Here is a 228,293-nt window from a genome sequence, read left to right on the forward strand (position 1 = left end):
GGGGGCGCGGCGGGGGGGGGGCCGGGGGGGCGGCCCCGGGGGGGGGGGGCCCCCGGGGGGGGGGGGGGCCGTCGGGCCGGGGGGTGGGGGGGGGGGGGGGGGGGGGCGCCCCCCCCGCCCCCCCTTCTCTCTCGGCTCTCTCTCAGTGCGTCACTTGTTGACGATGACGGCCTGTACGGCGTTGCTGTTGGCGTCGTAGACGCCGATGACCTGCTGCCCGTAGGCGAAGGCCTGCTGGACCTCGTCGTGGGTGACCTGGTTGGGGTTCACCAGGGGGCGCCAGGCGTTGTCGATGAACAGGTAGAGGATCGACGGCTGGCCCGGGAGCGGGGTGACCACGTCCCAGAAGTGCTGGGCGATCCCGCTCGTCAGGACCTGCGCCTGCTGTTGCTGCTGCCCGCCGAGCTGCTGGAGCAGCTGCTGGAACGGCTGCTGCTGCCCCATCTGCTGGAGCTGCTGCTGGAGGTGCTGCGGAATCTGCTGCTGCGGGATCGGCGGTTGCGGGTTCTGGTGCTGCGGGTTCTGGTGCTGCGGGATCTGGAGTTGCGGGTTCTGCAGCGGGCCGAACGGCTGCTGCATCTGCTGTCCGAACGCCATGGGCTGCTGCTGTCCGAACTGCTGGGGCGGCGCCGTGCTCGGTCCCTGCTGCCCCAGCTGGATGCCTTGCTGGATGCCCTGCTGGTGCCCTTGCTGCTGACTCATCTGCGGGGTGGTGCTCATACGGGTGCCACCTTCCGTGAATCATCGAATCGTTGACTTGCGGCTACGCCCTCGGACACGTCAGCCCGTGACCACCAGGCCGACGATCTCGTCGTCCGAGAACCAGACACGTACGTCGGGCCGTCCGCCCGCGAAGGCGGAGTGCACCGCCTGACGGATCTCGGGGGAGGGGTTGGCGAGGTTGCGCCAGTCACCGGCCACGAACAGCCGGAGCCTGGGCGGGAGTTCGCGCGGGTACGGCAGCAGCTCGTCCCAGTACCGTTCGGCCTGGCCCGAGCCGACCGCCTCCGGCAGCAGACGGGTGACCGCCGCTTTGATGTCCGGCCGGTTGCCGATCCGCTGGGAGGCGGGCCGGCCCGGAGCGTCCTGCTGCGGGGAGCCGGTGGCCCGCAGCACCGCGCGGGCACGCTCCGGGGACATCGGTTCCTGGACCGCCGCCCTGAGCATGCCCTGCAGCGCGGCCAGGGCGCCGACCACCACCGGGGAGGCGGAGGAGGTCCCGGAGAACGTGTCCGTGTACCAGCCGATCTCCTCGGCACCGCCCTGCAGGTCGCCGGGCCGGTCCCAGAAGCCGCCGGTGGTCGTGACCTCGCGCCCCCAGCCCTGCGCGTCCACCCGCGCCCCGTAGTTGGAGAAGGCGAGGCGGGAGCGGTCCGGGCCGTGGTCGCGGCCGTGCGTGCCGGGCGGCGGTGCGCCCGCGCCGACCACCACCGCGCCCGAGGACGGGTTGGCGGGGTTGAAGGGGTTGCGCCACCACGCGGGGAACCCGGCGGGGCGCCGCTCGTACACCGCGTCGTCGAGCGACTCGGCTCCGTTGCCCGCGGCCGCCACGACGAGCACCCCCTTGGCGGTCGCGTACCGGATGGCCGCGAAGTTGTCCGGCCACCACTCGATCGCGATGTAACCCTGCTGGTCGTCGCGCTCCTCGAAGTCGAACCGCGGCCCTGGGGCGTGCAGTTCGACCAGGATGATGTCACCGGGGCCCAGCCGGTCGGCCGCCGCGTGGATCGCGGCCGCCGTGCCCATGCCCTGGAAGGACGCGGCGGCGGTCACCGCGTCCGGCGCGATGCCGGTGATCCCGCGCTCGTCGCGGTCGCCGCCGATCACCCCGATGACGGCGGTGCCGTGGTTGCGCCAGGCGAGGTCCGTCAGCGGGGTGCCGACGACCACGCCGGCGAGCTTCGCGGTCAGGTCCTCGTGGCCCAGCTGCCACGCCCCCTCCACGTCGATCACCGTCACGCCCTGGCCCGTACCGCCCGGCCGCTGCCAGGCCCAGTGGGCGTCGATGCCCTCGGGCGCCGGCCGCAGATAGCCCTGGCGGCCGGTGAAGTCCGGGGTGACCGGTGCCCCTTCCTTCGGCCGTCGGCCGTCGTCCGCGCTCGCCGAGCCGTTCGTGCTCCGCCCGACCGACCCCACCGAGGCGGGGACGGCGCCAGGCTTCACGTACGCCGTGTCGATCTCCGGCAGCGCGGCGATCCGTGCACGCAGCTCCTGGGCGCGGCTCTCGACGCCGCGCACCCGGTAGAAGAGCGCGAGGTCGCTTCCGCCCCCGCCGTCCGCCACCTCGGACTGCCGCAGTCGTTCCTCGCCGCCGAACAGCGGCTCCAGGGCGAGCTGTTCGTCACTGAGGAACATGTTGAGGGCCGACACGTCCGAGCCCGCCGCCGAGCGGACGCCCTCGGCCCCGGCGCGCAGCCGGGCCTCGGGGCGTGCGACGACGATCAGCTCCTGCTCGGCTCCCCGGTAGGTGAACCCCGCTCCGTCGGGTCCCGGCCCGGCCGTTCCCGGGCCCTGCGTCGGCTGTACATGGTCGGTCATCGCGTACCGCTCCTCTCGGTTCGGTTCTGCGGGTGTTGCCATGTCCCGTCCCCGGGCCGCGTCTTCGGGGCACAACCTGGCACGCCGACGGCGACTCGTCCACCCCGGCGTCGCCAACTCGGTTTGAAAACAAGTTGAATGGGGAAACCTGTGCAATCCGTCCTGAAACAGATGTCACGTAGCAATCCGGCCAAAGGCTGCGGTGTCGTGGGTCATGTGGTGGGGTGGCAGGGACAGTTGATCGCTGGACCGGTCAACTCCCGGTCCCGCCCGGAAGGACGCACCGTGACATCCACGCACCGTTCGCTCCCAGACCGTCTCAGCCGCCGAAGACTGCTCACCGCCGGTGCCGCGGCCGCCGGCGCCGCGCTCGCCGGGTCCTCGGCCGGCCCGGCCTGGGCAGCGGAGAACTCGTTACCCACCGTCATCCCTCTGCCGAACGGCATCCGCCCGGAGGGCATCACCATCGGGGGCGGCCCGTACGCCTACCTCGGATCCATCGCCGACGGTTCGGTCTACCGCGCCGATCTGCGCACCGGACAGGGCCGGACCATCGCCCCGGGGCCGGGTACGGCGGCTGCCGGGCTCAAACTCGACGGCAGGGGGCGGCTGTTCATCGCCACGGTCGGTACGGGCGCCCGCGTGGTGGACGTCCGTACCGGCGCCGAACTCGCGTCGTACGTCCTCGCCACGGAGCCCGAGACCTTCGCCAACGACGTGGTCCTGACCCCCCGCGCGGTCTGGTTCACGGACTCCTACCAGCCCACGCTGTACGCGCTGCCGCTCGGCCCCGGCGGCGCCCTGCCGGACGCGGCCGACGTCGTACGGCTCCCCCTGAGCGGCGACTGGAGCCAGGTGCCCGGCGCCACGATCAACGCCAACGGGATCACACGGACGCCGGACGGTGCCGCCCTGCTCGTCGTGCAGACCGGGGCCGGCGGCCTGCACCGGGTCGATCCGAGGACCGGAGTCACCCGGCTCGTCGACCTCGGCGACGCGGCGCCCCTCGTCAACGGCGACGGGCTGCTGCTCACCGGCCGGACGCTGTACGTGGTGCAGAACATGCAGAACGCGATCGACGTCTTCCGGCTCTCGCCCGACGGGCGCCGCGGCGTCTTCCAGTGCCGCCTCACCGACCCGGACCTCGACGTGCCGACCACCGTGGCCGCGTACGGGGACCGCCTGTACCTGCCCAACGCCCGGTTCACGACCACGCCGACGCCGGACACCCCGTACGACGTGATCGCCGTCGCGCGCTGACGCGAGGAGACCGCGAGGCGCTGAACGCGGAGGGGCGGTGCGCCAGGTGCGCACCGCCCCTTCCGTCGGCCCGGCTTCCGCCCGGCCCGGTCCGTCCGCTCAGTCCTCCGGGGAGTCCTCGTCCTCGGTGCCGGTCTCCGGCCGCGGGGACTTCGGAGGCTTCGGACGACCGCCGGGGTTGTCCCGCAGATACGAGGAGCTGTCGCTGCCGTCGGCCGTGGCGTGTCCGCCGGGGGCCGGACCCGCCGGACCGCCGCCGTCCCGCCGCCGCAGATAGCGCTCGAACTCGCGTGCGATCGCCTCGCCCGACGCCTCCGGCAGCTCCGCGGTGTCCCGGGCCTCCTCCAGCGTCTGCACGTACTCGGCGACCTCGCTGTCCTCGGCGGCCAGCTGGTCCACGCCCAGTTGCCAGGCACGCGCGTCCTCGGGCAGCTCGCCCAGCGGGATCCGCAGGTCGATCAGGTCCTCCAGGCGGTTGAGGAGGGCCAGCGTCGCCTTCGGGTTCGGCGGCTGCGACACATAGTGCGGTACGGCCGCCCACAGTGACACCGCCGGTACGCCCGCGTGCGTGCACGCCTCCTGGAGGATGCCGACGATGCCCGTGGGGCCCTCGTACTTGGTCTCCTCCAGGTCCATCGTGCGGGCCAGGTCCGGGTCGGAGGTGACCCCGCTCACCGGCACCGGACGTGTGTGCGGGGTGTCACCGAGCAGTGCGCCCAGGATCACCACCAGCTCCACACCCAGCTCGTGCGCGAAGCCGAGCAGCTCGTTGCAGAACGAGCGCCACCGCATCGACGGCTCGATCCCCCGGACCAGCACCAGGTCGCGCGGCTTCTCACCGCCGACCCGGACCACCGACAGGCGCGTGGTCGGCCAGGTGATCTTGCGGACCCCGCCGTCCAGCCACACCGTGGGGCGGTTCACCTGGAAGTCGTAGTAGTCCTCGGCGTCCAGCGCCGCGAACACCTCGCCCTTCCACTCCTTGTCGAGATGCGCGACCGCGGTGGAGGCGGCGTCGCCGGCGTCGTTCCAGCCCTCGAACGCGGCCACCATGACCGGGTCGATCAGCTCGGGAACCCCCTCGAGCTCGATCACCCAGCGCCTCCTTCCGACGTGCCCCTTACGTACGACCCAACCTTACGGCGTGCCGAGGGGGCCTCCGCAGCCCCCTTGCACGGGGGTGTGAACGGATCACTGCCCCACCGAGGGGCCGGAAACACGCGTGATCGCCACCATGAACCACCGCCCGAGTCATCCGAGCTGTTTCTACAGGGTGCTGCGCAGCCACTGCTCCACGCTCGCGATGTGCACCGTCGCCCACGAGCGGGCCGCCTCCGCGTCGCGGTCCCGCAGGGCGGACAGGATCGCCCGGTGCTCGTGCAGGGTGCGGCTGACCGCGTCCTCCTGGGTGAGACCGCGCCAGATCCGGGCCCGGGTGGTGGGCCCGGAGAGGCCGTCCAGCAGCGAGCACAGGACCGAGTTCCCGGAGCTCTGCACGATGCCCCGGTGGAACTCCAGGTCGCAGGCGACGAGTTCCTCCACCGAGGGGGCGCCGCCCAGCGCGTCCAGCTGGGAGGTCAGGACGTGCAGTTGCTGCTCGCTGATCCTCGAGGCGGCCATCGCCGTCGCGGCGGGCTCCAGGATCCGGCGCACGGCGAGGAACTCGAGCACCGTGTCGTCCCGATGGAAGTCGACGACGAAGCTCAGCGCCTCCAGGAGGAGCTGGGGGTCCAGGCTGGTCACGTACGTGCCGTCGCCCTGCCGTACGTCCAGGATGCGGATCAGCGAGAGCGCGCGCACCGCCTCCCGCAGGGAGTTGCGGGACAGGCCGAGGTCGGCGGCGAGCTCGCTCTCCTTGGGAAGCCGGTCGCCGGGGCGCAGCGTGCCGGAGACGATCATGCCCTTGATCTTCTCGATCGCCTCATCGGTGACTGCCATGGCCGACCTCCCTGTCACTCCGGACCGTCACTCCGGATGGCGCTGAGTCATCCGATGTCTTGGGCCATTATGTGGGGTCACCAGGCCGAACGGACAGAAACACCGGCGTTTCTCGCGCTCATGTACGGTGTCGCGGACGTTCGGAACATCAGGAGTGCCCGCCATGTCCCAGGAACTGCGCGCCGTCGACTGGACCGGAAGCAGCCTCGCGCTCATCGACCAGACGGTCCTGCCGCATCGCACCGAGATTCTCGAGATCCGTGACGTGGACGCGCTGGTGGACGCCATCCAGCGGCTCGTCGTGCGCGGCGCGCCGGCGATCGGGGCGGCGGGGGCGTACGGGGTGGCGCTCGCGCTGTTGCAGGGCGGGCGCGAGGGCTGGTCGGCCGAGGAGACGCGGGCGGCCGTGGCCCGCGTCCGTGCGGCGCGCCCGACCGCGGTGAACCTCATGGTGTGCGTCGACCGGGTGATGGCCCGCTTCGACGAGGGGCTGGTCGCGGTGCTCGCGGAGGCCGCGGCCGTCCAGCGCGAGGACGTCGAGGCGAACCGGGCGATGGGGGCGTACGGCGCGGACTGGCTGCTCAAGAAGGTCGGGGTGGACCGGCCGCTGCGGGTGCTCACGCACTGCAACACCGGTGCGCTCGCCACCGCCGGCTGGGGCACGGCGCTCGGCGTCATCCGTGAACTGCACGCGCGCGACCTGGTCGAGGTCGTGTACGCCGACGAGACGCGTCCCCTCCTCCAGGGCTCCCGCCTCACCGCCTGGGAACTCGTCCAGGAGGGCATACCGCACTACGTCCAGGCGGACGGTGCCGCCGCGGGAACGATTCTGAGGGGCGAGGTCGACGCGGCGATCGTCGGCGCGGACCGCATCGCCGCCAACGGCGACACGGCCAACAAGGTGGGCACGGTCGGGGTCGCCCTGGCCTGCGCGGACGCCGGAATCCCGTTCCTGGTGGCCGCCCCCACCACGACGGTCGACCTGACCACGGCCAGGGGCGCCGACATCCACATCGAACTCCGTGGCGAGGACGAGGTACTGGAGTGGTCGGGCGTACGAACGGCGCCGGCGGAGTCCCGAGGCCACAACCCGGCCTTCGACGTCACCCCGGGCCGCCTGGTGACGGGCCTGGTGACCGAACGCGGGGTGCTGGAGATATCGGCGGGCGAACTCCCGGCCCACCATCTGCCCTAGCCGCCTGGGGTGGACTCACACGGTGCTTTCCTCCCGGGTGAGTCCACCCGCCGCGGTGACTCAGCGGCCCGTCAGTTCCAACTCCAGCAGCCACTCCACCACTTCGGTGTGATGGCGGGCCCGGCGTGGGTCCGTGCCCCAGACGTACAGCCCGTGGCCTGCCACGACGACCGCCGGCATGCGGGGGTCGCGGGCCGCTTCCAGGCGGTCGCCCAGGACCTTCATGTCCTGGCTGTTGGCGATGACGGGGAGGGTGACCTCGACGTCGTGGGCGGGCAGGCCGACGCCCTTGAGCATCTCCAGGTCCCGGAACACGATGCCCCCGGGCTCCCGGCGCCCCATGGCCACGGACGCGACCGTGTGGACGTGGACGACGGCCCCCGCACCCGTGAGCGCGGCCACGCGCGCGTGCAGCTCGGCCTCCGCCGACGGCTTCCCGCCCGCGACCGCCGCACCCGAACCGTCCACCAGCACCACGTCGTCGGGCGTGAGTTCGCCCTTGTCGTGCCCGCTCGCGGTGACGGCGAGCCGCAGCGGGTCCCGGCTCAGGACGACGGACAGGTTGCCGGACGTGCCGCGCATCCAGCCGAAGGAGGCGAAGCGGGCCGACTCGGCGGCCAGGACCGCGCCCGCCTCCTTGAGGTCGAGGGCCGGCGTCTCGGCGGTCATGTGGTGCTCCTCGCGATGGTGATCTCGTCGAACGTCCCCGCCTGCGGGTGATCGCCGACGCCCTGCTCGTAGTACGGCTCCCCGGGGCGGCGCACCCCCACGGTCCGCCATCCGGCAGCCCGCGCCGCGTCCAGCTCGCCCGGCCGGTCGGAGAGGAAGAGCAGCCTCTCTGGCGCGGTGCCCAGCCCCGCCGCGATCGTCTCGTACGACGCCGGTTCCTGCTTGGGCCCCGCGTTCTCCGTGTCGTACAACCCCTCGACGAGCGGCAGCAGATCGCCCTCGGGGCTGGACCGGAACCACGCTCGCTGCGCCGCCACGGACCCCGACGAGTACACGTGCAGCCGTACGCCCGCCGCGTGCCAGGCGCGCAGCGCCGGGACGACGTCCTCGTAGAAGTGCGAGACGAGGTCGCCGCGCGCGAAGCCCTCGGACCAGATCATGCCCTGGAGGGTCTTGAGCGGGGTGGCCTTGCGGTCCTCGTCGAGCCAGCCGTTCAGGGCCTTCTCGACGCGGGCGGCGTCCGCATCGGGCTCCGCGATCAGCTCCCGCACCTGCGCGGTCGCCCGCGCCACCGCCGGATCACCGCTCCGCTCCGAGAGCAGTGCTCCGAATCGAGAGCGGGAGTACGGGTACAGCACGTCCACGACGAATCCCGTGGCGCTCGTGGTGCCCTCGATGTCGAGCACCACGGCGTCCACGTCGAACCGGAGCGTCACGCCGTGGCCCGGTCGTGCTGGTACCTCGCGTCGATCGTGTCGAAGTCCGGGAAGCGGTCCGCGATCCGGTCACCGGTGAAGTTCCCGACCCAGCCGTCCTCCTCGTGGAAGAACCGGATCGCGGTGAACGACGGCGACGTACCCATGTCGAACCAGTGCGTCGTACCGCGCGGCACGCCCAGCAGGTCGCCCTTCTCGCACAGCACGGCGTGCACCTCGCCGCCGACGTGGAGGTAGAAGATCCCGGAGCCCGAGACGAAGAAGCGCACCTCGTCATCGTCGTCGTGTGTGTGCTCCTGGAGGAACTTCGCACGCGCGGCCTTCGCCCTGGCGGGGTACTCGGGGTCGTCGCTCGGGTGCAGCCCGAGGACGTCGACCGTCGTGAAGCCCTCCTCCGCGTTCAGCTTCTCGATCTCGGCACCGTACGCGGCGAACACCGTGTCGCTGTCCGCGTCCGCCGGCACGTCCTCGCGGACCGGCCACTGCTCGTAGCGCACACCGATCGGCGCGAGCGCGGCGGCGATCTCGGCCGGGTCGGAGGTACGGCGCACCAGCGTCTCGGGTCCGGACTCGGGCCACGTCGTCAGCAGGGTCATGGGAGAAACTCCAAGGGGTGGATGGGGTGTCCGGATACCGAGACTGGCATCGATGTCCGGCCCGGAGATGAGGAGGGCGGCGTGCGGGAGGCGGGAGGGCCGGTGGTCAGCCGCGACATACCGCGCCGGTGCAGCGGTGCGTCGCTGTCGCGCAGGGTGTCGTCATCGGAAGCCTCACTGTCCAACGTCGTCCGGCGATCGTAACTCCCGCCCGTTGATCGGCCGAGTGTGAGGAAGCGGTTGTTCCACATACTGAGAAACGACGTCCAATACTTTGACGGCTGGCTGGGATCGTTCACATGATCTGCCTATGAAGACGCTGCTGCTCGTGCGGCGGCTGTACGTGGACTTGCTCCGGTCGACCACAGCCCGCTGTCGCTGACCTTCCCCCCCCGGAGCGCTCAACCACGCCCCGCCCTCGGTGCGTTCCCCGTGAACCCGAGGCACCCGCCCGTGTACGAGACGTATGCCGCCCTGGCATGTCTCCTCCCCGGCGCTCCGGACCGGCACTCCCTCTTCGCCCGCTCATTTCCGCCTTCCCCGCCCTGGAGCCCGCATGTCCCGTACCGCCCGCACCCGCGTCCCCCTCGCCGCGCTGTCGCTCGCTTCCGTCGCCGCGCTCTTCCTCGCGGGCTGCTCCCAGTCCTCCAACGCCTCGCGCAGCACCGGCGACCGGGCCGCCTCGGCCGCCGCCGCGACCGGCAAGAAGCCCGCGCCGTTCAGCAAGGGCAACGTGAAGGTGGCCCTGGTCCGGCAGAGCGGCGCCGGCGACTACTTCGAGCAGTGGGGCAACGGCGCCAAGGCGCAGGCCAGGGCCCTCGGCATCGACCTGACCGTGTACGACGCCCAGGCGGACAACGCCAAGCAGGCCACCGACCTGTCCTCGGCCATCAACTCCGGCGCGCAGGCCATCGTCGTCGACCACGGTTTCCCTGCCACGATCCAGCCCGAGATCGACCAGGCGGTGAAGAAGGGCATCAAGGTCGTCGTCTACGACGTCGAGACCACCAACAAGAGCGTCGTCAGCACCAAGCAGGACGACGCGAGCATGGCGCAGGCCGTGCTCGACGTCATGGCGAAGGACCTCGGCAAGAACGCCAAGGTCGGTTACGTCAACGTCACCGGGTACGCCGCCCTCGACAAGCGCGACAGTGTCTGGAAGAAGACCGCCGACGCCCATGGCTGGAAGCAGGCGTTCAAGGTCGGCAAGGTCACCGACTCCACCGCCACCGACAACGTTCCCCTGGTGTCCGCCGCGCTCACCCAGAACTCCGACGTGACCGGCGTCTTCGCCCCCTACGACGAACTCGCCAAGGGCACCGTCCTCGCCGTCCAGAACAAGAAGCTCCAGGGCAAGGTGAAGGTCTTCGGCGCGGACGTCTCCAACGCCGACATCCAGAACATGACCGCCGAGGACAGCCCGTGGGTCGCCACGGCGGGCACCGACCCGTCCGCGGTCGGCGCCGCGGTGGTCCGTACGGCCGCCCTGGAACTGGCCGGTCAGCTGAACACCACCTCGGTCGAGTTCCCGGCCGTCGCCATCACCCAGGACTTCCTGAAGCAGAACAAGATCGAGAACATGGACCAGCTGCGCACGGCGCTGCCCGCGCTGAACCTCTCCAAGGTCAGCACCGCGGACTGGATTGCCAATGTCGCCCACTGACGCTCCGGCGGAGAGCGCGGCGGTCGCCCTCCGCGACGTCAGCATGGCCTTCGGGGGCAAGACGGTGCTCGCCTCCGTCTCCCTCGACATCGCGCCGGGCAGCGTCGTCGCGCTGCTCGGCGCGAACGGCGCGGGCAAGTCCACCCTCATCAAGATCCTCTCCGGCGTGCACACGGAGCACGGCGGCCGGGTGAGCGTGAACGGGGTGCCCGCCGCGCTCCACTCCCCGCTCGCAGCCCGCCAGTTGGGCATCCAGACGGTGCATCAGCGCATCGGCGAGGGCATTGTTCCCGGCCTCTCGGTCGCCGAGAACCTGGTCTTCGAGGAACTGGCCCAGACGCGTGGCAACCCGTTCCTGAGCGGACGCCGGACGCTGGCCCGGGCCCGTGAGATCCAGTCGGCCCTCGACCTCGGCTGGAGCGACGCCGTGCTGAGGCGCGACGTCACCGAACTCGGCATCTCCGACCGCCAGTTGCTGATCCTGGCCCGCGCATTGGCGACCCGGCCTCGCCTCCTCGTCCTCGACGAGCCGACCTCCGCACTCTCCGCCGCCGAGGCGGAGCGCCTGTTCGCGCTCGTCGAGCGGATGCGGTCGGAGGGCATCGCGGTGCTCTACGTCTCCCACCGCCTCGGCGAGATCGACGCGCTCGCCGACCGGCTGGTCGTCCTGCGGGACGGCCGTCTCACCGAGGACCAGGTCAAGCCCTTCGACTGGGACAGGGCCCTGCGCGCCATGCTCGCCCAGGCCCAGGAGACGACCACCGCCCGGCCGCGGCACACGGGCGAACACGGCGAGGTCGTCCTCTCCCTGCGCGGCGTTCCGTTCCTGGCCGGCCACCCGCCCCAGGACCTCGACGTGCGCACCGGCGAAGTCACCGGCGTCGTCGGGCTGCTGGGCGCGGGCAAGACCGAACTGGCCCGCGGCCTCTTCGGCGCCGAACCCTTCACCGGGGGAGCCGTCGAGCTGGACGGGAAACCCTACGAGCCGCGCCGCCCGGCCGACGCCATCCGCGGCGGCATCCACCTGGTCCCGGAGGACCGGCACACGGACGCGCTGGTCCCCGGCTGGTCGGTGGCCCAGAACATCTCCCTGCCGTTCCTCAGGTCGCTCTCCACGGTGGGACTCGTGAGCCGCTCCAAGGAGGACGCGCTCGGCCGCGCCACCATCGAGCAGCTCGGTGTCGTCGCCCGGAACGAACACAGCACCGTCGAGGAGCTGTCGGGCGGCAACCAGCAGAAGGTCGTCGTCGGCCGCTGGCTCGCCGAGAACCCCCGCGTCCTCATCCTGGACGAACCGTTCCGAGGAGTGGACATCGGCGCCCGCCGCGACATCGGCCGCCGCGCCCGCGCGCTGGCCGCCGAAGGGGCGGCCGTCCTCGTGCTGTCCGCCGACATCGACGAGATCCTCGAGATCGCCGACCGGGTCGTCGTGCTGGCCGCGGGCGAGATCCGCCTCGACGCGTACGGGGAAGACGCGGAGCGCGACCGCGTGATCCAGACCATCTCGGCGTCCGTCTGATGCCCGGCACACCAGGAAGCACGCCATGACCACCACCCAGAGCACCTCCGTGCCGACGGCGGCCCCGTCCGCACCCGCCGTCGCCCACCGGATCCAGAACGCCGTCATCAAGTACGGCTTCATCTTCGTCACCGTCACGCTCTTCGCGTATTTCGCGATCAGCGAGCCGTCCTTCCGCGACTCGGCGACGCTCCTCGACACCCTCCGGTACGTCTCCGTCGCCGCCATCCTCGGCCTCGGCGTCACGCTCACCATGGCCGTCGGCGGAATGGACATGTCGGTCGGCGCCGTGGCCGGCCTCGGCGTCACGGTCGCCGCGAAGACGATGGTCACCTACAACCAGGTCGGCACGGTCGCGATCCTCGCGGTCGTCGCGGCGGGCGCCCTGGCCGGGTTGCTGAACGCCCTGCTGATCGTCGTCCTCAAGATCCCCGACATGCTCGCCACGCTCGGCACCATGTTCGTGATCCAGGGCACCAAACTCATCCTCGTCGACGGCCAGTCCATCACCCCCGGCATGACCCAGTCCGACGGGACCACCGCGCCCGGCAGGTTCACCGAGGGCTTCCTGCGCATCGACCGCGGCACCTTCCTCGGCGTACCCGTCTCGGTGCTGATCTTCGGCGCCCTGACCGTCGTCGCCTGGGTGTTCCTGGCCCGCACCCGCTGGGGGCGCGTGCTGTACGCGATCGGCGCCAACCCCGAGGCCTCGCGGCTGGCCGGCATCCGCGTCGGCGCGTACCGGGCGCTCGCCTACGTCCTCTCCGGCGTCCTCGCCTCCATCGGCGGTCTGATCCTGGCCTCCCGCATCGGCCAGGGCGATGTCTCCGCCGGTACCTCCCAGCTGCTCGAAGCCGTCGCCGTCGCCCTCGTCGGCACCTCCGTCCTCGGCCGGGGCCGCCCCAACGTCTGGGGCACGGCCCTCGGCGCCGTCCTGATCGGGATCATCACCACGGGTCTGACCATCGAGGGACTGCCGTACTACACACAGGACGTCGTCGAGGGCGCGGTCCTCATCCTCGCCCTGGTCTTCAGCTTCACCCTGTCCAAGCGCCGCACCGCATAAGGGAGTTACGAGTCGATGGGCTACCGCATCCTGGAGACCGAGGACGTCGCCGGCTATCTGCGCGAGCGCGGCCACTGGGGCACCGACGAGCCGGAGGTCCGCGAGGTCTCCGACGGCAACATGAACCGCGTCTTCCTCGTCACCGCCACCGACGGCACCCGGGGCCTCGCCGTCAAGCAGGCCCTGCCCTGGGTGCGGGTCGCGGGCCCCTCCTGGCCGATGAGCCCCGAGCGCGCCGACGCCGAGGCCCGTGCCTACGAGCAGGTCGCCAAGGTCGCCCCGGACAAGATCCCGGCGATCCACGGCTACGACTCCGACAACTACGCCCTCGTCATGGAGGACATGTCCGACCTGGAGGTGCTGCGCACGATCCTCAATGAGGGCGGCGCCTACGGCCCGGACACCTCCCGCCGTATCGGCGAGTTCGTCGCCCAGCTCTCCTTCGCCACCAGCGACTTCGGTATGCCCTCCGCCGAGCGCAAGGCGCTGATCGCGGCCTCCGTCAGCCCCGAGCTGTGCAAGATCACCGAGGACGTCGTGCTCAGCGAGCCGTACCTCGAGCACGAGCACAACCACTGGCACCCCGGCCTCGACGACCTCGCCGCCGCCTTCCGCTCCGACCCTCGGCTGCGCACCGAGGTCGCCGAACTGCGCCACCTCTTCATGACCGGCGCGCAGGCCCTGCTCCACGGCGATCTGCACACCGGCAGCATCATGACCGGCGCGCGCCAGGGCGCCCCGGTGGTACGGGTCTTCGACCCCGAGTTCTCCTTCGTCGGCCCGATCGGCTTCGACCTCGGCCTGTACTGGGCGAACACGCTCGTCTCCGCGGCCCGCGCGGACGCGCTGGGCGTCGAGGGCGACCACGGCGGCCAACTCCGGCTCTCCTGGGACGCGTTCAGGGCGGAGTTCCGCCGTCTGTGGCCGACCCGTGTCGACACCTTCTTCGACGACGCCTTCCTCGACCGCTTCCTGGACCGCGTCTGGACGGAGTCCCTGGGCTTCGCCGGTGCGGAGATCGTCCGCCGCATCATCGGCTTCGCCCACCTCACCGACCTCACCACCCTGCCGGACCCGGTACCCGCCTCCCGGCGTGCGCTCCTCCTCGGGCGCGAACTGATCGTGCGCCGCGCGGAGTTGACGTCACCCGAGGACGTCGAGGCACTCCTGCGCTGACGGGCCGTCGGCCGGCCGTCCGACACCGGCGAGCCGTCGTTGCGGCCGCCGGTGGCGGAACTCGAGGGTGAGCAGCATCGCGAACAGGAAACCGCCGAACAGATCGGGCAGCGGCCCGTCGGTGACGGCGCCGAAGCGGAACCCGCACCGCAGGTCGTCCAGGGCCGTGACGCCCAGCCACAGCACGGTGGCGGCGGCCGTGGTGAGGGCCGGCGGTCTTCGAGGAAGGCGGCCACCGACACGACGGCGGCGATCACGCAGACGAGCACACCCGCGGTGCTCTCGCGCGTCACGCACCACGGCCGCCTGTGCCACGAGGGCCGCCGCGTACTCCCCGAAGGCCGCGCGCCGCCGCATCCGCGCACTTCGCCACCAGCCGCCCGGCACGCCCGATCCCCCTGGTCCGATGGTCCCGTCCTGTGCCGTTCGCCGTTGTACCCGGCATTCGTGGTGCGAACGGTCGAACGCGGTACGGAGGCAGGGGGCGCGCGAGGCCCGGGGGGCTGACGGGTGCTCGGCCATGTCGGCGCACGCAGAAGGGCGGCTCCCCCCGTGGGAGCCGCCCCTCAAGCCGATCGGATCATCCGCTCAGGATCCGATCACTTCCTGGTCACTTCTTGTCGAGCAGGTCCTGCACCTTGCCGCGGACCTCGTCCGTGGCGAGCCCGCGGATCGTCAGCGTCGTACGGCGGCGCAGCACGTCGTCCGTCGTCTCCGCCCACTCGTGGTCGCGGGCCCACACGACCTGCGCCCAGATCTCCGGGGCGTCCGGGTGGACGCGCTCGCCGAGCTCCGGGTTCTCGTTCGCCAGGCGTGCGATGTCGAAGGCCAGCGAACCGTAGTGCGTCGCCAGGTGCTTGGCGGTGTCGGCACCCATACGGGGGCCGGGCGCCGGGCCGTCGACGAGCAGCCGGTGGGCGACCGCGCGCGGGTTGGCGACACCCGGGAGCGGCAGCTTCTTCGGCAGCTCGGAGATCGGCTCGAAGTCCTCGCCCAGCGGGCGGCCCGGCAGCGACTCCAGCTTCTTCATGACCGTACGGCCGATGTGCCGGAAGGTGGTCCACTTGCCGCCCGCGACGGACAGCATCCCGCCACGGCCCTCCGTGACGACCGTCTCGCGCTTGGCCTTCGAGGTGTCGCCGGGGCCGCCGGGCAGCACCCGCAGACCGGCGAAGGAGTACGTGATCAAATCACGGGAGAGCTGCTGGTCGCGTATGGAGAACGCGGCCTCGTCCAGGATCTGGGCTATGTCCTTCTCGTTGACCGCGACGTCCGCCGGGTCGCCCTCGTACTCCTCGTCGGTCGTACCGAGCAGCAGCATGTCCTCCCAGGGGAGGGCGAAGGTGATGCGGTACTTGTCGATCGGGGTGGCGAGCGCGGCCTTCCAGGGGGAGGTGCGCTTGAGAACCAGGTGCGCGCCCTTGGACAGGCGGATGGACGGCGCCGCGTTCGGGTCCTCCATCCTGCGCAGGTGGTCGACCCAGGGACCGGTGGCGTTGAGGACGAGGTGCGCGTTGACGCCGAACTCCGCGCCGTTCGTACCGTCCTTGAGGTCCGCGCCCGTGACCCGGCCCTTGGTGAAGCGCAGGCCGGTCACCTCCGCGTGGTTGAGCACGACCGCGCCCGCCTCGACGGCCGCGCGGACCGTCATCAGCGCCATGCGCGCGTCGTTCATCTGGTCGTCGCCGTACACGGCCACGGCCTTGAGGTTCTCGGTGCGCAGCTCCGGCACGTCCTGCTGCGCCTTGGCCGGCGAGAGCAGGTGGCCGACGCCGTCCCCGAACGCCGACAGCGCGGAGTAGGCGAAGACGCCCGCCCCGAGCTTCGCCGCGCCGTGCGGCCCGCCCTTGTACACGGGGAGGTAGAACGTGAGCGGGTTCGCCAGGTGGGGGGCCACCTGACGGGAGACCGCACGGCGCTCGAAGTGGTTCTCCGCCACCAGCTTCACCGCGCCGGTCTGCAGGTAGCGCAGACCGCCGTGGAGCAGCTTGGAGGAGGCGGAGGAGGTGGCGCCGGCGAAGTCGCCGGCGTCGACCAGAGCCACCCGCAGACCGGACTGCGCGGCGTGCCAGGCGGTGGAGATGCCCAGGATGCCGCCGCCGATCACGAGAAGGTCGTACGTCGCCTTGGAGAGCTGCTCCCGGGTCTCGGCGCGGCTCGGGTTGGAGCCGGAGGCCGGGTGCGTACCGAGGGCAGGCACGGTCTGCAGGGTGGACTGACTGGTCATTGCGGGTTCTTACTCCTCGTCAGTTCTCGTCTTCGATCCAGCCCATGGTCCGCTCCACGGCCTTGAGCCAGCTCTTGTACTCACGGTCGCGGATCTCCGCGTCCATGTTGGGGGTCCATTCCGCGGCCCGGCGCCAGTTGGCGCGCAGGTCCTCGGTGTTGGTCCAGAAGCCGACGGCGAGGCCGGCGGCGTAGGCGGCGCCGAGGCAGGTGGTCTCGGCGACCATCGGGCGCACCACGGGGGCGTCCAGGACGTCGGCCAGGGTCTGCATCAGCAGGTTGTTGGAGGTCATGCCGCCGTCGACCTTGAGGGCCGTGAGCTCGACGCCGGAGTCCTTCGTCATGGCGTCGGTGATCTCACGGGTCTGCCAGGCGGTGGCCTCCAGGACGGCGCGCGCGATGTGCGCCTTGGTGACGTACCGGGTCAGACCGGCGATCACACCGCGGGCGTCGGAGCGCCAGTACGGGGCGAACAGACCGGAGAAGGCCGGTACGAAGTAGGCGCCGCCGTTGTCCTCGACCGAGGACGCGAGCGTCTCGATCTCGGCGGCGGACTTGATCAGGCCCATCTGGTCGCGCATCCACTGCACCAGCGAACCGGTGACGGCGATGGAGCCCTCGAGGGCGTAGACCGGGGCCTGGTCCCCGATGCGGTAGCCGACCGTGGTCAGCAGGCCCGAGTACGAGTTGATGATCTTGTCACCGGTGTTCATCAGCATGAACGTGCCGGTGCCGTACGTGGACTTGGCCTCGCCCTCGGAGAAGCAGGTCTGGCCGAACAGGGCCGCCTGCTGGTCGCCGAGCGCGGAGGCGACCGGGATGCCGCCGAGCAGCTCGCCGAGCCGGCCGCCGGTCACCTCGCCGTACACCTCGGCGGAGGAGCGGATCTCCGGCAGCATGGCCAGCGGGACGCCGATGGACTCGGCGATCTTGTCGTCCCACGCCAGGGTGTGCAGGTTCATCAGCATGGTGCGGGAGGCGTTGGTGACGTCGGTGACGTGATGACCGCCGTTCGCACCGCCCGTCAGGTTCCAGATGACCCAGGTGTCCATGGTGCCGAAGAGGATGTCCCCGGCCTCGGCGCGCTCGCGCAGGCCCTCGACGTTGTCGAGCAGCCAGCGGGCCTTGGGACCGGCGAAGTAGGACGCGAGCGGCAGGCCGGTCTCGCGGCGGAAGCGGTCCTGGCCCACGTTGCGGCCGAGCTCCTTGCAGAGCGCGTCGGTGCGGGTGTCCTGCCAGACGATGGCGTTGTGGACGGGCTCACCGGTGTTCTTGTCCCACAGCACGGTGGTCTCGCGCTGGTTGGTGATGCCGATGGCCTTGATGTCGTCGCGGGTGATGCCCGCCTTCTCGATGGCCCCGGCCACCACTTCCTGGACGTTGGTCCAGATCTCGGCGGCGTTGTGCTCGACCCAGCCCGGCTTCGGGAAGATCTGCTCGTGCTCCTTCTGGTCGACGGAGACGATGCGTCCGTCGCGGTCGAAGACGATGCAGCGGCTGGACGTGGTGCCCTGGTCGATCGCGGCGATGAAGGGGCCGGCGGTGTGTGCGTCGGTCACGGTGTGCTCCTGAAGGTTCCGTATGAAAGGGGCTGGCTCACGGCTTACTGCTCACGGCCTGACGGCGTATTGCTTACGGCTCGGAAAACCTTGCGGTTCAAGGAGAGCCCGAGGCCCGAAGGCCTCGGATCTTTAAGCAAAGGCGACGTTGTACAGACCTGCAGCGATCGCACCGCCGATCAGCGGACCGACGACCGGAACCCAGGCGTAGCTCCAGTCGGAGCCGCCCTTGTTGGGCAGGGGGAGCAGTGCGTGCACGATGCGCGGGCCGAGGTCACGGGCCGGGTTGATCGCGTAGCCGGTGGGTCCACCGAGGGAGAGGCCGATGGAGACAACCACCAGCGCGGTGATCAGGGCGCCCAGGGGGCCGAGGCCGTTGCCCTTGTCGTTGAGACCCTGCGTGAGGATCGCGAGCACCAGCACCACGGTGGCGATGATCTCCGTGGCGAGGTTCTGCACCGCGTTGCGGATCTCGGGGCCGGTGGAGAAGATACCGAGGACGGGGCCCGCGCCCTTCTCCTCCGCCTCGACCGCCTTGCTCTCGGGAGCGCCGACGATCTCGGAGTCGGTCAGGTGCGCCTGGAACTGTCCGTAGTACACGACCCAGACCAGCGTGGCGCCGATCATCGCGCCGAGCAGCTGGCCGCCCCAGTACACCGGCAGGTTGTCCCAGCCGCCGTCCTTGATGGTCAGCGCCAGCGTCACGGCCGGGTTCAGGTGTGCGCCGGACAGCGGCGCGGAGGTGTAGACCGCCGTGAGGACCGCGAAGCCCCACCCGAAGGCGATGGCGAGCCAGCCGGCGTTTCTGGCCTTGGAGGCCTTCAGCGTGACGGCGGCACAGACGCCACCGCCGAGCAGGATGAGTATGGCGGTACCTATGGTCTCGCCGATGAAGATGTCGGAGCTGGACACCCGCGACTCCTTTGTCCTTCGTCCAGGGGAAGGCGAACCCCGGGTCCCTCCGGTGGTTCGCGCCCTCGGGGGTGAGGGCGATGCCGGCCCATGGCGTTGTCACACTCTAACTCGTATTGCCGGTAGGTGTTCGACAATGCCGACCGATGGACGGGAGTCTTGCTCCGGGGTTACCAGCTCGTCAAGAGTTCCGTTATCGAAAACACGATCGTTATTGATCGCTGCGAGTTATCGATCTTGAGGGGCTCGGGCAGCCGACGCGCGCATGCCAAAGGGGCCGGTACGTCGAACACGTACCGGCCCGTTGTCGTACGGGGGTCAGATCGTCCTTCGGGAGGTCAGAACCGCCCGGCCCCCAGGTCCCGGGAGACCGCGCGGGCGCAGTCCCGCACCGCCGCGATCAGCTCGGGGCGCAGCTCGCCGTCCCGGCAGATCCGCTCCACGGCTCCCGTGATGCCCACCGCGCCCACCGGCATGCGCCGCCGGTTGTGGATGGGTGCCGCGACCGAGGCGACGCCCGTCCATGTCTCCTCGACGTCGTCGGCGTACCCGCGCGCGCGGGTCAGGTCGAGGACTCCCTCGAACTGCTCCGGTTCGACCGTCGTACGGGCCGTGAACGTCTTCCGCTCGGCCTCCAGGACCTCGCTGTGCGCCACCGGGTCGTAGGCCGACAGGACCTTGCCCAGGGCCGTGGAGTGCAGCGGCTGCATGGCCCCGACCTCCAGCACCTGACGGCTGTCGTCGGGCCGGAACACGTGGTGCACGATCAGTACGCCATGTTGGTGCAGCACACCGAGGTAGACGCTCTCGCCGCTGGAGCGGGCCAGGTCGTCGGTCCACACCAGTGCCCGCGCGCGCAGCTCGTGCACGTCGAGATAGGTGGTGCCGAGCCGCAGCAGCTCGGCGCCCAGCTGGTAGCGCCCCGAGACGCTGTCCTGTTCGACGAAGCCCTCCTGCTGGAGGGTGCGCAGTATGCCGTGGGCCGTGCCCTTGGCCAGGCCCAGCGAGGAGGCGATGTCGGACAGGCCGAGCTGCCGCTCGCCGCCCGCGAGGAGCCGCAGCATCGCCGCCGCCCGTTCGAGCGACTGGATGTTCCGTGCCATCGCCGTGCTGCCTCCGTCCCCTTCGACCGACAGCGTGCTCCTCCGCTACCGCCGTTCGGCAATGTCGAACACTACCGTTCGTTGCCGAGCTCCCGCTAATGGGTCGTCGCAACATGTTCGGTCTGTCTTAACACCCCGGACGCTCCCGCCACGCCCGTCCGCCCCGTGGACGGCCCTGACCCTGCGACGGTGCTCGGGCTACCCTGGCGGCGTGCGCCTTCCATGGGAAGCGCAAAGCCGACAGCCGTCGCACTTCAGGGAGCACCCTTCATGGCTTCGTTGCCGAACCCGTCCCTTTCGTCCGAGCTTGCCGAGAACCGGACCCGCATCGCCGCCCTCCGGGAGGCGCTCGCCGAGCGTGTCGTGGTGGCCGACGGCGCGATGGGCACGATGTTGCAGGCGCAGGATCCGACGCTGGAGGACTTCGAGAACCTCGAGGGCTGCAACGAGATTCTGAACATCACCCGCCCCGACATCGTCCGTTCCGTCCACGAGGCCTACTTCGGGGTGGGCGTGGACTGCGTGGAGACGAACACCTTCGGCGCCAACCACTCGGCCATGGCCGAGTACGAGATCTCCGACCGCGTGCACGAGCTGTCCGAGGCGGGCGCCCGCATCGCCCGCGAGGTGGCCGACGAGTTCGCCGGCCGCGACGGCCGCCGGCGGTGGGTGCTGGGCTCCATCGGCCCCGGTACGAAGCTGCCGACCCTCGGCCACATCGGCTTCCACACGCTGCGCGACGGCTTCCAGGCGAACGCCGAGGGCCTGATCGCCGGCGGCGCGGACGCCCTGATCGTCGAGACCACCCAGGACCTCCTCCAGACCAAGTCGTCCATCCTCGGCGCCCGCCGGGCCCTGGACGCGCTCGGGGCCGACGTGCCGCTGCTGGTCTCCCTCGCCTTCGAGACGACCGGCACGATGCTGCTGGGCTCGGAGATCGGCGCCGCGCTGACCGCGCTGGAGCCGCTGGGCATCGACATGATCGGCCTGAACTGCTCCACCGGCCCCGCCGAGATGAGCGAGCACCTGCGCTACCTCGCCCGCCACTCCCGCATCCCGCTGCTGTGCATGCCGAACGCCGGGCTGCCCATCCTCACCAAGGACGGGGCGTACTTCCCGCTGACCCCGCCCGAGATGGCGGACGCGCAGGAGACCTTCGTCCAGCAGTACGGCCTGTCCCTGGTCGGAGGCTGCTGCGGCAGCACCCCCGAGCATCTGCGCCAGGTCGTCGAGCGCGTGCGCGGGATGGCACCGACGCAGCGGCGCCCCCAGCCGGAGCCGGGTGCCGCCTCCCTCTACCAGACCGTCCCGTTCCGCCAGGACACCGCGTACATGGCGATCGGCGAGCGCACCAACGCCAACGGCTCGAAGAAGTTCCGCGAGGCCATGCTGGAGGCCCGCTGGGACGACTGTGTGGAGATGGCCCGCGACCAGATCCGCGAGGGCGCCCACATGCTCGACCTGTGCGTCGACTACGTCGGCCGGGACGGCGTCGCGGACATGGAGGAGCTGGCCGGACGCTTCGCCACCGCCTCCACGCTGCCCATCGTGCTGGACTCCACCGAGGTCGAGGTCCTGCGCGCCGGCCTGGAGAAGCTCGGCGGTCGCGCCGTCATCAACTCCGTCAACTACGAGGACGGCGACGGCCCCGAGTCCCGCTTCGCCAAGGTCACCCGGCTGGCGCAGGAGCACGGCGCGGCGCTGATCGCGCTGACCATCGACGAGGAGGGCCAGGCCCGTACCGTCGAGACCAAGGTCGCCATCGCCGAACGGCTCATCGAGGACCTGACGACGAACTGGGGCATCCACGAGTCGGACATCCTCATCGACGCCCTGACCTTCACCATCTGCACCGGCCAGGAGGAGTCCCGCAAGGACGGCATCGCCACCATCGAGGCGATCCGCGAGCTCAAGCGCCGCCGCCCCGACGTGCAGACCACGCTGGGCCTGTCGAACATCTCCTTCGGTCTCAACCCGGCGGCCCGCATCCTGCTCAACTCGGTCTTCCTCGACGAGTGCGTCAAGGCGGGCCTGGACTCGGCGATCGTGCACGCGTCGAAGATCCTCCCCATCGCGCGCTTCGACGAGGAGCAGGTCACCACCGCCCTCGACCTGATCTACGACCGGCGCATCGCCCAGCAGGGCGACGAGCCTGCCTACGACCCCCTCCAGAAGCTGATGGCACTGTTCGAGGGCGCCACCACCAAGTCGCTCAAGGCGGGCAAGGCCGAGGAACTGGCCGCGCTGCCCCTGGACGAGCGACTCAAGCGGCGCATCATCGACGGCGAGAAGAACGGCCTCGAGGCCGACCTCGCCGAGGCCCTCCAGACCCGCCCCGCCCTCGACATCGTCAACGAGACGCTGCTCGACGGCATGAAGGTGGTCGGCGAGCTGTTCGGCTCCGGGCAGATGCAGCTGCCGTTCGTGCTCCAGTCCGCCGAGGTCATGAAGACCGCGGTCGCCTATCTCGAACCGCACATGGAGAAGTCGGACGCCGAGGGCAAGGGCACCATCGTGCTCGCCACCGTGCGCGGCGACGTCCACGACATCGGCAAGAACCTCGTCGACATCATCCTGTCCAACAACGGCTACAACGTCGTCAACCTCGGCATCAAGCAGCCGGTCTCCGCGATCCTGGACGCGGCCGAGGAACACCGGGCCGACGTCATCGGCATGTCGGGCCTGCTGGTCAAGTCCACGGTGATCATGAAGGAGAACCTGGAGGAGCTCAACCAGCGCGGTCTGTCCGCCGATTACCCGGTCATCCTCGGCGGCGCCGCCCTGACGAGGGCGTACGTGGAGCAGGATCTGTACGAGATCTACGAGGGCGAAGTCCGCTATGCCCGGGACGCGTTCGAGGGCCTGCGTCTGATGGACGCGCTCATCGGGGTCAAGCGGGGCGTGCCGGGGGCCGTACTGCCGGAGCTCAAGCAGCGCCGGGTGCGGGCCACCGCCCCGACGGTCGTCGAGGAGCGCCCGGAGGAGGGACACGTCCGCTCGGACGTCGCCGTCGACAACCCGGTGCCCACGCCGCCCTTCTGGGGCACCCGTGTCATCAAGGGCATCCAGCTCAAGGAGTACGCCTCCTGGCTGGACGAGGGCGCGCTGTTCAAGGGCCAGTGGGGCCTGAAGCAGGCCCGTGCGGGCGACGGACCGACGTACGAGGAACTCGTCGAGACCGAGGGCCGGCCCCGGCTGCGCGGACTGCTGGACAAGCTCCAGACCGACAACCTGCTCGAAGCGGCCGTCGTCTACGGCTACTTCCCCTGTGTGTCCAAGGACGACGACCTGATCATCCTGGACGAAGAGGGCAACGAGCGCACCCGCTTCACCTTCCCGCGCCAGCGCCGCGGACGGCGGCTGTGCCTGGCCGACTTCTTCCGGCCCGAGGAGTCCGGCGAGCGGGACGTCGTCGGCCTCCAGGTCGTCACGGTCGGCTCCCGCATCGGTGAGGAGACGGCCAAGCTCTTCGAGGCGAACTCCTACCGCGACTACCTCGAACTGCACGGCCTGTCCGTGCAGCTGGCCGAGGCCCTCGCCGAGTACTGGCACGCCCGCGTCCGCTCCGAGCTCGGCTTCGCCGGTGAGGACCCCTCGGCCATCGAGGACATGTTCGACCTCAAGTACCGCGGTGCCCGTTTCTCCCTCGGCTACGGCGCCTGCCCCGACCTGGAGGACCGCGCCAAGATCGCCCGGCTCCTGGAGCCCGAGCGCATCGGCGTCCACCTCTCGGAGGAGTTCCAGCTGCACCCCGAGCAGTCCACGGACGCGATCGTGATCCACCACCCGGAGGCGAAGTACTTCAACGCGAGGTGACCCGGCGCGAGGCGCGTCAGAGGGCCCCCTCATAACCAACAGGCACTTCACCTGACGCCGTCGTACACTGGACGGTCCACAGCAGGCCGGTTCCCCCTGAGGGAACCGGCCTTCTCGTCCCTCAAGGAGGTGCGCCAGGATGACCACTACGGTTCCCGCGCTCGGTACCCGTACGGCCGAAGGCTCAGCGCTGCAGGCCGTGCTCCTGGACATGGACGGCACCCTGGTGGACACCGAGGGGTTCTGGTGGGATGTCGAGGTCGAGATCTTCCGGACGCTCGGGCACACCCTCGACGACTCCTGGCGTCACGTGGTGGTCGGCGGACCCATGACCCGCAGCGCGGGTTTCCTGATCGAGGCCACCGGGGCCGACATCACGCTCGGCGAGCTCACGGTGCTGCTCAACGACGGTTTCGAGGACCGTATCGACCGGGCGCTGCCGCTGATGCCGGGGGCGGCCAGACTCCTCGCGGAGCTCGCCGCGCACGAGATCCCCACCGCCCTGGTCTCCGCCTCGCACCGGCGCATCATCGACCGTGTCCTGGCCTCCCTGGGACCCCAGTACTTCGCGTTGACCGTCGCGGGCGACGAGGTGGAGCGGACCAAGCCCTACCCCGACCCGTATCTGCTGGCGGCGTCCGGACTCGGCGCCGAACCGGCGCGGTGCGCCGTCATCGAGGACACCGCCACGGGCGTCGCCGCCGCGGAGGCCGCGGGCTGCCACGTGGTCGCCGTCCCCTCCGTCGCGCCGATCGCCCCCGCCGTCCGGCGCACGGTCGTGACCTCCCTGGAAGAGGTCGACCTGCCTTTTCTCCGCGGGCTGATGACGGAAATGCGCTAGGCGTTCACCCAGCGTGCGTAACCGAATGTGCCGATAACCCCTGCGTATCCGCAGGTAAGGGCCCCGGACCTGCCGCGGGAAATTGATTCCGGGGCCGGATGGCCGAATTCCGGTACTCTCCCATCGAGTTGGCAGTGTGAGGTTCGTCACTTGACGGGGGGTCGACATTCGGCCTGTCCTGTGCCGTAACCCCCCTTTCGGGGGTGGTCGGCGTGCCCTTGTGTCCCGATTGGTGGAACGCTGCACGAATCCTTCCGCTGTCGGGTTATCGGTGCGTCCACGCCCGGTTTCGCAGCGTGATGGGAACTCAACTCCGGTCTCTGCGGGCCGTCCTGGTGGTGCGGACTAATGTCGTCGCGAGAACCTCGCCATAACCCCGGTGACTCGCCCGCACCACCCCTGCATGGCGGGTACACGGACACGACAGCTCTGGAGAAACTCGAGCATGAACCGCAAGACTTTGGTGCTGCCGGCCGTTGTCGGCTTGCTCGCCCCGGTGCTCGCCGCGTGTGGCGGTTCCGACAGCGGGGGAAGCGGCGGCGACGCGATCGTCGTGGGCACCACGGACCGGTTCACCGCATCGAAGGATGCCCCGGCTCCTCTCGACCCGGCGTACGCGTACGACGTCGGCACCTGGAACATCCTGCGCCAGACCGTACAGACGCTGATGGTCCAGCCCCGCGGTGACGGCGACCCCCAGCCCGAGGCCGCCGAGAGCTGCGGTTTCACCGACTCCGGCAACGAGCGCTACGCCTGCACGCTGCGCGACGGACTGAAGTTCGCGAGCGGTGACCCGATCACCGCCAAGGACGTGAAGTTCTCGATCGACCGCGCGATGTCGCTCAAGGCCGACAGCGGCGTGTTCGCGCTGCTGTCCACCGTCGACACCGTGGAGACGCAGGGCGACCGCCAGGTGATCTTCCACCTGAAGACCGCGGACGCCACCTTCCCGTTCAAGCTGTCGACCCCGGTCGCCGGCATCGTGAACCCGAAGGACTACGAGAAGGGCAAGCTGCGCGACGGCTTCTCCGTCGACGGTTCCGGCCCGTACACCCTCCAGGCCGACGTCAAGAACGACGAGGCCGTCAAGATCACCTTCACCAAGAACCCGAACTACAAGGGTCTGTTGAAGCCGAAGAACGACAAGGTCGAGATGCGCTCCTTCGAGAGCGCCGACGCCATGGGCACCGCGCTCGACAAGGGCGACATCGACCTCATGACCCGCGCGATGACGCCGGAGCAGATCAACAAGCTCGGCGCCGCCGGTGCGACCGGCAAGGTCAACCTGGTCGAGATGCCCGGCCTCGAGATCCGCTACCTCGGCTTCAACACCGACGACCCGTCGGTGAAGAACAAGGCCGTCCGCCAGGCCATGGCCGAGGTGATCAACCGCGGGGAGCTCGTCTCCAAGGTGTACGGCTCCCAGGCCGAGCCGCTGTTCTCGATGGTCCCGGCCACCATCACGGGTCACTCCAACTCGTTCTTCAACAAGTACGGCGACCCGAGCGTCTCCAAGGCCACCACGACGCTGAGCAAGGCCGGCATCACCACTCCGGTGAAGCTCACCCTGCACTACACGACCGACCACTACGGCTCGGCCACCGCGAAGGAGTTCGAGGTGCTGAAGCAGCAGCTCAACTCCAGCGGCCTGTTCAGTGTCGAGATCAAGGGCGAGCCCTGGACGACGTTCCGCCCGGCCGAGAAGAAGAACGAGTACCAGGTCTACGGCATGGGATGGTTCCCCGACTTCCCGGACGCCGACAACTACCTGGCGCCGTTCCTCGACAAGGACAACACCCTCGGCTCCCCGTACGTGAACTCCGCGATCCGCGGCACGCTGATCCCGGAGTCCCGCCGCGAGGCCGACCGTCTCACCGCGTCGAAGAGCCTCACCGACATCCAGGACAAGGTGGCCGACGACGTACCGCTCCTGCCGCTGTGGCAGGGCAAGCAGTACATCGCCGCGCGGGACGACATCACGGGTACCGAGTGGGCGCTCAACTCGTCCTCCACGCTTCAGCTGTGGGAGCTCGGCCGCGGTGTGAGCGGCTGACCGGTCCTTCTCAGGGCGCCGGGTCCTGTGGGCCCGGCGCCCGACCGCACGACCCGGCGCCCGCTCCATGTGGCGTCCCAGAGAAACAACGACAAGGCACCTCCTCGTGAACATGCGCAACCAGTGGCCAGTCCTGTCCGTCGCGACGGGGCTGGCCGCCGGTCTGCTCGCCGGCTGTGGCTCGCAGACGAGCGACACCGGCAGCACCGGCTCCGCCCTGGTGATGGGGATGTCCGACGACGTCCTGGCCACCGACCCCGCTTCCGGCTACGACCCGGGATCCTGGCTGTTGTTCAACAACGTCTTCCAGTCGTTGCTGAGCTTCCCCAACGGTGGTACGGAGCCGGCTCCCGAGGCGGCCAAGGAGTGCGCGTTCTCGGACGCCACGACCAAGGTCTACACGTGCACGCTCCAGGACGGCCTGAAGTTCAGCAACGGTGACGCCCTCACCTCCGAGGACGTCAAGTTCTCCTTCGACCGCATTCTGAAGATCGACGACGCCTCCGGCCCGGCCGTCATGTTCCCCATGCTCGACACGGTCCAGACCCCGGACGCGAAGACCGTCGTCTTCAGGCTGAAGTACGCCGACGCCACCTTCCCCAGCAAGATCGCCTCCGGCGCCGGCTCGATCGTGGACCACCGGCAGTACGCGGACAACGGGCTGCGCAGGGACAACCAGGCGGTCGGCTCGGGCCCGTACAAGCTGGACTCCTTCGGCAAGGACCAGGCCGTCTTCTCGGTCAACGACAGCTACAAGGGCACCGCCAAGGTGAAGAACTCCGGCATCACGCTGAAGTTCTTCCACGGCGACCAGACCGCTCTGAAGAAGGCGCTGCTGAACCACCAGGTCGACATCGCCTACCGAGGTCTCGCTGCCGACGACATCGCGGACATCAGCAACGACACCTCCACCGGCAGGGGCGTCAACGTCGTCGAGGGCACCAGCGCCGAGGTCCAGCACATGGTCTTCAACATGGACGACCCGGTCGCGGGCAAGCTCGGCGTGCGCAAGGCCATCGCCTATCTGCTCGACCGCGAGGCCCTGGTCAACAAGGTCTACGAGGACACCGCGACGCCGCTGTACTCGATCGTCCCGGCCGGTGTCACCGGCCACACCACGGCCTTCTTCGACCGCTACGGCGCCCGCCCCTCGAGGACGAAGGCCGCCGCCGCGCTCCGGGCCGAAGGCATCACCGGCAAGGTCAGGCTCACGCTCTGGTCGACCCCCTCGCGCTACGGCCCCGCCACCGACCAGGAGTTCAAGGCGATCGCCCAGCAGCTCAACGCCAGCGGGCTGTTCGACGCGACCGTGAAGTCCGTCGCGTACGACCAGTACGAGAAGGACATCGCCAAGGGCAAGTACGGCGTGTATGTGAAGGGCTGGGTGCCCGACTACCCGGACCCCGACAATTTCACGGCACCCTTCTTCGGCAAGGGCAACGTGCTGGGCAACCACTACACGAACAGCACGATCACCGGGCGGCTCATCCCGAAGACGGCCGCCCAGAGCGACCGCTCCTCGACCGACACCGAGTACGGCAAGATCCAGAGCATCGTGGCCGAGGACCTCCCGCTCCTCCCGATCTGGCAGGCCAAGCAGTACGCGATCGTGCGGGACAACGTCTACGGCCTCGAGAACTGCCTCGACGCCTCGACGGTGTTCCGCTTCTGGGAGATCAGCAAGGACTGACTCCACCACCGCCGGTACCGACGCCGAGGGCGCCCTCTTCGTGGAAGGGGCGCCCTCGGTCGTGCTCCTGGGACCCTTGGTCGTGCTCCTGGGACCCTTGGTCGTGCTCCTGGGACCCTCGGCCGAGCTCCTGGGGAAGTGGACGGCGTCCGGGGGTTACTGCTGTGCGCCCGGGCGCACCAAACCGCTCTCGTACGCGTACACCGCGGCCTGCACCCGGTCGCGCAGCCCCAACTTGGTGAGCACGTGGCCCACATGCGTCTTGACGGTGGTCTCGCTGACGAACAGGTCGGCGGCGATCTCCGCGTTCGACAGGCCGCGCGCCACCAGCTTCAGCACCTCGACCTCCCGATCGGTCAGGGTGTGCAGCGTGTCGGGCACCGGCTCGTCGCCCGACGGCAGATGACCCGCGTACTTGTCGAGAAGCCGGCGGGTGATGCTCGGCGCGAGCAGCGCCTCGCCCGCGGCGACCACGCGGATCGCCTGCACCAGCTCATTGGCCGGCGCGTCCTTGAGGAGGAAGCCGCTGGCCCCGGCGCGCAGTGCCTCCACCACGTACTCGTCGAGGTCGAAGGTCGTCAGGACGAGCACCTTGGCCGGCCCGTCCCGCCCCGGCCCGGTGATCTGCCGGGTCGCCTCCACCCCGTCCATCCTCGGCATACGGATGTCCATCAGAACCACATCGGGCTGCAGCGCACGAACCTGATCCAGTGCCTGCAGACCGTCACCGGCCTCGCCGACGACCGCGATGTCCTGCTCCGCCTCCAGAATCATCCGGAAGCCGGTACGCAGCAGCGGCTGGTCGTCGACCAGTAGGACGCGGATGGCCACGCAAGTCTCCTTGGGTCTGTCCGGCGGACCAGGCCGGAGGTGAGCAACAACGCCGGACAGGCCCTAGTCCCGCCCCATTCTGCCCTGCTCGGTGACGCCGGAATCCGGCGCCCTGACCGGCAGCGGGTAAGGCGGGGGAGTACCGCCGAATTCCGGACAAACCGCTTGGTGGTCGCACCAGCCGCAGAGCTTGGTGGGCCTCGGTCGCCAGTCGCCCGTCTCGGTGGCCTGCTGGATCGCCTCCCACAAAGCGAGCAGTTTGCGCTCGACCCGCTCCAGGTCCTCGACCATCGGGTCGTACGTCACCACGTCGCCGCTGCCGAGGTAGACGAGCTGGAGCCGGCGCGGGACCACCTGCTTCAGCCGCCACACCACCAGGGCGTAGAACTTCATCTGGAACAGCGCACCCTCGGCGTACTCCGGCCGCGGCGCCTTGCCCGTCTTGTAGTCGACGATCCGGACCTCGCCCGTCGGGGCCACGTCGACGCGGTCGATGATGCCGCGCAGCTTCAGCCCGGAGTCGAGTTGGGCCTCGACGGACAGCTCACGCTCGGCGGGCTCCAGCCGCGTCGGGTCCTCGAGACTGAACCAGCGCTCCACCAGCTGCTCGGCCTCGCCGAGCCAGCGCGTCAACCGCTCGCCCTCGGGATCGTCGGCGAACAGCTCCACGACCTCCGGCCGCGTCTCGCGCAGCCGGTCCCACTGCCCCGGAATGAGTGACTTGGCGCGCGGAGCCGTGCGCTCCGCCGCCGGGGCGTCGAAAAGGCGCTCCAGCACCGCGTGGACCAGCGTGCCGCGGGTGGCCGCCTCGCTCGGCTTCTCGGGGAGTCTGTCGATCACCCGGAACCGGTAGAGCAACGGGCACTGCATGAAGTCGCCCGCCCGTGAGGGCGACAGCGAGCTCGGAGGCAGGGCCGGGCGGGGCGCGGGAACCGCCGACGCGTCCGTCGCTTCAGCCACGGCGGCTTCGGCCACGGGGGCTTCGGCCATGACGGCTTCGGTCGGCTCGGGCGGCACGGCGCCCCCGGTGCTGGTTTCCATGTCCACAGACCTTACGGCCCGCCACTGACAGTGAGTGCACAGTCGGGGCTTGTGCGCGCTTGTGCGACGGAGCGGAAAACAGAGGGGGTGCCGGGGCGGAACGCGTCGCGACGGACGCATACCATCGACCCAGACCCTCCTGCTTCGCATGATCGGGAGCGGGAGACGCTTCGAACGAGGGGACATCGTGGACGAGAGCGGCGGGAGCGGGCAGCCGCGGTCCGGCACCGACGAAGCGACCGAGCGCCACGGGGAGCAGCGGGCCTCCTCGGCCCCGGCCGCGGATGCCACGCGCCCCGGACCGGAGCGCCCCGAGCACCCCACCGGGCCGACACCACCCACGGCCCCGGGCACCTCCGAGGCCGCCCCGTCCCCCGACCGACCCCACGACCCCACCGACTCCGGCCGCGCGGCCGCGACGCACAGCGACCCTTCGAGCGGGGCCGAGGACGGGGCCGAGCCCGGCGCTTCCTCGGACCAGGTCGAGGCACCCGCCGGTTCCGGTTCCTCGGACGAGGCCGGGTCGTCCGCCCAGGACGCGCCCCACGGCTCCTCCGCCGGACGCCACCCGCACCCCGAGCCCGAACACCCCCGAACCCTCGCCCACTCCGGAACCGGCACCGGTACCGGCAAGCCGCAGCCCCCGCGACGTGGCCGGGAGCCCGGTGGCGGGCTGCTGATGGGGCGGCCGTTCGGCGTGCCCGTGTACGTGGCGCCCAGCTGGTTCCTCGTGGCCGCGCTGATCACCTGGGTGTTCGGCGGCCAGCTCGACCGCGTGCTGCCCGAACTCGGCGCCCTGCGCTACCTCGTGTCCCTCTTCTTCGCGGTCGCCTTCTACGCCTCCGTCCTCGTCCACGAGCTGGCCCACACGGTCGCCGCCCTGCGCTTCAAACTGCCGGTGCGCCGGATCCAGCTGCAGTTCTTCGGCGGCGTCTCGGAGATCGAGAAGGAGGCCGAGACCCCGGGCCGTGAGTTCGTGCTGTCCTTCGTCGGACCACTGCTCTCCCTCGTCCTCTCGGGCCTCTTCTACCTCGCCATGCTGGCCGTCGAGCCCGGCACGGTCCCCGGCGTGCTGCTGGCCGGCCTGATGATCTCCAACCTCATCGTGGCCGCCTTCAACCTGCTCCCCGGCCTGCCCCTGGACGGCGGCCGCATGCTCCGCGCCGTCGTCTGGAAGATCACCGGCAGGCCGATGAGCGGCACGATCGCCGCCGCCTGGGTCGGCCGCGCCCTCGCCGTCTCCGTACTGATCGGGCTGCCCCTGCTCACCCAGTCCGGAGCGCTCGGCGCCACCCAGGACAACATCGGCGGCATGGACACGGTCACCGACGCCCTGCTCGCCGCGATCCTCGCCGCGATCATCTGGACCGGCGCCGGCAACAGCCTCCGCATGGCCCGTCTGCGCGAACACCTGCCCGAGCTGCGCGCCCGCTCACTCACCCGGCGTGCGGTCCCGGTCGAGACCAGCACCCCGCTCTCGGAGGCGCTGCGCCGTGCCAACGAAGCAGGCGCCCGCGCCCTGGTCGTCGTCGACGCCGACGGCGAACCGCTCTCCCTCGTCCGCGAGGCCGCCATCGTCGGCGTACCGGAGCACCGCCGCCCCTGGGTCGCCGTCAGCGGCCTCGCCCAGGACCTCACCGACGGCATGCGCGTCTCCGCGGAGCTCGCCGGCGAGGCACTCCTGGACACCCTCCGTGCCACCCCGGCGACCGAGTACCTGGTGGTGGAGGATTCGGGCGAGATCTACGGAGTCCTCTCGGCGGCAGACGTCGAGCGAGCCTTCGTCAAGGCCATGGCCCGCCCGTCCTGAGCGCGGCCCGAACGTGGTCGGCGCCCCGCGCAGGGACCGGTAGGCTGGTCACATGTCCGAACCGACCGGTGCCGCCCGCAGGCGCGGGCCCTTCAAGGTCGGGGACCAGGTTCAGCTGACCGACCCCAAGGGCCGCCACTACACGTTCACGCTCGAGGCCGGGAAGAACTTCCACACCCACAAGGGTTCCTTCCCCCACGACGAGCTGATCGGCGCTCCCGAGGGCAGCGTTGTCCGCACCACGGGGAACGTCGCCTATCTCGCGCTGCGCCCCCTGCTCCCCGACTACGTCCTGTCCATGCCCCGCGGCGCCGCCGTGGTCTACCCCAAGGACGCGGGGCAGATCCTGGCCTTCGCCGACATCTTCCCCGGCGCGCGCGTCGTGGAAGCGGGCGTGGGCTCCGGCTCGCTCAGCAGCTTCCTGCTGCGCGCCATCGGCGACCAGGGCATGCTCCACTCCTACGAGCGCCGCGAGGACTTCGCCGAGATCGCCCGGCAGAACGTGGAGCGCTACTTCGGCGGCCCGCACCCCGCCTGGGAGCTCACCGTCGGCGACCTCCAGGACAACCTGAGCGACACCGACGTCGACCGCGTCATCCTCGACATGCTCGCCCCCTGGGAGTGCCTGGAGGCCGTCTCCAAGGCGCTGGTCCCCGGCGGCATCCTGTGCTGCTACGTTGCCACCACCACCCAGCTCGCGCGGACCGTCGAGTCCATCCGCGAGATCGGTTCCTTCAACGAGCCGACCGCGTGGGAGTCGATGATCCGCAACTGGCACGTGGAGGGCCTGGCGGTCCGTCCGGACCACCGGATGATCGGCCACACCGGCTTCCTGCTCACCGCCCGCCGCCTCGCGGACGGCGTCGAGCCGCCCATGCGCCGCCGCCGCCCCGCCAAGGGTGCCTACGGCGAGGACTACTCCGGCCCGAACGCCGACGGCGGCTCAGGCCGCTGACCCGACCGGCGCCCACGCCGTCGACGTACTCAACGCACCACACCTGTGGCCGAGTTCCCGGAAGCACTCGGGAGCTCGGCCGCGGTGCGTTCCCGCGCCGGGGTGGCGGAACCGGTGGGCAACTCCGCCGCAAGCCCTTTCCGTTGACGTGCCGCGTTGACGCGCCGCCGGAAGTCCGGACCCTGCCGTTCCACCCCACTGTGACGTGTGGCACCATGCTGGCCACCCCACCCCCACCGTCACGGCCCTCCCAGGAGACGCTCCTAGTGCAGCAATCCGTCGTCCCGGAACTGGCACACACCCACACCCGGCCCATCCACTGGCTCGCCACGGCCACCGCCCTGGCGGGAGTCGTCGCCCTCTCCTCGGTCCTGCAGCCCGGCTCCGCGACGGCGGCCCAGCCCCGCCCCGGGGCCAAGTCCGCCCCGGCCGCGACGGCGCCCCCGGACCCCGCGGGCGTCACGTTCCCGATCGAGTGCGGGCCCGTCAAGGTCCTCGTGCAGAAGAAGGCGTCCGGAGACCTCGACGGCGACGGCAGTCCGGAGACGGTGGCCGTGGTCCGCTGCGACGCGGGCATCGGCACCCCGCCCAACGGCGTCTACGTCATCACCCAGGGCGGGTCGGGAGCCAAGAAGCCCCGCGTCGTGGCCACCCTGGTCGACCCGAAGGACCGCCTCAACGTCACCGACTTCGCGGTGCGTGACGGCTCCGTCACGGCGACCCTGCTCGGCTACTCCTCTGCCGACGTGCCGAGTTGCTGCCCGGACGTGAAGGAGCAGGCCAAGTGGCAGTGGAAGAACGGCACGTTCATCCGCTCGACACCCTCCGGGGCACAGAGCGCATGAGAAGCATGTGAGAAAAGAGACATATCGCGACGCGGAGTATCCTTCGGGTCACTCCGCGTCGGGACCGTAGACCTCGACCCTGTCCGAAACTCGACGTACGTGGATGCAGTCGCCCGGGCACTCCTTCGCGGAGTCGGCGACATCCCGCAGAAGCGTCAGCGGTACGGGCGTTGTGGCGCCCGGGGCCTGCAGGAGCTCGTCCTCGGCGCTCTTCACATAGGCCAGGCCGTCGATGTCCAGCTCGAAGACCTCCGGCGCGTACTGGGCGCAGATACCGTCTCCGGTACAGAGATCCTGGTCGATCCAGACCTCGAGAGCCTCGCTGTCGCCTGGGGCCTCCTGCTGCACGGTCATTTCTCCTGCCGTTTCCTGCGTCGAGCGATCCGGAGACTGGGGAATCGGGCCAGCTCTGACGGGTGTTGAACACGTCGACCCTACCTCCGCCCGCTTCCCGACCGTGTTCGGTGGGTATTCCCCTGGCGTGAGGGAGAGCGCAAGGGTGAAGATCGGACACACCTCGACAGTCTTTGTGATCTAGGGGTTTCAATCGACACCCACCCAGGTAGGGTCTGGAAGCGTCCAGCTCCCCTTGGAGGAGGTGAGGACCGTGGCAGCCCACGACGACGACATGAACCGCGGCATCCGCCCGGGACGAGGGTCCGATGACCCTGCCGGGCAGGTTGCCTACCTTGAGCAGGAGATCGCCGTCCTGCGACGCAAGCTCGCCGACTCTCCGCGGCACACGAGGATTCTCGAAGAGCGGATCGTCGAACTGCAGACCAACCTGGCCGGCGTGTCCGCACAGAACGAGCGGCTCGCCAATACGCTCCGTGAGGCCCGCGACCAGATCGTGGCCCTCAAGGAAGAGGTCGACCGGCTGGCGCAGCCGCCGGCAGGCTTCGGTGTCTTCCTCGTGGCGAACGAGGACGGCACGGCGGACATCTTCACCGGGGGCCGCAAGCTCCGGGTGAACGTCAGCCCCAGCGTGGAGCTCGAAGAGCTCAGGCGCGGCCAGGAAGTGATGCTCAACGAAGCTCTCAACGTGGTCGAGGCCATGGAGTACGAGAGTGTCGGCGACATCGTCACCCTCAAGGAGATCCTCGAGGACGGCGAACGCGCCCTCGTGGTGGGGCACACCGACGAGGAACGGGTGGTACGGCTCGCCGAGCCGCTGCTGGACGTCACCATCCGTCCCGGAGACGCCCTGCTTCTCGAACCGCGTTCCGGCTATGTCTACGAAGTTGTCCCCAAGAGCGAGGTCGAGGAGCTCGTCCTCGAAGAGGTTCCGGACATCGGCTACGAGCAGATCGGCGGCCTGGGAAACCAGATCGAACTGATCCGCGACGCGGTCGAGCTCCCCTACCTCTACCCCGACCTCTTCAAGGAGCACGAACTGCGGCCGCCCAAGGGTGTGCTGCTGTACGGGCCTCCCGGATGCGGTAAGACGCTCATCGCCAAGGCGGTCGCCAACTCGCTGGCCAAAAAGGTCGCCGAGGTCACCGGCCAGGCCACCGGGAAGAGCTTCTTCCTCAACATCAAGGGCCCCGAGCTCCTGAACAAGTACGTCGGCGAGACCGAGCGGCAGATCCGCCTCGTCTTCCAGCGTGCTCGTGAGAAGGCCAGCGAGGGCACCCCCGTCATCGTCTTCTTCGACGAGATGGAATCACTCTTCCGCACCCGTGGATCGGGCGTCAGCTCGGACGTGGAGAACACCATCGTCCCCCAGCTGCTCGCCGAGATCGACGGCGTGGAAGGCCTGGAGAACGTGGTCGTGATCGGCGCCTCGAACCGCGAGGACATGATCGACCCCGCGATCCTGCGCCCCGGACGACTCGATGTGAAGATCAAGATCGAGCGCCCGGACGCCGAGGCCGCCAAGGACATCTTCGCCAAGTACCTCACACAACGCCTCCCGCTGCACTCCGACGACCTCGGAGAGCACGGCGGGGACCGGGCGGCCACCGTCCACGGCATGATCCAGACCGCTGTGGAACAGATGTACGCCGAGTCCGAGGAAAACCGCTTCCTCGAGGTCACCTACGCCAACGGCGACAAGGAAGTCCTGTACTTCAAGGACTTCAACTCGGGCGCCATGATCGAGAACATCGTCGGCCGCGCCAAGAAGGCAGCGATCAAGGCCTTCCTCGAGCAGAACCAAAAGGGCCTTCGGGTCTCCCACCTCCTCCAGGCGTGCGTGGACGAGTTCAAGGAGAACGAGGACCTGCCGAACACCACCAACCCGGACGACTGGGCCCGAATCTCCGGAAAGAAGGGCGAACGGATCGTTTACATCCGTACGCTCGTCACCGGAAAGCAGGGTGCGGACACCGGACGCTCCATCGACACGGTGGCGAACACCGGGCAGTACCTGTAAAAGACAGGGCGGCTGCGGGTGCCCTCCACGGGTACCCGCAGCCGACTGCTTTCCGGGGCACGGCTGGAGCAGAGCAATGACGCAAATGATCTCCCCACCAGCGCAGAGGCGTTCTAGGCTCTTTCGTACCGCCGAGTCGCGCGTTGCGGGGACGGGCACCGCACACGCACCGGAGCACCAGCGGTACTTGAGCAGCGCCCCCGACCGAGGGCGCTGCCGGGCAAGGAGGGCCGCATGACCGTACGGCGAGTAATGGGCATCGAGACGGAGTACGGGATCTCCGTCCCCGGCCACCCCAACGCCAATGCCATGCTCACCTCGTCCCAGATCGTCAACGCGTACGCGGCGGCGATGCACCGGGCGCGCCGCGCCCGCTGGGATTTCGAGGAGGAGAACCCGCTGCGGGACGCGCGAGGCTTCGACCTCGCCCGCGAGGCCGCCGACTCCAGCCAGCTCACCGACGAGGACATCGGCCTGGCCAATGTCATCCTCACCAATGGCGCACGGCTGTACGTGGACCACGCGCACCCGGAGTACAGCGCTCCCGAGGTCACCAACCCGTGGGACGCCGTCCTGTGGGACAAGGCCGGCGAGCGCATCATGGCGGAGGCCGCGGAGCGCGCGGCCCAGCTCCCCGGCGCCCAGCCGATCCACCTCTACAAGAACAACACCGACAACAAGGGCGCCTCGTACGGCACGCACGAGAACTATCTGATGAAGCGGGAGACCCCCTTCTCGGACATCGTGCGCCACCTCACGCCGTTCTTCGTCTCACGCCAGGTCGTCACCGGAGCGGGCCGCGTCGGTATCGGCCAGGACGGGCACGAGCACGGCTTCCAGCTCAGTCAGCGCGCGGACTACTTCGAGGTCGAGGTGGGCCTCGAGACCACGCTCAAGCGCCCCATCATCAACACCCGCGACGAGCCGCACGCGGACGCCGAGAAGTACCGCAGGCTGCACGTGATCATCGGTGACGCGAACCTGTCGGAGATCTCGACCTACCTCAAGCTGGGCACGACCGCCCTGGTCCTGTCCATGATCGAGGACGGCTTCATCGCCGTCGACCTGGCCGTCGACCAGCCCGTGCGCACGCTGCACCAGGTCTCGCACGACCCCACGCTGAAGCGGCTCGTCACGCTGCGCAGCGGACGCACGCTGACCGCGGTGCAGCTCCAGATGGAGTACTTCGAGCTGTCGCGCAAATACGTGGAGGAACGCTTCGGGGCGGACGCCGACGACCAGACCAAGGACGTCCTGGCCCGCTGGGAGGACACTCTCAACCGCCTGGAGAACGACCCGATGAGTCTCTCAGGGGAGCTCGACTGGGTCGCCAAGCGTGAGCTCATGGAGGGCTACCGGCGCCGTGACGGCCTCGACTGGGACGCGGCACGGCTGCACCTGGTCGACCTCCAGTACGCCGACGTACGGGCCGAGAAGGGCCTGTACAACCGTCTGGCGGCGCGCGGCAAGATGAAGCGGCTCCTGGACGAGCGGGACGTCGAGCGGGCCCGTACGAAGCCGCCCGAGGACACCCGTGCGTACTTCCGCGGGCGCTGTCTGGAGCAGTACGCGGACGATGTGGCGGCGGCCTCCTGGGACTCGGTGATCTTCGATCTGCCGGGCCGGGACTCGCTCCAGCGCGTCCCAACCCTGGAGCCGCTTCGCGGAACGCGTAATCACGTCAAGGAGCTCCTCGACCGCTGCCGTACGGCGGAAGACCTGGTCAGGGTCCTGTCGGGCGGCTGACCTGGCCGCCAGGGGCGTCGGAGCCCGGGCGGCACAACGGGGTGGAAAGACACGACGTCCGGGAATCATCGAGGTGGCTCCCGGACGTTGTGGCAACTGCGGGGCCGATGTCGGACCCTGCTTGTAGGGTCTGATCAAGAACGTCGAACCGAGCGGGGTGAGGGTTATGGCGACCAAGGACACCGGCGGCGGACAGCAGAAGGCGACGCGTTCCACCGAGGAGGTCGAGGAGACGGCGCAAGACGCGCAGGTCTCCGAGGACCTCAAGGAGCGCCAGGAGAAGCTGAGCGACGACGTCGACTCCGTCCTGGACGAAATCGACGACGTACTCGAGGAGAACGCCGAGGACTTCGTTCGCTCATTTGTGCAAAAAGGCGGACAGTAACGGGCGTGTCGGACTCGCTCGAAGCTAAGCGGTGTACCGGATGCGGGCAGGAGTTACCGCTTGCTTCGTTCGCTGCCGACAGGAACCGGCGTGACGGGCTGCAGGTGCGGTGTCGGGAGTGCGTGGCGGAATATTCGGCCGCGCACTACCGGCGGCGCAGGGAAGTGCTCGGCAAGACGGTGCGCGAGAAGGTGGACCTCCCTGCAGGGCACAAGCTGTGCCGAACCTGCGGGGAGGTGAAGCCGCACAGCGAATGGCATCGAAACTCGTCGGCGTCGGACGGCCTGTCCACCCAGTGCAAGGCGTGCAGGGCCATCAGGGGGCGTGAGGATCACCTGAAGCGTCAGTACGGCCTCACCGAAGCCGAGCGTGACGAGATGGTCGCCTCTCAAATGGGGCTCTGCGTGATCTGTTTGAAAGCTCCTGCAGTTCATGTGGATCACTGCCACGAGACGGGTAGGGTCCGTGGCGTACTGTGCTTCAACTGCAATTCGGCCATCGGCAAGTTGGGAGATGATCCCGACGCTGTTCGTCGGGCTGCCGCCTACTTGGAAGGATCCCCGTGGAAGCCAACACTCGTAGCACCGGGCGTCTACCGGCTGCCTTCCTGACGCCCGGTTCGTCGTCCTTCATGGACTTCCTGTCCGAGCACCAGCCGGAGATGCTGCCGGGCAAGCGGCAGCTGCCGCCCGTCCAGGGCGTGATCGAGGCCCCGCACGGCACGACCATCGTCGCCGTCACGTTCCCCGGCGGAGTGGTCCTCGCCGGCGACCGCCGGGCCACCATGGGCAACATGATCGCTCAGCGCGACATCGAGAAGGTCTTCCCGGCCGACGAGTACTCGGCGGTGGGCATCGCCGGTACGGCCGGTCTGGCCGTCGAGATGGTCAAGCTGTTCCAGCTGGAGCTGGAGCACTTCGAAAAGGTGGAGGGCACCACGCTCTCCCTGGAGGGCAAGGCGAACCGGCTCTCCACCATGATCCGTTCCAACCTCGGCATGGCCATGCAGGGCCTCGCCGTGGTCCCCCTCTTCGCGGGTTACGACGTGGACCGCGACAAGGGCCGCATCTTCTCCTACGACGTCACGGGCGGCCGCTCCGAGGAGCACGGCTACGCCTCCACCGGCTCCGGCTCGATCTTCGCGCGCGGTGCCATGAAGAAGCTCTACCGCGACGACCTGACCGAAGAGCAGGCCACGACCCTCGTCATCCAGGCGCTGTACGACGCGGCCGACGACGACTCGGCGACCGGTGGTCCCGACGTCGCCCGCCGGATCTACCCGATCGTCACCGTGATCACCGAGGACGGCTTCCGCAGGCTCACCGACGACGAGTCCTCCGACATCGCCCGCGCGATTCTGGAGCGGCGTCTGGAGCAGCCGGACGGTCCGCGGGCCGCGCTGCTCTGAGCCCGGCTCCTTTTGCCAAGGTGACCCAGTGACTTCGACAGAAAGGGACGGATAACCGGTGTCGACGCCGTTCTATGTCTCACCCCAGCAGGCCATGGCCGACCGGGCGGAGTACGCCCGTAAGGGCATCGCCCGCGGTCGCAGCCTCGTTGTGCTGCAGTACGCCGACGGCATTGTGTTCGTCGGCGAGAACCCGTCCCGTGCGCTGCACAAGTTCAGCGAGATCTACGACCGGATCGGCTTCGCGGCCGCCGGCAAGTACAACGAATACGAGAATCTGCGGATCGGCGGCGTGCGCTATGCCGATCTGCGGGGTTACACCTATGACCGTGATGATGTGACCGCCCGTGGTCTGGCGAATGTGTACGCACAGACGCTGGGCACGATCTTCTCCTCGGCCGCCGAGAAGCCGTACGAGGTGGAGCTCGTCGTCGCCGAGGTGGGGGAGACCCCCGAGGGCGACCAGATCTATCGGCTGCCGCACGACGGATCCATCGTGGACGAGCACGGGTCCGTCGCGGTGGGCGGCAATGCCGAGCAGATCAGCAGTTATCTGGACCAGCGCCACCAGGACGGGATGTCGCTGGCGGAGGCGCTGAAGCTGGCCGTGCAGTCGCTGTCCAGGGAGCCGAACGGGGGCGAGCGGGAGATCCCCGCGGAGCGCCTGGAGGTCGCGGTCCTGGACCGTACGCGTCCGCAGCAGCGCAAGTTCAGGCGGATCGTCGGGCGTCAGCTGGACCGGCTGCTGGAGGAGGGCGGCGCGGAGACCGCCACGGAGGCCGAGGACGCCGAAGACGAGGAGTGACCGTTCGTCCCGCCCCGCCCGCCGGTGCCGGTGGGCGGGGCGGGGCCGTGCCGGTACATCCAGCCCGTCGCCGCCGGATCGGAGGTTGCCCTGTGGGGAGCCGTTTCCAGATCCGGACGTGAGCGACGGGCTTCGGATGTACCGGCACGGACCGTTTCGTGCGTCGGCGGGTGCGGGTGCGTGGGGCGAGCGGTCTACGGGGAGCTTGGTGGGGCCGTGGAGCCTCGTACGACCAGCTGTACCGGGATGTCGCCCACGGGGGGTGTCCGGCCGTCCAGGACGGCCAGGAGGGCTTCCATGCCGCGTTCGCCGAAGCGTTCCGCGTCCAGGCGGACGGTGGTGAGCTCCGGGTCGATGGCCTGGGCCAGGGCCAGGTCGTCCAGGCCCGTGACCGAGAGGTCCTCGGGGATGCGCAGGCCCAGGCGGCGAGCCGCCTTGTAGGCGCCTGCCGCCAGTTTGTCGTCGTCGCAGACCAGGGCGGTGGGGCGGGGGCCGGGGGCGGCCAGGGCCGATCCCGCGGCGGCCACCGCGTCCTCGATGGAGATCGGGGCCCGGGTGGTGCGCAGGTCCGTGCCGGGGACCTCGGACAGGCGCGTGGCCAGTTCCCGGGCGCGTACCGCGAAGGTCCAGGACGGGATGTCCGCCGCCAGATGGAGGAAACGGCGGTGGCCCAGGGACAGGAGGTGCTCGGCCACCTGTCGTACGCCGTCCGTGATGTCGAGATTGACGGTGGCCGCGCCCAGGCTGCCCTCGGGGTCGCTGTCGAGCATCACCAGGGGGAGCTGGTCGCCCCGGATGGCGGTCAGGGCATCCGCGGCCATGGAGGACGCGATGACGCCGTCCAGGGCGGCCGCCGCGGAGCCGAACGGGTCACGGGCGGGGCCGATGCCCTCGGGGGAGGGGTACAGGACCACGCCGAAGCCGTGTTCCGCCGCGACGCGGGCCGCGCCGGTGTAGACCCCGGCGAAGAACTCGGTGGTCAGCGCCGGGACCACCAGGAGGACCGTACGGGTGCGGCCCAGGCGGAGGTTGCGGGCGGCCAGGTTCGGGCGGTAGCCGAGTTCCTGGGCGGCCTCGCGGACGCGTTCCGCGGTCGTCTCCGAGACCCGGCCGCGCCACTTGTCGCCCAGCACCAGGGAGACCGCGGCCTGGGACACCCCGGCGGCCTGGGCGACGTCACGGCTCGTCGGGCGGGTGCTACCTCGTGCCACCGGCGACCTGCTCCTTCGTCTGGACTCGCGGACTGGGCACATGGTACGTATGACACAGGGAGTTATACGTAAAACCTCGTGTGCATGACCATCGGGCGTCACGCGTGACCGGAAGGGCATGACATGGCCGCGGGATACCTGGAGATCCTCAGGGCGAGGCACGCCGCACGGCTGCTCGCCGGCACGCTCACCGGGCGGCTGCCGAACGCCACCGCCGCCATCGCCGTCGTGCTCTTCGTCCGGGCGGAGGGCGGGACGTACAGCCTGGCCGGTGCGCTCGCGGCCGTGTACGGGGTGGGCAATGCCGTGGGGCAGCCGCTCCTCGGGCGGCTCGTGGATCTGTACGGGCAGCCGCGTGTCCAGTTGCCGGCCGCGCTCGTCTCGGCCCTCGGGATGGGCGTCTTCGCCTTCTCGGGCACCGACCCGCTGTCGGTGGCGTATCCGGCGATGGTCGTCGCCGGGCTCTTCACGCCGCCCCTGGAGGGCGGTCTGCGGGCGTTGTGGCCCTCCGTGCTGCGCCGGGAGGAGCAGGTGCACACCGCGTACGCGATGGACGCCGTGGCGCAGGAAGTCATGTTCACCGTCGGACCGTTGCTGCTGACCCTGTGTGCCTCGCTCTGGTCCGCCCGGGCGGCGCTGCTGATCCTGAACGTCGTCGGGGTGCTGGGCGCCCTCTCCGTGGTCCTCTCGCCACCCTCGCGCGCGTGGCGTTCGGCACCGCGCGAGGCGCACTGGCTCGGCGCGTTGCGCTCACCCGGGCTGCTGGCGCTGCTCGGCGCGTTCCTGTTCGTGGGGATCGCGCTCGGCTCGATCACGGTCGCCGCGGTGTCGTACGCCGACGACCACGGCGGCGACGCCGTGTACGGCTGGCTGATGGCGGCCGTGGGGCTCGGGGCCCTCGTCGGTGGGACGGCGTACGGGGCGCGGCGGTGGAGCGGCGCGCCCGAGCGGCGACTGCGGGTGCTGGTCGCCCTTCTGGCGGTGTGTTATCTGCCACTCGTGCTGATGCCGGGCGTGGTCGCCATGACGGCCCTCGCGGCACTCGCCGGGGTCTTCCTGGCGCCCTGCATCGCCTGCGCCTTCATCATCGTCGACCGGCACGCGCCCAGGGGCACCGTCACCGAGGCGTTCTCCTGGCTTGTGACGACGTTCACCGTGGGCGCGTCGGTCGGAACGGGCCTCGCGGGCCCGGTCGTCGAGTGGGGCGGGGCGGTGTGGGGCTTCGCCCTGCCGGGTGCCGCGGGTGCCGCCGCGTTGGTGGTTCTGCTGGCCACGGGGCGGGTCCTCGCAGCTACCGGGGACGGTGCGGTCGTTGCGGTCTCATCGGAAAATGATCCAAACCGTGCCGTCGAACCCCGTTTCAGCTCGGGGGATCGGGCGTAATGTTCAGTCATGGACCGCCGCATTTTCGGGCTGGAGAACGAGTACGGCGTCACGTGTACGTTCAGGGGACAGCGCCGCCTGTCTCCCGACGAGGTGGCGCGGTACCTCTTCCGCCGTGTCGTGTCATGGGGCCGCAGCAGCAATGTCTTTCTGCGGAACGGTGCCCGCCTCTATCTCGACGTGGGATCACATCCGGAATACGCGACACCCGAATGTGACAACGTGACGGAACTCGTCACCCACGACAAGGCCGGCGAGCGCATTCTCGAAGGACTCCTGGTCGACGCCGAACGACGCCTGCACGAGGAAGGAATCGCGGGCGACGTCTATCTGTTCAAGAACAACACCGACTCGGCGGGCAACTCCTACGGGTGCCACGAGAACTATCTGGTGGCCCGGCACGGGGAGTTCTCCCGGCTCGCGGACATTCTCATTCCCTTCCTGGTCACCCGGCAGCTGCTGTGCGGTGCCGGCAAGGTGCTGCAGACTCCGCGCGGCGCCGTGTACTGCGTGAGCCAGCGCGCCGAGCACATCTGGGAGGGCGTCAGCTCGGCGACGACCCGCTCCCGGCCGATCATCAACACCCGCGACGAACCGCACGCCGACGCCGAGCGCTACCGGCGGCTGCACGTCATCGTCGGTGACTCGAACATGTCCGAGACGACGATGCTCCTCAAGGTCGGCGCCACCGACCTGGTACTGCGCATGATCGAGGCCGGTACGGTCATGCGCGACCTCACCCTGGAGAACCCCATTCGGGCGATCCGCGAGGTCAGTCACGACATCACGGGCCGGCGCAAGGTGCGTCTGGCCAGCGGCCGGGAGGCCTCCGCGCTGGAAGTGCAGCGGGAGTACTTCGAGAAGGCCGTGGACTTCTGCGAGCGCCGCGGCATCCGCACCGGCACGGTCGAGCAGGTGCTCGAACTGTGGGGCCGCACGCTCGACGCGATCGAGGCCGAGGACCTCGACCGTATCGGTACCGAAATCGACTGGGTGATGAAGTACAAGCTCATCGAGCGGTACCGGGCCAAGCACAACATGACGATGTCGCATCCCCGGGTCGCGCAGATAGACCTCGCATATCACGACATCCACCGGCGTCGTGGTCTGTACTACCTGCTGGAGAGGAAGGGACAAGCCACCCGGATCTGCAACGATTTGAAGATCTTCGAAGGCAAGTCCGTACCGCCGCAGACCACTCGGGCCCGGCTGCGCGGCGACTTCATCCGGCGCGCTCAGGAGCAGCGCCGCGATTTCACCGTCGACTGGGTCCACCTCAAGCTCAACGACCAGGCACAACGCACGGTGTTGTGCAAGGACCCGTTCCGTTCGGTCGACGACCGGGTGGAGAAGCTGATCGCGGGAATGTGAGCGCTGAGTTCCGGGTGTGATGGCGGAACGCAACGCGGGGCGCCGTACGTTTTCCGTACGGCGCCCTTCTCACGTCGTAGAGTTGCGCGCACGCCATCAACCAAGATCGATCGATACGAGGCCCTCACCGTGCGCCGACGCTCCCTCATGATTGCCGTACCCGCCGGACTGGTCACGCTCGCCGGATGCGGTGACGACAAGTCGGACAAGGCCAAGTCCAGCACCAGTAGCCCGTCCCCGTCGGCCGCCGCGTCCGCCTCGGCGGCGCCGCCGCCGAAGATCGTCGACGGTCCGCTGCCGGCGATCACGGCCGGGGCGAAGTTCGGTGAGAAGCCGACCGTGGCCAAGGGCAGCGGCTCCCCGTCGAAGGATCTGGCGGTCAAGACGGTCATCGCGGGCGGCGGCAAGACGGTCGCGGAGAACGACTACATCCAGGCCAACTACCTCGGCCAGATCTGGGACACCGCCAAGGTCTTCGACAACTCCTACGACCGTAAGACGCCGCTGATCATCCAGCTCGCGCAGGGCGGCATCATCGACGGCTGGCGCTATGCCCTGGTGGGCAAGAAGGTCGGCAGCCGCGTCCAGATGTCCGTGCCGCCCACCTGGGGCTACGGCTCGCAGGGCAACACGCAGGCGGGCATCAAGGGCACCGACACGCTGGTGTTCGTCGTCGACATCGAGAACACCTTCAACGCGAAGAGCTCCGCCCAGGGCAAGGAGGTCGCGCAGAGCGACGCCGCCCTCCCGAAGGTCGGCACCAACACCGACGGCAAGGCCCCCTCCATCGACGTGCCGAAGGCGGCGGCCCCGACGAAGCTCGTGGCGAACTACGTCCTCGAGGGCGACGGCGACGAGGTCAAGGCGGACAGCAGCGTCCTGGTGCAGTACAAGGGCGTGCTCTGGGACACCGGCAAGGAGTTCGACTCGACGTACAGCAGCGGCCGGCTGGCGTCGTTCTCGCTGCAGCAGGTCGTCAAGGGGTGGGCGCAGGGCCTGACCGGCAAGAAGGTGGGCAGCCGCGTCCTCATCACCATTCCCCCGGCGCTGGGCTACGGCAACAACCCGCCGAGCGGCAGTGGCATCAAGAAGGACTCCACCCTGGTGTTCTCGGTGGACATCCTGGCCAAGATGTAACGCGTTGCGGGATGTGAGACTGTCGGTGTTGCTTTAAGGCCTTTACGCGAACAAGCAGGAGCTAGAGACGTGAGCATCGAGAAGCCCGAGATCGACTTCCCGGGCGGCGAGCCCCCGGCGGACCTCGAGATCAAGGACATCTGGGAGGGCGAAGGCCAGGTCGCCAAGGCCGGCGACTTCGTCAAGGTCCACTACGTGGGCGTGGCCTTCTCCACCGGCGAGGAGTTCGACGCCTCCTGGAACCGCGGCGCCCCGCTGGAGTTCCAGCTCGGTGTCGGTCAGGTCATCAGCGGCTGGGACCAGGGTGTGCAGGGCATGAAGGTCGGCGGCCGTCGCCAGCTGGTCATCCCGGCACACCTCGCCTACGGCGACCGTGGCGCCGGCGGCCGAATCGGCCCCGGCGAGACGCTGATCTTCGTCTGCGACCTGGTCGCGGTCTGATCCACAGTCGGATCGGGTCGTGATCCGATCCGCATGAGGGTCGGGTTCCCGCCCGATCTTCGTACGCTCTGTGATCGGGATTCGTCCGAAGCCGATCACCTGGGGCCCATGCCTGTCCGGGCATGGGCCCTCGGCTTTTGCCGGGGCCCTCCGGAGCGGTACGGTCATCGGTCGGAAGCACCATAGGAAGGGCGTCGATGGCCATTGCCAAGGCCGAGCGGCTGATGAACCTCGCGCTGTGTCTGCTCGGGACGCGGCGGCCGCTCAGCAAGCGCGAACTCCGCGAGTCCATCGAGGCCTATCTGGAAGCCGGGTCGGACGACTCCTTCAACCGGATGTTCGAGCGCGACAAGGACGATCTGCGCGAGCTGGGCCTGGTCATCGAGACGGTGGAGAACCTCGACGGCGAGGTCGGCTATCTCGCCCGCCGCGACAGCAACCGCCTGCCGCCCGTCACCCTCGACGCCGAGGAGGCCGCCGCCCTCGGCCTCGCCGCCAAGGTCTGGCAGCAGGCCCGGCTGGCCGGCGCGGCCAGCGGTGCGTTGCAGAAGCTGCGCGCCGCCGGGCTACCCGAGGACTTCGACCCCTACGAGGCGCATGGCGCCCTCGAGCCGCACATCCCCGTGCACGAGGCGGCCTTCGAGCCGCTGATGCTGGCCTGCCGCGACCGCCGCCCGGTCGTCTTCGACTACCGCAAGGCCACCGCCGCCCACCCCGAGACCCGGCAGGTCGAGCCGTGGGCGCTGGAGTGCTGGCGCGGGCACTGGTACCTCGCGGGCTGGGACCGTGATCGTGGCGCCGAGCGCGTCTTCAGGCTCTCGCGGATCACCGGCCGGGTCCGCTCCCGCGCCGGGCGGTACACCGCCGAGGTGCCCGACGTCGTCACCGTGCGGGAGACCGTGGCGAGCTGGGCGGGCGAGATCGCCGACCGCTCCGCGCTGATCCGGCTGCGCACCGGCTCCGGCTACCCGCTGCGGGCCAAAGCGGTCTCCGTACGGGAACTCGGCGACGGCTGGGACGAGTTGGAGATTCCGTACGGGCACGGCCTGGACGCCTGGCTCGTCGAGTTCGGGCCCGACGTGGTGGTCCTGGAGCCCGCCGAGCTGCGGGCCGATGTAGTGGACCGGCTGCGCGCCGTGGCCAAGGGCTGAGGGGGAACGTAGAGAACGTGGCAGGAAAACCGGCCAGGCCCACGAACGCGATCGACCAGACCCGGCGGATGCTGTCCCTGGTGACCTATCTGCGCGAGCGCCCCGGTGCGCACGTCGGTGATGTCGCCCGGGCCTTCGGGATCACCGAGGACGAGCTGATCTCCGACCTCGACGTGCTGCCGCTGTGCGGGACCAGCTTCCGCGGCGGTGACCTCCTCGACATCGACACCGACGGCGACCGCATCTGGTGGCACAACCCCGACGACGTCGCCGAACCCCTGCGTATCGCCGCGGACGAGGCGACCGCGCTGCTGGTGGCCGCCCGCGCGGTCTCCACGCTGCCCGGGCTGCGCGAGGGCGACCGGCAGGCGCTGCTGCGCGCTACCGCCAAGGTGGAGGCAGCCTCGGGCGAGGCGGCGGGCGCCAGCTCCCGCCTCTCGGTGACCTTCGAGTCCGAGGGCGGGGTCTTCGCGGACGTCGACCGGGCGATCTCCGAGCGGCGCAGGCTGTGGATCCGCTACTACTCGCCCTCGCGTGACGAGCTCACCGAGCGCGAGATCGACCCGATCCGCCTGGTCAGCGTCGGGCACACGTACGTCGAGGCCTGGTGCCGCCGCTCCGAGGCGCGCCGCACCTTCCGGCTCGACCGGGTCGCCGAGATCCGCATCCTCGACGAGCCGTCCGCGCCGCCCGAGATCGAGCTGCGGGACCTCTCCGAGGGCCTGGTGCAGCCCGCGGCCGAGGATCCCGAGGTGGTCGTCGAGGTCGGTCCTGGCGGGCGCTGGGTCGCGGAGTACTACCCGCACGACAGTGCGGATGAGCTGCCGGAGGGCGGGCTGCGTATCACCTTGCGGACCCCCGACCCCGCGTCGCTGCGACGGCTGGCGCTGCGCCTGGGCCGGGACGGCCGGATCGTGTCGCCCCCTGAGCTGGCGGACAGCGCCCGTGAGGCGGCTCGGGAGGCACTCGCGGCCTACGACGGGCTCAAGGGCGATCAGGACGGACCGTACGACAGGCAGGAGCAGGGGCTTTGACCACGTCGGCGATGTCGGGCGCGTCGGGGAATGCCGGTACCTCGCAGAGGGCCGGCGGGTCGGTGAAGGCGGGCGGTACGGAGCGCGCCGGTGCGTCCTCGGGCGCGGCGGAGATGACGGTCGTCACCGCGTTCGCCGGTATGCGCAGAGTCGCCGACGTGCTGTTCAAGGCCGGCTGCCCCGACTGCCGGGCCGCTCTGGAGCTCAGGGCGAACGCCCTGATGCTGGCCATCGGCGCCACCAGCCGCACCACGTTCTACTCCTTCACCTGCACCGAGTGCGGCTCGGCCGTCCGCAAGCCCGCGGGCGAGCGCATCGTCGAACTCCTCACCGGCGGCGGGGTGCGCACACTCCGCCTGCACTCCAAGACTTAGGCTCGACCCCATGTTCTGGCCGATGTTCGCGATCGTTGTGGGTTTTCTGGGAATCGCCGTTCTCGGCGTGCTCGCTGTCCGTGTCTTCGTGGAAGCGGAACGTCTGGGCAAGCAGGTGACGGACTCGGCGCGCCGGATCAACCAGGCGGCCGACGACCTGGAGCGGGCGGCCGTCGGGGTCGCGCGCTCTGTGGATGCCGTATGACCTTCCAGGGATCCAGGTATGAGTCCGTCGAGGTATGGGCAATGAGGCGTTTGAGCCTGTCGACTTGCCGGTGAGGGCGGGTACGCTTCTGATCGCGGTCCGGAGAACGAGGCGCGGGCCGCGAACTGGGAGTACGCACAGGGATTGCCCCGCGTTCACCCCTGAGCGTTACGATCGCTGTCATCACGATGTTCGGGCACATGTCCGACCGATCGGACAGCATCCCGACCCAGCCGCCTCGGTGAGAAGGTAAAGACTTATGTTCGGAAGGCTCGGCGCTCCCGAGATCATTCTCATCCTCGTCGTCATCATCCTGCTGTTCGGCGCGAAGAAGCTTCCGGACATGGCGCGCTCCCTCGGCAAGTCCGCGCGCATCCTGAAGAGCGAGGCCAAGGCGATGAAGGACGAGGGCAGCAACCCCGCCCCGGCCGGTCCGCCCAGCACCGACGAGCAGACCCCGGCTCAGCGCACGATCCAGGCCGCGCCCGGCGATGTGACCAGCTCCCGCCCGGTCACCGAGCCGACGGACACGACCAAGCGCTGACGCAGGGCCGGACGCCTCCGGCCCGCCGCACGAGATGAGGACGTGGGTTGCTCAAGCCTGCCCGCAAGAAGGAGAAGGATCCCGAGGGACGGATGCCCCTTGCGGACCACCTTCGTGAGCTCCGCAACCGCCTCGCGAAGGCGATGCTGGCCATCGTCATCGTCACGGTCGTGGCCGCCTTCTACTACAACGACATCATCAACTTCTTCACCAAGCCGGTGCTGGACTCTGTCGGGTGTCCTTCGACCTTCGCCCAGCTGGCGAAGATGCCCAAGGGCCAACAGTGCGCGCAGATCACGATCAACGGTCTGCTCGCTCCCTTCACCCTGGCGTTGAAGGTCTCGTTGATGGCCGGTGTCGCGATCGCCTCCCCGATCTGGCTCTACCAGCTCTGGGCGTTCGTCGCGCCGGGTCTGCACAGGAACGAGAAGAAGTACGCGTACGCGTTCGTCGGCACCGGCGTTCCGCTCTTCTTCGCCGGTGGGCTCTTCGCCTACAAGGTGCTGCCCACCACCGCGAAGGTCCTGATGGGGTTCACGCCGGACGGCGTGAACAACCTGTTGCCGCTGGACGACCTGCTCGACCTGGTCACGCGCATGGTGCTCGTCTTCGGCCTCTCCTTCGAGCTGCCGCTGCTGCTGGTCATGCTCAACCTCACCGGCATCCTCACCGGCAGGCGCATGCTCGGCTGGTGGCGGGCCATGATCATGGGCATCACGGTGTTCGCGGCCGTCGCCACGCCGAGCACCGACCCGCTGACGATGCTGGCGCTCGCGGTACCGATCTGGGTCCTGTACTTCGGCGCCGTCGTCTTCTCGCTGCTGAACGACCGGCGCAAGCGGCTCCGCGCGGCCGAGGGTCCGGCGGACGACGAGGCGTCCGACCTGGACCTCACGCCCGAGGACATCGGCGAGGCCGAGAGCGTGTCGGCGAACCGCGCGCTGCCCGAGCAGTCGAGCACGGACCGGGTCAACGGTTATGACGACGTGACCTGACGAAGCCCGGTGATCTCGTAAGGTCAGGGCCGTGACCAGCGAGATCACCCTCTTCGTCAACCCCACCGCGGGACGCGGCCGGGGCGCCCACGCGGCGCAGCCGGCCGCTTTCGCATTGCGGGCGGCGGGATTCTCCGTCCGTACGGTCCTCGGGGAGAACGCCGAGGACGCCCTCACACGCGCGCGTGCGGCCGTCAAAGGCGGCACCGGCGCCCTGATAGCCGTCGGGGGCGACGGCATGGCGAACCTCGCCCTCCAGGCCGTGGCCGGCACCCGCACCCCGCTCGGGCTGGTCGCCGCGGGCACCGGGAACGACTTCGCCCGCGCCCTCGGACTTCCGGTGCGCGACCCGGCGGCCGCGGGACGGCTGATCGCCGAGTCCCTCAAGGGGGCGCGGCTGCGCGACATCGACCTGGGCCGGGTGAACGGCACCTGGTTCGCCACCGTCCTCGCCTCCGGCTTCGACTCCCGGGTCAACGATCGCGGCAATCGCATGCGGTGGCCGGTCGGCCGCTTCAAGTACGACCTCGCCATGCTCGCCGAACTGGCCGCCCTCAGACCCCTCCCGTACCGGATCACCCTGGACGACGGCGAGGTCCGGGAGATCGGGGCGACCCTCGTGGCGGTCGGCAACGGATCGTCGTACGGCGGCGGGATGAGGATCTGCGCGGACGCCGACCTGGAGGACGGGCTGTTCGACGTCACGGTCGTCGGGGAGTGCAGCCGTACGACCCTGCTCAAGGTGTTCCCCAGGGTCTACCGGGGCACCCACCTCGACCACCCCGTCGTCACCGTGCACCGGGCCGTCAAGGTCGAGCTCGTCGCCGAGGGCGTCACCGCGTACGCGGACGGGGAACCGCTGGGGCCGCTGCCGCTCACGGCGGAGTGCGTGCCCGCCGCGGTGCGCGTGGCCGTTCCCTGAGCTGCGGGAATCCGGGGTTTGAGATAAACAGATCCGGATATTGATCGTCATGTTGTCAGCGGCTGCCGGTAGTCTCGAAAGCACGATGACAGAGGACCTCTCACCGGCCGAGCGGTATGCGGCAGCACGGAAGCGCGCTGTCGAGCAGGCCACCGCGCTCGCCTCCTTCCGCGAGATGTACGACTTCGGCCTCGACCCCTACCAGATCGAGGCCTGCCAGGCGCTCGAGACGGGCAAGGGTGTGCTCGTGGCCGCGCCCACGGGCTCGGGCAAGACGGTCGTCGGCGAGTTCGCCGTCCACCTCGCCCTCCAGCAGGGCAAGAAGTGCTTCTACACCACGCCGATCAAGGCGCTCTCGAACCAGAAGTACGCCGATCTGTGCCGCCGCTACGGCGCGGACAAGGTCGGCCTGCTCACCGGCGACAACAGCGTCAACTCCGATGCCCCGGTGGTCGTCATGACCACCGAGGTGCTGCGCAACATGCTGTACGCGGGCTCCCAGACCCTCCTAGGCCTCGGCTATGTCGTCATGGACGAGGTGCACTACCTCTCCGACCGCTTCCGCGGCGCCGTCTGGGAGGAAGTGATCATCCACCTCCCCGAGTCGGTGACCCTGGTGTCACTCTCGGCCACCGTGTCGAACGCGGAGGAGTTCGGCGACTGGCTGGACACCGTGCGCGGCCACACCGAGGTGATCGTCTCCGAGCACCGGCCCGTCCCGCTGTTCCAGCACGTGCTGGCCGGGCGCCGGATGTACGACCTCTTCGAGGAGGGCGAGGGCAACAAGAAGGCGGTCAACCCCGATCTCACCCGCCTGGCCCGGATGGAGGCCAGCCGTCCGTCGTTCCAGGACCGCAGACGAGGCCGCGCCATGCGCGAGGCCGACCGCGAGCGCGAGCGCCGACAGCGCTCGCGGATCTGGACACCGGGCCGCCCCGAGGTCATCGAACGGCTCGACGCCGAGGGCCTGCTGCCCGCGATCACGTTCATCTTCAGCCGTGCCGCCTGCGAGGCCGCCGTCCAGCAGTGCCTGTACGCGGGCCTCAGGCTCAACGACGAGGAGTCGCGCGCGAAGGTCCGCGAGATCGTCGAGGAGCGCACCGCGTCCATCCCCTCCGAGGACCTGCACGTCCTGGGCTACTACGAGTGGCTGGAGGGCCTGGAGCGCGGCATCGCGGCCCACCACGCGGGCATGCTGCCCACGTTCAAGGAAGTCGTCGAGGAACTCTTCGTACGCGGCCTGGTGAAGGCCGTGTTCGCGACCGAGACCCTGGCACTGGGCATCAACATGCCCGCCCGCTCGGTGGTGTTGGAGAAACTCGTCAAGTGGAACGGCGAGCAGCACGCCGACATCACACCCGGCGAGTACACCCAGCTCACCGGTCGTGCCGGGCGGCGCGGTATCGATGTCGAGGGCCACGCCGTCGTGTTGTGGCAGCGCGGTTTCAGCCCCGACCACCTGGCGGGCCTCGCGGGCACCCGCACCTACCCGCTGCGCTCCAGCTTCAAGCCGTCGTACAACATGGCCGTGAACCTGGTCGAGCAGTTCGGCCGGCACCGCTCGCGCGAGCTGCTTGAGACGTCCTTCGCACAGTTCCAGGCCGACAAGTCGGTCGTCGGGATCTCCCGGCAGGTGCAGCGCAACGAGGAGGGGCTGGAGGGCTACAAGGAGTCCATGACCTGCCACCTCGGGGACTTCGACGAGTACGCGCGACTGCGCCGCGAACTCAAGGACCGCGAGACGGAGCTCGCCAAGCAGGGCGCCGCGCAGCGGCGCGCCGAGGCGGCCGTGGCACTGGAGAAGCTCAAGCCCGGTGACATCATCCATGTCCCGACGGGCAAGTTCGCGGGCCTGGCGCTGGTCCTCGACCCGGGGCTGCCCGCGGGCCGGTCCAACGGCCACCGCGGCTTCGAGCACCACGACGGACCGCGCCCGCTGGTCCTCACCGCGGAGCGCCAGGTGAAGCGACTGGCCTCGATGGACTTCCCGGTGCCGGTCGAGGCGCTGGAGCGGATGCGCATCCCGAAGTCCTTCAACCCGCGCTCCCCGCAGTCCCGGCGCGACCTCGCCTCCGCGCTGCGCACCAAGGCCGGGCACATCGTCCCCGACCGGCTGCGCAAGCGCCGCTCCGAGGCCGCCGACGACCGTGAGATCGCCCGGCTGCGCACCGCGATCCGCGCCCACCCCTGCCACGGGTGCAACGACCGTGAGGACCACGCCCGTTGGGCCGAGCGCTACCACCGGCTGCTGCGCGACACCAAGCAGTTGGAGAACCGCATCGAGGGCCGGACGAACACCATCGCCCGCACCTTCGACCGGATCGTCGCCCTCCTCACCGAGCTGGACTACCTGCGCGGCGACGAGGCCACGGAGCACGGCAGACGGCTCGCCCGGCTGTACGGCGAACTCGACCTGCTGGCCAGCGAATGCCTGCGCGCCGGGGTCTGGGAAGGTCTCGACCCGGCCGAACTCGCGGCCTGCGTCTCGGCGTTGGTGTACGAGTCGCGGGTCGGTGACGACGCGATGGCGCCGAAGCTGCCGTCCGGCAAGGCCAAGGCGGCGCTCGGTGAGATGGTCCGCATCTGGGGCCGTCTCGACGCGCTGGAGGAGGACTTCCGGATCACCCAGTCCGAGGGCGTCGGCCAGCGCGAGCCGGACCTCGGCTTCGCCTGGGCGGCCTACGAGTGGGCTTCCGGCAAGGGCCTCGACGAGGTGCTGCGTGAGGCGGAGATGCCGGCCGGTGACTTCGTCCGCTGGTGCAAGCAGGTCATCGACGTGCTGGGCCAGATCTCGGCCGCCGCGCCGGTCCCCGGCGGTGAGAGGTCGACGGTCGCGAAGAACGCGCGCAAGGCGGTCGACGGCCTGCTGCGCGGAGTGGTCGCCTACTCGTCGGTGGGCTGAGCCGAGCCGGCGGCCCGGTCGCTCGTGGCGCGCCGCCTCCCTGTCGGGGGCGGCGCGCTTTCCTGTGAGCTCCAGCTCGGTGAGGCCTCGTGCGGCCCCTCATGCGGCACGGGGCGGCCGGTGTGGGCGTCCAGCAGGCGATGTTTGTTGACGCCTCGTGACTCGTCGGGTTTCCGGCTCCGGCCCGGCCACGGCCGTGAGGTCAGGCGCGGGTCCGGAGGTAGCTGCGCCAGCCGCCGTACTCCGTGATGTCCTCGGCGCCTTCGAGCGCCGCGGGCTCGCACAGGAAGCCGGGCACGTGGGTGCCGTCGGCCAGTTCGACCCGGCCCAGTGCCATCGGCCGGGGCAGGTCGGCGACCAGCCGGCCGAGGCCCGCCGCGGGTAGTCGCCACACCTCGGCCTCGATGCCGGCTCCGGCGCTCTCGCCGACGTGGACCAGGCCCGGCTTGGGCGGGGTGGTGGACAGTGCGTGCAGCCGGTAGGCGGGTGCCGTCGTGGTCGTACGTTCCCACTCCGCGCCCAGGGACAGGAGCTGGGGGTTCAGCGGCTGGCCGGACAGGTGGGCGCCGACCACCGCGATCCGCAAGCCCGGCTGGAGCAGCGCGGCGATCCGGGCGAGGCGTTCGTCGGTGAACGCCGGGCCGATCAGCATCACGCCGAAGGGCAGAGCGGCGGGCGTGAGACCGGCCGGGACGGCGACCGCCGCGAGGTCGAAGAGGTTCGTGGAGTTGGTGAAGCGGCCCAGTCGGGCGTTTGCGCCGAGCGGGTCGGCCGCGACCTCCGCGAGTGTGGGGTGGCCGGGTGCGGTCGGCAGCAACAGGGCGTCCGCGTCGCCGAGTTCGGCGAGGGCCCGGGTGCGCAGGGCCGCCAGCCGGTCCTGGTCGGCGAAGAGCTGGTGGGCCGGGATGTCCCGGGCGCGGGTGATGATCCCGGCGACGGTCGGGTCGAGACCCGCACCCCCCTCGCTGATCAACTTGTCGACAAAGCTTCCCACCGCCGTGTAGCGCTCGGCGACGAACGCGCCCTCGTAGAGCATCGCCGCCGCCTCGGTGAACGGGGTGAGGTCGAGCGTGCGCACCTCGGCCCCGGCCGCGACGAACTGCTCCACGGCGGCCTCGTACGCCTGCGCCCAACCCTCGTCGAGTTCGCCGAGCTGGGGCGTCGGGGGGACGGCGACGCGCCAGGGGCCGGGGGCCCGTTGGGGGAGTGCGGGGAGTTCGCGTCCGGAGGGGGACGCCAGGTGTGCGAGGGCCTGCTCGGCCTCCGGGAGCGTACGGGCGAAGACGCTCACGCAGTCGAGTGAGGCGCAGGCCGGGACGACACCGGTGGCCGGGACCAGGCCGCGGGTGGGCTTGAGGCCGACGATGCCGTTGAAGGCGGCGGGGACGCGTCCGGAGCCGGCCGTGTCGGTGCCGAGGGCGAGGTCGACGATGCCGAGGGCCACGGCCACGGCCGATCCCGAGCTGGAGCCGCCGCTGATCCTGGCCGGGTCCAGGGCGCCTCGTACGGCGCCGTACGGGGAGCGGGTGCCGACCAGGCCGGTGGCGAACTGGTCGAGGTTCGTGGTGCCGAGGACGAGTGCGCCGGCCGTGCGGAGGCGGGCGACCGCGGGGGCGTCGCCCTCCGGGGTGTACGCGTAGGCCGGGCAGCCCGCGGTGGTCTTCAGGCCGGCCACGTCGATGTTGCCCTTCGCGGCGAGGAGCTTGCCGGCGAGGGGGAGGTGTTCGCCCGCGGCGAGGCGGGCGTCGATGGCCTGGGCTTCCTTCTCGACCTCTGCCTGGGGGCGGAGGTCGATCCAGATCTCGGGGCGGTCGACGGTCTCGATGCGGGCGTAGGCCAGGCGGACTCGGGTCAGGGCGGACATGCGTTGCTCCTTGTTCTTCGGGCGCGGGCCGGTGGGTGGTCCGTGCCCACCCGTTCCGCCCCTCGCGGAACGCCTGCCCACAGACCACCGGCGTGTTTTCAGCTCACCGGTGCCAGGACCACCAGTACTGTGCCCGCTTCGACCTGGGCGCCGGGCTTGGTGAGGACTTGTTGGACCACTCCGTCCATCGGGGCGGGCACCCTGGACTCCATCTTCATCGCCTCCAGCGCCAGCAGGGGCTGGCCGGTCGTCACCCGGTCGCCCGGCTTGACGTTCAGCTGCCATACGGAGGCCGCGAACTCGGCCTCGATCAGACGGCCGCCCGGGGGGACGGTCACCTCGGCGGTGGGCGCCGCGGGCGTGGACGCGGCGTCCGCGCGGTCGAACTCGCCCGCCGCCTCCCAGGCGTCCCGCTCGGCGGAGAACGCGGCGCCCTGCCTGGCCTGGAACTCCGCGATGGACGTGGAGTGGGTGGCGAGGAAGGCCTCGTACTCGGCGAGTGAGAAGACGCCCTTCTCGATCCGGGGCACGAAACGGCCCGAGATGATGTCGGCGCGCAGGTCGAGGAGTTCGTCGGGCTCGACGGCGTACCACTTGATGCGGTCGAAGAAGCGCAGCAGCCAGGGCGAGCCCGGCTCGAACGCGCCGCGCTGCTGCCACCCCGACCACACCTGGGTCGTACGGCCGACGAACTGGTAGCCGCCGGGGCCCTCCATGCCGTAGACGCAGAGGTAGGCGCCGCCGATGCCGACCGAGTTCTCGGCGGTCCAGGTGCGCGCCGGGTTGTACTTGGTGGTCACCAGGCGGTGGCGCGGGTCCAGCGGGGTGGCCACCGGTGCGCCGAGGTAGACGTCGCCCAGGCCCAGGACGAGGTACTCCGCGTCGAACACCGTGCGGTACACGTCGTCCACCGAGTCGAGGCCGTTCACGCGGCGGATGAACTCGATGTTCCACGGGCACCAGGGCGCGTCGTCGCGGACGCCCGCCATGTAGCGGGCGATCGCCTCGCGGGTCGCGGGGTCGTCCCAGGAGAGGGGGAGGTGCACCGTGCGGGAGGGGACGACCAACTGGTCGCTCGGAGGGAGCGTGCGGACCGTCTCCCGTACCAGGGCGAGGAGTGCGCGTTGCGCAAGCCTGCCGGGGTCCGTCCGGATCTGCAGGGAGCGGATGCCGGGGGTCAGGTCCGTGACGCCGTCGAGCGCGGACTCGGCCACGGCTTCCATCAGCGCGTGGACCCGCATGCGCAGCGCCAGGTCCAGCTGCATGGGCCCGAATTCGACCAGCAGGTTGTCGTCGCCGCTGCGGCGGTACGTCACGTCGCCGTCCCGCGCGAGCACCCCGCCGTCGACGATCGCGGGCCGCGGCGAGCCGTCGTCGGCCAGCGGTGCGAAGCGCACGGTGTCACCGGGGCGGAACTGGCCGAGCTTCCAGCGTTCCGTGCTGACGACCGTCGCCGGGCAGACGAAGCCGCCGAGCGAGGGGCCGTCCGGGCCGAGCAGCACCGGCATGTCGCCGGTGTAGTCGACGGCGCCGACCGAGTACGGCGTGTCGTGGATGTTGGACGGGTGCAGGCCCGCCTCGCCGCCGTCCGTGCGCGCCCAGCGGGGCTTCGGGCCGATCAGCCGTACGCCCGTGCGCGCCGAGTTGAAGTGGACCTTCCAGTCGGCGGCGTAGAAGTCGTGGATGTCGTCCTCGGTGAAGAACTCCGGTGCGGCGTGCGGGCCTTCGAGCGCGCCGACCCGCCAGGTGGAGGAGAACCCGGGGCGGTCGCCGACCGGTACCGGCGCCCCTGGATCCGACGCCGAGCCGCCGTGCAGTACGTCGCCCGTGCGCAGGGCGCGGCCTCCGTGCCCGCCGAATCGGCCCAGCGTGAACGTGGACGCGCTGCCGAGGAACGCCGGTACGTCCAGGCCCCCGCCCGCGAGGAGCACGTAGGTGCGCAGGCCGTGTTCGGTGGGGGAGCCGACCTCCAGCAGGGCTCCCGCCGGTACCGTCACCGGTTCCCACTGCGCGACCGCCGCGCCGTCCACGGTGACCCGCGCCGGTGCGCCCGTGACGCACACCGTCGTGGCATGGGTGAAGCGCAGGGTCGGCCCCTGGAGGGTGCACTCCAGACCGGGTGCCCCCTCGTGGTTGCCGAGGGCGCGGTTGCCGAGCCGGAAGGAGAGGTCGTCCATCGGACCGCACGGGGGCACGCCCACCTGCCAGTGGCCGGTGCGGCCCGGCCAGTCCTGGACCGTGGTGAGGGTCCCGCCGGAGACGACCTCGATGCGCTGCGTGGGATCGCTGACTTCGGCCAGCGTCGCCGTCGAGTGCGTCGCCCGCCGGAAGGACGGTTCGGCGAGCGCGGCCCGCACCAGCCCCAGGTTCGTCTCGATACCGTCCACCCGGGTCCTGGCCAGCGCCTCGTCGAGGCGTTCCATCGCGTGCGCCCGGTCCGGGCCGTACGCGATGACCTTCGCGAGCATCGGGTCGTACGACGTGGTCACCTCGGTGCCCGTCTCCACCCAGCCGTCCACGCGGACGCCGCCGGGGAACTCGACCCGTGTGAGCAGGCCCGCGCTCGGCCGGTGGTCGCGCGAGGGGTCCTCGGCGTACACCCGGGCCTCGACGGCGTGACCGCGCGGCTCCCCCGGATCGCGTACGACCTCCGACTCCCCGCGCGCGAGCCGCAGCATCCAGGCGACGAGGTCGACGCCGTAGATCTCCTCGGTGACCGGATGCTCCACCTGGAGGCGGGTGTTGACCTCCAGGAAGTAGGCCTCCTCGCGGGCGGCGTCGTAGACGAACTCGACGGTTCCGGCCGAGCGGTATCCGACAGCGGCACACAAGTCTCGTGCGGCAGCGGCGAGTTGGGCGCGGACGGAGGACGGCAGGCCCGGGGCAGGGGCCTCCTCCAGCACCTTCTGGTTGCGGCGCTGGAGCGAGCAGTCCCGGTCGCCGAAGGTGACGACCCGGCCCCGGCCGTCGCCGAAGACCTGTACCTCGACATGGCGGGCGTGCTCCACCAGCCGCTCCAGGAAGACCCCGGCGGAGGAGAAGGAGGCGGCGGCGACGCGCTGTACCCGCTCCCATGCCCCGGTCAGTTCATCGGCGGAGCGACATGCCGACATACCGATGCCGCCGCCACCGCCGGTGGCCTTCAGCATGACGGGATAGCCGATGCGGGTGGCCGCCTCCAGAGCCTCGGTGAGACCGGGGAGAAGTCCCGTGCCCGGCGCGAGCGGAACCCCGGCCGCCTCCGCCGCCGCCCGCGCCGTGTGCTTCGCCCCGAACAGCTCCAGCTGCTCCGGCGTCGGACCCACGAACACGATCCCGGCGTCCTCGCAGCGCCGCGCGAAGGACGCGTCCTCGGACAGGAAGCCGTACCCGGGGTGGATCGCCCCGGCCCCGGTGTCCTTGGCCGCCTTCAGGACGAGGTCGGCGTCGAGATAGGACTCCTTCGCGGGCGCGGGCCCCAGCCGTACCGCCTCGTCGGCGAGCCGGACGTGGGGCGCGGAGCGGTCGGCGTCCGAGTACACGGCGACCGTGCGCAGGCCGAGTTCGCGGGCCGTGCGGATGATCCGTACCGCGATCTCGCCGCGGTTGGCGACCAGCAGGGTGTCGAAGGTCATCCCGTCGCCCCGCTCGCCTCGATGGTCATTTCCACCGCGGTCGGCTCGAAGCCGTTGCAGGGGTTGTTGATCTGGGGGCAGTTGGAGACCAGCACGAGGACGTCGCACTCGGCGCGCAGGGTCAGCGTGAGCCCCGGGGCCGAGATGCCGTCGACGATGCCGAGGGTGCCGTCCTTCTCGACCGGCACGTTCATGTACCAGTTGATGTTCGAGACGAGATCGCGTTTGCCGAGGCCGTACTTGGCGCCCTCCGCGAGGAAGTTGTCCACGCAGGCGTGCTGGGACCAGGTGTGGTGGCCGTAGCGCAGGGTGTTCGACTCCTTGGAGCAGGCGCCGCCGACCGTGTCGTGCCGGCCGACCTCGTCCGCGACCACGGTCATCAGCGGGGTGTGCTCGTTGGACATCAGCACGCTGCCGGTGGTGAGGAAGAGATTGCCCTGCGCGTGGATCGTGTCGGGCGCGCTGTAGCGGACGGTCGTGTCGTGGGCGTCGTACACCAGGAAGTCGACGGCCTGGTTGCCGTGCAGGTCGGTGACGGTGAGCGTCTGACCGGTGCGGACGACGGCGGACCAGGCGGCCCGGGCCAGAACCACGGTCTTCATGCGATCCCCCTCGCGGCGAGGAACTCGGCGGTGTTCAGGAAGGCGCGGCGGCCCTCGGGCGTGGCTTCCCACAGCGGGTCGCCGGGCGCGGTCGCGGCCGCGCGCCAGGCGAGGACCTCCAGGGGCGTGCTGACGTACTCCGTACGGGGGTCGGCGGGGTGCGGCACGTTCGCGATCAGCACGGTCACGTCCTGCTCGGCGCGGAGCGTCACGCTGCCGCCGGGGCCCGCGGAGCCGGTGAAGTCCAGCGAGCCGTCGTCACGGACCTCCACGCCCTGGAAGAAGGAGAGCGAGGGTGGCAGGTCGCGCGGTTCGAGGCCGTTCTTGGCGGCGGCCAGCTTGAACAGTTCGCGGCCGGCGGGGGAGGTGGACTGCGGGGTTCCGTCGCCGTAGCGCCGGGTGTTGCGTACGAGGGTGGAGGTGCCGCAGAGCGTGTCGTGGCGGCCCGAGGCGTCGGCGACCAGGGCGGCGAGGACACGGCCCTGGTCGGAGAGGAGCAGCTGCCCCTCGCCGAGGTAGGCGTTCCACTGGACCTTGACCGTGTCCGCCACGTTCAGGCGTTCCCAGGGGCGGTCGGCGGCGTACAGGAGCAGGTGTGCGCAGGCGTCGCCCCTGAGGTCGGTGAGCCTGAGTTCCGTACCGCGGGCCAGCACCTTGTGCGTGTAGTTGCCGCCCGCCACCGTCTCCGCCCACACCAGATGGCCCGCCTCGCAGGGCGGCGCGGGCCAGGCGCTCGCCGGGACGACGGGCATGGCCTCCGTGCGGGAGCCCTCTTGCGCCCGGGCGTGGGCACGGGCTCCGTAAGTGGTCGCTGTCGCCATCGCGAGGCCTCCGGCTCCTGGGTGATTTCTGTCGCTCGACAGAAATTAGGGGCGGGGAGGGTCGGGGCCGTGTCCCGAGTGTTGCCGGACGGTTACCGACCCCTCACGCCGGGCGCTCCGCGGGTTCGGGGATGCGGGCGCTCCGCGGGTTCGAGGGTGCGGGCGCTCCGCGGGTTCGAGGGTGCGGGCGCTCCGCGGGTTCGAGGGTGCGGGGGCTCTGTGGGCTTGAGGGTGCGGGCGCTCCGCGGGTTCGAGGGTGCGGGCGCTCTGTGGGTTTGAGGGTGCGGGCGCTCTGTGGGTTTGAGGGTGCGGGTCGTTCGTGGCTGGGCGCGCAGTTCCTCGCGCCCCTGGTGGGTGGGGTGTGCTCTGGGTGTGGAGCCGCGGGTCGGTGGTGGCTGGGGGTGTGGTTCCTCGCGCGCCTCGGGGGTGGTGTCGTGTGCGAGGATCGAACGTATGGGAAGTGGTGGTGGGCGACGGGTCGGGCGGCCCCGGGCTGCGCAGCGGCCGGACAGCGGGCTGTCGCCGCGGGACGAACTGCTCGACGCCGCCGCCGAGTTGTTCACGACGCACGGGTACGCCGCGACGACCACCCGCGCCGTCGCCGAGCGGGCCGGGATGCGCCAGGCGTCGATGTACCACTACGTCTCCGGCAAGGAGGAGCTGCTCGCCGAGCTCCTGGAGTCGACCGTCACCCCCTCGCTCGCCTTCGCCCGGGAGCTCCTCGCCGACGACGCGACCCCGCCCGAGAGCCGGCTGTGGGAGCTGTGCCGCACCGACGTGGAGCTGCTCTGCGGGGGCCCGCACAACCTGGGCGGGCTGTATCTGCTGCCCGAGGTGCGCGCCGAGCGCTTCGCCGGCTTCCACGCCGTACGGGCCGAGTTGAAGGACACCTACCGGCAGTTGCTGGCCGCGACCGCGGCGGGTGGCGCGCTCGTCAAGAGTGAACTCGACCTGCGGACGGATCTGCTGTTCGGCCTCATCGAAGGGGTGATCCTCGTGCACCGGTCCGACCCCGAGCGGCCCGTGTCCGCCTTCGCCGAAGCAACCGCCGACGCGGCGCTGCGGATCGCCGGGATCTGACGTACCGCCCTGTGGAGGTGCGGTTTTCGCATGCCGGTACGCCGCTACTCACCGTGTGCGAACGAAGCCTGAGCGTGTAAATGGCCGAGAGTACTCCTGTCGCGCGGGCGATTTCAGGCGGTTGCTGAATATGACACGGCGATGATCCGGTCGGACTAAGCTCGCCCGCAGCGCACCGAGTTGAGATGTAATCGTGCGCTTGTTCCCAAAAGTTCCGAAGATTCGGTTTGACCACGCAGTTTCCCCACGAACTCCCCCCTACCCCAGCCGATTTGTCTCAGAGGGCATACATGGTGAGTGTTCAATCGCCTCCCGGTGGCCGTGAACTTCCCTACGCGCGCGTGCTGTTGCCGCCGGCCATACTGATGGCCGCGGTGACCGGGGCCGCCGTCGCCTTGGTGACGGGCCCGGCCCGGGCCGCCGTCGGCTGGTGCGGCGGCATTGCGACGCTGCTGGTGATCGCGGTCGCCGCCGAAGCCGTACGCCGTGGCCGCGTCATCCGTGCCGTGCGCGCCGAACTGGCCCGCCGTACCGCGTACCTGGAACAGCGCATCGCCGCCCACGACCAGGACATCGTGCGCTTCCACCACGAAGTCCTGCCCGCCGCGATCCGGCGCATGAACCGCGGCATGAACCCCGACGGCGTGGCGCTCCGCTTCGGCGTCGACGACCCCAGCCTGCCGCAGATCTCCGAGGTGGAACGGGACCTGCTGGGCACCGTCCTCCAACTGCTGGACACCGAGAAGCTGCTGCTCGACTCCTCGCACCGCTCCTTCGTCAACATCGCCCGCCGCGTGCAGGCGATCGTCCACCAGCAGAACAAGGAACTCCGCGAGATGGAGGAGGACCACGGGCGCAACCCCGAGGTCTTCGACGACCTGCTGCGCATCGACCACGGCACCGCGCTGATCGGCCGCCTCGCCGACTCGATCGCGGTGCTCGGCGGCGGCCGCCCGGGCCGCAACTGGCCCAAGCCCGTTCCGTTGTTCAGCGTGATGCGCGGCGCGATGTCCCGGATCCTCGAGTACCGGCGCATCGAGCTGCACTCGATCGCCGACGTCAACGTCAACGGCATTCACGTCGAACCGGTCATCCACGCGGTCGCCGAACTCCTCGACAACGCGACGCGTTATTCGCCGCCGAACAGCAAGGTGCACCTGACCGCACTCAAGGTGCAGACCGGTGTCGCCATCGAGATCGAGGACTCCGGCGTCAGCTTCAGCGACGAGGCCCGCGGCAAGATGGAGGAACTGCTCCGGCAGGCCGCGGCCGGCACCGACCTCCAGGTCCTCGGCGAGGCCCCCCGGCTCGGCATCTCCGTCGTCGGCCGACTCTCGAAGATGTACGACATGGCGATCGCGCTCCGGCAGTCCGCCTACGGCGGTGTCCGCGCGGTCGTCGTGGTGCCGAGCAACATGCTCACCAAGGACCCCGCGGCCTCCCTCGCCCACGGCATCGGCGCGAACTCCACCGCGACCATGGACACCGACGGGGTCGAGGGGCCCAACCGCAAGCCGAAGAAGCGCCGCCCGACCACCGGACCCCGCCTCCCCGAGCAGGAAGACGGGTCCAGGGACGATGACGGCCCCCTGGTCACCGAGTGGACGCCCAACGGCCTGCCGCAGCGACGCAGCCGGGTCAAGATCCCGCTCAAGGAGCGGTACGCCGAGGCCGCCCGGCTCGCCGCCGAGGAAGCGGCGGCGGCCGCCGCCGCGGCGCCCTCCTGGGGCACGGTGCCCGCCGCCCCGAAGAAGCAGGAGAAGGAGAAGGAAAAGGAGAAGCCACCGGGGCACTGGGTCGAGGCGTTCTGGGAGGGCCTCAAGCGTGACCCGGACCCCAACGCGTTCACCAGGAAGAACCAGGCGGCCGCGGAGGCCGACGACGAGGGGGACCTCAAGTGATCCATCAGCGGGACAACTTCGACTGGATGCTCAGGGATCTCGCTGACGGTGTACCGGGAATCCAGCAGATCGTGGTGCTCTCCGCCGACGGACTGCGCATCGCACGCTACGGCGGCAACCCGGACGCCGCCGACCGTGTCGCCGCGGCCTGCGCGGGCCTGCAGAGCCTGGCCGCGGCGGTCGCGGGCGAGGTTCCCAGCAGCGACGGCACGATGAAGATGGTCCTCATCGAGATCGACGGAGGCTACTTCTATCTGATGTCCGCCGGGGCCAACGCCTATCTCGCGGTCCTCGCCAACCAGATCGCGGAGCCCGGCCTCATGAGCAACCGCATGAGCGACCTCGTCGCCCGGATCGGCGCCCATCTGACCAGTCCGCCGAGGCGCAACGGGCAGACCGTATGACTCCTCCGCAACGCCGACGGCGATACCCCAAGGAAGAGTTCGCCGAGCCTCCCCGGGAGCGGCCTCCCCAAGACGGCGAGGAAGACGGTGAGGAAGAGGACCCCAAGAACCCCGGGCGCCTGTATCTGCTCACCGGTGGGGGCGAGGCGGGCGAGCGGGCCGACCTGGACCTGGTCACCTTAATCGTGGCGCACGCCGACGCGCCGACACTCACCACCCAGCCGGAGCAGTCGGCGCTGCTCCGGCTCTGCCAGGCCCCTCTGTCCGTGGCCGAGCTCTCGGCCTATCTCAATCTGCCGTTCAGCGTGGTGACCGTCCTGCTCACCGAGCTGCTGGCGGCCGAACTGGTACAGGCACGCGCCCCGATCGTTCGCTCGGCGCTCCCCGACCGTTCCCTCCTCGAAGCGGTGATGCATGGACTTCAAAAGCTCTGAGACGATCACCGGCCCGCGCGCCGAGGACCATCTGCCGCACACGGCGCAAGCCGCCGTGAAGATCGTGATCGTGGGCGGGTTCGGAGTCGGCAAGACGACCATGGTGGGTGCCGTCAGCGAGATCAAACCGCTGACCACCGAGGAAACCATGACGCAGGCCGGTATCGGCATCGACGACAACTACGGCTCGGAGACCAAGACCGCGACCACCGTCGCCATGGACTTCGGCCGCATCAGCATCACGGAACGGCTGGTGCTCTACCTCTTCGGCACCCCAGGCCAGGAGCGCTTCTGGTTCCTGTGGAACGGCCTCTTCGAAGGCGCGCTCGGCGCGGTCGTACTGATCGACACCCGCCGGCTGGAAGTCAGCTTCGACGTGATCGGCCGTCTGGAGGAGCGCGGTGTGCCCTTCGTCGTCGCCATGAACACCTTCCCGGACGCGCCCAGCTATCCGATCGAGGACCTGCGCGCCGCGCTCGACCTGTCCGAGGACATCCCGATCGTGCAGTGCGACGCGCGGCGCCGGGCCTCCAGCCGGGACGTCCTGATGACGCTGATGCACTTCCTGTACTCGCTCACGATGAGCCAGGCGCGTACCTGATGCCCGCGGCGGCCACCACTCCCGTCCCAAGACACCGGACCACCCCCAAGAACCCGGACACCCCCAAGACACCGGATCCACTTCAGTTTCGGAGCGATCACCGTGACGTCTGAATCCCACTTCCCGGCCGGTACGGACGACCGTACGCCCGCCCCGCCGCCCGGCTGCCCCGCCCACGGCCTCGGTCCCGGCGGGCTGCACCGGCTGTACGGCCCCGAGGCGGACGACCTGGGAGACCTGTACGAGAAACTCCGTCAGGAGCACGGTGCGGTCGCTCCCGTCCTGCTCCACAACGACGTGCCGATCTGGGTGGTGCTCGGCCATGCCGAGAACCTGCACCTGGTGAGCACCCCCACACACTTCTCCCGGGACAGCCGGCTGTGGAAGGCCGTCCAGGACGGCACGGCCGGCCCCGACCACCCCCTCGCGCCGCACATCGCCTGGCAGCCGATCTGTTCCCACGCCGAGGGCGACGAACACCTGCGGCTGCGCGGCGCGGTCATCGGTGCCATGTCGACCATCAACCACCGCACCATCCGGCGGCACATCAACCGCGCGACCCAGCTGCTCGTCAACCGGTTCTGCGAGAAGGGCCGGGCCGACCTGGTCAGCCAGTTCGCCGAGCACCTGCCGATGGCCGTGCTGTGCGAGATCCTCGGCATGCCCGACGAGTACGACGACCGGCTGGTGCAGGCCACCCGCGACCTGCTCAGGGGCACCGAGACCGCGATCGCCAGCAACGAGTACGTCATGAACATCCTGATCCGGCACACCGCCCGGCGCCGGGCCGAGACCACCGGGGACTTCGCCAGCGTCCTGATCAACCACCCGGCCCAGCTCACCGACGACGAGGTCTCCCAGCATCTGCGCCTGGTGCTGCTCGCCGCGTACGAGGCCACGGCCAACCTGCTCGCCAACGTGCTGCGCGTGGTGCTCACCGATCCGCGTTTCCGCGCCCAGCTGAACGGCGGCCAGATGACGGTGCCCCAGGCGGTCGAGCAGTCCTTGTGGGACGAGCCGCCGTTCAGCGCGGTCCTCGGCTACTTCGCCAAGCAGGACACGGAGTTGGGCGGCCGGCAGATCCTCCGGGGCGACGGTCTGATCCTGGGGATCGCGCCGGGCAACATCGACCCCAAGGTGCGTCCCGACCTCAAGGCCAACATGATGGGCAACCGCGCCCACCTCGCCTTCGGCGGCGGCCCCCACGAATGCCCGGGCCAGGACATCGGCCGTGCCATCGCGGACGTCGGGGTCGAGGCACTGCTGATCCGGCTGCCCGACGTCGAACTCGAGGGCGACGAGGACGAGTTGCGCTGGCGCTCGTCGATGTCCTCGCGCCACCTGGTGGAGCTTCCGGTGTACTTCGCGCCGCAGGCGCCCCAGGACGTCGAGGACGTGCCCTCCATCAACCCCCTCCCGCGGCAGCGGCCGAGCCTGGAGGTCACGACGGACGAGCCGGCCGCGGCGCCCGCCCCGGCCCCCGTGGCACCGCCCGCCCTGCCGCCGACACCGGAACCCGTGCGCCGACCCGGCGCCTGGCAGCGCTTCCTGCGCTGGTGGCGCGGCTACTGAGCCCGGCCGCCGACGCTCACGCCTTCCGGGCCCAGTCGTCGTACGAGGACCAGGCCCGCAGTGCCCGCCCACTGACGAACCGGTGCGCGCGCCCCGTGACCGGATCGGTGAACTCCAGTACCCGCGCGAGCAGTTGGAGCGGGCGCCGGAAGTCGCCGGCCGGCACGGGGCCGGTCACCACCGGGTAGAGCGGATCGCCGAGGATCGGCACGCCCAACGTGTTCATGTGCACCCGCAGTTGATGGGTCTGCCCGGTGCGCGGCAGCAGGCGGTAGCGGCCCAGTCCGGCGCGGTGGCCGGTGAGTTCGACCTCCGTGAGGGCGTTCGGCTCGCCCGCCACCTCGCGAGCGGCCAGCACCCCGCGCTCCTTCACGATCCGGCTGGTGACCATCCGGGGCAGCGCGAGCCCCGCGTCGTACGGGGCCACCGCCTCGTACTCCTTGCGGACCAGCCGGTCGCGGAACAGCGTCTGGTAGGCGCCGCGCTCCTCGGGCCGCACGGTGAACAGCACGAGCCCGGCGGTGAGGCGGTCCAGCCGGTGGGCGGCGCCGATCGCCGGCAGGCCGAGCTCCCGCCGCAGCCGGGCCAGCGCGGTCTCGGCGACATGGCTCCCGCGCGGGGTGGTGGCGAGGAAGTGCGGCTTGTCCGCGACGACGATGTGATCGTCGCGGTACACCACGTCGAGGGCGAACGGCACCGGTACCTCGTCGGGCAGCTCCCGGTGGAACCACACGAACATCCCCGGCTCGTATGCCGCGTCGGGCGCCACCGGACGCCCGTCGGCGCCGACGATCAGCCCGTCCCCGAGCATCCCGTCGATCACCCCGGCCCCCGCTGCGAGCCGCTCCACCAGATGCTCCCGCACGGTGGCCCACTCCCCGTCCCGCGGCAGCCTGATCCGCACGGGGTCGACTCCCTCGCGCTGCGGGAGGGGGGAGGGCGGGATCCGGGGTCTGCGTCTCACCTGGTCAAGCGTACGAGGCTCGGGCGGGGGAGGGCTTCAGGCGTACGAGGCCGGGACCACCTCGGGAGTCTCGGCCACCGGTGTCCGCGCCCGGTAGGCCCGGTAGGCGGCGCCCGCGACCAGCGTCAGGCCCAGGAACAGCACCGTGAACCACTGGAAGTACCAGTGTCCGCCGGCCGGGTCGTACACCGCCGCGCGCGGCCAGGCGAGGTTGACGGTCATGAAGAGGCCGTAGACGAGGGCGATCGCGTTGACGGGGACGCCCCAGCGGCCCAGTGAGAAGAGCGGGGCACCCCTCTCGTCGGTGCCGTCGGCGGTGAACTGCCCGCGCAGCCGGCGGACCAGCAGCGGACCGGTCACCATCGCGTAGGCCAGGTACAGCATCACGATGCAGGTCGTGCCGATCGCCAGGAAGGCGTCCGGGGAAGCGAAGTTGAGCAGCAGCAGAGCGGCGGCGAGGACGCCGACGACCAGGGCGGGAACGCTCGGCATGCCGGTGCGCGGGTTGACCGCGCAGAGGCGGCGGGAGAAGGGGAGCTGGTGGTCGCGGGCCATCGAGAAGAGCATGCGGCAGGCGGCGGTCTGGATCGCCAGGGTCGCCACCGCGATGGCCACCACGACGTCGGCCAGCAGCGCGCGGCCGACCCCGTCGCCGAGGCTGCTGGTCAGGACGTAGCTCAGACCGTCGACGCCGAGACGCCCGTCGGTGAGGCTGGGCGCGGCGAGCAGTCCGCCGAGCACGATCAGTCCGCCGAGCAGACCCGCGGCGCCGAGCGCGGTGAGGATCGTGCGGGGTGCGGTGCGGCGCGGGTTGTGGGTCTCCTCGCTCATCTCACCGGCGCTGTCGAAGCCGATCATGACGTACGCGGCCATGAACGAGCCCACCATCAGCGCCCCGAACAGGCCGGTGCTGCCCTGGCCGGTGTGGAAGGTGATGCCGGGGGAGCGCTCGGAGTGGGTGAGCAGGAGCACGATGATCAGGACGGCGCCGATGATCTCGGCGGTGACACCGATCCGGTTGATCATCGACATCACGCGGTTGTCGATGACGTTCACCAGTGTGGTCAGCACGAGGAGGATCACGCCGAGGACCGCCGCGTTGGCCGCGCCGTCGGGACTGGTGGGAGCCGGATCGCTGCCGACCAGTTGGAAGCCGGACCAGATCGCGGGCAGCACCATCTGCAGCGCGAGCGCCGCCGCCGCGACCACCACGATCTGCCCGATCACCATGATCCAGCCGGCGAACCAGCCGAAGGAGAGGTTCGACAGACGCGAGGACCATTGGTAGATCGCGCCCGAGATCGGATAGCGCGCGGCCAGCTCCGCGAAGCAGGCGGCGACCGCCAACTGGCCCACCAGCACGGCCGGCCAGGTCCAGAAGAAGACGGGGCCGCCGAACGCGTACCCGAAGGCGAAGAACTGGAAGACGGTCGTCAGGACGGAGATGAAGGAGAAGCCTGCGGCGAACGAGGCGTACCGGCCGAGGCTGCGGTGCAGCTCCTGGCGGTAGCCGAACTCGGCCAGGGAGCGGTCGCCGGAGGACTCCGGAGGGTCGGGGCGTACGTCGGAGGGGGCGGTGGTGGTCACGGCGGCACCTGCCTTCGGCGCGGAAGGGTGGGCGGGGTGGGTGTGCTGGACGGCGTGAGCCGGATTCCTGTCGGGTGACAGAAATTAGGGAGTGCCTGTTTCGCTCGCATGACACGGCCGTGTCGGGGTCGGGCCTAAGTCCTCACGCCCTTGCACCCCATGGGGAATCGCGATACATCGTGTGTATTGACGCTCGCTGCGCATACGCGATATGTTCGTCCACGGATATTCGGAGACGAGGTGAGGTCATCATGGCGACGAAACGCCGCAAGCTGAGCAATCCGCTGGCGCTCGCGGTCATGGTGCTGCTCACCGAGAAGCCGATGCATCCGTACGAGATCGCCCAGACCCTGCGCCGACGGGGCAAGGACACCAGCCTGAAGATCAACTATGGCTCGCTCTACACCGTCGTGCAGAACCTGGAGAAGCACGGCTTCGTCGAGGTCGCGGAGGTGCAGCGACAGGGCAACCGCCCCGAGCGCACGCTGTACGGCATCACGGACGCCGGACGTGCGGAGGCCACGGAGTGGCTGTCGGACCTGCTCGCCGTCCCGGCGGAGGAGTATCCGATCTTCGAGGCCGCGCTGTCACTGATGGGCGTGCTCCATCCCGACGAGGTGGCACGCCTGTTGGGAGAGCGGCTCAGCATGCTGGAGGTGCGGGCCGCGAGTCTGCGCGGCGGCCTGGAGAAGCTCCACGAGACGCTGCCCCGGCTCTTCCTCATCGAGTCCGAGTTCACGTTGCACATGATCGACGCGGAGGCCGCATGGGTCCGCGGCTTCCTGGCGGAGGTCACGGCGGGCACGTTTCCCGGCGTCAAGGAGTGGCGGTCCTTCAGCGAGACGGGGGAGGTCCCCGAGGAGTACCTGAAGCTGGAAGCCAGTGAGGCCGAAAGGCCGTAGCCGAACAGAGAAAAGACCCCGGCAGCGCTGTTACAGCAGCCCCGCCGGGGTCTCGAACCCCGAACCGAACCCGCCGTGAGGCAGCTCCGGGCCATCGAGGTGCGGCACACCCAGGATAGCCCGGCGCTCTTCACGCGGATCGGCTCGGCATACCCACCCGAGATCACCGCTCACACAGGAGAGCAGTCGTCATGAGCAGTACCCGTGCGCCCGCGGTCGAGGCGCGTCAGCTGATCAAGACCTACCCGGGTGACGTCACCGCGCTCAGCGGTATGGACGTCACCGTCGAGACCGGCACCGTCTTCGGCCTGCTCGGCCCGAACGGCGCCGGCAAGTCCACCACCGTCAAGATCCTCACCACCCTGGCCCGTCCCGACTCGGGCACCGCCACCGTGGCCGGGCACGACGTGCTGCGCCATCCGGACCGGGTGCGCCGCGCGATCGGCGTGGTCGCCCAGAACTCCGGCGCCGATCCGGTGGCCACCGGCCGGGAGAACCTCCAACTCCAGGGCAGGCTCTACGGCTTGAAGGGCGCCGGGCTGAACCGCCGGGTGGACGAACTGCTCGACCGCTTCACGCTCACCGACGCGGCGCGGCGCCCGGTCAAGGGCTACTCGGGCGGCATGCGGCGCCGGCTCGACGTCGCGCTCGGTCTCGTCCACCGCCCCGAGGTGCTCTTCCTCGACGAGCCCACCACCGGACTCGACCCCGAGGCGCGCACCGCGATGTGGGACGAGATCGCCCGCCTCGCCGGCGACGAGGGGCTGACCATCCTGCTCACCACGCACTACCTGGAGGAGGCCGACCGGCTCGCCGAGCGCATCGCGATCGTCGACCGCGGGCGTGTCGTGGTCGAGGGCACCCCGGACGCCCTGAAGGGCGAACTCCGCGGTGACGCCGTCCACGTGGAACTGCGCGAAGCCCTGGGAGACGCGGGTCGTACGCTGCTGAACGGCGCCCTCACCGGGCTGCCGGGCGTGCACGAGGCGCTGTTCGACGGCCGCCGTGTCAGTGTCCGCGCCGATGACGGGGCCGCCGCGATGCCCGCCCTGCTCGGGGTGCTGGAGCGGGCCGGGGTCGGGGTCGCCGCCGCGACCGTCGCCCGCCCCTCGCTCGACGACGTCTACCTCCGCTACGCGGGCCGCCGTTACGCGGAGGCGGAAGCGGAAGGCGCCGAGAACCTCGTCCTCGCCGGAGGTGTCCGATGAGCACCGCCGTCTCCCAGACCTGGTACATGACCCAGCGTCAGCTGATGGTGTTCGCACGTCAGCCCGCGTACGCGATCATCACCCTGATCCAGCCGGTGATCTGGCTGTTCCTGTTCGGCAACCTCTTCAAGAAGGTCGTCGAACTCGGAGGCTTCGGTACCACGTCGTATCTGGACTACCTCGTCCCGGGCGTGGTCGTGATGAGCGCGCTCAGCTCCAACATGTGGGCGGGCATGGGCACGCTCGACGAGATCCAGCGCGGCACGCTCAACCGCTTCCTGACCACGCCCGTCAGCCGGGCCGCCCTGATGAACGGCAACGTCGTCAACAACGGCCTGATCACCGCCCTGCAGTCGGTCATCATCGTGCTGCTCGGCCTGCTGGGCGGCGCGGACTACCCGGGCGGCATCGGCGGTATCGCGATCCTGATCGTCGCCTCGGTACTGCTCGGCACGATCTTCGGAGCGCTGTCCAACGCGCTGGGCATGCTGGTCCGGGAGCGGGAGTCGATCATCGGCATCAACACGTTCCTGCTGCTGCCGCTGACCTTTCTCTCCTCGGCCTTCATGGCCCCGTCCCAGATGCCCGGCTGGATGCGGCACATCGCCGACTTCAATCCGCTCAACTGGGCGATGGTGGCGGGGCGTTCGGCGATGTCCGAGCATCCCGACTGGGGTGTCGTGCTCGGCCGCTCGGGCGCGCTGCTCGCGCTGGCCGTGGCGGCGGTGTGGCTGTCGATCCGTACGTTCAGGTCGTACCAGCGTTCCGTGTGACCTCGAGGGGCCGGGGGTGGCGTCCGGAGTGACGCGAGGGGGCGGGAGTCAGGAGGCGGCCGACGCGGTCGCCTCCTGCTCCGCCTCCACCTGCGCGTTCCAGTCCCGCTTGGAGGCCTGCCAGCCGTCCTCGTTGTGACCGAGGCGCCAGTAGCCGGAGATCGACAGGTCCTCGCGCGGGATCTCACGCTCGACCCGCAGCAGCCGGCGCAGCTCCTTCACGAAGCCCGCCTCGCCATGGACGAACGCGTGTACCCGGCCCGCCGGGAAGTCGAGGTCGCGGACGGCCTCCACCAGGGCCTCGCCGAGCGGCCGGTCCCCGCGGTGCAGCCAGACGACCTCCAGGTCGGAGTCGATCTTCTGCTCCTCCTCACGCCCGGAGATCTCCACGAAGGCGCGGGCCACGGCGCCCTCCGGCAGTGCCTCCAGGGCGGCGCAAATCGCGGGCAGCGCGCTCTCGTCACCGGCGAGCAGATGCCAGTCGGCGCTCGCGTCGGGCGCGTAGGCGCCACCCGGACCCATGAACCGCACGACCTCGCCCGGCTGGACGTGCGCCGCCCACGGCCCGGCCAGTCCCTCGTCGCCGTGCACCACGAAGTCGAGCGTCAGCTCGCGCAGTTCGGGGTCCCAGGCACGCACGGTGTACGTCCGGGTCACCGGCCACTGCTCGCGCGGGAGTTCCTCGCGGATCCGCTCCACGTCGAAGGGCTCGGGGTAGGTGACACCTGCCGGGGCGAACAGCAGCTTCACATAGTGGTCGGTGCTGGTGCCCGCGGTGAACTCGGCGAGGCCCTCGCCGCCCAGCACGACACGCTGCATGTGGGGGGTCAACCGCTCGGTCCGCACGACGTGCGCGGAGTGCGGCTTCCTGGACCTGCGTGCCGGACGCTCTGCCATGACGGCCTCCTCGTTCACTGGCTTAGGCTTACCTAAGTTAGCACCTCTCTCCCAGTTAACACCCCCTGTGTGAAAAGCTCATGAGCCCCCCACATCAGGGCTCGAGCCGCGCGGTGGCCGGGGTCGAGTCCCGCTGTGTAAGTAAGGCTACCCTAAATTGAGAATCTCACTCTTCTGGGTGAGAACGTCACTTCTGCTCGCTCCCGTTCACTCGCCGAGCGTGGTGAGCAACCGCTGCAGCGACCCGCCCAGACCCCAACGCGCGGCCAGTGCCTCCAGTGCGGCCGGATCGCGCGGCGCGTGCGGCAACGCCGTGTCGACGTCCGGCAGGGGAACGTCACCGGCGACCCGTACGACCTTGGGCGCGACCGCGACGTACGGCCGTGACTCGTCGAGCCGCTTGCGCTGAGAAGGTGTCAGCTTCGCCGTCGGATCGTCGACCGCCGCCATGATTGCGGCCAGGTCGCCGAACTGGTCGAGCAGCTTGGCCGCCGTCTTCTCGCCGATCCCCGGCACCCCCGGCAGACCGTCGCTCGGGTCGCCGCGCAGCAGCGCCAGATCCACGTATCCGCCGCCGTCGACCCCGTACTTCTCGCGCAGCCAGGTCTCGTCGGTGAGCTGGAGCGTGCCCACACCCTTGAGGGGATACAGGACGCGCACCCCTCGCTTGTCGTCGACGAGTTGGTAGAGGTCGCGGTCGCCGGTGACGATGTCGACCGGGCCGTCGGCACGCCCTGTGAAGGTGCCGATCACATCGTCCGCCTCGTACCCCTCGACCCCCACGCGGGCGATGCCCAGCGCGTCGAGGACCTCCTCGATGACCGGCACCTGCGGGGAGAGCGTGTCCGGCACCTCCTCCTCGTCCGGCCGGCCGGCCTCGGTCTCCACGGCGACGCGATGCGCCTTGTACGAGGGGATCAGGTCGACCCGCCACTGCGGGCGCCAGTCCGCGTCCATGCAGGCCACCAGATCGTCGGGGCGGTGGTCCTTGACCAGCCGGTCGACGAAGTCGAGCAGCCCGCGCACGGCGTTCACGGGCGTGCCGTCCGGGGCCTTCACCGAGTCGGGGACCCCGAAGTAGGCCCGGAAGTACAGGGAAGCGGTGTCGAGCAGCATCAGGCGTCTGGTCACGCCTCGCATCATGCCGTACGCCACTGACAGTGACCTGGACCACTTGTGTGTTTGCTCCGTGTAGGCGTGGGCAGGCGCGGACCCGGGACAACCCCGTTGCTTTTTCAACTGTCCGATCGAGAGGCACCCGTGTCATCCAGGCTTGAGGCCGAGCATTTGTACAAGGTGTTCGGGAGACGACCCGACGCCGCGGTGGAGCGGCTCCGTCAGGGAGCCGACCGTGAGGAACTGCGCGCCGACGGCACGACCGCCGCGGTGATCGACGCGTCCTTCACGGTGGAACCCGGCCAGATCTTCGTCGTCATGGGCCTGTCCGGATCCGGCAAGTCCACCCTCCTGCGCATGCTCAACGGACTCCTGGAGCCCACCGCGGGCCAGGTGCGCTTCGACGGCCAGGACCTGACCGCGCTCAGCGCCCGCGCACTGCGCGAGGTCCGCGCGAAGAAGATCAGCATGGTCTTCCAGCACTTCGCGCTCTTCCCGCACCGCAGCGTCCTGGAGAACGCGGCCTACGGCCTGGAGGTCCAGGGCGTGCCGAGCGCCGAGCGCAAGGAACGCGCCACCAGGGCCCTGGAGCTGGCCGGGCTCGCCGGCTGGGAGAAGTCCTGGCCCGACGAGCTGTCCGGCGGTATGCAGCAGCGCGTCGGCCTCGCCCGCGCGCTCGCCACCGACGCCGATCTGCTGCTGATGGACGAGTCGTTCAGCGCGCTGGACCCGCTGATCCGCCGTGACATGCAGGACCAGCTGATCGAGCTCCAGAAGAAGCTCAAGAAGACCATCGTCTTCATCACCCACGACCTCAACGAGGCGATGCGCCTCGGCGACCGGATCGCCGTCATGCGCGACGGCCGCATCGTCCAGACCGGCACCGCCGAGGACATCCTCGTGCGTCCCGCGAACGACTACGTCGCCTCCTTCACCCAGGACGTCGACCGCTCCCGGGTCCTGACCGCCGGGGCCGTCATGGACACCGACGTACGCGGCGACGAGGCGGACTGCGACTGCGAGACCGCCACGCCCGACACCCCCTTCGTGGACCTCTGCGCTATCAGCGCCCGCCTCACGCACCCGGTGGCGGTACTCGACGAGCGGCGCGCACTCGTGGGCGTCGTCCACCGGCAGCGCCTCGTCGCCTTCCTCGGCGACGAGCAGGGGACCCCCGCACGCTGTGCCAGTCCTCGGGACGAGTCGGTGACGGCCGATGCCTAGGATTCCCTTCGGCGACTGGGTCAACAGCGCCGTCGACTGGCTGCTGAACCACATGGCGTGGCTCTTCGACTTCTTCAAGACCGTCTTCCAGGGCACGTACGACGGTATCGACGCCGTCCTCCAGGCCCCTGAACCGCTCCTCCTCGCGGGCATCTTCGCGGTGATCGCGTTCTGGCTGCGCGGCACCTCCGCCGGTGTCCTCACCTTCGCGGGATTCGCGTTCATCGACTCCCTCGAACTGTGGGAGGACGCGATGGTGACCCTCTCGCTGGTCCTCGTCGCCACGCTCATCGCGCTCGTCGTCTCGGTACCCGTGGGCATCTGGGCGGCGCGCTCCGACCGGGTCAGCGGCATCGTCCGCCCGGTGCTGGACTTCATGCAGACGCTGCCCGCGATGATCTACCTCATCCCGGCGATCCTGTTCTTCGGCACCGGCGCCCCGGCCGGCATCGTGGCCACCCTGATCTTCGCGCTGGCTCCCGGCGTCCGCATGACCGAGCTGGGCATCCGCCAGGTCGACAAGGAACTCGTCGAGGCCGCCGACGCGTTCGGCACCAGGCCCCGCGACACCCTGCTGCGCATCCAGCTGCCGCTCGCGCTGCCCACCGTGATGGCGGGCGTCAACCAGGTCATCATGCTGGGCCTGTCCATGGCCGCCATCGCGGGCATGGTCGGCACCGGTGGCCTCGGCGGCGACGTCAACGAGGCCATCGGGCAGCTGAACGTCGGCCTCGGCTCCGAGGCGGGCGTCGCCATCGTCATCCTGGCGATCTACCTGGACCGTATGACCAGCGCCCTCGGCACCCAGGTCTCCCCGCTCGGCCGCCGCGCCGCCGCCAGACTGCGCGCCGCGCAGGGCCTGAAGATCTGGTCCTACCGCCCCCGCGCGGCCGTCGCCGTCATCGGTGTCGTCGTGCTCGCGCTGGTCGCGGGCGGCATGGGCATGTTCGGCGGGACCGACTCGACGTCCACCGCGGCCGACGGCCAGAACATCGGCCAGGGCAAGAAGATCACCATCGGCTACATCCCGTGGGACGAGGGCGTCGCCTCCACCTTCCTGTGGAAGGAGATCCTCGAGGAGCGCGGCTTCCAGGTCGACGCCAAGCAGTTCGACGCGGGCCCGCTGTACACCTCCCTGTCCCAGGGCGACGTCGACTTCGAGACGGACTCCTGGCTGCCGACCACCCACGAGCAGTACTGGAAGAAGTACGGCAGCAAGCTCGACGACCTGGGCTCGTGGTTCGGCCCCACCTCGCTGGAGCTGAGCGTCCCCTCGTACATGAAGGGCGTCGACTCCCTGACGGACCTCAAGGGCAAGGCCGGCACCTTCGGTGGCAAGATCACCGGCATCGAGTCGAGCGCCGGAATGATGGGCCTGCTCAAGAGCAAGGTCCTGAAGGACTACGGCCTCGACAAGGAGTACAAGGTCGTCGACAGCTCCACGCCCGCGATGCTGGCCGAGCTGAAGCGCGCGTACGCCAAGAAGGAGCCGATCGTCGTCACCCTCTGGTCGCCGCACTGGGCCTACAGCGACTACGACTTGAAGAAACTCAAGGACCCGAAGGGTGCCTGGGGCAAGGGCGACGGCGTGCACACCCTCTCCCGCAAGGGCTTCGCGCAGGACAACCCGGTCGTCGGGCAGTGGCTGAAGAACTTCAGGATGACGGAGAAGCAGCTCACCGGTCTCGAGGCCGAGATCAACAAGGTGGGCAAGGGCAAGCAGCAGGACGCGGTGCGCGCCTGGCTGAAGCGGAACCCCGGAGTCGTCGACAAGCTGGCCCCGGTCAAGAACTCCACGGCCGCTGCCGAGACGAAGCGTCCGCTGGACGTGGCCTGGTTCCCCTGGGACGAGGACGTCGCCGTCAGCTACCTCTGGAAGAACGTCCTGGCACGGCGCGGCTACACGCTGAACCTCAAGCAGATGGACGTCGGCCCCGTCTACACCGGCCTCGCCTCCGGCGACCTGGACCTCAACTTCGACGCCTGGCTGCCGTACGCCCAGTCGAACTACTGGGACCAGCACAAGAACGACCTGAGGGACCTGGGCACCTGGTACCGGCCGACCTCGCTGGAGATCGCCGTGCCCTCGTACGTGAAGGACGTCAAGTCCCTCGCGGACCTCAAGGGCAAGGCGGGCACCTTCGGCGGCCGGATCATCGGCATCGAGCCGGGCACCGGCGAGATGAACCTCCTGAAGACGAAGGTCCTTCCGGGCTACGGCCTGGACAAGGAGTACAAGGTCGTCGACGGCTCCACGCCCGCGATGCTGGCCGAGCTGAAGCGCGCGTACGCCAAGAAGCAGCCGGTCGCCGTCGTCCTGTGGTCCCCGCACTGGGCGTACAGCGAGTACAAGCTCACCAAGCTCGCCGACGACAAGAAGCTCTTCGGTGAGGGGAACACGATCCGGACCATCTCCAGCAAGAAGTTCCCCGAGCAGTACCCGCAGCTCACCAAGTGGATCAAGAACTTCAGGATGAGCGAGTCCGAGCTCGGCACCCTGGAGAGCGAGATCAAGCAGCGCGGCCAGGGCCATGAGGAGGCGGCGGTCGCCGCATGGCTGAAGGAGCACCCGGACGTGGTGGAGCGGATGACGCCGCAGTAGCCGCAAGGTCGTTCGACGAGGGGTGGCCGTCGGTCACACGGGTCCCGACACCCGTGTGACCGACGGCCACCCCGACGTCCGTGCGCCCCCTGTTCCGGCCCGCACTCGCGACCGACGACACCAGTGGCTACGTACTGGCGTATGGGAAGGATCCGGACAACCACATCGCCGTACGCGGCTACGCCGATCTGGACGCCCTCCGGTCAGGGAACGCCTCCCGCGCCGTCGATGCGCCGCGCACCCTGTCGCGCCGCGCCGAGGCACTGCGGACATCACCTCCGTGCACGACGGCACGGTCGAGCTCGCCGGTCACCGCCGGGCACGCTGCGACACCGACCGTGAACTCCGCGCCACCCTCGAGGACTTCACGACCTGGCACGCAAGCCTCGACCGGCGGCCGGACCGCGCCCTGGAGTCCTGGGGTGTGCGCGGCGACACCGGCAACCGCTCGCTCCCCCAACTCGGCTTCTGCGGACTGAATTTGACGGAAAGTCAGCACGGGTGCCGGGCTTCGAAAGGTGACAGACGTACGCCTATGATCCGACGACCGGGCGGGCTGATCGGCTGACCATCCGCACCCACGGCGGCAGTCGCGCCCGCGCCGGTCCCTACGTGCCCGCGCTCATCGATCCGCAGGGGCATCCGGCCCTGCTGGTCAGCCTTTTCGTCCCGTGGGAGGGTGTGGCGCCGGGGGAGCCGGGGCGACTCGTCTGTTGGCGCGAATTGTGGCCCTCACCCTCCTCCGATGTGTCAGCGATGTGACGGGTGCATGAAACGGTTTGCCGAACATGCGTAGGGTGCAAACAACTCATCAGAAGTTGTGCGCCGAAGCGGCAGCCGAGGCAGCAGTCCGAGCGGCAGCCGAAGCGGCAGACCGAAGCAGTGGACCGACGACGCGTGGGAGGGAGCCGGAGCGATGGGCGACCACAAAGAACAACCCCTTCGGGTGGGTGCGGCCGTCCGGCGGCGGCGCCGGACACTGGAGCTCACGCTCGCCGTCGTGGCCGAGCGCAGCGGCCTGTCGGTGCCCTTCCTCAGCCAGGTCGAGAACGAACGGGCCCGGCCCAGCCAGAGTTCCCTGGAAAGGGTCGCCGACGCCCTGGGCACCACCGCCGTCGAACTGCTCGCGGCGGCCGACCCGGCGTGCAGCGTCGATGTGGTGCGCGCCGACTCGGGCGCCGAGTTCACTCCCGAAGCCCATATGCGCCCCCTGGTGCGCGGTCACCACCAGTTGCACGCCACGGAGTTCACCGGTGACCACGAGGAGGGCCGCGAACTCCAGCACCGCAACGACAAGTTGATGTACGTCGCCGACGGGGCCGTCGAGGTCGAGGCGGAGGGCCGCGCCCACCGCCTGGGACGCGGCGACACGCTGTACCTCACGGGTGGGGTGCGCCACCGGTGGCGGGCGACCGTGCCGGACACCCGGGTGGTCGTGGTCGAGGTCGCCGACCACATCGAGGCCGTGGAGGACCGCCAGACCTTCGGCAAGCGCTGAGCCGTTGCCGCGCGGGCCGCGACGATCGCGAGCGGCCACGATCGCGGGCAACGCTGCGATACTGGGTGCCATGCCGCCCGAGACCTCCCGTCATGTCTAGCGGGCCCGCCGGAGTGCGGGTCGTGTCCCTCGTGCCCTCACTCTCGGAGGCCGTGGCCGTCACCGTCCCCGGTGCCCTGATCGGCGCGACCGACTGGTGCAGCCGTCCGCCGGACCTCGACGTCGTGCGGGTCGGCGGCACCAAGAACCCCGCGGTCGACCGGATCGTACGACTCGCCCCGGACCTGGTGATCGCCAACGAGGAGGAGAACCGCGAGCCTGATCTGACGGCTTTGCGGGAGGCGGGGATCGAGGTGCTGGTCACGGAGGTCCGCGCGGTGCCGGAAGCCTTCCGCGAGTTGGCGCGAGTGCTGGGCGCGTGCGGTGCGCGGACCCGCCCCCGTTGGCTGGACGAGGCGGAGGCCGCGTGGGCGCGGCTCCCCGCTCCCGACCGCCGTACGACCGCGATCGTGCCGATCTGGCGACGCCCCTGGATGGTCCTCGGCCGGGACACCTTCGCCGGGGACGTCCTGGCGCGCCTGGGCGTCGACAACGTCTACGCCCACCACGCCGACCGATACCCCCGCGTCCCACTCCCCGAACTCCGGGCGGCGGCCCCCGACCTCGTGGTCCTGCCCGACGAGCCGTACCGCTTCACCGCCGACGACGGACCCGAGGCGTTCGAGGGCGTGCCCTGCGCGCTCGTCGACGGCCGCCTGCTGACCTGGTACGGGCCGTCGCTGGCACAGGCACCGGGCCTGCTCAGCGCGGCGCTGCGAGCAGCGCAGCAGGGTGCCGCTCGTGTGGTCACGGCACCCGTCGACCCGCCCTCGGACGGGAGCCTCACAGGGACATCTGCGATGCCTCAGCCTGAGGAGTAGCCGTCGCAGACCTGTGCCGGATGGAGCGGCGGCGCTCTCATCTCTCCGCGGACTTCCGAGCGGTTGTCCTGGTTGACAGGATGGTCACCATGGAGATCATCCCAGGACAAGGCGTGGCCCTCGTCAGGATCGGCGATCCGCGCTCGCAGGTCGAGGAGCGTGTCGGGTCGCCGTATCACGGCCCAGGCGGACAGCGCGCCGTCTACACCACCTCACCCACGCTGGTGATCACCTACGCGGCTGACGAGACGGTCGAACTCGTGGAGATCGCCTACAGCGGCGAAGGCGGCGATGCCGAGGCGCAGTACGACGGGGTTCAGCTGACCCATCGCTTTCTGGATGACGTCGTCGCGGACCTCCACGCCCTGGGGCACTCGAGCACACCCTCAGACATCGGCCACGACTTCCACGCCGGCTTCTCCGTGTGGTCCATGCATTCGTTGTGGGCGCTCGACCTCGACCCGGATGCCGACGAGGACGACGAACGCGCGGTCTCCGAAGGAGTCTCGGTCGCGCCGTACACCTACTTCACCGAAGGGTAGGACGAGGCCGGGAAGTGGCGGGCCTGCCCGGAGAGCGAACGCACTCCGGTGCCCCCCTCCGCAGCTCAGCCGGTGTGCCGGTCCGTGGAGAGCAGCCACCGCCAGCGTTGACGTTCCGTGACGAGGGTGGCGGCCACGAGGAAAAACACGAGGACCGCCGCATGGATGGGCCATGCCGACCATGCGGCGATCGCGGCAGCAGTGAGCTGGAGCAGCACGAGCAGGATCGTGACCGTACCCGAGACAGGGACGATCACCTGCGCCTTGTCTCCCGGAGTGGAGAAGACGGTCGGGAGGCCGATCAGTACCACCACAGCCAAGACGGCAAGCAGCCATGAGTACTTGGACAAGGCCCAGGGAGTCGCCGCCCAGGCGACGAGTTCCGCAGCGAAGCGCAGGACGGATGCGATGCGGTCGTCCGGTCTCTCCATGTTCGCCCCCACAAACTGTGTCGACCACCGGCGGGAGATCCTACGACCACGGATGGGGCTGTGAAAGCGCTTTGGTGATCCAGGTCATGCTGTCCCGTTTCCAGGCGGCGGGGATACGGACGAGGAACAAGCCGTGGGCGATCCAATGAGGGCGATGAAGGCTGGAGGCGCGGCGCAAGAGGTTACTTTCGTCCAGGTGTTGCGAGCACGTGAACGCTGTCGGGCAACGGGGCTGGGTCTCGATGGCAGACGTCGAACCGGGTCCACTCCACCGCGGCGTCGGCCAGCGGGGTGAGCGCACTGCGGTGGGTGGCGCCGGCCCAGGCGCTGAAGCTGTCGTCACCTTCGTCCGAGACGTGCAGGACAAGCCCTGGGGCGGCGTAGAAGCGGGTGGGAGCCCACGGCCAGAACTGGCGCAGCGGCGCGGACGTCATTCTCGCCTCACCCGCGGAGCGCGACCGGGTGCGCGGCCGGCACACCGACTGGCTCTCCAGCCATCCGGCCGGCCTGTGAAAGAAGCAGGGCCTGCCGGGGTGCGTCCCGCCCCACCGGGATCGGGTCCCCTCTGACGTCCCGGACGACCAGTGGACCGCCCGGGGCGCCGGGCAAGCGTTCGGCGCCCCACCGCAGGAGCGATCGCCCGGCGCCGGGCATGTGCGTCGACGAGTGGGCCGGGGGGAGTAACGCTTCTGCCTCACTCGTTCGAGCGGTGGCCCAGCGCTCGTGCCCGCTAGGCTGGCTCACGGGATCAGAATCGCGCCCATGGGAGCAGCCATGACCACCTCCGCCGCTGGGCAACCGCTCATCCCCCAGCCCCCCGCCACGGTTGCCGCGCTGCGTCAGGCGATCAGTCAGATCGCGCCTGCGGCGCTGCCGGCTTTCACACGTGAGCTGGACCAGGCGGCCGACCAGTCCCGACAGGGCTCCGATCTCGCGCCGCTCCAGCGCTTCATCACCCAGTGGGCCGTCTACGTCCACATTCAGCGTCAGCCCGGCCTGGCAGCCGACTTCCGTCGCTGGGAAGCCAGAGCCGAGTCGGGTGACGTCGCTCTGGTCCGGCGGGCAGCCTCCGAGCTGGGGCGCATCCTGGACGCAGCCCACTCAGCCATCGGTCTTCCCTCCCGGTGAGTGCCGACTGGCGCTGGGAATACGACCCCGACCACAACCATGTGGCAGGCGGTATCCCCGTTCACGTCGTGGCGGAAGTAGAACGTCTGGCCGGCCAACTCGTGGACCTTGCCCATACGGGCATCGACGTCAGCGATCTCGGGAACGGCCCTCGTCCGGGCGGTCTGCGCAGGATGGACGCTGCCGGGGGATGGTTCTACTTCCTCGTGGCGCCACGAGACGCACTGATCATCGTCGTTCGTATCGTTCCCCCGTTCGCGGCCCTGTAGCCCTGACCGCCGGTTTGGTGATCGCCGCATCGGCGACTTCCGCTTCAGGGAGCACCCGGACATGATCGGGACACGGCTCGTATGTGCGGCAGGAGTGATCTACGAGCCACCGAGGCCTCCCGAACCAGGACGACTCTCTGAGGACCACGGAAACCAGTGGCTGCTTCCTGATGTCGCGTGTCAGGCGTCAGGCCGGGTGTGCGGCCGTGGGGCGGGGGCGTAGTTCCGCTGGTCGCGCAGGAGGGCCCAGAGGACGTTGACGCGTCGGCGGGCGAGGGCCAGGACGGCTTGGGTGCGGCGTGCAGCGATCGGCCATGCCTCTCCTGTCCTCATTTGTTCTACAACAGACACATCACTGTGCCGGATGGTTGCGGAGCCTCTCGTGCGTTCCGTCCGGTCATGAGGTCTGCGAACGCGGCTTGACGTGGATCAAGCGCTCGTTCCTGCCAGGGGAGCCAGTTGGCCGTAAGAACGGCGGCTTGATCCATGTCAAGGCGTGCTCACAGACCTATTGTCGGTTCGATGCGCGCTGTGTGCTGATGGACGGTCAGGGCCCGGCGGATCGATTGTGCTGCGGCAGTGACCCAGGTCGGTGCAGGTCCATCTGGAACGTGGATTGGAGGCGCCCTAAGAATTCTGGTCCAGATCGCCCACGGACTGCCGTGTCTCGAAGGCCACAATTTGGTCCGGTACGGAAAATACCGAAGCGCAGTCCGGGCAGGTCGTGTGGCCGAAAAGATGGGTCAGATGGTCAGCGGCCGCTGGCTGCCCGGCCCTGACGGCCAGACCGTGCAGTCGAGACGCCAGCGGGGGCAGGTCCGCGGGGGTCGCCGGGTGGACATCGGTGAGCAACGGTCCCTCGCGGCCGACAACCCGAAAGCGCGCGTTCGGGTCCCGATGGCGAGTACCTCGGAGCCTGTCGGAGAGGTCGACCTCCAAATGGCTCGCGCAGGAGGGGCACACCACGGCGTACTCACTGCGACCCAGATTGTGCCTCCATATGGGCACCCCCTCGAAAGCCAGTAGGTGTTCCAGACAGTACAGAAAGTCGTCTGCATCGCCCTCGAAGGGCTCTGTCATCACCAAGCTCTGCGTCAGGCGGTGCAGTTCGCCGATCGCAGACGGGTAGCGGCCCTGGACGTAACCAGGCTCGTGAAGTTGCTGCTCACGGACGACGATGCGGCCGGCCAGCCCCAGGGCCTGCCAGCGACCGCCCGGCTTACGACCGGTGGCAATGTCCGCCAGAACGGGCAGGGCGGCAAAGCTAGCCGTATACACCGTCCCCTGGTGACTGAGAGATGCCCACAGCTCCTCCCATGCCACTTCAGCGAGTTCAGGGTCACCGGCTTCATCGAAGAGCCGCGGTAGGTCGGATGCGGGTCCATAGGCGTGGTTCAGACGGGACCAGTCCAGGGTCATGCTGGCCATCATCCCAGCCGCATCCGATCGGCGAACCTCACCAGCCTCGCCACCACCGCGGCATCCTCGTTGCTCGTCGGCGCGCGGTCGATATTTCTGGTCCATTGCGCCCTGGACCCGGCGAACCGCCCGTTGAGGTCTGTGAACGGGGCTTGAAGACCCATGTCAAGCCGTGTTCACAGACCGTGCTCCGTCGCGTCGCGCAACGGTCGAAAATCGGTGGTCACCTGAGTCGGCCGAGCCCACGCTGTACGCCATGGAAGAACCGCACGGCAGGATCCGCGCGCTCCACACGGCATCCACGATCACCGTCTACCAGGCGTACTCCCCTGAGATCGGACTGCCCGCCATCCGAGACGGCCGCTTTCCCACCGCGTGGAAGCCTGGCCGCATGACGTGGATCAAGCCCAGTTTCATGTGGATGATGTATCGCTCCGGCTGGGGCACGAAGGAGGGTCAGGAGACCGTCCTCGCCGTCGAGATCACTCGCGAAGGCTTCGAGTGGGCGCTGCGCCATGCCTGCCTGGCGAGTTACGTCCGCGGACTGCATTCCGATCGCGGCGCCTGGCAGCGGGACCTCAAGCGCGCACCGGCCCGTGTCCAGTGGGATCCCGAACGCGATCTGCACCTGCGTCCCCTGCCACACCGCTCGCTGCAACTGGGGCTCTCGGGTGAGGCATCGTCGCGTTACGCGGACGAGTGGATCGTGTCCATCAGTGACGTGACTCCGCTCGCCAACGAGATCCACGCACTCGTCAGGGACGGCGAACTGGACGCAGCCACCCGCCTGCTCCCCCAGGAGCAGGGATACCCCGCCGGTGAAGAGCTACTCGCCCACCTGCGTCCCTGACCGGCTGTCCGGCACAACGGCTGGCGTCACCCACGGGTCATATGGCGGCAAAGGTCTGCGAACGCGGCTTGATGATCCATGTCAACCCACGTTCACAGACCTTTACGAGAACGGTCCAACCGTCCTGTGCCGATGCGGAGCGACTGATTCGCATGGCCCGAGTGTCAACCGGGGGCAGTAGCGTGCTTCCGCGCAGAAGAACGGGGGAGGCAGAGTGAGGACATGGTGGCTCATGCGCGGAGACGTTCGGGTCGGTGAGCTTCGCGAGTATGGGGTCGACCAGCCGACGTCCTTGTGCCATTTCGTGCCTGGACCGGGCTGGGAGACCGTCGGGACACTGTTCGGGGCGTGGGCGGCTGTACAGGGACCTGACCCCGACGGGAGTAGGAACGCGGAGGCCATCCGCCCTCTGATGGCTCTGGGACTGACCCTGCATCCTTCGGACGGGGGTGCGCCTCTGACGTGCTTCAGAGGCTGCATCCTGCGTATTTACGGGGACAGAGCCCGCCTCCGCTGCTGACCTGCAAGTTCGAATCTGTCCAGGCGTGCGCTGTTAGGGTGCGACGCCGTGAGTACGGATATTCATGGCGGCATCGAGTTTTGCCATCCCGGCACCGGTACCGACTACTACGACGGCGAGCCGTGGGTGGCCGCCATGGATCTTTGGCCGCTGTATGACGAGACCGACTACGCAGCCTTCGGTTGTCTCTTCGGAGTACGCAACTACGCGGGCTTCCGGCCCCTTGCACCAGGCCGTGGTCTTCCCGTCGATCTGTCGACCGGACTGCGCTCGCAGTTGGGTCCTTCGGCCGTGCCGGATGACCTGCACAGCGCGAGCTGGGTCAGCTGGGCGGAGCTCGCCTCGATCGACCCCACGACAACGCCTGACCACTTCATCGGCCGACTGACCTGGCGCCCGAAGTCGCCGCCGTCGATTCCGCATCAACATCTCGTTTCCGACACCTGGCCTCCGGAAGTCCTGTCCGCCGTAGGCGTGCCGCCGGCCGACCTGCGAGAGGCGACGGGACGCGTGGAGTGGACCGCCGGCGAACTGTCTTGCACGTACGAGCCGTTGACGGTCGGTGCTGTACTGGGCCATGAGACTCACTGGCCACACGTCTTTGCGGTGATGAAGGCCCTGGCAGGCCGCTTCGGAGACGACGGCGTTCGCCTGGTCGTGGCCTTCGACTGACCGTGCAGAGCATGTCTGCCACCCAACGCAGGGAACGCCACCGGGCCCCGCTTGCGAGCCAACCGCTGTTCGCCAAGCGCCCAACTGGTTCTTCCAGGAAGCCCCAACACCCTGACGAGCCTTCCGTATCGCTGCACCAAGGGCATGGATGCGGTCTGTGAACGCGGCGTGACGACTGAAGTCAGCAGCGTTCACAGACCTTTCCGGCGGGACACTTTCATCTCTGCGACGAAGGGGGCCGGCATCGCCCAGCCTCACACGGGAGCAGAGGATCACCGGGACGGATGTCAAGCCAGATGACCTTCTCTCGCAGGGCCGACGTCCACCGGGTTGGAGATCCCGGACGCCAGGAGCCGAGCTTCTAGAGTGAGGCGTCACAGCTCAGCAGCGGGGTGGGGAGGACGCATGGCGGCGGTCGAGGTTCCTGGGCCAGAGTCGGACTGGGAACGCGCGCCGGAGTACCAAGGCGGGAAACGAAACCCAGCATTCCAGGCCAGCATGTGGGAGTACGCGGCGAGTTCATTCCGGCTGGTTGCCGGCCTGTCACCGTCTCTGGATGTCCTGGCCGCGCGGCTGCGGCTGAACATCGAACGGGGCTGGGAGGACCTGGGCCCGGTGGATGCGGCGATGTTCCGCATCCAGAAGATCGACTTCGCGTTGAGCCGACTGGAGGGCAACCCTTGCCTCGATGTCTTCGTGTGGGTCGGCCGCAGTCAGGCTGACGTCGAGGCGGCGCTCGACGTCCTGCTCGACGCTCTCGGTATCGGCAAGGAAGCCATCACCTTCCGCGACGACGGCGAGGGTGGATTCGTTGACCTGCGGAACGACCCCCAGCTCTGACGCCTGAAGGTCACGCTGCTTCACAGATGGGGCGCCCGCCCCCGGGTGTCCAACTGGGTCGTGCCGCGAGCCAACCGCCTCGCGGCACTCCTTCCAGCACACAACCAGGACATAGAGTCTGTGAACGCTGCTTGGTGATCCATGTCAAGGCGCGTTCACAGACCTTTGCGGGGACGGTCCAACTGTCCTGCGCCGATGCGGAGCGACTTATTCGCACAGCCCGGGTGTGAACGAACGGCAGTAGCGTGCTTCCGCGGAGACGAACGGGGGAGAGGGGGAGGCAGAGTGAGGACATGGTGGCTCATGCGCGGAGACGTTCGGGTCGGTGAGCTTCGCGAGTATGGGGTCGACCAGCCGACGTCCTTGTGCCATTTCGTGCCCGGACCGGGCTGGGAGACCGTCAGGACACTGTTCGAGGCATGGGCGGCTGTACAAGGACCCGACCCCGACGGACGTCTGAACGCGGAGGCCATCCGCCCGCTGATGGCTCTGGGACTGACCCTGCATCCTTCGGACGGGGGTGTGCCGCTGACATGCTTCAGAGGCTGCATCCTGCGTATTTACGGGGACAGAGCCCGCCTCCGCTGCTGACCTGCAAGTTCGAATCTGTCCAGGCGTGCGTCGGCAGAGGGCATCCGAGGCATGTCCCGGGCCGGGCGCAGCAGGGTCGGCCCCAGTCAGCCGGCCGCTGGGATCAGCCCGACCCGGTAGGCGAGGACGACCGCCTGGACCCGGTCACGCAGGCCGAGTTTGGCCAGGATCCGCGAAACGTAGGTCTTGACCGTCTCGGGGGTGATGAAGAGCGCCGCGGCGATCTCCGCGTTCGACAGCCCCTCCGCGATCTGCCGGAGCACGTCCAGCTCGCGGGGGGTCAGCGCGCGTACGAGGTCTTCCCTGGCTTGCCGGGAGGTGTCGGCCGGCCGCAGGTGTTCGGCGAAGTGACCTATGAGGTGGCGGGTGACGGCGGGCGCCAGCAGGGCCTCGCCCCGGGCGACCGTACGGATCCCGTTCACCAGCTCCGCGGGAGGCGCGTCCTTGAGGAGGAAGCCGCTGGCTCCGGCCCGCAGCGCGTCGTAGACGTAGGCATCGACGTTGAACGTGGTGACGACCAGCACCTTCGGCGGGACCCGGGTATCGGGACCGGCCAGTTGCCGGGTCGCCTGGATGCCGTCGAGCAGGGGCATCCGGATGTCCATCACCACCACGTCGGGCCGCAGCCGCCGTGCGGCTTCCACCGCCGCGTGCCCGTTCTCGGCCTCCCCGACGACCTCGATGTCGGGCTGCGCGGAGAAGATGGTGACGTAGCCGGTCCGCACCAGCGCCTGATCATCGCAGACGAGTACACGGACGGGTTGCGGCGCATCGCTCACGGGGTCACTCCTGAACGGGCTGGGACGGAATCGTCGCGCGGACCTCGAACCCGCCCTCGGGCCGGGCTCCGGCCTCCAGTTCACCATCGAGCATCCTCACCCGTGCACGTAATCCGGCCAGACCTCGTCCGCCCCCCGGGCCAGGCTTCCGCGGGACCGGCACGGTCGCCGGGGAGGCGGCGGGCGCGTCGGTCGTCACCTTGATCTCGACGTGCTCCTCGCGGTGCCGGACCAGGACGTGTGTCATCTGCCCGGACGCGTGCCTCATCGCGTTGGTGAGCGCCTCCTGCACCACGCGGTACGCGACCAGTTCCACGTCCACGGGCCGCGCCCGCCGCTCGCCCTGCTCGCCGAACTCGACCGGCTGACCCGACCTGCGGGCCTGTTCGACCAGGTCGGACACCCGTCCCAGGGCCGGGGCCCGGTCCGCACGCGCCGGGTCGGCGACCGCGGACTCACCGGTCGCCTCCAGCACGCCGAGCAGGTACCGCAGTTCCGTCAGAGCCCGACGGCCGGTGTCGCTGACGGCCACCAGTCCCTCCCCGGCCCGTTCCGGCGCGGACGTGAGCAGGAACTGCGTCGCGTCGGACTGGACCACCATGGCCGTCACATGGTGGGTGACCACGTCGTGCAGTTCGCGGGCGATCCGCGCCCGCTCGGCGGCCGTGGCCACCTCGGCGGCCAGCCGCCGCCGCTCCGCCTCTTCCCCTCGCCGCATGCGTACGGCACCCCCCACCAGCCAGATCGCGGCCAGAGTCAGATAGAACGCGAGATAGTCCGGGATTCCCTGCGGTGAGCCGAGGTGGTGCAGGACGACGGCCAGTACGGCGTAGGCCGCACTCGCCATGACGGCCACGCCGCGGCGCAGGTCGACCTGATGGGCCCCGGCGGAGTACAGGGCGAGATACAGCCCCACACTCCCGAACGTCGTCGCGAAGCCCAGCGCCTGGTGCACGGCGAACGCGCCCGCGGTGACGGCCAGACAGGCGGCGGGCCACCGGCGGCGGGCCGCCGACGGCAGGGTCTGGGCCAGGATCAGCCCGATGCCCAGTGCGTTCGCCGGCCGCTCGGGCAGATCGCCGATCTGCCCTCCGATGTTCGACAGGGTCGGCACGAAGGCCAGCAGGGTGAGCACCAGGGCAAGCACGCCGTCCTTGACGGAGGCATCCCGCTCGCTCCACCGGCTGAGCGGTACCCGGAACAGCGAGGGACTCCAGAGCACCTGAGGGGACTTCACTTCCGTTTCCTCCAGTTTGCCTGTCTCAGTGCCGGGCCCGCCGCCGGGGCAGCAGACCGCCGCTCCGGTGGGCGAGGACGGCCATCGAGACGGTGATCAGTACGCTGATGACGATGGGCACGATCGACGCCTCCAGACCGAATCCGCCGCCGGTCAGCAGGGCGGAACCATCGACGTCGACGGTGTACAGGCCCTCGGGGGTGTGTCCGGAGACCGGGATGCCGAGCAACTGCTCGACAGTGTTCCAGGCGAAGTGCAGACCCACGACGAACCAGATGCTGCGCCGCCACAGGAACGCGGCACCGAGCATGGCGCCCGCCTCGAGAGCGATCGCCACCGCGCTCCACCCATTGGCTCCCGGAGCCCCCAGGTGGGCGACGCCGAAGAACAGCCCGGTGATCGCGACGGCGGCCCGGCTGCCCCACAACTGCTCCAGGGCCTGCAGGGCGAGACCGCGGAACAGCAGCTCCTCGGTGACCGCGGCGCCGATCTGCACCATGACCGCGGACCACACGACCGACACGAAGCCGTTGCCCGCCCAGGCGAACGAGTAGCCCCCGAGAGCCGTGATCAGGAGTGCGGACACGAGGATGAAGCCCAGACCGATCCCGCCGCCGAGCAGTAACTCCCGGCCGGCCCCGCGCCGGGCGATCTCCGGCGTGGAGCGTCGTGCGACGAAACGCATGACCGCCCAGTACACGGCCACCGCGGCAGCCGCTCCCAGCGCCGGCACCGGACCGGGACCCGTCGCGGTCAGGCCCGAGACGAGACCGACACCGACCATGCCCGCCGCCATCCAGCCGAGCGGAGACCGAACGATCCGGCCCAAACGGCCGCCCCGGCCGTCGCCCTCTTCGTCCGGGCCGGATCCTGTGCCGTGCGGTGCGGTGGACGTCGTGCCCATCGTGGCCTCCCCTCGCGATGCTGGTCGCACCGGTGGCGACCTGACAACCACGCTAGGAACCCGCCGACATCCGCGAGTCACCCCCACATGGACAATCCCTGTAGCTCTCAAGGGGGATGCGCCACCCCCGCCCGCACATCCAGGGCGGGTATCAAGTCGTGATCAATCTGGCGGACCGTTCCGCGCCATGGATCGGATCCGGTAGCGCATCCTGCATGACACGGGTGCAACTGAAGGACGATGAATGGGATTTCATCGGTCGGCACCTGCCGATTGGCATGTACCGGTGGATCATTGTCCGCGATCTCTGTGGCAGTGCTTCGTCGTCTCGCGACAGGCGGCGGTACTGCATGATCCATGTCATGTGGTCCCGTTTCCAGGCGGCGGGGATGCGGACGAGGAACAAACCGTGGCCGATCCAATGAGGGCGATGAAGGCCGGAGGCGCGGCGCAAGAGGTTACTTTCGTCCAGGTGTTGCGAGCAGCTTGCCGCTGAGCAGGCCGCGTGCGGTGTGGGCGGTGGCCACGCACCAGGCGGCTACGAGAAGCGCGTACAGGGCGACCGCGAGCCAGTCGAACGCGACCAGCCCGGTGTGCCGGGCGAGGCCCTCGGCGCCGGTGACACAGGTCCCCACCGGGAAGGTGAACGCCCACCAGGTCATCGCGAATCCCATGCCCTCGCGGCGGGCCCGCGCCACCAGCGCGCCGGCGAGGCCCAGCCACAGCAGTGCGAAGCCCATGACGGGGACGCCGTAGAGGACGGCGAGCATCCCGAAACCCTGGTCGTAGGGGGTCGGCACGACGCCCGGTGCGAAGTCCGCGAACTTGCCGACCGCGGTCGTGGACTGGCCGAGCGGACCGAGCACGAGGAACAGCGTCGGAGTGAGCGCGAGCGGCAGCGGCCCAGCGGTGATGAGCCTGGCGAAGATCAGCGGCAGCATCACGAAGGTGGCCAGCAGACTCAGCCCGAACAGCGCGAAGCACCCGAGAAGCAGGGTCTCCCGGGGCTGGCCCGGGGGCAGGTGGGGCACGAGGAGCGGTCCGACGGCGGCCGACACCATGGGCGCGACGAGGGGGAGCAGCCAGACGGGCGTGGCCTGGTCGGCGCGGATGCGGTGGCGTACGGCCATCAGGTACGGGATGGCCAGGGCGGCGGCGAGTCCGACGGCCGTGCCGGCGGTGAACAGTACGGCGTCCACGGTGACCGCCGCCCGCGTCCCGATCCAGTCCCGGCCGACGACGAGGGCGCCGCCGCCCACGGCCAGCAGGGCCATCGCCAGACAGCCGTAGAAGGGGGCCATGGCCGGGTCCAGGAGGTGGGCGCGGGCCTGGTCGCGGTGGTGCCTCCAGTGCAGGGCGCGGGCGCCGAGCAGGGTCACGAGCATGACGGCCGAGAAGGCCCAGACAGCTGTGCAGACGGTTCGCAGGCCCGGGACGCCGCCGGGGAGTCCGGCGCCCGCCGTCGCCACGATCGCGGTGCCCATGACGGAGGCGTACCAGTTCGGGCCGAGGTGTCGGACGGCGGTGACGCGCGGGCGTCCGACTTCGGCGGCGGGGGGCGACAGGAGGGGCTGGGCTGCGGTGACCATGCGTCCACGGTCGCGCGCCCACCGGGTCCCCACCAGGGAGTACGGGTCTATGGGGGCATAAGCTGGCTTTATGGGTGTGAGTACTGAGGGATCATGGATGGAGGGTGGCCGGTCGGGGGAACCGGGACCGGTCGCGGTCGGGATCGCGCATCGGGTGCCCGACCTCGGGGCGCTGGAACTGCTGCTCGCGGTGGCGCGGCTGGGGAGTCTCGGGCGGGCGGCGCGGGAGCTGGGGATCACCCAGCCCGCGGCCAGCAGCCGGATCCGTTCCATGGAACGGCAACTGGGTGTCGCGCTCGTCGACCGCTCGCCCCGGGGCTCGCGGCTCACCGACGCCGGGGCGCTGGTCACGGACTGGGCGCGGCGGGTCGTGGAGGCGGCGGAGGCGTTCGACGCGGGGGCGCAGGCGTTGCGGGACCGGCGGGACTCGCGGCTTCGGGTGGCGGCGAGCATGACCATCGCCGAGTATCTGCTGCCGGGGTGGCTGCTCGCGCTGCGCGCGCAGCGGCCGGACACGGCGGTGTCGCTTCTCGCCGGAAACTCGACGGCCGTGGCGGAACGTCTCCTCGCGGGCGAGGCGGACCTCGGCTTCGTGGAGGGACTGTCCGTGCCGGCCGCCCTCGACTCGACGGTCATCGCGCACGACCGGCTGATCGTGGTGACGGCGCCGGGGCATCCGTGGGCCCGGCGTCGCGCGCCGCTCGCGGGGGCGGAGCTGGCCGCGACGCCGCTGATCCTCCGGGAGGAGGGGTCGGGTACGCGGCAGGTTCTCGACGCGGCGTTGGGTGGGTTGGCGCGGCCGTTGATCGAGCTTTCCTCGACTACGGCGGTGAAGGCGGCGGCGGTGAGCGGGGCGGGGCCCGCCGTCCTGAGCGAGCTGGCTCTCGGGGAGGAGCTGTCGGCGCATCGCCTGGTGAGCATTCCGCTGTCCGACGTCCAGCTCCGCCGGGACCTCAGGGCGGTCTGGCCCACGGGCCACCGTCCCACGGGCCCGGCACGGGAACTGCTCTCGCTGACACGGGGCTTGTAGGCCGGCACCCCTGGGGGCTCCGCCCCCAGACCCCCGGGTGCGTGTCTCGGCTGCGGGCGGGTGGGGGCTGGTCGCGCAGTTCCCCGCGCCGCTGGGTGGGGGTTCGCCTCGGATTCTCCGGTGGTCCGGATTCGTTCGGCTGCGGGCGGGTGGGGGCTGGTCGCGCAGTTCCCCGCGCCCTTGGGTGGGGGTTCGCCTCGGATTCTCCGGTGGTCCGGATTCGTTCGGCTGCGGGCGGGTGGGGGCCGGTCGCGCAGTTCCCCGCGCCGCTGGGTGGGGGTTCGCCTCGGATTCTCCGGTGGTCCGGATTCGTTCGGCTGCGGGCGGGTGGGGGCTGGTCGCGCAGTTCCCCGCGCCCCTGGAGGCCTTCGGCTCGTGCGGCGTTTGAGGGCGAGGCCGGTCAGGTCGGTGTCGGGGGGCAGGAGAAATCGGTGGCGGTCGGGGGCGGGGCCCCGCAGGATGCGGGGCATGAATCCGATCGTCCCGCCCGCCGCGGGCTTGCGCACACCCTGGGAAGAACTCCCGCGCACGCTCCGGGACGCCGTCGCGGACGTGCTCGGGGCGCCGGTGCGGACGGCCGTCACGCAGGAGGGCGGCTTCTCGCCCGGCGCCGCCGTCCGCGTGACCACCACGGACCACCGCCGTGCGTTCGTGAAGGCCGTCAGCGCAGAGACGAACCCCGACAGCCCCTCCCTGCACCGGACGGAGGCGAGGAACGCCTCCGCACTCCCGCCGAACACCCCCGCCCCCAGGCTCCTCGGTACCTACGACGACGGCACCTGGGTCGCCCTGGTCTTCGAGGACGTGGCGGGCCGTCAGCCCCATGTCCCCTGGCGGGAGGACGAGTTCCGACGCGTCCTCGACGCCGTCGAGGAGTTGGGCCGGGCCCTGACGCCGGCACCGTTCGACGCCCCGACCGCCGCACAGTCCCTGGCCCACGCCTTCCAGGGGTGGCGGCAGCTCATCGACTCCGGGGACACCGGGGGTGAGCGCCTCGACCCGTGGACCGCGGCGCACCTGCACGAACTGGCCGAACTCTCCGCCCCGTGGACCGAGTTCGCCACCGGCGACACCCTCGCGCACGCCGACCTGCGTGCGGACAACGTCCTGCTCACGAAGGACGGCGGGGTCGTCTTCGTCGACTGGCCGCACGCCGTGCGCGCCGCCGCGTGGTTCGACCTGCTGCTGATGCTCCCCTGCGTCCGCGCCCAGGGCGGCCCCGACCCGGAAGAGGTGTTCACCGCCCACCCGCTGGGCCGCGACGCCGATCCGGAAGGCGTCACCGCCACCCTGGCGGCCCTCACCGGCTTCTTCGTCCAGCAGTCCCGGCAGCCACCGCCCCCGGGACTGCCGACCCTGCGCGCCTTCCAGCACGCCCAGGGCGCCGCCGCCCTCGACTGGCTCAGGCGGCGGCTCGCACCAACGCCCTCATGACCCTCAGGTCCTCGCCCATCTCGGGATGCCACTGCACACCCAACACCCAGCGGGAAGAGGGAAGTTCGATCGCCTCCACCGTTCCGTCGGGCGCGTGCGCCGAGACCGTCAGTCCCGCTCCGAGGCGTTCGACCGCCTGGTGGTGATACGTCGGCACGGCACATGTCTCCGGCACGACATCCCCGTACAGACTCCCCGCCACCGGCGTCACCTCGTGCCGCCCGAAGACCCCGACGTCCTTCACATGCCCGTCGATGTGCTGGACGAGCGTGCCGCCGAGGGCGACGTTGAGGAGCTGCATGCCCCGGCAGATGCCGAGGAGCGGGGTGCCGGACGCCAACGCGGCGTCGATCAGGGCGAGTTCCCAGGCGTCGCGGGCGGCGGCCGGCGGTCCGGTCCGCGGGGAGCGCTCGGCGCCGTAGTGGACGGGGTCGACATCGGGGCCGCCCGCGATCACGAGGCCGTCGAGACGGGCGACGGTCGACGCGGCGTGGGAGGGGTCGTCCGGCGGCAGCATCGCGGCGAGACCCCCCGCCGCCTGGACGAGCCGTGGATAGCCGGCCGGCAGCAGAGCGGCCTCCAGCTCCCACACCCCCCAGCGCGCCCCGGCCTCCAGATACGTACTCACGCCGATCAGCGGTCTGGCCACGTCGCTCACACCGCCCCCGCCGCCCGCACCGTCCGTACCTCCCACGCCGCGCTCCCTACGGATTCAATGGAATGCAGTCATACCTTTGAAGTCTTTGTACGGTACCGGCAGAGGGCTCACGCCAGGAAGCCCCGCAGCAGCGCCGCCGTCCCCGCGCAGTGCTCCCGCATCATCTCCCGCGCCCCGTCCGCGTCCCCGTCGAGCACCGCCTCGACCAGCGCGGTGTGCTGGCGCTGGGAGTGCTCGAGGTTGCGGACCAGGAGGGGGATGCAGTCGAGCAGGTCGTTGACGGAGGCGCGGACGGCCGCGTACTGGGCCGTCAGCGACGGTGAACCGCTCAGCTCGGCGAGGGTGAGGTGGAGCAGGGTGTCCAGGCGCCGGTAGTCCGCCAGCGGCGCCTCGTGCGTGCGGGCCAGCGCCTCGCGCAGCCGCTCCGCCTGCTCCGCGGAGAGCCCGTGCGCCGCGCACAGCCCCGCCGCACCCACCTCCAGCACCTCGCGGAAACGCAGGACGTCCTCGATGTCGACCTCGGCGAACCGGCGCCGCAGCTCGTCCTCGCCGGGGGTCTCGGCCCTCGATACCACGAACGTGCCGCCGTACCGTCCGCGCCGCGACTCGACGAGACCCTGGTCCTGGAGCACCTTCAGGACCTCGCGCAGCGTGACCCGGCTGATCCCCAGCCGCTCCGCAAGCTCCCGCTCCGCGGGCAGCCGTCCGCCGCCGGGCACCAGCCCCAGCCTGACCACTTGGAGGATCTGCTCCAGTGCCTCCTCGAAACCGTTGCCCGCCCGCACCGGCCGCAGCACCGGCGTCAGTCGGTCGTCCACACCACCGTCGGCTTCCGCCCGCGTCATCTGGTCGTGCCCCCTTCCCAAGCAATGGTTCTCGGCAATACCTTATGGCTCTCGGCTGACCCAAGGAGGCTTTTCCGGTGGCAGACCGCACACCCCCGCTCGCCGTCGAGGAGCTGCACGCCCTCGTCGCGGGCGGCGAGATCGACACCGTCGTCCTGGCCTTCCCCGACATGCAGGGGCGGCTCCAGGGCAAGCGGTTCGCCGCGCGCTTCTTCCTCGACGAGGTCCTCGAGCACGGCACGGAGGGCTGCAACTATCTCCTCGCCGTCGACACCGAGATGAACACGGTCGACGGGTACGCCATGTCCTCCTGGGACCGCGGCTACGGCGACTTCGCCATGCGTCCCGATCTCAGCACCCTACGGCGGGTGCCGTGGAACGAGGGCACCGCCCTGCTCGTCGCCGACCTCGTCTGGAACGACGGCTCCCCGGTCGTGGCCGCGCCCCGCCAGATCCTGCGCCGCCAGCTCGACCGCCTCGCCGCACTCGGCTACACCGCCCAGGTCGGCACCGAGCTCGAGTTCATCGTCTTCAAGGACACCTACGAGCAGGCCTGGGACGCGGGCTACCAGGGGCTCACCCCGGCCAATCAGTACAACATCGACTACTCGGTCCTCGGCACCGGGCGCATCGAGCCGCTGCTGCGCCGCATCCGCAACGAGATGCAGGCCGCGGGGCTGACGGTCGAGTCCGCCAAGGGCGAGTGCAACCCCGGCCAGCACGAGATCGCCTTCAAGTACGACGAGGCCCTCGTCACCTGCGACCAGCACGCCATCTACAAGACCGGCGCCAAGGAGATCGCCTCCCAGGAGGGCGTCTCGCTCACCTTCATGGCGAAGTACAACGAGCGCGAGGGCAACTCCTGTCACATCCACCTCTCGCTCACGGACGCGGACGGCACGAACGTGATGGCCGGCTCGGCGCAGGACCCGGGCGGCATGTCCGAGGTCATGCGGTACTTCCTCGCCGGGCAACTGGCGGCCCTGCGTGACTTCTCGCTCCTCTACGCGCCCCACATCAACTCCTACAAGCGCTTCCAGCCCGGCTCCTTCGCGCCGACCGCCGTCGCCTGGGGATACGACAACCGCACCTGTTCGCTCCGCGTCGTCGGCCACGGCCGCTCGACGCGCTTCGAGAACCGGCTGCCCGGCGGTGACGTCAATCCGCACCTGGCCGTCGCCGGACTCGTCGCGGCCGGCCTGTACGGCATCGAGCAGAAGCTGGAGCTGCCGGAGCCGTGCGCGGGCAACGCGTACACCGCCGAGTACGCGCACGTCCCCACCACGCTGCGCGAGGCCGCCGAGCTCTGGGAGAACAGCCCCATCGCCAAGGCCGCCTTCGGCGACGAGGTGGTCGCGCACTACCGCAACATGGCCCGCGTCGAGCTGGAGGCCTTCGACGCCGCGGTGACCGACTGGGAGCTGCGCCGCTCCTTCGAACGCATGTGAGAGGTCCTTCCTTGTCGAACGAGCTCGATCTCCAGGTACTCAACCCGGCCACCGAAGAGGTCCTCGCCACCGTCCCGGCCGCCACCGCGGCCGACGTGGACGCCGCCGTCGTACGCGCCGCGCGAGCCCAGGCGAAGTGGGCGGCGCTGCCGCCCGCCGACCGCGCCCGCCTGCTGCGTCGCTTCGCAGCCGCCGTCGACGGGCACCTGGAGGAACTCGCCCGGCTGGAGGTGCGCGAGGCCGGGCACACGGTCGGCAACGCGCGCTGGGAGGCGGGCAACGTCCGAGACCTGCTCGACTACGCGGCCGGGGGAGTGGAGCGGCTCACCGGCCGCCAGATCCCGGTTCCGGGCGGCCTCGACGTGACCATCCTCGAACCGCTCGGCGTCGTGGGCGTCATCGCGCCCTGGAACTTCCCGATGCCGATCGCCGCCTGGGGCACCGCCCCGGCGCTCGCGGCCGGGAACGCGGTCATCCTCAAGCCCGCCGAGACGACCCCCCTGACGGCGCTCCGGCTGGCCGAGCTGGCTCTGGAGGCCGGTCTGCCCGAGGGGCTCTTCCAGGTGCTCCCCGGCCACGGCCCGGTCGCGGGCAACGCGCTCGTCGAGCACCCCGGCGTCGCGAAGATCGTGTTCACCGGGTCAACGGCCGTGGGCAAACAGGTGTTGTCGAAGGGCTCGGCCCTGCTCAAGCGCGTCACCCTCGAACTCGGCGGCAAGAGCCCCAACATCGTCTTCGCCGACGCGGATGTCGAGGCCGCCGCCGCAGCGGCTCCGATGGCCTTCCTCGACAACTCGGGCCAGGACTGCTGCGCCCGCACCCGCATCCTCGTCCAGCGCTCCGCCTACGACCGTTTCTTGGAGCTGCTGAGCCCCGCGATCGAGGCGGTGACCGTCGGCGACCCGGCGGACGAGAAGACGGACATGGGCCCGCTCATCTCCCGGGTCCAGCTGGACCGCGTCCGCTCGTACGTCCCGGAGAGCACCGAGGGCATCCGCGGGAAGGCCCCCGAAGGCCCCGGCTTCTGGTTCCCGCCCACCGTCCTCACCGGTGTCGAGCCCCACGCGCGTGTGGCCGTCGAGGAGGTCTTCGGCCCCGTCGCCGTCGTCCTGCCCTTCGAGGACGAGGCGGACGCGATCCGGCTCGCCAACGCCACCGAGTACGGCCTCGCCGGCTCCATCTGGACCCGTGACGTCGGCCGCGCCCTGCGCGTCTCGCAGGCCGTCCGCGCCGGGAACCTGTCCGTCAATTCCCACTCCAGCGTCCGCTACTGGACCCCCTTCGGCGGCTTCAAGCAGTCGGGGATCGGCCGCGAACTCGGCCCGGACGCGCTCACCGCCTTCACCGAAACCAAGAACGTCTTCATCAGCACGGAGGGCCCCGCACAGTGACCGAAGCCACCGCAGGCACCGCAGGCACCGCAGGCACCGCAGGCACCGCAGGCACCGCAGGCACCGAAGCCACCGCAGGCACCGTAGGCACCGAAGCCGCCGCGGACGCCGAAGGAATCATCTGCCGCCGTCTCGTCGGCCGTACCGCCGTCATCACCGGCGCCGGCAGCGGCATCGGTCTCGCCACCGCCCGCCGGCTCGCCTCCGAGGGCGCCCACGTCGTCTGCGGCGACGTCGACGACGCCCGCGGCAAGGCCGCCGCCGACGAGGTCGGCGGGATCTTCGTCAAGGTCGACGTCACCGACCCCGAGCAGGTCGAGGCGCTTTTCAAGACGGCGTTCGACACCTACGGTTCCGTCGACATCGCCTTCAACAACGCGGGCATCTCGCCGCCCGACGACGACTCCATCCTGGACACCGGCCTGGAGGCCTGGAAGCGCGTCCAGGAGGTCAACCTCACGTCCGTCTACCTGTGCTGCAAGGCCGCGATCCCCTACATGCGACGCCAGGGCAAGGGCTCCATCATCAACACGGCGTCCTTCGTGGCCCGGATGGGCGCGGCCACCTCGCAGATCTCGTACACGGCCTCCAAGGGCGGTGTGCTGGCCATGTCCCGTGAACTGGGCGTCCAGTTCGCCCGCGAGGGCATCCGCGTCAACGCCCTGTGCCCGGGACCGGTCAACACCCCGCTGCTCCAGGAACTGTTCGCCAAGGACCCCGAGCGGGCCGCACGCCGGCTCGTCCACATCCCCGTCGGCCGGTTCGCCGAGGCCGAGGAGATCGCCGCGGCGGTAGCCTTCCTCGCCAGCGACGACTCCTCCTTCGTGAACGCCTCCGACTTCCTGGTGGACGGGGGGATCTCGGGCGCGTACGTCACGCCCCTGTAGATCGCCCCGGTGTATGCACGTTCCATGCGATATCGATCCGTTCGTGTCACCTTCGCGTGGACCCTGGTCGCGGCCGCCACCCAGGCGGCCGCGCCGACCGCCTCCTTCGGCACCCGTCCCGACTGCCCGCGGCTTTCCACGCGTTGGTACGGCGACAACCGCGCCCACCTGCAACAGGTGATCGACGAGCGAGGCACCTGCGCCGGGCCGATCTCCCCGGCGGGCCGCCCGGTCGCCGCCTTCGACTGGGACAACACCGTCACCAAGAACGACGTCACCGACGCCACCCTCGCCTGGGCCCTGGGACACGACAAGATCCTGCGCCCCGCGCGTTGGCGGGACACCAGCCAGTGGCTCACGGACGCGGCGGACCGGGCACTGACCGCCGCCTGCGGCACCACCACACCCGCGGGCGCACCCCTCCCCACCTCGACCGAGCCCCGCTGCGCCGACGAGATCCTCGAGATCCGCGAGAACGGCCGGACCATGAGCGGCGCCGCCGCCTTCGCCGGTACCTGGAACCACCGGCGCACCGTCCCCCAGTACGCCTGGGTGCCCCAGCTCTTCGCCGGACGCACCGTCGCCGAGCTGACCTCGTACGCCCGCAGCGCCCGTGCGCAGGCACTCGCCGCGCCCCTCGGCTCGACGCGGACCCTGGGCACGCACACCGTCCCGGCGTACGTCCGTTACTACGACCAGCAGCGCGAGCTGATCCGTACGCTCCACCGGGCCGGATTCGACGTCTACGTCGTCTCCGCGGGCGCCGAGCCGGTCACCGAGGTCTGGTCGCGGGGGGTGGGCATCGACGCCCGGCACACGATCGCCATCCGGTCGGTCCTCGACCGGCGCGGCCGGATCACCACCCGCAACGAGGGCTGCGGCGGCGTACCGGCGACCCGGGGCGAGGCCATCCCGTACATCGACGGCAAGCGCTGCTGGATCAACCAGGAGATCTACGGCGTCCACGGCGCCGCGGCCTGGCAGCGGCAGGACCCACGCCACCGCACCGTGCTCGCGGCCGGCGACGCCGACACCGATGTGACCTTCGTCGGGGACGCCACCGGAGCCCATCTCGTCCTCAACCGCAACAAGAGCGAACTCATGTGCCGCGCGTACGACGACGCCGACGGCCGCTGGGTGATCAACCCGATGTTCATCGGGCCGCTGCCGCGCAGGCCCGAGCCGTACCCGTGCGCGACCAGCGCCCACCACGCGACCGGCGGCGGCGCGGAACCCGTCCTCAGGGACGACGGTTCGGTCGTACCCGACCAGAAGGACACCGTCTACGGAACACCCGTGTACTGACGTTCGGGGCGCGCCCTAGAGTGCCGGAATGAGCATGACGCCTCCGCCCGGCTGGTACCGCGACCCCTCGTACCCGCTCGTCGAGCGCTGGTGGGACGGCACCGCCTGGACGGACCACCGGCGAGGACCCGAGGCACCCCAGATGCCCCTGGCACCGCCGCGACCCGTCGTCGGCGGCTCCGGACGTGCCAAGGCCGTGGCACTCGTCACCGCCGGAGTCGTCCTGGTCACCGCGATCGTCACGGGTGCCTTCGTGCTCGGCCGGGAGGGCGGCGGGGGCACCGCGGCGGCACGGCCCACCCCGCCCGCCGCACCCACAGAGACCACCGGCTCCCCGGCCGGCCCGTCCTCAGGCGACCCGTCCGTCGTCGTGGACGAGCTCAACGGCATCGCCCTGCCGCTGTTCGACGGCTGGGTCCGCGCCCAGGACGTCGCCGAGGACGACGTCATGATGACCACCCCCGGTACCTACGACTGCCCGGGCGATCCCGGTCTGTGCCGGCACGGGCGGGTCGTCTCGCGCACCGTCACCGCGAACGACGAGAGGTCTGCGAAGGCCCTCGCCGAGCACGACATCGCGGACGCCGCGAGCACCGCGTACGACCGTGACCTCCTCGACAACCGGCCCTTCCACGGCGTCACGTCCCACCGGCAGCTGCGGGCGAGCCCGGTCGCCGTCGCGGGCAGCGTCGGATACCTCGTGCGCTGGCAGGTGAAGACGGGGGTGGGACCCGGGGGGTACGTCGAATCGCTGGCGTTCCCCTCCGGCGTGGGCTCGGGGGCCCTCGTCATCGTCCGCTTCGTGTTCGACGCGGGTGCGGACGGGCCGCCGCTCACCGACATGGACCGGATCACCGAGGGAATCCGGCCGGTGGGCACGCGGTGAGCCCGGCTACAGGAAGGTGTGGCCCTCTCCCCGGTACGTCGGGACGGTCGCCGTCACCGTGTCGCCCTCGACCAGGTGCAGCGCGTCGAACCGCTCGCACAGCTCCCCGGCCTTCGCGTGCCGGAACCACACCTTGTCGCCGATGAGCAGGTCGTCCGCGGGGGCGCCGAGCAGCGGCGTCTGCACCTCGCCGGGGCCCTCCTGGGGGTCGTAGCGCAGACGCTCCGGCAGGTAGGGGACCGGCAGCCGGTCGGGGCCCGGGGCGCCCGAGGCCGGGTAGCCGCCGCCGAGCACCGTGACGACCCCGACACCCGGCCTCCGTACCACCGGCTGCGCGAAGAGCGCGGCCGGACGCCCGCTGAACGACGTGTAGTTGTCGAACAGCCGAGGAACGTACAGCCCGGAGCCCGCCGCGATCTCGGTGACCGCGTCCTCTGCGGCCGTGTGCTGCACACTGCCCGTCCCGCCGCCGTTGACGTACTCGAGGTCCGGCTCCACGGCCCGTACGGCACGGACCACCTCGGCGCGCCGCCGCGCGAGCTCCTTGCGAGCGGTGGCCTGCATGAGCCTGACCGCACGCGACCGCAAGGGCCGCCCCGCGACGGCGTCACCGACACCCGCGACATGCCCCTCGTACGCCATGATCCCCACCAGCTTGAACCCGGGCCGGCGGACCACGGCGCGGGCCAGGTCGGCCACCTGGGCGGGCGAGTGCAGCGGCGAGCGCAGCGCCCCGACCCGCACCCGGCCGCCGAGCAGCTTGAGCGAGGTGTCCAACTCCAGGCAGACGCGCACCACTTCGGTGCCGTCCCGGCGGGCCTCGTCGATCAGGTGGAGCTGGGCGGGGTCGTCGACCATGACGGTGACGGCGGCGGCGAGCTTGGGGTCGGAGGTCAGCTCGGCGAAGCCCCGGGTGTCCGCCGAGGGGTAGGCGAGCAGGATGTCGTCGAAGCCGGAACGGGCCAGCCAGATCGACTCGGCCAGGGTGAAGGACATGATCCCCGCGAAACCGTCCCGCTCCAGGACGCGCTCGAGCAGGGCGCGGCAGCGCACCGACTTGCTGGCGACCCGGATCGGCTTGCCGCCTGCCCTGCGGACAAGATCGTCCGCGTTCGCGTCGAAGGCCTCCAGATCCACGATCGCGAGAGGGGCGTCGAGATGAGCTGTGGCCCGGTCGTAGCGGGCCCGGTCTGCGGCGCGGGCGGTCATGACCGAAGCCTGCCAGACTCGATTACCGCAGGGTAGGGGGACGTTCCGGGCAGATGCCCCGGGCGTGCGGACTGGTTCCCTCCCTGCCCACGTCAACCCGTAGAGTGACGCGCACGCAGGGAGGAACGACCTTGTCCGGGCGGGTCGTGCCCGGGATGACGGTCCGTCGGCACGGGTATGGGTGCTCGTGACGGGTGAGTCGCCGAGGTGGTTTCTTCCGTACACGTGAGCGGCCCGGCGGATTCCGGGCCGGGTCGGTAGCCCGGGTACGAGGAAACGGGGGGTGCATGAGCACGGAAGCGCGCCGCGCCTCCATCCCGCCACGCCCGGCCACCCCACCCCGCCCGGCACAGTCACCGGGAGACTCCCCCGAGGCGGCAGTCTCCCCCGAGGCGCCAGCGTCTCCCGCGCAGGACATCCCACCGCCTCCCGCGGAGGGCCGCACCGGCTCCACGCCCTCCCGCCCGGCGACCCCACCACGGCCCGCACAGGCCCCGACGAGCGGGGAGCGCGAGCCGTCCGGCCGGGCGACCCCGCCGCGGCTCGTACAGTCTCCGGCGGGCGGGGAGGGCGTGCCCTCCTGGTCGGCGACCCCGCCCCGGCCCGAACGGTCTCCGCGGAGCGAGGGCGGTGTGCCGACCCGTGCGGCGACCGCACCGACGCCGGAGACGTCTCCCGGGCGGGGGAATCCGGTGCCCCCGCGGAGGCCCGAAGCGCCGACCGCGGGGGGCGTCACGCCGCCGGCGACCCCGCCGCGACCCGAGCGGTCCCCCGTGGGCGGGGACGCGGTGCCGCCCCGCCCGAAGTACCTGCCCTCGGGCGCCACTTGGCGGCCGCGTCCGGCCGAGCCGCCCGTGGGCGGCGAGCCCTGGTCGCTGCCGAGCCCGCAGGAACCGTCCGCGGCCACCGCCCCGGTGCCCCGCCGGACGGACCCGTCCGTGGTGGGCGAGTCCTGGACGCTCCCCGACTCCGGTGACCTGCCCGCGACAGGCGCTCCGCGCCGCCCGGCGGAGCGGCCCACCACGGCTGACGCCCCCGCCGCGCGCGCACCCCGGCGGAGCCGCCCGTGCCCGGCGGACGACACCATGACGCCGCCCCGCGCGGGCGCCGCCTCCCCGTCACCCGGTCCGTCCACCGCCGGGACACCGCGGTCGGGCGGCGAGTCCCGTACCGCGTCGTCGCCCGATACTGCCGGGGCGCCCCGCGCGGGCGGTTCCCGGCGGCCGGTGTCGGCCGGTTCCCCGGCGGACGCGGTCTCGCGCTCGGGTGAGGCGTCCGACACCTCCGGTGACGTCATGGCGGGACCGGACGGCGGCGGTACCCGGGCGGCGCGCCCCTTCCGGCTCTCGCACGACCCGAAACCGTCGGCGGGGTCGTCCTCGGCCGGTACGGCGTCCCCACAGGCGCCGGGTGCCACCGGCACCCCTGAGCCCCCGCGCCACGAGCCGGCGCATCCCGGCTTCCCCGGCCGGCGCACCACCATCCCCGCGGCCCCGCCCCCGCCCCCGGCCTCCGCCCGCTTTCCCGACGCCCCGCCGGCCGGCCGGCACCCCGGTGTGCCGCATCCCGGCCCGGACCGGCGGACGCCCGTACCCGAGGACGGGATCACGGAGACGACCACGCGGCTGCGCCCCGTCCCCGCGGAGCGGCCCGTCGAACCGTCCGTCCCCGCGAGCCCGGCCCCCGGCACGGCACGCCCGTACGTGTCGTTCGCGGAGCCCGAGACCTACGACGACACCACGCGCCCGCGCCACGTCGGCGCGCGCACCCGGCCCCGGGCGGCAGCGGCCGCGGCCTGCGTCGTGCTGGGCCTCGGCCTCATCGGCGGCGCGGCGGCCGGAAGCTGGCTGACCGGCGACGGCACGGGCGCGGACGGTGCGCACAGCGCCTTCGTGGCGGCGGGAAGCCTGTGGCACAGCGTGCCCGTGGACCAGCTCTTCCCGCCCACCGTGCAGGGCCAGGGCGCGGGCCCCGGCGGCGCCGACCGCACCTGGACCCGACTCGCCGTCGCCCCGGACAGCGGCTGCGCGAACGCCTTCGATCCGCTCCTGAGCAAGGCGCTCGCCCCGGCAGGCTGTCTACGGCTGCTGCGGGCCACGTACACGGACGCGACCCGTAGCCAGGTCACCACCGTGGGCCTGCTGTTCACCAAGGCGGACCCGGCGGCCATGACCGCGCTGAAGAACCGTTTCCAGCAGGAAGGTCTCGGCCGGCGCACCGATCTGATGCCCCGTCCGTACGCCGCCAAGGGCACCGTCGCCGCCGGGTTCGGCGATGCCCAGCGCGCGTCCTGGACGGTGTCGGTGCTCACCGACGCGCCCGTGGTCGTCTACGCCGTCACCGGCTTCGCCGACGGCCGTATCGTCACCGCCCCGCAGCCCGCCGCGGACGCCATCAAGCCCGGTGCGACCACGGCCCCGGCCCAGGCGGGCCTGGGCCACGACGCACAGGGCCTCGCCGACCGCATCGAGCGCAGCCTGCGCAAAACCGTCGGCTCGGCCACGGAGAAGCCGTCATGACCCGCAAGGCCACCCGCAGGGCCACCACCAGCGAGGCCACCCACGAGGCCGCCCGTACGGCATCCCGCAGGGCCACCCGGAGGGCCGGAGCCCTGAGCGTCCTGGTGGCCGCCTCCCTCGCCCTGCTCCCGTCCACCGCCGCGCACGCCGACGGCATACGCGCCCAGCAATGGGCCCTCGACGCGATGCACACCCAGCAGGCCTGGCGCACCACGAAGGGCCAGGGCATCACGGTCGCGGTCCTCGACACGGGCGTCGACGACCAGCATCCGGACCTGGCCGGCAACGTCCTCACCGGAAAGGACATGGTCGGCTTCGGGGCGCAGCGCGGTGACCGCGCATGGGCCCGGCACGGCACCGCGATGGCCGGGATCATCGCCGGTCACGGGCACGGCGTCGGCAAGGGCGACGGAGTCCTGGGCATCGCCCCCGAGGCGAAGATCCTCCCCGTCCGCGTCATCCTCGAAGACGGCGACTCGGCCCGTACGAGGGCCCGCAACACCCGTGGCAACGCCCTCGCCGAAGGCATCCGCTGGGCCACCGACCAGGGCGCCGACGTCATCAACCTCTCCCTCGGCGACGACTCCAAGTCCGCCCATCCCGAGCCCGCCGAGGACGCCGCCGTCCAGTACGCCCTGAAGAAGGGCGCGGTCGTCGTCGCCTCGGCCGGCAACGGCGGTGAGAAGGGCGACCACATCTCGTACCCGGCGGCCTACCCGGGCGTGATCGCGGCCACGGCCGTCGACCAGAACGGCACCCGCGCCTCGTTCTCCACCCGCCGCTGGTATGCCACCGTCAGCGCCCCCGGCGTCGACGTCGTCATCGCCGACCCGGACGACAAGTACTACGAGGGCTGGGGCACCAGCGCCGCCTCCGCGTTCGTCTCCGGCGCGGTCGCGCTCATCAAGGCGGCCCACCCGGGCCTGTCCCCGGCGCAGATCAAGAAGCTCCTGGAGGACACCGCCCGCAACGCCCCCAGCGGCGGGCGCGACGACTCCCGCGGCTTCGGCTTCATCGACCCCGCGGCGGCCATCGAGGCCGCGGGCCGCCTCAAGCCGGACAGCACCCACGCGGCGGCGTACGGCAAGAAGTACTTCGGTACGGGCCCCGACGCCGCCCCGGACGACAACCAGCCGTCCGGCTGGGTGGGCCCGGCGGCGGGCGGCGCGGGCGTGGTCCTGCTGGCCGCGTCGGTGATCCTGTGGCGAGGCCGCAGGTGCTCAGCGCAGGACGCATCGGGCGAACTGCCCCTTTAGGGGCGCGGGGAACTGCTTCAGGGGCGCGGGGAACCGCGCGCCCAGCCACGACGCACCCGCACCCGAACGGACACCCCGCACCTTTACGGCTCCCCCGAACTCACGCGGAGCCGAACGCGGCCACCGCCGCCTTCGCCGCCGCCTCCACCACCGAGATCCCCTTGGCCTTGGTCGTGTTGCCGTTGGACAGCGCCGCCACCAGGTACTCGTCCCCGTCGACAGCGACCCGGCCAATGCTGTTGATGTCCCACAGCCCGGTCGAACTCCGCGCCAGCCACCCGTTCTTGAGGGCCCACTGCGTGCCGTCGGCCGCCGCCGACACCCCCCAGTGCTGATCGGCGGCGATCTCGCCCATCAGCCCCTGGAGATACGTGCGCGAGGCCTCGCTGAGTTCGGAGTCGTCCCCGAACACCTGCTGGAGCAGGGTGAGCTGGTCGGCCGCCGTGGTCTGAGTCAGCCCCCACAGCGCACCGTCCCCGCCGGAGGTACCGGTCAGCCCGAACCGCTCGTTCGCGGCGTCGAGACCGTCCGCCTGCCCGATGATGTCCCACAGCGCGGACGCGGACACGTTGTCACTGTTCGTGATCATCGCGGTGGCGTACGTCTTCTCCGCCGCCGTCAGATGCCGGTCCGCGTCCTGCGCCTGGAGCAGCAGCGTCGCGAGGATGTCGACCTTGACGATGCTGGCCGTGTCGAAGGCTCCCTCGCCGTAGGCGGCGCCCTCGCCGGAGTCGATGTCGAACACCGCGACCGAGACCGCCGCGCCGTCTTCCAACGCCACGGCCTTCATCGCCTTGGCGAGCAGGGCGTCCCGCTCCACCGTGGGATCCGTCACAGGTTCCACCGATGCCTCCTGGCTGGGGGACGACGACGCGGCCGACGCCGAGGGGGAGGCTACGAGGCTCCCGCGGTCGTGCGCCTGTGCCTTCACGTAGACGGCACCTGCCGCCGTACCGCCCACGAGGACGGCGGAAGCCACGACGGTGTAGACGAGGGTCCTGCGTCCGGAGCGGCGGGTGCGATGCCGACGAGCTCTGTGAGGGGCCATCCCGCGATGCTCGGGGCGGTGCCTGTGCCCGGCGTTAGACGGATGTTAGAGGTGTGTCAGCGAAACCTGAGAATCCCGTGAAAGCTGTCAACGCCAGGTTTCCGGGCCCGCACAAGCCCAGCAGCATCCCCCCGATAGGGTCGGGGACCGTGGCGAACAAGAACATTCCCGACTCCGGCTTCCCCGACGACGACGGCTCCGCCGATCCCCGGCTGAGCGCGGCACTCGCGGCCTGGGCCGAGGACCGCACCGCCGTGGGGCCGGTCCTGGAGGCGCTCAAGGGCGCCCGGCTCCTCGTGCCCGTCGTGGCCGTCCTCGGCGAGGTCGAGGAGGACGAGAACGGGCTGCGTCACGAGAAGACCAGCGACATGGCGGTGCCCACCCTGAAGGCAGGCCACCGCACGGCCCTGCCCGCCTTCACCTCCACCGAGTCGCTGGCCCGCTGGGACCCGGCGGCCCGCCCCGTCGCCGTACCGCTGCACCAGGCCCTGCAGGCCGCCGCGCACGAGAAGGCCGACACGGTCGTCCTCGATCTGGCCGGTCCGGTGCCGTACGAACTGACCGGCTCGGCGCTGCTCGCCCTCGCCGAGGGGCGTACGACGGCGGACCCGCTCGCCGATCCCGCCGTGGTCGAGGCGGTACGCGCCGCCGTGGCCGCCGAGCCCGCCGTACTCCGCGCCCACCTGGGCCCCGGCCAGGCCGACGGCACGCTCGCGCTGGTACTGGACCCGACCGCGGCCCCGGCCGAAGCCGCCCACGCGCTCGCTCGGCGGCTCGCCGCCGACGAAACACTGAGGGCCCGCCTGGTGCGCGGTCTCGACCTGGCACTGCTGCCGGCCGGGACGACGCCACCGGGCGAGCCCTTGTACGTACGTCAGTAGAAAGCGGAGCGGGAGAGGAACCAAAGCCCTCTTCGGCGGATCAGGACCTAGCCGTAGATCGGGCCCGTGTACTTCTCGCCCGGGCCCTGGCCCGGCTCGTCCGGGACGATCGACGCCTCGCGGAACGCCAGCTGCAGCGACTTCAGGCCGTCGCGCAGCGGGGACGCGTGGAAGGAGCTGATCTCGGTCGCGCTCGCGTCCAGCAGTCCGGCCAGCGCGTGGATCAGCTTGCGCGCCTCGTCGAGGTCCTTGTACTTGTCGCCCTCCTCGGTCAGACCGAGCTTCACGGCGGCGGCGCTCATCAGGTTGACGGCGACCGTCACGAGGACCTCGACCGCGGGGACCTCGGCGATGTCGCGGGTCATGCTGTCGAAGTCGGGGTTCTGGGGAGGGGTGTCACTCATGTCCCACACGATAGGCCCCGGCACGCAGGCACCCGTCCGCGGGAGCGCGGAGGCGCTCGGTTAGCGCGGGCCCGGGGGAGCTGCTAACCTTGTGTAACGACCGGCCGGATGCGCCCAGACATATGTCAGCGTGCTCGGCCCACAAGTGGAGGCTCCGATCTCCCACCCGACCGTCCTCAGGGATGGCGGGTCACCCGGTCAGGCGGCCACCACCGTTCCGTACGGACGGTGGAGTCGCCCGAATGTGCGCCCCGCGGTTCACCGCGGCGGTGCTCCGGTATTCCTTGGAGCCCCGCCTGTGTACCGTCCGGGGCATTTTTCATGCCCCGCGGTGGTTGGTCCAATGTCATCAGAGACATACGCGGCTGTCCGCCAGACCGCCGTGTGGTGCTACCGAGGAGGATCCATCAGCACCGAGCCCCGCATCAACGACCGGATTCGCGTTCCCGAGGTGCGACTTGTCGGTCCCAGCGGCGAGCAGGTCGGGATTGTTCCGCTTGCCAAGGCGCTGGAGCTTGCGCAGGAGTACGACCTCGACCTGGTCGAGGTGGCGGCGAGCGCGCGTCCGCCGGTCTGCAAGCTCATGGACTACGGGAAGTTCAAGTACGAGTCGGCCATGAAGGCCCGTGAGGCGCGCAAGAACCAGGCGCACACGGTCATCAAGGAAATGAAGCTCCGGCCGAAGATCGACCCGCACGACTACGACACCAAAAAGGGTCACGTCGTCCGGTTCCTCAAGCAGGGCGACAAGGTCAAGATCACGATCATGTTCCGCGGTCGCGAGCAGTCCCGGCCGGAGCTCGGCTACCGACTGCTGCAGCGTCTGGCTTCGGACGTCGAGGACCTCGGGTTCGTCGAGTCGAACCCGAAGCAGGACGGCCGAAACATGATCATGGTTCTCGGTCCGCACAAGAAGAAGACCGAGGCGATGGCCGAGGCCCGTGAGGCCCAGGCGGCTCGTAAGGCTGAAGCGAAGGCCAACCCCGGTCGCTCGCAGAACGCCGCCGACGGTGAGATCGCCGAGGGTGAGATCGCCGAGGGCGAGACCTCCGAGGCCGAGACCGCCGAGGCCCCGGCCGAGGCTTCCGCCGAGGCCTGATCCCAGGGCGAAGGCTCCGGGGAGTCCGGGACGACAGTCCATGGAGTCCACGGGACGTGAGTCCGGGGATGTCAATCGATAGATACATGACGTTCCACCGTGCCCGGTTTAACGACCGGGCATCGGAACGCCACTGACGAGGAGAGAACGGCGCTATGCCGAAGAACAAGTCGCACAGCGGTGCCAGCAAGCGCTTCAAGATCACCGGCTCCGGCAAGGTGCTCCGTGAGCGCGCCGGCAAGCGCCACCTGCTCGAGCACAAGTCGTCGCGCCTGACGCGCCGCCTCACCGGCAACGCCGAGATGGCCCCGGGCGACGCCAAGAAGATCAAGAAGCTTCTCGGCAAGTGACGTCGGGCGCGCACCGCGCGCCTGATCTCCGACCGGGACCCAATCGATTTCGGGCCGTGTGACGACAGCCACGGCCCCGCTACAAGGAGTTAAAAAGTGGCACGCGTCAAGCGGGCAGTCAACGCCCACAAGAAGCGCCGGGCGATCCTCGAGGCGGCCTCCGGCTACCGCGGTCAGCGTTCGCGCCTGTACCGCAAGGCCAAGGAGCAGGTCACCCACTCGCTGGTCTACAACTACAACGACCGCAAGAAGCGCAAGGGCGACTTCCGTCAGCTGTGGATCCAGCGCATCAACGCCGCTGCCCGCGCCAACGGCATCACGTACAACCGCTTCATCCAGGGTCTGAAGGCCGCGAACATCGAGGTCGACCGCAAGATCCTGGCCGAGCTGGCCGTGAACGACGCCGGTGCGTTCGCCGCGCTCGTCGAGGTCGCGCAGAAGGCGCTGCCGTCGGACGTCAACGCGCCGAAGGCCGCGTGACGCTCGCGCTCGCCTGAGCCGTACGTCGCTGTGGACCCGCTTGCCTCACGGCTTGCGGGTCCCGGTGCGTTTGGGCTCCGCCGGTCTGTCGGGGCACGCTGCGCGTTGGCGATGTCGGTTCGGTACCGCCGGATGCCGTCGTCGCGGCTGAGCGCCGCGGCGCCGTACGGCACGTCGGCCGCGGGGGAGTCCCGGCCCGGATCGGCACCGAACGCCACGCATGACGCGCCGCGTCCGGTGCCCCCACCGGGGAGGCGAGGCCCACTCACAACGCCGAAGCCCTCCGGCCGGGCACACCCAGCCGGTCGGCGACGGGGTTGCGTCCCGACGGACGCCTGGCCTCCGTCCCGGCCGGCGCCTGGTCCGGCGGGACACCCGACCCGGCGGCCCCGGGCCCGGCGGTGGGGTTCCGTTTCGGCGGATGTGGCCTTCGGCCTCCGGCGGGGACTGCCAGCTGGTTGGTTCCGGGTCCGGTGGTGGGGTTTCGTCTCGGCCGGTGTCTGGTCTCCGGCGGGACACCCGACCCGTCGGCCCTGGGCCCGGCGGTGGGGTTCCGTTTCGGCGGATGTGGCCTTCGGCCTCCGGCGGGGACAGTCAACCGGTTGGTCCCGGGCCCGCTTCGTCCTGGTGGACGGGGTGTGCCGGGGTGGTGTGCTCTGTCGGAGCCCGGCTGGGCCGAGAGTCCGGCACCGCTCGTCGTAGCTCGGCCGGACCGGGCGTCCGAGGCCGCCGGGACCGCGGTCAGCGGACGCCGGCCGGTGACGGCAGGCGGCTCGTCGGCCCGGTCCCCGGCCCCGGAACTCGGATCCGGTTCCGGCCCGGCCGCAGTCGGCATGGACATACAGACCCCGTTCTCGTCGTCTTCTCCGAGGGGACCCGGCCCCGCCCCACCCCAAGCCGACCCTCCGCAACCCCCTGAGGTGACCCCATGCCCGCCGACCCCGAGCTGATCTCCCCGCGCTCGCCGCGCGTAGCCGCCGCGCGGCGGCTCGCCCGGCGGAACTTCCGCGGCAAGGAACGGCTGTTCCTCGCCGAGGGACCGCAGGCCGTGCGCGAGGCGGCGGCGCACCGCGTCGACGAGGCGGCCACGCTCGTCGAACTGTTCGCGACCGTCGAGGCCGCGGAGCGCTACGCCGACATCGTCGGGGACGCCCGGGCCGCCGGAGCCCGGGTGCACCTCGCCGACGAGGAGGTGATCGCCGACATCTCGACCACCGTCACTCCGCAGGGGCTCGTCGGGATCTGCCGGTTCCTCGACACCCCCTTCGAGGAGATCCTCGCGGCCCGCCCCAAGCTCGTCGCCGTGCTCGCGCACGTCCGCGACCCCGGGAACGCCGGCACGGTGCTGCGGTGCGCCGACGCCGCCGGCGCCGAGGCCGTCGTACTCACCGACGCGTCCGTCGACCTGTACAACCCCAAGGCCGTACGGGCCTCGGTCGGTTCCCTCTTTCACCTGCCGGTGGCCGTCGGTGTGCCCGTGGAGGCAGCCGTGCAGGGCCTCAAGGACGCCGGCGTACGGATCCTCGCCGCCGACGGAGCGGGCGAGGACGACCTCGACGACGAGCTCGACAAGGGGACCATGGGCGGCCCCACCGCCTGGGTGTTCGGCAATGAGGCCTGGGGGCTCCCGGAGGAGACGCGCGCGCTGGCGGACGCCGTCGTGCGCGTACCGATCCACGGAAAGGCCGAGAGTCTGAACCTCGCGACGGCCGCCGCCGTATGTCTCTACGCGTCCGCCCGTGCACAGCGCGCCTCCGGAGGGTGCCGCTCCGTCACCGACAGCTAGTAGGGTGACGGGCTCGGGGGCCCACTGCGCCAGACGAGAGGTGGGGTACGGGGATGGGTGTCGGCACGAGCGGTGCGAAGAGCGCACCGCGCGCACGGGACGTGCGCGACACACCCGCGCTCCCGCGCGCCGGTCAGCACGACGATCGACTCGATGCTGATCATGGCGCCGGTCATGACGCCGATCACGGCGTCGGCCTCGGTTCGCAACCGGGGGGCGAACTCGGCATCGACCCCGACGACCTGCCCGACGGACTCGTCATCGCCGACGAGAACGGCCGGGTCATCCGCTTCAACGCCGCCGCCGCCCGCATCACCGCCGTCCCCGCCGCCGCCGCCCTCGGACGCCACCTGGAGTCGGCCCTTCCCCTGGAGGACCTCGAAGGCCGTCGCTGGTGGCAGCTGACCGACCCGTACGGCGGCCTCGCGATCCGCGTCGGACAGCCCGAGCGGAATCTGCTGCTCCCCGGGGGACGTGAGGTGCTCGTCTCCGCGCGCTACGTACGCACCGCGCCCACCGGGCCCGTCCGCCGCGTCGTCGTCTCGCTGCGCGACACCGAGGCCCGTCGCCGCACCGAGCGCAGTCACGCCGAGCTGATCGCCACGGTCGCCCACGAGCTGCGCTCCCCGCTCACCTCGGTCAAGGGCTTCACCGCCACCCTGCTCGCCAAGTGGGAACGCTTCACCGACGACCAGAAGAAGCTCATGCTGGAGACCGTCGACGCCGACGCCAACCGGGTCACCCGGCTCATCGCCGAACTGCTCGACATCTCCCGCATCGACTCCGGCCGACTGGAAGTGCGCCGCCAGCCCGTCGACATCGGCGCCGCCGTCGGCCGCCACATCCAGGCGTACGTCACCTCGGGCCAGCCCGCCGACCGCTTCCTGCTGCGCCTCGAACAGCCCCTGCCGCCCCTGTGGGCCGACCCGGACAAGATCGACCAGGTGCTGAGCAACCTGCTCGAAAACGCGGTGCGGCACGGCGAGGGAACCGTCACTATTGACGTCACGCCCTCGGCGTCCCCGCGCGAGCGTGAGGACGGCGAGAACGCGGCCACGTCGGTCACCGTGAGCGACGAGGGCACCGGCATCCCGGAGGAGTCCATGAACCGCGTCTTCACCCGCTTCTGGCGGGGCAGCAAGCGCGGCGGCACGGGCCTCGGGCTGTACATCGTCAAGGGCATCGTCGAGGCCCACGGCGGCACCATCACGGTCGGCCGCGCTCCCGGCGGCGGCGCCGAGTTCCGATTTACGTTGCCCGTGGGCACCCCGGCGTACCTGCTGTAACGCCGAAGAGGCCCCACGGGCGCAGTCGTACCGGAGCCACCCCTCGGACTGCGCGTCCGAGGTCGGCTCCCACCCCGTTAGACTCGGCCTTTGGCACCTTTGCGTCCCCGTTTCAGGGACCATGCGTCCCCCGAGTCGGGACGGGGACCATCCGCCAGCCAACCGGAAGCACGGGAAGAGATGTCGGCACCGAATAAGTCGTACGACCCTGTAGAGGTCGAGGCCTTGAAACCGGAAGAGATCGAGCGCATGCGGGACGAGGCGCTCGCCGCCTTCGCCGCCGCCGGTGACCTCGACGCGCTCCAGGAGGCCAAGGTCGCCCACACCGGCGGCACCTCGCCGCTGGCCCTCGCCAACCGCGAGATCGGCGCCCTGCCCCCACATGCCAAGGCAGCCGCGGGCAAGCTGGTCGGCCAGGCCCGGGGCGCGGTGAACAAGGCCCTCGGCGGCCGCCAGGCCGAGCTGGAGGCCGAGCGCGACGCCCGGGTACTGGTCGAGGAGGCGGTGGACGTCACGCTGCCGTACGACCGCGTACCCGCCGGCGCCCGCCACCCGCTGACGACCATGATGGAGCGCGTCGCGGACGTCTTCGTGTCCATGGGATACGAGATCGCCGAGGGCCCCGAGGTCGAGGCGGAGTGGTTCAACTTCGACGCCCTGAACTTCACGCCCGACCACCCGGCCCGGCAGATGCAGGACACCTTCTTCGTCGAGGGCCCGACGGGCGACCACGGTGAGTCCGGTGTCGTGCTGCGCACCCACACCTCGCCCGTGCAGGCCCGCGCCATGCTGGACCGCGAGCCGCCGGTCTACGTCGTCTGTCCCGGCCGGGTGTTCCGCACGGACGAGCTGGACGCCACGCACACCCCGGTCTTCCACCAGATCGAGCTCCTCGCCGTGGACGAGGGCCTGACCATGGCCGACCTCAAGGGCACCCTGGACCACATGGTCCAGTCGCTCTTCGGCGCCGACATGAAGACCCGGCTGCGCCCGAACTACTTCCCCTTCACCGAGCCGTCCGCCGAGATGGACATGCTCTGCTACGTCTGCAAGGGCGAGTCCGTCGGCAACCCCGACCGCCCCTGCCGGACCTGCTCCTCCGAGGGCTGGATCGAGCTGGGCGGCTGCGGCATGGTCAACCCGCGGGTGCTGGTCGCCTGTGGCGTCGACCCGCAGAAGTACAGCGGATTCGCCTTCGGGTTCGGCATCGAGCGGATGCTGATGTTCCGCCACAACGTCGAAGACATGCGAGACATGGTCGAGGGTGACGTCCGGTTCACCCGGCCGTTCGGGATGGAGATCTGATGCGGGTCCCGCTTTCTTGGCTGCGGGAGTACGTCGACCTGCCGGCGACGGAGACCGGCCGCGACGTCCAGGCCAAGCTCATTTCGGCAGGCCTCGAGGTCGAGACCGTCGAGCAGCTCGGCGCCGACCTCAAGGGCCCCCTGGTCGTCGGCCAGGTGCAGTCCATCGAGGAGCTGGAGGGCTTCAAGAAGCCCATCCGCTTCTGCCTCGTCGACGTCGGCACCGCCAACGGCACCGGTGAGCTCCAGGAGATCGTCTGCGGCGCCCGCAACTTCGCCGTCGGTGACAAGGTCGTCGTGGTCCTGCCCGGCGCCGTGCTGCCCGGCAACTTCGCGATCGCCGCGCGCGAGACGTACGGCAAGACCTCGCACGGCATGATCTGCTCAGGCGACGAGCTGGGCATGGGCGACGACGGCAGCGGCGGCATCATCGTCCTGCCGCCGGAGATCGAGGTGGGCACCGACGCGATCGAGCTGCTCCAGCTCGTCGACGAGGTCCTCGACATCGCCGTCACGCCCGACCGCGGCTACGCCCTGTCGATGCGTGGCGTGGCCCGCGAGGCCGCCATCGCCTACGGCCTGCCGCTGATGGACCCCGCGCTGCTCGACGTACCGGCCCCGAACGCGTTCGGCTACCCGGTGCGGGTCTCCGACCCGATGGGCTGCGACCGCTTCACCGCGCGGACGGTGACGGGCCTCGACCCCGAGACCCTCTCGCCGATCTGGCTGCGCCGCCGCCTCCAGAAGGCGGGCATGCGCCCGATCTCGCTCGCCGTCGACATCACCAACTACGTGATGCTGGAGCTCGGCCAGCCCCTGCACGCGTACGACCGCACCCGCGTCCAGGGCGCGATCGGTGTGCGCCGGGCCGAGCAGGGCGAGAGGCTCACCACCCTCGACGGCGTCACGCGCACGCTGGACGCCGAGGACCTGGTCATCACCGACGACCGTGGCGCCATCGGCCTCGCGGGCGTCATGGGCGGCGCGAACACGGAGATCGACGACACCGAGGGCACCACCACCGAGGTCGTCATCGAGGCCGCGCACTTCGACGCGCTCTCGATCGCCCGCACCGCCCGCCGTCACAAGCTGGCCTCCGAGGCGTCCAAGCGCTTCGAGCGCGGCGTCGACCCGCAGGCCGCCTCGGCCGCCGCCCAGCGCACGGTCGACCTCCTCGTCCTGCTCGCCGGCGGCACCGCCGACGCCGGGGTCACCGAGGTCATCGCGCCCTCCGCGCCGCACAGCATCACCATCCCGGCGAACCACCCGGACAAGGTGGCCGGTGTCGACTACGGCCGCGAGACCGTCGTCCGCCGCCTCCAGCAGGTCGGCTGCGACGTCTACGGGCAGGACGAGCTGATCGTCACCGTGCCGTCCTGGCGGCCCGACCTGACGGACCCGAACGACCTGGCCGAAGAGGTCATCCGGCTCGAGGGCTACGAGAACCTGCCCTCGACCCTGCCGAAGCCCCCCGCGGGCCTGGGTCTGACCGGCAGGCAGCGGCTGCAGCGCCGGATCGGCCGCGCGCTGGCCGGCGCCGGATACGTCGAGGCGCTGAACTACCCGTTCATCGGCGAGCACGTCTTCGACCAGCTCGGCCTGGCCGCCGACGACCCGAAGCGCAAGGTCGTCAAGCTGGTCAACCCGCTCTCCGACGAGGAGCCCGCGCTCCGTACGACGCTGCTGCCGGGCCTGCTGCACGCCCTGCGCCGCAACGACGGCCGCGGCAGCCACGACCTGGCGCTCTTCGAGACCGGGCTCGTCTTCCAGCCGCAGGACGAACTGCGCGTCGCGGGCCGCCTGCCCGTCGACCGCCGTCCCACCGACGAGGAGATCGCGTCCCTCACGGCCGCGCTCCCCGTCCAGCCCCGGCACGCCGCCGTCGTCCTCGCGGGCGCCCGCGAGCAGGCCGGCTGGTGGGGCAAGGGCCGCCCGGCCGACTGGGCCGACGCGATCGAGGCCGCGCGCTCGCTGGCCCGCGAGGCGGGGACCGAACTCCTCGTCCGTGCCGGGCAGTACGGGCCGTGGCACCCCGGTCGCTGCGCCGAACTGGCCGTCGCCGTCGACGGCCAGGAGAAGGTCATCGGGTACGCCGGTGAGCTGCACCCCGGTGTCCTGAAGACCCTGGGTCTGCCCGCGCGCACCTGTGCGATGGAGCTCGACCTGGACGCGCTGGAGCAGGCGAGCGCGGGCCTCCCCAAGGGCCCGAAGGTCTCGACCTTCCCGGTCGCCACCCAGGACGTGGCTCTGGTCGTCGACAAGACCGTCCCGCACGTGCACGTCGAGGCGGCACTGCGTGAGGGCGCGGGTGAACTCCTTGAGTCCATCCGGCTGTTCGACGTCTACGAGAACAGTGAGCAGCTCGGCGAGGGCAAGAAGTCCCTGGCCTACGCGCTGCGCTTCCGCGCCGACGACCGGACGCTGACCGTCGACGAGGCCTCCGCCGCGCGTGACGTGGCCGTGGCGCTCGCCGCTGAGCGCACGGGAGCGGTGTTGCGGAGCTAGCTCCGTCGGCAGTGCCGGGGAACTGCGGGTCGTCCTTCGGTCGCGCGTATGTCGTGGCTGGGCGCGCAGTTCCCCGCGCCCCTTTGGGGCGCGCTTCCCCTGGCCCACCTGCATAAATGCGGTTGTCCGAAGCTGTGTCACTCATTCGGGTGGCAAGTCGGGGCGATCTGGCCCGATCGGGGCATGCGGTCGACAGAATCGGACCGGCCTCTTGAAGGTCGTCTGCGCTGTCAGGGCCTATTGGGGGGCCAATCGGCATGATCCGTATCAAGGCTGGGGCTCCCCGCAGGGCGACGTCCCGGACGAATTCGCGGGGGCCGGCCCGAGTGGGCCTCCGGGCGCGACCCCGGGGGAGCGGTCTGCGGGCCGGGCTCGTCCGGGCGGTGAGCCGGGGCGGACCGCGCGTGCGACTGGCCCGGACGGTCCACGGTGGCGGTCCGCCGGACGGCCTCGACCAGACGGTGCGCCGGGCCGAGCGGCGGAGCCTGCGGCGGTTACTGAGCCTGGGGTTGCCGACCGCCTGGGGTGCGATCGCCATCACGTACAGAATGACCTGCCCGCTCGCCCAGCGGGACGGCCTCGAGGCGCGGATCGTCACCAGCGCCGTCTTCTTCGCCGTCGGCACCGGGCTGATCCTCCACGTCAGACGGGCGCTGCTGCGAGAGCTGAGGCAGATCCGCAAGGTCGCGGGCGCCGCCCAGAGCGTGCTGCTGCGACCGCTGCCTCCGCGCATCGACGGCCTCAACATCGCCGCGGCCCAGCTCTCCGCCGACCACGGCGCGAACATCGGCGGTGACCTGTACGAGGTGATCGCCACCGAGCACGGTGTACGGGTCGTCATGGGCGACGTGCGCGGACACGGCCTCGGCGCCATCGCAACCGTCGCCGCCGTCCTCGGCAGCTTCCGCGAGGCCGTGTACGACGAACCCGAACTCGCCTGTGTGCTCCGGCGGCTGGAACGGGCCCTGGCCCGGCATCTGCGCGAGCGGGCGCGTGCCGAACACCCCTCGGCGGGCCCGGAACCCGACAGCCCGGTCGCCGAGGAGTTCGTCACCGTACTTCTTCTGGAGATCCGCGGTGACGGCGAGGTCTACGCCCTCAACTGCGGTCACCCGTCGCCGTACCGGCTCGCCGCCGGTCGCGTGGAACCACTCACGGGAGCCGAACCGCTGCCCCCGCTCGGCCCGTTCCCGCTCCCCGCCGAACTGGCGGCCAGCCGGTGCGGCCGACTCCTCCCCGGCGAGGCCCTGTTCCTGCACACCGATGGAGTGGAGGACGCCCGCGACGCCCACGGCCGCTTCTTCCCCTTGCCCGCCACGCTCGCCGAGGCCGTCCGTACCCAGCCCGTCTCCCCGCGGACCGTTCTCAGGGCGGTCTTCACCCGCCTGTTGCGCCACACCGGTGGCAGACCGTCGGACGACGTGGCCGTACTGATCCTCTGCAACGACCGCAGCCGAGTGCCGACACAGCAGGGCCGCACCGCCGTTGCCCGCCACATCAGGTGAACGCCGGACCCCGCAGTGACGCCGCGCAACCGGCGGGGCCGAGCCGCCGCACTGTACGAGGGGGAGCCGGCGGCCCGGCCGGCCTCTTGCGAGGCATTTCAGTCAACCGGCAGGGAACTCTGCGCGACAGCGTGCACACGGTACGGATACGGGCATTCGGTTCACACCCCGTGTGAACGGGGACCCACAAGCACAGGGGACGGATTACTCTGACCGCACTGTCGCCACCGAGCCACCCGGGGGCCCGAATGCAGCCCAACACTCTGCTCGACGCGATACTCGACGAGGCCGGCATCTCGCACGCCGGACTCGCCGCGCATGTCAACCAGGCGGGGAGGGCACGCGGCCTCGCGCTCAGATACGAACACACAGCCGTGGCACGGTGGTTGAAGGGGCAACGCCCGCGCGGCCAGGTACCCGACCTGATCTGCGAGGTGCTCGCGGTGCGCCTGCACCGGCCCGTCACCCTGGACGACATCGGCCTCGGCGTGCCCGGCGAGCCGTCCGCCCCGCACGGCTCCTCGCTCTCCGGTTTCGTGGAGCGCGCCACCGCCCTGTGGCGCTCCGACGAACAGCAGCGCCCGCACCTCCTCGGCGCCCCGGCCGTCACCGGAACGCCCGCCGTGATGCCGGTGTGGGAGTGGGAGAACCCGCCCGAGGACGTGGACGTCTCGCGCGGCGGCCGCCACCACGTGAGCATGGCCGACATCGAGATGCTGCGCGCTGCCCGCGCCCACTACGAGCAGATGTACCGCAAGGCGGGCGGGGTGGCGACCCGCAGCCGGATCGTCGGTTTCCTCAACGCGGAGACCGCGCCCCTGTTGCGCGGCAGTTATCCCGACGCCACCGGCCGCCAACTCCACCGTGCGACGGGCGGCCTCGTCGCCATCGCGGGGATCTGCGCCTACGACTCCGACGCGCACGGGCTCGCCCAGCGCTACTTCCACCAGGCGCTGCGGCTGGCGAAGGCCAGCGGGGACCGGGGACTCGGCGCCTATGTCATAGCCCTCCTCGTCAACCAGTCGCTGTTCATGCGCGAGCACCGGCAGGCCGTCGCCTTCGCGGAAGCCGCGCTGCGCGCCGCCGGGCGGCACATCACCCCGGCGCTCGCCTCGGACCTCTACGCCATGCAGGCGAAGGCGTACGCACACCTCGGCGACGGCAGCAGCGCGCTGTCCTGCATCCGGCGTGCCGAACAGGCCGCCGAGCGCATCCGGCGCGGTTACGAACCGGACGAGACCGGCTATGTCCAGCCCGGTCTGGTCAACGTACAGGTGGCGGAGGCACTGCTGAGCCTCGGCGACCTGGTGGCCGCCGCGGCGCACGCCGAGGCGGCCGTGGACACTCCGGCGCACGACCGGGGGCGCGTGCACCGTCTGGCGATGCTCAGTCAGATCGAGCTGCGGCAGGGGAATGCCGACAAGGCGGTGGCCACCGCCGTCCAAATGGCCGAGCAGGCCCGGGGAATGGAGTCCCAGCGGCTGCGCGACAGACTGCGCGCGGTACGCGAACACCTGGTGCGCAGCGGCTGTGCGGGCACGGCCGAGGCCGCCGAACTCATCGACGGAGCACTGCGCGTACCGCTGTAGACCACCGAGTCCCGCCGCCGCACCGTGCACTGTGCGCTGCTGTGCGCCTGCTGTCAGGACGCTCCTGCTGCGATATTGCCATCTACTCGGCGGAAGGTGGCAGAACCGTGCAGTGGACGAAACAGAACGAACAAACTGTGTACGCAAACCGCTGGTTCAGCGTCAATCTCGCAGATGTCGAGCTGCCGGACGGTCGGCACCTCGATCACTTCTTGATACGGCTGCGTCCCGTGGCCGTGGCCACGGTGGTGAACGAGGCCAATGAGGTGCTGCTCCTGTGGCGGCACCGCTTCATCACCGACAGCTGGGGCTGGGAACTCGCGGCGGGTGTCGTCGAGGACGGCGAGGACATCGCCGTGGCGGCGGCCCGCGAACTCGAGGAGGAGACCGGCTGGCGACCGGGACCCTTGCGCCATCTGATGAGCGTCGAGCCCTCCAACGGGCTCACCGACGCCCGGCACCACATCTTCTGGGCCGACGAAGGCGCGTACATCGGACACCCCGTGGACGACTTCGAGTCCGACCGTCGGGAATGGGTTCCCCTCAAGCTCGTTCCCGACATGGTCGCCCGCGGCGAGGTCCCGGCCGCCAATATGGCTGCCGCGCTACTCCTCCTGCATCACCTCAGGCTCGGGCAGGACGCGTTGCCCCGATCCATCCCCCCACGGCGTCCTGAGCGTTAGCGCCCGAGAGCCTGCCAGACCGCCACGGCGAGTGCGCCCACGGCCGTGAGGGCCGCGATCGCGGGCAGTGGCCAGCGGGTGTGTTCCAGGGCGACGACCCGTGCGCTCAGGTCGTCGAGCTCCTTGGCGGTCTGTTCGGCGCGGTGACTGAGCAGGGCGTGCCCTCCCTCGACGCGTGCGTATGCCACGTCGAGGCGACGGCGTAACTCCGCGAGTTCTCCTTGGACCACGGGATGCTCCGGGTCGGCGGTCACGGGTCCGCTCCTTTCCGTAGTCGTCACATCCCTTGGATGCGCACGGAAAGTCAACTCGCCTGGTGGACGCGTGGGGAGCGTGTGCGAGGGGCATATGCGAGCCCGGCGCGCACACGGCGTGTGAATGGCGCGGGCCCGGCACCGAAAGGGGTGCCGGGCCCGCGCGTGCCTGAGTTTCACCGTACGTAATCAGGTGACGGTGCGAAAGGGCGCGACCGTACGTGATCAGGCGTAGGTGTAGAAGCCCGAGCCGGACTTCCGGCCGAGCCGGCCCGCGTCCACCATGCGCTGGAGCAGCGGGGGAGCGGCGTACAGCGGCTCCTTGTACTCCTCGTACATCGAATAGGCGACCGAGGCCACCGTGTCCAGGCCGATCAGGTCGGAGAGCTTGAGCGGGCCCATCGGGTGGGCGCAGCCCAGCTCCATGCCGTTGTCGATGTCCTCGCGGCTGGCGATGCCCGACTCGAACATCCGGATCGCGGAGAGCAGATACGGGATCAGCAGCGCGTTGACGACGAACCCGGAGCGGTCCTGGGCGCGGATCGCATGCTTGCCGAGGGCCTTCTCGGCGAACAGCTGAGCCCGGCTGAGGGTGCCCTCGGAGGTGGTGAGCGCCGGGATCAGCTCGACGAGCTGCTGCACCGGAGCCGGGTTGAAGAAGTGGATGCCGACGACCTGGTCGGGGCGCGAGGTGGCGACCGCGAGGCGCACCAGCGGGATGGAGGAGGTGTTGGAGGCGAGGATCGCGTCCTGCCGGGTCACCACCTGGTCGAGCACCTGGAAGATCTCGGTCTTCACCTGCTCGTTCTCGACGACCGCCTCGATCACCAGATCGCGGTCGGCGAACTCGCCGAGGTCGGTGGTGAAGCTGAGCCGCTCCTGGGTGGCGGTGAGCTCGTCCGCGGAGATCTTTCCGCGCTCGGCGGCCTTGGCGAGGGAGTTGAACAGCCGGGTACGGCCGATCTCAAGGGCCTCACCGGTGGTCTCGGCGACCTTGACGTCGAGACCCGCGCGAGCGCAGACCTCGGCGATGCCCGCTCCCATCTGGCCGCAGCCCACCACTCCGACGCGTGTGATGTCTCCCGCAGTGTCCGTCACATCGTCCCCTTCGCTGATCTACGGCTGTCGCAGGGCCCCCGTTGTTCGGTGCCTGCTCCGATCGTGCACGTCACGTGCACGTTACTCCGAAGTATCGATGATCGATCACCCGGGTGGGGCATGCTGGCCGAGGATACGATCCGTGGTCGGACGGATCCGGAGCGTGAAGGAGTGGGGTGCGATGGGACGGACGGCGGGGACGGGGCGGGGGTCACGGCGGGCGTTCACCGTGGCGGCGATGGCGACGCTGACCGGTCTCGTCACGACGGGGGAGCCGGGCCTCGTCACGGAGGGGGAGCCAGGTCCCGTCACGACGGCGGACCCGGGTCTCGGTTCGGCGGGGGACTCGGCTGCCGTACCCCGTTCCGGGGGAACCCGGGGGCCCGGTCGGTCACGGACGGCCTCCGAGCTGCGGGGCATGTGGCTGTCGACCGTCATCAACCGCGACTGGCCCTCGCGGGCCGGTCTGTCCGTCGCCCGGCAGCGCGCCGAACTCCTCGCCCACCTCGACAGGGCGGTCGACCGCCGCCTGAACGCCGTGTTCTTCCAGGTCCGCCCCACGGCCGACGCGTTCTGGCCCTCGTCGTACGAGCCGTGGTCGCAGTACCTCACCGGCGTCCAGGGCAGGCACCCCGGCTGGGACCCGCTCGGCACGGCGGTGCGGGAGGCCCACGCGCGCGGCCTCGAACTGCACGCCTGGTTCAACCCGTACCGCGTCGCCAACCACTCCGACCCCGGCAGACTCGTGGCGACCCACCCGGCCCGCAAGCACCCCGACTGGGTCGTCCCCTATGGCGGCAGGCTCTACTACAACCCCGGGCTGCCCGAGGTCCGCGCCTTCGTCCAGGACGCGATGCTCGACGCGGTGCGGTCGTACGCGATCGACGCCGTGCACTGGGACGACTACTTCTACCCCTACCCGGCCGAGGGCCAGGTCTTCGACGACGACGCCGCGTACCGGGCGCACGGCACGGGCTTCGCGGACCGGGCCGCCTGGCGGCGCGACAACATCGACAGACTGGTGCGGGAGACGGCCGGCCGCATCCCGCTGATCCGGCCCGGTACCCGCTTCGGGATCAGTCCGTTCGGGGTGTGGCGCAACAGTGCGACCGACCCGCGGGGCTCGGACACCCGGGCCGCCGTGCAGACGTACGACGATCTGTACGCCGACACCAGGAAATGGGTCCGCGAGCGATGGATCGACTACGTCGTCCCGCAGGTCTACTGGAACCTCGGCTTCGCCGCCGCCGACTACGCGAGGCTCGTGCCCTGGTGGGCGGCGGTCACCCAGGGCACGGGCGTGCAGCTGTACATCGGGGAAGCGCTCTACAAGGCCGGTGACCCCGCGCAGCCCGCCGCCTGGCAGGACCCGGCCGAACTCTCCCGGCACCTCACCTTCGCGCGCGCACACACCCAAGTGCGTGGACACGTCTTCTTCTCCGCCAAGGAGGTCGACGGCGACCGCGTCGGAGCGATGGCGCGGGTCGTGACCGACCACTACCAGCAGCCGGCGCGACCCGCGCGCTGAATCTCTGCCCGCATGTCTGCAGCGGGTCCTCGTGCCCGCAGGTCTGCAACGGGTCCTCGTGCCCGAATGTCTACAGCGGGTCCTTGTGACGGATTTCCGAGTCGGGGCCCGGTGAGCAGACCGCCTCGTGCCCGTCCGTGAAGCGCACGCGGTACGGGGGCGTGCCCTCCGTTCCTATTACTTCGGTGATCTCCGCGACCTTGTCGTGCTGTCCGACAACCCTGCCGTGCTGCACGAGCTTGTCGCCCACGTCTGCATGCATCTGAAGGGTCTCCTCGTCATCTGCGGGAGTAACGGTCCTGGGGCTCAGCCCCGCGCTCGCTGGGTGAGCGCGATGCAGATCAGCACGGCCGCGGCTGTCAACGGCGCGGCCGGTGTGAGCTGCTCGCCGAGGAGCAGTACCGACCACACCAGTGTGAGCAGCGGCTGCGCCAGCTGCAACTGGCTGGCCTTGGGAATTCCGATCGCCGCCATCCCGCGGTACCAGACGACCAGACCCAGGAACTGCGATCCGGCGGCCACCCACAGCAGCCCCGCCACACTGTGCGCCGACAGATGGACCGGCTCGTACGAGAGCGCCACCAGCGCGCCGGGCACCGACAGCGGCACACACAGGACCAGCGCCCAGCCGATGACCTGCCACCCCGGCATGATCCGGGCGAGCCGGCCGCCCTCCGTATAGCCGGCGGCGCAGATCAGCAGCGCCCCGAAGAGATAGGCGTCCGCGCTGCTCAGCGCCCCACCGCTCTGCTGCACGGTGAACGCGATCACCGCGGCCGCGCCCGCGAGGGCGGCACCCCAGAACATCCGTGAGGGCCGCGCGCCGGTCCGCAGCGCCGACAGCAGCGCGGTCGTCAGCGGCAGCAGCCCGACGACCACGGCCGCGTGGGCGGTGGTGGACGTCTGCAGCGCGAGCGTCGTCAGCAGGGGGAAACCGAGCACGACACCGGCGGCCACCACGGCGAGCCCCGCCCAGTGCCGGCGGGCCGGTACGGGCACGCGCAGCGCCAGCAGGCAGCTGCCCGCGATGACGGCGGCGAGAACGCTGCGCACGGCCACCAGCGACCAGGGGCCGAAGCCCTCCAGACCCCAGGCGGTGGCGGGGAAGGTGAGGGAGAAGGCCGTGACGCCGAGCGCGGCCTGGAGGGTGCCGGAACGGCGGTCCGCCGGGGGCCCCTGAACGGGTGTCCTGGGCGTGCTGACCGCTATCCCGATCTGGTCGATAGCGCTACTCTGTGCTCTCATGCAAGAGCGTAGCAGTGTCGGAGATCTGGCGAATCAGCTGCGACGGGAGCTGAACCGCTACTCACCCGGTGGAAAGCTGCCATCGAGCCGGGCACTCGTCGAGCGGTTCCGGGTCAGCCCGGTGACGGTGTCGCGGGCACTGGCTCAGCTCGCCGCCGAGGGGCTGGTGGTGACCCGGCCGGGCGCCGGAGCGTTCCGCGCGCACCCGCGTACGGCCGCCGCGCCCGCCGGGGACACCTCCTGGCAGGAGGTCACGCTGAGCGCGGACGCCGCGACGGAACTCGTCCCGCGCACGGTGGATGCCTCCGGGGTCCTCGCCTCGCTCGCCGCCCCGCCGCCCGGCGTCGTCGAGTTCAACGGCGGCTATCTGCACCCCTCGCTCCAGCCCGAGCGGGCCATGGGGGCGGCCCTGTCGCGGGCGGGCCGGCGTCCCGGCGCCTGGTCGCGGCCGCCGATGGAGGGGCTGACGGAGCTGCGTGAGTGGTTCGCGCGAGGGATCGGCGGTGCGATCACCGCCGCGGAGGTGCTCGTCACGGCCGGCGGCCAGTCCGCGCTGACCACCGCGCTCAGGGCACTCGCCCCGCCGGGGGCACCGGTCCTGGTCGAGTCGCCCACCTACCCGGGCATGCTGGCGATCGCCCGCGCGGCGGGCCTGCGGCCGGTACCCGTACCGGTCGACGCGGACGGGGTGAAACCGGACCTGCTCGCCGACGCCTTCAGGGCGACCGGCGCCCGGGTGTTCGTCTGCCAGCCGCTGTTCCAGAACCCGACCGGCGCCGTGCTCGCCCCCGAGCGGCGCGCCGAGGTGGTGCGGATCGCGCGCGAGGCGGGCGCGTTCGTCATCGAGGACGACTTCGTACGACGACTGGTGCACGAGGACGCGGGGCCGCTGCCGCGTCCGCTGGCCGCGGAGGACCCCGACGGGGTCGTCGTGCACGTCTCCTCCCTGACCAAGGCGACCTCTCCGAGCTTCCGGGTCAGTGCGTTGGCCGCGCGGGGTCCGGTCCTCGATCGACTGCGTGCCATCCAGGTCGTGGACACCTTCTTCGTGCCGCGTCCCCTTCAGGAGGCCGCGCTCGAACTGGTCGGCTCGCCCGCCTGGCCCCGTCATCTGCGGGCCGTGTCCGCCGAGTTGAGGAACCGCCGCGACACGATGACGACCGCGCTCCGGCTCACGCTCCCCGAACTCGCCCTGCCCCACATCCCCTCCGGCGGCTACCACCTCTGGCTCCGCCTGCCCGACGGCACCGACGAGTCCGCCCTGGTCTTTGCGGCCCTCCGCGAGGGCGTGGCCGTCGCGCCCGGCCGCCCCTACTTCAGCGCGGAGCCCCCTGCGGGGCACCTCCGGTTGAGTTTCGCGGCGGTCGGGGGGACGGGGGAGATCACGGAGGGGGTACGACGGCTGAGGGCGGCGTGCGACGGGGTTCTGCGGTGACTGGCGCCGACGCGGACGCGCCGGCACCCAGGAGTGTGTCCGGCGCATCCGCGTCGGCGCCGAGCATCGCTACCGGTACGCGGTCTCCTTCCCCGACCAGGAGGGCTACGGCGGTTACGGCATCGTCAAGTACGGCCGCACCAGCGGCGCCTGCCGCGTCCACCGGGCCGGCGACGCCCGCCTGCTCAGCGAGGCCGTGTTCGTCCCCGCCGCCGGTGTCATCCGAGAGGACGACGGCTACCTGCCCACCGTCGTCTCCGACCTCGAGCAGGACGCCTCCCCGCTCCTGGTCCTGGAGGCCTCAGGCCTCGACCGGACCGCGACGGGCCACCTCCCGCGCCGGGTCACCGGCGGCATCCACGGCTCCTGATCCCCGACCCCGGCCTCGGCACCTCGGCCGGCTGACCGCCAGTGGCCCCTGGGGGGATCCCCCGGGGCCCGGCCCCGTCCCTCCGATGGGTCCGCTTCGGCAAGCACATTCCGCCAAGCCTGCGTATACCTTGCGTAACGCCTCTTGACCTGCGGAGTCCCGCGCTCCACGATCGCCGCATGCATCTTCGGGTCACTTTCGTCGCCGCCGCTCGCAGCACCTCGCTGCTGGCCGAACGCTTCGAGGACGACCGGCCGCTGGACCAGGCCGGCTGGGACGAAGTGCAGCGCGCCGCCCAGGAACTGATGCCACTGGCGGCGGCCGAGCTGCGCTACTGCTCGCCGACCCCGCGCAGCCGCGCCACCGGCGACGCCCTCGGGTACGCGCCGCTGGCGCAGCCCGCGCTGCGCGACTGCGACATGGGCCGCTGGCGCGGCTTCACGCTGGGGGAGGCGATGGCCCGCGAGCCGTCGGCGGTCGACGCCTGGCTCGCCGATCCGCGCTCCGCCCCGCACGGCGGCGAGTCCCTGACGTCCTTCATCTCCCGCGTCGGCGGCTGGCTCGACACCCGCCCGGCGGACGACGGCAGCCGGATCGTCGCGGTGGCCGAACCCTCGGTGGTGCGGGCCGCGCTCGTCTACGCGCTCAAGGCCCAGCCCTCGACGTACTGGAACATCGACGTCCGCCCCCTGTCGACGATCACCCTCACCGGCGTCAACGGCCGCTGGAACCTGCGCCTGGAAGGCGTGCCGCAGCACGCCTAGGGCAGCCGTGTGTAGTCGGTGGTGAGGACCAGGTCCTTGGCGGGGCCGCCCACCCGCCACACCGTGCGCCAGTGGTTCTCGTCCCGCACCGTGAACTCGCCCCGGTAGAGGTCAGCCGCGCACGGGTGGTCGGCGACGTACCGGCCGGTGCTCAGGTCCAGGTCGTGGAAGGGGCGGCCGTCGGAGAACTGGACGAGGGCTGCCGCCGGGCTCGGCCCCGGCAGGAACCGCAGCGTGCGTTCGGCGGGCCGGGGCGTGCCCTGCCACACGAACGTGCCGGATTCCTGGTGCAGAAGTCCGTGCGGGGCTCCCGGTCCCTCCAGCGGGCCGAAAACCGTCGTCCCCGTGAACCGCCCCTCCGCACCGCTCACGAGATCCCGCACCGAGCGCTCCACCCGCCAGCTCCCGCCCAGGTGGGCGAGCACGTCCGTCACTGGCCAGAACTCGCCCATACCGTTCCGCTCTCCGTCCCATGCGATGCTGCGCGACCCATTGACGCGCTCTGGCCCCCTCCCTATCTTGCCGTTCGAAGTATTGATCGTTGTCCGAAATTTCGAACAAATCAAGACCTCGAACAACTCAACACCACAGAGCCGCGGAGCATCCATGTCACGCACCCGCACCCGTTGGAGACTCGGACTCACGGCCACCGCACTCCTGGTGGCCTCATCCGTCGTTCCCGGGCCCGCCCACGCCGCCGCCGACGTCACCGACTACGCGATCACCGTCGACCCGAAGGGCTCGGGCGCAAAGATCGACGACTCCATGTACGGCGTCTTCTTCGAGGACATCAACCGCGCCGCGGACGGCGGACTGTACGCGGAGCTCGTACAGAACCGGTCGTTCGAGTACAGCACTGCCGACAACAGGTCCTATACGCCGCTCACCTCCTGGGCCACCACGGGCACCGCGACGGCCGTGGACGACGACGGGCGCCTGAACGCCCGCAACCGCACCTACCTCGCCCTGGGCGCAGGCTCGTCCGTCACCAACTCCGGTTACAACACCGGGATCAGGGTCGAGAGCGGCAAGACGTACGACTTCTCGGTCTGGGCCCGCGCGGACGCGAGGACGCCGCTCACCGTGACCCTGCACGACGCCGACGGCGCGCTCGCCGAGGCCCGGCAGGTCACCGCGCGCGGCGGCTGGGCCAAGTACCGCGCCAGGTTCACCGCCACCCGCGACAGCACCACCGGGAGCCTCACCGTCGCCGCCGAAGCTCCCGTCGCGCTCGACATGATCTCGCTGATCCCCCGGGACACGTACAAGGGCCACGGCCTGCGCAAGGACCTCGCCGAGAAGATCGCCGCCCTGCACCCCGGCTTCGTGCGCTTCCCCGGCGGCTGCCTGGTCAACACCGGCAGCATGCAGGGCTACGACGAGGCCTCGGGCTACCAGCGCCAGCGCTCGTACCAGTGGAAGGACACCATCGGCCCGGTCGAGCAGCGCGCCACCAACTCCAACTTCTGGGGCTACAACCAGAGTTACGGGCTCGGCTACTACGAGTACTTCCAGTTCGCCGAGGACATCGGTGCGATGCCGCTGCCCGTGGTGCCCGCGCTCGTCACCGGCTGCGGCCAGAACAAGGCCACCGACGACGACGCGCTCCTCAAGCGCCACATCCAGGACACCCTCGATCTCATCGAGTTCGCCAACGGGCCGGTGACCAGCGAATGGGGCAGGAAGCGGGCGGCGATGGGCCACCCGAAGCCCTTCCACCTCACCCACCTCGAAGTCGGCAACGAGGAGAACCTCCCCGACGAGTTCTTCGCCCGCTTCAAGCAGTTCCGGGCCGCCGTCCAGGCCAAGTACCCGAACATCAAGGTGATCTCGAACGCCGGACCCGACGACTCCGGCACCACTTTCGACACCGCCTGGAAGCTCAACAGGGAAGCGAACGTCGACATGGTCGACGAGCACTACTACAACAGCACCCAGTGGTTCCTGCAGAACAACGACCGCTACGACTCCTACGACAGGAACGGCCCCAAGGTCTTCCTCGGCGAGTACGCCTCCGGTGGCAACACCTTCAAGAACGCCCTCGCCGAGGCCGCGTACATGACCGGTCTGGAGCGCAACGCGGACGTCGTCAAGCTCGCCTCGTACGCCCCGCTGCTCGCCAACGAGGACTACGTGCAGTGGCGGCCCGACATGATCTGGTTCAACAACCACGCCTCGTGGGGCTCGGCCGACTACGAGGTGCAGAAGCTGTTCATGAACAACGTCGGGGACCGGGTGGTGCCGTCGACGGCCACCACCACGCCCTCGCTGAGCGCGCCAATCTCCGGCGCCGTCGGCCTGTCGACCTGGGCGACCACGGCGGCGTACGACGATGTGAAGGTGACCGGCGCCGACGGCACCACGCTGCTCAGCGACGACTTCAGCGGTGACGCCTCCCGGTGGACCCACACGGGCGGCGGGAGCTGGAGCCTGCAGGACGGCCAGTACGTGCAGACCGACGTGGGCGCCGAGAACACCATGGTGTCGGCGGGCGACCCGGCCTGGCACGACTACGACCTGCACGTGAAGGCCACCAAGAAATCCGGCAAGGAGGGCTTCCTCGTCGCCTTCGGCGTCAAGGACACCGGCACCTACTACTGGTGGAACCTCGGCGGCTGGAACAACACCACCAGCGCGGTCGAACAGGCCGTGGACGGCGGCAAGTCGACCCTGATCTCCAAGCCCGGCACGATCGAGACGGGCAAGGCGTACGACGTCGACATCAAGGTCCGTGGCCGGCAGGTGACCCTCTACCTGGACGGCCAGGAGTGGGGGAGCTTCAAGGACGACAAGCCCGCGGAGCCGTTCCGTCAGGTCGTCACGCGGGACGCGCGGACCGGCGATCTGATCGTCAAGGTCGTCAACGCGCAGGCGGCGGACGCCCGTACCGCGATCGATCTGGGCGGGGCGAAGGCGGGCCGCAAGGCCGCCGTCACCACCCTCCAGGCCGCGCCGGAGGCGGTGAACTCGCAGACGGTGACCGCGGTCGCCCCCGTGAAGTCCACCTTCGACGGCGTCGCGGACAAGTTCACCTACACCTTCCCGGCGAACTCCGTGACCTTCCTGCGGATCAGGCAGCGGTAGCCGGAGGCGTGGGCTGCTGTCCGGCGGGCAGCAGCCCACGCTCGGCGAAGACCCTCTTCGCGACCAGGCTCGCGTTCATCGCCTTCGGTATGCCGCAGTAGACGGCCGAGTGCAGCAGCGACTCCACGATCTCGTCCGGGGAAAGACCCACGTTGAGGGCCGCGTTGACGTGCACCTCCAACTGGATCTCACAGCCGCCGAGCGCGGTGAGCATGCCGAGCGTCACCAACTGGCGGTCGCGCGGGGCCAGTCCGGGCCGGTCGTAGATGTCGCCGAAAGCCCAGGAGACGATCTGGTGGCCGAGTTCGGGATTGATGTCGCCGAGCGCGTCGACGACGCGCTGTCCCGCCTCGCCGTCGACGCGCTTGAGGACCTCCAGGCCGTGCTCGAAGCGCTCCTCGCGTGTGGTGGCGGTGTTCGTGAGCGTCATGAGAGGTCGTCCGATCCCGGCTGGTCGAGCAGCCGTTCGTAGTGGTCGATCTTGTCGTCGAGGGAGGCCGCGTTGCGGCGCAGCGCCCGGATACGGTCCGCGAGGTCGGCGCGGTGCTCCCGGAGCATCGCGAGTCGGTCGGGAACCGTGGCGTCGCCGCGCGCCCGCAACTCGGCGAACCGCTGCATGTCCGCGATCGACATGCCCGTCTCGCGCAGCCGGATGAGGAACTCCAGCCAGGCCAGGTCGGCCGCCTCGTAGCGCCGCTGGTTCCCGGTGGTCCGGCCGACCCGTTGGATCAGGCCGGCCTTCTCGTAGTACCGCAGCGTGTCGTGCGAGAGTCCGGTGCGCTCGACGACCTGGGCGATCGTGAGCGTCGGCTCCTGCGGGAGGGGCTGTTCGCTGGTCATGGAGAAACCGTAGAACCTGGAGTGTGCTCCAGGTCAAGCTTCATCTGTCAGGCGATCCTGGGCTTCATCCGCCGGGCAATCCTGGAGAGGGGCCGACCGCGTTTCGGCCCAGGTCAGGAACGGCGGCGAGGCTTGCCCCGCTTGGCGCCGCCCTTGGCGCCTCCGGAACCGCCGCCGCGGGGGTTGCGGCCGGTCGTCGACTTGCCGGACGACTTGCCCGCGGCGGGCTTGCGCCGTGCGCCGCCGCCCGTCTCGGGACGCTTGGCCTTCGTCGGGGCCGCGGGCGCCGCCGGGGCCTGGGCGCGTCCCCGTGAGCTGTTGACGGTCCGGCCGCGGACGATCCCGATGAAGTCCTCGACCAGGTCGGTGGTCGCGTCCTGTGGCCAGGACAGCGCGACGCGTGACTCCGGGGCGTCGGTGACCGGCCGGTAGGTGAGGTCTTTGCGGTGGTGCAGGCGGGCGAGTGACTGGGGGACGACGAGGAGCCCGATGCCCGCCGCCACGAGTTCGACGGCGTCCGCCGTGGTGGCGGGACGCTCGAACGCGGGCTGCCCCGGCGGACGCTCCCAGTCGAGCGTGTCGTCGAGGGGGTGCAGCACGATCTCGTCGGCGAGATCCTCGGAGGTCACCTCGTCGACCGCCGCCACGATGTGGTCCTTGGGGACCACGACCACCGTCGTCTCGGTGTAGAGGGGGATCGCGCTGAGGTCCTCCCGGTCGACTGGCAGCCGGACGAATCCGGCGTCGGCGCCGCGGCCCCGCAGCACGTCGAACGCCTCGTCGGTGGAGACCGCGACGAGCGTGAGGGGGATGTCGGGCAGCCGCTCGTTCCAGATCCGCACCCACTTCGTGGGCGTCACTCCCGGGACATAGGCGAGCCGGAACGAAGGGGGTACTTTCGAGCCTGTCACCTCGCCAGGCTATCGGTCGTGGTCGGAGGTCGCGCACACGCTCGATACCCTTGACGCATGACGTCGCACCAGACCACCCAGACCATGAAGCCCGCCACCGCGGCGAAGAAGCTGGGTGTGTACCTCGAGGCCACCCCCGCCGAGTTCCAGGAGGGCGTCGTCTCGCGCGCCGAGCTGAACGCCCTGCAGGCCGATCCGCCCGCGTGGCTCCAGGAGCTGCGACGCAACGGCCCGCACCCCCGGCCCGTGGTCGCCGCGCGGCTGGGCATCTCCATCGCCGGGCTCGCCCGCGGCGGGGTCACCGAGGCGCTCACCACGGAGCAGATCGACGCCCTGAAGCAGGAGGACCCGGGATGGCTGCGCCGGGAGCGCACCACTCAGGCCGAGGTCCGCAAGGAAGAGGTCCGCATCAAGGAGAAGCGCGCGGAGCAGCACGCTGAGCGGAACACGGAGCGCGCCGCTCAGCCCCGCACCTCCCGCTCCTGACCCCGCCTCTCGCGCGTCCGCGGCCCGGCGCCACCATCCGCTCACTGTCCCGCCACCGACCCGAAGGCGTCGTCCGTCCGCACCCCGCTCCGCGGTGGATCCGGCCGCCTGGGTGGCGACCCCTCGGGTGCCGGCCGATCGTTCCTCCCGGCCGGCGGCCCTGCCCCCGATCCTGCCGAGTCGTCGAGGCTCCCTGTCAGGACCGGCCGAGGACGCAGAACTCGTGGCCCTCCGGGTCGGTCAGGCACGTCCACGGGACATCGCCCTGGCCGAGGTCGAGGTCGGTGGCGCCGAGGGCCAGCAGCCGGGCCACCTCCACTGCTTTGTCGTCACCGGGGTAGGGCAGCAGGTCAAGATGGACGCGGTCCGGCACGGTCTTCACGCCGGGCGTGCGGAGGAACTCGAGATACGGGCCGACCCCCTTGGCGGAGCGCAGCACCGCATGATCGTCGGTCACGTCATGCAGGGTCCAGTCCGTCGCCTCACCCCAGAACCGGGCCATGGCCCGCGGATCCACGCAGTCGACCACCACCGCGGCGATCGGCCCGGTGTCCCGGTAGATCTCCCGGGGCTCCAGTACGCAGAACTCGTCGCCCTCCGGGTCGGCGAGGACCGTCCACGGCACTTCGCCCTGGCCCACGTGGGCGGGCGTCGCACCGAGAGCTCTCAGGCGCGCGACCAACTCCGCCTGATGGGCCGCGGAGGTGGTGGCGAGATCGAGGTGCACACGGTTCTTCGTCGTCGTCTTGGGTTCCGGGACGGTGACGACGTCGATGCAGACGGCGACCGGGTCCGGCCAGACGAAGCCGCCGCCGGGTTCCACATTGGTCACGCCGGGTCCTTCGCTGGAAACACCCCAGCCGAGCGCCTCCGCCCAGAACCGGCCGACCGCCGAGTCATCAAGAGCCTTTATGTTCACCTGAACAGGTCTCAGTGCCATGCCGGCGATCCTATGCGCCCGCTCCTCACGTATGGATGGATTGCATAAACGTGCAGCGAAACGTATAGTCATGCCATCTAGGAGGAGGGTTCCATGGTGGTACGCGCAGCAGTGGCGGGAGCGAGTGGGTACGCGGGCGGCGAAGCCCTGCGTCTGCTCCTGGCGCACCCCGAGGTCGAGATCGGCGCCCTGACGGGCAACTCCAACGCGGGCCAGCGCCTCGGCGCACTGCAGCCGCACCTGCTGCCGCTGGCCGACCGAGTCCTCCAGGAGACCACCCCGGACGTCCTCGCCGGCCACGACGTCGTCTTCCTCGCGCTGCCCCACGGGCAGTCCGCCGCCGTCGCCGAGCAGCTCGGCCCGGACGTCCTCGTCGTCGACATGGGCGCCGACTTCCGGCTCAAGGACCCGGCGGACTGGGAGAAGTTCTACGGCTCCGCGCACGCCGGCACCTGGCCCTACGGCCTTCCCGAACTGCCGGGCGCCCGCGCCGCGCTGGAGGGGTCCAAGCGCATCGCGGTGCCCGGTTGCTACCCGACGGCCGTCTCCCTCGCCCTCTTCCCGGCGTACGCGGCCGCACTCGCCGAACCCGAGGCCGTGATCGTCGCCGCGTCCGGGACCTCCGGCGCGGGCAAGGCGGCCAAGCCCCATCTGCTCGGCAGCGAGGTCATGGGCTCCATGTCCCCGTACGGAGTCGGTGGCGGCCACCGGCACACCCCCGAGATGATCCAGAACCTCGGTGCGGCGGCGGGGGAGCCGGTCACCGTCTCCTTCACACCCACCCTCGCGCCGATGCCCCGGGGCATCCTCGCCACGTGCAGCGCGAAGGCGCGTGAAGGGGTCACCGGCGAGTCCCTGCGCGCCGCCTACGAGAAGGCGTTCGCCGACGAACCCTTCGTCCACCTGCTGCCCGAGGGGCAGTGGCCCGCCACCGCGTCCGTCTACGGTTCCAACGCCGTTCAGGTCCAGGTCGCGTACGACGAAGCGACGCACCGCATCATCGCGATCAGCGCCATCGACAACCTGACCAAGGGCACGGCCGGCGGGGCTGTGCAGAGCATGAACATCGCCCTCGGGCTTCCCGAGGAAACGGGTCTTTCCACGATCGGAGTCGCACCGTGAGCGTCACCGCCGCCAAGGGCTTCACCGCCTCCGGCATCGCAGCAGGCATCAAGGAGAACGGCAACCCGGACCTGGCCCTCGTGGTCAACAACGGGCCCCGCCTCGCCGCCGCGGGCGTCTTCACCTCCAACCGCGTGAAGGCCGCGCCGGTCCTCTGGTCCGAGCAGGTCCTCAAGGGCGGTCAGGTCTCCGCCGTGATCCTCAATTCCGGCGGTGCCAACGCCTGCACGGGCCCCAAGGGCTTCCAGGACACGCACGCGACCGCCGAGAAGGTCGCCGCGGTCCTCGATGTCAACGCGGGCGAGGTCGCCGTCGCGTCGACCGGGCTCATCGGCGTACTCCTGCCGATGGACAAGCTGCTGCCCGGGGTCGAGACAGCCGCCGCCCAGCTCTCCGCGCACGGCGGCGAGAAGGCCGCCATCGCCATCAAGACCACCGACACCGTGCACAAGACCGCGGTGCACACGGGCGACGGCTGGACCGTCGGCGGCATGGCCAAGGGCGCGGGCATGCTCGCCCCCGGCCTCGCCACCATGCTCGTCGTGCTGACGACGGACGCGGACCTCGACTCCGAGACCCTCGACAAGGCGCTGCGCGCCGCCACCCGCACCACCTTCGACCGCGTCGACTCCGACGGCTGCATGTCGACCAACGACACCGTGCTGCTGCTCGCCTCCGGCGCCTGCGAGGTCACCCCGCAGTACGCGGAGTTCGCCGAGGCCGTACGCGCGGTCTGCGACGATCTCGGGCAGCAGCTCATCCGGGACGCCGAGGGCGCCAGCAAGGACATCAAGATCGAGGTCGTGAACGCCGCGAGCGAGGACGACGCCGTCGAGGTGGGCCGCTCCATCGCCCGCAACAACCTCCTCAAGTGCGCGATCCACGGCGAGGACCCCAACTGGGGACGCGTGCTGTCCGCGATCGGCACGACCGCCGCCGCCTTCGAGCCCGACCAGCTCAACGTCGCCATCAACGGCGTCTGGGTCTGCAAGAACGGCGGCGTCGGCGAGGACCGCGAGCTCGTCGACATGCGCTACCGCGAGGTCCACATCGTCGCCGACCTCGCCGCGGGCTCCCAGGCCGCCACGATCTGGACCAACGACCTCACCGCGGACTACGTCCACGAGAACAGCGCCTACGCGTCATGAGCAATGTGACGCGGAAGCACACCGCACTGCCCAAGGCCCGGATCCTCATCGAGGCACTCCCGTGGCTGACCCGCCACAACGGCAAGACGGTCGTCATCAAGTTCGGCGGAAACGCCATGGTGAACGAGGAGCTGAAGGCCGCCTTCGCCCAGGACGTGGTGTTCCTGCGGCAGGCCGGCCTCAAGCCCGTCGTCGTGCACGGCGGCGGCCCGCAGATCAGCGCCGCCCTCGACCGGCACGGCATCATCAGCGAGTTCAAGGCGGGCCTGCGCGTCACCACCGAGGACGCCATGGACGTCGTACGCATGGTCCTGGCCGGTCAGGTGCAGCGTGAGCTGGTCGGACTGCTCAACCAGCACGGGCCGCTCGCCGTCGGCATGACCGGCGAGGACGCGCACACCATCACCGCCACCAAGCACCAGCCCGAGATCGACGGGGAGTTGGTCGACATCGGGCGGGTGGGTGAGATCACCGCGATCGACACGGGCGCGATCGAGGCACTGCTCGCCGACGGCCGGATCCCGGTCGTCTCCTCGATCGCCCGGAGCCAGGACGACGGACATGTCTACAACGTCAATGCTGATACGGCGGCTGCGGCTCTCGCTGCGGCACTGGGCGCCGAAACCCTCATGGTCCTCACGGACGTCGAGGGCCTCTACGAGGACTGGCCCGACAGCGACGAGGTGATCAGCCGCCTGACCGCCTCCGAACTGGAGAAGCTGCTGCCCGAGCTGGCCAGCGGCATGGTGCCGAAGATGGAGGGCTGTCTGCACGCCGTGCGCAACGGCGTCACCACGGCTCGCGTCATCGACGGCCGGGTCCAGCACTCGATCCTGCTGGAGATCTTCACCGACGAGGGGATCGGCACGATGGTCGTGCCGGACGCACGCCCCGATGAACAGGGGGACGCCGAATGACCGGGACCAACGCGGAGCTCACCCAGCGGTGGCAGGGCGCGCTCATGGACAACTACGGCACCCCGCGGCTGCCGCTCGTCCGCGGCGAGGGCACCCGGCTGTGGGACGCCGACGGCAAGGAGTACCTCGACTTCGTCGGCGGTATCGCGGTCAACGCGCTCGGCCACGCCCACCCGGCGATCGTCGAGGCCGTGAGCCGGCAGATCGCCTCCCTCGGCCATGTCTCCAACCTCTTCGTCGCCGAGCCGCCCGTCGCGCTCGCCGAACGGCTGCTCCAGCTCTTCGGGCGCGAGGGCCGGGTCTACTTCTGCAACTCGGGCGCCGAGGCCAACGAGGGCGCCTTCAAGATCGGCCGGCTCACCGGCCGGGGCCACATGGTGGCGACCCACGGCGGTTTCCACGGCCGCACCATGGGTGCCCTCGCGCTCACCGGCCAGCCCGGCAAGCAGGAGCCGTTCCTGCCGCTGCCCGGTGACGTCACGCACGTGCCCTACGGGGACGCGCAGGCGCTGGCCGCGGCGGTCACCGAGGACACCGCCCTGGTGATCATCGAGCCGGTCCAGGGCGAGAACGGCGTGGTCGTACCCCCGCCCGGCTACCTCAAGGCGGCCCGCGCGATCACCGCCGCCACCGGCAGCCTCCTCGTCCTCGACGAGGTGCAGACCGGCATCGGCCGCACCGGACCCTGGTTCGCCTACCAGGACCACGAAGGTGTCCTGCCGGACGTCGTCACCCTCGCGAAGGGTCTCGGCGGCGGACTCCCGCTCGGCGCGACCGTCGCCTTCGGCCGGGCCGCCGAGCTGCTGAAGCCCGGCCACCACGGTTCGACCTTCGGCGGCAACCCGGTCGTCTGCGCCGCAGGACTCGCCGTCCTCGACACGATCGCGTCCGAGGGGCTCCTCGAGAACGTGAAGGCCGCGAGCGAGAAACTGCGGGGCGGAATCGAGTCACTCGGTAACCCGTTGATCGACCATGTCCGGGGTGCGGGCCTGCTCCTGGGTATCGTGCTCACCGAGCCGCTCGCGCCCCAGGTGCAGCAGGCGGCTCAGGACGCCGGTCTCCTGGTCAACGCGCCCGCCCCCGATGTCGTACGGCTGATGCCCCCGCTGAACCTGAGCGACGACGAGGTGGACGCGTTCCTCCAGGCCCTTCCCGGTGTCCTCGACGCGGTAGCCAACGGGGACGGACGAGCCAAAGAATGAGACGACGACGATGAGTCAGGCGCAGGATCACGAGCACGTCGGGCCTGCCGTGCCGCAGACCCGCACCGCACGCCACCGCCGGATCGTGGACATCCTCAACCGGCAACCGGTGCGCTCCCAGAGCCAGTTGGCGAAGCTCCTCGCCGACGACGGGCTGAGCGTCACGCAGGCGACGCTCTCCCGGGACCTGGACGAGCTGAACGCGGTGAAGATCCGCAACAACGACGGCGACCTCATCTACGCGGTGCCGAGCGAGGGCGGTTTCCGCACCCCGCGCGCGCCGCTGGGGGAGTCGGCGAAGGAGGAGCGGATGCGGCGGCTCTCGGCGGAGCTGCTGATCTCCGCGGAGGCGTCCGCGAACCTCGTGGTTCTCCGTACCCCGCCGGGGGCGGCGCAGTTTCTCGCCTCCGCCATCGACCAGGCCGAGCTGCAGGACATTCTCGGGACGATCGCGGGTGACGACACGCTGCTGTTGATCAGCCGGAATCCCACCGGGGGCCAGGCTCTGGCCGATCACTTGCTGCGGCTGGCTCAGAACAATCACTGAGCGGTACGACGGTGGAGGCGCACCCCGGGTCGGGGTGCGCCTCCGTTGTCGTCTTCGGGTGCGGGTCGTGTGTGGTTCCGCGCGCCCCTGAAAGCCTCACCCCAGGCGTTGAGCCAAGCCCCCCGTGCACCGCACCTCGTCTCCCGCCGTGATCAGTAAGGCCTCGATGTCGGGGAGGGACTCCAGCCAGGCCAGGCCCTCCCGGGAGCCCATCGCGAAAGCTGCTGTCGCCCAGGCGTCCACCCAGGTCAGGCGGGGACCCACCACGGTCACGGCGACCAGGTCGGTGACCGCGGAGCGGCCGGTGCGGGGGTCGACGATGTGCGCGCCGCGCTCGGCGGTGCCGGAGGTGGCCACCGACAGTTCGTCGACACCGGCCGCGGAGACCACGGCCGCGAGTGAACCGGGACGCAGCGGGTCCGAGACGCCGACCCGCCACGGGCGGTGCGTGCCGGGCGAGCCGAGCAGCTGGACGTCGCCGCCGCCGTTCACACTGACTCCGGTCGCGCCGGCCGCCGCGAGGTGACGGGCCACGCGCTCGGTCGACCAGCCCTTCACGATCCCGGTCGGATCGAGCCCGCCCTCGTACGTCGAGCTGAACCAGCCGTCGCTGACCCGCTCCGCCTCGGCACACAGGCCGAGCACCTCGGCGACCTCCGGATCGCACTCCTCGACCGTCAGCTCCCCGCGCGCGAGGCGCGAGATCTGGCTGTCCTCCCGATAGGTGCTGAACACCTCGTCCACCCGGTGGAGTTGGGTGACCGCCTCCTCCAACGCGGTCCGCACGGCCTCGGGTTCGCCGCCGCGCACGTCGAAGGAGAAGACGGTGCCCATGACCTCTTCCGCGTGCCGCAGGGCGGGCGGCTCCTGGTCCGGGTCAGCCACCGGCCTTGTCCAGGGCCGACTGCAGGGACTGCTTGTAACCGGTGCTGGTGTAGGTGGCACCGGAGACGGCGTCGATGTTCGCGTTCCCGGCCGCGACCGCCTCCTGGTTGAGCTTGGGCACGGCCATCGCGGTCTTCTGGTCGCTCAGCCCGCCCTTGGGCGCCTGCACGGCCTCCGACTTGGTGATCTTTCCGCCGCTGACGGTGATACGGACCTGGACCGCCCCGTACTGGGTCTGGGCGACGCTTCCGGTGACCGTCTTGGCCTGCGCGGCGGGCGCCTGGGACGAGGAGCCGGCGGAACCGGCACCCGCGGACCCGGTCGATCCCGCGGCTCCCGAGGAACCGCCGCCGCTCGCCCTGGCCTTGTCGAGGGCCGACTGCAGCGACTTCTTGTATCCGGCGCTCGTGTAGCTGGCACCCGACACCGCGTCGATGTTCGCGCTGCCCGCGGCGACGGCCTCCTGGTTCAGCTTGGGCACGGAGGCGTTGCTGACCTCGGTGCTGCGTCCGCCGCTGGGAATCTGGACGACCTCGGACTTGGTGATCTTTCCGCCGCTGACGGTGATACGGACCTGGACCGGCCCGTACTGGGTCTGCGCAACATCGCCGGTGACCGTCTGGGCCCCCGTGGACGACTGCTGCGCGCTGCCGCCCTGGGGCGACTCCTGACCCGCCACCGACTGCTGGGGCGCGGCACCCTGTGCCGACGCGGACGCCGGATCGGAGGCGGGCTTCAGCGACAGCAGCAGGACGATTCCGGACACGGTGGCGGCGCCGGCCAGCACGACACGCCGCAAGGGGTGGCTCTTCTTCATCGCTCCTGACTCCCGTCGCTCACATCTCGAACGACTCGTGATGGATGCGGCGGGCGGGGACCCCCGCGCCGCGCAGTGCTTCGTAGACCTGCTGCGCGAAGCCGGGCGGCCCGCACATGAAGACGTCGTGGCGGTCGATGTCCGGCAGCTTGCGGCTCAGCGTCTCCGCCGAGATGTCCGGGCGCTCGCCCTCGGGGCTGTTCACCGCGTACATCAGCCGGGCCCCGCGCTCCTCGGCGATCGCCGCCAGCTCGTCCCACAGGGCCAGGTCCTGGGTGGTGTTGGCCCGGTAGAGCAGCGTCAGGTCGCCCGCCGCGCCGGGCAGCGTCTCGAACAGCGCCCGCATCGGAGTGATGCCGACCCCGCCCGCCACCAGCAGCACCTTGCCGCGGCTGCGCTTGCCCGCGGTGAGCGCCCCGTACGGGCCCTCGGCCCAGACCCGGGTGCCGGGCCGCAGGTCGCGCAGCGCCGAGCTGTGGTCGCCGATCGCCTTCACCGTGATGCGCAGCATGGTGGGGCGGGGCGCCGCCGACAGCGAGTACGGGTGTGAGCTGAGCCGCATGCCCGGTGCCAGGAAGCGCCAGCGGAAGAACTGTCCGGCCTCGGCGCCTATGCGGTGCAGCTTGCGCCCGCTGATCAGCACCGAGACGATCCCGGGGGTCTCCTCGATCACGGCCTCGACCCGCATCCGGTGCTTCAGGTTCAGCCGGATCGGCGAGAGGATGCGGTACCAGATCACCAGGGCCGTCACCGACCCGTACAGCCCGTACCAGACCGTCTTGGCGGTCGGCTCGACGGCGAACTCGTTGCCCGTGGACAGTTGGTGCCAGAACGTCAGGAAGACGGCGGCGTAGGTGAGCAGGTGGATGTGGTACCAGGTGTCGTAGCCCATCCTGCGGCGCACCGGGCCCATGGAGAGCAGGCCGATCAGGAACAGCAGACCGGTGCCGATCGCCGCCTTGCCCATGTCCGGCAGCTGGTTGATCGAGTCGATGGTCTGCTGGACGATGTCGCCGAAGCTCTTGCCGGCCTGCAGCGCGTAACCCCACATGATCAGCACGAGGTGCGCAAGCACCAGACAGATCATGTACCGGCCGCTCATGGCGTGCCAGCGCGCCACCCGGTCCGAGCCCACCCGGCGCTCCAGGGCGGGCACCCGGGCCATCTGCAGTACCACCAGCGCCATCAGATACCCCGCGAGCAGCCCGGTGATCCGGCCCGCGTTGAGGATCTTGCTGTTGTCGTCGGCGATGGACGGGGTGTTGCTCCACCACAGCCAGATGACCCCGGCCGCGCCCGCCCCGACGGCGAGCAGCAGTGGGACGGCGGGGGAGCGTCGTGGGCGAATACGGCGCAAGGTCTGGCGCCGCGCGGCGCGGCCACCGGCGATCGTGGACACGGTTCCTCCGTGGTCGTCCGTGGGGACGGGGCTAGGGGAGAGGCCCCTGGCCCAGAGATACGGCGCCCGACGGCCGTGCGTTCAGAGGCCTGCCGAGTCCAGTGCCGACTGGAGGGACTGCTGGTATCCGTCGCTGGTGTACGTGGCCCCCGAGACGGAGTCGATCCGGGCGCTCTGCGCGGCCAGCGCCTCCCTCCTGAGCTGGGGAAGGGCGTAACTGTTGATCTCCTGGTCCCGTGGGTTGTCCGAGGGATAGGAGATCGCGGTCACATCGGTGATCTTGCCGTTCTTCAGTGTGACGCGCACCTGGACGGGGCCCCAGCGGGTCTGGACCGTGTCACCGGTGACGGTCTTGGTGCCCGTGCTCTTCGTGCTCCCGGACGAGCCTGCCGAGGAGCTTCCGGAAGAGCTTGCGGGGGCAGGTGACCGGGACGGCGACTGTGACTGTCCGGCGGACGACGTCGCCTGCGCGACGGTCGGCGCCGTGTGCGGCTTGAGCGACAGCAGCAGGACGAAACCGGTGACGGTGGTGGCGGCCGCCAGCGTCACCCGGCGCAGCGGACGGTGCTTCTTCAGGGCGTGCACGGTGACCTCACAGCTCGAACGACTCGTGGTGGATGCGGCGGTCGGGGACCCCGGCCGCGCGCAGCGCCCCGTACAGGTCCCGCGCCATGGCGGGCGGACCGCACAGATAGACGTCGTGCCCGGCGAGACCGGGTACGGAGGCCCGCAGGGAATCGGCGGTGAACCGCGGACGTGTCCCGTCGGCGCCGTTGACCGCGTACAGGACGCGCGCCCCGCGCCACCGCGCTATCGCCTCCAGTTCGGCGCCGAGCGCGAGGTCCTCGGCCGTGCTCGCCCGGTAGAGCAGCGTCACCTCGCCGGGCCCGCCGGGCAGCGTCTCGAACAGGGCGCGCAGCGGTGTGATGCCGACGCCGCCGGCGATCAGCAGCGCCTTGCGTCCGGAGTGCCGCTCGGCGGTCAGCGCGCCGTAGGGACCCTCCGCCCACACCCGGGTACCGGGCCGCAGCAGCCCCACGGCGGCACTGTGGTCGCCGAGCGCCTTCACGGTGATCCGCATCCGGTCGGGGCGCGGGGGCGCCGACAGCGAGTACGGCGTCGAGGTCCACCGCATCCCGTCCGAGAGGAACCGCCAGCGGAAGAACTGCCCTGCCTGGGCGTTCAGCTCGTCCAGCCGTTCCCCGCGTACGACGAGGGAGAAGACTCCGCGCGTCTCGCGGTGCACGGACTCCACGCGCAGCTTGTGGCGCAGGTTGAGCCGCACCGGGACGAGCAGCCTGAACCACACCACCAGCGCTGCCGTGCCCAGGTAGAGCACGTACCAGGCGGCCCGGGCGGCGGTGTCGCCGACGAAGTCCGAGCCCAGCGCGAGCTGGTGGAAGAAGGTGAGGAACACGGCCACGTACGTCAGCAGGTGCAGGTAGTACCAGAACTCGTGGCTGATCCGGCGGCGGGCCGCGCGCGCCGAGGTGATCCCGACCGCGAAGAGGATGAGCGTGCCGGTCGTGGCCTTGAGCATGTCTGGATAGTCGAACACCACGCTCAGCGTCTCGTGCACGATGCCCGACCCGTCCTGGGCGGCGTACCCGAACAGGATCAGCGTGACATGAGCCACCAGCAGGCTGACCGTGTACCGGCCGGCCATGGCGTGCCAGCGGGCCACCCGGTCGGAGCCGATCCGCCGCTCCAGCAGGGGCACCCGGGCCATCAGCGCCACGAGCACCGCGCAGCCGTAGCCGCACAGCAGCCCGGCGATCCGCCCGGCGTCCGTCAGCCACCCGGCGAGGCCCACCACCGACCGCGTGTCGTACCACCACAGGGCGACGACCGCGCCGGCCCCGGCCCACAGCAGGGCCAGCAGGGGCCCGGCGGGCGAGGGGCGCGGTCGTCCGCGTCCGCGAGACGGGCGAGGGACCGCTGTCCGCTCGTACACCGTGGTCATATGTCCGTCCTTCCGGCTGTCCGGGAGGAAACTGTGCTGCGGCAACTTCTGAGCCGCCTCTGAATGGGCGCCCTCGTCGCGGATTCACAGGAAACGCAGAGCGGCGCACGCGGCCCACTCAGAGGAAACTCAGAGGCGGGAGGGGCGCTGCCGGCTCCGGCGAGGGGCGATCCTGGAAGACGACATGAACACTCCCCGCTCCCGAGGCACCGGCCTGCCCGCGCTCACCCGCCCCGACGGCACCCCCGTACGCGTCCTCGTCGTCGACGACGATCCCGACCTGGCCGAGGTGCTCTCCGGCGCCCTGCGCTACGAGGGCTGGGAGGTCCGGACGGCGGGCGACGGGGCCTCGGCCGTCACCGAGGCACGCGAGCTGATGCCGGACGCCGTCGTCCTCGACGTGATGCTCCCGGACACCGACGGCTTCGCCGTGCTGCGCACCCTGCACACCGTGCACCCCGAGGTCTGTGTGCTCTTCCTCACCGCGCGGGACGCCGTCGAGGACCGCATCGCGGGCATCACCGCGGGCGGCGACGACTACGTGACCAAGCCGTTCAGCCTGGAGGAGGTCGTCGCCCGGCTGCGCGGCCTGCTGCGCCGCGCGGGCATGGCCCGGCAACTGGACGAGGGCCCGCGCCTGACTGTCGGCGACCTCGTGATGGACGAGGAGGCCCGCGAGGTGACCCGGGGCGGCGAGCTGGTCGAGCTGTCGCCGACCGAGTTCGAACTGCTGCGCTTCCTGATGCGCAACCCGCGCCGGGTGCTCAGCAAGGCGCAGATCCTCGACCGCGTCTGGTCCTACGACTTCGGCGGCCAGGCCCATGTCGTGGAGCTGTACATCTCCTACCTGCGCAAAAAGGTGGACGCGGGCCGCGAGCCCATGATCCACACGGTGCGGGGCGCCGGGTACGTGATCAAGCCGGTGGCCGGACGATGAGCCGGCGCCGGTGGTCACGGGCGCGGACGGTCGTACGTCGGCTGCCGCTCCCGCGCACGATGCGGGCCCGCCTCACCGCCGGGCTCCTGGTGCTGCTCGCCGTCAGCTGCGCCGCTGTCGGGGGGGCCGCGGTGTACGAACTGAACGGCTTCCTCACCGGCCGCCTCGACCAGCAGCTGCACGACGTGGGGGTACGGTTCCCCGCGAGCCTGGAGCACGGCACCGTCAAACCGTCGGACCATGACGGCGACGAGAACGGCGACACCCGGCGGCAGGGCACCGGCACCTTCGGTGCGCGGCTGGTCGGCCGGGACGTCACCAACGCGGCCGTCGTGCCCTCCGGCCAGAACATCACCGACCTGAACGTGTCCCTGACCACCTCCGACCGGCAGACCCTGGCCGGGATCCCCACCGACGGCCGCGCCCACACCGTCTGCCTGTCGGCACTCGGCGACTACCGCGTGCTGGCGGTGCGCGGACGGGACGGCGACGTCCTGGTCACCGGGCTGCCGAGGGAACCGGTCCGGGCCGCCGTGCACCGCCTGGAACTGGTCGCGGCCTGCGTCTTCGGCCTGGCCCTCGTGGTCGCCGGAATCGCCGGAGCCCTGTGGGTGCGCTGGTCGCTGCGCCCACTGAGCCGGGTCGCCGCGACCGCGACCCGCGTCAGCGAGCTGCCGCTCGCCAGCGGTGAGGTGGCGCTGCCGCCGCGTGCGCCGGATCAGGACCCGCGCAGCGAGGTGGGCCGCCTCGCCGGCGCCTTCAACCGGATGCTCGGCCATGTCGAGGACGCCCTGACCAAGCGGCACGCGAGCGAGGAACGGCTGCGCAGCTTCGCGGCCGACGCCAGCCATGAGCTGCGCACGCCGGTCGCCTCGGTCCGCGGCCACGCCGAGCTGGCGCTGCTGCACCCGGACCCGGTGCCGCCCAAGGTCACCCGGGCCCTCGAACGCATCGTCGCCGAGTCGGCGCGGATGGGCGAGATGGTCGACGACCTGCTCCTGCTCGCCCGCCTCGACGCGGGCCGCCCGTTGGAGCGCCTTCCCGTCGACCTCACCCACCTCGTCCTCGACTCGGTCACCGACGCCCGCGCCGCGGGGCCCGACCACCGCTGGACGCTGGAACTCCCGGAGGAACCGGTCACGGTGACGGGCGACGCCCACCGCCTCCAACAGGTGTTGGCCAACCTGTTGGCCAACGCCCGTTGGCACACGCCCGTCGGGACCAAGGTCACGGTGTCCCTGGAGACCGACGCCGAAACGGCGGTCCTGACGGTCCACGACGACGGCCCGGGAGTCCCGCAGGACGTCCAGCCCGGCGTCTTCGAACGCTTCACCCGAGCCGATCGCCGCCGCACCGGTGGAGCGGGCGGTGGCGCGGGCCTCGGCCTGTCCATCGTGGCGGCCGTGGTGGAGGCCCACGGCGGCAAGGTCGGGCTGGAGAGCCGTCCGGGGGCGACCACGTTCACGGTTCGACTGGGCGCCCCGCGTCTGCGGCATGATCGGCCGGACAGGCTCTAGTAGCGGGTGATCGCAGTCGCCCCGCTCACCGTCCCGATCGCGATACGCGGCCCCCGCGCGGGATCGACCCACGCGATAATCCGCCGCATCGCCTCCTGCGGCACCGACACACAGCCAGCCGTCGCCCCGGCCCCGTCGACGTGCAGGAAGATTCCCGCCCCGCGCCCCCGCACGGGCCGCTCGTAGTTGAATCCCACGACCAGCGCGTACGCGTACTGCGTCTCGTACGCGATCAGATGCTCGGACTCGGACGCACGGCAGTCGGCCGGCCGCGACTCGGTCCACCGGTTGTAGGAACGGGAGTCGTTGTCCTCGCACCACCAGGACTCCTCCCGCACCCGCCGGTAGACAACCGTGGTACCGGCCGGCGCGGCCTTGATCCCGAAGGCGAACGGAAGGTCGTACAGCCCCGTGGGTGTCGTGTGCGATCCCTGCTTGCGTGAGCCCCCCTCCACCAGCCCCTTCGTCCCGAAGCGCGCCGCCGCCGAACCGGCCTTCACCCAGCGCCCCTTCCGCCGGTCCCACCAGGTGAGCGTGCCCGACGTCGAGCCCTCGCGGGGCGCCTGTGCCGTGATCAGCTGGCTGCCGCCACCGGTGTCCGCCATCTGCTCGGGGAGGCTGGGCGGATCGCTCGGGGCCAGGGCGAGCAGGGACGCGGACGCGAGGGCGGCGGCTGCGAGGCGCATGGCTCAGACCGTACGGGGAGGCAGCGGGAGCGGCAGCCCGGGCAGGCTGTCCAGGCTTGTCGCCACGTGGTCCTTCTTGGTGAAGTACTCGCTCAGCGAGGCGTCGTCCTCGCGCGCGAAGCGCTTGCCGTGCAGGTCGCGGTCCGCTTCGTACGACATGAAGGGCACCGCGTATCCGCAGGTGTCCCGGACGAGTTCGGCGGTCACGACGATGATCGCGCGCAGGCCGTGCGGGGTCGGGTCGATGCCCGGGAAGTGCGTGAGCAGATCCGCGAAGCGGGGGTCGTCGCGGAAGACGGGCTCGCCGTGGCCGTGCACCCGGACGATGTTCGGCGGGCCCTGGAAGGCGCACCACATGAGGGTGATCCGGCCGTTCTCCCGGAGATGCGCGATCGTCTCCGCGTTGCTGCCGGCGAAGTCCAGGTAGGCGACGGTGAGTTCGTCGAGGACGACGAACGAGCCCGTGAGGCCCTTGGGGGAGAGGTTGACCGTGCCATCCCCTGACAGGGGTGCGGTCGCGGTGAAGAAGAGGGGCTGCGCCTCGATGAACGAACGCAGCCTGCCGTCTATGCGCTCATAAGTCTTTCCCATGTCTAATGATTATTGGGCAAGACCATTCGCCTGTCTAAGGAATTCACCCATCCGGGGCATGGGTTCGTGCGGCGGACGGATCCGTGACCGCCGCGCCCCGGTCGGCAGACGGGGCGCGGCGGCCACGGAAGACGTCACTTGTTGAGCGTGCAGGTCGCGAGGGAGTCCAGACCCGTGGGCTTGGCCGCGGTACGGCCGATGGAGATGGCGATGCGGTCGATGGTCGACTTCCGCTTGTCCGCGAGGGGGCCGAGGATCGCGTTCTGCACGAAGTTCGGTCCGCCCTGGCCGACGGTGTTCGCGAGGCGGGTGTTCGCCTCGGTGATCTGGGTGTTCAGGAGCGTCAGGTTGCGGGTGACCTCGGCCTGCGCGGTGGCGGGGATCGCGGGCAGCTTCGACGCGACGTCCGGGCAGGTGATGGTGCCGGCGGCGGTGGTGCTGCCGGTGTTACCCGTGGCGCCCGTGTTTCCGGTGTTCCCCGCGTTGCCGGCCTGCTGGGTGGCCGTCGCGCTCGGGGTCGCGGTGGCCGCGGCGCCGCCCGCGTTCACGCCGTTCGCGTTCAGGGTGCAGGGCGCGAGCGAGTCGAGACCCGTGGGCTTGGCCGCGGTGCGGCCGATCGCGGTGGCGATGCGGTTGATCGTCGCCACCCGCTTGTCCTTGAGGGGGCCGAGGATCGCGTTCTGGACGAAGTTGGGGCCGCCCTGGCCGACGGTGTCGACGAGCCGCTTGTTGGCCTCGGCGATCTGGGTGTCCAGGAGGGTGAGGTTGCGGGTGACCTCGGCCTGCGCGGAGGCGGGGATCGCGGGCAGGCTCGGCGCGACGGCCGGGCAGTTCACCGTGCCCGGGGAGGTCGCGGCCTTGGTGGTGGCGTTCGTGCTGCTCTTGGACGTCTCCCCGGCCAAGGCGTTGCCGGCGATCACGGCTCCGGAGAGCACCACCGCGGCGGTGCCGCCGATCATCAGGACGCGGCGCTTGTTGTACTTCGGAAGGGCCCTGGACATGCGGAAGCCTCACTCGGTTCGGGGGTGGGGGACCGTCCGGTGGTCGTCCGGGCGGTCCGTTGCTCGTCGCGCCTCGGTCCGCGAAGACCTCGGCGGCAAAACCTCTGCGTACAAAAACCTCGGTGTACAAAAACGCGGCGCCTGCGTTCGGGGAGAGGTACGAGAAAGCGCGTTCCTTCGTTCAAACACCCTCAGACATTTTCGATCAGGGTTCTCCATGACCCCTTCGAGGGCGACCCGAGATTGACGAATCATGCGGAGCGCTGCATACTCATGCATAACAGCGCATGCAGTGTGAGGAGAAACCCGTGACCGAGCGCGTCGTACTCGCCTACTCAGGCGGTCTGGACACCTCCGTCGCCATCGGCTGGATCGCCGAGGAGACGGGCGCCGAGGTCATCGCCGTCGCGGTCGACGTCGGTCAGGGCGGCGAGGACCTGGACGTCATCCGCAAGCGCGCCCTCGCCTGCGGTGCCGTCGAGGCCGAGGTCGCGGACGCCAAGGACGAGTTCGCCGAGGAGTACTGCCTCCCGGCGATCAAGGCCAACGCCCTCTACATGGACCGCTATCCGCTCGTGTCGGCCCTCTCCCGGCCGACCATCGTCAAGCACCTCGTCGCCGCCGCCCAGAAGCACGGCGCCACCACGGTCGCCCACGGCTGCACCGGCAAGGGCAACGACCAGGTGCGGTTCGAGGCCGGCATCGTCGCCCTCGCCCCCGGCCTCAAGTGCATCGCCCCGGTCCGCGACTACGCGATGACCCGTGACAAGGCGATCGCCTTCTGCGAGCAGAAGAACCTCCCGATCGCCACCACCAAGAAGTCCCCGTACTCCATCGACCAGAACGTCTTCGGGCGCGCGGTCGAGACGGGCTTTTTGGAGGACATCTGGAACGCGCCGATCGAGGACATCTACGAGTACACCTCGAACCCGGCCGAGGCCCGTGAGGCCGACGAGGTCGTCATCTCCTTCAAGGAGGGCGTCCCGGTCGCCATCGACGGCAGGCCCGTCACCGTCCTGCAGGCCATCCAGCAGCTCAACGAGCGCGCCGGCGGCCAGGGCGTCGGCCGGATCGACATGGTCGAGGACCGGCTCGTGGGCATCAAGTCCCGCGAGGTGTACGAGGCCCCGGGTGCGATCGCGCTCATCACGGCCCACCAGGAGCTGGAGAACGTCACCGTCGAGCGTGAACTCGCCCGCTACAAGCGGCAGGTCGAGCAGCGCTGGGGCGAACTGGTCTACGACGGTCAGTGGTTCTCCCCGCTCAAGCGCGCCCTGGACGGCTTCATCGACGAGGCCAACCAGCACGTCAACGGCGACATCCGGATGACCCTGCACGGCGGCCGCGCGGTCGTCACCGGACGGCGCTCCGAGACCTCGCTCTACGACTTCGACCTGGCGACGTACGACACGGGCGACACGTTCGACCAGGCCGCCGCCAAGGGCTTCATCGACATCTACAGCCTGTCGTCGAAGATCGCCGCGAAGCGGGACCTCGCGTAACGGCTCGCGTTCGACGAGGTTGACCCCTCACGCACTAGCCTGACAGCCGCCTCCTCACTCACGGGTGGGGAGGCGGCGGCCATCCAGACCTTCCGAGGAGCAACGCAAGTGAGCAGCAACAGCGGTGACGTCCGGCTCTGGGGCGGCCGTTTCGCCGACGGTCCCGCCGAGGCGCTGGCGAAGCTGTCCGCGTCCGTCCACTTCGACTGGCGGCTCGCGCCGTACGACATCGCCGGTTCGCGCGCCCACGCGCGCGTGCTGCACAAGGCGCACCTCCTTGACGACGACGAGCTGACCGGGATGCTCGCGGGCCTCGACCGGCTCGAAGTGGACGTCGCCGACGGCTCCTTCGTCGGCACGATCGCCGACGAGGACGTCCATTCGGCCCTGGAGCGCGGCCTGATCGAGCGAATCGGCCCCGACCTCGGCGGCAAGCTGCGCGCGGGCCGCTCCCGGAACGACCAGGTCGCGACACTCTTCCGCATGTGCCTGCGCGACCACGCCCGTACGATCGGCGGTCTGATCGCCGACCTCCAGGACGCGCTGATCGGCCTCGCGGAGGCGCACCCGGACGTGGCGATGCCCGGCCGTACGCACCTCCAGCACGCCCAGCCGGTGCTCTTCGCCCACCATGTCCTGGCTCATGTCCAGCCCCTGTCCCGGGACGCGGAGCGGCTGCGCCAGTGGGACGAGCGGACGGCGGTCTCGCCGTACGGCTCCGGCGCGCTCGCGGGCAGCAGCCTCGGCCTGGACCCGGAGGCGGTGGCGAGGGACCTCGGCTTCGAGCACGGCTCCGTCGCGAACTCCATCGACGGCACGGCCTCCCGTGACTTCGTGGCGGAGTTCGCCTTCATCACCGCGATGATCGGCGTGAACCTCTCCCGGATCGCCGAGGAGGTCATCATCTGGAACACGAAGGAGTTCTCCTTCGTCACCCTGCACGACGCCTTCTCCACCGGCTCGTCGATCATGCCGCAGAAGAAGAACCCGGACATCGCGGAGCTGGCGCGCGGCAAGTCGGGCCGCCTGATCGGCAACCTGACGGGCCTGATGGCGACACTCAAGGCGCTTCCGCTCGCGTACAACCGCGACCTCCAGGAGGACAAGGAGCCGGTCTTCGACTCCATCGACCAGCTCGAGGTCCTGCTCCCGGCCTTCACCGGCATGATGGCCACGCTGACCGTGCACCGGGAGCGCATGGAGGAGCTGGCCCCGGCCGGTTTCTCGCTCGCCACGGACATCGCCGAGTGGCTGGTCAAGCAGGGCGTGCCGTTCCGTGTCGCCCACGAGGTCGCCGGCGAGTGTGTCAAGGTCGCGGAGGCCGACGGCAAGGAGCTGAACGACCTCACCGACGAGCAGTTCGCGAAGATCTCGGCCCATCTCACCCCCGAGGTGCGCTCCGTCCTGAACGTCCCGGGTGCCCTCGCCTCCCGCGACGGCCGCGGCGGTACGGCACCCAGCGCGGTCGCCGTCCAGCTCGCCGAGGTGAAGACGGACGTGGCGGCCCAGCACGCGTGGGCCACGGCCAAGCGGTAAGGGAAGCGCCCCGAAAGGGGCGTGGGGGAACCGCGTGAGCAACCCCCGCAATCCCGAACTCGCCACATCACCGCGCCCGCGGAGCTCTGAGGCGAAGGTCATCGCGGGTTACGTTGGTCAGGAGCCGCACCGGAGCCGACCGAACGGAGCCCGCGATGCCCTTCGCCCGTCTCGCGACCGCCACGACGCCCACCTGCCACATCGGCCTGGGCCTCGCCGCCGTGGGCCGCCCGGGTTACATCAACCTCGGCCGAGACCATGACCTCGGAGAGGATCGCAGCGTCGAAACGCTGCGCGCCCGCACCCACGAACTCCTGGACGCCGCCTACGCGCAGGGCGTGCGCTACTTCGACGCGGCCCGCTCCTACGGCCGTTCGGAGGAGTTCCTCGCCGACTGGCTGAAGAGCCGGCCGGACGTCGACGACGTGGTCATCGGCAGCAAGTGGGGCTACACCTACACCGCGGACTGGACCACGGACGCCGAGAAGCACGAGGTCAAGGACCACACCCTCGCCATGTACGAGCGACAGCGCGCCGAGACCGCCGCGCTGCTGGGTGACCGGCTCGACCTCTACCAGATCCACTCGGTGACCCCGGACAGTCCGGCCCTCACCGACAAGGAACTCCACGCGAAACTCGCCGAGGCGGCCGCCCAGGGCCTTTCGGTCGGCTTCTCCACGAGCGGACCCGCCCAGGCCGAGGCCATCCGCGCCGCGCTGGCCGTGACGGTCGACGGCGAGCCCCTCTTCCGTACCGTCCAGTCCACGTACAACGTCCTGGAGACCTCGGCGGCTCCCGCCCTCGCCGAGGCGCACGACGCCGGGCTCACGGTGATCGTCAAGGAGGGCATGGCCAACGGCCGCCTGGCCGCCGAGCACGCGCCGGACGCGGTACGGGCGATCGCCGAGGAGACCGGCCTCGGCGCCGACGCCGTCGCCCTCGCGCTGATCCTGCGGCAGCCCTGGGCCGGAGTCGTCCTCTCGGGTGCGGCCACCTCCGCCCAGCTCGCCTCGAACCTGCACGCGGCGGTCGTCGACCTGGGCGAGGACCAGCTGACCCGCCTCGCGCCACTCGCGGAGGACCCGGACGTGTACTGGGAGCGGCGCGGGCAGCTGCCCTGGCACTGACCGCAGCGGAAATCCCGCGCGCCGCAAAAGCTGACATAGTAGGGCACGGGTGAGGCTCGCGCGCTCCTGATGAGACAAACATGTCTCACATGGGGTACTGTTGTCTCATGGCCGTCGACCGTGACCACGTGCTGCGCAGCGCAGCCGCCCTGCTCACCCGTAAGTCCACCGCCACCATGGACGAGGTCGCCAGGGCGGCCGGGATCAGCCGGGCCACGCTGCACCGCCAGTTCGCCGGACGGGACGCGCTCGTCCGGGCGCTGGAGGCCCTCGGTATCGAGGAGTGCGAGGCGGCACTCGATGCCACCCGCCTCGACGAGGGCACCGCTCAGGAGGCCCTGCGTCGCCTGGTGAAGGAGCTCGAACGCGTGGCCGGGCTGCTCGCCTTCCTCTACACCGAGAACCAACTGTTCGAGGGCGAGGGGCAGAACGAGGGCTGGGCCCGGCTCGATGCCCGGATGGCCGCCCTGTTCCGGCGCGGCCAGGAGGGCGGCGAGTTCCGCATCGACCTCAGCCCCGCCTGGCTCACCGAGGCGCTCTACGGGCTGATGGCCTCGGGCGCGTGGGCCGTGACCGAGGGCCGCGTCGCCGCCAAGGACTTCCACTACATGATCGTCGAGCTGCTGCTCGGCGGCGCACTACGGAGAGAGTGATCATGACCAGCACCCTGCAGCGGGCGTTGACGGCGGAGGTGGAGAAGCGTCCGGGCCGTTGGCTCGCGCTCTGCGTCCTCGTCCTCGCCGTGCTGTTGGTGGCCGTCGACGCGACCGTGCTCGGTCTCGCGACCCCTTACATCAGCGAGGACCTCAAGCCCTCCGGTACCCAACTCCTGTGGATCGGTGACGTCTACTCGTTCGTCATCGCCGGTCTGCTCGTCTCGATGGGCAGCCTCGGCGACCGCATCGGCCGCAAGAAGCTGCTGCTGATGGGCGCCACGGCGTTCGGCGCGATATCGGTGCTCAACGCGTACGCGACGACCCCCGAGATGATGATCCTGGCGCGGGCGCTGCTCGGAGTCGCGGGCGCGACCCTGATGCCCGCCACGCTCGCCCTCATCCGCAACCTCTTCCACGACCCGCGCGAACGCAGCCTCGCCATCGGCATCTGGGGCGCCACGGCCTCCGCCGGTACGGCGGTCGGGCCCGTCGTCGGTGGCTTTCTGCTCGAACACTTCTGGTGGGGTTCGGTCTTCCTCATCAACGTGCCCGTGATGCTGATCCTCGTCCCCGTCGGCATCAAGCTGCTGCCCGAGTCCCGCAACCCGAACCCCGGCCCCTGGGACCTGGCCAGCGTCGTGCTCTCCCTGGTCGGCATGATCGGCATCGTGTACGCGGTGAAGGAGGCCGCCACACACGGGTTCACCTGGGAGCCGATGGCCGTCGGCGCGCTCGGCGCCGGGGCCCTCTACGGCTTCGTACGCCGTCAACTCGCGATGCCCGTACCGCTGCTGGACATGCGGCTGTTTCGCAACCGGGGCTTCTCAGCGGCGGTGCTCGCCGACCTGCTGACCGTCTTCGGCCTGTCCGGACTGGTTTTCTTTCTGTCCCAGTACCTGCAACTCGTGCAGGGCAGGCCGCCGTTCCAGGCGGGGCTCGCCGAACTGCCCGCCGCCATCGGCGCGGTGGGAGCGGGCCTGATCGCGGGCTCGGCCGCGCGCCGCTATTCGGTCCGTGCCGTGGTCTCCGGTGGTCTCGCCGCCGTGGGCCTCGCGCTCGGTGTGCTCACCCTGTTGAACCAGTCCACCGGTTACTCGGTGCTCGGCTCGGCGCTTCTGATCGTCGGCGTCGGCGCGGGCTTCTCGTTCACCGTCACCGCCGACGTGATCCTCTCCAGCGTGCCCAAGGAGCAGGCCGGCGCCGCGTCCGCGGTCTCCGAGACGGCGTACGAGCTCGGCGCCGCCCTCGGCATCGCCCTGCTCGGCTCCATCGTCACCGGCGTCTACGCGGGCTTCACCGGCCCCGCGGGCACCCCGGCAGGGGCCCACGAGTCCCTGGGCGGCGCGGTGGAGGCGGCGGCAACCCTGCCCACCCACACCGCGGATGCCCTGCTGACCGCGGCGCGCACATCCTTCGTGGACGGCCTGGCGCTGGCGTCCGGCATCGGAGCGGCGGTACTGCTCGCCACAGCGGCAGCGGCATGGTTCCTGCTGAGAGGCCAGAAACTGGAATCCGGGGTCTAGGCAGGCGCCCCGCAGGGGTGCGGGGAACTGCGCGACAAGCCACGACGCACCCGCACCCGAGATACGGTCGAACCGCCGGAGGCGCTATGCGGCCTTCGCCTTCGTGGCGTACATGTCCACGTACTCCTGACCCGACAACCGCATGACCTCGGTCATCACGGAGTCGGTCACGGCGCGCAGCACATACCGGTCACGGTCCATGCCTTCGTACCGCGAGAACTCCATCGCCTCACCGAAGCGGACCGTGACGCGGCCCGGCCGCGGCATCCCCGCACCGCCGGGCTGCAACTTGTCCGTGCCGATCATCGCGAACGGGACGACCGGGGCGCCGGTCATCAGGGTGAGGCGGGCGATACCGGTGCGGCCGCGGTAGAGCCGGCCGTCGGGGGAGCGGGTGCCCTCCGGATAGATGCCGAAGACCTTGCCCTCCTCCAGAACGCGACGGCCGGTCATCAGCGCCGCGACACCACCGTTGGCGCCGTCCCGGTCCACCGGGATCATGCCGACGCCGGTGAAGAACCAGGCCATGAGGCGGCCCTTGAACCCCTTGCCGGTGACGTACTCGTCCTTGCCGATGAAGAGCACCTGCCGGTCGCAGACCAGGGGCAGGATCATCGAGTCGATGAACGTGAGGTGGTTGCCGGCCAGGATGACGGGGCCGTCGCCCGGGATGTGCTCCACGCCTTCCACCCGTGGGCGGAACATCAGGCGCATGATCGGTCCGAGCACTGCCTTGATGAGCGCGAAGCGGGACAACGGGCCCTCCGGTGTCAAGGGATCGGTATGAAGTATGTGCAGGTGAGGACGATACTCGCGGCCCCCCGGTGATTGCACATCGGGTTCACCGACTGGATACGGACTGTTGACCAATGTTTACCTGAGGTGGCGGGCTGTTGCGCGTTCGTCACACGGACGGAAGCATGTGACGTATCTCGCGACGGCTTCGGCCGCCACGCCGGACGAGTTGCACAGGTTCGCCGAACGAGTCGCACCGTTCGACCGGGTCGTACGCCTCGCCCGAGTCGAACGGATGGAACGGGGGGTCGATGGGATTCATGATCGTGGCGCTCGCCGCCTTGGTCCTGATCTTCGGGAGTGCCGCGGTGGTCCTGATCCGCAGGGACCGCCGCCGCGTCTACGACGGCCCCGACTCGGCGCGGATCGAGGCGCAGGCGACCAGGGGCCTGCGCGACGCCCGTCGCCGCGCCCACGCGGCCCAGCATGTCAGCGACTCCGGGGCCGTCAGCGCCGCCCGGGACCGGGACCCCGGAATCGGGAACCTCTGACCGCGTACTTGGACCGCGTACCCACCACCGTCACTCCGAAACTGACGGACCGCCAGCCCCCTTGTTTCGTACAGCTGTTCCGTACGCCATCCAGTGGCACCCACGTGTTCCGCCGCAGGTCTCCCTCCCGTCACGGAAGGGAACCTACGATCGACCCGCTTTGACAGGTACGGGGCGGTTACGGCGGGAGGAGCGCTCATGGGGACGCAGGAGACGCAGGGGACACCGGAGTCGCGGGAGCCGAACGGGCAGGACCGGGGCACGGCGCGACGCGCGCTGCTCGGGGCCGCGGTGCTCGGCGCGGGCGGAGCGGTCCTCGGGCTGCCGGGTGCGGCGAGAGCCGACGAGCGGCACGGGAGCGGCGGGCACGGCGGCGGCTACAAGAGCCTTCCGAAGCCGACCGTCATCGGGCACCGGGGCGCCAGCGGCTACCGGCCCGAGCACACCTTCGGCTCGTACCAGCTGGCTCTCGACATGGGCGCCGACGTCGTCGAGGCCGGTGACCTGGTGCCCACCAAGGACGGCCACCTCGTCTGCCGGCACGAGCCGGAGATCGGCGGCACCACCGACGTTTCGGCGCACCCCGAGTTCGCCGACCGCAAGACCACCAAGACTCTCGATGGCGTCCCCACCACGGGCTGGTTCACCGAGGACTTCACCCTCGCCGAGCTGAAGACCCTGCGGGCCGTCGAGCGCATCCCCGCCAACCGCCCGCACAACACGCTCTACAACGGCCGCTGGGAGATCCCCACCTTCGAAGAGGTGCTCCACTGGCAGGACGAGCAGACCCTCAAGCGCGGCAAGCAGGTCTGGATCTACCCCGAGACCAAGCACCCCACCTACTTCCGGGCGCTGGGCCTCGGCCTGGAGGAGCGCCTCGCCAAGGTGCTCCGCAAGCACGGCAAGGACAAGAAGAACTCACCGGTCATCATCCAGTCCTTCGAGCCGACCAGCATCCAGCGCCTCGACAAGCTGGTCGGCAACCCGCTCGTCGTGCTGCTCTCGGCCGCCAACACCCGCCCCTGGGACTTCGTCACGACGGGCGACCCGCGCACCGTCGCCGACCTCGTCAAGCCCGAGGGCCTGAAGTGGATCGCCTCGTACGCGCAGGGCATCGGACCCACGCTCGACCTGGTCATCCCCAAGGACGCGAACGGCGCCCTCACCACGCCGACCACGCTGGTCGCCGACGCGCACCGCGCGGGCCTGATCCTGCACCCGTACACCATGCGCAACGAGAACACCTTCCTGCCCGCGAACTTCCGGCAGGGCACCGACCCGAACGCCTACGGCGACGCCTTCGGCGCCTTCAGGACCTACTTCGCCACCGGCATCGACGGCGTTTTCTCGGACAACGCGGACACCGCGCTGCTCGCCCGCGAGGACTTCGTCAACGGATGATCCACTCGCCCCGATGGGGTGACAGTCCCCCGCCCCGGCAACCCCGTGCCGGGGCGGCGGCGTCCCGCCGCATATGACCCACGAGATGGTTTCCACCCTGCGTCCGCTGCTCGCCGCCGAGGCCTCGGCGGAAGGCTTGGCGTCCGGGACCGAACCGAGCGACCTCGAACAGGCCGTCTGGCTGCGCCTCCTGGAGCGCCTCGACTCGGACGGGCCGCCCGTCGACCCGCAGAGCTGGTTGCGCCGCGCCGTGCGCTCCGAGGTCCGCCGCACCCGACGTACGGCCCGGTACGAACGGCCGTACGTCTCCGAGCCCGCCGACGAGAGCGGGCCGGACCCCGAACAGCAGGTGTTGACCGCCGACAGCCGGCGCGCCCTGCACGACGCGGTCCGCCGGCTTCCGGGCCGCTGCCCCGGCCTGATGGCGGCACTGCTCTCCCCGAAGGACCTCACCTATCGGGAGATCGCAGGCGAGTTGGGTATCTCACAGGGCAGTCTGGGTCCGGAACGTTCCAGATGCCTGGGATGTCTGCGTCGATTGCTCTCCCCGGTGGTTGCGGCCCGCGCACCACGGGGATAGGAGTGGGGGACGACCGGTGGAACAGGTGAGCGGGAGGCATGCACACATGGGCATGAGCGTGACCATCTCGGCGGCGACCGAGCAGGACGCAGAGCAGATCCTCAAGCTGCAGTACCTCTGCTACCAGAGCGAGGCTGAGCTGTACGGGGACTACGGCATCGAGCCGCTCACTCAGCCGCTCGACTCCCTCAGGGCGGAGTTGGCGGACGGTACGGTCCTGGTGGCCAGGCTGGGCGAAGAGGTGGTGGCCTCGGTGCGAGGGGCCGTGGACCCGGACGGCACGGCGCGCATCAACAAGCTCATCGTCCATCCGCGCATGCAGCGCCACGGCCTGGGCGGGCGACTGCTCGCCGCGATCGAGGCCAAGCTCGCGACGGACGGCGCGGCCAAGTCGTTCCAGCTCTTCACCGGCCACCGCAGCGACCGCAACCTGCGGATGTACCGCAAGCACGGCTACGCGCAGGTCTCCACGGAGCGCGTCGATGAGCGGCTCACCCTGGTGACCCTGCAGAAGGGCGCCGACACGGGCGCGTTCGTGACCAGCGCCTGACCGGCACCCGTGTTCCGGGCCCGAGCGACGGCTACGGCCCGAGCTACGCCGACCGGTCGGCCGTACGCGCCTTGCGCAACCAGTACATGGCCGACAGCGGCAGCAGCACCGGGATGAACAGATAGCCGATCCCGTAGTCCGACCACACGGTGGCGTCGGGGAAGGCGGACGGCTCGACCAGCGTCCAGGTCCCGACGGTCAGCACGCCCACGAGCTCGGCGGCGCAGCACACCAGCGTCGCCCTGCGGGCCGTTTCGCCGCCGCGCACGAGTGAGTACGTGATGAAGCCGTAGACGAGGCCCGCGACCGCCGACAGCGAGTAGGCGAGCGGGGCCTTGTCGAACTCCGTCGAGATCTGGACGGCGGAGCGCGACACGGCGCCGACGACCATCACGCCGTACAGCCAGAGCAGCAGCATGCCGGGGCCGCTGATCAGCCGGGTGCGCTTCTTCTCCGGAATCTCCCGGCTCTCCTCATTCTCCCCAGGCGCGGTCCCGTTCTCCTCCGTGGCCGTCATCTCAGCCTCCCCAGATGTCATAGAGCCGCACCTCCAGTACGGCGAGGACGACACCGCCGGCCGCCACCGTGATCGATCCCCAGCGGGTGCGCTCCGCCAGCGACATGAAGCCCGCGGCCGGAATGCACGCGAAGGCACCGAGCAGATACGCCACGAAGATCGTCGTGCCCTGGTCGGGCTTCTCGCCGCGCGCCAGCTGGACGATGCCGACCACCAACTGGATCACGGCCAGCAGGGTCACCACGGCCATGCCGATGAAGTGCCAGTCCTTGGTGGGCTGATCACGGTAGGCGGCCCAGCCGCACCAGGCGGCGAGCGCGAGCGCGGCGACGGCGGTCGCGACCGTCAGGGCATCAAGCATGCCGTGACCCTATTACGGGCCAAAAGGCCCGATGCCCTCGCCCCCGGGCTGCCCGTAGGGTCGAGGGCATGAAGATCCACGCTGATGCCCTGCTGTTCGACAACGACGGGACGCTCGTCTCATCCCTCGAGTCGGTGAACCGGTGCTGGACCCAATGGGCGCGCGAGTACGGGATCACCGCGGACGACTTCGCCCGGATCGAACTGCACGGCCGCCCCGCCGTCGAGATAGCCGCCGACCTGCTGCCCGCCGACCTCGTCCCCGAGGCGCTCGCGCGCATCGAACTGCTGGAGGTCGAAGACGTCCCCGGCGGCGTGCTTCTGCTCCCCGGCACCGCGGCGTTCCTCGACTCGCTGCCGGCCGACCGCTGGGCCGTCGTCACCTCCGCCACCCGGCGTCTGGCCGAGGCCCGGCTCGTCGAGGTCGGTATCCGGCCCAAGACGCTGATCTCCGCCGACGACATCACCCGCGGCAAGCCCGACCCCGAGCCCTACCTCCTAGCCGCCCGTGAACTGGGCGTCGACCCGGCCCGCTGCGTCGTCTTCGAGGACGCCCCGGCGGGCTTGCAGGCAGGCCGCGCCGCCGGGATGACCACCGTGGCGTTGGCCACAACCCACGAGGCGTCCGAGCTGGACGCGGACCTCGTGGTGAAGGACCTCTCGGCCCTGTCCGCACTGGTCATCGACGGGGGAGTGGAGATCTCCACCCGCGGCTGAGAGGTGTCCACCGCTGTCCGCAATGCGGACAGCGGTTCCGGGTCCCGCCTGTACGTCTGCTTTACTTGATCCCATGACCACGACGAGCAGCCGCATCCTTGCGACCGAGGCGACCATGACGCCCGGTGCTCGTTGTATGTGTCGAATGTGCGCCTTCTAGAGGGCCCCCGCACCACCGCCCCGTCTCGCGCCCCGAAGCGAGACCGCCGCGCCCTGTCCGTACCCCGTACGTGAGTGGCGCCGCCCCGCGCGCATGTTCTCCCCGGATTCATCCGGTTCCATCGCCACCGCGAGAACCGTGTCGCGTTCCCGACCGAATGCACCCGTGCCGGCGCACACCCGCGCCCCGCACTCGACAGTGACGGAAACCCCCAGTGATCACGACAACGGGCCTCACGAAAATCTATCGGGCCCACCGCTCGCACAGCCGTGAAGTGACCGCCCTCGACGGCGTCGATCTGCACGTCCGTGAAGGCGAGGTGTACGGCGTCATCGGCCAGTCCGGCGCCGGCAAGTCCTCCCTCATCCGCTGCGTCAACCTCCTGGAGCGTCCCACCGCCGGCACGGTCACCGTCGCCGGCCAGGACCTCACCGCGCTCGTCGGCCGCGGCCCGCGCGCGGGCAAGGAGCTCCGCCAGGCCCGCAGCCGTATCGGCATGGTCTTCCAGCACTTCAATCTGCTGTCCTCGCGCACCGTCCAGGACAACGTCGAGCTGCCGCTCGAAATCCTTGGCCTGTCGGGGAAGGAACGATCCTCCAAGGCGCTCGGGCTGCTCGACCTGGTCGGTCTCTCCGACAAGGCCAAGGCCTACCCCGCCCAGCTGTCCGGCGGCCAGAAGCAGCGCGTCGGCATCGCCCGCGCCCTGGCCGGCGACCCCAAGGTGCTGCTCTCCGACGAGGCCACCAGCGCCCTCGACCCGGAGACCACCCGCTCCATCCTCCAGCTGCTGCGCGACCTGAACCGGCAGCTGGGCCTGACGGTCCTGCTCATCACCCACGAGATGGACGTGGTCAAGACGGTCTGCGACTCGGCCGCGCTCATGGAGCAGGGCCGCATCGTCGAGTCCGGCACCGTCAGCGAGCTGCTCGCGACCCCCGGCTCCGAACTCGCCGGTGCGCTCTTCCCGGTGAGCGGCGAGCCGTCCGGCGACGACCGCACCGTCATCGACGTCACCTTCCACGGCGACGCCGCCACCCAGCCCGTCATCTCGCAGCTCTCGCGCACGTACAACATCGACATCTCGATCCTCGGCGCCGCGATGGACACCGTCGCCGGCAAGCAGGTCGGCCGGATGCGCATCGAACTGCCCGGCCGCTACGAGGAGAACGTCGTGCCGATCGGATTCCTGCGCGAGCAGGGCCTGCAGATCGACATCCAGGGCCAGCAGCCCGTGCTCGTCAAGGACGGTGCCAAGTGACCTGGTCGGAGATGCAGCCCCTGCTGTCCCAGGCGTGTTGGGACACGCTCTACATGGTCGGCTGGTCCACGCTGATCGCGGTCGTCGGCGGTCTGCCGCTCGGCGTTCTGCTCGTCCTGACCGACCGCGGCGGACTCCTGCAGAACGTCGTCGTGAACAAGGTCATCGGGCAGGTCGTGAACATCGCCCGCTCGCTGCCTTTCATCATCCTGATGGTCGCGCTGATGAACTTCACGCGCACGATCACGGGAACGACCATCGGACGCGAGGCGGCGATCGTGCCGCTCGCCGTCGGCGCGATCCCCTTCTTCGCGCGCCTGGTCGAGACGGCGGTCCGCGAAGTGGACGGCGGTCTCGTCGAGGCCGTGCAGTCGATGGGCGGCAACACCTGGACCGTCGTGCGCAAGGTGCTCGTACCGGAGTCGCTGCCGTCGCTGATCTCCTCCGCGACCACCACGATCGTCGCCCTCATCGGCTACTCCGCGATGGCCGGCACCGTCGGCGCCGGCGGGCTCGGCGACATCGCCATCCGCTACGGCTACCAGCGCTTCGAGACCGGACTCATGTGGATCACCGTGGCGATCCTCGCGGTCGTCATCTCCCTCATCCAGTTCGCGGGCGACTACGCGGCCCGCACGCTGCACCGGCGCGGCGGCCACTCCGGCGCCGCCCCGAAGCTGCGGCTGCTGAAGGCCAAGGAGCCCGCCACCGCGGAGGTCGGCAAGGTCGCCTGAGGCCGCCCGTACCCCCTCTCCGGTTCTCTCCCCCCACCCGCAGATTTCCCCGTAACCACCCACCGCGGGGTCGCTCCACCCTTAAGGAAAGGCACTTTTCGTGCGTAACACCGCCAAGATCACCACCGCAGTCCTCGCCGCCGGAGCCCTCACCCTCGGCCTCTCCGCCTGTGGCTCGGACAAGAGCAGCAGCGCCTCCGACACCAGCGGTCCGCTGGTCGTGGCCGCGAGCCCCACCCCGCACGCCGAGATCCTCGACTACATCAAGGACAACCTGGCGAAGAAGGCCGGACTCGACCTCCAGGTCAAGGAGTTCACGGACTACGTCACGCCGAACACGGCGACCGAGGACGGGTCCGTCGGCGCCAACTACTTCCAGAACCAGCCGTACCTCGACGACTTCAACAAGAAGAACGGCACCCACATCGTGCCCGTCGTCACGGTCCACCTGGAACCGCTCGGTCTCTACTCCCACAAGATCAAGAAGACCGACGAGCTCAAGAGCGGTGCGACGGTGGCCGTCCCGAACGACACCGTCAACGAGGCGCGGGCGCTCAAGCTGCTCGCCTCCAAGGGGCTCATCACGCTCAAGGCCGGCGCGGGCAACAGCGCGACCACCCAGGACATCGCGAAGAACCCGAAGAACCTCACGTTCAAGGAGCTGGAGGCGGCCCAGACCCCGCGCTCCCTCGACGATGTCGACGCCGCGGTGATCAACGGCAACTACGCCATCTCGTCCGGCCTCAAGCCGGCCAAGGACGCGCTCTTCCTGGAGTCCGCGACGAACAACCCCTACGGCAACTTCCTGGCCGTCAAGAAGGGCAACGAGAGCGACCCGCGGGTGAAGAAGCTTGCCAAGCTCCTGACCTCGCCCGAGGTCAAGAAGTTCATCGAGGACAAGTACGCCGGTTCGGTCATCCCGTCGTTCTAGTTTCGGTCATCCCGTCGTTCCGGCCGGGTCACCGTACGGGGTCCACTCCATCACTCGGAGTGGACCCCGTGGTGCAGTTCGGTGGCCTCATGCTGCATGCTGGGCAGTTCAGCGGGCCCGAAGGATCCGAGGGCCCGACGTCCCCGACGGTTACGGAGCGGCGCATGACCAGCACCTTCCCCGACATCTCCATCAGCACGGAGCGGTTGGTCCTGCGTGCGCTCGACGAGGACGACATCCCCTCCCTGGCCGCGATGATGAACGACGAGCAGGTCGGGGCCTGGACCGACGTGCCCCAGCCCTACACCGAGGACGCGGCCCGCACCTGGATCACCGAGTACGCGCCCACCGAACGCACAGCGGGCCGGGGACTCGACCTCGCCGTCACCGAGTTCCTCACCCAGCGCCTGGTCGGCATCGTGCAGCTCGCCAAGACCAACTGGCAGGTGCGCTCCACCGAACTGTCGTACGTCATCGCCCCCTGGGCCCGCGGCGAGGGCTACGCCTCCGAGGCGGCGCTCGCCACCGCCCGATGGCTCTTCCGCGACCAGAAGTTCGAGCGCATCGAGCTGCGCACGGCGGCCGACAACACCGCCTCCCAGCAGGTCGCCCAGAAGATCGGCTGCATCAGCGAGGGCGTCCTGCGCAACGCCTGTATAGCGCACACCCGCACCGAGGACGGCCGCTGGGTGGACGTGCGCACCGACTTCATCGTCTGGAGCCTCCTTCCGGAGGACCTCGACGGAGTCGGTGACCAGCTCGCCGACACGGGTGGTTTCACGTCGTTCTCCGACTGGAACTGAACCCGCGGGATTCCGCGCGCCGCATCCGGGGGACGTCCCGCACCGCGTTCGGAAGAACCGCTCCCACCCGGCAGAGATCTGTGCGCCCGCACCCAGCAACACCAGGTACCCTCACGGAGCCCGCCCGCGGGCTGCCCACCGACGACCTGCGAAAACCTTCTGGAGACTGACGACGATGGCCGACCGGGTCACGGTGATCGGCTGGGACGGCTCGCCCTTGACCGCCGCGGCGCGCTCCGCCCTCGGCGCGGCCACCCTGGTGGCCGGAGCGGCGCACCACCTGGCGCTCCCCGAGGTACCCCGGGCCGCCGAACGCATCCGCCTCGGCAGCGTCTCCCTCGCCGCCCGCCGTATCGCGGGCCACCGCGGCAGCGCCGTCGTCCTCGCCGACGGCGACCCCGGCTTCTTCGGAGTCGTACGTACCCTGCGGGCCCCCGAGTTCGGCCTGGAGGTCGAAGTCGTGCCCGCCGTCTCCTCGGTCGCCGCCGCCTTCGCCCGCGCCGGCATGCCCTGGGACGACGCACAGGTGGTCGTGGCACACCGCCGCACCCTGCGCCGCGCGGTGAACGTCTGCCGCGCCCACACCAAGGTCGCCGTCCTCACCTCGCCCGGCGCCGGCCCCGCCGAACTCGGCCTGCTCCTCGAAGGAGTCCACCGCACCTTCGTCATCTGCGAGGAACTCGGCACCGCGAGCGAGCGGGTCACCATCCTCACCTCCGACAAGGCCGCCGACCACACCTGGCGCGACCCCAACGTCGTCATCGTCATCGGCGGTTTCGTGGCCGCGGCCGAGGACGGCGGCTGGATCGCCGGACGCGACCCGGGCACCGGACCGCGCGGCTGGGCGCTGCCCGCCCAGGCGTACGGTGGCGCACTGGGCGAAGGCGAAACGGATCTGCTGCGCGCCGCCCAACTCGCCCGGCTGGGCCCGCGCGTCGGAGACCTCGTGTGGGACATCGGCTCCGGCAGCGGCGCCTTCGCCACCGAGGCGGCGCGCACCGGCGCGGCGGTCATCGCCGTCGACCGCAACCCCGGCTCCTGCGCCCGCACCGAGGACTCCGCGCGCCGCTACGGCGTCCAGATGCAGATCGTGCACGGCACCGCGCCGCACGTCCTGGAGAACCTCCCCGAACCCGATGTCGTACGCGTCGGCGGCGGGGGAGTGCAAGTCGTCTCGGCCGTCGCCGACCGCCGTCCGCAGCGCATCGTGACGCACGCGGCGACCCGCGACGCGGCCGAACTCGTGGGACGTGATCTCAGCGAGCACGGATATCAGGTCGAATGCGCCCTCATTCAGTCCGTCGAACTCGACACAAGGGCCTGGACGGAGACCGAGCGGAGCGTCGCGTTCCTGCTCACAGGCCGTCTGCCCGATCGCAACCCGTGATCCTGTTGTCGTACTGCGCGCGGTAGGCTGGCCGATCGTTGTACCGCTCCAGGGCGATCGGCCTTTCGTAGGCCAATGTCCGGAAAACGCGCCCGTTTTGAGGCGTGTGTGGTACGGCAGAACCTGAGGACGCGCAACGTGGCGCAGTCCACAGCGGGCCGTCGCGGATCAAGCTGTCGCGAGGGTCGGACGACCGGGACAATGCCTGTTAATGGCTTTGTCGTCTTTGTTGGCCGGTCGTTCGTGCCGCTGGGCACGCACGCTCGTTCTTCACTGCGGGGCGGTCGGTGCGCCGTTCCGGGCGAGCAGGACTTGGAAGCACTAACCGATGGGCGAGGGGTACGCATGACCGACACCGGCCAGGTCCCGGGCGAGGGACTGCCGGAGAACGCAGGCATGGTGGAGCAGCCGGGCGTTCTCGCCCCGGGCGCGTACACCTTCCTCGAACCCTCCGAGAACCCCGCCGAGGACGACGACCTGCTTCTCATGCCGGGCGCACAGGGAGCATGGGGCAACGAGGTGGCCCCGCCGCCCCCGCAGCCCCTCGTCGAGGAGCAGCCTCTCGTCCATGAGCCGGGGCCGCACGAGACGGCCGGCCGGGACAGCGGTTCGCTCGACCTCAGTGGCGTCCGCGTACCCGGCTCCGCGCCCGCCCCGCAGCCGACGGCGCCGCGCCGTCCGCTGCACCTCGGGCCGCCGACTCCGGACGGCTCCGCGAGCCCGGTGCGTTCGCTCGCCGACCGCGGCCCCGCCGCCGCGCCCATGGCCACCCCGACGAATCCCGTGACTTCCCCAACTCCGGTACGGCACGCCGGTCCCCCGACGACCGGTCCCGAGTACCTCGACGTATCGCAGCTCTCCGAGATCCCGCCGCAGGGCGCGGTGCCGTGGGGAGCACCGCCGGTGGGTCCCGAGGGGGCGGCTGCAGAAACGGTCGTCCCGTCGGCCGTCCAGGGCCCCGGGGCCGGAGTGGTCGCCGAGGCGCTGACGGTGCCGGAGGCGGCGCCGGCCGCGGAGGCCGCCGAGCCCGCGGAATTCGCCCCGGTTCCGCAGACAGCGGAAGCGGTCGAGGCGGTCGAGGCTCAGGGATTCGCGCAGGTGCCCCAGGCTCCGGAGGCCGCCCACACGCCCGAGGTGTCGGAGGGTCACTTCGTCCAGCAGGCGGTGGAGGTCGCGCCGAGCCCCGAGACCGGGCCGAGCCTTGAGGCCGAGCAGAGCTTCGAGAGGGCGCCGAGCCCCGAGAGCGGGCCGAGCTTCGAGGCCGAGCAGAGCTTCGAGGTGGCGGCGGGCCTTGAGGCCGCGCCCGCGCCGGACGGCTTCCCGGCCCCCGAGGTCCCGGAGGCGGCTCCCGGTTCGACGCCCTTCCCGGTGGCCCAGGACCTCCCGCACCTGGCCCCGACCGCGGACGACACCGCCGGGCACCTTGCCGACACCCCGGCACAGGTTTCCGAGGCGGGGGAGCCCTTGGTGACCGAGCAGGTGCTCCAGCCCGCGCCGGACCCGCAGTCGACGCCCGCGGACGACCCGGGGGCCACCGAACAGGCCCCCCCGCACGCGGACCGGGCCACCCACCTCGCCGAGCCCGTGGCTCAGGCGGTGGACCAAGCGCCCCGGTTCCCGGCTCAGGACGCCCGGTTCCCGGAAGCAGGTGTCCACACCCCGGAACCCGTGGTCCAGTTGGCGGACACCGGCGTGGAGCCCGCGTCCCACGCGCAGGCCGCGCAGCCCGAGTTCGCCCCGGAACCCCTCGTGGTGTCCGCCGCCCACGCCGCAGCCGAGGCCCAGGCGCAGGTGGCGCACGCCGCGGACGACTCGTACGGACACGCACTCCCCGGCGTCGAGGCCTTCCCGGTCCAGGCCGCGCAGTTCGCGGTCCCCGCCGCGGCCCACGCCGCGTTCGCCGAGGCCGGTGCCGGTGTACCGGTCGGCGTGGCCGCCCACGCTCAGGCGCCGCACGCGGCCACGAACCAGTCGCACGGTGAGCACCGCCCGGGCGACACGGCAGGCGCCGGAGTCCAGGGCGCCCCCCTGGACTCCGCCGCGGACCAGCCCCTCGGCCGGTTCGTGCCCGTCGAGGGCACGGTGCCGACGACCCCGCACCTGGCCCCGACTCCGCCGCACGCCATGACCGTGCCGCCGCTGCCCGCGGAGGAGCGGCCCCCGGTCGAAGAGCCCCCGGCGATGGCGGAAGCGGTGGAGAGCCAGGAGGCTCCCCTCGCCCCTCTCGCCGAGGCGGAGCCCGCCATCGAGGCGGAGCCCGTCGTCCCGGTTCCCGCGCCCCGCGCGGCCGAAGCCGAGACGCCCCCCGTACCGGAGCCGTTCGAGGCGGACCCGGAGCCCGTAGTAGTCGCACAGCAAGCGGACGACCTGGACACCCAGGTCGCCGACCAGGAAGAGAGCACGGCCGCAGTGGAAGACGTACGAGAGTCCACCGGCCCCGCGGCCCCCGGCTACGACGACGCCGAGCGCGAGGCCGTGCTGCGCGTGATGCGCGAGCGCCGCGACATCCGCAACGGCTTCCGCAGCGACCCGATCCCGCACGACGTGCTGCTGCGGGTCCTTGAGGCCGCGCACACCGCGCCGTCCGTCGGCCACTCCCAGCCCTGGGACTTCGTCGTCATCCGCTCCGCCGAGACCCGGCGCACGATGCACGAACTGGCCGCCCGTCAGCGCGAGGCGTACGCCAAGTCGCTGCCCAAGGGGCGCGCGAAGCAGTTCAAGGAACTGAAGATCGAGGCCATCCTCGACACCCCGGTGAACATCGTCGTCACCGCCGACCCGACCCGCGGCGGCCGTCACACCCTGGGCCGTCACACCCAGCCCCAGATGGCCCCGTACTCCTCCGCGCTCGCGGTCCAGAACCTGTGGCTCGCGGCCCGCGCCGAGGGCCTCGGCGTCGGCTGGGTCAGCTTCTTCGACGAGCGCGAGATGGTCCGCGCCCTCGGCCTGCCCGAGCACCTGGACGTGGTGGCCTACCTCTGCGTCGGCTACGTCGACGAGTTCCCCGAGGAGCCCGAGCTGATGCAGGCCGGCTGGTCCAAGCGCCGCCCGCTGTCCTGGGTCGTGCACGAGGAGACGTACGGCCGTCGCGCGCTGCCCGGTGAGGAGCCGCACGACCTGCTCGCCGAGACGGTCTCCAACATCCGCCCGCTGGACGCCAAGGCGCTCGGTGAGGCGTGGGAGCGCCAGAAGCGGATGACCAAGCCCGCGGGCGCGCTCGGCATGCTGGAGATCATCTCCGCGCAGCTGTCCGGCCTGTCCCGGATGTGCCCGCCGCCGATCCCGGAGCCCGCCGCCGTCGCGATCTTCGCGGGCGACCACGGCGTGCACGCCCAGGGCGTCACTCCCTGGCCGCAGGAGGTCACCGGTCAGATGGTGGCCAACTTCCTGGGCGGCGGCGCGGTCTGCAACGCCTTCGCCAACCAGGTGGGTGCCGAGGTCTGCGTCATCGACGTGGGCGTCGCCTCCGACCTTCCCGCGACCCCGGGTCTCCTCCCGCGCAAGGTCCGCGCGGGCACCGCCGACATGACGACCGGCCCCGCGATGACCCGCGAAGAGGTCACGGCCGCCATCGAGGTGGGCATCGAGACGGCCCGCGACCTCGTGGCGGCCGGCAACAAGGCCCTGCTGACCGGCGAGATGGGCATCGCCAACACCACCGCGTCGGCGGCCCTGATCTCCGTCTTCACGGACACCGACCCGTCCGAGGTGACGGGCCGGGGCACCGGCATCAACGACGAGACCCTCGCCCGCAAGACCGAGGTCGTGCGCCGCGCCATCGAACTCCACCAGCCGGACCCGGCCGACCCCATCGGTGTCCTCGCCGCGATCGGCGGCCTCGAACACGCCGCCATGGTCGGCCTGCTCCTCGGTGGCGCCTCCCTGCGTACGCCGGTGATCCTGGACGGGGTCAGCGCCGGCGCCGCCGCCCTCGTGGCCCGCGCCATCGCCCCCGAGGTCCTCGCGGCCTGCATCGCGGGTCACCGCAGCGCCGAGCCCGGCCACGTCGCCGCCCTGAACAAGCTGGGCCTGCGCCCCCTGGTCGACCTGGATCTGCGCCTCGGCGAGGGCACGGGCGCCCTGCTGGCGCTGCCGGTGGTCCAGAGCGCGGCGAGGGCGATGCACGAGGTGGCGACGTTCGACTCCGCAGGGGTCACCGAAAAGTAGACCGACGACGCACCCGCTCGTGCGGGGGTTCGGGGGCGCAGCCCCCACGCGGCGGAGCCGCACAGTGTCACCGCCGGGACAGGTCAGGACGGGGCGGGCTCAGGGAAGGAGCCCCTCCCGTCCCCGCCGTATCGTGGACCCGCATCCAAAACAGCACGTCAAGGCCGCTCCAGCCGAGCGCAGCGGCCCCGTACGAGGAGCCGCACCGCCATGGCCGAAAACCCCGCCTACCCCGTAGGCCTCCGCCTCACCGGTCGCCGCGTAGTCGTCCTCGGCGGTGGCCAGGTCGCCCAGCGCCGCCTCCCGGCGCTCATCGCGGCGGGCGCGGACATCCACCTCGTGTCGCCCGAGGCCACCCCCTCCGTCGAGGCGATGGCGGACGCGGGCGAGATCACCTGGACGAGGCGCCCGTACGAGGACGGCGATCTCGCCGACGCCTGGTACGCCCTGATCGCGACCAGTGACCGGCAGGCGAACACGGACGCCTCCGCCGAGGCGGAGCGCCACCGCGTCTGGTGCGTCCGCTCCGACGACGCCGACGCGGCGACCGCCTGGACCCCGGCCACCGGTCACAGCGAAGGCGTCACGGTCGCCGTCCTCACCACGAACGCCAAGGGCCGCGACCCCCGCCACACCGCCGCGATCCGCGACGCGGTGGTCGAGGGGCTGCGCGACGGGACCCTCGTGGCGCCCCACCACCGCACCCGCACCCCGGGTGTCGCCCTGGTCGGCGGCGGCCCCGGCGACCCCGACCTGATCACGGTCCGCGGCCGGCGACTGCTCGCCGAGGCCGACGTGGTCATCGCCGACCGCCTGGGCCCGCGCGACCTGCTCGCCGAACTCCCGCCGCACGTCGAGGTGATCGACGCGGCGAAGATCCCCTACGGCCGGTACATGGCCCAGGAGGCCATCAACAACGCGCTCATCGAGCACGCGAAGCAGGGCAAGTCGGTCGTCCGGCTCAAGGGCGGCGACCCGTTCGTCTTCGGCCGCGGCATGGAGGAGGCCCAGGCGCTCGCCGAGGCGGGCATCGCCTGCACGGTCGTCCCCGGCATCTCCAGTTCGATCTCGGTGCCGGGTGCGGCCGGTATCCCGGTCACCCACCGGGGTGTCGCACATGAGTTCACCGTGGTCAGCGGCCATGTCGCCCCTGACGACGAGCGATCCCTCGTCGACTGGCCGGCCCTCGCCCGGCTGCGCGGCACGCTCGTCGTCCTCATGGGCGTCGACAAGATCGGCAGGATCGCCGAGACCCTGATTGCGCACGGCAAGCCGGCCGACACCCCGGTCGCCCTCGTCCAGGAGGGCACGACCGCCGCCCAGCGCCGCGTCGACGCGACCCTGGCCACGGTCGCCGAGACCGTACGCGCCGAGGACGTGAAGCCCCCGGCGGTGATCGTCATCGGCGAGGTCGTGAACGTGGGTGTGCACAGCCCGCTGAACGCTTCCGAGTAACCACCGGTAACCCAACCCGTGCCCAGCCGTTGGCACCGCACCCAGGACAAGGCAGTATCACCCTGTGGCCGATCTCATCACCGTTGAGAACCCCGACGACCCGCGTCTGCGTGACTACACGGGCCTGACCGACGTGGAGCTGCGCCGTAAGCGCGAACCCGTCGAGGGCCTGTTCATCGCCGAGGGCGAGAAGGTCATCAGACGCGCCAAGGACGCCGGGTACGAGATGCGCTCGATGCTCCTGTCCGCCAAGTGGGTCGACGTCATGCGCGATGTCATCGACGAACTCCCGGCCCCGGTGTACGCGGTCAGCCCGGAGCTCGCCGAGCAGGTGACCGGCTACCACGTGCACCGGGGCGCGCTCGCGTCCATGCAGCGCAAGCCGCTGCCGACGGCCGAGGAACTCCTGCGGTCCGCGCGCCGGGTGGTGGTGATGGAGGCGGTCAACGATCACACCAACATCGGTGCGATCTTCCGCTCCGCCGCGGCCCTCGGCATGGACGCGGTCCTGCTCTCCCCGGACTGTGCGGACCCGCTCTACCGCCGCTCCGTGAAGGTCTCGATGGGCGCGGTCTTCTCGGTCCCGTACGCCCGTCTCGAGACCTGGCCCAAGGGCCTGGAGACGGTCCGCGACGCGGGCTTCAACCTGCTCGCCCTCACCCCGGACGAGAAGGCGAGGTCCCTGGACGAGGCGGCCCCGCACCGGATGGACCGGGTTGCGCTGATGCTGGGCGCGGAGGGCGACGGCCTGTCCACGAAGGCCCTGATGGCGGCGGACGAATGGGTCCGCATCCCGATGGCCCACGGCGTCGACTCGCTCAACGTCGGCGCGGCGGCGGCGGTCGCCTTCTACGCGGTCGCGACGGGCCGCCCCCAGCTCTAGGCGTACTGATCACGAGTGTCAGCAACGCTCGTGATCAATGCACCCAGGCCCCGTCGTCAAAAACCTAGGGCCTGTCCAGTCGGCTCCGGTACTGCTTGGCCATCAGATCGCCGGACAGTGGCGCGTACGACGACTGTCCCTGTCGTACGTCCTTGCGCGTGCCCCCGTCGTCCAGCCCGCGTGCCGGCCCCTGGCAGCCCTGCGCCGCCGCGATGCCCAGCGCGACGAGCAGCGTCACCACGACGAACACGAAGAGCCGCTGACGCAGCAGTCGCGGATTGGCCGGCCGCCGCCCGGTCCCCGTGGTCCGGGGCGCGGGACGCCCGGCGCCGCTGCGAGGCGCGGGCCTGCTGCCGGAGCGGCCGGTACCCCGGGCGGGCGCGGGTCGCGCACCGGACTGCGGCGGCCGTGAGCCCCCGTTGGTGCCGCCCGTGCGCGGCGGCGGTGTGCCCTGCGGGCGGCGCTGGGTGGGCTGCTCGGCGTACTGCTCGGCCAGGCGCCCCGTCGGCCGGTCGGGATCACTGCGCTGCGCGGGCGGCCGGACGTCCGCCATGCCCTGCGCCTCGCGGGCCGCGATCTCCTTGAGTCGCAGGGAGAGTTGGAGCGTGCTGGGACGCTCCTCGGGGTCCTTGGCCAGACACGCGCGGACGAGCGGAGCCAGCGCGTCCGGAACACCGTGCAGCTGCGGTTGCTCGTGCACCACTCGGTACAGCATCACCTCGGAACTGCCGTGTCCGAAGGGCGAGTCGTTGGTCGCCGCGTACGCCAGCGTGGCGCCGAGCGCGAACACGTCGGTGGCCGGGGTGACGGCGGCGCCGCGCACCTGCTCGGGCGCGAGGAACCCGGGCGAGCCGACCGCCGTACCGACGTGCGTCAGCGTGCTCGCCCCCGTCGCCCAGGCGATGCCGAAGTCGATGATCCGCGGCCCCTTCGGGGACAGCAGGATGTTGGACGGCTTGAGGTCCCGGTGCACGACACCGGCCTCGTGCACGGCGACGAGCCCCTCGGAGAGCGCGGCCCCGACGGCGGCCACGTCGGCGGCCGACATCGGGCCCTCCTCGGCGACCTTGTCGTGCAGCGAGGGCCCCGGCACGTACTGCGTGGCGAACCACGGCCGGTCCGCCTCGAGATCGGCGGCCACGAGCCGCGCCGTGCAGCCGCCCCTGATCCGCCGGGCCGCCGAGACCTCGCGGGCGAACCGTGACCGGAACTCCTGATCCTCCGCCAGATCCGGTCGGATCACCTTCAGCGCGACCCGCTGGCCACGGCGGTCGGAGCCCAGGTAGACCACGCCCATTCCACCCGCGCCGAGCCGCCTGTGAAGCCTGAACGAGCCGACGACACGCGGGTCCTCGCGCCTCAGGCGCATCATCGCCATGTCCATCCCCGCTGCCCGGTCCGTTTGACGAGCCACAGCTTACGTTTCCGCGGCCGGGTGCGCGCAGAGGCCGCGCCCTCACGGCCCGATCGATTGTCAGTGCCGGGTGGGAAACTTGAAAGACGGTCAGGGAATGCGAGAACACGGCTGCTTTGGGCTGCCCGTGATCCCAACCGTCCATCGCAGAAGGGGGATTGAACCTGTGAAGGGTGATCGCGTGGAGATAGTCGTGGACGCCGGGGACACGACGCGTACGTACGAGGTGGTGGCGAGCAGAGCGGGTCGCAGAGTGGAGACCGCGGTGCGTCGGGGGGTGGTGGAAGTGAGCGAAGTCACCCGAAGCGGATCAGTGGTGCGCACCGCCCGCTTCATGGCGACTCGGGTGCTGGCGCTGGTCGAGCAGCCGGTGCCGAGGGAGGACAGCTCGGAACAGTCCGGGCACACCGGACGCCTCCTCCGGGAAGACCCTGAGACCTAGGTCCTCATCTCCACCCAGGGGAGTACACCGCAGGTCATCGCTCATCCTCCGGGAGGCCCGGCAATCGGTACGAGGGCATGACGACCGATCGCCGCCGCACCCATAGATTTGAGGTCAAGCGGCGGGTGCAGCACTCGTCCCCCGAGGTCAGACACCCGCCGCTGCCAAACCACATAGATGCTCGGTCAGGAGAGGGACCATGGCCCACACGGCACCGCGGACGGCGATCCGCACAGGACGCAAGGCGTACAGCGCCGCGTTCCGCCCGCGTCGTCAGGGTCAGCGCCACCCCTTGGTGGCGACAGCGATGGTCCTTCCTCTGGCGGCCCTGCTCGTAGTCGTCTTCGGCGGCTGGGACGCGGTGGTCACGCAAGCGTCGTCCGTGGGCGTGATGCTGGGGCGCTGAGCGGCGCCCCAGGCCCGGAAGAGCGGTCCGGGCGGGGACATCCGGCCATGAAACCCCGTGGGGACGGGGGTGCGGCGGACGGCACAAATGCCCGCGCAGCTGGGGAGCTGCGCGGGCATTGTTCTGCCCTGACGCGGGGGCGGGAGCCGGGTTCCCTGACTGCGAACCGGTGGGGCTGACCGCGCAGTTCCCCGCGCCCCTGAAGGGGCGCTGCGCGCATCTTTCAGCCTGTCCGCGCTTGAGGACGAGGCCGTTCAGGCCGATGGGGGCGCGGGGGCGCAGCCCCACGGCCCAGGGGCGCGGGGAACTGCGCGACCGGCCCCCACCCACCCGCACCCGACGAACCCACCCGGGGATCCGGGGGGAGCCCCCGGGAACGGGAGGGGACTGGTAAGGGGCCGCGGGAGCGGAGAACGTACGCTCGCGAGGTACCGACCGCACACCCCAGGGGGCCCCGTGACCGCAGACGTGCTTCCCGCCCTGACCGCCGGGGCGCGCACCGCGGCCCACCCCGCCGACACCCTCTGCACACACCACGACTCCGTCCTCGCCGACCGCCACGACGGCACCGTCGTCCGCCACGGCGACACCGTGGCCAAGGCCCACGCCCCCGGCACGGACCACGCCGAACTCTCCCGCCGCCTCGAGCTCGCCGCACACCCCGCCCTCACCGGCATCCTCCTCGCCCCGCTCCGCCCGAAGCCCGTCGACCTCCACGGCCGCCCGGTCACCTTCTGGCCGTACGGCACCCCGGTCGACCCACAGACCCCCGAGGCCGCTCCCTGGGAGGCCGCCGCGATCCTGCTGGCCCGCCTCCACCGGACCCCCGCGCCGGACGGCCTGCCGCCCATGCGGGGCCCCGCCAAGGTGGCCCGGGCGATCGCCCGGCTGCGGACGGCGGGCCCGCACCCGGCGGCCGCCCCGGTGCTGCGCGCCTGGGCGGCCCTGCCCGCGTGGGCCCGCGCCGAGGCCCCCATGCCGCCCGCGGGGATCCTCTGCCACGGAGATCTGCACCTCGGCCAGCTCGTCCGTCACCCCGCGCCGACCGGCCCCTGGCTCCTCATCGATGTGGACGACCTCGGCGTGGGCGTGCCGACCTGGGATCTGGCCCGCCCGGCCGCCTGGTACGCCTGCGGTCTGCTCCCGCCCGACGAGTGGACCCGCTTCCTGACCGCCTACCGACGGGCCGGCGGCCCGGCCGTACCCGCCGACGGCGACCCCTGGCCCGCCCTGGACGTGGCGGCCCGCGCCCTCACCGTGCAGACCGCGGCCCTGGCGATCGCCAAGTCCGTGGGGGAGGAGCGCCCCTTGGACGAGGTGCAGCAGGCCGTGATCGACGCCTGTGACCGAATGGGAGCCGTCCCGCCCGAGTTGGCGCAGGCCCCGACCGCGTAGGGTGCAACCGTTCGAGGCCGGACAGTGTCTGTCCTGGTGGAAGCGGTACCGAACGGCGAGGAGTTGAGCCGAGCATGCAGTGTCCGAAGTGCCATGCGCCGATGCACACGTACAACCGCAATGGCGTCCAGATCGAGCAGTGCAGCGGCTGCCGCGGGATATTTCTCGACTACGGCGAGCTGGAGGCGCTGACGCGCGTGGAGGCCCAGTGGTCGCAGCCCGCGCCGCCCCCGCCCGCCCCGCAGGCCTACCCCTCGGCGCCCGCGCCCGCGTGGGGTGCCCCGCAGCACGGCGGACACGGAGGCCATGGCGGCGGTCACTACGGCGGGCACCAGCGCCACAAGAGCTTCGGCCACATGCTCTTCTCCTCCTGAGCACGAGCGGAGGAACGACCTGACACGACGAAGCCCCCGACCGTACGAGACGGTCGGGGGCTTCGGCTGGTGCGCGATACTGGGATTGAACCAGTGACCTCTTCCGTGTCAGGGAAGCGCTCTCCCGCTGAGCTAATCGCGCAGGTGACCCTGCAGAGGGTGCGGGTGGTGCGTACTGCGTGCGCGATACTGGGATTGAACCAGTGACCTCTTCCGTGTCAGGGAAGCGCTCTCCCGCTGAGCTAATCGCGCGGGGATCCAGATGGATCGGGTCCTTGCGGACCAGTGGACGATACTGGGATTGAACCAGTGACCTCTTCCGTGTCAGGGAAGCGCTCTCCCGCTGAGCTAATCGTCCTTGGAGGTGGAGACGGGATTTGAACCCGTGTAGACGGCTTTGCAGGCCGTTGCCTCGCCTCTCGGCCACTCCACCAGGAGTGTGGGGGTTCGGGATGATCCCCCTCTTCCTGCGAGCGGACGACCAGGTTCGAACTGGCGACCTCAACCTTGGCAAGGTTGCGCTCTACCAACTGAGCTACGTCCGCGCGTCGTTTCCGTTCGGCTTGCGCGTCCCGGCGACGTGTTGAACTCTAGCGGATTCCCGGGCCAGCACAAAAACGCGTTTGCGCAGCGTGCTGCGGTCTGTCCGGCAAAGGACACGGTCAGGGCACCCGCAGGTCACCCGACCTAGACTCGACTGCGTGCTCGACCTCCCTCCTCTCGCCCGTTTCGGTGGCCTCGTCGCGACCGGTCTTCTCGACGTCACCAGCGACCCCGCGGCCCTGGACTCGGCCGGTTTCTGGGCCGTCGCGGCCGACTTCGAGGGCGGCCTGCTCTGCGCCCGCTTCGCCGACGTACGCACCGAATCCGTGCCCGCCCCCGTCCCCGGGCAGTGGCAGGGGCCCACCTCCGGTGACTGGACGTCCTCCCTCGACCACGCCGCGTACACCGCCGGCGTACGCCGCATCCGCGCCCACATAGCCGCCGGCGAGGTCTACCAGGCCAACCTCTGCCGCGTCCTGTCCGCACCCCTCGCCCCCGACGCCGACATCGAGGCCCTCACCGCACTGCTGGCCCGCGGCAACCCGGCCCCCTACGCGGGAACGATCCGGCTGCCCCGCCACGGCGTGGAGATCGCCACCGCCTCCCCCGAACTTTTCCTGCGCCGCACCGGCCCCGTCATCGAATCCGGCCCCATCAAGGGCACCGGACGCACCGAGGCCGACCTCCTCGACAAGGACCACGCCGAGAACGTCATGATCGTGGACCTCGTGCGCAACGACCTCGGCCGCGTCTGTGCCACCGGCACCGTCACCGTCCCCGATCTGTGCGTCGTCGAAAAACACCCCGGGCTGGTCCACCTCGTCTCCACCGTCCGCGGTCGCCTGCGCGCCGGCACCGGCTGGCCCGAACTGCTGGCCGCCGTGTTCCCGCCCGGCTCCGTCACCGGAGCCCCCAAAACCAGCGCCCTGACCATCATCGAGGCCCTGGAGACCGCACCCCGCGGCCCGTACTGCGGCGGCATCGGCTGGGTCGACGCCGACCGTGCCACCGCACAGCTCGCCGTCGGCATCCGCACCTTCTGGACCGACCGCGCCGAGGGCGTCCTGCGTTTCGGCACCGGCGCCGGCATCACCTGGGGCTCCGACCCCGAAAGGGAATGGCAGGAGACCGAGCTGAAGGCCGCGAGACTGCTCGCGGTAGCGTCGGGACAGTACGGAGACGCGTACGAAAGTGGAAGGACTCTCTGACGTGAAGATCTGGCTCGACGGTGGTCTGCAGGACATGGAGTCCGCCCGCGTCTCCGCCTTCGATCACGGGCTGACCGTGGGTGACGGCATCTTCGAGACCGTGAAGGCGGTGGAGGGACGGCCGTTCGCGCTGACCCGCCACCTCGACCGGCTGGTCCGCTCGGCGCGCGGCCTGGGGCTGCCCGCACCCGACCTCGACGAGGTGCGCCGCGCCTGCGCCGCCGTTCTGGACGCCAATCCGATGCCGCTCGGCCGACTGCGGATCACCTACACCGGTGGCTACGGCCCGCTCGGCTCCGACCGCGGCGAACACGGCCAGACCCTGCTCGTCGCCCTCGGCGAGTCCACCCGCCGCCCCGACTCCACCGCCGTGATCACGGTGCCCTGGACCCGTAACGAGCGCGGTGCCCTCACCGGCCTCAAGACCACCTCGTACGCCGAGAACGTCGTCGCCTTGGCCCGCGCGCGCGAACAGGGCGCGAGCGAGGCGCTGTTCGCCAACACGGTCGGGCAGCTGTGCGAGGGCACGGGGTCGAACGTCTTCGTCGTCCTCGACGGCGAGATCCACACCCCGCCCGTCGCCTCCGGCTGTCTCGCCGGCATCACGCGTGCGCTCGCCGTCGAGTGGACCGGCGCCAGGGAGACCGATCTTCCGCTGGATGTCCTGGAGCGTGCGGACGAGGTCTTCCTGACGTCCACGCTGCGGGACGTGCAGGGTGTGCACCGGGTCGACGGGCGCCAACTCCCGGGCGCGCCGGGCCCGGTGACCGCCAAGGCCATGCGGGTGTTCGAGGAGCGGGCCGGAAGTGACCTCGACCCGTAGAGGTCGGGCGTGGCACGTCAGCGCGCAAGAAGGACGACGGCAAAACAGGATGACGGCAAAACAGGATGACGACGGGGCACGGGACGGGTAGAACACCCCTGATGACCACCACCCTGCGGCCGACCGAGCCGCTTCAGCGCGGAGGTGACGGAGCGCTGTCCCGCCGCTACAAGGTGTGCGTGAACAGTCGTCCCGTGGGCGGGATCCACCTCTCCACGCATCCGGAGTACGGCCCCACCGTGGCCCGAGTCGGAGAGCTGTACGTCGAGGAACCCGACCGTGGGCGGGGCCGGGGCACGGTGGCCGTGCTCGCGGCCGAGGAGGTGGCCCGCGGCTGGGGCTGCAAACGCGTCGAGACGTCGGTGCCCGGGGACGCGGACGGTGTGCTCCGGCTCGCCACGACGCTCGGGTACGTCCTGAGCAACCGCGTCATGACCAAGCCCTTGGACGGCCCCGACCCCGCACTGCCGGTCGGCAGTGTCGCCCGGCCCATGACCGAGGCCGAGTACGTGCCCTGGCTGGCGAAGGAGCGCGAGGAGTTCGCCCGCTCGCAGATCGAGCGGGGCGTGCCCCAGGCCGAGGCGTACCGCAAGACGGACCAGGGGCTCGCCCGGTTCCTGCCGGACGGACTGGCCAGCGAGAACACGGTGCTCAGCGTCCTGGAACACGAGGGGACCCCGGTCGGCACGCTGTGGCTGGGCCTGTGGCCCGACGCGGCGTTCGTGCTCGGCGTCGAGACCGGCCCGGAGCACCGGGGCCGCGGCCATGGGCGCACCCTGATGCTGCTGGCCGAGGCCCGGGCGGTGGCCGGCGGGAGGGACCGCATCGGCCTCAACGTGTTCGCGGGGAACACCCCGGCGGAGAAGCTGTACGAGTCACTCGGCTATACGACGAGCGAGTACTACCTCTACAAGAACCTGCTCTGAACCACTTCTACAAGAACCTGCTCTGAATCACTTCGCGAGAACGAGGACTACGCGTCCTCGGCCAACAGGCGGTCGGCGATCTCCTCGATGCGCTCGCGCAGGCCCTCCTGGCTCTTGCCGCCGTCGAGCCGCTCGCCGCCGATGACGTACGTCGGGGTGCCGGTCACGCCGATGGCCTTGCCCTCGGCCTGGTCGGCGTCGACGATCAGGATGTGCCGGCCGTCGATCAGGGCGGTGTCGAACTCCTCGGCGTCCAGACCGAGTTCGCGGGCCACCTCGATCAGGAAGGGCTCGCCCTTGCGGTCCAGTTCCTCGACACGGTCGAGGACCGCCTCGACGTACGGCCAGGACCGGCCCTGCTCCGCGGCCTCCTCGGCGGCCTGCGCGGCGGCGAAGGCGTGCTTGTGCTTCTCCAGCGGGAAGTGCCGCAGCCGCAGCTCCAGACGGTCGCCGTAGCGGGCGCGCAGCGCGCGCAGGTCGGCGAGGGCGCTGCGGCAGTCGGGGCACTGGAGTTCGCACCAGACGTCCAGGACGGCGGTGGCGCGGGCTGCGGAGGAGTCGTTCATGGCACCCAGTCTCCCAGCCCTGCCGACGGCGCCCCAACCGGGACCTGGGGAGGACCCCGACCCGGAGATGTCCCTGAGGTCCGCCCGGAGCATGGCATATCGGGCGTGGGGCGGTGCAGGATGGAAGGGACGAACCGACCCGCTCTGCCGAGCCCTGCCCTGGAGGACCGGATGATTGCCGAGACTGTCTGTTCCGCCGTCTCCGCGGCCGGCCTCGGCATCGCCGCGGTCACGGCCTACCGCAAGCGGTTCCTCTCCGCCGCCCGCATCGCCGCCTACTCGCTGGTGCCGGTCGGCCTGGTGATGACCGGAGTCGTCGGCTGGCTGGCCGACACCGCCTTCAGCCCCACCGCGTGGGCGGGCTTCGGTGTGCTGGGCGTGGCCTGGCTGCTGTTCATGACCACGCGGGCGGTGGAGCGGCGTGGCGGCGGGACCCGTAAGGAACGCAAGGCGGCCGCCCGGGCCGCCCAGCGGGAGGCGGTGGCCCCCGCGGCCTCGGCGCCCTCGCTGAGCCAGGGCTCCCGTCCGGCCGCCCGGCCCGCGACGACGCCCCGGGCCACGGGTTCCGACGACGACTTCAGCGACATCGAGGCCATCTTGAAGAAGCGCGGCATATGACGGACTGAAACGACACAGAGGATCATGGGAGAGCGCGGAAACGATCACGTTCGTGCCTGCTCATCGCGGATATTGGCGAACTCCCGGTCATTCCGGGCGTGTTGATCGCGGAGCGGGTGGTGGCTGCGTCATCATCGCCGCGAGATGCTGGACACAACACAGAGCGACACCGCCGCCCCTCCCGAGGAGCCGCGGGGTTGTCTCTACGCGCTTTCCCAGCCACCGCTGATGATCTTCCTTGCGGTGATCGGCTGTCTGCTGCTCATGGCTTCGCTGCACGACCTGCTGCTGCTCTGAGCCGTACACGGAGCCCCTGGCGTCACCCGCCGAGGGCTCCGTCAGCCCGCCGCGCGTCCAGCGTCCGTCAGTCCGCCGCGCCTCCAGCCTCCGTCAGCCCGCCGCTTCCTTGCGGCGCGCCCGATACGCCGCCACGTGGAGCCGGTTTCCGCAGGTCCGGCTGTCGCAGTAGCGGCGCGAGCGGTTCCGGGAGAGATCCACGAAGGCGTGCCGGCAGTCCGGGGCCTCGCAGCGCCGCAGCCGGTCCTGCTCTCCGGCGACCACGAAGAACGCCAGCGCCATCCCGCAGTCGGCCGCGAGGTGGTCGGCGACGGAGGCACCCGGCGCGAAGTAGTGCACGTGCCAGTCGTAGCCGTCGTGGTCGGTGAGCCGAGGCGTGGTGCCCGCGACGGCGACCAGCTCGTTGATGAGGCCCGCGGCGGTACGGGGGTCGTCGGCGGCGAAGACACCGGCGAACCGGCCGCGGACCGCGCGTACGGCCGCGAGGTCCTGCTCCGACAGCACGCCGACATCACTGATCCCGTGTTTTCGTACGAAATTGTCGAGGGACGCGACGTCCGCGAGCCCGTCCGGCGTGTCGTTCTCCGCCGCGGTGTTCACCAGGTCCACCACGGCGTCGAGAGAGCGCCGGGTGTCGTGGGTGATCAGCACGTTTCGCTCCCTGGCCTGGGGGTCGGGCGGGCGCCCTCCGATGCTGGCCGATCGTAGTGGCTTCCTGGGGTGGGGGAGCGGGGGCGGTCGATCTGCACACGGTCCGCCACGACTCCGGGCCGGATCACGGGCCAGTCATGGGCCGGATCACGGGCCAGTCATGGGCCGGTTCACGGGCCGCGAACGGCACCTTGAACCCGCCCGAAAACAGCCTCAGCCCCGTGCGGGCCGACGCTGAGCCTGGGTCGGCCCGACCCGACCCGGCGCCTGCCCCGTGCCCCGGGCGGCGCCCTCGTCGGCTCTCAGACGCTCTGTCCGGCCCGCGTCGGCGTCCCCGCCCGGGCAGGGCAGGAAGGCCCGCCCCGGCCCCGTGCACCGGCGCTGGGGCCGTCGAGGCCTGCCGTCGACCACGCGCACCGACGCCGCCCCCGCGGGAGTCCGCGGCGACGGCGCCGGTGTTCGTGCCCTTTGCGGTGGTGCCCATTGCAGATGTTTAGGCCCGAGCCGTCTCCCCGAGTGGACGGCGCCGGGCGGCTCTATGGGGGTCTCGTCAGCTCTCGGCCAGGATGTGGGAGAGCTCCGTGTCGAGATCGAAATGCCGGTGTTCCGTGCCGGGGGGCACGGCGGCGTCCGTCCGCTTCAGGAACGATTCCAGGGCCCGCGCCGGGGCTTCCAGGAGGGCTTCGCCCTCCGGGGAGCTCAGGGCGATGCATACGACGCCCTGGCCATGACTCCGGGACGGCCAGACTCGGACGTCGCCGGTACCGGTGGGCCGATGCAGGCCCTCGGCGAGGAGGTCGCGGGCGAACACCCACTCGACGGTTTCCTCGGCTCCGGTGTGGAAGGTGGCGTGCACGGCGTAGGGATCGGCCGTGTCATACCGCAGTCCTGCGGGTACAGGCAGTGAGGACTCGCTCGACACAACGAGGCGCAGGTGCAGCTCGCAGCTGACCGTGGTGTTCATAAGCGCCAGGGCCTTTCGCTCAGTGTGCGCTCGGGGATTCGCACGTCGGCGAAATCGACATGCCACCTACGGTGCCGTTGTAAACCCCTCTGAGTGTTTTGCGTGTCTTTACGTAACTCTTCCGGCCGAGGGCAGGTTCGCCGGATAGGGCCATTCCGGTGACCGGTTTCTCTCCGGTAGGGTTTGGCCGTATGAATACGGGGAGTGACGAGCCGGGCGAGGTCGCCACGGCCGATGGTGAGACGAAGATCGAGGGGCCCATCGGATCGCGGGCGCCGGAATTCATCAAGGCCCGCCGTGCGCTGCATCTGAGCTGGCAGGTGGGTGTTTTCATCGTGGGGCTCGCGGTGGTCGGCGCGGGCGTGATCATGCTTCCGCTGCCGGGCCCCGGTTGGCTGGTGATCTTCGGCGGCATGGCGATCTGGGCGACCGAGTTCGTCTGGGCGCAGCTGGTGCTCCGCTGGACGAAGCGCAAAGTCACGGAGGCGACACAGCGGGCACTCGACCCGAAGGTGCGGCGCCGCAACATCATTCTCACGAGTGTCGGTGTCGTGATCGTCGCGGCGCTCGGTGGCGTCTACCTCTGGAAGTTCGGCGTTCAGATGCCGTGGAACATCCAGGAATGACCGACGGGGGAAGGTCCCTCCTGGAGGCTCCTTGGCTGGTCGGAGCCACCCCTGACATGGGGTAATGTTCTCCCTGCGCCCGGGCGATTAGCTCAGCGGGAGAGCGCTTCGTTCACACCGAAGAGGTCACTGGTTCGATCCCAGTATCGCCCACCAGCACGACAGGCGACCCAGTTCCACGCATCATGTGGACAGGGTCGCCTTCGTCATTTCCGCACCACCCCGCAGGGGCGGGAGGGTGCGCCGACGACACCGACGGACCGTACTCGGCGGCGGTGTCAGAACCGGTGGCGGTCCCCGCGCGGGTCGCCGGATTCGGGGCCGGAGTCACGGGCGCAGCCGCCATCGGAATCGGCGCCGGCGCCCCGCTCGGACCCAGCCCCGCCCACGCTCCCGACCACCTTCCGCACCCGGACTCCGGGCGAGCGGTAAACCTCTCTCAAGCCGCTGACCTCAGTAGATGCCCGTCCCTCCAGGGGGCGCCCGGCCGGCCTCCGCCCCACACCGGTGGTGTCCCGGCATGTGGTCCAGCCACGTGGACCACGCGGCTCCGCTCGCCCATCCGGCACCGCGCGTCGGCCGGACCGCCGCGCAGCTGTCCACACTGCTCGCGGGCATCGCCGCCGGGATGCGGCGCGACGTCGGGCGCGTCGCTGGGATTGGCCCGGGGAGCCTTGAGCCACGCGTAGCTACTCCGCACAGCTCCTCCGCGTCGCGGCACGCGCCCCCTGTATCGACCCGCCGACCAGGGCGAACACCGGACCGACGCGAGCGAGCCGCCGTCGGGGCGCGCATCGAGCGGTCCGCATCGCGGGGCGCCTCCACGCCGACCTGCCGACCAGGGCGAACGCCGGATCAGCGCGAGCGAGCCGCTGTTCGCGCCAGTCGTCCCGTATCGCGGCCCGCCCCCTGTATCGACCCGCCGACCAGGGCGAACACCGGACCGACGCGAGCGAGCCGCTGTTCGCGCCAGTCGTCCCGCATCGCGGCCCGCGCCTCCGCATCGACCCGCCGACCAGGGCGAACACCGGACCGACGCGAGCGAGCCGCTGTTCGCACCAGTCGTCCCGCATCGCGGCCCGCGCCTCCGCACCGACCCGCCGACCAGGGCGAACGCCCGACCGCCCGAGCAAGCCGCCGTCGGGACGCCCATCAACCGCCCGCGTCAGCACGACCCGCCCAGGCCCGTCCAGACCTACCAGGGCCCCATCCAGACGCACCAGTCCCCATCCAGACGCACCAGCCCCCATCCAGACCCACCAGTCCCCATCCAGACCCACCAGTCCCCGTCCAGGCCCCCCGAGCCCCCGAAGCCCACCCCCAGCCCACCTCTCCGCTCTCTCCGCCCCCATCAACCCCATCCATGCGTACGCCAGTTCGAACACCATCCCCTCGCGAAGACCCACCCCCCAACCCCCTCACTCTCGGTCCGCCCACCCCTCCTCCGCCCCCGCATCCCCCCGGCACGGCACTTGTTTTCGGCCCGGCCCCTCGCTCGACCGATCCACCGTTTCCCGTTCGAAACACCGACCGCACGCCCCGGACCTGCACCTTCAGGCATCCCCGCGGGAGCGGCACCCCCCACACCCGTCGCCACGCGGCCGAACCGCGTCACATCAATTCCTGTCCGAATCATTGACGCGCCTGGAAGCCCTCCGTACCTTGTGCCAGCAAGCGCTTACTTGAAACGATTCATGCAGGCGGCAACGACGTCGCGGGGAGGCCCGACTGTGGGTAACAACGGGAGTGTTGAGAGGCGTACGGTCCTCAAGGCGGCCGGAGCTTCACTGGCCACGCTGGGGCTGGCCGCGACGACGGGCTGCGGCGGGGACAGCGGCAGTTCCGGGGACGGGACGGTCACGATCCGGTACGCCTGGTGGGGTGCCGACGAGCGGGCGAAGAGGATCAACCAGTCCATCGCGCTCTTCGAGAAGAAGTACCCGAAGATCAAGGTGAAGACCGACTTCCAGGATTACGTGGCCTTTTGGGAGAAGTTCCAGACCCAGGCCGCCGGTGGAAATCCCCCGGACGTATTCCAGAACGCGGTCGGATTCCTGCGGAAGTACGACAAGAGAGGCATCCTGCTCGACCTCAAGCCTCAGATAGACGCGGGAAATCTGAGCCTCGACAACTTCCGCTCCGGAGTCGAGAAGGTCGGTCAGGTCGACGGAAAGCAGCTCGGTATTCCGGTCGGATCCAACACCATGTCACTTGTCATCGACGAGAAGGTGTTTGAGAAGGCGGGCGTCAAGCCGAAGCAGGGCTGGACCTGGGACGAGTACTTCGCTGCCCTCAAGAAGATCCACGACACCCAGAAGCTGGCCGGCGACACCGGCTACTTCAGCATCATGTACCTGTACGACCTCTACCTCCGGCAGAACGGCAAGGCGTTCTTCACCAAGGACGGACTCGGCTTCGACGAGGCCGACCTGACGGAGTGGTGGACGGACGGCTACAACCGCGTCAAGGCGGGCATCGTCACCGACCCCAAGCGGGTCGAGCAGGACAAGCCCAAGTCCTCGCTCTCGGCGGCCCACGGCGCCTCCGAGTTCACCTGGGACAACTTCACGGTCCGCTACACCGCCGAGGGCACCAGCACCTACGGCCTCGCGCCGATCCCGACCACCGACGGCAAGCAGACCGGTCAGTACCTCGCCTCCCTGATGCTGAGCGCCTCCGCCCGCACCAAGCACCCCAAGGAGGTCGCCCAGTTCATCAACTTCATGGTCCACGACCCCGAGGTCGGCAAGATCATGGGCTACGACCGGGGCATCCTCGCCACCACCGAGCAGTTCGACGCGTACAAGCCGTCCGACGCGCCCAACCAGGCGATCGCGAAGTACGAGACGGATGTCGCGGCGGCCGGGGTGCTCGGCACCATCACCCCGCACCCGGCGGGCGCCGACACCTGCGAGTCCGCCTTCCTGCGCATCGGCGGTGACATGTCGCAGGGCACGACGAAGGTCGCCGACGCGGTCAAGCAGTTCTTCTCCGAGGCGAAGACCGCCCTCGCCGCCTGATGGGAACCGCCGTGACGCTCGTCAAGGACTCTCCGCCCGACGCCCCGGAGATACGCCCCGAGGCCCCCGCCGCCAAAAAGCGGCGGGGGCGCCGGGAAAACCTCGCCGGCTATCTCTTCATGTCCCCGTGGATCGCGGGCTTCCTGCTGCTGACCGCGGGCCCGATGGCCGCCTCCCTCTACTTCGCGTTCACCGACTACAACCTCTTCAATTCGCCGAAGTGGATCGGCTTCGACAACTTCACCAAGATGTTCCACGATCCGCGGTGGCAGAAGTCGGTCGAGGTGACGGCCAAGTACGTCGTCATCGGCACCCCGCTCAAGCTGCTGCTCGCGCTCGGAGTGGCCCTGCTGCTCGCGCAGAGCCGACGGGGGCAGGCCTTCTACCGGGCCGCCTTCTACGCGCCTTCGCTCATCGGCGCGAGCGTCTCCGTCGGATTCGTGTGGCGCGCGCTCTTCTCCGACGACGCCATCGTGGACCGCACGCAGACGTTCCTCGGCTTCCACACGGGAGGCTGGGTCGGCGACCCGAACTGGGTGCTCTACAGCCTGGTCGCGCTCACCGTCTGGCAGTTCGGCGCCCCCATGGTGATCTTCCTCGCCGGACTCAAGCAGGTGCCGAGGGAGCTGTACGAGGCCGCGGAGGTGGACGGCGCCGGACCGTTCCGCAGGTTCTGGAACATCACCCTGCCGATGATCTCGCCGGTGCTCTTCTTCAACGTGCTCCTGGAGACCATCCACTCCTTCCAGATCTTCGGCTCGGCGTACGTGGTCTCCAACGCCACCTGCGGACCGGCGGACGCCACGCTCGTCTACACCTGCTACCTGTACCAGAAGGGCTTCAAGGAGTCCCAGATGGGCTTCGCGTCCGCCATGGCCTGGATGCTGCTGCTCGCCGTGGCGCTGGTGACGGCCGTCCTCTTCTGGTCCCAGAAGCGGTGGGTGCACTACGAGGAGGACGCCCGATGAGCACCACCCTGCGCAAGCCACTGGAGGCCGGCAGCCGCAAGCGCACCGGCTCGCTGGTCTGGCACATCGGCGCCCTCCTGATCCTCGCGGTCGTCCTCTATCCCGTCATCTGGGTCATCGGCGCCTCGTTCAAGCCCAGCCGGGACATCATCGGCAGCCTGAACCTGTTCCCGACCAGCCCCGTCCTCGGCAACTTCAAGGGCCTGGCCGACGGCATCGCGGACATCTCGATCGCGACCTTCTTCCAGAACTCCCTCTTCTACGCGCTCGGCTCCGTCGTCGGCATCGTCATCTCCTGCTCGCTGACGGCCTACGCCTTCGCCAAGATCCGGTTCGCCGGCCGGAACCTGCTGTTCTCCCTCATGATCGGCACGCTTCTGCTGCCGTATCACGTGCTGCTCATCCCGCAGTACGTGATGTTCCAGAAGATGGAGCTGGTCAACACCTACGTTCCGCTGCTGATCGGCAAGTACCTGGCCACCGAGGCGTTCTTCGTCTTCCTCATGGTCCAGTTCATGCGGAACCTGCCGCGCGAACTGGACGAGGCAGCCCGGCTCGACGGCTGTGGCCATCTGCGGATCTACTGGTCGATCGTGCTGCCGTTGTCCCGGCCCGCGCTCATCACCAGCGCGATCTTCACCTTCATCAACGCCTGGAACGACTTCATGGGCCCGCTGATCTACCTCAACGAGCCCAGCAAGTACACGGTCTCGCTCGGCATGATGATGTTCCGCGACCAGGAGGGCGTCGCCAACTACGGCGGCATGATCGCGATGTCACTGGTCGCCCTGCTGCCCGTGCTCCTCTTCTTCCTCGCCTTCCAGCGGTATCTGATCGACGGTATGGCGACCTCCGGATTGAAGGGCTGAGATGGCCACCAGCCAGCTACGGGCGCGGGCGGAGCGGAAGAGGAGGGCGAAGGCGCGCAAGGCACCCCGCGAATCCGTCTTCGCCGAGCGCTTCGCGGTGTTCGCGGAGTGTCTGCTCACCGGGGTGTGGATCGCGGTGGCCTCGCTGCCGCTGATCACCTACCCCGCCGCGTTCGCGGCCGGTGCACGGCATCTTCGGCGGCGCACCTCCCACGAGGCGGGCGGTCTGCGGGAGTTCGTCGCCGACTTCAGGGCCGCCGTCCGGGGCGGCTGGATCGCCGGGGTCGCCGGCTGGGCCGCGGCCGCCGCGGTCTGGGTGGACGTCCAGGCCGTGCGCGCCGGTATCCCCGGCGGCCCGCTCGTCGGGGCCGTCGGTCTCTTCGCCCTGATCGGCCTTGCCGTGGCCGGGCTGCGCGCGGCGGCCGTCTGGGAGCCCGGCGCCTCCTGGCGGGCGCTGCTCGCGGAGGCAGGGCGCCGTACGGTCCTCGATCCGGCCGGCTCGTTCCTGCTGGTGGGCGGACTGGCCGTCGTGGCCGCTTCCGCCCTGTTCATCGCGCCGCTTGCGGTCCCCGTCCTGGGGGCCGTCGCGGCGGCGGCCGTCGCCGTCGAGGCGCGCCACCGCCGCCGCTGAGCTCCTCGCAGGTCGGCGCCCCGGCGCCGTACCTCGCTCTGTCATGCCCCTGACTTCCCCGCACGGAAAGGAAAGGCCATGTCTCCCATCCCCCGCAGGTCCCTGCTGAAGGCGGCCGCAGTCGCCGGAGCCGCCGCACAGTTCAGCTGGGCCCTGGGAAGCACGAACGCGCAGGCCGCCGCCAGATCCGAGGCCGCCGACACCGACCCCGTGACCCTGGACTGGCTGGAGGACGGCGCCCTCGGTGCCGCCCCCGGTTCCACCGTCGGCGTGCCCTGGCCCAAGGGCGCGTACCAGCAGGACCAGACCTTCGCGCTCACCGACGCCTCGGGCAAGGACGTGCCGGTGCAGTCCTGGCCGATCGCGTACTGGCCGGACGGCTCTCTCAAGTGGACGGCGCACGCCGTCAGTTCCGGCTCCGGGAAGCTCACGCTCGCTGCCGGTGCGCCCGCCGCCCCCGACAAGAGGGTGACCGTCGACAAGAGCGGCGGCACCATCGACATCTCGACCGGCGTCATCACCGCGAAGATCGGCAAGAGCGGCTCCACCCTCGTCAAATCGGTGAAGCGCGGCTCCACCGAGATCGCCAAGGACGGCCGGCTGGTGCTGATCCGCCAGCCCGAGATCGAGGACGACGACCAAGGCGCCGAGAAGTACGAGCGGTTCGAGAGCGTCATCGCCGAGGTCACGGTCGAGCAGGAGGGCCCGGTCCGTGCCGTCGTCCGCATCGACGGCAAGCACCGCAAGGGCAGCCGCAGCTGGTTGCCGTTCTCGATCCGGCTGTACTTCTACGCCGGCGCCGACTCCTTCCGGATGGTGCACACCATCACCTTCGACGGGAAGCAGGAGCCAGGGAAGACGAGCGGCGACTTCATCCGCGGCCTCGGCGTCCGCTTCAACGTGCCGATGCGCGACGCGGCGTACGACCGGCACATCCGCATCGGCGGCGACGGCTCCGGTCTCCTGCGGGAGGCCGTGCAGGGCATCACCGGGCTGCGCCGCGACCCGGGCGCGGCCGTGCAGGCGGCCCAGTTCGCGGGCGAGAAGCTGCCCGACCCGTCCACCTGGGACCAGCGGGTGACGACCCGCCTCCAGTACATCCCCGAGTGGGGCGACTACACCCTCTCCCAGCTCTCCGCCGACGGCTTCACCCTGCGCAAGCGCACCAAGAAGGGCCACGGCTGGATCGGCGCGGGCGGTGGACACCGGGCGAGCGGGTTCGGCTACGTCGGCGGGGCGAGCGGCGGTCTCTCCTTCGGCCTCAGGGACTTCTGGGAGAAGTACCCGGCGCAGCTCGACATCCGCGACGCCCAGACCGACGAGGCCGAGGTCACCCTCTGGCTCTGGTCGCCCGAGGCGCAGCCCATGGACCTGCGCTTCTACCACGACGGCATGGGCCAGGACACCTACGCCGAGCAGCTCGAAGGCCTCAACATCACCTACGAGGACTACGAACCCGAGTTCGGCACCCCCTACGGCATCGCCCGTACCTCCGAACTCCTCTTCTGGGCCAACGAGTCGACGCCCTCGCCCGAGACGCTCGCCGAACAGGTCGCGGCCGTACGTGTGTTGCCGCAGCTCGCCGCCCCGCCCAAGCAGCTCATCAAGGCCAAGGTCTTCGGCGGCCTCTTCTCCGAGCCGGACCGCTCCACCGCCGCCAAGGCGAAGATCGAGGACCACCTCGACTTCCTCTTCACCTATTACAAGGACCAGGTGGAGATGCGCCGTTGGTACGGCTTCTGGGACTACGGCGACTTCATGCACTCGTACGACACCGTGCGCCACCAGTGGCGTTACGACGTCGGCGGCTATGCCTGGGACAACTCCGAGCTGTCGCCCGACATCTGGCTCTGGATGGCCTATCTCCGCTCGGGCCGCTCGGACATCTTCCGTTTCGCCGAGGCGCTCACCCGGCACACCGGCGAGGTCGACGTCTACCACCTGGGCCAGTGGGCGGGCCTCGGCACCCGGCATGGTGTGCAGCACTACGCCGACAGCGCCAAACAGCAGCGCATCGCCAACACCACATACCGCCGCTATTACTACTACCTCACCGCTGACGAGCGGGTCGGCGATCTCATGCACGCCAACGTCGACTCCGACGAGACGTTCCTCGTCCTCGACCCGATCCGCAAGATCCGCACCGAGCCCTACACCCCCGACCGGCACGCCCTGTCCATCGGCTTCGGCACCGACTGGAGCGGTCTGGTCTCGGCCTGGCTCACGGAGTGGGAGCGCAAGGGCCCGAAGTGGGAGAAGGCCAAGGCGCGCGTGCTGTCGACGATGGAGACGATCGCCGCCCAGCCCAATGGCTTCGTGCAGGGCAGCGGGCTGTACGACCTCGACACCGGCAGGTTCGCCATCGCCTCCGCGCCGGTCGTCTCGGTCTCGCACCTCTCCGCCGTCTTCGGCCTCAACGAACTGTGCGCCGAGCTGATCGACCTGGTCGACGTGCCCAAGTTCAAGGAGGTCTACCTCGACTACTGCCGCTACTTCAACGCCACCAAGACCGAACAGGCGGCGCGCTACGGCTCCAACTTCGGCTCCCTGCTGCTGTTCCAGGGCCACTCGCGGCTCGACGCGTACGCCGCCGTCCAGACCGGCGACGCGACGCTCGCCAAGCGCGCGTGGACGAAGTTCTACAGCTCCGACGGCTACATGGAGTCCTCGCCCTGGAAGACCGAGCCGCTGAGCGGCCCGGTCACGCTGGTTCCCGGCAGCGAGGCCAACTGGGTCAGTTCGAACGACAGCGCCCTGTACGGCCTCGCCGCCATCGAGAACCTGGCACTGCTCGGCGACAAGATGCCGTAGCCCCGGTCAGCTAGCGCATTCTCCCCAGTACCTCCCGCACGCGTCGCGCGTCCCGGATCCGCTGCTCGTACGTCGCACCGAGTGCGAGCAGCACCAGACCGGCGAGTGCGGGAGGCACCCAACGCGGCAGCGCGCCCGCCATCTGCACGAGGTACGGGGCGAGTTCGTGCAGGGTGTCCAGCGCGAGCACGCCGCCCCCGAGGACGAGCGGGGCCCGCAGCCGGTGCCGGGCACCGACGAGGGTCACCGCGAGGGCCGCGACTCCGAGCAGCAGGGGGCGCGGCCAGTCGGGGTCGATCCACGCCGTCAGGAGACTCGGCACGAGCGTGACGGACAGCCCCGCTCCGTACGCCGTCCAGGACGAGGTCAGCGGATCCTTGCGGCGCCTGAGCGCCCCCACCAGCAGCGCCGGGACGGTCACCGGCAGGGTGTACGCCTCGACGGAGCCGACGCCCCAGCACGCCAGCCGGACCCAGGCGGCCAGCACGAACAGGGCGGTGGCCGCGTAACCGACGGGCCGCCGGTCCTCGCGTACGGCGGTGCCCGCGGCGATCACCGCGCACAGGGCGAGGACCAGTGCCAGCAACGGCGGGTCGGGCACCGCGAGGCCGACGGCGAGCAGCCCGGCGACGGCGCCCGTCACCTCGACGGGCACACGTGCGGGGGAGCCGGTGAGGCGTGCCGCGAGCAGGGCCGCGACGACCGGGACGAGGAGGACCAGCAGCGCGATGTACTGCGACGGCCAGCCGAGGGACGCGCCCACGGCACAGGCCAGGGCGGTGGCGTACGTGAGGGCGGCGACCGGGGCGAGGCGCGAGCGCCCGGACAGGGCGGCGAACAGCACGGTCAGCGCGGCGAGGACGCCGAGGGTCGTGCCCTCGGCGGCGAGGGAGAGGCACGCCAGGCTCCCCGAGCCGACAAGGGCCAGGAGGAAGACGACCGGGCGCGGCTTCGCCGAGCGGGCGACGTACGCCAGTGCGGCCACGATCGTGAGTCCTTGCGCCGACATCCCGGCCCAGTAGGGGATGTCGAGGGCCGCGGGAAGGACGAGCGCGGTCGCCCAGACGAGGGCCGACGCGCCGATCGTCGCGTTGGGGCGCCACTGCGTACCGCGGACGGCCAGGGCGAGGACGGCGGCGACGACCACGAGGACGAGTGGGGCCGTGGCCGCGTACGGAGGCCAGGGGAGGCCGTCGCTCGTGACCGCCTCACGCGCGGTCGAGGGAGCCCCGGTCCAGACACGTCCCACCCAGGCCACCGGGCCCAGCAGAACGACGGCGACCGGCGGCAGCGCCCACACCACCGCGACCGCCTGCACGGAGGCGGCCGCCAGGGCGAGGCCACGCCTCATCGGCTCGGGCAGCCGGGTGCGTACGGCCGCCAACAGGGCCACAGCGCAGACCAGATACCCCGGAACCGTCCACTCGCCCGGCAGCGACGAGCGCGGGACGCCACCGAGCGCGGCGACCGTGAGCAGGCCGCCGGCCGAGGCGACCCAGGTGGCGACGTTCGCGTCCGGCAGCCGCCACGCCGCCGCCAGAGCGATCGCCGCGGCGAAGAGGAGGAGCGCCGCCGCACGGGCGACGGCGCTCGGACCGGTGGCCGTCCAGGACAGCCAGCCGGCCGCGAAGGAGCCCCAGCCGCCCAGGCCGTACGCGCCCACGGCGGCGACGAGACGTACGGACGGCACGGGCACCCGGAGCGCGAGGGCCGTGTCGAGCGCCGCCGTGACCAGTAGCGCGGCCGTCATGGCGGGGGCGCCCGCGTCGGCCGCGGCCGCCCAGAGGATCAGCGGGAGCTGCGCGGCGGCCAGCGCGGCGGGCAGGGGCAGACGCAGCGCGAGCCGCGCGGGGGTGGCCGGTTCACCGGTCGGCCGGCGCGGCCCGCCGAGTGCGAGTCCGTACGCCGTCCACAGGGCCGCCAGCAGGGCTGACGCGATGGCCGCGTAGCCCAGGCCGTTCGTGTCGGGGAACGCGACCTCGTGCAGCGCGTATGCGTCCAGGACCGTCAGCGCGAGTCCCAGGCCCGCCACGGCCTCCGCCGTCGAGCGCAGCCTGTGCCGGAGCAGGAGCACGGGTGAGCCGAGCGCGGCCAGCGTCACCGCGCCCAGCACCAGCGCCCGCCCGGCGATCCCCATCCGGCCCCAGCTGACCAGCGTGAACGCGATCGCGGCGATGGTCAGGAGGGCGCCGCCGAGGACGAGCAGCACGTTCTGGACGCGCGGCGCCGTGGTCTCGGGCCGGTGTAGGGGCGGGGGCGGGAGCGGCGGAGCCACGGGCGGCCGGAGCGCGGTGATCAGCCAGGCGCGGCGCGCCAGCAACAGGGCCCGGCGCGCGTCGAGTTGCCGCAGCTCGGTGTCCAGGAGCCGCAACTCCTCGGCCGGGGGCGGAAGGTGGGTCATATTCCGGGAGTGTGGTCCCGGTCACCTTCTCCGGCATGAGTGCGCGTACTCATGCCGTACTCAGATGCCCGCTCGGGCACACTCCGTCCATGGACTGGAGCCATTACCGCTTCCGCAGTGTGTGGGCCCTGCCCGCGCCGCCCGCCGAGGTCTACCCCGTTCTCGAACAGGCCGAGGACTACCCGCGCTGGTGGCCCCAGGTCCGTGAGGTGACCCGCATCGACGAGCGCAGCGGCACCATGCGCATCCGCTCGTTCCTGCCGTACGACCTGGTGTTCACGGCGCGCGAGCTGCGCCGTGACCCGGCGGCCGGGGTCCTGGAGATCGCGATGGCGGGCGACATCGACGGCTGGGCGCGCTGGACGCTCACCACCGCCGGGTCCGGCACCCGCGCCCAGTACGACCAGGAGGTCGACGTGAGCAAGCCGCTGCTACGGCGGTTCGCGGTGCCGGGACGGCCGGTGTTCCGCGCCAACCACGCCCTGATGATGCGCGCGGGACAGCGCGGACTGGCGGCCCGGCTCACGGGTGACTGACGGCTCATCTCGAAGCGGTTTGAACCACACCCGCAGGGACCTGTATTGTTCAGTGCGTTCCCGGGCGATTAGCTCAGTGGGAGAGCGCTTCGTTCACACCGAAGAGGTCACTGGTTCGAACCCAGTATCGCCCACCCGGAGAAGACCGGTCCGTCACAGACGGACCGGTTTTTCGTTGTCCCGCGCGGGCTCAGGCCGCCGCCGGCAGTTCCGGACGCAGCGGCCACGCCGGATCCACCGCCTCCGGTGAACCGCTGCGCGCGAACCACGCCTGAAGGCCGCGCGCCTGTGCCGCGTGCCACACCGACTGCAGGGTGTGCAGCTCGGCGGGGGAGAGCCGCTCCAGCCGGGTGGCGAAACGACGCCCCACCGCTCGTACGACCTCCATCGAGGCCAGTGCGTCCGCCGCCGCGTCGTGCGCGCCCTCCAGCACCACGTCGTAGTGCGCGCACAGGTCGGTCAGGGTGCGGCGGCCCTTGCGATAGCGGTCCAGATGTTTGTCCAGAACCCGCGGATCGAGCACACGCAGCGGCGCCGGCTCGAACCACCGGTCCAGACTGGTGGCGCGATGGCGGCGCAACTCCCGGTCCAGGAGCGTCAGATCGAACGGCGCGTTCATCACGACGAGCGGGCGGCCCGCCGCGGCCTGTTCGCCCAGCACCCTGGCTATCTCGTCCATCACCGGCGACGGCCAGCGGCCGTTGCGCTGAAGGTGTTCGTCTGTCAGCCCGTGCACCGCCGTCGCACCCGCGGGCACCGGCACTCCCGGGTTCACCAGCCAACGGGTCACCCGAGGCCGGGAACCCGCGGCGTCCTGGACGACGACGGCGGCCGACACGATCCGGTCGGTCTCGACGTCCACGCCCGTGGTCTCCGTGTCGAACGCGGCCAAAGGGCCTTCGTACCAGCACGTCATACGTACACAACTCCTCGTTCACCCACGGCAGCTGACGCACCGTCTTCTGCCCGTTTGGTGATACCCGGGCTGTTTGCGCCGTACGCCGGAAGGAGACAACACAGGTACGGGTCTTTGCAGTTCAGCGGCCCGTCGCGGGGAATCACTTGGCTTGGAAGGCTGTTGGACTCATGGCACTCGCGCAGCCCGAGCGGGGCGGGCTGCTGCCCCAGCGGACGGCACCCCATCGCGGCACACTCGCCACCACCGCCTGCATGGAGACCTTGCAGGTGGGCTACTTGCACGCCGTCGCGGCCGCGGCGGGCTGTTCGCTGTCCCAGCCCTTTCCCGACAACGGCATCGACTGGCACGTCAGCCACAGCGCCCCCGGGCACACGGTCGACGACGAAGTCACCATCAAGGTGCAGCTCAAGTGCACGTACCAGATCCCGCCGAACCCGCCCGGGCCCGCCTTCTCCTTCACGCTCGACAACGAGCACCTGGCGAAGCTCGCCCGCACCCCGGTCTCGGTGCACAAGATCCTGGTCGTGATGCTCGTGCCCAGGTCCCAGGACGACTGGCTGCGCGCCAGCCACGACCGCCTCGACCTGCGGCACTGCTGCTACTGGATCAACCTCGCCGGCCACGCGATCACCGGCCGGCGACGGACCACCGTGCGTATACCGACCTCGCGCATCTTCGACGACAGGGCGCTCTGCGAGATCATGACGAGGGTCGGGACGGGAGGGAAACCTTGACACACCGCCCCATCGACTCCATCGGCGAACCGCTCCGGCCGGCCAGGCCGCACCCCGTCGAGTCCCACTGGACCGAGCCGCCCGAGCCGGGCCAGGTCGACCCCGCCGTCCTCAGCGCGCTGCTGCACCGCCACGGCTGGCAGCGCCGCGGCGGAGCGGCCGGACGGTACGGCCGGTGGACCCCACCCGGGCCCGGTGGCGGCGGCACGAGCCTGCTCGTGCCGGAGAACCGGGCCTTCCCCGACAGCGACGACCTCCTCGGCGAGGCGCTCCTCGCGCTCTCCCGCAGCGGCGCGCCGTCCGCGCGCGACGTGCTGGTCGCCCTCGCCGTGCCCAGCGACGAGATCCGCTGGTGGCGCGATGTGCCGACCGGACCCGTGGGCGCCACGTCCTGGAGCGTGGAGGAGCGGCTGCGCTCGGCCGCCCGCTCGATGCTGCTCGCGGCCGCGCTCGCCACACGCGCGCGTGCGGGCTATTACGGCGCCCGCCACCGCAGGCCCGCCGCCGCTTCCCTGGAGAACGTCCTCGTCGGCGCCGACCCCGGCGGGCGCCGGCTCACCGCCTTCGTGCCCGTCGACACCGGCCGGCCGCTGTCCGTACGCCTGCACCAGGCGCTGTACGCCGCCCGCGAGGCCATCGACTACCAGCGGGCCACCGGCGGCATGGACGCCTTCGACGCGGCCGTCGAGGCGGGCGTCAGCCATGAACTCACCGAGGCCGTCGTCGCCCTCGTGCGCGGCACGGAGGGCGCCCGGATCGCCGTCGAGTGGGCGCCCGCCGCCGGGGTCCCCGAGGGCTGTGCGGCGCCCGACGAGGCCGTCGAGTTCTCGCCCGGCGACCTGCCCGTCCTGCGCGAGGCCGGGGCCCGCTATCTGCGCGCCGAGCCGTCCGTACCGGTGCGCCTCACCGGTGCCGTGGTGCGGATGCGCAGGTCCCAGCCGCGCGGCGAGGGCACCGTACGGCTGCGGGTGATCGCGGGAGCGGAGGTCCAGCACGTCCGCATGACGCTCGACGAGGAGGCGTACCGGATAGCGGGCCACGCCCATCTGGTGGGGCTGCCGGTGCGGGTGCTGGGGCGGCTGGAGAGCCGCGGCGGCTTCCGCAGGCTCACCGACGCCTCCGGGGTCGTACCGGTGCAGGTGGACGAGGCCGAGCGGGACCGGCTGATGAAGTCGCTCCAGGAGAACCTGGACTTCTTCGAGGAGGCGTGCAGCGGGGACTGAGGGCTTTGTGGAGCTTTGCCGGGAACCCTTTCGCGGAGGGTGCCCCGGGCTCGGTAGGATCGCCGGGCAGGCATTGCACTGCCATGCCCACTGGGTGAGCTTGCCCCCTTCAGTCAGGAGAGACCGGTGTCAGACGTCCGTGTGATCATCCAACGCGATTCCGAGCGGGAAGAGCGCGTGGTGACGACGGGCACTACGGCCGCCGACCTCTTCACCGGCGAGCGCACCATCGTCGCGGCCCGTGTGGCCGGCGAGCTGAAGGACCTCGCGTACGAGGTGCGGGACGGCGAGGAGGTCGAGCCCGTCGAGATCTCCTCGCAGGACGGCCTCAACATCCTGCGCCACTCCACCGCGCACGTCATGGCGCAGGCCGTGCAGGAACTCTTCCCCGAGGCCAAGCTGGGCATCGGCCCGCCGGTCAAGGACGGCTTCTACTACGACTTCGACGTCGAGAAGCCGTTCACGCCCGAGGATCTCAAGGCCATCGAGAAGAAGATGCAGGAGATCCAGAAGCGCGGTCAGCGCTTCTCCCGCCGTGCGGTCACCGACGAGGACGCCCGCGAGGAGCTCGCCGCCGAGCCGTACAAGCTGGAGCTCATCGGGATCAAGGGCTCCGCGTCCTCGGACGACGGCGCGGACGTCGAGGTCGGCGGCGGCGAGCTGACGATCTACGACAACCTCGACGCCAAGACCGGTGAGCTGTGCTGGAAGGACCTCTGCCGCGGTCCCCACCTGCCCACCACCCGCAACATCCCGGCGTTCAAGCTGATGCGCAACGCGGCCGCGTACTGGCGCGGCAGCGAGAAGAACCCGATGCTCCAGCGCATCTACGGCACCGCCTGGCCCTCCAAGGAGGAGCTGAAGGCGCACCTCGACTTCCTCGTGGAGGCCGAGAAGCGCGACCACCGCAAGCTGGGCAACGAGCTGGACCTCTTCTCCATCCCGGACCAGATCGGCTCGGGCCTCGCCGTCTTCCACCCCAAGGGCGGCATCATCCGCCGGGTCATGGAGGACTACTCGCGGCGCCGCCACGAGGAAGAGGGCTACGAGTTCGTCTACACCCCGCACGCGACGAAGGGGAAGCTCTTCGAGACCTCGGGACACCTGGACTGGTACGCCGACGGCATGTACCCGCCCATGCAGCTCGACGAGGGCGTGGACTACTACCTCAAGCCCATGAACTGCCCGATGCACAACCTGATCTTCGACGCGCGCGGCCGCTCGTACCGTGAACTGCCGCTGCGCCTCTTCGAGTTCGGGACCGTGTACCGGTACGAGAAGTCGGGCGTCGTGCACGGCCTGACCCGCGCCCGTGGCTTCACGCAGGACGACGCGCACATCTACTGCACCAGGGAGCAGATGGCGGACGAGCTCGACAAGACGCTCACCTTCGTCCTGAACCTGCTGCGCGACTACGGCCTGACCGACTTCTACCTGGAGCTCTCCACCAAGGACCCGGAGAAGTCCGTCGGCTCCGACGAGGTCTGGGAGGAGGCCACCGAGACGCTGCGGCAGGTGGCCGAGAAGCAGGGCCTCCCGCTCGTCCCGGACCCGGGCGGCGCCGCCTTCTACGGTCCGAAGATCTCCGTCCAGACCAAGGACGCGATCGGCCGGACCTGGCAGATGTCGACCGTGCAGCTGGACTTCAACCTGCCGGAGCGCTTCGACCTGGAGTACACCGGCCCCGACGGCTCCAAGCAGCGTCCGGTGATGATCCACCGCGCGCTGTTCGGTTCCATCGAGCGTTTCTTCGCGGTGCTCCTCGAGCACTACGCGGGCGCGTTCCCGGCCTGGCTGGCGCCCGTGCAGGCGGTCGGCATCCCGATCGGCGACGCGCACGTGGAGTACCTGCAGAAGTTCGCCACCGAGGCGAAGAAGAAGGGTCTGCGGGTCGAGGTCGACGGCTCCTCCGACCGTATGCAGAAGAAGATCCGCAACGCCCAGAAGCAGAAGGTGCCCTTCATGGTCATCGCGGGCGACGAGGACATGGCGGCCGGCGCGGTCTCCTTCCGCTACCGCGACGGCTCGCAGGAGAACGGCATCCCGGTCGACGAGGCGATCGCCAAGATCATGAAGGTCGTCGAGGAGCGCGCACAGGTCTGACGCGCGGGCCCGACGCGTACGGTGCTTCCTTGACGCGCACGTGACGGAAGGCCCCCGGAGAGCTCAGCTCCCCGGGGGCCTTTTCCTACCCCTGTTCCCGTCGCCCCCGGCGTTCTCGTCCTCGCGTGCGAACACCTGGAGCAGCCAGGACGAGAACGAGCCGGTCACCGCGCCGAGCAGCGCCAGACCGCACACCATCAGCACCGACGCGATCGTGCGCCCCATCGGGGTCACCGGCACCACGTCCCCGTATCCCACCGTCGTGAGCGTGGTGCAGGTCCACCACACCGAGTCCCCGAACGTCCGGATCGAGGCGCCCGGCGCCCCGCGCTCCTGCTGGTAGACGGCGAGGGAGCCCGCGAAGCCGAGCAGCGCGGCCGACAACCCCGCGTAGAAGACCACGCGCGCGTGCAGGGAGAGACGGGGCTCTCCACGATGACGCTGTACGGCCTCGTAGACCTTGACGACGCGCAGCGGACGCAGCAGCGGCAGCAGGAGCGCCAGGGTGTCCACCGGGTGTGCGCGGACGAAGCCGAGGCGCTGTCCGCTCAGGCCCCAGCGCACGGCGTAGTCGACGCCGAACAGCGCCCACGCGGCCAGCATCACCGCCACGCAGGCCTGGCGCCAGACGACGGGCAGCGTGTGCCCGAGGACCAGGACGGCGTAAGCGGCGAGAAACAACGCCGAGGCCAGGCTGAGCGGGACTTCGGTGCGCCTTTCCCACCGGGCCTGTCGGCTGTCGTCGTCCATCGGCCCAGCTTGGCCCGGCGAGCATTCGGGAGAGCCCCGCCGACACGCCGCGAACGGGCGAAGCAATATGCTGCACCACATGACGAGTGAGCCGGAGCAGCAGATCGGAGTGGGAACGCAGGACGCGTTCCAGCGCTTGTGGACGCCCCACCGGATGGCTTACATCCAGGGCGAGAACAAGCCCACCGGCCCGGGGGCCGACGACGGCTGTCCGTTCTGCTCGATCCCCGCCAAGTCCGACGAGGACGGGCTCATCGTGAGGCGCGGTGAGCAGGTGTACGCGGTGCTCAACCTGTACCCGTACAACGGCGGCCATCTCATGGTCGTGCCCTACCGCCATGTCGCGGACTACACCGACCTGACCGACCCGGAGACCGCCGAGCTCGGCGAGCTGACCAAGCAGGCGATGACCGCGCTGCGCACCGCCTCGGGCGCGCACGGGTTCAACATCGGTATGAACCAGGGCACGGTGGCGGGCGCGGGCATCGCCGCCCATCTCCACCAGCACATCGTCCCCCGCTGGGGCGGCGACACCAACTTCATGCCGGTCGTCGGCCACACCAAGGTGCTCCCGCAGCTCCTGGCCGACACCCGCAAGATGCTGGCAGAGGCCTGGCCGAGCCAGTAGCCCCGTAGGGGCGGCGGGGAACTGCGCGATCAGCCCGAGACGACCCGCACCCGGCGGACGGCCTTTTCTGCCCGTCCGCCGGGGGCTCACGCGTCGTAGAGGTCGGCCTTCCGGGGCGACGGGTCCTGCACCGCCGTGCTGAGGAACGCCGACCGGTTGCCGAACTTCTCCGTGTCGACCCCGTTCTCGTCCAGCACCTTGATCGCCGCCGCGTGCACGACACGCAGCACCGGCGTGGCCGCCCGCAGCGCGTCGTCGGCCATGAAGCGGTGCCGCCAGGGCTGGTCGGCCCACGCGTGCCGCAGGCCGAACGGCTCGGGCAGCGTCAGCTTGCCGCCGAGCCAGTTCAGCAGCGGCGGGTACCCGGTGAGCGGGGAGCGCGCGGTGAGACGTACGACCTCGTCCGTGGTGACCAGCGGCAGCTTCACCTTGCGGGTCTCCCAGAACTTGACCGCCTTGGCGACCTCCTTCGTCGGGGCCTCGGGCTTGCTGGTGAACAGGGAGTGCACGGGACCCAGGGCATGCCCGGTGACCTCGATGCGCAGCGTCTCGTGCAGCACGGTCACGGTGATCAGCATGGTGATGATCAACTGGCCGTCCCACAGCGTCCACTGCACGCCGAGGTAGTGCCGCTGGCCGCTGCCGAACTGCTGCTTGTTGCAGATGTCCTGTATGGCGTGGCTCTTGATCGTGTACGCCTCGACGTCCGTGCCGCCCGGCCGGGACACCTCCTTGGCGTTCTCACCGATCGGCGAGACGATCCAGTGCTTGATCGAAGGGGTGGGGAAACCACCGGTGTTGAGTGGGCCGCGCTCCAGCATGCGGAGCTTGTCGTGGATGTTGCGGACGACGTCCCAGCTGCGGAAGGGGTGGATCTCCTTGTCCGGGTCCTTGGGGACGAGGTCCTCGGCCAGCTGCCAGCTGCCCCAGCGGGTGCCCATGCCGAGTATGCCCTTGGGCCCGGCGTAGAACACCGAGTTGGACTGCTGCTCGGCGCTGAGGGCGGCCAGGGACTGGCGGAGCCGCTCGGCCGCCGTCTCGCCCGGGCTGCCGGGCACCGCCTCCGGGATCTTGGCGCCGAGGCCGCCGCCGGACAGCAGGCTGTCCCAGCGCTCGCGCAGGTCCTTGGCGGTCCGCTCGCAGATCTGCTTGGCCCAGAGCCAGCCGATCACCGGGAGGACCACCGACGCACGCGCGTACCAGGCCCAGAAGCCGGTGAAAGGCATACGGACGAGGAAGACCACGGCGAGGGCGCCGAAGGCGACCAGGAGCGTGGTGCCGAGGGCGCCGGCGCGCTTGTTCGTCTGCTTGGCGATCATGGACCGGAGCTGGAAGACCAGCAGCCACGCCAGCAGCCCGGGCAGGAACAGCACACCGCACAGCACCATGACGGCCGACAGCCAGTTGTCCCGCTCCCGGCGGATGCGGTTCGCCGCGAGGCAGTGCTCGACGACGACCTGCGGCTCGGTGCCGAAGGACTGGATGAGGGGCTTGCGGCCGGCGCCCAGCATGCGGTCCACCACCGCCCGCCCGAAGGCCTCGCCGAGGTTGGGCCTGAAGATCGTGGCCCACTTGCGGCCTGAGCTCACGGTGGACTCGTGCCACTGGTTGTTCGCTTTGAGGATCTCGCCGACATCGCTGTCCCGGTACGCCGCCGAGGCCAGTGCGAAGGTCGCCGCCGTCTGTCCCGCGGAACCCGAGAGCGGCACTTGCGCCCCGGGAGTGAAATCGAAACCGTCGAACGCCACTTCCGCCCCCATCGCCGCCGCACCCGCTCCTGCGGCTTTCCCGACTTCCCTGCCCCGCACACCTGTTGATCAGGTCATCGTCTTGATCAGTTCCCAGAGTATCGGCCGCGACCGACATTCGTCGGCGGACGGCCGAAGCCGCCCGCCGAGGGTGAGAGAAGCCGAACCGTCAGGCGCTCTGGGCCTGTTCGCGCATCCTTTCGGCGATCTGCGACGGCATCGGCTCATGCCGTGCGTAGGTGCGGTTGAAGCGTGCGGTGCCGTGCGAGAGGGAGCGCAGATCCACGGCGTACCGTCCGATCTCGATCTCCGGGACCTCGGCCCTGACGAGCGTGCGTCCGCCGCCCGTCTGCTCGGTGCCGACCACCCGGCCGCGCCGCCCCGACAGGTCGCTCATCACGGCGCCCACGTACTCGTCGCCGACCAGGACCGTCACCTCGGCCACCGGCTCCAGCAGATGGATCCTGGTGTCGGCGGCCGCCTCGCGCAGGGCGAGCGCGCCCGCGGTCTGGAACGCCGCGTCGGAGGAGTCCACGGAGTGCGCCTTGCCGTCGCGCAGGGTGATCCGTACGTCGATGAGGGGATAGCCCGCGACCACGCCCTTGGCGGCCTGGGCCCGCACCCCCTTCTCGACGGAGGGGATGAACTGCCGGGGCACGGCCCCGCCGACGACCTTGTCCACGAACTCGATTCCCGAGCCGTTCGGGAGGGGTTCGACCTCGATCTCGCAGATCGCGTACTGCCCGTGCCCACCGGACTGCTTCACATGGCGGCCGCGCCCCGCGGCCCTGTCCGCGAACGTCTCCCGCAGGGAGACCTTGTGCGGGACCACGTCGACCTGGACGCCGTACCGGTTGCGCAACCGCTCCAGGGCGACGTCGGCGTGGGCCTCGCCCAGGCACCACAGAACGACCTGGTGGGTGTTCTGGTTCTGTTCCAGGCGCATGGTGGGGTCCTCGGCGACCAGCCGGCCCAGGCCCTGCGAGAGCTTGTCCTCGTCGGCCTTGCTGTGGGCCTGGATGGCGAGCGGCAGCAGCGGGTCCGGCATCTGCCAGGGCTCCATCAGCAGCGGGTCGTCCTTGGCCGAGAGCGTGTCACCGGTCTCGGCCCGGTTGAGCTTGGCCACGCAGGCCAGGTCGCCCGCGATGCAGTGCGTCAGGGAGCGCTGCTGTTTGCCGAACGGCGCGGACAGGGCGCCGACGCGCTCGTCGACGTCGTGGTCCTCGTGCCCGCGGTCGCCGAGCCCGTGCCCGGAGACGTGCACCGTCTCGTCGGGGCGCAGGGTGCCCGAGAAGACGCGGACGAGGGAGACCCGGCCCACATAGGGGTCGCTGGCCGTCTTCACGACCTCCGCGACCAGCGGTCCGTTCGGATCGCAGGCCTTGACCTCGCGTTCCAGCCCTTCCGGTGTCGTCACGGTGGGTGCTGGGCGCTCCAGCGGGGTCGGGAAGCCGCCCGTGACGAGTTCGAGGAGCTCGACGGTGCCGAGCCCCTGGCGGGCGCCCTCGGCGGCGGGTGCGGCCGCCAGGACTGGGAAGAAGGCCCCGCGCGCCACGGCCCGCTCCAGGTCCTGCACGAGCGTCTTGACGTCGATCTGCTCGCCGCCCAGGTAGCGGTCCATGAGGGTCTCGTCCTCGCTCTCGGCGATGATCCCCTCGATCAGCCGGCTGCGCGCCTCTTCGATGAGCGGCAGCTGCTCCGGTCCCGGCTCGGCCTCCTTGCGCTCCCCGGAGGAGTAGTCGAACAGCCGCTGGGTGAGCAGTCCGATCAGCCCGGTGACAGGGGCGTGCCCGTCGGGCCCCTCCGCGCCGTGCAGCGGCAGGTACAGCGGCAGTACGGCGTCGGGGTCGTCCGCGCCGAAGGCCTCGGCGCAGATCCGCGTCATGTCGTCGAAGTCGGCGCGCGCCGACTCGAGGTGGGTGATCACGATGGCGCGCGGCATGCCGACCGCCGCGCACTCCTCCCACACCATCCGGGTCGAGCCGTCCACGCCGTCCGAGGCCGAGACGACGAAGAGGGCCGCGTCCGCGGCGCGCAGACCGGCCCTGAGTTCCCCGACGAAGTCGGCGTATCCGGGGGTGTCGATGATGTTGATCTTGTATCCGTCCCAGTCGACGGGTACCAGGGACAGCTGCACCGAGCGCTGTTGCCGGTGCTCGATCTCGTCGTAGTCGGAGACGGCGGTGCCGTCCTCCACCCTGCCCGCCCGGTTCACCGCTCCCGCCGTCAGTGCGAGAGCTTCCACCAATGTCGTCTTGCCGGATCCGCTGTGGCCGACCAGCACCACATTCCGTACGGACGCGGGGTGGTCGGCCGCTGTAGCCCTGCCGGCGGCTCCGGGGTGTGCGTTCGCCTTGTCGCCCATGGTCTTGCCTCCCGTGCACGGTGAGGTCTCTTTGGGCGCGGGCATAGCCGGATCCGCGTGCGGTGCGGCTCCGATGACGCCCGCGGTGTATTCGAGCTTTGCACTCGTGTCACGGTGCGTCCATACGGGGGACGCGATCCCGCCGTGACATCGATGGCATCCCACCGTGACACGGGGTGCGGGTGCCCGGCCGTCGCACAAGCGCGCGCGTGGCTACGATGGGCCAGCCGGTGGCCAGCAGGGGCCGCGCGGCGACACCGACCCTCGGGAAGGCCATGCTGAACAAGTACGCGCGTGCATTCTTCACGCGTGTCCTCACACCGTTCGCCGCGTTTCTCATCCGTCGGGGGGTAAGCCCCGACACGGTCACCCTTCTGGGTACGGCCGGAGTCATGGCGGGCGCGCTGGTCTTCTACCCCCGGGGGGAGTTCTTCTGGGGCACGATCGTCATCACGCTCTTCGTCTTCTCCGACCTGGTCGACGGAAACATGGCGCGCCAGCTCGGCCGCTCCAGCCGCTGGGGCGCCTTCCTGGACTCCACGCTCGACCGGGTCGCCGACGGCGCGATCTTCGGCGGTTTCGCGCTCTGGTACGCCGGCAGCGGCGACAACAACGCCCTGTGCGCCGTCTCGATCTTCTGCCTGGCCAGCGGCCAGGTGGTCTCGTACACCAAGGCCCGTGGCGAGTCGATCGGCCTGCCCGTCGCCGTGAACGGCCTGGTCGAGCGTGCCGAGCGCCTGGTGATCTCCCTGGTCGCGGCGGGCCTCGCGGGGCTGCACAAGTTCGGGGTGCCCGGCATCCAGTGGCTGCTGCCCGTCGCGCTGTGGATCGTCGCCGTCGGCAGCCTGGTCACGCTGATCCAGCGCGTCGTCACGGTGCGCCGGGAGTCCGCGGAGGCGGACGCCGCGGCCGCGGCGCAGAACAGCGGGGCCACGTCGTGACCAGTCTCCAGGAGAGGCTGGTGGACGGGGCGTACGCGCTCGGCTGGAGCACCGTCAAGAAGCTTCCGGAGCCGGTCGCGGTGCGCCTGGGCCGCACGATCGCGGACATCGCCTGGAAACGGCGCGGCAAGGGCGTACAACGGCTGGAGAGCAACTACGCGCGTGTGCTGCCCGACGCGACCCCTGAGCGGCTCGCCGAGCTCTCCCGGGCGGGCATGCGCTCGTACCTGCGCTACTGGATGGAGTCCTTCCGCCTCCCCGCCTGGAGCAAGGAGCGCGTGCGGACGGGCTTCGACTGCAAGGACGTGCACCATCTGACGGACGGGCTCGCCTCCGACCAGGGCGTCATCCTGGCCCTGCCGCACATGGGCAACTGGGACCTCGCCGGTGCCTGGGTCACCACCAAGCTGGAGACCCCGTTCACGACCGTCGCCGAGCGCCTCAAGCCGGAGTCGCTGTACGACCGTTTCGTCGCCTATCGCGAGGGCCTCGGCATGGAGGTCCTGCCGCACAGCGGCGGCACCGCGTTCGGCACGCTGGCCCGACGGCTGCGGGACGGCGGACTGATCTGCCTGGTCGCCGAGCGTGATCTGTCGGCCTCGGGCGTCGAGGTGGAGTTCTTCGGCGAGACGACCCGGATGCCCGCAGGCCCGGCGCTGCTCGCCCAGCAGACCGGAGCCGTCCTGCTGCCGGTCACGCTCTGGTACGACGACTCACCCGTGATGCAGGGCCGTGTGCATCCCCCCGTCGAGGTCCCCGAGACAGGCACCCGGGCCGAGAAGACGTCTGTCATGACACAGGCGCTGGCCGACGCCTTCGCCACGGGTATCGCCGAACATCCGGAGGACTGGCACATGCTGCAGCGCTTGTGGCTCAAGGACCTCGATCCCGGGAAGGATCCTGGCAACAGGGATTCTGACAGCGGAAATCCTGACAACAAGGATCCTGACCATGCCCAGCAGGGTTCCGAGAAGAGGACTCCGTGAGGATCGGCATCGTCTGCCCCTACTCCTGGGACGTGCCGGGCGGCGTCCAGTTCCACATTCGTGACCTGGCCGAACACCTCATCCGCCGCGGGCACGAGGTCTCCGTGCTCGCCCCCGCGGACGACGAGACACCGCTGCCGCCGTACGTCGTCTCGGCGGGCCGCGCGGTCCCGGTGCCCTACAACGGCTCCGTGGCGCGCCTGAACTTCGGCTTCCTGTCGGCGGCCCGGGTGCGGCGCTGGCTGCACGAAGGCACCTTCGACGTGATCCACATCCACGAGCCGGCCTCGCCCTCGCTCGGCCTGCTCGCGTGCTGGGCCGCGCAGGGCCCCATCGTCGCCACCTTCCACACCTCCAACCCGCGCTCCCGGGCCATGGTCGCCGCGTACTCGATCCTCCAGGCGGCCCTGGAGAAGATCAGCGCGCGGATCGCGGTGAGCGAGTACGCCCGCCGCACCCTCGTCGAGCACCTGGGCGGCGACGCGGTCGTCATCCCGAACGGCGTCGACGTCGACTTCTTCGCGCGCGCCAAGCCCAAGCCCGAGTGGCAGGGCGACACCCTCGGCTTCATCGGCCGCATCGATGAGCCCCGCAAGGGCCTGCCCGTCCTCATGAAGGCCCTGCCCAAGATCCTCGCCGAGCGTCCGGGGACCCGGCTCCTGGTCGCCGGACGCGGTGACGAGGAGGAGGCAGTCGAGTCCCTGCCCGCCGAGATGCGCTCGCGCGTCGAGTTCCTCGGCATGGTCAGCGACGAGGACAAGGCCCGCTTCCTGCGCAGCGTCGACGTGTACGTGGCGCCCAACACCGGCGGCGAGAGCTTCGGCATCATCCTCGTGGAGGCGATGTCGGCGGGCGCGCCGGTGCTGGCCTCCGACCTCGACGCCTTCGCGCAGGTCCTTGACCAGGGCGCGGCCGGTGAACTCTTCGCCAACGAGGACGCGGACGACCTGGCCGCCGCGGCCCTGCGCCTGCTCGGCGACCCCGAGCGCCGGGCCGAACTCCGCGCGCGGGGCAGCGCCCACGTACGGCGCTTCGACTGGTCGACCGTCGGCGCGGACATCCTGTCCGTCTACGAGACGGTGACGGACGGTGCGGCGGCGGTCGCCGCGGACGAACGGACGGGGCTGCGGGCGAGGTTCGGACTGGCCCGGGACTGAGCGTGCGGGACACGTCGACGCCGGGCGGGGGAGGGGCGTGCCGCGCACCCGCGCGCGGGGAGGCCGGTTCGCTTTTCCCACTCTCCGTACCGGTACCGCTCCCCGGCGGGCGCGCGGGCGATCCTCCTCGGCCTCCTCGTCCCCGGCCCGCGCCCGACGGTGCCGCCGTCACACTGCCGGGCGGCGAGTTCCGCATGGGCGACGCCTTCGACGAGGCGGCCAGGAGCGCATGAACACCTGGCAGGGCGACTTCCCCCGGGTCAGCACTCGCCCCGGCGGCCGTACCGGAACCGTCCAGGTGGACTCCTACGAGCCCAACGGCTTCGGCCTGTACAACACTTCGGGCAACGTGTGGGAGTGGTGCGCGGGCGCCTTCACCGCGCCCTGCGGGACCTCGGCCGAGACCTCGGCGACGGACCCCGGCGGGCGGGTCATCCGCGGGGGCTCGTACCTGTGCCACGCCTCGTACTGCAACCGCTACCGGGTGGCCGCCCGGTCGAAGAACACCCCCGACTCCTCCACCGGACACGGCGGTTTCCGTTGCGCCTGGGACATGGGGGAGGGGTGAGCACACCCGGGTAGCCTTGCCGCCCGTGACCGCAACCCTCATCTGGATCCTCGTCGGCCTCGTCGCGATCGGCCTCTACCTGAGCTGGACCGCGGGGCGTCTCGACCGGCTGCACGCCCGGATCGACGCCGCCCGTGCCGCGCTCGACGCGCAGTTGTTGCGCCGTGCCTCGGTCGCCCAGGAGCTGGCGACCTCCGGGGTGCTCGATCCCGCCGCCTCGATCGTGCTCTACGAGGCCGCGCACGCCGCGCGGCAGGCGGAGGAGGAGCAGCGCGAGGTGGCCGAGAGCGACCTCAGCCAGGCCCTGCGGGCCGTCTTCGGAGAGGTGCAGCAGGTGGAGGCGGTGCGGGAGGCGCCTGGTGGGGACGCGGCGGCGACCGAGCTGGCGCAGGCGGTGCGGCGGGTGCCGATGGCCCGGCGGTTCCACAACGACGCGGTACGTGCCGCCCGCGCTCTTCGTCGCCACCGCAAGGTCCGCTGGTTCCGCCTCGCCGGCCATGCGCCCTTCCCCATGGCCTTCGAAATGGACGACGAGCCTCCCACCGCGCTGGCGGACCGCCCCACGACCTGAGGACGGGGTGGCTTTCGGCCGCGGGCGGGCGTTGCTCCGGGGCTGCCGGCCGGTGGGGCGGGCCGCGCGGTTCCCCGCACCCCTCGGGCGGAGCTGCGGCCTGAATCCCCGCCCGCCCGTTGTCTTTTCGCCGACGGCCGGTGGGGGCTGGTCGCGCAGTTCCCCGCGCCCCTCAAGGCGCTGCGGGGGTCTGGGGCGGAGCCCCCAGGGACGGGTCGGGCAGGGGCGGCGGGGCGAAAAGGATCCACCGGCTCCCCATTGGCCCTTGCTGTGGACTGGTCCACTCACGTTTCCTCGGTGCTGCAGAAACCCTCTTTCACCGAGTGAGGTCACCCGTGTCCAGCACGCTCTCCAACACCGCCCAGCCCGCCGAGAACCCCGCAACCGGCACCGCCCGCGTCAAGCGCGGAATGGCCGAGCAGCTCAAGGGCGGCGTGATCATGGACGTGGTCAACGCCGAGCAGGCGAAGATCGCCGAGGACGCCGGCGCCGTGGCCGTCATGGCCCTGGAGCGGGTGCCCGCCGACATCCGCAAGGACGGCGGCGTGGCCCGTATGTCGGACCCGAACATGATCGAGGAGATCATCGACGCGGTCTCCATCCCCGTCATGGCCAAGTCCCGCATCGGCCACTTCGTCGAGGCCCAGGTCCTCCAGTCCCTCGGTGTCGACTACATCGACGAGTCCGAGGTCCTCACCCCGGCCGACGAGGTCAACCACTCCGACAAGTGGGCCTTCACGACCCCCTTCGTCTGCGGTGCGACCAACCTGGGCGAGGCCCTGCGCCGCATCGCCGAGGGCGCCGCCATGATCCGCTCCAAGGGCGAGGCAGGCACCGGCAACGTCGTCGAGGCCGTCCGTCACCTGCGCCAGATCAAGAACGAGATCGCCCGTCTGCGCGGCTTCGACAACAACGAGCTGTACGCCGCCGCCAAGGACCTGCGCGCCCCGTACGAGCTGGTCAAGGAGGTCGCCGAGCTCGGCAAGCTCCCGGTCGTGCTGTTCTCCGCCGGTGGTGTGGCCACCCCCGCCGACGCCGCGCTCATGCGCCAGCTCGGCGCCGAGGGCGTCTTCGTGGGCTCCGGCATCTTCAAGTCCGGCGACCCGGCCAAGCGCGCCGCCGCCATCGTGAAGGCGACCACCTTCTACGACGACCCGAAGATCATCGCGGACGCTTCCCGCAACCTGGGCGAGGCCATGGTCGGCATCAACTGCGACACCCTCCCCGAGACCGAGCGCTACGCCAACCGCGGCTGGTAAGAGACCGGACCGACGAGACCGGACAAAGGCATCACGTACATGACTGACGCACCTGTCATAGGCGTCCTGGCACTCCAGGGCGACGTACGGGAGCACCTCATCGCCCTGGCCGCGGCCGACGCCGTGGCCAGGCCGGTGCGGCGTCCCGAGGAGCTCGCCGAGGTGGACGGCCTGGTCATCCCCGGCGGCGAGTCCACCACCATCTCCAAGCTGGCCGTCCTGTTCGGATTGATGGAGCCCCTCCGCGCGCGCGTGCGCTCAGGCATGCCCGTCTACGGCACCTGCGCGGGCATGATCATGCTCGCCGACAAGATCCTCGACCCGCGCTCGGGCCAGGAGACGATCGGCGGCATCGACATGATTGTGCGCCGCAACGCCTTCGGACGTCAGAACGAGTCCTTCGAAGCGGCGGTCGACGTCCGGGGCGTCGAGGGCGATCCTGTAGAGGGCGTCTTCATCCGCGCCCCCTGGGTCGAGTCCGTGGGAGCCGCGGCCGAAGTGCTCGCCGAGCACGAGGGTCACATCGTCGCCGTACGTCAGGGCACCGCGCTCGCCACGTCGTTCCACCCGGAACTGACCGGCGACCACCGCGTGCACGGCCTGTTCGTCGACATGGTGCGCGCGAACCGGATACCGGAATCCTTGTAGGATCTGGGGGTCCCCCAGATGCTCAAGGTCTGGGGGAGTTCGTACAGGATGGGTTACGCGAAGGAGACAGGCAGATGTCCGGCCACTCTAAATGGGCTACGACGAAGCACAAGAAGGCCGTGATCGACGCCAAGCGCGGCAAGCTCTTCGCGAAGATGATCAAGAATATCGAGGTCGCGGCCCGCACCGGTGGCGCCGACCCGGGCGGCAACCCGACGCTGTTCGACGCCATTCAGAAGGCCAAGAAGAGCTCGGTCCCGAACAAGAACATCGACTCCGCGGTCAAGCGCGGCGCCGGTCTCGAGGCCGGTGGCGCCGACTACGAGACGATCATGTACGAGGGTTACGGGCCGAACGGTGTCGCGGTGCTCATCGAGTGCCTCACCGACAACCGCAACCGCGCCGCCTCGGACGTCCGCGTCGCCATGACGCGCAACGGCGGCAACATGGCCGACCCGGGCTCCGTCTCGTACCTCTTCAACCGCAAGGGCGTCGTCATCGTCCCCAAGGGTGAGCTGACCGAGGACGACGTCCTGGGTGCCGTGCTCGACGCGGGCGCCGAAGAGGTCAACGACCTCGGCGAGTCCTTCGAGGTCATCTCCGAGGCCACCGACATGGTCGCGGTCCGCACGGCCCTCCAGGACGCCGGCGTCGACTACGACTCCGCCGAGGCCAACTTCGTCCCGACCATGCAGGTCGAGCTCGACGAAGAGGGCGCCCGGAAGATCTTCAAGCTGATCGACGCCCTGGAGGACAGCGACGACGTGCAGAACGTCTTCGCCAACTTCGACGTGAGCGACGACGTGATGGCCAAGGTCGACGCCTGAGCTGCCAAGGATTCACTTCGGCGGGCCCGCGGGACACGTCCTGCCGGCCCGCCGTCGTTGTCAGTGGCAGCGGTTAGCCTGTCGAGGACGGATGATGATCGCAGTCCATCGGACCGCAATCATCACTTGAGGAACCACGACGGCGATCAGCCACTTCTGCTGGAGCGGCGGCGGCTCAGCCGAAAAAAGGGGGGGTTCGGGGTGCGGGTGCTCGGCGTTGACCCGGGACTGACCCGATGCGGTGTCGGGGTGGTCGAAGGAGTCGCGGGCCGACCCCTGACCATGCGCGGCGTCGGGGTCGTACGCACTCCGACGGACGCCGAGTTGGGCCTGCGCCTCGTCGCCATCGAACAGGGCATCGAGCACTGGCTCGACGAGTACGAGCCCGAAGTCGTCGCTGTGGAGCGGGTGTTCAGCCAGCACAACGTGCGGACGGTGATGGGCACGGCCCAGGCCAGCGCCGTCGCCATGCTCTGCGCCGCCCGCCGCGGCCTGACGGTCGCTCTGCACACCCCGAGCGAGGTCAAGGCCGCCGTCACCGGCAGCGGACGCGCGGACAAGGCCCAGGTGGGTGCCATGGTCACCAGGCTGCTCAGGCTCGACGCGCCGCCCAAGCCCGCCGACGCGGCGGACGCCCTCGCCCTCGCCATCTGTCACATCTGGCGTGCCCCCGCGCAGAACCGGCTCCAGCAGGCCGTCGCGCAGAACCGGCTCCAGCAAGCCGCCGCCCTGCACGCGTCGAAACCCGCATCGCACCACGCTTCGAAAGGCCGTACCGCATGATCGCCTTCGTCAGCGGCCCGGTCGCCGCCCTCGCCCCGGACTCCGCGGTCGTCGAGGTCGGCGGCATCGGCATCGCCGTCCAGTGCTCGCCCAACACGCTCTCCGGGCTCCGGATGGGACAGCAGACCAAGCTCGCCACCTCCCTCGTCGTGCGCGAGGACTCCCTGACGCTGTACGGCTTCGCCGACGACGACGAGCGCGGAACCTTCGAGCTGCTCCAGACCGCCAGCGGTGTCGGCCCCCGTCTCGCGCAGGCCATGCTCGCCACGCACTCGCCCGACGCCCTGCGCCGCGCGATCGCCACCGGTGACGAGAAGACGCTCACGGCCGTACCCGGCATCGGCAAGCGGGGAGCCCAGAAGCTCCTGCTCGAGCTCAAGGACCGGCTCGGCGAGCCCCTCGGCACGAGCACCGGCATCGGCGCCCCGGTCAGCACCGGCTGGCGCGACCAGCTGCACGCCGCGCTGATCGGCCTCGGGTACGCCACGCGCGAGGCCGACGAGGCCGTCTCCGCCGTCGCCCCGCAGGCCGAGGCCGCCGAGGGCACACCCCAGGTGGGCCGGCTGCTCAAGGCCGCCCTCCAGACCCTCAACCGCGCCCGCTGAGCCAGCGGCCCCCCGACCACCAGACCGCGAGGCACACATGCACGCTGTGTCTTCCCGGGGAGCGCCCCCGGACCCCCGGCCGGACGACACAGCCGGCATGCCACGGCTAGGAGAACTTCAGTGAACTGGGACCACACGACCGACGAGAGCGACGCCGAGCGGCTCGTCGGCGCGTCCGCCGACCGTGAGGACCAGGCGGTCGAGGCGGCCCTGCGCCCCAAGGACCTGGACGAGTTCATCGGCCAGGAGAAGGTCCGCGAGCAGCTCGACCTCGTCCTGCGCGCCGCCCGCGCGCGCGGCGCCACCGCCGATCACGTGCTGCTCTCCGGCGCCCCCGGCCTCGGCAAGACCACCCTCTCGATGATCATCGCCGCCGAGATGGGCGCCCCCATCCGCATCACCAGCGGCCCCGCCATCCAGCACGCCGGTGACCTGGCGGCGATCCTCTCCTCGCTCCAGGAGGGCGAGGTGCTGTTCCTCGACGAGATCCACCGCATGTCCCGGCCCGCCGAGGAGATGCTCTACATGGCGATGGAGGACTTCCGCGTCGACGTGATCGTCGGCAAGGGCCCCGGCGCCACCGCGATCCCACTGGAGCTGCCGCCGTTCACGCTGGTCGGCGCCACCACGCGCGCCGGTCTGCTGCCGCCCCCGCTGCGCGACCGCTTCGGCTTCACCGCGCACATGGAGTTCTACGAGCCCGCGGAGCTCCAGCGCGTCATCCACCGTTCCGCGCATCTCCTCGACGTGGAGATCGGCTCGGAAGGCGCCGCCGAGATCGCGGGGCGCTCCCGTGGTACGCCCCGTATCGCCAACCGTCTGCTGCGCCGCGTCCGGGACTACGCGCAGGTCAAGGCGGACGGGATCATCACGCGCGAGATCGCCGCGGCCGCGCTCAAGGTCTACGAGGTCGACGCCCGTGGCCTCGACCGGCTCGACCGCGGTGTTCTGGAGGCCCTGCTCAAGCTGTTCGGCGGCGGCCCGGTCGGTCTGTCCACGCTCGCGGTCGCGGTGGGGGAGGAGCGTGAGACCGTCGAGGAGGTCGCCGAGCCCTTCCTCGTACGGGAGGGACTGCTCGCCCGTACACCGCGCGGCCGGGTGGCGACCCCGGCCGCATGGGCCCATCTCGGTCTGACGCCGCCGCGCCAGTCCACGGGGGGAAACGGACAAGGGGACCTGTTCGGGGCGTGACGGCGTGCGCACTCGCGGGGTCAGGAACCCCGGTGCCATGCTGAGCGTTGTTCCCTGAGTGCGGACTCGCTTAGACTCCGCCGATGCCGCCCTTGTCGACGGCATACATACCCCCATCCAGCAGGCCGCTCACCATCGCGGTCGAAGAAGGAAGTTCCGTCCCGTGAGTCTCGTGACCCTCCTCCCGTTCATCGTGCTCATCGGGGCCATGTTCCTGATGACCCGGTCGGCCAAGAAGAAGCAGCAGTCGGCGGCTTCCATGCGCAATGAGATGCAGCCCGGCTCCGGCGTGCGCACGATCGGTGGCATGTACGCCACTGTCAAGGAGGTCAACGAGGACTCGGTCCTCCTTGACGCCGGCCCGGGCGTCGACCTGCTGTTTGCGAAGAACGCGATCGGCGCCGTGCTCACCGACGACGAGTACAACCGCATCGTCCACGGCATCGAGCACGACCTGGACGCGGACGGGTCGGTCGTTCCCGACGACGCCTCCTCCCTCACCGAGACCGACGAGCCCGCCGCCGACGCCTCTTCCGACGCCTCCGACGACAAGCCCATCGACCTCGGCAAGAAGGACGTGGCCGCCGAGCCGTCCGACAAGCCCGCCGAGGCGAAGGCCGACGAGGCCGACGAAGCAGAGCCGAAGAAGACCGACGGCGAGTCCGACGCGAAGTAGTCACGCCCCGGGGACGCGGCGCGATCCGCTTGCGCTCCGCACCTCCGGGACCTGCGTTTTCGCACGGAATCCCGACACCATGTCATGGCCGCCCCCGCGCTGACCCCGCGCACGGCGGCCCGAGAGGGAGAACGAGAAGGTGGCAGCACCGAAGAAGGGCCGGAGCGCGAGCGCCCAGAGCAGGCCGGGGCGCTCGCTGGCCTTCATCCTGATCGCCATCGCGGCGCTCACGGGGGGGATGTTCCTCTCCGGGCATCCCACCCCGCGTCTCGGCATCGACCTCGCCGGCGGCACGAGCATCACGCTCACGGCGAAGAACGAGCCGGGCCAGCCGAACGCGATCAACAAGACCAACATGAACACCGCGGTCGACATCATGAACCGCCGTGTCAACGGTCTCGGCGTTTCTGAGGCCGAGGTGCAGACCCAGGGATCCGACAACATCATTGTCAACATCCCCAAGGGCACGAACTCCAAGGAGGCCCGGGACCAGGTCGGCACCACCGCCAAGCTCTACTTCCGTCCGGTCCTGGCCACCGAGGTCTCCGGTTCGGCCGCGACGGCCAGCCCGTCGCCCAGCGCCTCGAGCAGTTCCTCCTCGAAGGCCACGGACAAGGCCACCGACAAGGCGACTTCGTCGAGCTCCGCGAGCCCGACGTCCTCCACCACTTCTCAGGGCCGTGCCGTCACCGACGCCCTGAAGGCGGACTCCACGCCGTCCGCGAGCAGCTCCGCGAGCTCCTCGGCCAGCCCCTCGGCCTCCTCCAGCGCCTCGCCGTCGGCGACCAGCAGCGCGAGCGCCAGTGCCGCGGCCTCCAAGCTCGAGGCTCAGTACACGGCGCTCAACTGTGCGGACAAGGAGCAGCGCGCCAAGGCCGGCGAAGGCTCCAAGGCCACCGACCCCACCGTGGCCTGCGGCAAGAACTCCTCGGGCCAGTGGCAGAAGTACGTCCTCGGTCCCGCCGAGGTCTCGGGCACGGACATCAAGAGCGCCTCGGCCGTCTTCGACACCCAGAGCGCGGCGGGCTGGAAGGTCACCATGGAGTTCACCTCCGGTGGCTCCAAGAAGTTCGCCGACATCACCGGCAAGCTCGCGAAGAACCAGTCCCCGCAGAACCAGTTCGCGATCGTCCTCGACGGTGATGTTGTCTCCGACCCGTTCGTCCAGCAGGCGCTGACCGGCGGCAACGCGGAGATCTCCGGCAGCTTCGACCAGACCGAGGCGCAGAGCCTGGCGAACATGCTGAAGTACGGCGCGCTGCCGCTGACCTTCAAGGAGTCGAGCGTCACCACGGTGACGGCCGCACTCGGCGGCGAGCAGCTGCACGCCGGTCTGATCGCGGGCGCCATCGGCCTCGGCCTGGTCGTGATCTACCTGGTGGTCTACTACCGGGGCCTGTCGATCATCGCCATCCCCTCCCTGCTGGTCTCGGGTGCCCTCACGTACGTGATCATGGCGCTCCTCGGCCCCACCATCGGCTTCGCGCTGAACCTGCCTGCGGTCTGTGGTGCGATCGTCGCGATCGGAATCACAGCGGACTCGTTCATCGTGTTCTTCGAACGCATCCGGGACGAGATCCGCGAGGGCCGCTCCCTGCGCCCGGCCGTCGAGCGTGCCTGGCCGCGCGCCCGGCGCACCATCCTGGTCTCCGACTTCGTGTCGTTCCTCGCCGCCGCGGTGCTCTTCATCGTCACCGTCGGCAAGGTCCAGGGCTTCGCGTTCACACTCGGTCTGACCACGGTGCTCGACGTGGTCGTCGTGTTCTTCTTCACCAAGCCGCTGATGACGCTCCTCGCCCGCCGAAAGTTCTACGCGAGCGGCCACAAGTGGTCCGGCCTCGACCCCAAGGCCCTGGGCGCCAAACCACCGCTGCGCCGTACGCGCCGTCCCTCCGCCCCCGTCGACCCGAAGGAGGCGTGAGATGTCGAAACTCGGCACCCTCGGCGCCCGGCTCCACCGCGGCGAGATCGGCTACGACTTCGTCGGCAAGCGCAAGATCTGGTACGGCATCTCGATCCTGATCACCATCACGGCCATCCTCGGCCTGACGGTGCGCGGCCTGAACATGGGCATCGAGTTCCAGGGCGGGGCCGTCTTCACCACCGGGAAGACCAGCGTCTCGGTGGCGCAGGCCGAGACCTACGCGCAGGACTCGTCCGGCCACGACGCGGTCGTCCAGAAGCTCGGCAACGGCGGACTGCGCATCCAGGTCGCCGGCATCGACACGGACAAGTCCGACAAGATCAAGGACGACCTCGCCAAGGACCTGAACGTCAACGCGGAGTCGATCAACGCGGACCTGGTCGGCCCCAGCTGGGGTGACCAGATCGCCAACAAGGCCTGGGAGGGCCTGGCGATCTTCATGGTCCTCGTCGTGATCTACCTGGCGATCGCGTTCGAGTGGCGCATGGCCGTGGCCGCGCTCGTGGCCCTGATCCACGACATCACGATCACGGTCGGCATCTACGCCCTGGTCGGCTTCGAGGTCACCCCGGGCACCGTGATCGGTCTGCTCACCATCCTCGGTTACTCGCTCTACGACACGGTCGTCGTCTTCGACAGCCTCAAGGAGCAGACGAAGGACATCACCAAGCAGACCCGCTACACGTACAGCGAGATCGCCGACCGCTCGATCAACGGCACCCTGGTCCGTTCGATCAACACCACGGTGGTCGCGCTGCTGCCGGTCGCCGGCCTGCTGTTCATCGGTGGCGGTGTCCTCGGCGCGGGCATGCTCAACGACATCTCGCTGTCGCTGTTCGTCGGCCTCGCGGCCGGTGCGTACTCCTCGATCTTCATCGCCACGCCGCTCGTCGCCGACCTCAAGGAGCGCGAGCCGCAGATGAAGGCCCTCAGGAAGCGCGTCCTCGCCAAGCGGGCGCAGGCCGCCGCCAAGGGCGAGCCCCTGGAGACCGAGGTCTCCGACGTGATGCTGGACGACGAGCCGGAGGACGACGGGCCCATGGTCGTCGGCCCGCGCAATCAGCCCGCGTCCCGCAACCGCGGTCGCGGCCGACCCTCGGGGAAGCGCCGATGACCGAGCTCACGGACATCACGACGCTGCTGCTCAGCCGTATCCGCGACGTGGTCGACTACCCGGAGCCGGGTGTGATGTTCAAGGACATCACCCCGCTCCTGGCGGACCCGGCGGCCTTCACGGCGCTCACCGACGCTCTGGCGGAGATCGCCGTGCGCGCCGAGGCCACGAAGATCGTCGGTCTGGAGGCCCGTGGGTTCATCCTCGGCGCCCCGGTCGCCGTCCGCGCCGGGATCGGCTTCATCCCCGTGCGCAAGGCGGGCAAGCTCCCCGGAGCGACCCTGTCGCAGGCGTACGACCTGGAGTACGGCTCGGCCGAGATCGAGGTGCACGCCGAGGACCTGAGCGCGGCCGACCGCGTCCTGGTCGTCGACGACGTCCTCGCCACCGGCGGCACCGCCGAGGCCTCGCTCCAGCTCATCCGCCGGGCGGGCGCCGAGGTCGCGGGCGTCGCCGTGCTGATGGAGCTCGGGTTCCTCGGCGGCCGCGGCCGTCTGGAGCCGGCTCTCGCGGGCGCTCCGCTGGAGGCGCTCCTCAAGGTCTGAGGGCCGCGTTCGCGACACCTGGGGGAAACCCCCGGGCAAGGCCTGGAAAGGCCCTGAGACACCCGTAGGACACCGTGGAGGCGGGCCCGGAGGAATCCGGAGCCCGCCTCTCGCGTTCCTCCTGTACGAGGTCGCCCCAGCGGCCGAAAGCGAGCCCGGCGCCCAGGATCGCTACCATGGGGTTTCCGGAGCCTGACCGGGGGACCCGGAACGCGCACGAGGAGCCCTCTTGCCAGACGAGGCCCAGCCACTCACCGCCGCCAAGCCCGAGCCTGCCTCGGCCCCCGCGGCGACGCCCGCCAAGAACGCCACGAGCGGGCCGGTCGAGCACGCCCAGGCGGCGCCCGACGGCAAGGCGGCAGAGCAGCCACGCCCCAAGCCGGCCCCTTCCGAGCGCCCCGCGAAGACGCCGGCGGTCCGTTCCGCGGCCGCCCCGTCCGGCCGCCCCAGCTCCTCATCCAACCGCGTCCGCGCCCGCCTGGCCCGGCTCGGCGTGCAGCGCTCGAACCCGTACAACCCGGTGCTGGAGCCGCTGCTGCGGATAGTGCGCAGCAACGACCCGAAGATCGAGACGTCGACGCTGCGACAGATCGAGAAGGCCTACCAGGTCGCCGAGCGCTGGCACCGCGGTCAGAAGCGCAAGAGCGGCGACCCGTACATCACGCACCCGCTCGCCGTCACGACGATCCTCGCTGAACTGGGCATGGACCCCGCCACGCTGATGGCCGGTCTCCTGCACGACACCGTCGAGGACACCGAGTACGGCCTGGACACGCTCAAGCGCGACTTCGGCGACCAGGTCGCCCTGCTCGTCGACGGCGTCACCAAGCTCGACAAGGTCAAGTTCGGTGAGGCCGCGCAGGCCGAGACCGTCCGCAAGATGGTCGTCGCCATGGCCAAGGACCCCCGCGTCCTGGTCATCAAGCTCGCCGACCGCCTGCACAACATGCGCACCATGCGCTACCTCAAGCGCGAGAAGCAGGAGAAGAAGGCGCGCGAGACCCTGGAGATCTACGCGCCGCTCGCCCACCGCCTGGGCATGAACACCATCAAGTGGGAGCTGGAGGACCTCGCGTTCGCGATCCTCTACCCCAAGATGTACGACGAGATCGTGCGGCTGGTCGCCGAGCGCGCCCCCAAGCGCGACGAATACCTCGCCATAGTGACCGACGAGGTCCAGGCCGACCTGCGCGCCGCCCGCATCAAGGCGACGGTCACCGGCCGCCCGAAGCACTACTACTCCGTCTACCAGAAGATGATCGTGCGAGGCCGTGACTTCGCGGAGATCTACGACCTGGTGGGCATCCGCGTCCTCGTGGACACCGTCCGCGACTGCTACGCGGCCCTCGGCACCGTGCACGCGCGATGGAACCCGGTCCCCGGCCGGTTCAAGGACTACATCGCGATGCCCAAGTTCAACATGTACCAGTCGCTGCACACGACGGTCATCGGGCCCAACGGCAAGCCGGTCGAACTCCAGATCCGCACGTTCGACATGCACCGCCGTGCCGAGTACGGCATCGCCGCGCACTGGAAGTACAAGCAGGAGACCGTCGCCGGTTCCTCCAAGATCCGTACGGACGTCCCCCGGGCGGCCAAGGGCAGCGCGGGGCAGGACACCGTCAACGACATGGCGTGGCTGCGCCAGTTGCTCGACTGGCAGAAGGAGACCGAGGACCCGAGCGAGTTCCTGGAGTCCCTGCGCTTCGACCTGTCCCGCAACGAGGTCTTCGTCTTCACGCCCAAGGGTGACGTCATAGCGCTCCCGGCCGGCGCGACACCGGTGGACTTCGCGTACGCGGTCCACACGGAGGTCGGCCACCGGACGATAGGCGCACGAGTCAACGGACGCCTCGTCCCGCTCGAATCCACCCTGGACAACGGCGACTTGGTGGAGGTCTTCACCTCCAAGGCGGCCGGTGCGGGCCCCTCCCGCGACTGGCTGGGCTTCGTGAAGTCCCCGCGCGCCCGCAACAAGATCCGCGCCTGGTTCTCCAAGGAGCGCCGCGACGAGGCGATCGAGCAGGGCAAGGACGCCATCGCCCGGGCGATGCGCAAGCAGAACCTGCCGATCCAGCGCATCCTCACCGGCGACTCCCTGGTCACCCTCGCGCACGAGATGCGCTACCCCGACATCTCCTCGCTGTACGCGGCGATCGGCGAGGGCCATGTCACCGCGCAGAGCGTCGTGCAGAAGCTGGTGCAGGCCCTCGGCGGCGAGGAGGCGGCCACCGAGGAGATCGACGAGAGCGTTCCGCCCGCGCGCGGGCGTGGCCGCAAGCGCCGCTCCAACGCCGACCCGGGTGTCGTCGTCAAGGGCGTCGACGACGTGTGGGTCAAGCTCGCCCGCTGTTGTACGCCCGTCCCGGGCGACCCGATCATCGGCTTCGTGACCCGCGGCAGCGGCGTGTCGGTGCACCGCAGCGACTGCGTCAACGTCGACTCGCTTTCCCGCGAGCCGGAGCGCATCCTCGAGGTCGAGTGGGCGCCCACCCAGTCCTCGGTCTTCCTGGTGGCCATCCAGGTCGAGGCCCTGGACCGCTCCCGGCTCCTGTCGGACGTCACCCGCGTCCTGTCCGACCAGCACGTCAACATCCTGTCCGCGGCCGTCCAGACCTCCCGCGACCGCGTCGCCACCTCTCGCTTCACCTTCGAGATGGGCGACCCCAAGCACCTGGGACACGTCCTGAAGGCGGTCAGGGGCGTGGAGGGCGTGTACGACGTGTACCGGGTGACCTCGGCGCGCAGGCCCTCCGACGGGTCCTGAGGTCCGAGGCCCGGACGCCGTCGACGGGCCACTACGTAGAGGGGCTCCCGTACGCACCGTACGGGAGCCCCTCTACGTAGTGGCGGGAAAACCCAGCCGCCTCGGCAGCCTCAGCCGCCGAACTCCTGGAGACCCTTCAACGCCTGGTCCAGCAGCGCCTGACGGCCCTCGAGCTCCTTCTGGAGTTTGTCGGCCCGCGAAGCGTTGTCCGCGGCGCGCGCCGTCTCGATCTGGCCCTGGAGCTTGTCCACGGCGGCCTGCAGCTGACCGGTCAGACCCTCGGCACGCGCGCGTGCCTCCGGGTTGGTCCGGCGCCACTCGGCCTCCTCGGACTCCTGCAGGGCCCGCTCCACCGCGTGCATCCGGCCCTCGACCTTCGGGCGGGCGTCGCGGGGCACGTGGCCGATGGCCTCCCAGCGCTCGTTGATGGAACGGAAGGCGGCGCGGGCGGCCTTCAGGTCCTGCACCGGGACGAGCTTCTCGGCCTCCTCGGCCAGCTCCTCCTTGAGTTTCAGGTTCTCCGACTGCTCGGCGTCCCGCTCGGCGAAGACCGAGCTGCGCGCCGCGAAGAACACGTCCTGGGCGCCGCGGAAGCGGTTCCACAGGTCGTCCTCGTGCTCACGCTGCGCGCGGCCCGCGGCCTTCCAGTCCGCCATCAGCTCGCGGTAACGCGCCGCCGTCGGACCCCAGTCCGTGGAGGCGGACAGCGACTCGGCCTCCGCGACCAGCTTCTCCTTGAGCTTGCGGGCGTCCTCGCGCTGCGCGTCCAGCGAGGCGAAGTGCGCCTTGCGGCGCTTGGAGAACGCCGAGCGCGCGTGCGAGAAGCGGTGCCACAGCTCGTCGTCCGACTTGCGGTCGAGTCGCGGCAGCCCCTTCCAGGTGTCCACCAGGGAGCGCAGCCGCTCACCGGCCGCCCGCCACTGGTCGCTCTGCGCCAGCTCCTCCGCCTCGACGACCAGCGCTTCCTTGGCGTGCCGCGCCTCGTCGGACTGTTTCGCACGCTGGACCTTGCGCTCCTCACGGCGCGCGTCGACCGTCTCGACGAGCTTGTCCAGCCGCTTCTTCAGCGCCTCCAGATCGCCGACCGCGTGGTGGGCGACCACCTGTTCGCGAATATGGTCGATCGCGATCTGGGCGTCCTTCGCCGACAGGTCGGTGGTTTTCACTCGTCGCTCGAGGAGGCCGATCTCGACAACCAGGCCTTCGTACTTGCGCTCGAAGTAGGCCAGCGCCTCATCAGGGGAGCCGGCCTGCCAGGAACCGACGACCTGCTCGCCGTCGGCCGTACGCACGTACACGGTCCCCGTCTCGTCGACGCGGCCCCACGGGTCGCTGCTCACAGCGCCTCCTCCACATGATGCCTGCAAGGGGCTTCAGCGCCCCCGGGCATCGTCCACAGTTTCGTCACGGCCAACATAGGCGACCAGCCCGGCGGCTGTCCGCATCCAGCACGACCGAAATTTCGCAGTTGACGGTCAGGATTTCGTCACGGTCAGTTTGTTGATCACGACCGTCGCGTTGGGCGCCCCGTCGCCCTGGCCTGTGCTCTCTCCGGCCGCGGCGATCTTCTTGAGGACCGTGAGGCCGGACTTGGAAATAGTTCCGAACGGTGTGTAGCTGGCCGGTAGCTGACTGTCCTGGTACACCAGGAAGAACTGGCTGCCACCGGTGTGCTTCTGGCCCGTGTTGGCCATCGCGATCGTGCCCGCCGGGTAGATGCCGCCCTTGAGGCTGGTGTCCTTCAGGTTCTCGTCCGGGATCGTGTACCCGGGACCGCCGCTGCCGGTGCCCTTCGGGTCACCGCACTGGAGCACGTAGATGCCGTTCGTGGTGAGCCGGTGGCACTTGGTGTGGTCGAAGAACCCCTTGCCCGCGAGGAAGTCGAACGAGTTCACCGTGTGCGGGGCCGCGGCCGTCTTCAGCGCGACGTCTATGTCGCCGCAGGTCGTCGCCAGCTTCATCGTGTAGCCCGCCGACTTGTCGATGGCCATCGCCGGCTCCGTCTTCCAGCTCAGCGACTTCACCGCGCCTTCGGCGGGCTTGGCGCACGGGTCCGGCGCCTTGCTGGTCGGGGAGGCGCTCGGCGTGACCTCCGCGCCCGCGTTGGCCTTCTTGTCGTCGTTCTTGAAGAGCCCGGTCGCGTACGACACCACACCGCCGACGACGACCACGCCGAGGACCGACGCGACCACCGTATTGCGCATGTGTGACTTGCGCCGCGCGGCCGTACGCCGCTGCTGCTGCCGCAAGAACTTCTCCCGGGCGAGCTGACGCCGCCGCTGTTCCTGGGTGACCACCGGGTTATCTCCTCATGCGTCTCGTACGTCAAGTGGGACGCGTGCGTCTTGTGAGCCGACCGCCTGCGTGTGCCCCGTACCGTATATGGGTTAGCTGAGGAATCGGCAGCGCCGGTAGGCTCTGATCCACAGCCACCCACCCCGTACGGCATCACGCGTACGCCACCACGAAGGACGATCGTGCTCATTGCCGGGTTCCCCGCCGGGGCCTGGGGCACCAACTGTTACCTGGTCGCCCCCGCCGCCGGTGAGGAGTGCGTGATCATCGACCCGGGCCACCAGGCCGCCCAGGGAGTCGAGGACGCACTCAAGAAGCATCGGCTCAAGCCCGTCGCCGTCGTCCTCACCCACGGCCACATCGACCATGTGGCCTCGGTCGTGCCCGTCTGCGGTGCCCACGACGTACCGGCCTGGATCCACCCCGACGACCGGTACATGATGAGCGACCCGGAGCGGGCGCTCGGCCGGTCCATCGGCATGCCGCTGATGGGCGAGCTGACCGTGGGGGAGCCGGACGACGTGCGGACGCTCACCGACGGCACGCGGCTGGAGCTGGCCGGTCTGGAGCTGTCCGTCGCGCACGCGCCCGGCCATACGAAGGGGTCGGTGACCTTCCAGATGCCCGAAGCCCGTGACGGAACGGACATTCCGTCGGTCTTCTTCTCGGGCGATCTGCTCTTCGCCGGCTCCATCGGACGCACCGACCTGCCCGGCGGTGACATGGACGAGATGCTCGGCTCGCTGGCCCGTGTGTGCCTGCCGCTCGACGACTCGACCGTGGTGCTGTCCGGCCACGGCCCCCAGACGACCATCGGCCAGGAGCGCGCCACCAACCCGTATCTGCGGCAGGTGGCGGCGGACCGCCAAGGGCGCGGCGCCGAACCCGCTCCCCGACGAGGAATGTGACGAGAGACTTTCGTGAGCACCTTCAAGGCCCCCAAGGGCACGTACGACCTGATCCCGCCGGAGAGCGCCAAGTACCTCGCCGTGCGCGAGGCGATCGCCGCGCCGCTGCGCAACTCCGGCTACGGCTACATCGAGACGCCCGGCTTCGAGAACGTCGAGCTCTTCGCGCGCGGTGTCGGTGAGTCCACCGACATCGTGACCAAGGAGATGTACGCCTTCGAGACCAAGGGCGGCGACCAGCTCGCCCTGCGCCCCGAGGGCACGGCCTCCGTACTGCGCGCCGCGCTGGAGGCCAACCTGCACAAGGCCGGCAACCTCCCCGTCAAGCTCTGGTACTCGGGCTCCTACTACCGCTACGAGCGTCCCCAGAAGGGCCGTTACCGCCACTTCTCGCAGGTCGGCGCCGAGGCGATCGGTGCGGAGGATCCGGCGCTCGACGCCGAGCTGATCATCCTGGCGGACCAGGCGTACCGGTCCCTTGGGCTGCGGGACTTCCGCATCCTGCTGAACTCCCTGGGCGACCAGGAGTGCCGTCCGGTGTACCGGGCGGCACTGCAGGACTTCCTGCGCGGCCTCGACCTGGACGAGGACACGCTGCGCCGCGCCGAGATCAACCCCCTCCGGGTCCTCGACGACAAGCGCGACGACGTGCAGAAGCAGCTGGTGGGCGCGCCGTTGCTCCGTGACTACCTCTGCGACGCGTGCAAGGCGTACCACGAGGAGGTGCGCGAGCTGATCACGGAGGCGGGGGTCGCCTTCGAGGACGACCCCAAGCTGGTGCGCGGCCTGGACTACTACACGCGGACCACCTTCGAGTTCGTCCACGACGGTCTGGGCTCCCAGTCCGCGGTGGGCGGCGGCGGGCGCTACGACGGGCTGTCGGAGATGATCGGCGGTCCCGCACTGCCTTCGGTGGGCTGGGCGCTCGGTGTCGACCGCACGGTGCTCGCCCTGGAGGCGGAGGGTGTCTCGCTCGAACTCCCCGCGGCCACGAGCGTGTTCGCCGTTCCGCTCGGTGAGGAGGCCCGTCGGGTGCTCTTCGCCAAGATGACCGAGCTGCGCAAGCTCGGTATCGCCGCCGACTTCTCCTACGGGTCCAAGGGGCTCAAGGGGGCGATGAAGAACGCGAACCGGTCGGGGGCGCGGTACGCGATCGTCGCCGGTGAGCGGGATCTCGCCGAGGGTGTGGTGCAGCTCAAGGACATGGAGTCCGGTGAGCAGGTGGCGGTCGGGGTGAACGAGATCGTGGCGGAGCTCGAGACGCGCCTGGGCTGAGGACCGGGTCCTCGGCCGCGGGCGGCGGGGGCCGGGCGCGCCCACACGGTGGAGCCGCATATGTCTACAGTCCCCCGCCCCCGAAACCCTGGGGGCGGGGGTCAGTCCAGGAGACCGAAGCGCATCGCGCTCGTCACCGCCGCGGTTCGGTCGTCCACCCCCAGTTTGGTGAAGGCCCGCAGCAGGTGGGTCTTCACGGTGGACTCACCGATGAACAGGCGGCGCCCGATCTCGGCGTTGGTGCAGCCCTCCGCCACCAGCCGCAGCACCGCCGTCTCACGGTCGGACAACCTCGGCCTCTCCGGCTTCGTACGGAGCTGGTCGACGAGCCGGGCGGCGACGGACGGGGCCAGCACGGTCTCGCCGCGCGCGGCGGAGCGGACGGCGTCGGCGAGTTCGGCGCGAGGGAGGTCCTTGAGGAGATAGCCCGCGGCTCCGGCCTCGACCGCCCGCAGAATGTCCCGGTCCGTCTCGTACGTCGTCAGCACGATGACCCGGCAGCCCAACCCCGCCTCCGTCATCCGC

General features: G+C 70.6%; 208 protein-coding genes, 7 tRNA genes and 1 pseudogene (1 of these 216 running past the window's edge). 143 read left to right on the plus strand and 73 right to left on the minus strand.

Features of this window, described 5'->3' with window-relative positions:
• Window positions 1-150: 150 nt before the first annotated feature.
• Together ACIRA5_RS26835 and ACIRA5_RS26840 are read right to left on the minus strand one after the other, a co-directional pair.
• Complete coding sequence (locus ACIRA5_RS26835) at window positions 151-720, minus strand: hypothetical protein (protein ID WP_403694504.1); 570 nt, start codon at window positions 718-720, stop codon at window positions 151-153.
• Between the two features lie 60 nt (window positions 721-780).
• Window positions 781-2,538 carry a S8 family peptidase gene (locus ACIRA5_RS26840; protein WP_403694506.1) on the minus strand — a complete coding sequence of 586 codons (1,758 nt, stop codon included), beginning with the start codon at window positions 2,536-2,538 and terminating at the stop codon, window positions 781-783.
• 285 nt (window positions 2,539-2,823) lie between these two features.
• Here ACIRA5_RS26840 and ACIRA5_RS26845 point away from each other — a divergent pair, with 285 nt between their 5' ends.
• Window positions 2,824-3,798, plus strand: coding sequence for an SMP-30/gluconolactonase/LRE family protein (locus ACIRA5_RS26845; RefSeq protein WP_403694509.1), 975 nt, complete (start codon window positions 2,824-2,826; stop codon window positions 3,796-3,798).
• Between the two features lie 99 nt (window positions 3,799-3,897).
• On the opposite strand, the gene ACIRA5_RS26850 is transcribed toward ACIRA5_RS26845, so the two are convergent.
• On the minus strand, window positions 3,898-4,893 hold the full coding sequence (locus tag ACIRA5_RS26850; RefSeq protein ID WP_075027709.1) for a PAC2 family protein: 996 nt from the start codon (window positions 4,891-4,893) through the stop codon (window positions 3,898-3,900).
• A gap of 171 nt (window positions 4,894-5,064) precedes the next feature.
• Window positions 5,065-5,736, minus strand: a complete 672-nt coding sequence (locus ACIRA5_RS26855) for a FadR/GntR family transcriptional regulator (protein ID WP_352052365.1) — start codon at window positions 5,734-5,736, stop codon at window positions 5,065-5,067.
• Between the two features lie 163 nt (window positions 5,737-5,899).
• On the opposite strand from ACIRA5_RS26855, the gene mtnA reads away from it, so the two are divergent.
• Entirely contained in the window at window positions 5,900-6,931 is a 1,032-nt protein-coding gene (gene mtnA / locus ACIRA5_RS26860) for an S-methyl-5-thioribose-1-phosphate isomerase (RefSeq protein ID WP_403694513.1), read from the plus strand.
• Between the two features lie 60 nt (window positions 6,932-6,991).
• On the opposite strand, the gene mtnB is transcribed toward mtnA, so the two are convergent.
• From mtnB to ACIRA5_RS26875, 3 genes are read right to left on the minus strand one after another with little or no spacing between them, the layout of a single operon-like run.
• Window positions 6,992-7,600 (minus strand): methylthioribulose 1-phosphate dehydratase, encoded by a 609-nt coding sequence (gene mtnB, locus ACIRA5_RS26865; RefSeq protein WP_075027707.1) that lies wholly within the window; start codon window positions 7,598-7,600, stop codon window positions 6,992-6,994.
• Window positions 7,597-8,316, minus strand: a complete 720-nt coding sequence (gene mtnC / locus ACIRA5_RS26870; RefSeq protein ID WP_403694515.1) for an acireductone synthase — start codon at window positions 8,314-8,316, stop codon at window positions 7,597-7,599. The genes mtnB and mtnC overlap by 4 nt, the downstream gene beginning before the upstream one ends.
• Window positions 8,313-8,912: a 1,2-dihydroxy-3-keto-5-methylthiopentene dioxygenase gene (locus ACIRA5_RS26875; protein WP_403694518.1), complete on the minus strand. Its 600-nt coding sequence runs from the start codon at window positions 8,910-8,912 to the stop codon at window positions 8,313-8,315. Before ACIRA5_RS26875 ends, mtnC begins: the two co-directional genes overlap by 4 nt.
• A gap of 556 nt (window positions 8,913-9,468) precedes the next feature.
• On the opposite strand from ACIRA5_RS26875, the gene ACIRA5_RS26880 reads away from it, so the two are divergent.
• From ACIRA5_RS26880 to mtnK, 4 genes are read left to right on the plus strand one after another with little or no spacing between them, the layout of a single operon-like run.
• Entirely contained in the window at window positions 9,469-10,575 is a 1,107-nt protein-coding gene (locus ACIRA5_RS26880; protein WP_403694520.1) for a substrate-binding domain-containing protein, read from the plus strand.
• Window positions 10,562-12,094, plus strand: coding sequence for a sugar ABC transporter ATP-binding protein (locus ACIRA5_RS26885; protein ID WP_403694522.1), 1,533 nt, complete (start codon window positions 10,562-10,564; stop codon window positions 12,092-12,094). Before ACIRA5_RS26880 ends, ACIRA5_RS26885 begins: the two co-directional genes overlap by 14 nt.
• A 25-nt stretch (window positions 12,095-12,119) precedes the next feature.
• On the plus strand, window positions 12,120-13,160 hold the full coding sequence (locus tag ACIRA5_RS26890) for an ABC transporter permease (protein ID WP_403694524.1): 1,041 nt from the start codon (window positions 12,120-12,122) through the stop codon (window positions 13,158-13,160).
• A 15-nt stretch (window positions 13,161-13,175) separates the two neighbouring features.
• The gene (gene mtnK / locus ACIRA5_RS26895) at window positions 13,176-14,336 is read left to right on the plus strand and encodes an S-methyl-5-thioribose kinase (protein ID WP_403694527.1); all 1,161 of its coding nucleotides are present in this window, start codon (window positions 13,176-13,178) and stop codon (window positions 14,334-14,336) included.
• Here mtnK and ACIRA5_RS26900 read toward each other — a convergent pair.
• The 5 genes from ACIRA5_RS26900 to ACIRA5_RS26920 all read right to left on the minus strand — a co-directional run bounded on the left by ACIRA5_RS26900 (window position 14,304) and on the right by ACIRA5_RS26920 (window position 20,136).
• Window positions 14,304-14,693, minus strand: coding sequence for a hypothetical protein (locus ACIRA5_RS26900; protein ID WP_403694529.1), 390 nt, complete (start codon window positions 14,691-14,693; stop codon window positions 14,304-14,306). The two genes, mtnK and ACIRA5_RS26900, sit on opposite strands and share 33 nt — an antisense overlap.
• A 253-nt stretch (window positions 14,694-14,946) precedes the next feature.
• The gene (locus ACIRA5_RS26905; protein WP_403694531.1) at window positions 14,947-16,563 is read right to left on the minus strand and encodes an FAD-dependent oxidoreductase; all 1,617 of its coding nucleotides are present in this window, start codon (window positions 16,561-16,563) and stop codon (window positions 14,947-14,949) included.
• Window positions 16,564-16,582: 19 nt separating this feature from the next.
• Window positions 16,583-18,121, minus strand: coding sequence for a glycerol kinase GlpK (gene glpK / locus ACIRA5_RS26910; protein WP_095855569.1), 1,539 nt, complete (start codon window positions 18,119-18,121; stop codon window positions 16,583-16,585).
• 132 nt (window positions 18,122-18,253) lie between these two features.
• Window positions 18,254-19,033 (minus strand): MIP/aquaporin family protein, encoded by a 780-nt coding sequence (locus tag ACIRA5_RS26915; RefSeq protein ID WP_403694534.1) that lies wholly within the window; start codon window positions 19,031-19,033, stop codon window positions 18,254-18,256.
• Window positions 19,034-19,371: 338 nt separating this feature from the next.
• Window positions 19,372-20,136: an IclR family transcriptional regulator gene (locus ACIRA5_RS26920; protein ID WP_067365314.1), complete on the minus strand. Its 765-nt coding sequence runs from the start codon at window positions 20,134-20,136 to the stop codon at window positions 19,372-19,374.
• A 270-nt stretch (window positions 20,137-20,406) separates the two neighbouring features.
• On the opposite strand from ACIRA5_RS26920, the gene metH reads away from it, so the two are divergent.
• The 4 genes from metH (at window position 20,407) to ACIRA5_RS26940 (ending at window position 28,536) form a co-directional block, all read left to right on the plus strand.
• Complete coding sequence (gene metH / locus ACIRA5_RS26925) at window positions 20,407-23,952, plus strand: methionine synthase (protein ID WP_403694536.1); 3,546 nt, start codon at window positions 20,407-20,409, stop codon at window positions 23,950-23,952.
• Window positions 23,953-24,091: 139 nt separating this feature from the next.
• Window positions 24,092-24,793 carry an HAD family hydrolase gene (locus ACIRA5_RS26930; protein ID WP_403694538.1) on the plus strand — a complete coding sequence of 234 codons (702 nt, stop codon included), beginning with the start codon at window positions 24,092-24,094 and terminating at the stop codon, window positions 24,791-24,793.
• Between the two features lie 445 nt (window positions 24,794-25,238).
• The gene (locus ACIRA5_RS26935; RefSeq protein WP_403694540.1) at window positions 25,239-26,846 is read left to right on the plus strand and encodes an ABC transporter substrate-binding protein; all 1,608 of its coding nucleotides are present in this window, start codon (window positions 25,239-25,241) and stop codon (window positions 26,844-26,846) included.
• 106 nt (window positions 26,847-26,952) lie between these two features.
• The gene (locus ACIRA5_RS26940; protein ID WP_403694542.1) at window positions 26,953-28,536 is read left to right on the plus strand and encodes an ABC transporter substrate-binding protein; all 1,584 of its coding nucleotides are present in this window, start codon (window positions 26,953-26,955) and stop codon (window positions 28,534-28,536) included.
• Window positions 28,537-28,692: 156 nt separating this feature from the next.
• Here the strand turns inward: ACIRA5_RS26940 and ACIRA5_RS26945 are convergent, their stop codons facing one another.
• Both ACIRA5_RS26945 and ACIRA5_RS26950 read right to left on the minus strand, forming a co-directional pair.
• Window positions 28,693-29,367, minus strand: coding sequence for a response regulator (locus ACIRA5_RS26945; RefSeq protein WP_403694545.1), 675 nt, complete (start codon window positions 29,365-29,367; stop codon window positions 28,693-28,695).
• A gap of 63 nt (window positions 29,368-29,430) precedes the next feature.
• On the minus strand, window positions 29,431-30,408 hold the full coding sequence (locus ACIRA5_RS26950) for a RecB family exonuclease (RefSeq protein ID WP_403694547.1): 978 nt from the start codon (window positions 30,406-30,408) through the stop codon (window positions 29,431-29,433).
• Between the two features lie 187 nt (window positions 30,409-30,595).
• Between ACIRA5_RS26950 and ACIRA5_RS26955 the strand changes: the two genes are divergently transcribed.
• The 3 genes from ACIRA5_RS26955 (at window position 30,596) to ACIRA5_RS26965 (ending at window position 34,018) form a co-directional block, all read left to right on the plus strand.
• Window positions 30,596-32,218 (plus strand): site-2 protease family protein, encoded by a 1,623-nt coding sequence (locus tag ACIRA5_RS26955; protein WP_403694550.1) that lies wholly within the window; start codon window positions 30,596-30,598, stop codon window positions 32,216-32,218.
• A gap of 52 nt (window positions 32,219-32,270) precedes the next feature.
• Complete coding sequence (locus tag ACIRA5_RS26960) at window positions 32,271-33,173, plus strand: tRNA (adenine-N1)-methyltransferase (RefSeq protein ID WP_403694552.1); 903 nt, start codon at window positions 32,271-32,273, stop codon at window positions 33,171-33,173.
• 266 nt (window positions 33,174-33,439) lie between these two features.
• Window positions 33,440-34,018, plus strand: coding sequence for a hypothetical protein (locus ACIRA5_RS26965; RefSeq protein ID WP_403694555.1), 579 nt, complete (start codon window positions 33,440-33,442; stop codon window positions 34,016-34,018).
• Window positions 34,019-34,066: 48 nt separating this feature from the next.
• On the opposite strand, the gene ACIRA5_RS26970 is transcribed toward ACIRA5_RS26965, so the two are convergent.
• A complete protein-coding gene (locus tag ACIRA5_RS26970) occupies window positions 34,067-34,372 on the minus strand; it encodes a ferredoxin (protein ID WP_054231162.1) in 306 nt (101 codons plus the stop codon).
• Between the two features lie 253 nt (window positions 34,373-34,625).
• Here ACIRA5_RS26970 and arc point away from each other — a divergent pair, with 253 nt between their 5' ends.
• The 6 genes from arc to prcA all read left to right on the plus strand — a co-directional run bounded on the left by arc (window position 34,626) and on the right by prcA (window position 40,736).
• On the plus strand, window positions 34,626-36,392 hold the full coding sequence (gene arc / locus ACIRA5_RS26975; RefSeq protein WP_099923559.1) for a proteasome ATPase: 1,767 nt from the start codon (window positions 34,626-34,628) through the stop codon (window positions 36,390-36,392).
• Window positions 36,393-36,626: 234 nt separating this feature from the next.
• Window positions 36,627-38,138, plus strand: coding sequence for a depupylase/deamidase Dop (gene dop / locus ACIRA5_RS26980; RefSeq protein WP_343323942.1), 1,512 nt, complete (start codon window positions 36,627-36,629; stop codon window positions 38,136-38,138).
• Between the two features lie 166 nt (window positions 38,139-38,304).
• Window positions 38,305-38,523 (plus strand): ubiquitin-like protein Pup, encoded by a 219-nt coding sequence (locus ACIRA5_RS26985; RefSeq protein ID WP_075027689.1) that lies wholly within the window; start codon window positions 38,305-38,307, stop codon window positions 38,521-38,523.
• A 5-nt stretch (window positions 38,524-38,528) separates the two neighbouring features.
• On the plus strand, window positions 38,529-39,134 hold the full coding sequence (locus ACIRA5_RS26990; RefSeq protein WP_403694561.1) for an endonuclease VII domain-containing protein: 606 nt from the start codon (window positions 38,529-38,531) through the stop codon (window positions 39,132-39,134).
• Window positions 39,086-39,931 carry a proteasome subunit beta gene (gene prcB / locus ACIRA5_RS26995; protein ID WP_403694564.1) on the plus strand — a complete coding sequence of 282 codons (846 nt, stop codon included), beginning with the start codon at window positions 39,086-39,088 and terminating at the stop codon, window positions 39,929-39,931. Before ACIRA5_RS26990 ends, prcB begins: the two co-directional genes overlap by 49 nt.
• Window positions 39,932-39,989: 58 nt before the next feature.
• Window positions 39,990-40,736 carry a proteasome subunit alpha gene (gene prcA, locus ACIRA5_RS27000; RefSeq protein ID WP_067365348.1) on the plus strand — a complete coding sequence of 249 codons (747 nt, stop codon included), beginning with the start codon at window positions 39,990-39,992 and terminating at the stop codon, window positions 40,734-40,736.
• A gap of 194 nt (window positions 40,737-40,930) precedes the next feature.
• Here prcA and ACIRA5_RS27005 read toward each other — a convergent pair whose 3' ends face one another.
• Window positions 40,931-41,947: a LacI family DNA-binding transcriptional regulator gene (locus ACIRA5_RS27005; RefSeq protein WP_403694568.1), complete on the minus strand. Its 1,017-nt coding sequence runs from the start codon at window positions 41,945-41,947 to the stop codon at window positions 40,931-40,933.
• A 123-nt stretch (window positions 41,948-42,070) separates the two neighbouring features.
• Here ACIRA5_RS27005 and ACIRA5_RS27010 point away from each other — a divergent pair, with 123 nt between their 5' ends.
• From ACIRA5_RS27010 to ACIRA5_RS27065, 12 genes are all read left to right on the plus strand, one after another.
• The gene (locus tag ACIRA5_RS27010) at window positions 42,071-43,330 is read left to right on the plus strand and encodes an MFS transporter (RefSeq protein ID WP_403694571.1); all 1,260 of its coding nucleotides are present in this window, start codon (window positions 42,071-42,073) and stop codon (window positions 43,328-43,330) included.
• A 9-nt stretch (window positions 43,331-43,339) separates the two neighbouring features.
• Complete coding sequence (gene pafA / locus ACIRA5_RS27015) at window positions 43,340-44,701, plus strand: Pup--protein ligase (protein WP_054231169.1); 1,362 nt, start codon at window positions 43,340-43,342, stop codon at window positions 44,699-44,701.
• Window positions 44,702-44,830: 129 nt separating this feature from the next.
• Window positions 44,831-45,838 carry an FKBP-type peptidyl-prolyl cis-trans isomerase gene (locus ACIRA5_RS27020; RefSeq protein WP_403694574.1) on the plus strand — a complete coding sequence of 336 codons (1,008 nt, stop codon included), beginning with the start codon at window positions 44,831-44,833 and terminating at the stop codon, window positions 45,836-45,838.
• Window positions 45,839-45,907: 69 nt separating this feature from the next.
• The gene (locus ACIRA5_RS27025) at window positions 45,908-46,279 is read left to right on the plus strand and encodes an FKBP-type peptidyl-prolyl cis-trans isomerase (protein WP_054231171.1); all 372 of its coding nucleotides are present in this window, start codon (window positions 45,908-45,910) and stop codon (window positions 46,277-46,279) included.
• Window positions 46,280-46,476: 197 nt separating this feature from the next.
• The gene (locus ACIRA5_RS27030) at window positions 46,477-47,430 is read left to right on the plus strand and encodes a helix-turn-helix transcriptional regulator (protein ID WP_403694578.1); all 954 of its coding nucleotides are present in this window, start codon (window positions 46,477-46,479) and stop codon (window positions 47,428-47,430) included.
• A 17-nt stretch (window positions 47,431-47,447) separates the two neighbouring features.
• A complete protein-coding gene (locus tag ACIRA5_RS27035; RefSeq protein ID WP_352052344.1) occupies window positions 47,448-48,464 on the plus strand; it encodes a WYL domain-containing protein in 1,017 nt (338 codons plus the stop codon).
• A gap of 113 nt (window positions 48,465-48,577) precedes the next feature.
• Entirely contained in the window at window positions 48,578-48,838 is a 261-nt protein-coding gene (locus ACIRA5_RS27040; RefSeq protein ID WP_403695141.1) for a hypothetical protein, read from the plus strand.
• A gap of 10 nt (window positions 48,839-48,848) precedes the next feature.
• Window positions 48,849-49,043 (plus strand): hypothetical protein, encoded by a 195-nt coding sequence (locus tag ACIRA5_RS27045; RefSeq protein ID WP_067365373.1) that lies wholly within the window; start codon window positions 48,849-48,851, stop codon window positions 49,041-49,043.
• Between the two features lie 259 nt (window positions 49,044-49,302).
• A complete protein-coding gene (gene tatA, locus ACIRA5_RS27050; RefSeq protein WP_352052343.1) occupies window positions 49,303-49,587 on the plus strand; it encodes a Sec-independent protein translocase subunit TatA in 285 nt (94 codons plus the stop codon).
• Between the two features lie 47 nt (window positions 49,588-49,634).
• Window positions 49,635-50,582 carry a twin-arginine translocase subunit TatC gene (tatC, locus tag ACIRA5_RS27055; protein ID WP_403694585.1) on the plus strand — a complete coding sequence of 316 codons (948 nt, stop codon included), beginning with the start codon at window positions 49,635-49,637 and terminating at the stop codon, window positions 50,580-50,582.
• A 31-nt stretch (window positions 50,583-50,613) separates the two neighbouring features.
• Complete coding sequence (locus ACIRA5_RS27060) at window positions 50,614-51,504, plus strand: diacylglycerol kinase (protein ID WP_403694588.1); 891 nt, start codon at window positions 50,614-50,616, stop codon at window positions 51,502-51,504.
• A 40-nt stretch (window positions 51,505-51,544) separates the two neighbouring features.
• Complete coding sequence (locus tag ACIRA5_RS27065; RefSeq protein ID WP_403694589.1) at window positions 51,545-54,406, plus strand: DEAD/DEAH box helicase; 2,862 nt, start codon at window positions 51,545-51,547, stop codon at window positions 54,404-54,406.
• 202 nt (window positions 54,407-54,608) lie between these two features.
• On the opposite strand, the gene atzF is transcribed toward ACIRA5_RS27065, so the two are convergent.
• From atzF to ACIRA5_RS27085, 4 genes are all read right to left on the minus strand, one after another.
• Window positions 54,609-56,270, minus strand: a complete 1,662-nt coding sequence (atzF, locus tag ACIRA5_RS27070; RefSeq protein ID WP_403694592.1) for an allophanate hydrolase — start codon at window positions 56,268-56,270, stop codon at window positions 54,609-54,611.
• A 98-nt stretch (window positions 56,271-56,368) separates the two neighbouring features.
• The gene (locus tag ACIRA5_RS27075) at window positions 56,369-59,884 is read right to left on the minus strand and encodes a 5-oxoprolinase/urea amidolyase family protein (RefSeq protein ID WP_403694594.1); all 3,516 of its coding nucleotides are present in this window, start codon (window positions 59,882-59,884) and stop codon (window positions 56,369-56,371) included.
• Entirely contained in the window at window positions 59,881-60,486 is a 606-nt protein-coding gene (locus tag ACIRA5_RS27080) for an urea amidolyase associated protein UAAP2 (RefSeq protein WP_389593419.1), read from the minus strand. The genes ACIRA5_RS27075 and ACIRA5_RS27080 overlap by 4 nt, the downstream gene beginning before the upstream one ends.
• The gene (locus ACIRA5_RS27085; RefSeq protein WP_403694598.1) at window positions 60,483-61,307 is read right to left on the minus strand and encodes an urea amidolyase associated protein UAAP1; all 825 of its coding nucleotides are present in this window, start codon (window positions 61,305-61,307) and stop codon (window positions 60,483-60,485) included. The genes ACIRA5_RS27080 and ACIRA5_RS27085 overlap by 4 nt, the downstream gene beginning before the upstream one ends.
• A 453-nt stretch (window positions 61,308-61,760) precedes the next feature.
• Between ACIRA5_RS27085 and ACIRA5_RS27090 the strand changes: the two genes are divergently transcribed.
• From ACIRA5_RS27090 to ACIRA5_RS27115, 6 genes are all read left to right on the plus strand, one after another.
• Complete coding sequence (locus ACIRA5_RS27090; protein WP_384906282.1) at window positions 61,761-62,387, plus strand: TetR/AcrR family transcriptional regulator; 627 nt, start codon at window positions 61,761-61,763, stop codon at window positions 62,385-62,387.
• A gap of 290 nt (window positions 62,388-62,677) precedes the next feature.
• Entirely contained in the window at window positions 62,678-64,288 is a 1,611-nt protein-coding gene (locus ACIRA5_RS27095) for an ATP-binding protein (protein WP_403694601.1), read from the plus strand.
• Window positions 64,285-64,692, plus strand: coding sequence for a roadblock/LC7 domain-containing protein (locus tag ACIRA5_RS27100; protein WP_352048008.1), 408 nt, complete (start codon window positions 64,285-64,287; stop codon window positions 64,690-64,692). The genes ACIRA5_RS27095 and ACIRA5_RS27100 overlap by 4 nt, the downstream gene beginning before the upstream one ends.
• Window positions 64,689-65,126, plus strand: coding sequence for a DUF742 domain-containing protein (locus tag ACIRA5_RS27105; RefSeq protein WP_403694603.1), 438 nt, complete (start codon window positions 64,689-64,691; stop codon window positions 65,124-65,126). Before ACIRA5_RS27100 ends, ACIRA5_RS27105 begins: the two co-directional genes overlap by 4 nt.
• The gene (locus ACIRA5_RS27110) at window positions 65,107-65,727 is read left to right on the plus strand and encodes an ATP/GTP-binding protein (protein WP_075027673.1); all 621 of its coding nucleotides are present in this window, start codon (window positions 65,107-65,109) and stop codon (window positions 65,725-65,727) included. Before ACIRA5_RS27105 ends, ACIRA5_RS27110 begins: the two co-directional genes overlap by 20 nt.
• A gap of 102 nt (window positions 65,728-65,829) precedes the next feature.
• Window positions 65,830-67,299: a cytochrome P450 gene (locus ACIRA5_RS27115; RefSeq protein ID WP_403694606.1), complete on the plus strand. Its 1,470-nt coding sequence runs from the start codon at window positions 65,830-65,832 to the stop codon at window positions 67,297-67,299.
• Window positions 67,300-67,315: 16 nt separating this feature from the next.
• On the opposite strand, the gene ACIRA5_RS27120 is transcribed toward ACIRA5_RS27115, so the two are convergent.
• Together ACIRA5_RS27120 and ACIRA5_RS27125 are read right to left on the minus strand one after the other, a co-directional pair.
• A complete protein-coding gene (locus tag ACIRA5_RS27120; RefSeq protein ID WP_403694609.1) occupies window positions 67,316-68,263 on the minus strand; it encodes an RluA family pseudouridine synthase in 948 nt (315 codons plus the stop codon).
• Between the two features lie 36 nt (window positions 68,264-68,299).
• Window positions 68,300-69,850, minus strand: a complete 1,551-nt coding sequence (locus ACIRA5_RS27125) for an amino acid permease (protein ID WP_403694612.1) — start codon at window positions 69,848-69,850, stop codon at window positions 68,300-68,302.
• Window positions 69,851-70,101: 251 nt separating this feature from the next.
• On the opposite strand from ACIRA5_RS27125, the gene ACIRA5_RS27130 reads away from it, so the two are divergent.
• The 3 genes from ACIRA5_RS27130 (at window position 70,102) to ACIRA5_RS27140 (ending at window position 72,733) form a co-directional block, all read left to right on the plus strand.
• The gene (locus ACIRA5_RS27130; RefSeq protein ID WP_403694613.1) at window positions 70,102-70,752 is read left to right on the plus strand and encodes a PadR family transcriptional regulator; all 651 of its coding nucleotides are present in this window, start codon (window positions 70,102-70,104) and stop codon (window positions 70,750-70,752) included.
• 191 nt (window positions 70,753-70,943) lie between these two features.
• Window positions 70,944-71,960 carry an ATP-binding cassette domain-containing protein gene (locus ACIRA5_RS27135; protein WP_403694615.1) on the plus strand — a complete coding sequence of 339 codons (1,017 nt, stop codon included), beginning with the start codon at window positions 70,944-70,946 and terminating at the stop codon, window positions 71,958-71,960.
• Window positions 71,957-72,733, plus strand: a complete 777-nt coding sequence (locus ACIRA5_RS27140) for an ABC transporter permease (RefSeq protein ID WP_060899887.1) — start codon at window positions 71,957-71,959, stop codon at window positions 72,731-72,733. Before ACIRA5_RS27135 ends, ACIRA5_RS27140 begins: the two co-directional genes overlap by 4 nt.
• A gap of 48 nt (window positions 72,734-72,781) precedes the next feature.
• On the opposite strand, the gene ACIRA5_RS27145 is transcribed toward ACIRA5_RS27140, so the two are convergent.
• Entirely contained in the window at window positions 72,782-73,630 is an 849-nt protein-coding gene (locus tag ACIRA5_RS27145) for a siderophore-interacting protein (RefSeq protein ID WP_403694618.1), read from the minus strand.
• Window positions 73,631-73,837: 207 nt separating this feature from the next.
• Window positions 73,838-74,770, minus strand: coding sequence for a 5'-3' exonuclease H3TH domain-containing protein (locus ACIRA5_RS27150; RefSeq protein WP_403695144.1), 933 nt, complete (start codon window positions 74,768-74,770; stop codon window positions 73,838-73,840).
• A 120-nt stretch (window positions 74,771-74,890) separates the two neighbouring features.
• On the opposite strand from ACIRA5_RS27150, the gene ACIRA5_RS27155 reads away from it, so the two are divergent.
• The 6 genes from ACIRA5_RS27155 to ACIRA5_RS27180 all read left to right on the plus strand — a co-directional run bounded on the left by ACIRA5_RS27155 (window position 74,891) and on the right by ACIRA5_RS27180 (window position 81,532).
• Window positions 74,891-75,970 carry a glycine betaine/L-proline ABC transporter ATP-binding protein gene (locus ACIRA5_RS27155; protein ID WP_403694620.1) on the plus strand — a complete coding sequence of 360 codons (1,080 nt, stop codon included), beginning with the start codon at window positions 74,891-74,893 and terminating at the stop codon, window positions 75,968-75,970.
• Window positions 75,963-78,572 (plus strand): ABC transporter permease/substrate binding protein, encoded by a 2,610-nt coding sequence (locus ACIRA5_RS27160; protein ID WP_403694622.1) that lies wholly within the window; start codon window positions 75,963-75,965, stop codon window positions 78,570-78,572. The genes ACIRA5_RS27155 and ACIRA5_RS27160 overlap by 8 nt, the downstream gene beginning before the upstream one ends.
• Before the next feature lie 280 nt (window positions 78,573-78,852).
• Entirely contained in the window at window positions 78,853-79,140 is a 288-nt protein-coding gene (locus tag ACIRA5_RS27165) for a hypothetical protein (RefSeq protein ID WP_403694625.1), read from the plus strand.
• 348 nt (window positions 79,141-79,488) lie between these two features.
• Complete coding sequence (locus ACIRA5_RS27170) at window positions 79,489-80,070, plus strand: helix-turn-helix domain-containing protein (protein ID WP_403694628.1); 582 nt, start codon at window positions 79,489-79,491, stop codon at window positions 80,068-80,070.
• Window positions 80,071-80,162: 92 nt separating this feature from the next.
• On the plus strand, window positions 80,163-80,990 hold the full coding sequence (locus tag ACIRA5_RS27175; protein WP_403694630.1) for a helical backbone metal receptor: 828 nt from the start codon (window positions 80,163-80,165) through the stop codon (window positions 80,988-80,990).
• A gap of 89 nt (window positions 80,991-81,079) precedes the next feature.
• Window positions 81,080-81,532, plus strand: a complete 453-nt coding sequence (locus ACIRA5_RS27180) for a hypothetical protein (RefSeq protein WP_403694633.1) — start codon at window positions 81,080-81,082, stop codon at window positions 81,530-81,532.
• 65 nt (window positions 81,533-81,597) lie between these two features.
• On the opposite strand, the gene ACIRA5_RS27185 is transcribed toward ACIRA5_RS27180, so the two are convergent.
• The gene (locus ACIRA5_RS27185; RefSeq protein ID WP_403694635.1) at window positions 81,598-81,963 is read right to left on the minus strand and encodes a hypothetical protein; all 366 of its coding nucleotides are present in this window, start codon (window positions 81,961-81,963) and stop codon (window positions 81,598-81,600) included.
• A 390-nt stretch (window positions 81,964-82,353) separates the two neighbouring features.
• On the opposite strand from ACIRA5_RS27185, the gene ACIRA5_RS27190 reads away from it, so the two are divergent.
• The 3 genes from ACIRA5_RS27190 to ACIRA5_RS27200 all read left to right on the plus strand — a co-directional run bounded on the left by ACIRA5_RS27190 (window position 82,354) and on the right by ACIRA5_RS27200 (window position 83,360).
• A complete protein-coding gene (locus ACIRA5_RS27190; protein ID WP_403694637.1) occupies window positions 82,354-82,476 on the plus strand; it encodes a hypothetical protein in 123 nt (40 codons plus the stop codon).
• Window positions 82,477-82,737: 261 nt separating this feature from the next.
• Window positions 82,738-83,091 (plus strand): DUF6247 family protein, encoded by a 354-nt coding sequence (locus ACIRA5_RS27195; protein WP_403695146.1) that lies wholly within the window; start codon window positions 82,738-82,740, stop codon window positions 83,089-83,091.
• The gene (locus tag ACIRA5_RS27200; RefSeq protein WP_403694640.1) at window positions 83,088-83,360 is read left to right on the plus strand and encodes a hypothetical protein; all 273 of its coding nucleotides are present in this window, start codon (window positions 83,088-83,090) and stop codon (window positions 83,358-83,360) included. Before ACIRA5_RS27195 ends, ACIRA5_RS27200 begins: the two co-directional genes overlap by 4 nt.
• A 180-nt stretch (window positions 83,361-83,540) precedes the next feature.
• Here ACIRA5_RS27200 and ACIRA5_RS27205 read toward each other — a convergent pair whose 3' ends face one another.
• Both ACIRA5_RS27205 and ACIRA5_RS27210 read right to left on the minus strand, forming a co-directional pair.
• Window positions 83,541-83,693, minus strand: coding sequence for a hypothetical protein (locus tag ACIRA5_RS27205; protein WP_403695193.1), 153 nt, complete (start codon window positions 83,691-83,693; stop codon window positions 83,541-83,543).
• A gap of 294 nt (window positions 83,694-83,987) precedes the next feature.
• A complete protein-coding gene (locus tag ACIRA5_RS27210; RefSeq protein WP_403694643.1) occupies window positions 83,988-84,779 on the minus strand; it encodes a hypothetical protein in 792 nt (263 codons plus the stop codon).
• Window positions 84,780-85,035: 256 nt separating this feature from the next.
• Here ACIRA5_RS27210 and ACIRA5_RS27215 point away from each other — a divergent pair, with 256 nt between their 5' ends.
• From ACIRA5_RS27215 to ACIRA5_RS27225, 3 genes are all read left to right on the plus strand, one after another.
• Window positions 85,036-85,629 carry a DUF4291 domain-containing protein gene (locus tag ACIRA5_RS27215; RefSeq protein WP_403694645.1) on the plus strand — a complete coding sequence of 198 codons (594 nt, stop codon included), beginning with the start codon at window positions 85,036-85,038 and terminating at the stop codon, window positions 85,627-85,629.
• A gap of 568 nt (window positions 85,630-86,197) precedes the next feature.
• Window positions 86,198-86,821, plus strand: coding sequence for a hypothetical protein (locus ACIRA5_RS27220; protein ID WP_403694648.1), 624 nt, complete (start codon window positions 86,198-86,200; stop codon window positions 86,819-86,821).
• Window positions 86,822-87,226: 405 nt separating this feature from the next.
• Window positions 87,227-87,661 (plus strand): hypothetical protein, encoded by a 435-nt coding sequence (locus tag ACIRA5_RS27225; protein WP_403694650.1) that lies wholly within the window; start codon window positions 87,227-87,229, stop codon window positions 87,659-87,661.
• Between the two features lie 677 nt (window positions 87,662-88,338).
• On the opposite strand, the gene ACIRA5_RS27230 is transcribed toward ACIRA5_RS27225, so the two are convergent.
• The 4 genes from ACIRA5_RS27230 to ACIRA5_RS27245 form a co-directional block, all read right to left on the minus strand.
• Window positions 88,339-89,031, minus strand: coding sequence for a response regulator (locus ACIRA5_RS27230; protein WP_403694653.1), 693 nt, complete (start codon window positions 89,029-89,031; stop codon window positions 88,339-88,341).
• 4 nt (window positions 89,032-89,035) lie between these two features.
• Entirely contained in the window at window positions 89,036-90,268 is a 1,233-nt protein-coding gene (locus tag ACIRA5_RS27235; RefSeq protein ID WP_403694656.1) for a sensor histidine kinase, read from the minus strand.
• 25 nt (window positions 90,269-90,293) lie between these two features.
• Window positions 90,294-91,172: a lysostaphin resistance A-like protein gene (locus tag ACIRA5_RS27240; protein WP_403694659.1), complete on the minus strand. Its 879-nt coding sequence runs from the start codon at window positions 91,170-91,172 to the stop codon at window positions 90,294-90,296.
• Window positions 91,173-91,630: 458 nt separating this feature from the next.
• The gene (locus ACIRA5_RS27245; RefSeq protein ID WP_403694662.1) at window positions 91,631-92,761 is read right to left on the minus strand and encodes a TDT family transporter; all 1,131 of its coding nucleotides are present in this window, start codon (window positions 92,759-92,761) and stop codon (window positions 91,631-91,633) included.
• A gap of 97 nt (window positions 92,762-92,858) precedes the next feature.
• On the opposite strand from ACIRA5_RS27245, the gene ACIRA5_RS27250 reads away from it, so the two are divergent.
• On the plus strand, window positions 92,859-93,791 hold the full coding sequence (locus ACIRA5_RS27250) for a LysR family transcriptional regulator (RefSeq protein ID WP_352047993.1): 933 nt from the start codon (window positions 92,859-92,861) through the stop codon (window positions 93,789-93,791).
• A 468-nt stretch (window positions 93,792-94,259) separates the two neighbouring features.
• Window positions 94,260-95,225 (plus strand): phosphotransferase, encoded by a 966-nt coding sequence (locus ACIRA5_RS27255; RefSeq protein ID WP_403694664.1) that lies wholly within the window; start codon window positions 94,260-94,262, stop codon window positions 95,223-95,225.
• On the opposite strand, the gene ACIRA5_RS27260 is transcribed toward ACIRA5_RS27255, so the two are convergent.
• Both ACIRA5_RS27260 and ACIRA5_RS27265 read right to left on the minus strand, forming a co-directional pair.
• Window positions 95,194-95,919, minus strand: a complete 726-nt coding sequence (locus ACIRA5_RS27260) for a gamma-glutamyl-gamma-aminobutyrate hydrolase family protein (protein ID WP_403694667.1) — start codon at window positions 95,917-95,919, stop codon at window positions 95,194-95,196. The two genes, ACIRA5_RS27255 and ACIRA5_RS27260, sit on opposite strands and share 32 nt — an antisense overlap.
• Window positions 95,920-95,990: 71 nt before the next feature.
• Entirely contained in the window at window positions 95,991-96,728 is a 738-nt protein-coding gene (locus ACIRA5_RS27265; protein WP_403694670.1) for a FadR/GntR family transcriptional regulator, read from the minus strand.
• Window positions 96,729-96,805: 77 nt separating this feature from the next.
• On the opposite strand from ACIRA5_RS27265, the gene ACIRA5_RS27270 reads away from it, so the two are divergent.
• From ACIRA5_RS27270 to ACIRA5_RS27290, 5 genes are all read left to right on the plus strand, one after another.
• A complete protein-coding gene (locus tag ACIRA5_RS27270; RefSeq protein WP_403694673.1) occupies window positions 96,806-98,176 on the plus strand; it encodes a glutamine synthetase family protein in 1,371 nt (456 codons plus the stop codon).
• Window positions 98,177-98,187: 11 nt separating this feature from the next.
• Window positions 98,188-99,567 carry an aldehyde dehydrogenase family protein gene (locus ACIRA5_RS27275; protein ID WP_403694675.1) on the plus strand — a complete coding sequence of 460 codons (1,380 nt, stop codon included), beginning with the start codon at window positions 98,188-98,190 and terminating at the stop codon, window positions 99,565-99,567.
• Window positions 99,568-99,683: 116 nt separating this feature from the next.
• Window positions 99,684-100,454 carry a 3-oxoacyl-ACP reductase gene (locus ACIRA5_RS27280; RefSeq protein ID WP_099925786.1) on the plus strand — a complete coding sequence of 257 codons (771 nt, stop codon included), beginning with the start codon at window positions 99,684-99,686 and terminating at the stop codon, window positions 100,452-100,454.
• A gap of 24 nt (window positions 100,455-100,478) precedes the next feature.
• A complete protein-coding gene (locus tag ACIRA5_RS27285; RefSeq protein ID WP_403694678.1) occupies window positions 100,479-101,759 on the plus strand; it encodes a haloacid dehalogenase-like hydrolase in 1,281 nt (426 codons plus the stop codon).
• A gap of 28 nt (window positions 101,760-101,787) precedes the next feature.
• The gene (locus ACIRA5_RS27290) at window positions 101,788-102,645 is read left to right on the plus strand and encodes a DUF2510 domain-containing protein (protein ID WP_403694681.1); all 858 of its coding nucleotides are present in this window, start codon (window positions 101,788-101,790) and stop codon (window positions 102,643-102,645) included.
• Between the two features lie 6 nt (window positions 102,646-102,651).
• Here ACIRA5_RS27290 and ACIRA5_RS27295 read toward each other — a convergent pair whose 3' ends face one another.
• Complete coding sequence (locus ACIRA5_RS27295; protein ID WP_403694683.1) at window positions 102,652-103,854, minus strand: amino acid deaminase/aldolase; 1,203 nt, start codon at window positions 103,852-103,854, stop codon at window positions 102,652-102,654.
• Window positions 103,855-104,627: 773 nt separating this feature from the next.
• On the opposite strand from ACIRA5_RS27295, the gene ACIRA5_RS27300 reads away from it, so the two are divergent.
• A complete protein-coding gene (locus ACIRA5_RS27300; protein WP_403694686.1) occupies window positions 104,628-106,373 on the plus strand; it encodes a hypothetical protein in 1,746 nt (581 codons plus the stop codon).
• A complete protein-coding gene (gene mycP, locus ACIRA5_RS27305) occupies window positions 106,370-107,629 on the plus strand; it encodes a type VII secretion-associated serine protease mycosin (protein ID WP_403694688.1) in 1,260 nt (419 codons plus the stop codon). The genes ACIRA5_RS27300 and mycP overlap by 4 nt, the downstream gene beginning before the upstream one ends.
• 100 nt (window positions 107,630-107,729) lie before the next feature.
• Here mycP and ACIRA5_RS27310 read toward each other — a convergent pair whose 3' ends face one another.
• Window positions 107,730-108,677 carry a serine hydrolase gene (locus ACIRA5_RS27310; protein WP_403694691.1) on the minus strand — a complete coding sequence of 316 codons (948 nt, stop codon included), beginning with the start codon at window positions 108,675-108,677 and terminating at the stop codon, window positions 107,730-107,732.
• A gap of 149 nt (window positions 108,678-108,826) precedes the next feature.
• On the opposite strand from ACIRA5_RS27310, the gene ACIRA5_RS27315 reads away from it, so the two are divergent.
• Window positions 108,827-109,558 carry an SseB family protein gene (locus ACIRA5_RS27315; RefSeq protein WP_403694693.1) on the plus strand — a complete coding sequence of 244 codons (732 nt, stop codon included), beginning with the start codon at window positions 108,827-108,829 and terminating at the stop codon, window positions 109,556-109,558.
• 47 nt (window positions 109,559-109,605) lie between these two features.
• Here the strand turns inward: ACIRA5_RS27315 and ACIRA5_RS27320 are convergent, their stop codons facing one another.
• Window positions 109,606-109,962, minus strand: coding sequence for a DUF1844 domain-containing protein (locus ACIRA5_RS27320; RefSeq protein ID WP_054236133.1), 357 nt, complete (start codon window positions 109,960-109,962; stop codon window positions 109,606-109,608).
• A gap of 382 nt (window positions 109,963-110,344) precedes the next feature.
• Here ACIRA5_RS27320 and infC point away from each other — a divergent pair, with 382 nt between their 5' ends.
• The 10 genes from infC (at window position 110,345) to ACIRA5_RS27370 (ending at window position 122,549) form a co-directional block, all read left to right on the plus strand.
• Window positions 110,345-111,061, plus strand: a complete 717-nt coding sequence (infC, locus tag ACIRA5_RS27325; RefSeq protein WP_217566505.1) for a translation initiation factor IF-3 — start codon at window positions 110,345-110,347, stop codon at window positions 111,059-111,061.
• Between the two features lie 155 nt (window positions 111,062-111,216).
• A complete protein-coding gene (gene rpmI, locus ACIRA5_RS27330) occupies window positions 111,217-111,411 on the plus strand; it encodes a 50S ribosomal protein L35 (protein WP_003947156.1) in 195 nt (64 codons plus the stop codon).
• Window positions 111,412-111,507: 96 nt separating this feature from the next.
• Complete coding sequence (gene rplT / locus ACIRA5_RS27335; RefSeq protein ID WP_054236131.1) at window positions 111,508-111,891, plus strand: 50S ribosomal protein L20; 384 nt, start codon at window positions 111,508-111,510, stop codon at window positions 111,889-111,891.
• Window positions 111,892-112,819: 928 nt separating this feature from the next.
• Complete coding sequence (locus ACIRA5_RS27340; RefSeq protein WP_403694696.1) at window positions 112,820-113,677, plus strand: TrmH family RNA methyltransferase; 858 nt, start codon at window positions 112,820-112,822, stop codon at window positions 113,675-113,677.
• Between the two features lie 53 nt (window positions 113,678-113,730).
• Entirely contained in the window at window positions 113,731-114,963 is a 1,233-nt protein-coding gene (locus ACIRA5_RS27345; RefSeq protein WP_403694698.1) for an ATP-binding protein, read from the plus strand.
• Window positions 114,964-115,143: 180 nt separating this feature from the next.
• Window positions 115,144-116,268, plus strand: a complete 1,125-nt coding sequence (gene pheS / locus ACIRA5_RS27350) for a phenylalanine--tRNA ligase subunit alpha (RefSeq protein WP_403694700.1) — start codon at window positions 115,144-115,146, stop codon at window positions 116,266-116,268.
• Window positions 116,268-118,772 carry a phenylalanine--tRNA ligase subunit beta gene (gene pheT, locus ACIRA5_RS27355; RefSeq protein ID WP_403694702.1) on the plus strand — a complete coding sequence of 835 codons (2,505 nt, stop codon included), beginning with the start codon at window positions 116,268-116,270 and terminating at the stop codon, window positions 118,770-118,772. Before pheS ends, pheT begins: the two co-directional genes overlap by 1 nt.
• 548 nt (window positions 118,773-119,320) lie before the next feature.
• A complete protein-coding gene (locus ACIRA5_RS27360; protein WP_403695150.1) occupies window positions 119,321-120,277 on the plus strand; it encodes a PP2C family protein-serine/threonine phosphatase in 957 nt (318 codons plus the stop codon).
• A gap of 248 nt (window positions 120,278-120,525) precedes the next feature.
• On the plus strand, window positions 120,526-121,866 hold the full coding sequence (locus ACIRA5_RS27365; RefSeq protein ID WP_352047976.1) for a transcriptional regulator: 1,341 nt from the start codon (window positions 120,526-120,528) through the stop codon (window positions 121,864-121,866).
• Window positions 121,867-121,973: 107 nt separating this feature from the next.
• Entirely contained in the window at window positions 121,974-122,549 is a 576-nt protein-coding gene (locus tag ACIRA5_RS27370) for an NUDIX hydrolase (RefSeq protein WP_067365642.1), read from the plus strand.
• Here the strand turns inward: ACIRA5_RS27370 and ACIRA5_RS27375 are convergent.
• Both ACIRA5_RS27375 and ACIRA5_RS27380 read right to left on the minus strand, forming a co-directional pair.
• Window positions 122,546-122,803 carry a hypothetical protein gene (locus tag ACIRA5_RS27375; RefSeq protein ID WP_403694704.1) on the minus strand — a complete coding sequence of 86 codons (258 nt, stop codon included), beginning with the start codon at window positions 122,801-122,803 and terminating at the stop codon, window positions 122,546-122,548. The genes ACIRA5_RS27370 and ACIRA5_RS27375 overlap by 4 nt on opposite strands.
• A 225-nt stretch (window positions 122,804-123,028) precedes the next feature.
• Window positions 123,029-123,901: a 3-hydroxybutyryl-CoA dehydrogenase gene (locus ACIRA5_RS27380; protein WP_403694706.1), complete on the minus strand. Its 873-nt coding sequence runs from the start codon at window positions 123,899-123,901 to the stop codon at window positions 123,029-123,031.
• 181 nt (window positions 123,902-124,082) lie between these two features.
• On the opposite strand from ACIRA5_RS27380, the gene ACIRA5_RS27385 reads away from it, so the two are divergent.
• Window positions 124,083-125,429 carry a glycoside hydrolase family 10 protein gene (locus tag ACIRA5_RS27385; protein ID WP_403694709.1) on the plus strand — a complete coding sequence of 449 codons (1,347 nt, stop codon included), beginning with the start codon at window positions 124,083-124,085 and terminating at the stop codon, window positions 125,427-125,429.
• 70 nt (window positions 125,430-125,499) lie between these two features.
• Here ACIRA5_RS27385 and ACIRA5_RS27390 read toward each other — a convergent pair whose 3' ends face one another.
• Both ACIRA5_RS27390 and ACIRA5_RS27395 read right to left on the minus strand, forming a co-directional pair.
• The gene (locus tag ACIRA5_RS27390; RefSeq protein WP_067365648.1) at window positions 125,500-125,691 is read right to left on the minus strand and encodes a DUF1918 domain-containing protein; all 192 of its coding nucleotides are present in this window, start codon (window positions 125,689-125,691) and stop codon (window positions 125,500-125,502) included.
• A gap of 44 nt (window positions 125,692-125,735) precedes the next feature.
• Window positions 125,736-126,674 carry a DMT family transporter gene (locus tag ACIRA5_RS27395; RefSeq protein ID WP_403694712.1) on the minus strand — a complete coding sequence of 313 codons (939 nt, stop codon included), beginning with the start codon at window positions 126,672-126,674 and terminating at the stop codon, window positions 125,736-125,738.
• Here ACIRA5_RS27395 and ACIRA5_RS27400 point away from each other — a divergent pair.
• The 3 genes from ACIRA5_RS27400 to ACIRA5_RS27410 all read left to right on the plus strand — a co-directional run bounded on the left by ACIRA5_RS27400 (window position 126,673) and on the right by ACIRA5_RS27410 (window position 129,243).
• A complete protein-coding gene (locus ACIRA5_RS27400) occupies window positions 126,673-128,109 on the plus strand; it encodes a PLP-dependent aminotransferase family protein (RefSeq protein ID WP_403694715.1) in 1,437 nt (478 codons plus the stop codon). The two genes, ACIRA5_RS27395 and ACIRA5_RS27400, sit on opposite strands and share 2 nt — an antisense overlap.
• Window positions 128,110-128,155: 46 nt before the next feature.
• Window positions 128,156-128,479, plus strand: coding sequence for a carotenoid oxygenase family protein (locus ACIRA5_RS27405; protein WP_403695153.1), 324 nt, complete (start codon window positions 128,156-128,158; stop codon window positions 128,477-128,479).
• 179 nt (window positions 128,480-128,658) lie between these two features.
• Window positions 128,659-129,243, plus strand: coding sequence for a histidine phosphatase family protein (locus ACIRA5_RS27410; protein ID WP_403694716.1), 585 nt, complete (start codon window positions 128,659-128,661; stop codon window positions 129,241-129,243).
• Here the strand turns inward: ACIRA5_RS27410 and ACIRA5_RS27415 are convergent.
• Window positions 129,240-129,695 carry a DUF6314 family protein gene (locus tag ACIRA5_RS27415; RefSeq protein ID WP_403694719.1) on the minus strand — a complete coding sequence of 152 codons (456 nt, stop codon included), beginning with the start codon at window positions 129,693-129,695 and terminating at the stop codon, window positions 129,240-129,242. The genes ACIRA5_RS27410 and ACIRA5_RS27415 overlap by 4 nt on opposite strands.
• A 154-nt stretch (window positions 129,696-129,849) precedes the next feature.
• Between ACIRA5_RS27415 and ACIRA5_RS27420 the strand changes: the two genes are divergently transcribed.
• Window positions 129,850-132,327 carry an alpha-L-arabinofuranosidase C-terminal domain-containing protein gene (locus ACIRA5_RS27420; RefSeq protein WP_403694722.1) on the plus strand — a complete coding sequence of 826 codons (2,478 nt, stop codon included), beginning with the start codon at window positions 129,850-129,852 and terminating at the stop codon, window positions 132,325-132,327.
• Here ACIRA5_RS27420 and ACIRA5_RS27425 read toward each other — a convergent pair.
• The 3 genes from ACIRA5_RS27425 to ACIRA5_RS27435 form a co-directional block, all read right to left on the minus strand.
• Window positions 132,314-132,757: a carboxymuconolactone decarboxylase family protein gene (locus ACIRA5_RS27425; RefSeq protein WP_403694725.1), complete on the minus strand. Its 444-nt coding sequence runs from the start codon at window positions 132,755-132,757 to the stop codon at window positions 132,314-132,316. The genes ACIRA5_RS27420 and ACIRA5_RS27425 overlap by 14 nt on opposite strands.
• On the minus strand, window positions 132,754-133,167 hold the full coding sequence (locus ACIRA5_RS27430; protein WP_403694727.1) for a MerR family transcriptional regulator: 414 nt from the start codon (window positions 133,165-133,167) through the stop codon (window positions 132,754-132,756). Before ACIRA5_RS27430 ends, ACIRA5_RS27425 begins: the two co-directional genes overlap by 4 nt.
• 113 nt (window positions 133,168-133,280) lie before the next feature.
• Entirely contained in the window at window positions 133,281-134,078 is a 798-nt protein-coding gene (locus tag ACIRA5_RS27435) for a LysR family substrate-binding domain-containing protein (protein WP_403694729.1), read from the minus strand.
• Window positions 134,079-134,135: 57 nt separating this feature from the next.
• Between ACIRA5_RS27435 and ACIRA5_RS27440 the strand changes: the two genes are divergently transcribed.
• Window positions 134,136-134,564, plus strand: a complete 429-nt coding sequence (locus tag ACIRA5_RS27440) for a DUF5997 family protein (protein WP_403694731.1) — start codon at window positions 134,136-134,138, stop codon at window positions 134,562-134,564.
• Window positions 134,565-134,760: 196 nt separating this feature from the next.
• Here the strand turns inward: ACIRA5_RS27440 and ACIRA5_RS27445 are convergent, their stop codons facing one another.
• Entirely contained in the window at window positions 134,761-135,504 is a 744-nt protein-coding gene (locus tag ACIRA5_RS27445) for a VOC family protein (protein ID WP_403694733.1), read from the minus strand.
• A 93-nt stretch (window positions 135,505-135,597) separates the two neighbouring features.
• Here ACIRA5_RS27445 and argC point away from each other — a divergent pair, with 93 nt between their 5' ends.
• From argC to ACIRA5_RS27470, 5 genes are read left to right on the plus strand one after another with little or no spacing between them, the layout of a single operon-like run.
• Entirely contained in the window at window positions 135,598-136,626 is a 1,029-nt protein-coding gene (argC, locus tag ACIRA5_RS27450; RefSeq protein WP_403694736.1) for an N-acetyl-gamma-glutamyl-phosphate reductase, read from the plus strand.
• A complete protein-coding gene (gene argJ / locus ACIRA5_RS27455; RefSeq protein WP_403694739.1) occupies window positions 136,623-137,774 on the plus strand; it encodes a bifunctional glutamate N-acetyltransferase/amino-acid acetyltransferase ArgJ in 1,152 nt (383 codons plus the stop codon). The genes argC and argJ overlap by 4 nt, the downstream gene beginning before the upstream one ends.
• Entirely contained in the window at window positions 137,771-138,691 is a 921-nt protein-coding gene (gene argB, locus ACIRA5_RS27460; RefSeq protein ID WP_095855722.1) for an acetylglutamate kinase, read from the plus strand. The genes argJ and argB overlap by 4 nt, the downstream gene beginning before the upstream one ends.
• Window positions 138,688-139,893: an acetylornithine transaminase gene (locus ACIRA5_RS27465; RefSeq protein WP_403694740.1), complete on the plus strand. Its 1,206-nt coding sequence runs from the start codon at window positions 138,688-138,690 to the stop codon at window positions 139,891-139,893. The genes argB and ACIRA5_RS27465 overlap by 4 nt, the downstream gene beginning before the upstream one ends.
• Window positions 139,894-139,903: 10 nt before the next feature.
• Window positions 139,904-140,440, plus strand: a complete 537-nt coding sequence (locus ACIRA5_RS27470) for an arginine repressor (protein ID WP_101406180.1) — start codon at window positions 139,904-139,906, stop codon at window positions 140,438-140,440.
• A gap of 96 nt (window positions 140,441-140,536) precedes the next feature.
• On the opposite strand, the gene ACIRA5_RS27475 is transcribed toward ACIRA5_RS27470, so the two are convergent.
• The 5 genes from ACIRA5_RS27475 to ACIRA5_RS27495 form a co-directional block, all read right to left on the minus strand.
• Entirely contained in the window at window positions 140,537-141,274 is a 738-nt protein-coding gene (locus ACIRA5_RS27475; RefSeq protein ID WP_403695155.1) for an FAD:protein FMN transferase, read from the minus strand.
• 43 nt (window positions 141,275-141,317) lie between these two features.
• Window positions 141,318-142,142 carry an FMN-binding protein gene (locus tag ACIRA5_RS27480; RefSeq protein WP_403694743.1) on the minus strand — a complete coding sequence of 275 codons (825 nt, stop codon included), beginning with the start codon at window positions 142,140-142,142 and terminating at the stop codon, window positions 141,318-141,320.
• Between the two features lie 19 nt (window positions 142,143-142,161).
• On the minus strand, window positions 142,162-143,541 hold the full coding sequence (locus ACIRA5_RS27485; protein ID WP_403694745.1) for a ferric reductase-like transmembrane domain-containing protein: 1,380 nt from the start codon (window positions 143,539-143,541) through the stop codon (window positions 142,162-142,164).
• Window positions 143,542-143,622: 81 nt separating this feature from the next.
• Entirely contained in the window at window positions 143,623-144,126 is a 504-nt protein-coding gene (locus ACIRA5_RS27490; RefSeq protein ID WP_403694747.1) for an FMN-binding protein, read from the minus strand.
• Between the two features lie 7 nt (window positions 144,127-144,133).
• Window positions 144,134-145,504 carry a ferric reductase-like transmembrane domain-containing protein gene (locus ACIRA5_RS27495; RefSeq protein ID WP_403694750.1) on the minus strand — a complete coding sequence of 457 codons (1,371 nt, stop codon included), beginning with the start codon at window positions 145,502-145,504 and terminating at the stop codon, window positions 144,134-144,136.
• Between the two features lie 184 nt (window positions 145,505-145,688).
• Between ACIRA5_RS27495 and ACIRA5_RS27500 the strand changes: the two genes are divergently transcribed.
• Entirely contained in the window at window positions 145,689-146,441 is a 753-nt protein-coding gene (locus ACIRA5_RS27500; protein WP_190169750.1) for a response regulator transcription factor, read from the plus strand.
• Window positions 146,438-147,958, plus strand: coding sequence for a sensor histidine kinase (locus tag ACIRA5_RS27505; RefSeq protein ID WP_403694753.1), 1,521 nt, complete (start codon window positions 146,438-146,440; stop codon window positions 147,956-147,958). The genes ACIRA5_RS27500 and ACIRA5_RS27505 overlap by 4 nt, the downstream gene beginning before the upstream one ends.
• Here ACIRA5_RS27505 and ACIRA5_RS27510 read toward each other — a convergent pair.
• The 3 genes from ACIRA5_RS27510 to ACIRA5_RS27520 all read right to left on the minus strand — a co-directional run bounded on the left by ACIRA5_RS27510 (window position 147,955) and on the right by ACIRA5_RS27520 (window position 150,236).
• Window positions 147,955-148,644, minus strand: a complete 690-nt coding sequence (locus tag ACIRA5_RS27510) for a L,D-transpeptidase (protein WP_403694756.1) — start codon at window positions 148,642-148,644, stop codon at window positions 147,955-147,957. The two genes, ACIRA5_RS27505 and ACIRA5_RS27510, sit on opposite strands and share 4 nt — an antisense overlap.
• Before the next feature lie 3 nt (window positions 148,645-148,647).
• The gene (locus tag ACIRA5_RS27515; RefSeq protein ID WP_403694758.1) at window positions 148,648-149,235 is read right to left on the minus strand and encodes a pyridoxamine 5'-phosphate oxidase family protein; all 588 of its coding nucleotides are present in this window, start codon (window positions 149,233-149,235) and stop codon (window positions 148,648-148,650) included.
• A gap of 134 nt (window positions 149,236-149,369) precedes the next feature.
• Window positions 149,370-150,236 carry a hypothetical protein gene (locus ACIRA5_RS27520; protein WP_403694760.1) on the minus strand — a complete coding sequence of 289 codons (867 nt, stop codon included), beginning with the start codon at window positions 150,234-150,236 and terminating at the stop codon, window positions 149,370-149,372.
• A gap of 308 nt (window positions 150,237-150,544) precedes the next feature.
• Between ACIRA5_RS27520 and ACIRA5_RS27525 the strand changes: the two genes are divergently transcribed.
• The 5 genes from ACIRA5_RS27525 (at window position 150,545) to ACIRA5_RS27545 (ending at window position 156,580) form a co-directional block, all read left to right on the plus strand.
• On the plus strand, window positions 150,545-151,738 hold the full coding sequence (locus ACIRA5_RS27525) for an argininosuccinate synthase (RefSeq protein ID WP_352047951.1): 1,194 nt from the start codon (window positions 150,545-150,547) through the stop codon (window positions 151,736-151,738).
• Between the two features lie 108 nt (window positions 151,739-151,846).
• Window positions 151,847-153,274 carry an argininosuccinate lyase gene (gene argH / locus ACIRA5_RS27530; protein ID WP_403694763.1) on the plus strand — a complete coding sequence of 476 codons (1,428 nt, stop codon included), beginning with the start codon at window positions 151,847-151,849 and terminating at the stop codon, window positions 153,272-153,274.
• Window positions 153,275-153,429: 155 nt separating this feature from the next.
• Window positions 153,430-154,401 carry an aldo/keto reductase gene (locus ACIRA5_RS27535; protein ID WP_403694766.1) on the plus strand — a complete coding sequence of 324 codons (972 nt, stop codon included), beginning with the start codon at window positions 153,430-153,432 and terminating at the stop codon, window positions 154,399-154,401.
• 107 nt (window positions 154,402-154,508) lie between these two features.
• On the plus strand, window positions 154,509-155,054 hold the full coding sequence (locus ACIRA5_RS27540) for a TetR/AcrR family transcriptional regulator (RefSeq protein WP_180293076.1): 546 nt from the start codon (window positions 154,509-154,511) through the stop codon (window positions 155,052-155,054).
• Between the two features lie 2 nt (window positions 155,055-155,056).
• Window positions 155,057-156,580, plus strand: coding sequence for an MFS transporter (locus ACIRA5_RS27545; protein ID WP_403694769.1), 1,524 nt, complete (start codon window positions 155,057-155,059; stop codon window positions 156,578-156,580).
• An 84-nt stretch (window positions 156,581-156,664) separates the two neighbouring features.
• Here the strand turns inward: ACIRA5_RS27545 and ACIRA5_RS27550 are convergent, their stop codons facing one another.
• Complete coding sequence (locus ACIRA5_RS27550) at window positions 156,665-157,336, minus strand: lysophospholipid acyltransferase family protein (protein WP_351698901.1); 672 nt, start codon at window positions 157,334-157,336, stop codon at window positions 156,665-156,667.
• Window positions 157,337-157,626: 290 nt separating this feature from the next.
• Between ACIRA5_RS27550 and ACIRA5_RS27555 the strand changes: the two genes are divergently transcribed.
• From ACIRA5_RS27555 to ACIRA5_RS27570, 4 genes are all read left to right on the plus strand, one after another.
• Window positions 157,627-157,866 (plus strand): hypothetical protein, encoded by a 240-nt coding sequence (locus ACIRA5_RS27555; RefSeq protein WP_403694772.1) that lies wholly within the window; start codon window positions 157,627-157,629, stop codon window positions 157,864-157,866.
• 198 nt (window positions 157,867-158,064) lie between these two features.
• Window positions 158,065-159,267 carry a glycerophosphodiester phosphodiesterase gene (locus ACIRA5_RS27560; protein ID WP_403694774.1) on the plus strand — a complete coding sequence of 401 codons (1,203 nt, stop codon included), beginning with the start codon at window positions 158,065-158,067 and terminating at the stop codon, window positions 159,265-159,267.
• A 73-nt stretch (window positions 159,268-159,340) separates the two neighbouring features.
• Window positions 159,341-159,847: a sigma-70 family RNA polymerase sigma factor gene (locus ACIRA5_RS27565; RefSeq protein ID WP_403694777.1), complete on the plus strand. Its 507-nt coding sequence runs from the start codon at window positions 159,341-159,343 to the stop codon at window positions 159,845-159,847.
• Between the two features lie 46 nt (window positions 159,848-159,893).
• Window positions 159,894-160,397 (plus strand): GNAT family N-acetyltransferase, encoded by a 504-nt coding sequence (locus tag ACIRA5_RS27570; RefSeq protein ID WP_095855737.1) that lies wholly within the window; start codon window positions 159,894-159,896, stop codon window positions 160,395-160,397.
• 43 nt (window positions 160,398-160,440) lie between these two features.
• Here the strand turns inward: ACIRA5_RS27570 and ACIRA5_RS27575 are convergent, their stop codons facing one another.
• Both ACIRA5_RS27575 and ACIRA5_RS27580 read right to left on the minus strand, forming a co-directional pair.
• On the minus strand, window positions 160,441-160,815 hold the full coding sequence (locus tag ACIRA5_RS27575; RefSeq protein ID WP_403695158.1) for a hypothetical protein: 375 nt from the start codon (window positions 160,813-160,815) through the stop codon (window positions 160,441-160,443).
• Window positions 160,816-160,915: 100 nt separating this feature from the next.
• Window positions 160,916-161,275, minus strand: a complete 360-nt coding sequence (locus tag ACIRA5_RS27580) for a hypothetical protein (protein WP_099923735.1) — start codon at window positions 161,273-161,275, stop codon at window positions 160,916-160,918.
• 68 nt (window positions 161,276-161,343) lie between these two features.
• On the opposite strand from ACIRA5_RS27580, the gene ACIRA5_RS27585 reads away from it, so the two are divergent.
• The 9 genes from ACIRA5_RS27585 to ACIRA5_RS27625 all read left to right on the plus strand — a co-directional run bounded on the left by ACIRA5_RS27585 (window position 161,344) and on the right by ACIRA5_RS27625 (window position 173,769).
• Complete coding sequence (locus tag ACIRA5_RS27585) at window positions 161,344-161,991, plus strand: HAD family hydrolase (protein ID WP_352047943.1); 648 nt, start codon at window positions 161,344-161,346, stop codon at window positions 161,989-161,991.
• 374 nt (window positions 161,992-162,365) lie between these two features.
• Entirely contained in the window at window positions 162,366-163,409 is a 1,044-nt protein-coding gene (locus tag ACIRA5_RS27590) for a methionine ABC transporter ATP-binding protein (protein ID WP_403694782.1), read from the plus strand.
• Window positions 163,406-164,143, plus strand: coding sequence for a methionine ABC transporter permease (locus tag ACIRA5_RS27595; protein ID WP_054230614.1), 738 nt, complete (start codon window positions 163,406-163,408; stop codon window positions 164,141-164,143). Before ACIRA5_RS27590 ends, ACIRA5_RS27595 begins: the two co-directional genes overlap by 4 nt.
• A gap of 100 nt (window positions 164,144-164,243) precedes the next feature.
• Window positions 164,244-165,074, plus strand: a complete 831-nt coding sequence (locus ACIRA5_RS27600) for a MetQ/NlpA family ABC transporter substrate-binding protein (protein WP_403694785.1) — start codon at window positions 164,244-164,246, stop codon at window positions 165,072-165,074.
• A gap of 164 nt (window positions 165,075-165,238) precedes the next feature.
• The gene (locus ACIRA5_RS27605; RefSeq protein WP_403694788.1) at window positions 165,239-165,877 is read left to right on the plus strand and encodes a GNAT family N-acetyltransferase; all 639 of its coding nucleotides are present in this window, start codon (window positions 165,239-165,241) and stop codon (window positions 165,875-165,877) included.
• Window positions 165,878-166,052: 175 nt separating this feature from the next.
• Entirely contained in the window at window positions 166,053-167,264 is a 1,212-nt protein-coding gene (gene cbiE, locus ACIRA5_RS27610; protein ID WP_099923739.1) for a precorrin-6y C5,15-methyltransferase (decarboxylating) subunit CbiE, read from the plus strand.
• A gap of 345 nt (window positions 167,265-167,609) precedes the next feature.
• Complete coding sequence (gene cobT / locus ACIRA5_RS27615; RefSeq protein WP_403694790.1) at window positions 167,610-171,431, plus strand: nicotinate-nucleotide--dimethylbenzimidazole phosphoribosyltransferase; 3,822 nt, start codon at window positions 167,610-167,612, stop codon at window positions 171,429-171,431.
• 210 nt (window positions 171,432-171,641) lie between these two features.
• Window positions 171,642-172,886 carry a uroporphyrinogen-III C-methyltransferase gene (cobA, locus tag ACIRA5_RS27620; protein ID WP_403694792.1) on the plus strand — a complete coding sequence of 415 codons (1,245 nt, stop codon included), beginning with the start codon at window positions 171,642-171,644 and terminating at the stop codon, window positions 172,884-172,886.
• Between the two features lie 64 nt (window positions 172,887-172,950).
• Window positions 172,951-173,769: an RNA methyltransferase gene (locus tag ACIRA5_RS27625; protein ID WP_060902351.1), complete on the plus strand. Its 819-nt coding sequence runs from the start codon at window positions 172,951-172,953 to the stop codon at window positions 173,767-173,769.
• A gap of 64 nt (window positions 173,770-173,833) precedes the next feature.
• On the opposite strand, the gene ACIRA5_RS27630 is transcribed toward ACIRA5_RS27625, so the two are convergent.
• The gene (locus tag ACIRA5_RS27630; protein WP_403694795.1) at window positions 173,834-175,153 is read right to left on the minus strand and encodes a protein kinase; all 1,320 of its coding nucleotides are present in this window, start codon (window positions 175,151-175,153) and stop codon (window positions 173,834-173,836) included.
• Window positions 175,154-175,349: 196 nt separating this feature from the next.
• Here ACIRA5_RS27630 and ACIRA5_RS27635 point away from each other — a divergent pair, with 196 nt between their 5' ends.
• From ACIRA5_RS27635 to ACIRA5_RS27650, 4 genes are all read left to right on the plus strand, one after another.
• Complete coding sequence (locus ACIRA5_RS27635) at window positions 175,350-175,625, plus strand: hypothetical protein (protein ID WP_403694798.1); 276 nt, start codon at window positions 175,350-175,352, stop codon at window positions 175,623-175,625.
• Between the two features lie 199 nt (window positions 175,626-175,824).
• Window positions 175,825-176,031, plus strand: coding sequence for a hypothetical protein (locus ACIRA5_RS27640; RefSeq protein WP_054230606.1), 207 nt, complete (start codon window positions 175,825-175,827; stop codon window positions 176,029-176,031).
• A 456-nt stretch (window positions 176,032-176,487) separates the two neighbouring features.
• Window positions 176,488-177,426 carry an aminoglycoside phosphotransferase family protein gene (locus ACIRA5_RS27645; RefSeq protein ID WP_403694801.1) on the plus strand — a complete coding sequence of 313 codons (939 nt, stop codon included), beginning with the start codon at window positions 176,488-176,490 and terminating at the stop codon, window positions 177,424-177,426.
• A 74-nt stretch (window positions 177,427-177,500) separates the two neighbouring features.
• Entirely contained in the window at window positions 177,501-177,800 is a 300-nt protein-coding gene (locus tag ACIRA5_RS27650; protein ID WP_352047935.1) for a zf-TFIIB domain-containing protein, read from the plus strand.
• 67 nt (window positions 177,801-177,867) lie between these two features.
• Here the strand turns inward: ACIRA5_RS27650 and ACIRA5_RS27655 are convergent.
• The 5 genes from ACIRA5_RS27655 to ACIRA5_RS27675 all read right to left on the minus strand — a co-directional run bounded on the left by ACIRA5_RS27655 (window position 177,868) and on the right by ACIRA5_RS27675 (window position 178,345).
• Window positions 177,868-177,942 (minus strand) — tRNA-Val (locus tag ACIRA5_RS27655).
• A gap of 38 nt (window positions 177,943-177,980) precedes the next feature.
• Window positions 177,981-178,052, minus strand: a tRNA-Val gene (locus tag ACIRA5_RS27660).
• A 34-nt stretch (window positions 178,053-178,086) separates the two neighbouring features.
• Window positions 178,087-178,158, minus strand: a tRNA-Val gene (locus tag ACIRA5_RS27665).
• Window position 178,159: 1 nt separating this feature from the next.
• A tRNA-Cys gene (locus ACIRA5_RS27670) sits at window positions 178,160-178,233 on the minus strand.
• A gap of 39 nt (window positions 178,234-178,272) precedes the next feature.
• Window positions 178,273-178,345 (minus strand) — tRNA-Gly (locus tag ACIRA5_RS27675).
• Window positions 178,346-178,501: 156 nt separating this feature from the next.
• On the opposite strand from ACIRA5_RS27675, the gene ACIRA5_RS27680 reads away from it, so the two are divergent.
• From ACIRA5_RS27680 to ACIRA5_RS27690, 3 genes are all read left to right on the plus strand, one after another.
• Entirely contained in the window at window positions 178,502-179,551 is a 1,050-nt protein-coding gene (locus ACIRA5_RS27680; protein ID WP_403694804.1) for a chorismate-binding protein, read from the plus strand.
• A gap of 1 nt (window position 179,552) precedes the next feature.
• Window positions 179,553-180,374: an aminotransferase class IV gene (locus ACIRA5_RS27685; RefSeq protein WP_403694807.1), complete on the plus strand. Its 822-nt coding sequence runs from the start codon at window positions 179,553-179,555 to the stop codon at window positions 180,372-180,374.
• A 101-nt stretch (window positions 180,375-180,475) separates the two neighbouring features.
• Window positions 180,476-181,300 carry a GNAT family N-acetyltransferase gene (locus ACIRA5_RS27690; RefSeq protein WP_403694809.1) on the plus strand — a complete coding sequence of 275 codons (825 nt, stop codon included), beginning with the start codon at window positions 180,476-180,478 and terminating at the stop codon, window positions 181,298-181,300.
• 47 nt (window positions 181,301-181,347) lie between these two features.
• Here ACIRA5_RS27690 and ACIRA5_RS27695 read toward each other — a convergent pair whose 3' ends face one another.
• The gene (locus ACIRA5_RS27695; RefSeq protein ID WP_054230600.1) at window positions 181,348-181,866 is read right to left on the minus strand and encodes a DsbA family protein; all 519 of its coding nucleotides are present in this window, start codon (window positions 181,864-181,866) and stop codon (window positions 181,348-181,350) included.
• 171 nt (window positions 181,867-182,037) lie between these two features.
• Between ACIRA5_RS27695 and ACIRA5_RS27700 the strand changes: the two genes are divergently transcribed.
• Window positions 182,038-182,484: a hypothetical protein gene (locus tag ACIRA5_RS27700; RefSeq protein ID WP_097283920.1), complete on the plus strand. Its 447-nt coding sequence runs from the start codon at window positions 182,038-182,040 to the stop codon at window positions 182,482-182,484.
• A 144-nt stretch (window positions 182,485-182,628) separates the two neighbouring features.
• Window positions 182,629-182,781 (plus strand): hypothetical protein, encoded by a 153-nt coding sequence (locus ACIRA5_RS27705; protein ID WP_168490065.1) that lies wholly within the window; start codon window positions 182,629-182,631, stop codon window positions 182,779-182,781.
• A 93-nt stretch (window positions 182,782-182,874) separates the two neighbouring features.
• On the opposite strand, the gene ACIRA5_RS27710 is transcribed toward ACIRA5_RS27705, so the two are convergent.
• On the minus strand, window positions 182,875-183,432 hold the full coding sequence (locus ACIRA5_RS27710; RefSeq protein ID WP_352047930.1) for a CGNR zinc finger domain-containing protein: 558 nt from the start codon (window positions 183,430-183,432) through the stop codon (window positions 182,875-182,877).
• 550 nt (window positions 183,433-183,982) lie between these two features.
• Window positions 183,983-184,396 (minus strand): SsgA family sporulation/cell division regulator, encoded by a 414-nt coding sequence (locus ACIRA5_RS27715; RefSeq protein ID WP_003959770.1) that lies wholly within the window; start codon window positions 184,394-184,396, stop codon window positions 183,983-183,985.
• Window positions 184,397-184,587: 191 nt separating this feature from the next.
• Here ACIRA5_RS27715 and ACIRA5_RS27720 point away from each other — a divergent pair, with 191 nt between their 5' ends.
• From ACIRA5_RS27720 to ACIRA5_RS27750, 7 genes are all read left to right on the plus strand, one after another.
• Complete coding sequence (locus tag ACIRA5_RS27720; protein WP_403695159.1) at window positions 184,588-185,022, plus strand: TIGR02611 family protein; 435 nt, start codon at window positions 184,588-184,590, stop codon at window positions 185,020-185,022.
• 81 nt (window positions 185,023-185,103) lie between these two features.
• Window positions 185,104-185,178 (plus strand) — tRNA-Val (locus ACIRA5_RS27725).
• Between the two features lie 1,538 nt (window positions 185,179-186,716).
• Window positions 186,717-188,042: an ABC transporter substrate-binding protein gene (locus tag ACIRA5_RS27730; RefSeq protein ID WP_403694815.1), complete on the plus strand. Its 1,326-nt coding sequence runs from the start codon at window positions 186,717-186,719 to the stop codon at window positions 188,040-188,042.
• A gap of 11 nt (window positions 188,043-188,053) precedes the next feature.
• A complete protein-coding gene (locus tag ACIRA5_RS27735; RefSeq protein ID WP_403694818.1) occupies window positions 188,054-189,010 on the plus strand; it encodes a carbohydrate ABC transporter permease in 957 nt (318 codons plus the stop codon).
• Window positions 189,007-189,879, plus strand: a complete 873-nt coding sequence (locus ACIRA5_RS27740) for a carbohydrate ABC transporter permease (RefSeq protein WP_403694821.1) — start codon at window positions 189,007-189,009, stop codon at window positions 189,877-189,879. The genes ACIRA5_RS27735 and ACIRA5_RS27740 overlap by 4 nt, the downstream gene beginning before the upstream one ends.
• 1 nt (window position 189,880) lies before the next feature.
• On the plus strand, window positions 189,881-190,510 hold the full coding sequence (locus tag ACIRA5_RS27745) for a hypothetical protein (RefSeq protein ID WP_403694824.1): 630 nt from the start codon (window positions 189,881-189,883) through the stop codon (window positions 190,508-190,510).
• 78 nt (window positions 190,511-190,588) lie between these two features.
• A complete protein-coding gene (locus ACIRA5_RS27750) occupies window positions 190,589-193,321 on the plus strand; it encodes a Tat pathway signal sequence domain protein (protein WP_403694826.1) in 2,733 nt (910 codons plus the stop codon).
• 10 nt (window positions 193,322-193,331) lie between these two features.
• On the opposite strand, the gene ACIRA5_RS27755 is transcribed toward ACIRA5_RS27750, so the two are convergent.
• Entirely contained in the window at window positions 193,332-195,722 is a 2,391-nt protein-coding gene (locus ACIRA5_RS27755) for an SCO7613 C-terminal domain-containing membrane protein (protein WP_403694829.1), read from the minus strand.
• 89 nt (window positions 195,723-195,811) lie between these two features.
• On the opposite strand from ACIRA5_RS27755, the gene ACIRA5_RS27760 reads away from it, so the two are divergent.
• Window positions 195,812-196,258 (plus strand): SRPBCC family protein, encoded by a 447-nt coding sequence (locus tag ACIRA5_RS27760; RefSeq protein WP_382176056.1) that lies wholly within the window; start codon window positions 195,812-195,814, stop codon window positions 196,256-196,258.
• Between the two features lie 62 nt (window positions 196,259-196,320).
• Window positions 196,321-196,392, plus strand: a tRNA-Val gene (locus ACIRA5_RS27765).
• Window positions 196,393-196,448: 56 nt separating this feature from the next.
• Here the strand turns inward: ACIRA5_RS27765 and ACIRA5_RS27770 are convergent.
• Window positions 196,449-197,174, minus strand: a complete 726-nt coding sequence (locus ACIRA5_RS27770) for a 3'-5' exonuclease (protein WP_351308663.1) — start codon at window positions 197,172-197,174, stop codon at window positions 196,449-196,451.
• 170 nt (window positions 197,175-197,344) lie between these two features.
• Here ACIRA5_RS27770 and ACIRA5_RS27775 point away from each other — a divergent pair, with 170 nt between their 5' ends.
• From ACIRA5_RS27775 to thrS, 3 genes are all read left to right on the plus strand, one after another.
• Window positions 197,345-197,911, plus strand: a complete 567-nt coding sequence (locus ACIRA5_RS27775) for a DUF4365 domain-containing protein (RefSeq protein ID WP_054233932.1) — start codon at window positions 197,345-197,347, stop codon at window positions 197,909-197,911.
• Complete coding sequence (locus ACIRA5_RS27780) at window positions 197,908-199,134, plus strand: hypothetical protein (RefSeq protein WP_403694833.1); 1,227 nt, start codon at window positions 197,908-197,910, stop codon at window positions 199,132-199,134. The genes ACIRA5_RS27775 and ACIRA5_RS27780 overlap by 4 nt, the downstream gene beginning before the upstream one ends.
• Before the next feature lie 126 nt (window positions 199,135-199,260).
• Entirely contained in the window at window positions 199,261-201,237 is a 1,977-nt protein-coding gene (gene thrS, locus ACIRA5_RS27785) for a threonine--tRNA ligase (protein WP_403694836.1), read from the plus strand.
• Window positions 201,238-201,300: 63 nt separating this feature from the next.
• Here thrS and ACIRA5_RS27790 read toward each other — a convergent pair whose 3' ends face one another.
• On the minus strand, window positions 201,301-201,987 hold the full coding sequence (locus ACIRA5_RS27790; RefSeq protein ID WP_403694839.1) for a potassium channel family protein: 687 nt from the start codon (window positions 201,985-201,987) through the stop codon (window positions 201,301-201,303).
• Between the two features lie 67 nt (window positions 201,988-202,054).
• On the opposite strand from ACIRA5_RS27790, the gene ACIRA5_RS27795 reads away from it, so the two are divergent.
• Window positions 202,055-202,615 carry an HIT domain-containing protein gene (locus ACIRA5_RS27795; protein WP_261686295.1) on the plus strand — a complete coding sequence of 187 codons (561 nt, stop codon included), beginning with the start codon at window positions 202,055-202,057 and terminating at the stop codon, window positions 202,613-202,615.
• Between the two features lie 86 nt (window positions 202,616-202,701).
• On the opposite strand, the gene ACIRA5_RS27800 is transcribed toward ACIRA5_RS27795, so the two are convergent.
• Window positions 202,702-204,375, minus strand: a complete 1,674-nt coding sequence (locus ACIRA5_RS27800) for a hypothetical protein (protein WP_403694842.1) — start codon at window positions 204,373-204,375, stop codon at window positions 202,702-202,704.
• Window positions 204,376-204,532: 157 nt separating this feature from the next.
• Window positions 204,533-206,728, minus strand: coding sequence for an elongation factor G-like protein EF-G2 (locus ACIRA5_RS27805; RefSeq protein WP_403695161.1), 2,196 nt, complete (start codon window positions 206,726-206,728; stop codon window positions 204,533-204,535).
• Between the two features lie 218 nt (window positions 206,729-206,946).
• On the opposite strand from ACIRA5_RS27805, the gene pgsA reads away from it, so the two are divergent.
• The 16 genes and pseudogenes from pgsA (at window position 206,947) to ACIRA5_RS27885 (ending at window position 223,290) form a co-directional block, all read left to right on the plus strand.
• On the plus strand, window positions 206,947-207,669 hold the full coding sequence (pgsA, locus tag ACIRA5_RS27810) for a phosphatidylinositol phosphate synthase (protein WP_075027572.1): 723 nt from the start codon (window positions 206,947-206,949) through the stop codon (window positions 207,667-207,669).
• The gene (locus tag ACIRA5_RS27815) at window positions 207,666-208,655 is read left to right on the plus strand and encodes a phosphatidylinositol mannoside acyltransferase (protein ID WP_403694845.1); all 990 of its coding nucleotides are present in this window, start codon (window positions 207,666-207,668) and stop codon (window positions 208,653-208,655) included. Before pgsA ends, ACIRA5_RS27815 begins: the two co-directional genes overlap by 4 nt.
• Window positions 208,652-209,812 carry a glycosyltransferase family 4 protein gene (locus ACIRA5_RS27820; RefSeq protein ID WP_403694848.1) on the plus strand — a complete coding sequence of 387 codons (1,161 nt, stop codon included), beginning with the start codon at window positions 208,652-208,654 and terminating at the stop codon, window positions 209,810-209,812. The genes ACIRA5_RS27815 and ACIRA5_RS27820 overlap by 4 nt, the downstream gene beginning before the upstream one ends.
• 178 nt (window positions 209,813-209,990) lie before the next feature.
• Window positions 209,991-210,380: pseudogene (locus ACIRA5_RS27825) on the plus strand (formylglycine-generating enzyme family protein); the annotation flags it as partial.
• Window positions 210,381-210,405: 25 nt separating this feature from the next.
• Complete coding sequence (locus ACIRA5_RS27830) at window positions 210,406-210,951, plus strand: hypothetical protein (protein ID WP_054233941.1); 546 nt, start codon at window positions 210,406-210,408, stop codon at window positions 210,949-210,951.
• A 335-nt stretch (window positions 210,952-211,286) separates the two neighbouring features.
• Window positions 211,287-212,210 (plus strand): pyridoxal 5'-phosphate synthase lyase subunit PdxS, encoded by a 924-nt coding sequence (pdxS, locus tag ACIRA5_RS27835; RefSeq protein ID WP_351436056.1) that lies wholly within the window; start codon window positions 211,287-211,289, stop codon window positions 212,208-212,210.
• Between the two features lie 39 nt (window positions 212,211-212,249).
• The gene (gene pdxT / locus ACIRA5_RS27840) at window positions 212,250-212,858 is read left to right on the plus strand and encodes a pyridoxal 5'-phosphate synthase glutaminase subunit PdxT (protein WP_352047918.1); all 609 of its coding nucleotides are present in this window, start codon (window positions 212,250-212,252) and stop codon (window positions 212,856-212,858) included.
• A gap of 74 nt (window positions 212,859-212,932) precedes the next feature.
• A complete protein-coding gene (locus ACIRA5_RS27845) occupies window positions 212,933-213,685 on the plus strand; it encodes a YebC/PmpR family DNA-binding transcriptional regulator (protein ID WP_403694851.1) in 753 nt (250 codons plus the stop codon).
• Window positions 213,686-213,886: 201 nt separating this feature from the next.
• Complete coding sequence (gene ruvC / locus ACIRA5_RS27850) at window positions 213,887-214,468, plus strand: crossover junction endodeoxyribonuclease RuvC (RefSeq protein WP_403695162.1); 582 nt, start codon at window positions 213,887-213,889, stop codon at window positions 214,466-214,468.
• Complete coding sequence (gene ruvA, locus ACIRA5_RS27855) at window positions 214,465-215,073, plus strand: Holliday junction branch migration protein RuvA (RefSeq protein WP_351308624.1); 609 nt, start codon at window positions 214,465-214,467, stop codon at window positions 215,071-215,073. Before ruvC ends, ruvA begins: the two co-directional genes overlap by 4 nt.
• A 120-nt stretch (window positions 215,074-215,193) precedes the next feature.
• Window positions 215,194-216,264 carry a Holliday junction branch migration DNA helicase RuvB gene (gene ruvB / locus ACIRA5_RS27860; protein WP_351308621.1) on the plus strand — a complete coding sequence of 357 codons (1,071 nt, stop codon included), beginning with the start codon at window positions 215,194-215,196 and terminating at the stop codon, window positions 216,262-216,264.
• 163 nt (window positions 216,265-216,427) lie between these two features.
• Entirely contained in the window at window positions 216,428-216,940 is a 513-nt protein-coding gene (yajC, locus tag ACIRA5_RS27865) for a preprotein translocase subunit YajC (RefSeq protein WP_403694853.1), read from the plus strand.
• 139 nt (window positions 216,941-217,079) lie between these two features.
• Complete coding sequence (gene secD / locus ACIRA5_RS27870) at window positions 217,080-218,861, plus strand: protein translocase subunit SecD (RefSeq protein WP_403694855.1); 1,782 nt, start codon at window positions 217,080-217,082, stop codon at window positions 218,859-218,861.
• 1 nt (window position 218,862) lies between these two features.
• Entirely contained in the window at window positions 218,863-219,978 is a 1,116-nt protein-coding gene (gene secF, locus ACIRA5_RS27875; protein WP_352047914.1) for a protein translocase subunit SecF, read from the plus strand.
• Window positions 219,975-220,523 carry an adenine phosphoribosyltransferase gene (locus ACIRA5_RS27880; RefSeq protein ID WP_403694857.1) on the plus strand — a complete coding sequence of 183 codons (549 nt, stop codon included), beginning with the start codon at window positions 219,975-219,977 and terminating at the stop codon, window positions 220,521-220,523. The genes secF and ACIRA5_RS27880 overlap by 4 nt, the downstream gene beginning before the upstream one ends.
• Window positions 220,524-220,752: 229 nt before the next feature.
• The gene (locus ACIRA5_RS27885) at window positions 220,753-223,290 is read left to right on the plus strand and encodes a RelA/SpoT family protein (protein WP_403694859.1); all 2,538 of its coding nucleotides are present in this window, start codon (window positions 220,753-220,755) and stop codon (window positions 223,288-223,290) included.
• Between the two features lie 110 nt (window positions 223,291-223,400).
• On the opposite strand, the gene ACIRA5_RS27890 is transcribed toward ACIRA5_RS27885, so the two are convergent.
• Window positions 223,401-224,630 carry a DUF349 domain-containing protein gene (locus tag ACIRA5_RS27890; protein ID WP_403694861.1) on the minus strand — a complete coding sequence of 410 codons (1,230 nt, stop codon included), beginning with the start codon at window positions 224,628-224,630 and terminating at the stop codon, window positions 223,401-223,403.
• 135 nt (window positions 224,631-224,765) lie between these two features.
• Window positions 224,766-225,587: a peptidylprolyl isomerase gene (locus tag ACIRA5_RS27895; RefSeq protein ID WP_352047910.1), complete on the minus strand. Its 822-nt coding sequence runs from the start codon at window positions 225,585-225,587 to the stop codon at window positions 224,766-224,768.
• Window positions 225,588-225,767: 180 nt separating this feature from the next.
• On the opposite strand from ACIRA5_RS27895, the gene ACIRA5_RS27900 reads away from it, so the two are divergent.
• Together ACIRA5_RS27900 and hisS are read left to right on the plus strand one after the other, a co-directional pair.
• Entirely contained in the window at window positions 225,768-226,493 is a 726-nt protein-coding gene (locus ACIRA5_RS27900) for an MBL fold metallo-hydrolase (RefSeq protein ID WP_352047909.1), read from the plus strand.
• 12 nt (window positions 226,494-226,505) lie between these two features.
• Window positions 226,506-227,768 carry a histidine--tRNA ligase gene (gene hisS / locus ACIRA5_RS27905; RefSeq protein WP_075027560.1) on the plus strand — a complete coding sequence of 421 codons (1,263 nt, stop codon included), beginning with the start codon at window positions 226,506-226,508 and terminating at the stop codon, window positions 227,766-227,768.
• A gap of 101 nt (window positions 227,769-227,869) precedes the next feature.
• On the opposite strand, the gene ACIRA5_RS27910 is transcribed toward hisS, so the two are convergent.
• Window positions 227,870-228,293 carry the 3' portion of a response regulator gene (locus ACIRA5_RS27910; RefSeq protein WP_403694864.1) on the minus strand. Its footprint extends 200 nt past the window's final position, so 424 of the gene's 624 nt are visible here — the last part of the coding sequence; its start codon lies beyond the right edge, outside the window — the gene reads right to left on this strand; it ends in the stop codon at window positions 227,870-227,872.

It is taken from the genome of Streptomyces sp. NPDC096311, from assembly GCF_044763085.1.
Taxonomy (GTDB): Bacteria; Actinomycetota; Actinomycetes; order Streptomycetales; family Streptomycetaceae; genus Streptomyces.

Bases quoted from the DNA above. Each gene is read 5' to 3' on its own strand.
- ACIRA5_RS27745 (WP_403694824.1), top strand. From the start codon at position 189,881: ATGGCCACCAGCCAGCTACGGGCGCGGGCGGAGCGGAAGAGGAGGGCG.
- ACIRA5_RS27605 (WP_403694788.1), top strand. From the start codon at position 165,239: ATGACCAGCACCTTCCCCGACATCTCCATCAGCACGGAGCGGTTGGTC.
- ACIRA5_RS27565 (WP_403694777.1), top strand. From the start codon at position 159,341: ATGACCCACGAGATGGTTTCCACCCTGCGTCCGCTGCTCGCCGCCGAG.
- ACIRA5_RS26835 (WP_403694504.1), bottom strand. From the start codon at position 720: ATGAGCACCACCCCGCAGATGAGTCAGCAGCAAGGGCACCAGCAGGGC.
- ACIRA5_RS27240 (WP_403694659.1), bottom strand. From the start codon at position 91,172: ATGGGCACGACGTCCACCGCACCGCACGGCACAGGATCCGGCCCGGAC.
- ACIRA5_RS26930 (WP_403694538.1), top strand. From the start codon at position 24,092: ATGACCACTACGGTTCCCGCGCTCGGTACCCGTACGGCCGAAGGCTCA.
- rpmI (WP_003947156.1), top strand. From the start codon at position 111,217: ATGCCGAAGAACAAGTCGCACAGCGGTGCCAGCAAGCGCTTCAAGATC.
- ACIRA5_RS27570 (WP_095855737.1), top strand. From the start codon at position 159,894: ATGGGCATGAGCGTGACCATCTCGGCGGCGACCGAGCAGGACGCAGAG.
- ACIRA5_RS26950 (WP_403694547.1), bottom strand. From the start codon at position 30,408: ATGGAAACCAGCACCGGGGGCGCCGTGCCGCCCGAGCCGACCGAAGCC.
- ruvA (WP_351308624.1), top strand. From the start codon at position 214,465: ATGATCGCCTTCGTCAGCGGCCCGGTCGCCGCCCTCGCCCCGGACTCC.
- ACIRA5_RS27255 (WP_403694664.1), top strand. From the start codon at position 94,260: ATGAATCCGATCGTCCCGCCCGCCGCGGGCTTGCGCACACCCTGGGAA.
- cobT (WP_403694790.1), top strand. From the start codon at position 167,610: ATGACCGACACCGGCCAGGTCCCGGGCGAGGGACTGCCGGAGAACGCA.
- mtnA (WP_403694513.1), top strand. From the start codon at position 5,900: ATGTCCCAGGAACTGCGCGCCGTCGACTGGACCGGAAGCAGCCTCGCG.
- ACIRA5_RS27585 (WP_352047943.1), top strand. From the start codon at position 161,344: ATGAAGATCCACGCTGATGCCCTGCTGTTCGACAACGACGGGACGCTC.
- ACIRA5_RS27390 (WP_067365648.1), bottom strand. From the start codon at position 125,691: ATGCATGCAGACGTGGGCGACAAGCTCGTGCAGCACGGCAGGGTTGTC.
- ACIRA5_RS27145 (WP_403694618.1), bottom strand. From the start codon at position 73,630: ATGGCAGAGCGTCCGGCACGCAGGTCCAGGAAGCCGCACTCCGCGCAC.
- ACIRA5_RS27750 (WP_403694826.1), top strand. From the start codon at position 190,589: ATGTCTCCCATCCCCCGCAGGTCCCTGCTGAAGGCGGCCGCAGTCGCC.
- ACIRA5_RS27545 (WP_403694769.1), top strand. From the start codon at position 155,057: ATGACCAGCACCCTGCAGCGGGCGTTGACGGCGGAGGTGGAGAAGCGT.
- ACIRA5_RS26840 (WP_403694506.1), bottom strand. From the start codon at position 2,538: ATGACCGACCATGTACAGCCGACGCAGGGCCCGGGAACGGCCGGGCCG.
- ACIRA5_RS26920 (WP_067365314.1), bottom strand. From the start codon at position 20,136: ATGGCACGGAACATCCAGTCGCTCGAACGGGCGGCGGCGATGCTGCGG.
- pgsA (WP_075027572.1), top strand. From the start codon at position 206,947: ATGGGCCAGCCGGTGGCCAGCAGGGGCCGCGCGGCGACACCGACCCTC.
- ACIRA5_RS27365 (WP_352047976.1), top strand. From the start codon at position 120,526: ATGCAGCCCAACACTCTGCTCGACGCGATACTCGACGAGGCCGGCATC.
- ACIRA5_RS27295 (WP_403694683.1), bottom strand. From the start codon at position 103,854: ATGACCGCCCGCGCCGCAGACCGGGCCCGCTACGACCGGGCCACAGCT.
- mtnB (WP_075027707.1), bottom strand. From the start codon at position 7,600: ATGACCGCCGAGACGCCGGCCCTCGACCTCAAGGAGGCGGGCGCGGTC.
- ACIRA5_RS27170 (WP_403694628.1), top strand. From the start codon at position 79,489: ATGGGCGACCACAAAGAACAACCCCTTCGGGTGGGTGCGGCCGTCCGG.
- ACIRA5_RS27445 (WP_403694733.1), bottom strand. From the start codon at position 135,504: ATGGCACTGAGACCTGTTCAGGTGAACATAAAGGCTCTTGATGACTCG.
- ACIRA5_RS27510 (WP_403694756.1), bottom strand. From the start codon at position 148,644: ATGCGCCTCGCAGCCGCCGCCCTCGCGTCCGCGTCCCTGCTCGCCCTG.
- ACIRA5_RS27345 (WP_403694698.1), top strand. From the start codon at position 113,731: ATGGGTGTCGGCACGAGCGGTGCGAAGAGCGCACCGCGCGCACGGGAC.
- ACIRA5_RS26970 (WP_054231162.1), bottom strand. From the start codon at position 34,372: ATGACCGTGCAGCAGGAGGCCCCAGGCGACAGCGAGGCTCTCGAGGTC.
- ACIRA5_RS27385 (WP_403694709.1), top strand. From the start codon at position 124,083: ATGGGACGGACGGCGGGGACGGGGCGGGGGTCACGGCGGGCGTTCACC.
- ACIRA5_RS27705 (WP_168490065.1), top strand. From the start codon at position 182,629: ATGCTGGACACAACACAGAGCGACACCGCCGCCCCTCCCGAGGAGCCG.
- ACIRA5_RS27700 (WP_097283920.1), top strand. From the start codon at position 182,038: ATGATTGCCGAGACTGTCTGTTCCGCCGTCTCCGCGGCCGGCCTCGGC.
- ACIRA5_RS27790 (WP_403694839.1), bottom strand. From the start codon at position 201,987: ATGGACGACGACAGCCGACAGGCCCGGTGGGAAAGGCGCACCGAAGTC.
- ACIRA5_RS27290 (WP_403694681.1), top strand. From the start codon at position 101,788: ATGAGCATGACGCCTCCGCCCGGCTGGTACCGCGACCCCTCGTACCCG.
- ACIRA5_RS26890 (WP_403694524.1), top strand. From the start codon at position 12,120: ATGACCACCACCCAGAGCACCTCCGTGCCGACGGCGGCCCCGTCCGCA.
- ACIRA5_RS27795 (WP_261686295.1), top strand. From the start codon at position 202,055: ATGCTGCACCACATGACGAGTGAGCCGGAGCAGCAGATCGGAGTGGGA.
- ACIRA5_RS27480 (WP_403694743.1), bottom strand. From the start codon at position 142,142: ATGAAGAAGAGCCACCCCTTGCGGCGTGTCGTGCTGGCCGGCGCCGCC.
- ACIRA5_RS27630 (WP_403694795.1), bottom strand. From the start codon at position 175,153: ATGGACATGGCGATGATGCGCCTGAGGCGCGAGGACCCGCGTGTCGTC.
- ACIRA5_RS27650 (WP_352047935.1), top strand. From the start codon at position 177,501: ATGCAGTGTCCGAAGTGCCATGCGCCGATGCACACGTACAACCGCAAT.
- ACIRA5_RS27090 (WP_384906282.1), top strand. From the start codon at position 61,761: ATGGGAAGTGGTGGTGGGCGACGGGTCGGGCGGCCCCGGGCTGCGCAG.
- atzF (WP_403694592.1), bottom strand. From the start codon at position 56,270: ATGTCCGCCCTGACCCGAGTCCGCCTGGCCTACGCCCGCATCGAGACC.
- pheS (WP_403694700.1), top strand. From the start codon at position 115,144: ATGTCGGCACCGAATAAGTCGTACGACCCTGTAGAGGTCGAGGCCTTG.
- ACIRA5_RS27415 (WP_403694719.1), bottom strand. From the start codon at position 129,695: ATGGGCGAGTTCTGGCCAGTGACGGACGTGCTCGCCCACCTGGGCGGG.
- ACIRA5_RS27045 (WP_067365373.1), top strand. From the start codon at position 48,849: ATGTTCTGGCCGATGTTCGCGATCGTTGTGGGTTTTCTGGGAATCGCC.
- tatA (WP_352052343.1), top strand. From the start codon at position 49,303: ATGTTCGGAAGGCTCGGCGCTCCCGAGATCATTCTCATCCTCGTCGTC.
- ACIRA5_RS27310 (WP_403694691.1), bottom strand. From the start codon at position 108,677: ATGGCCCCTCACAGAGCTCGTCGGCATCGCACCCGCCGCTCCGGACGC.
- ACIRA5_RS27695 (WP_054230600.1), bottom strand. From the start codon at position 181,866: ATGAACGACTCCTCCGCAGCCCGCGCCACCGCCGTCCTGGACGTCTGG.
- ACIRA5_RS27845 (WP_403694851.1), top strand. From the start codon at position 212,933: ATGTCCGGCCACTCTAAATGGGCTACGACGAAGCACAAGAAGGCCGTG.
- ACIRA5_RS26880 (WP_403694520.1), top strand. From the start codon at position 9,469: ATGTCCCGTACCGCCCGCACCCGCGTCCCCCTCGCCGCGCTGTCGCTC.
- ACIRA5_RS27515 (WP_403694758.1), bottom strand. From the start codon at position 149,235: ATGGGAAAGACTTATGAGCGCATAGACGGCAGGCTGCGTTCGTTCATC.
- ACIRA5_RS27540 (WP_180293076.1), top strand. From the start codon at position 154,509: ATGGCCGTCGACCGTGACCACGTGCTGCGCAGCGCAGCCGCCCTGCTC.
- ACIRA5_RS27080 (WP_389593419.1), bottom strand. From the start codon at position 60,486: ATGAAGACCGTGGTTCTGGCCCGGGCCGCCTGGTCCGCCGTCGTCCGC.
- ACIRA5_RS27010 (WP_403694571.1), top strand. From the start codon at position 42,071: ATGGCCGCGGGATACCTGGAGATCCTCAGGGCGAGGCACGCCGCACGG.
- ACIRA5_RS27465 (WP_403694740.1), top strand. From the start codon at position 138,688: ATGACCGGGACCAACGCGGAGCTCACCCAGCGGTGGCAGGGCGCGCTC.
- ACIRA5_RS27410 (WP_403694716.1), top strand. From the start codon at position 128,659: ATGCATCTTCGGGTCACTTTCGTCGCCGCCGCTCGCAGCACCTCGCTG.
- ACIRA5_RS27520 (WP_403694760.1), bottom strand. From the start codon at position 150,236: ATGTCCAGGGCCCTTCCGAAGTACAACAAGCGCCGCGTCCTGATGATC.
- ACIRA5_RS27575 (WP_403695158.1), bottom strand. From the start codon at position 160,815: ATGCTGCTGCTCTGGCTGTACGGCGTGATGGTCGTCGGCGCCGTGTCG.
- ACIRA5_RS27265 (WP_403694670.1), bottom strand. From the start codon at position 96,728: ATGACGCGGGCGGAAGCCGACGGTGGTGTGGACGACCGACTGACGCCG.
- ACIRA5_RS27250 (WP_352047993.1), top strand. From the start codon at position 92,859: ATGGAGGGTGGCCGGTCGGGGGAACCGGGACCGGTCGCGGTCGGGATC.
- ACIRA5_RS27505 (WP_403694753.1), top strand. From the start codon at position 146,438: ATGAGCCGGCGCCGGTGGTCACGGGCGCGGACGGTCGTACGTCGGCTG.
- ACIRA5_RS26905 (WP_403694531.1), bottom strand. From the start codon at position 16,563: ATGACCAGTCAGTCCACCCTGCAGACCGTGCCTGCCCTCGGTACGCAC.
- ACIRA5_RS27135 (WP_403694615.1), top strand. From the start codon at position 70,944: ATGAGCAGTACCCGTGCGCCCGCGGTCGAGGCGCGTCAGCTGATCAAG.
- ACIRA5_RS27775 (WP_054233932.1), top strand. From the start codon at position 197,345: ATGGCACTCGCGCAGCCCGAGCGGGGCGGGCTGCTGCCCCAGCGGACG.
- ACIRA5_RS27800 (WP_403694842.1), bottom strand. From the start codon at position 204,375: ATGGGGGCGGAAGTGGCGTTCGACGGTTTCGATTTCACTCCCGGGGCG.
- ACIRA5_RS27420 (WP_403694722.1), top strand. From the start codon at position 129,850: ATGTCACGCACCCGCACCCGTTGGAGACTCGGACTCACGGCCACCGCA.
- ACIRA5_RS26960 (WP_403694552.1), top strand. From the start codon at position 32,271: ATGTCCGAACCGACCGGTGCCGCCCGCAGGCGCGGGCCCTTCAAGGTC.
- ACIRA5_RS27160 (WP_403694622.1), top strand. From the start codon at position 75,963: ATGCCTAGGATTCCCTTCGGCGACTGGGTCAACAGCGCCGTCGACTGG.
- argB (WP_095855722.1), top strand. From the start codon at position 137,771: ATGAGCAATGTGACGCGGAAGCACACCGCACTGCCCAAGGCCCGGATC.
- ACIRA5_RS27430 (WP_403694727.1), bottom strand. From the start codon at position 133,167: ATGACCAGCGAACAGCCCCTCCCGCAGGAGCCGACGCTCACGATCGCC.
- ACIRA5_RS27180 (WP_403694633.1), top strand. From the start codon at position 81,080: ATGGAGATCATCCCAGGACAAGGCGTGGCCCTCGTCAGGATCGGCGAT.
- ACIRA5_RS27470 (WP_101406180.1), top strand. From the start codon at position 139,904: ATGAGTCAGGCGCAGGATCACGAGCACGTCGGGCCTGCCGTGCCGCAG.
- ACIRA5_RS27175 (WP_403694630.1), top strand. From the start codon at position 80,163: ATGTCTAGCGGGCCCGCCGGAGTGCGGGTCGTGTCCCTCGTGCCCTCA.
- dop (WP_343323942.1), top strand. From the start codon at position 36,627: ATGACCGTACGGCGAGTAATGGGCATCGAGACGGAGTACGGGATCTCC.
- ACIRA5_RS27140 (WP_060899887.1), top strand. From the start codon at position 71,957: ATGAGCACCGCCGTCTCCCAGACCTGGTACATGACCCAGCGTCAGCTG.
- ACIRA5_RS27440 (WP_403694731.1), top strand. From the start codon at position 134,136: ATGACGTCGCACCAGACCACCCAGACCATGAAGCCCGCCACCGCGGCG.
- ACIRA5_RS27690 (WP_403694809.1), top strand. From the start codon at position 180,476: ATGACCACCACCCTGCGGCCGACCGAGCCGCTTCAGCGCGGAGGTGAC.
- ACIRA5_RS27495 (WP_403694750.1), bottom strand. From the start codon at position 145,504: ATGACCACGGTGTACGAGCGGACAGCGGTCCCTCGCCCGTCTCGCGGA.
- ACIRA5_RS27085 (WP_403694598.1), bottom strand. From the start codon at position 61,307: ATGGCGACAGCGACCACTTACGGAGCCCGTGCCCACGCCCGGGCGCAA.
- pdxT (WP_352047918.1), top strand. From the start codon at position 212,250: ATGACTGACGCACCTGTCATAGGCGTCCTGGCACTCCAGGGCGACGTA.
- ACIRA5_RS27095 (WP_403694601.1), top strand. From the start codon at position 62,678: ATGGTGAGTGTTCAATCGCCTCCCGGTGGCCGTGAACTTCCCTACGCG.
- ACIRA5_RS27150 (WP_403695144.1), bottom strand. From the start codon at position 74,770: ATGCGAGGCGTGACCAGACGCCTGATGCTGCTCGACACCGCTTCCCTG.
- mtnK (WP_403694527.1), top strand. From the start codon at position 13,176: ATGGGCTACCGCATCCTGGAGACCGAGGACGTCGCCGGCTATCTGCGC.
- argC (WP_403694736.1), top strand. From the start codon at position 135,598: ATGGTGGTACGCGCAGCAGTGGCGGGAGCGAGTGGGTACGCGGGCGGC.
- ACIRA5_RS27755 (WP_403694829.1), bottom strand. From the start codon at position 195,722: ATGACCCACCTTCCGCCCCCGGCCGAGGAGTTGCGGCTCCTGGACACC.
- mycP (WP_403694688.1), top strand. From the start codon at position 106,370: ATGACCCGCAAGGCCACCCGCAGGGCCACCACCAGCGAGGCCACCCAC.
- ACIRA5_RS27075 (WP_403694594.1), bottom strand. From the start codon at position 59,884: ATGACCTTCGACACCCTGCTGGTCGCCAACCGCGGCGAGATCGCGGTA.
- ACIRA5_RS27340 (WP_403694696.1), top strand. From the start codon at position 112,820: ATGCCCGCCGACCCCGAGCTGATCTCCCCGCGCTCGCCGCGCGTAGCC.
- ACIRA5_RS27715 (WP_003959770.1), bottom strand. From the start codon at position 184,396: ATGAACACCACGGTCAGCTGCGAGCTGCACCTGCGCCTCGTTGTGTCG.
- ACIRA5_RS27425 (WP_403694725.1), bottom strand. From the start codon at position 132,757: ATGACGCTCACGAACACCGCCACCACACGCGAGGAGCGCTTCGAGCAC.
- ACIRA5_RS27640 (WP_054230606.1), top strand. From the start codon at position 175,825: ATGGCCCACACGGCACCGCGGACGGCGATCCGCACAGGACGCAAGGCG.
- ACIRA5_RS27720 (WP_403695159.1), top strand. From the start codon at position 184,588: ATGAATACGGGGAGTGACGAGCCGGGCGAGGTCGCCACGGCCGATGGT.
- ACIRA5_RS27205 (WP_403695193.1), bottom strand. From the start codon at position 83,693: ATGAGGACAGGAGAGGCATGGCCGATCGCTGCACGCCGCACCCAAGCC.
- cbiE (WP_099923739.1), top strand. From the start codon at position 166,053: ATGGCCGACCGGGTCACGGTGATCGGCTGGGACGGCTCGCCCTTGACC.
- ACIRA5_RS27040 (WP_403695141.1), top strand. From the start codon at position 48,578: ATGACGGTCGTCACCGCGTTCGCCGGTATGCGCAGAGTCGCCGACGTG.
- ACIRA5_RS27560 (WP_403694774.1), top strand. From the start codon at position 158,065: ATGGGGACGCAGGAGACGCAGGGGACACCGGAGTCGCGGGAGCCGAAC.
- metH (WP_403694536.1), top strand. From the start codon at position 20,407: ATGGCTTCGTTGCCGAACCCGTCCCTTTCGTCCGAGCTTGCCGAGAAC.
- ACIRA5_RS26935 (WP_403694540.1), top strand. From the start codon at position 25,239: ATGAACCGCAAGACTTTGGTGCTGCCGGCCGTTGTCGGCTTGCTCGCC.
- ACIRA5_RS27130 (WP_403694613.1), top strand. From the start codon at position 70,102: ATGGCGACGAAACGCCGCAAGCTGAGCAATCCGCTGGCGCTCGCGGTC.
- ACIRA5_RS27105 (WP_403694603.1), top strand. From the start codon at position 64,689: ATGACTCCTCCGCAACGCCGACGGCGATACCCCAAGGAAGAGTTCGCC.
- ACIRA5_RS26855 (WP_352052365.1), bottom strand. From the start codon at position 5,736: ATGGCAGTCACCGATGAGGCGATCGAGAAGATCAAGGGCATGATCGTC.
- pafA (WP_054231169.1), top strand. From the start codon at position 43,340: ATGGACCGCCGCATTTTCGGGCTGGAGAACGAGTACGGCGTCACGTGT.
- ACIRA5_RS27770 (WP_351308663.1), bottom strand. From the start codon at position 197,174: ATGACGTGCTGGTACGAAGGCCCTTTGGCCGCGTTCGACACGGAGACC.
- ACIRA5_RS27880 (WP_403694857.1), top strand. From the start codon at position 219,975: ATGACCGAGCTCACGGACATCACGACGCTGCTGCTCAGCCGTATCCGC.
- ACIRA5_RS27110 (WP_075027673.1), top strand. From the start codon at position 65,107: ATGGACTTCAAAAGCTCTGAGACGATCACCGGCCCGCGCGCCGAGGAC.
- ACIRA5_RS27805 (WP_403695161.1), bottom strand. From the start codon at position 206,728: ATGGGCGACAAGGCGAACGCACACCCCGGAGCCGCCGGCAGGGCTACA.
- ACIRA5_RS27580 (WP_099923735.1), bottom strand. From the start codon at position 161,275: ATGCTTGATGCCCTGACGGTCGCGACCGCCGTCGCCGCGCTCGCGCTC.
- ACIRA5_RS27740 (WP_403694821.1), top strand. From the start codon at position 189,007: ATGAGCACCACCCTGCGCAAGCCACTGGAGGCCGGCAGCCGCAAGCGC.
- ACIRA5_RS27195 (WP_403695146.1), top strand. From the start codon at position 82,738: ATGACCACCTCCGCCGCTGGGCAACCGCTCATCCCCCAGCCCCCCGCC.
- ACIRA5_RS27500 (WP_190169750.1), top strand. From the start codon at position 145,689: ATGAACACTCCCCGCTCCCGAGGCACCGGCCTGCCCGCGCTCACCCGC.
- ACIRA5_RS26875 (WP_403694518.1), bottom strand. From the start codon at position 8,912: ATGACCCTGCTGACGACGTGGCCCGAGTCCGGACCCGAGACGCTGGTG.
- ACIRA5_RS27475 (WP_403695155.1), bottom strand. From the start codon at position 141,274: ATGGGCACCGTCTTCTCCTTCGACGTGCGCGGCGGCGAACCCGAGGCC.
- ACIRA5_RS27210 (WP_403694643.1), bottom strand. From the start codon at position 84,779: ATGACCCTGGACTGGTCCCGTCTGAACCACGCCTATGGACCCGCATCC.
- ACIRA5_RS27730 (WP_403694815.1), top strand. From the start codon at position 186,717: ATGCAGGCGGCAACGACGTCGCGGGGAGGCCCGACTGTGGGTAACAAC.
- ACIRA5_RS27030 (WP_403694578.1), top strand. From the start codon at position 46,477: ATGGCCATTGCCAAGGCCGAGCGGCTGATGAACCTCGCGCTGTGTCTG.
- ACIRA5_RS27225 (WP_403694650.1), top strand. From the start codon at position 87,227: ATGGCGGCGGTCGAGGTTCCTGGGCCAGAGTCGGACTGGGAACGCGCG.
- ACIRA5_RS27285 (WP_403694678.1), top strand. From the start codon at position 100,479: ATGCGATATCGATCCGTTCGTGTCACCTTCGCGTGGACCCTGGTCGCG.
- ACIRA5_RS27215 (WP_403694645.1), top strand. From the start codon at position 85,036: ATGGAAGAACCGCACGGCAGGATCCGCGCGCTCCACACGGCATCCACG.
- ACIRA5_RS27760 (WP_382176056.1), top strand. From the start codon at position 195,812: ATGGACTGGAGCCATTACCGCTTCCGCAGTGTGTGGGCCCTGCCCGCG.
- pheT (WP_403694702.1), top strand. From the start codon at position 116,268: ATGCGGGTCCCGCTTTCTTGGCTGCGGGAGTACGTCGACCTGCCGGCG.
- ACIRA5_RS27360 (WP_403695150.1), top strand. From the start codon at position 119,321: ATGACCTGCCCGCTCGCCCAGCGGGACGGCCTCGAGGCGCGGATCGTC.
- ACIRA5_RS26885 (WP_403694522.1), top strand. From the start codon at position 10,562: ATGTCGCCCACTGACGCTCCGGCGGAGAGCGCGGCGGTCGCCCTCCGC.
- ACIRA5_RS27185 (WP_403694635.1), bottom strand. From the start codon at position 81,963: ATGGAGAGACCGGACGACCGCATCGCATCCGTCCTGCGCTTCGCTGCG.
- cobA (WP_403694792.1), top strand. From the start codon at position 171,642: ATGGCCGAAAACCCCGCCTACCCCGTAGGCCTCCGCCTCACCGGTCGC.
- ACIRA5_RS27320 (WP_054236133.1), bottom strand. From the start codon at position 109,962: ATGAGTGACACCCCTCCCCAGAACCCCGACTTCGACAGCATGACCCGC.
- ACIRA5_RS27535 (WP_403694766.1), top strand. From the start codon at position 153,430: ATGCCCTTCGCCCGTCTCGCGACCGCCACGACGCCCACCTGCCACATC.
- ACIRA5_RS27555 (WP_403694772.1), top strand. From the start codon at position 157,627: ATGGGATTCATGATCGTGGCGCTCGCCGCCTTGGTCCTGATCTTCGGG.
- ACIRA5_RS27395 (WP_403694712.1), bottom strand. From the start codon at position 126,674: ATGAGAGCACAGAGTAGCGCTATCGACCAGATCGGGATAGCGGTCAGC.
- secF (WP_352047914.1), top strand. From the start codon at position 218,863: ATGTCGAAACTCGGCACCCTCGGCGCCCGGCTCCACCGCGGCGAGATC.
- ACIRA5_RS26985 (WP_075027689.1), top strand. From the start codon at position 38,305: ATGGCGACCAAGGACACCGGCGGCGGACAGCAGAAGGCGACGCGTTCC.
- ACIRA5_RS27400 (WP_403694715.1), top strand. From the start codon at position 126,673: ATGCAAGAGCGTAGCAGTGTCGGAGATCTGGCGAATCAGCTGCGACGG.
- ACIRA5_RS27245 (WP_403694662.1), bottom strand. From the start codon at position 92,761: ATGGTCACCGCAGCCCAGCCCCTCCTGTCGCCCCCCGCCGCCGAAGTC.
- ACIRA5_RS26900 (WP_403694529.1), bottom strand. From the start codon at position 14,693: ATGCGGCGGCGCGCGGCCTTCGGGGAGTACGCGGCGGCCCTCGTGGCA.